General features: G+C 64.0%; 193 protein-coding genes and 1 pseudogene. 87 read left to right on the plus strand and 107 right to left on the minus strand.

The window, feature by feature from the left end; all coding sequences use genetic code 11:
* Positions 1-70: 70 nt before the first annotated feature.
* The gene (locus FJ948_RS12415) at positions 71-613 is read right to left on the minus strand and encodes an N-acetyltransferase (protein ID WP_140704680.1); all 543 of its coding nucleotides are present in this window, start codon (positions 611-613) and stop codon (positions 71-73) included.
* 267 nt (positions 614-880) lie between these two features.
* Between FJ948_RS12415 and FJ948_RS12420 the strand changes: the two genes are divergently transcribed.
* Positions 881-1,873 carry a glutathione S-transferase family protein gene (locus FJ948_RS12420; protein ID WP_140704682.1) on the plus strand — a complete coding sequence of 331 codons (993 nt, stop codon included), beginning with the start codon at positions 881-883 and terminating at the stop codon, positions 1,871-1,873.
* 1 nt (position 1,874) lies between these two features.
* On the opposite strand, the gene FJ948_RS12425 is transcribed toward FJ948_RS12420, so the two are convergent.
* On the minus strand, positions 1,875-2,369 hold the full coding sequence (locus FJ948_RS12425) for an NUDIX domain-containing protein (RefSeq protein ID WP_140704684.1): 495 nt from the start codon (positions 2,367-2,369) through the stop codon (positions 1,875-1,877).
* Between the two features lie 53 nt (positions 2,370-2,422).
* Between FJ948_RS12425 and FJ948_RS12430 the strand changes: the two genes are divergently transcribed.
* The gene (locus FJ948_RS12430; RefSeq protein ID WP_140704686.1) at positions 2,423-3,352 is read left to right on the plus strand and encodes a metallophosphoesterase; all 930 of its coding nucleotides are present in this window, start codon (positions 2,423-2,425) and stop codon (positions 3,350-3,352) included.
* On the opposite strand, the gene FJ948_RS12435 is transcribed toward FJ948_RS12430, so the two are convergent.
* The 4 genes from FJ948_RS12435 to leuA form a co-directional block, all read right to left on the minus strand.
* Entirely contained in the window at positions 3,336-3,950 is a 615-nt protein-coding gene (locus tag FJ948_RS12435; protein ID WP_140704688.1) for a hypothetical protein, read from the minus strand. The two genes, FJ948_RS12430 and FJ948_RS12435, sit on opposite strands and share 17 nt — an antisense overlap.
* Before the next feature lie 108 nt (positions 3,951-4,058).
* Positions 4,059-4,859 (minus strand): alpha/beta fold hydrolase, encoded by an 801-nt coding sequence (locus tag FJ948_RS12440; RefSeq protein WP_140704690.1) that lies wholly within the window; start codon positions 4,857-4,859, stop codon positions 4,059-4,061.
* Positions 4,860-5,098: 239 nt separating this feature from the next.
* Positions 5,099-6,871, minus strand: coding sequence for a tetratricopeptide repeat protein (locus tag FJ948_RS12445; protein WP_140704692.1), 1,773 nt, complete (start codon positions 6,869-6,871; stop codon positions 5,099-5,101).
* Between the two features lie 249 nt (positions 6,872-7,120).
* Positions 7,121-8,854: a 2-isopropylmalate synthase gene (leuA, locus tag FJ948_RS12450; protein ID WP_140704694.1), complete on the minus strand. Its 1,734-nt coding sequence runs from the start codon at positions 8,852-8,854 to the stop codon at positions 7,121-7,123.
* Positions 8,855-9,242: 388 nt separating this feature from the next.
* On the opposite strand from leuA, the gene FJ948_RS30565 reads away from it, so the two are divergent.
* The 3 genes from FJ948_RS30565 to FJ948_RS12465 are packed head-to-tail and all read left to right on the plus strand — an operon-like array spanning position 9,243 to position 11,214.
* Positions 9,243-9,590, plus strand: coding sequence for a hypothetical protein (locus FJ948_RS30565; RefSeq protein ID WP_246677507.1), 348 nt, complete (start codon positions 9,243-9,245; stop codon positions 9,588-9,590).
* Complete coding sequence (locus FJ948_RS12460) at positions 9,587-10,435, plus strand: ATP-grasp domain-containing protein (protein ID WP_246677508.1); 849 nt, start codon at positions 9,587-9,589, stop codon at positions 10,433-10,435. The genes FJ948_RS30565 and FJ948_RS12460 overlap by 4 nt, the downstream gene beginning before the upstream one ends.
* 2 nt (positions 10,436-10,437) lie before the next feature.
* Positions 10,438-11,214 carry an esterase family protein gene (locus FJ948_RS12465; protein ID WP_140705052.1) on the plus strand — a complete coding sequence of 259 codons (777 nt, stop codon included), beginning with the start codon at positions 10,438-10,440 and terminating at the stop codon, positions 11,212-11,214.
* A 60-nt stretch (positions 11,215-11,274) separates the two neighbouring features.
* Here the strand turns inward: FJ948_RS12465 and FJ948_RS12470 are convergent, their stop codons facing one another.
* Positions 11,275-12,810: an MFS transporter gene (locus FJ948_RS12470; protein ID WP_140704698.1), complete on the minus strand. Its 1,536-nt coding sequence runs from the start codon at positions 12,808-12,810 to the stop codon at positions 11,275-11,277.
* A 148-nt stretch (positions 12,811-12,958) separates the two neighbouring features.
* On the opposite strand from FJ948_RS12470, the gene FJ948_RS12475 reads away from it, so the two are divergent.
* Positions 12,959-13,846 carry a LysR family transcriptional regulator gene (locus FJ948_RS12475; RefSeq protein ID WP_140704700.1) on the plus strand — a complete coding sequence of 296 codons (888 nt, stop codon included), beginning with the start codon at positions 12,959-12,961 and terminating at the stop codon, positions 13,844-13,846.
* Between the two features lie 18 nt (positions 13,847-13,864).
* On the opposite strand, the gene FJ948_RS12480 is transcribed toward FJ948_RS12475, so the two are convergent.
* The 4 genes from FJ948_RS12480 to FJ948_RS12495 all read right to left on the minus strand — a co-directional run bounded on the left by FJ948_RS12480 (position 13,865) and on the right by FJ948_RS12495 (position 16,693).
* Positions 13,865-14,968 carry an AbrB family transcriptional regulator gene (locus FJ948_RS12480; RefSeq protein ID WP_140704702.1) on the minus strand — a complete coding sequence of 368 codons (1,104 nt, stop codon included), beginning with the start codon at positions 14,966-14,968 and terminating at the stop codon, positions 13,865-13,867.
* A gap of 68 nt (positions 14,969-15,036) precedes the next feature.
* Positions 15,037-15,345, minus strand: a complete 309-nt coding sequence (locus tag FJ948_RS12485; RefSeq protein WP_023770344.1) for a putative quinol monooxygenase — start codon at positions 15,343-15,345, stop codon at positions 15,037-15,039.
* 58 nt (positions 15,346-15,403) lie between these two features.
* Positions 15,404-16,186 carry an SDR family oxidoreductase gene (locus FJ948_RS12490; RefSeq protein WP_140704704.1) on the minus strand — a complete coding sequence of 261 codons (783 nt, stop codon included), beginning with the start codon at positions 16,184-16,186 and terminating at the stop codon, positions 15,404-15,406.
* A 69-nt stretch (positions 16,187-16,255) separates the two neighbouring features.
* Positions 16,256-16,693 carry a DsrE family protein gene (locus FJ948_RS12495; RefSeq protein ID WP_140704706.1) on the minus strand — a complete coding sequence of 146 codons (438 nt, stop codon included), beginning with the start codon at positions 16,691-16,693 and terminating at the stop codon, positions 16,256-16,258.
* A 104-nt stretch (positions 16,694-16,797) separates the two neighbouring features.
* Here FJ948_RS12495 and FJ948_RS12500 point away from each other — a divergent pair, with 104 nt between their 5' ends.
* The 3 genes from FJ948_RS12500 to FJ948_RS12510 all read left to right on the plus strand — a co-directional run bounded on the left by FJ948_RS12500 (position 16,798) and on the right by FJ948_RS12510 (position 18,590).
* Entirely contained in the window at positions 16,798-17,895 is a 1,098-nt protein-coding gene (locus FJ948_RS12500) for a hypothetical protein (protein WP_140704708.1), read from the plus strand.
* A gap of 66 nt (positions 17,896-17,961) precedes the next feature.
* Positions 17,962-18,207 carry a type II toxin-antitoxin system VapB family antitoxin gene (gene vapB, locus FJ948_RS12505; RefSeq protein ID WP_140705054.1) on the plus strand — a complete coding sequence of 82 codons (246 nt, stop codon included), beginning with the start codon at positions 17,962-17,964 and terminating at the stop codon, positions 18,205-18,207.
* Complete coding sequence (locus tag FJ948_RS12510; protein ID WP_140704709.1) at positions 18,204-18,590, plus strand: type II toxin-antitoxin system VapC family toxin; 387 nt, start codon at positions 18,204-18,206, stop codon at positions 18,588-18,590. The genes vapB and FJ948_RS12510 overlap by 4 nt, the downstream gene beginning before the upstream one ends.
* Positions 18,591-18,596: 6 nt before the next feature.
* Here FJ948_RS12510 and FJ948_RS12515 read toward each other — a convergent pair whose 3' ends face one another.
* From FJ948_RS12515 to FJ948_RS12535, 5 genes are all read right to left on the minus strand, one after another.
* Positions 18,597-19,544 (minus strand): cation diffusion facilitator family transporter, encoded by a 948-nt coding sequence (locus FJ948_RS12515; RefSeq protein WP_140704711.1) that lies wholly within the window; start codon positions 19,542-19,544, stop codon positions 18,597-18,599.
* 5 nt (positions 19,545-19,549) lie between these two features.
* Positions 19,550-21,742, minus strand: a complete 2,193-nt coding sequence (locus FJ948_RS12520; RefSeq protein ID WP_140704712.1) for an anthranilate synthase — start codon at positions 21,740-21,742, stop codon at positions 19,550-19,552.
* Between the two features lie 221 nt (positions 21,743-21,963).
* Positions 21,964-23,019 carry a succinylglutamate desuccinylase/aspartoacylase family protein gene (locus tag FJ948_RS12525; protein WP_140704714.1) on the minus strand — a complete coding sequence of 352 codons (1,056 nt, stop codon included), beginning with the start codon at positions 23,017-23,019 and terminating at the stop codon, positions 21,964-21,966.
* Positions 23,020-23,168: 149 nt separating this feature from the next.
* A complete protein-coding gene (locus FJ948_RS12530) occupies positions 23,169-24,347 on the minus strand; it encodes an MFS transporter (protein WP_140704715.1) in 1,179 nt (392 codons plus the stop codon).
* A 170-nt stretch (positions 24,348-24,517) separates the two neighbouring features.
* Positions 24,518-26,869 (minus strand): membrane-bound PQQ-dependent dehydrogenase, glucose/quinate/shikimate family, encoded by a 2,352-nt coding sequence (locus tag FJ948_RS12535; protein WP_140704716.1) that lies wholly within the window; start codon positions 26,867-26,869, stop codon positions 24,518-24,520.
* 170 nt (positions 26,870-27,039) lie between these two features.
* Here FJ948_RS12535 and FJ948_RS12540 point away from each other — a divergent pair, with 170 nt between their 5' ends.
* Positions 27,040-27,492, plus strand: coding sequence for a MarR family transcriptional regulator (locus tag FJ948_RS12540; RefSeq protein ID WP_140704718.1), 453 nt, complete (start codon positions 27,040-27,042; stop codon positions 27,490-27,492).
* 3 nt (positions 27,493-27,495) lie between these two features.
* Here the strand turns inward: FJ948_RS12540 and FJ948_RS12545 are convergent, their stop codons facing one another.
* From FJ948_RS12545 to FJ948_RS12555, 3 genes are all read right to left on the minus strand, one after another.
* Entirely contained in the window at positions 27,496-28,872 is a 1,377-nt protein-coding gene (locus tag FJ948_RS12545) for an FAD-containing oxidoreductase (RefSeq protein ID WP_140705056.1), read from the minus strand.
* Positions 28,873-28,883: 11 nt separating this feature from the next.
* Positions 28,884-29,345, minus strand: a complete 462-nt coding sequence (locus FJ948_RS12550) for a DUF4126 domain-containing protein (protein ID WP_140704720.1) — start codon at positions 29,343-29,345, stop codon at positions 28,884-28,886.
* A gap of 183 nt (positions 29,346-29,528) precedes the next feature.
* Entirely contained in the window at positions 29,529-30,176 is a 648-nt protein-coding gene (locus FJ948_RS12555) for a glutathione S-transferase family protein (protein WP_140704722.1), read from the minus strand.
* 191 nt (positions 30,177-30,367) lie between these two features.
* On the opposite strand from FJ948_RS12555, the gene FJ948_RS12560 reads away from it, so the two are divergent.
* Complete coding sequence (locus FJ948_RS12560) at positions 30,368-30,925, plus strand: sugar O-acetyltransferase (RefSeq protein WP_140704724.1); 558 nt, start codon at positions 30,368-30,370, stop codon at positions 30,923-30,925.
* 18 nt (positions 30,926-30,943) lie between these two features.
* On the opposite strand, the gene FJ948_RS12565 is transcribed toward FJ948_RS12560, so the two are convergent.
* The gene (locus FJ948_RS12565; RefSeq protein ID WP_140704727.1) at positions 30,944-31,939 is read right to left on the minus strand and encodes a helix-turn-helix domain-containing protein; all 996 of its coding nucleotides are present in this window, start codon (positions 31,937-31,939) and stop codon (positions 30,944-30,946) included.
* 122 nt (positions 31,940-32,061) lie between these two features.
* Here FJ948_RS12565 and FJ948_RS12570 point away from each other — a divergent pair, with 122 nt between their 5' ends.
* Complete coding sequence (locus FJ948_RS12570; RefSeq protein WP_140704729.1) at positions 32,062-32,706, plus strand: cysteine hydrolase family protein; 645 nt, start codon at positions 32,062-32,064, stop codon at positions 32,704-32,706.
* Positions 32,707-32,773: 67 nt separating this feature from the next.
* On the opposite strand, the gene FJ948_RS12575 is transcribed toward FJ948_RS12570, so the two are convergent.
* From FJ948_RS12575 to FJ948_RS12625, 10 genes are all read right to left on the minus strand, one after another.
* Complete coding sequence (locus FJ948_RS12575; RefSeq protein ID WP_140704732.1) at positions 32,774-34,453, minus strand: formate--tetrahydrofolate ligase; 1,680 nt, start codon at positions 34,451-34,453, stop codon at positions 32,774-32,776.
* 366 nt (positions 34,454-34,819) lie between these two features.
* Positions 34,820-35,944, minus strand: coding sequence for a DUF2333 family protein (locus FJ948_RS12585; RefSeq protein WP_140704736.1), 1,125 nt, complete (start codon positions 35,942-35,944; stop codon positions 34,820-34,822).
* 103 nt (positions 35,945-36,047) lie between these two features.
* A complete protein-coding gene (locus FJ948_RS12590) occupies positions 36,048-37,358 on the minus strand; it encodes a DUF6638 family protein (protein ID WP_140704738.1) in 1,311 nt (436 codons plus the stop codon).
* Positions 37,359-37,422: 64 nt separating this feature from the next.
* A complete protein-coding gene (locus FJ948_RS12595) occupies positions 37,423-37,833 on the minus strand; it encodes a DUF559 domain-containing protein (RefSeq protein ID WP_140705058.1) in 411 nt (136 codons plus the stop codon).
* Positions 37,834-37,895: 62 nt separating this feature from the next.
* Positions 37,896-39,800 carry an ATP-binding protein gene (locus tag FJ948_RS12600; RefSeq protein ID WP_140704740.1) on the minus strand — a complete coding sequence of 635 codons (1,905 nt, stop codon included), beginning with the start codon at positions 39,798-39,800 and terminating at the stop codon, positions 37,896-37,898.
* An 18-nt stretch (positions 39,801-39,818) separates the two neighbouring features.
* Positions 39,819-40,592 carry a Fic family protein gene (locus tag FJ948_RS12605; RefSeq protein WP_140704742.1) on the minus strand — a complete coding sequence of 258 codons (774 nt, stop codon included), beginning with the start codon at positions 40,590-40,592 and terminating at the stop codon, positions 39,819-39,821.
* Between the two features lie 48 nt (positions 40,593-40,640).
* The gene (locus FJ948_RS12610; RefSeq protein WP_140704744.1) at positions 40,641-41,786 is read right to left on the minus strand and encodes a hypothetical protein; all 1,146 of its coding nucleotides are present in this window, start codon (positions 41,784-41,786) and stop codon (positions 40,641-40,643) included.
* A 39-nt stretch (positions 41,787-41,825) separates the two neighbouring features.
* Positions 41,826-42,914 carry a hypothetical protein gene (locus tag FJ948_RS12615; RefSeq protein ID WP_140704746.1) on the minus strand — a complete coding sequence of 363 codons (1,089 nt, stop codon included), beginning with the start codon at positions 42,912-42,914 and terminating at the stop codon, positions 41,826-41,828.
* 319 nt (positions 42,915-43,233) lie between these two features.
* Positions 43,234-43,623 carry a cytochrome c family protein gene (locus FJ948_RS12620; protein WP_140704748.1) on the minus strand — a complete coding sequence of 130 codons (390 nt, stop codon included), beginning with the start codon at positions 43,621-43,623 and terminating at the stop codon, positions 43,234-43,236.
* A gap of 128 nt (positions 43,624-43,751) precedes the next feature.
* A complete protein-coding gene (locus tag FJ948_RS12625) occupies positions 43,752-44,363 on the minus strand; it encodes a thymidine kinase (RefSeq protein ID WP_140704750.1) in 612 nt (203 codons plus the stop codon).
* 262 nt (positions 44,364-44,625) lie between these two features.
* On the opposite strand from FJ948_RS12625, the gene FJ948_RS12630 reads away from it, so the two are divergent.
* From FJ948_RS12630 to choV, 3 genes are all read left to right on the plus strand, one after another.
* Positions 44,626-45,561 carry a choline ABC transporter substrate-binding protein gene (locus tag FJ948_RS12630; RefSeq protein WP_140704752.1) on the plus strand — a complete coding sequence of 312 codons (936 nt, stop codon included), beginning with the start codon at positions 44,626-44,628 and terminating at the stop codon, positions 45,559-45,561.
* Between the two features lie 135 nt (positions 45,562-45,696).
* On the plus strand, positions 45,697-46,551 hold the full coding sequence (gene choW, locus FJ948_RS12635; RefSeq protein ID WP_140704754.1) for a choline ABC transporter permease subunit: 855 nt from the start codon (positions 45,697-45,699) through the stop codon (positions 46,549-46,551).
* The gene (choV, locus tag FJ948_RS12640) at positions 46,548-47,729 is read left to right on the plus strand and encodes a choline ABC transporter ATP-binding protein (protein WP_140704756.1); all 1,182 of its coding nucleotides are present in this window, start codon (positions 46,548-46,550) and stop codon (positions 47,727-47,729) included. Before choW ends, choV begins: the two co-directional genes overlap by 4 nt.
* Positions 47,730-47,748: 19 nt before the next feature.
* Here choV and FJ948_RS12645 read toward each other — a convergent pair whose 3' ends face one another.
* Both FJ948_RS12645 and FJ948_RS12650 read right to left on the minus strand, forming a co-directional pair.
* Positions 47,749-49,158, minus strand: coding sequence for an ATP-binding protein (locus FJ948_RS12645; protein ID WP_140704758.1), 1,410 nt, complete (start codon positions 49,156-49,158; stop codon positions 47,749-47,751).
* Entirely contained in the window at positions 49,155-49,871 is a 717-nt protein-coding gene (locus tag FJ948_RS12650) for a response regulator transcription factor (RefSeq protein WP_140705060.1), read from the minus strand. The genes FJ948_RS12645 and FJ948_RS12650 overlap by 4 nt, the downstream gene beginning before the upstream one ends.
* A 277-nt stretch (positions 49,872-50,148) precedes the next feature.
* Here FJ948_RS12650 and FJ948_RS12655 point away from each other — a divergent pair, with 277 nt between their 5' ends.
* From FJ948_RS12655 to clpS, 4 genes are all read left to right on the plus strand, one after another.
* Positions 50,149-50,448: a hypothetical protein gene (locus FJ948_RS12655; RefSeq protein WP_056578037.1), complete on the plus strand. Its 300-nt coding sequence runs from the start codon at positions 50,149-50,151 to the stop codon at positions 50,446-50,448.
* 39 nt (positions 50,449-50,487) lie between these two features.
* Positions 50,488-50,781, plus strand: coding sequence for a hypothetical protein (locus FJ948_RS12660; RefSeq protein WP_140704760.1), 294 nt, complete (start codon positions 50,488-50,490; stop codon positions 50,779-50,781).
* 160 nt (positions 50,782-50,941) lie between these two features.
* The gene (locus FJ948_RS12665; protein ID WP_140704762.1) at positions 50,942-51,256 is read left to right on the plus strand and encodes a hypothetical protein; all 315 of its coding nucleotides are present in this window, start codon (positions 50,942-50,944) and stop codon (positions 51,254-51,256) included.
* Positions 51,257-51,384: 128 nt separating this feature from the next.
* Entirely contained in the window at positions 51,385-51,690 is a 306-nt protein-coding gene (gene clpS / locus FJ948_RS12670) for an ATP-dependent Clp protease adapter ClpS (RefSeq protein ID WP_140704764.1), read from the plus strand.
* Between the two features lie 185 nt (positions 51,691-51,875).
* Here the strand turns inward: clpS and FJ948_RS12675 are convergent, their stop codons facing one another.
* From FJ948_RS12675 to FJ948_RS12690, 4 genes are read right to left on the minus strand one after another with little or no spacing between them, the layout of a single operon-like run.
* Positions 51,876-53,948 (minus strand): hypothetical protein, encoded by a 2,073-nt coding sequence (locus FJ948_RS12675; protein ID WP_140704766.1) that lies wholly within the window; start codon positions 53,946-53,948, stop codon positions 51,876-51,878.
* Between the two features lie 60 nt (positions 53,949-54,008).
* Entirely contained in the window at positions 54,009-56,831 is a 2,823-nt protein-coding gene (locus FJ948_RS12680; RefSeq protein ID WP_140704768.1) for a DUF4159 domain-containing protein, read from the minus strand.
* Positions 56,828-57,742 (minus strand): DUF58 domain-containing protein, encoded by a 915-nt coding sequence (locus FJ948_RS12685; protein WP_140704770.1) that lies wholly within the window; start codon positions 57,740-57,742, stop codon positions 56,828-56,830. Before FJ948_RS12685 ends, FJ948_RS12680 begins: the two co-directional genes overlap by 4 nt.
* Positions 57,742-58,746, minus strand: a complete 1,005-nt coding sequence (locus FJ948_RS12690; RefSeq protein ID WP_140704773.1) for a MoxR family ATPase — start codon at positions 58,744-58,746, stop codon at positions 57,742-57,744. Before FJ948_RS12690 ends, FJ948_RS12685 begins: the two co-directional genes overlap by 1 nt.
* Before the next feature lie 156 nt (positions 58,747-58,902).
* On the opposite strand from FJ948_RS12690, the gene FJ948_RS12695 reads away from it, so the two are divergent.
* The 3 genes from FJ948_RS12695 to FJ948_RS12705 are packed head-to-tail and all read left to right on the plus strand — an operon-like array spanning position 58,903 to position 61,426.
* On the plus strand, positions 58,903-59,532 hold the full coding sequence (locus FJ948_RS12695) for a DUF1285 domain-containing protein (RefSeq protein WP_140705062.1): 630 nt from the start codon (positions 58,903-58,905) through the stop codon (positions 59,530-59,532).
* A complete protein-coding gene (locus FJ948_RS12700; RefSeq protein ID WP_140705064.1) occupies positions 59,532-60,164 on the plus strand; it encodes a CoA pyrophosphatase in 633 nt (210 codons plus the stop codon). The genes FJ948_RS12695 and FJ948_RS12700 overlap by 1 nt, the downstream gene beginning before the upstream one ends.
* Complete coding sequence (locus FJ948_RS12705; RefSeq protein ID WP_140704775.1) at positions 60,161-61,426, plus strand: CCA tRNA nucleotidyltransferase; 1,266 nt, start codon at positions 60,161-60,163, stop codon at positions 61,424-61,426. The genes FJ948_RS12700 and FJ948_RS12705 overlap by 4 nt, the downstream gene beginning before the upstream one ends.
* 70 nt (positions 61,427-61,496) lie before the next feature.
* Here FJ948_RS12705 and FJ948_RS12710 read toward each other — a convergent pair whose 3' ends face one another.
* From FJ948_RS12710 to hemF, 3 genes are all read right to left on the minus strand, one after another.
* The gene (locus tag FJ948_RS12710) at positions 61,497-61,682 is read right to left on the minus strand and encodes a DUF1059 domain-containing protein (protein ID WP_027047304.1); all 186 of its coding nucleotides are present in this window, start codon (positions 61,680-61,682) and stop codon (positions 61,497-61,499) included.
* 186 nt (positions 61,683-61,868) lie between these two features.
* A complete protein-coding gene (locus FJ948_RS12715) occupies positions 61,869-62,129 on the minus strand; it encodes a DUF1344 domain-containing protein (RefSeq protein ID WP_140704777.1) in 261 nt (86 codons plus the stop codon).
* A gap of 304 nt (positions 62,130-62,433) precedes the next feature.
* Positions 62,434-63,348, minus strand: a complete 915-nt coding sequence (gene hemF / locus FJ948_RS12720) for an oxygen-dependent coproporphyrinogen oxidase (RefSeq protein ID WP_140704780.1) — start codon at positions 63,346-63,348, stop codon at positions 62,434-62,436.
* A 132-nt stretch (positions 63,349-63,480) separates the two neighbouring features.
* Here hemF and FJ948_RS12725 point away from each other — a divergent pair, with 132 nt between their 5' ends.
* Complete coding sequence (locus FJ948_RS12725) at positions 63,481-63,738, plus strand: hypothetical protein (protein WP_140704782.1); 258 nt, start codon at positions 63,481-63,483, stop codon at positions 63,736-63,738.
* Here the strand turns inward: FJ948_RS12725 and soxR are convergent.
* Together soxR and FJ948_RS12735 are read right to left on the minus strand one after the other, a co-directional pair.
* Positions 63,735-64,181, minus strand: coding sequence for a redox-sensitive transcriptional activator SoxR (gene soxR, locus FJ948_RS12730; RefSeq protein WP_140704784.1), 447 nt, complete (start codon positions 64,179-64,181; stop codon positions 63,735-63,737). The genes FJ948_RS12725 and soxR overlap by 4 nt on opposite strands.
* A gap of 145 nt (positions 64,182-64,326) precedes the next feature.
* Positions 64,327-64,785 carry a tRNA (cytidine(34)-2'-O)-methyltransferase gene (locus FJ948_RS12735; RefSeq protein WP_140704786.1) on the minus strand — a complete coding sequence of 153 codons (459 nt, stop codon included), beginning with the start codon at positions 64,783-64,785 and terminating at the stop codon, positions 64,327-64,329.
* Between the two features lie 283 nt (positions 64,786-65,068).
* Between FJ948_RS12735 and FJ948_RS12740 the strand changes: the two genes are divergently transcribed.
* The 5 genes from FJ948_RS12740 to FJ948_RS12760 are packed head-to-tail and all read left to right on the plus strand — an operon-like array spanning position 65,069 to position 70,209.
* Complete coding sequence (locus FJ948_RS12740; RefSeq protein WP_181173646.1) at positions 65,069-65,590, plus strand: hypothetical protein; 522 nt, start codon at positions 65,069-65,071, stop codon at positions 65,588-65,590.
* Positions 65,591-65,619: 29 nt separating this feature from the next.
* Positions 65,620-67,506 carry an ABC transporter ATP-binding protein gene (locus FJ948_RS12745; protein WP_140704788.1) on the plus strand — a complete coding sequence of 629 codons (1,887 nt, stop codon included), beginning with the start codon at positions 65,620-65,622 and terminating at the stop codon, positions 67,504-67,506.
* Between the two features lie 10 nt (positions 67,507-67,516).
* Positions 67,517-69,400, plus strand: a complete 1,884-nt coding sequence (locus FJ948_RS12750; protein ID WP_140704790.1) for an ABC transporter ATP-binding protein — start codon at positions 67,517-67,519, stop codon at positions 69,398-69,400.
* A 4-nt stretch (positions 69,401-69,404) separates the two neighbouring features.
* Entirely contained in the window at positions 69,405-69,896 is a 492-nt protein-coding gene (locus tag FJ948_RS12755) for a GNAT family N-acetyltransferase (RefSeq protein ID WP_140704792.1), read from the plus strand.
* A 1-nt stretch (position 69,897) separates the two neighbouring features.
* Positions 69,898-70,209, plus strand: coding sequence for a DUF6665 family protein (locus FJ948_RS12760; protein WP_140704794.1), 312 nt, complete (start codon positions 69,898-69,900; stop codon positions 70,207-70,209).
* A 3-nt stretch (positions 70,210-70,212) separates the two neighbouring features.
* Here FJ948_RS12760 and FJ948_RS12765 read toward each other — a convergent pair whose 3' ends face one another.
* The gene (locus FJ948_RS12765; RefSeq protein WP_140704796.1) at positions 70,213-70,557 is read right to left on the minus strand and encodes a cupin domain-containing protein; all 345 of its coding nucleotides are present in this window, start codon (positions 70,555-70,557) and stop codon (positions 70,213-70,215) included.
* Between the two features lie 314 nt (positions 70,558-70,871).
* Between FJ948_RS12765 and petA the strand changes: the two genes are divergently transcribed.
* The 5 genes from petA (at position 70,872) to FJ948_RS12790 (ending at position 75,390) form a co-directional block, all read left to right on the plus strand.
* Entirely contained in the window at positions 70,872-71,432 is a 561-nt protein-coding gene (gene petA, locus FJ948_RS12770; protein WP_127276061.1) for a ubiquinol-cytochrome c reductase iron-sulfur subunit, read from the plus strand.
* 16 nt (positions 71,433-71,448) lie between these two features.
* Positions 71,449-72,750 (plus strand): cytochrome b N-terminal domain-containing protein, encoded by a 1,302-nt coding sequence (locus tag FJ948_RS12775; RefSeq protein WP_140704798.1) that lies wholly within the window; start codon positions 71,449-71,451, stop codon positions 72,748-72,750.
* Between the two features lie 27 nt (positions 72,751-72,777).
* On the plus strand, positions 72,778-73,635 hold the full coding sequence (locus tag FJ948_RS12780; protein WP_140704800.1) for a cytochrome c1: 858 nt from the start codon (positions 72,778-72,780) through the stop codon (positions 73,633-73,635).
* Between the two features lie 283 nt (positions 73,636-73,918).
* A complete protein-coding gene (locus FJ948_RS12785) occupies positions 73,919-74,614 on the plus strand; it encodes a phosphatase PAP2 family protein (protein ID WP_140704802.1) in 696 nt (231 codons plus the stop codon).
* 230 nt (positions 74,615-74,844) lie between these two features.
* Entirely contained in the window at positions 74,845-75,390 is a 546-nt protein-coding gene (locus FJ948_RS12790; protein WP_013893474.1) for an adenine phosphoribosyltransferase, read from the plus strand.
* Positions 75,391-75,432: 42 nt separating this feature from the next.
* Here FJ948_RS12790 and FJ948_RS12795 read toward each other — a convergent pair whose 3' ends face one another.
* From FJ948_RS12795 to FJ948_RS12825, 7 genes are all read right to left on the minus strand, one after another.
* On the minus strand, positions 75,433-75,897 hold the full coding sequence (locus tag FJ948_RS12795; RefSeq protein WP_140704804.1) for a MaoC family dehydratase: 465 nt from the start codon (positions 75,895-75,897) through the stop codon (positions 75,433-75,435).
* Positions 75,894-76,364 carry a MaoC family dehydratase gene (locus tag FJ948_RS12800; protein ID WP_140704806.1) on the minus strand — a complete coding sequence of 157 codons (471 nt, stop codon included), beginning with the start codon at positions 76,362-76,364 and terminating at the stop codon, positions 75,894-75,896. Before FJ948_RS12800 ends, FJ948_RS12795 begins: the two co-directional genes overlap by 4 nt.
* Positions 76,365-76,478: 114 nt before the next feature.
* On the minus strand, positions 76,479-77,453 hold the full coding sequence (gene corA / locus FJ948_RS12805) for a magnesium/cobalt transporter CorA (protein WP_140704808.1): 975 nt from the start codon (positions 77,451-77,453) through the stop codon (positions 76,479-76,481).
* Between the two features lie 182 nt (positions 77,454-77,635).
* A complete protein-coding gene (gene ychF / locus FJ948_RS12810) occupies positions 77,636-78,739 on the minus strand; it encodes a redox-regulated ATPase YchF (protein ID WP_140704810.1) in 1,104 nt (367 codons plus the stop codon).
* Positions 78,740-78,834: 95 nt separating this feature from the next.
* On the minus strand, positions 78,835-79,557 hold the full coding sequence (gene pth / locus FJ948_RS12815) for an aminoacyl-tRNA hydrolase (protein WP_140704812.1): 723 nt from the start codon (positions 79,555-79,557) through the stop codon (positions 78,835-78,837).
* 24 nt (positions 79,558-79,581) lie between these two features.
* Positions 79,582-80,223, minus strand: coding sequence for a 50S ribosomal protein L25/general stress protein Ctc (locus FJ948_RS12820; protein WP_140704814.1), 642 nt, complete (start codon positions 80,221-80,223; stop codon positions 79,582-79,584).
* 237 nt (positions 80,224-80,460) lie between these two features.
* Positions 80,461-80,889 (minus strand): MarR family transcriptional regulator, encoded by a 429-nt coding sequence (locus tag FJ948_RS12825; protein WP_140704816.1) that lies wholly within the window; start codon positions 80,887-80,889, stop codon positions 80,461-80,463.
* A gap of 152 nt (positions 80,890-81,041) precedes the next feature.
* Between FJ948_RS12825 and FJ948_RS12830 the strand changes: the two genes are divergently transcribed.
* The gene (locus tag FJ948_RS12830; RefSeq protein WP_140704818.1) at positions 81,042-81,899 is read left to right on the plus strand and encodes an alpha/beta hydrolase; all 858 of its coding nucleotides are present in this window, start codon (positions 81,042-81,044) and stop codon (positions 81,897-81,899) included.
* A 73-nt stretch (positions 81,900-81,972) separates the two neighbouring features.
* Here the strand turns inward: FJ948_RS12830 and FJ948_RS12835 are convergent, their stop codons facing one another.
* Positions 81,973-83,214, minus strand: a complete 1,242-nt coding sequence (locus tag FJ948_RS12835; protein WP_181173647.1) for an MFS transporter — start codon at positions 83,212-83,214, stop codon at positions 81,973-81,975.
* Between the two features lie 150 nt (positions 83,215-83,364).
* Between FJ948_RS12835 and FJ948_RS12840 the strand changes: the two genes are divergently transcribed.
* Positions 83,365-84,261 (plus strand): helix-turn-helix transcriptional regulator, encoded by an 897-nt coding sequence (locus tag FJ948_RS12840; RefSeq protein WP_140704820.1) that lies wholly within the window; start codon positions 83,365-83,367, stop codon positions 84,259-84,261.
* A 24-nt stretch (positions 84,262-84,285) separates the two neighbouring features.
* Here FJ948_RS12840 and FJ948_RS12845 read toward each other — a convergent pair whose 3' ends face one another.
* The 8 genes and pseudogenes from FJ948_RS12845 to FJ948_RS12880 form a co-directional block, all read right to left on the minus strand.
* The gene (locus tag FJ948_RS12845; RefSeq protein WP_140704822.1) at positions 84,286-85,221 is read right to left on the minus strand and encodes a ribose-phosphate pyrophosphokinase; all 936 of its coding nucleotides are present in this window, start codon (positions 85,219-85,221) and stop codon (positions 84,286-84,288) included.
* Between the two features lie 149 nt (positions 85,222-85,370).
* Complete coding sequence (locus FJ948_RS12850) at positions 85,371-85,988, minus strand: hypothetical protein (protein ID WP_140704824.1); 618 nt, start codon at positions 85,986-85,988, stop codon at positions 85,371-85,373.
* A 43-nt stretch (positions 85,989-86,031) separates the two neighbouring features.
* Complete coding sequence (locus tag FJ948_RS12855; protein ID WP_140704826.1) at positions 86,032-87,183, minus strand: Xaa-Pro peptidase family protein; 1,152 nt, start codon at positions 87,181-87,183, stop codon at positions 86,032-86,034.
* Positions 87,183-87,977 (minus strand): peptidoglycan editing factor PgeF, encoded by a 795-nt coding sequence (gene pgeF / locus FJ948_RS12860; RefSeq protein WP_140704828.1) that lies wholly within the window; start codon positions 87,975-87,977, stop codon positions 87,183-87,185. Before pgeF ends, FJ948_RS12855 begins: the two co-directional genes overlap by 1 nt.
* A 102-nt stretch (positions 87,978-88,079) precedes the next feature.
* Entirely contained in the window at positions 88,080-89,168 is a 1,089-nt protein-coding gene (locus tag FJ948_RS12865) for a class I SAM-dependent methyltransferase (protein ID WP_140704830.1), read from the minus strand.
* On the minus strand, positions 89,165-90,025 hold the full coding sequence (gene lgt / locus FJ948_RS12870; protein WP_140704832.1) for a prolipoprotein diacylglyceryl transferase: 861 nt from the start codon (positions 90,023-90,025) through the stop codon (positions 89,165-89,167). Before lgt ends, FJ948_RS12865 begins: the two co-directional genes overlap by 4 nt.
* Positions 90,026-90,153: 128 nt before the next feature.
* On the minus strand, positions 90,154-90,396 hold the full coding sequence (locus FJ948_RS12875) for a BrnA antitoxin family protein (protein ID WP_140704834.1): 243 nt from the start codon (positions 90,394-90,396) through the stop codon (positions 90,154-90,156).
* A 121-nt stretch (positions 90,397-90,517) separates the two neighbouring features.
* Positions 90,518-90,649: pseudogene (locus tag FJ948_RS12880) on the minus strand (type II toxin-antitoxin system ParD family antitoxin); the annotation flags it as partial.
* Between the two features lie 187 nt (positions 90,650-90,836).
* Here FJ948_RS12880 and FJ948_RS12885 point away from each other — a divergent pair.
* From FJ948_RS12885 to FJ948_RS12895, 3 genes are all read left to right on the plus strand, one after another.
* The gene (locus FJ948_RS12885) at positions 90,837-91,139 is read left to right on the plus strand and encodes an accessory factor UbiK family protein (RefSeq protein WP_127280606.1); all 303 of its coding nucleotides are present in this window, start codon (positions 90,837-90,839) and stop codon (positions 91,137-91,139) included.
* A gap of 341 nt (positions 91,140-91,480) precedes the next feature.
* Positions 91,481-91,981, plus strand: a complete 501-nt coding sequence (locus FJ948_RS12890) for a YbjN domain-containing protein (RefSeq protein WP_027143347.1) — start codon at positions 91,481-91,483, stop codon at positions 91,979-91,981.
* Positions 91,982-91,997: 16 nt separating this feature from the next.
* Positions 91,998-92,357, plus strand: a complete 360-nt coding sequence (locus FJ948_RS12895; RefSeq protein WP_140704836.1) for a tRNA-binding protein — start codon at positions 91,998-92,000, stop codon at positions 92,355-92,357.
* Here FJ948_RS12895 and FJ948_RS12900 read toward each other — a convergent pair.
* The 4 genes from FJ948_RS12900 to FJ948_RS12915 all read right to left on the minus strand — a co-directional run bounded on the left by FJ948_RS12900 (position 92,354) and on the right by FJ948_RS12915 (position 96,460).
* Positions 92,354-93,376, minus strand: a complete 1,023-nt coding sequence (locus FJ948_RS12900; RefSeq protein ID WP_140704838.1) for a glycosyltransferase family 1 protein — start codon at positions 93,374-93,376, stop codon at positions 92,354-92,356. The genes FJ948_RS12895 and FJ948_RS12900 overlap by 4 nt on opposite strands.
* 310 nt (positions 93,377-93,686) lie before the next feature.
* Positions 93,687-95,102, minus strand: coding sequence for an ATP-binding protein (locus tag FJ948_RS12905; protein ID WP_140704840.1), 1,416 nt, complete (start codon positions 95,100-95,102; stop codon positions 93,687-93,689).
* A gap of 118 nt (positions 95,103-95,220) precedes the next feature.
* A complete protein-coding gene (locus FJ948_RS12910) occupies positions 95,221-95,940 on the minus strand; it encodes a response regulator transcription factor (RefSeq protein ID WP_140704842.1) in 720 nt (239 codons plus the stop codon).
* Entirely contained in the window at positions 95,927-96,460 is a 534-nt protein-coding gene (locus tag FJ948_RS12915) for a MarR family transcriptional regulator (RefSeq protein WP_181173648.1), read from the minus strand. Before FJ948_RS12915 ends, FJ948_RS12910 begins: the two co-directional genes overlap by 14 nt.
* Before the next feature lie 262 nt (positions 96,461-96,722).
* Between FJ948_RS12915 and FJ948_RS12920 the strand changes: the two genes are divergently transcribed.
* From FJ948_RS12920 to FJ948_RS12930, 3 genes are all read left to right on the plus strand, one after another.
* The gene (locus tag FJ948_RS12920; RefSeq protein WP_140704844.1) at positions 96,723-97,616 is read left to right on the plus strand and encodes a branched-chain amino acid aminotransferase; all 894 of its coding nucleotides are present in this window, start codon (positions 96,723-96,725) and stop codon (positions 97,614-97,616) included.
* Between the two features lie 146 nt (positions 97,617-97,762).
* On the plus strand, positions 97,763-98,080 hold the full coding sequence (locus FJ948_RS12925) for a hypothetical protein (protein WP_140704845.1): 318 nt from the start codon (positions 97,763-97,765) through the stop codon (positions 98,078-98,080).
* Positions 98,081-98,217: 137 nt separating this feature from the next.
* Positions 98,218-98,856, plus strand: a complete 639-nt coding sequence (locus FJ948_RS12930) for an MBL fold metallo-hydrolase (protein ID WP_140704847.1) — start codon at positions 98,218-98,220, stop codon at positions 98,854-98,856.
* A gap of 97 nt (positions 98,857-98,953) precedes the next feature.
* On the opposite strand, the gene FJ948_RS12935 is transcribed toward FJ948_RS12930, so the two are convergent.
* From FJ948_RS12935 to FJ948_RS12945, 3 genes are all read right to left on the minus strand, one after another.
* On the minus strand, positions 98,954-99,394 hold the full coding sequence (locus FJ948_RS12935; RefSeq protein ID WP_140704849.1) for a BA14K family protein: 441 nt from the start codon (positions 99,392-99,394) through the stop codon (positions 98,954-98,956).
* 189 nt (positions 99,395-99,583) lie between these two features.
* Entirely contained in the window at positions 99,584-99,796 is a 213-nt protein-coding gene (locus tag FJ948_RS12940; RefSeq protein ID WP_008877668.1) for a cold-shock protein, read from the minus strand.
* A 320-nt stretch (positions 99,797-100,116) separates the two neighbouring features.
* Positions 100,117-100,329 (minus strand): cold-shock protein, encoded by a 213-nt coding sequence (locus FJ948_RS12945; RefSeq protein WP_006202520.1) that lies wholly within the window; start codon positions 100,327-100,329, stop codon positions 100,117-100,119.
* A gap of 583 nt (positions 100,330-100,912) precedes the next feature.
* On the opposite strand from FJ948_RS12945, the gene FJ948_RS12950 reads away from it, so the two are divergent.
* Positions 100,913-101,332: a Kazal-type serine protease inhibitor domain-containing protein gene (locus FJ948_RS12950; RefSeq protein ID WP_140704851.1), complete on the plus strand. Its 420-nt coding sequence runs from the start codon at positions 100,913-100,915 to the stop codon at positions 101,330-101,332.
* Positions 101,333-101,372: 40 nt separating this feature from the next.
* Here FJ948_RS12950 and FJ948_RS12955 read toward each other — a convergent pair whose 3' ends face one another.
* Positions 101,373-101,990, minus strand: a complete 618-nt coding sequence (locus FJ948_RS12955; RefSeq protein WP_140704853.1) for an NAD(P)H-dependent oxidoreductase — start codon at positions 101,988-101,990, stop codon at positions 101,373-101,375.
* Positions 101,991-102,249: 259 nt separating this feature from the next.
* Between FJ948_RS12955 and FJ948_RS12960 the strand changes: the two genes are divergently transcribed.
* Entirely contained in the window at positions 102,250-103,884 is a 1,635-nt protein-coding gene (locus FJ948_RS12960) for a sulfotransferase (protein WP_140704855.1), read from the plus strand.
* 143 nt (positions 103,885-104,027) lie between these two features.
* On the opposite strand, the gene FJ948_RS12965 is transcribed toward FJ948_RS12960, so the two are convergent.
* From FJ948_RS12965 to FJ948_RS13005, 9 genes are all read right to left on the minus strand, one after another.
* Entirely contained in the window at positions 104,028-104,381 is a 354-nt protein-coding gene (locus FJ948_RS12965; protein ID WP_140704857.1) for a DUF1428 family protein, read from the minus strand.
* Between the two features lie 93 nt (positions 104,382-104,474).
* On the minus strand, positions 104,475-104,891 hold the full coding sequence (locus FJ948_RS12970; RefSeq protein ID WP_140704859.1) for a glyoxalase/bleomycin resistance/extradiol dioxygenase family protein: 417 nt from the start codon (positions 104,889-104,891) through the stop codon (positions 104,475-104,477).
* A gap of 155 nt (positions 104,892-105,046) precedes the next feature.
* Complete coding sequence (locus tag FJ948_RS12975; RefSeq protein WP_140704861.1) at positions 105,047-105,229, minus strand: hypothetical protein; 183 nt, start codon at positions 105,227-105,229, stop codon at positions 105,047-105,049.
* 128 nt (positions 105,230-105,357) lie between these two features.
* Positions 105,358-105,657, minus strand: coding sequence for a HigA family addiction module antitoxin (locus FJ948_RS12980; protein ID WP_140704863.1), 300 nt, complete (start codon positions 105,655-105,657; stop codon positions 105,358-105,360).
* Between the two features lie 13 nt (positions 105,658-105,670).
* Positions 105,671-105,952: a type II toxin-antitoxin system RelE/ParE family toxin gene (locus FJ948_RS12985; RefSeq protein WP_140704865.1), complete on the minus strand. Its 282-nt coding sequence runs from the start codon at positions 105,950-105,952 to the stop codon at positions 105,671-105,673.
* A gap of 100 nt (positions 105,953-106,052) precedes the next feature.
* A complete protein-coding gene (locus FJ948_RS12990) occupies positions 106,053-107,579 on the minus strand; it encodes an ABC-F family ATP-binding cassette domain-containing protein (protein ID WP_140704867.1) in 1,527 nt (508 codons plus the stop codon).
* A gap of 250 nt (positions 107,580-107,829) precedes the next feature.
* Positions 107,830-108,735, minus strand: a complete 906-nt coding sequence (locus FJ948_RS12995) for a DMT family transporter (RefSeq protein WP_140704869.1) — start codon at positions 108,733-108,735, stop codon at positions 107,830-107,832.
* Between the two features lie 333 nt (positions 108,736-109,068).
* Positions 109,069-112,146 (minus strand): excinuclease ABC subunit UvrB, encoded by a 3,078-nt coding sequence (gene uvrB, locus FJ948_RS13000; RefSeq protein ID WP_140704870.1) that lies wholly within the window; start codon positions 112,144-112,146, stop codon positions 109,069-109,071.
* Positions 112,147-112,263: 117 nt separating this feature from the next.
* Entirely contained in the window at positions 112,264-113,868 is a 1,605-nt protein-coding gene (locus FJ948_RS13005) for a DUF2778 domain-containing protein (RefSeq protein ID WP_140704872.1), read from the minus strand.
* A 528-nt stretch (positions 113,869-114,396) separates the two neighbouring features.
* On the opposite strand from FJ948_RS13005, the gene FJ948_RS13010 reads away from it, so the two are divergent.
* From FJ948_RS13010 to FJ948_RS13025, 4 genes are all read left to right on the plus strand, one after another.
* Positions 114,397-115,266 carry a protein-L-isoaspartate O-methyltransferase gene (locus tag FJ948_RS13010; RefSeq protein ID WP_140704874.1) on the plus strand — a complete coding sequence of 290 codons (870 nt, stop codon included), beginning with the start codon at positions 114,397-114,399 and terminating at the stop codon, positions 115,264-115,266.
* 50 nt (positions 115,267-115,316) lie between these two features.
* Complete coding sequence (locus FJ948_RS13015; protein WP_140704876.1) at positions 115,317-118,004, plus strand: hypothetical protein; 2,688 nt, start codon at positions 115,317-115,319, stop codon at positions 118,002-118,004.
* A complete protein-coding gene (locus FJ948_RS13020; protein ID WP_140704878.1) occupies positions 117,997-118,932 on the plus strand; it encodes a hypothetical protein in 936 nt (311 codons plus the stop codon). The genes FJ948_RS13015 and FJ948_RS13020 overlap by 8 nt, the downstream gene beginning before the upstream one ends.
* Positions 118,933-119,016: 84 nt before the next feature.
* The gene (locus FJ948_RS13025; protein ID WP_140704880.1) at positions 119,017-119,295 is read left to right on the plus strand and encodes a hypothetical protein; all 279 of its coding nucleotides are present in this window, start codon (positions 119,017-119,019) and stop codon (positions 119,293-119,295) included.
* A gap of 13 nt (positions 119,296-119,308) precedes the next feature.
* On the opposite strand, the gene FJ948_RS13030 is transcribed toward FJ948_RS13025, so the two are convergent.
* Positions 119,309-120,235, minus strand: a complete 927-nt coding sequence (locus FJ948_RS13030) for a LysR substrate-binding domain-containing protein (protein ID WP_140704882.1) — start codon at positions 120,233-120,235, stop codon at positions 119,309-119,311.
* Positions 120,236-120,333: 98 nt separating this feature from the next.
* On the opposite strand from FJ948_RS13030, the gene FJ948_RS13035 reads away from it, so the two are divergent.
* Entirely contained in the window at positions 120,334-121,545 is a 1,212-nt protein-coding gene (locus FJ948_RS13035) for a TauD/TfdA family dioxygenase (RefSeq protein ID WP_140704884.1), read from the plus strand.
* A 256-nt stretch (positions 121,546-121,801) separates the two neighbouring features.
* Here the strand turns inward: FJ948_RS13035 and FJ948_RS13040 are convergent, their stop codons facing one another.
* On the minus strand, positions 121,802-123,067 hold the full coding sequence (locus FJ948_RS13040) for a hypothetical protein (protein WP_140704886.1): 1,266 nt from the start codon (positions 123,065-123,067) through the stop codon (positions 121,802-121,804).
* A 156-nt stretch (positions 123,068-123,223) separates the two neighbouring features.
* On the opposite strand from FJ948_RS13040, the gene FJ948_RS13045 reads away from it, so the two are divergent.
* Complete coding sequence (locus FJ948_RS13045) at positions 123,224-124,273, plus strand: CapA family protein (RefSeq protein ID WP_140705071.1); 1,050 nt, start codon at positions 123,224-123,226, stop codon at positions 124,271-124,273.
* A 91-nt stretch (positions 124,274-124,364) separates the two neighbouring features.
* Positions 124,365-125,324 (plus strand): DUF3137 domain-containing protein, encoded by a 960-nt coding sequence (locus tag FJ948_RS13050; protein WP_140704888.1) that lies wholly within the window; start codon positions 124,365-124,367, stop codon positions 125,322-125,324.
* Positions 125,325-125,342: 18 nt separating this feature from the next.
* Here FJ948_RS13050 and FJ948_RS13055 read toward each other — a convergent pair whose 3' ends face one another.
* Positions 125,343-125,837: a DUF2314 domain-containing protein gene (locus FJ948_RS13055; RefSeq protein WP_140704890.1), complete on the minus strand. Its 495-nt coding sequence runs from the start codon at positions 125,835-125,837 to the stop codon at positions 125,343-125,345.
* Between the two features lie 433 nt (positions 125,838-126,270).
* Here FJ948_RS13055 and FJ948_RS13060 point away from each other — a divergent pair, with 433 nt between their 5' ends.
* From FJ948_RS13060 to FJ948_RS13070, 3 genes are all read left to right on the plus strand, one after another.
* Positions 126,271-126,513: a DUF1344 domain-containing protein gene (locus FJ948_RS13060; protein WP_015316128.1), complete on the plus strand. Its 243-nt coding sequence runs from the start codon at positions 126,271-126,273 to the stop codon at positions 126,511-126,513.
* Positions 126,514-126,804: 291 nt separating this feature from the next.
* Positions 126,805-128,427, plus strand: a complete 1,623-nt coding sequence (locus tag FJ948_RS13065; protein ID WP_140704892.1) for an FAD-binding oxidoreductase — start codon at positions 126,805-126,807, stop codon at positions 128,425-128,427.
* Positions 128,428-128,502: 75 nt separating this feature from the next.
* Positions 128,503-129,126 carry a hypothetical protein gene (locus tag FJ948_RS13070; RefSeq protein WP_140704893.1) on the plus strand — a complete coding sequence of 208 codons (624 nt, stop codon included), beginning with the start codon at positions 128,503-128,505 and terminating at the stop codon, positions 129,124-129,126.
* Between the two features lie 5 nt (positions 129,127-129,131).
* Here FJ948_RS13070 and FJ948_RS13075 read toward each other — a convergent pair whose 3' ends face one another.
* The 3 genes from FJ948_RS13075 to FJ948_RS13085 form a co-directional block, all read right to left on the minus strand.
* On the minus strand, positions 129,132-129,653 hold the full coding sequence (locus FJ948_RS13075) for a hypothetical protein (RefSeq protein WP_140704894.1): 522 nt from the start codon (positions 129,651-129,653) through the stop codon (positions 129,132-129,134).
* Between the two features lie 130 nt (positions 129,654-129,783).
* Positions 129,784-130,914, minus strand: a complete 1,131-nt coding sequence (locus FJ948_RS13080; RefSeq protein ID WP_140704896.1) for a hypothetical protein — start codon at positions 130,912-130,914, stop codon at positions 129,784-129,786.
* A 6-nt stretch (positions 130,915-130,920) separates the two neighbouring features.
* A complete protein-coding gene (locus FJ948_RS13085; RefSeq protein WP_095792823.1) occupies positions 130,921-131,355 on the minus strand; it encodes a hypothetical protein in 435 nt (144 codons plus the stop codon).
* Between the two features lie 755 nt (positions 131,356-132,110).
* On the opposite strand from FJ948_RS13085, the gene FJ948_RS13090 reads away from it, so the two are divergent.
* Positions 132,111-133,049, plus strand: coding sequence for a diacylglycerol kinase family protein (locus tag FJ948_RS13090; RefSeq protein WP_140705073.1), 939 nt, complete (start codon positions 132,111-132,113; stop codon positions 133,047-133,049).
* Between the two features lie 92 nt (positions 133,050-133,141).
* Here FJ948_RS13090 and FJ948_RS13095 read toward each other — a convergent pair whose 3' ends face one another.
* The 3 genes from FJ948_RS13095 to FJ948_RS13105 are packed head-to-tail and all read right to left on the minus strand — an operon-like array spanning position 133,142 to position 136,883.
* Positions 133,142-134,059 (minus strand): NAD(P)-dependent oxidoreductase, encoded by a 918-nt coding sequence (locus FJ948_RS13095; RefSeq protein ID WP_140704898.1) that lies wholly within the window; start codon positions 134,057-134,059, stop codon positions 133,142-133,144.
* Entirely contained in the window at positions 134,056-135,270 is a 1,215-nt protein-coding gene (locus FJ948_RS13100) for a mandelate racemase/muconate lactonizing enzyme family protein (RefSeq protein WP_140704900.1), read from the minus strand. The genes FJ948_RS13095 and FJ948_RS13100 overlap by 4 nt, the downstream gene beginning before the upstream one ends.
* The gene (locus FJ948_RS13105; protein WP_140704902.1) at positions 135,267-136,883 is read right to left on the minus strand and encodes a GMC family oxidoreductase N-terminal domain-containing protein; all 1,617 of its coding nucleotides are present in this window, start codon (positions 136,881-136,883) and stop codon (positions 135,267-135,269) included. Before FJ948_RS13105 ends, FJ948_RS13100 begins: the two co-directional genes overlap by 4 nt.
* A 205-nt stretch (positions 136,884-137,088) precedes the next feature.
* Here FJ948_RS13105 and FJ948_RS13110 point away from each other — a divergent pair, with 205 nt between their 5' ends.
* From FJ948_RS13110 to FJ948_RS13125, 4 genes are all read left to right on the plus strand, one after another.
* Positions 137,089-138,030 carry a phosphoribosylaminoimidazolesuccinocarboxamide synthase gene (locus FJ948_RS13110; RefSeq protein ID WP_140704904.1) on the plus strand — a complete coding sequence of 314 codons (942 nt, stop codon included), beginning with the start codon at positions 137,089-137,091 and terminating at the stop codon, positions 138,028-138,030.
* Positions 138,031-138,096: 66 nt separating this feature from the next.
* Positions 138,097-138,978, plus strand: a complete 882-nt coding sequence (locus FJ948_RS13115) for an alpha/beta hydrolase (protein WP_140705075.1) — start codon at positions 138,097-138,099, stop codon at positions 138,976-138,978.
* A gap of 92 nt (positions 138,979-139,070) precedes the next feature.
* Complete coding sequence (locus FJ948_RS13120) at positions 139,071-139,466, plus strand: acyl-CoA thioesterase (RefSeq protein WP_140704906.1); 396 nt, start codon at positions 139,071-139,073, stop codon at positions 139,464-139,466.
* A gap of 115 nt (positions 139,467-139,581) precedes the next feature.
* A complete protein-coding gene (locus tag FJ948_RS13125) occupies positions 139,582-139,785 on the plus strand; it encodes a hypothetical protein (RefSeq protein WP_140704908.1) in 204 nt (67 codons plus the stop codon).
* A 169-nt stretch (positions 139,786-139,954) separates the two neighbouring features.
* Here the strand turns inward: FJ948_RS13125 and FJ948_RS13130 are convergent, their stop codons facing one another.
* Positions 139,955-140,323 (minus strand): helix-turn-helix domain-containing protein, encoded by a 369-nt coding sequence (locus FJ948_RS13130; RefSeq protein ID WP_140704910.1) that lies wholly within the window; start codon positions 140,321-140,323, stop codon positions 139,955-139,957.
* 88 nt (positions 140,324-140,411) lie between these two features.
* Here FJ948_RS13130 and FJ948_RS13135 point away from each other — a divergent pair, with 88 nt between their 5' ends.
* Positions 140,412-141,017, plus strand: a complete 606-nt coding sequence (locus FJ948_RS13135) for an NADPH-dependent FMN reductase (protein WP_140704912.1) — start codon at positions 140,412-140,414, stop codon at positions 141,015-141,017.
* A 409-nt stretch (positions 141,018-141,426) separates the two neighbouring features.
* Here the strand turns inward: FJ948_RS13135 and FJ948_RS30905 are convergent, their stop codons facing one another.
* The 3 genes from FJ948_RS30905 to FJ948_RS13155 all read right to left on the minus strand — a co-directional run bounded on the left by FJ948_RS30905 (position 141,427) and on the right by FJ948_RS13155 (position 143,498).
* On the minus strand, positions 141,427-141,669 hold the full coding sequence (locus tag FJ948_RS30905; RefSeq protein ID WP_181173649.1) for a hypothetical protein: 243 nt from the start codon (positions 141,667-141,669) through the stop codon (positions 141,427-141,429).
* A gap of 186 nt (positions 141,670-141,855) precedes the next feature.
* The gene (locus FJ948_RS13150; RefSeq protein ID WP_140704914.1) at positions 141,856-143,097 is read right to left on the minus strand and encodes an RNA polymerase sigma factor; all 1,242 of its coding nucleotides are present in this window, start codon (positions 143,095-143,097) and stop codon (positions 141,856-141,858) included.
* Entirely contained in the window at positions 143,094-143,498 is a 405-nt protein-coding gene (locus FJ948_RS13155; protein ID WP_140704916.1) for a YciI family protein, read from the minus strand. The genes FJ948_RS13150 and FJ948_RS13155 overlap by 4 nt, the downstream gene beginning before the upstream one ends.
* A 246-nt stretch (positions 143,499-143,744) precedes the next feature.
* On the opposite strand from FJ948_RS13155, the gene FJ948_RS13160 reads away from it, so the two are divergent.
* The 4 genes from FJ948_RS13160 to FJ948_RS13175 all read left to right on the plus strand — a co-directional run bounded on the left by FJ948_RS13160 (position 143,745) and on the right by FJ948_RS13175 (position 149,508).
* Complete coding sequence (locus tag FJ948_RS13160; RefSeq protein WP_140705076.1) at positions 143,745-144,623, plus strand: DMT family transporter; 879 nt, start codon at positions 143,745-143,747, stop codon at positions 144,621-144,623.
* A gap of 312 nt (positions 144,624-144,935) precedes the next feature.
* Positions 144,936-146,414, plus strand: a complete 1,479-nt coding sequence (locus tag FJ948_RS13165; RefSeq protein WP_140704918.1) for a family 16 glycosylhydrolase — start codon at positions 144,936-144,938, stop codon at positions 146,412-146,414.
* A gap of 35 nt (positions 146,415-146,449) precedes the next feature.
* Positions 146,450-148,186 (plus strand): type I secretion system permease/ATPase, encoded by a 1,737-nt coding sequence (locus tag FJ948_RS13170; protein WP_140704920.1) that lies wholly within the window; start codon positions 146,450-146,452, stop codon positions 148,184-148,186.
* Positions 148,187-148,188: 2 nt separating this feature from the next.
* Positions 148,189-149,508: an HlyD family type I secretion periplasmic adaptor subunit gene (locus FJ948_RS13175; protein ID WP_140704922.1), complete on the plus strand. Its 1,320-nt coding sequence runs from the start codon at positions 148,189-148,191 to the stop codon at positions 149,506-149,508.
* A gap of 191 nt (positions 149,509-149,699) precedes the next feature.
* On the opposite strand, the gene FJ948_RS13180 is transcribed toward FJ948_RS13175, so the two are convergent.
* Both FJ948_RS13180 and FJ948_RS13185 read right to left on the minus strand, forming a co-directional pair.
* Positions 149,700-151,010 (minus strand): hemolysin family protein, encoded by a 1,311-nt coding sequence (locus FJ948_RS13180; protein WP_140704924.1) that lies wholly within the window; start codon positions 151,008-151,010, stop codon positions 149,700-149,702.
* Between the two features lie 80 nt (positions 151,011-151,090).
* Positions 151,091-152,005 carry a LysR family transcriptional regulator gene (locus FJ948_RS13185; protein WP_140704926.1) on the minus strand — a complete coding sequence of 305 codons (915 nt, stop codon included), beginning with the start codon at positions 152,003-152,005 and terminating at the stop codon, positions 151,091-151,093.
* Positions 152,006-152,120: 115 nt separating this feature from the next.
* Between FJ948_RS13185 and FJ948_RS13190 the strand changes: the two genes are divergently transcribed.
* Complete coding sequence (locus FJ948_RS13190) at positions 152,121-153,143, plus strand: NAD(P)-dependent alcohol dehydrogenase (RefSeq protein WP_140704928.1); 1,023 nt, start codon at positions 152,121-152,123, stop codon at positions 153,141-153,143.
* A gap of 8 nt (positions 153,144-153,151) precedes the next feature.
* On the opposite strand, the gene FJ948_RS13195 is transcribed toward FJ948_RS13190, so the two are convergent.
* Positions 153,152-153,859, minus strand: a complete 708-nt coding sequence (locus tag FJ948_RS13195) for an LssY C-terminal domain-containing protein (RefSeq protein ID WP_140704930.1) — start codon at positions 153,857-153,859, stop codon at positions 153,152-153,154.
* Between the two features lie 109 nt (positions 153,860-153,968).
* On the opposite strand from FJ948_RS13195, the gene FJ948_RS13200 reads away from it, so the two are divergent.
* Positions 153,969-154,679 carry a gamma-glutamylcyclotransferase gene (locus tag FJ948_RS13200; protein WP_140704932.1) on the plus strand — a complete coding sequence of 237 codons (711 nt, stop codon included), beginning with the start codon at positions 153,969-153,971 and terminating at the stop codon, positions 154,677-154,679.
* Positions 154,680-154,686: 7 nt separating this feature from the next.
* On the opposite strand, the gene FJ948_RS13205 is transcribed toward FJ948_RS13200, so the two are convergent.
* The 3 genes from FJ948_RS13205 to FJ948_RS13215 all read right to left on the minus strand — a co-directional run bounded on the left by FJ948_RS13205 (position 154,687) and on the right by FJ948_RS13215 (position 157,239).
* The gene (locus tag FJ948_RS13205; protein ID WP_140704934.1) at positions 154,687-155,493 is read right to left on the minus strand and encodes an extensin family protein; all 807 of its coding nucleotides are present in this window, start codon (positions 155,491-155,493) and stop codon (positions 154,687-154,689) included.
* A 105-nt stretch (positions 155,494-155,598) separates the two neighbouring features.
* Positions 155,599-156,624 carry an extensin family protein gene (locus FJ948_RS13210; protein WP_181173650.1) on the minus strand — a complete coding sequence of 342 codons (1,026 nt, stop codon included), beginning with the start codon at positions 156,622-156,624 and terminating at the stop codon, positions 155,599-155,601.
* A 189-nt stretch (positions 156,625-156,813) separates the two neighbouring features.
* Entirely contained in the window at positions 156,814-157,239 is a 426-nt protein-coding gene (locus FJ948_RS13215; protein ID WP_140704937.1) for a DUF3775 domain-containing protein, read from the minus strand.
* 143 nt (positions 157,240-157,382) lie between these two features.
* Here FJ948_RS13215 and FJ948_RS13220 point away from each other — a divergent pair, with 143 nt between their 5' ends.
* A complete protein-coding gene (locus tag FJ948_RS13220; RefSeq protein ID WP_140704939.1) occupies positions 157,383-157,922 on the plus strand; it encodes a tetratricopeptide repeat protein in 540 nt (179 codons plus the stop codon).
* 265 nt (positions 157,923-158,187) lie between these two features.
* Positions 158,188-158,661 (plus strand): transcription elongation factor GreA, encoded by a 474-nt coding sequence (gene greA, locus FJ948_RS13225; RefSeq protein WP_008877613.1) that lies wholly within the window; start codon positions 158,188-158,190, stop codon positions 158,659-158,661.
* 253 nt (positions 158,662-158,914) lie between these two features.
* Here greA and waaC read toward each other — a convergent pair whose 3' ends face one another.
* From waaC to rfaD, 3 genes are read right to left on the minus strand one after another with little or no spacing between them, the layout of a single operon-like run.
* Positions 158,915-159,895, minus strand: a complete 981-nt coding sequence (gene waaC / locus FJ948_RS13235; RefSeq protein ID WP_140704941.1) for a lipopolysaccharide heptosyltransferase I — start codon at positions 159,893-159,895, stop codon at positions 158,915-158,917.
* Positions 159,892-160,899 (minus strand): lipopolysaccharide heptosyltransferase II, encoded by a 1,008-nt coding sequence (gene waaF / locus FJ948_RS13240; RefSeq protein ID WP_140704943.1) that lies wholly within the window; start codon positions 160,897-160,899, stop codon positions 159,892-159,894. Before waaF ends, waaC begins: the two co-directional genes overlap by 4 nt.
* A complete protein-coding gene (rfaD, locus tag FJ948_RS13245; protein ID WP_140704945.1) occupies positions 160,872-161,822 on the minus strand; it encodes an ADP-glyceromanno-heptose 6-epimerase in 951 nt (316 codons plus the stop codon). The genes waaF and rfaD overlap by 28 nt, the downstream gene beginning before the upstream one ends.
* A gap of 301 nt (positions 161,823-162,123) precedes the next feature.
* Here rfaD and FJ948_RS13250 point away from each other — a divergent pair, with 301 nt between their 5' ends.
* The 4 genes from FJ948_RS13250 to gmhB all read left to right on the plus strand — a co-directional run bounded on the left by FJ948_RS13250 (position 162,124) and on the right by gmhB (position 165,612).
* Positions 162,124-162,756, plus strand: a complete 633-nt coding sequence (locus tag FJ948_RS13250) for a LysE family translocator (protein ID WP_140704947.1) — start codon at positions 162,124-162,126, stop codon at positions 162,754-162,756.
* Between the two features lie 135 nt (positions 162,757-162,891).
* Entirely contained in the window at positions 162,892-164,385 is a 1,494-nt protein-coding gene (gene rfaE1 / locus FJ948_RS13255) for a D-glycero-beta-D-manno-heptose-7-phosphate kinase (RefSeq protein WP_140704949.1), read from the plus strand.
* Between the two features lie 8 nt (positions 164,386-164,393).
* Entirely contained in the window at positions 164,394-164,966 is a 573-nt protein-coding gene (locus tag FJ948_RS13260) for an SIS domain-containing protein (RefSeq protein ID WP_140704951.1), read from the plus strand.
* Positions 164,959-165,612 carry a D-glycero-beta-D-manno-heptose 1,7-bisphosphate 7-phosphatase gene (gene gmhB, locus FJ948_RS13265; protein WP_140704953.1) on the plus strand — a complete coding sequence of 218 codons (654 nt, stop codon included), beginning with the start codon at positions 164,959-164,961 and terminating at the stop codon, positions 165,610-165,612. Before FJ948_RS13260 ends, gmhB begins: the two co-directional genes overlap by 8 nt.
* A gap of 4 nt (positions 165,613-165,616) precedes the next feature.
* Here gmhB and FJ948_RS13270 read toward each other — a convergent pair whose 3' ends face one another.
* Positions 165,617-166,411: a glycosyltransferase family 2 protein gene (locus FJ948_RS13270; protein WP_140704955.1), complete on the minus strand. Its 795-nt coding sequence runs from the start codon at positions 166,409-166,411 to the stop codon at positions 165,617-165,619.
* Positions 166,412-166,650: 239 nt separating this feature from the next.
* Positions 166,651-167,130: an Lrp/AsnC family transcriptional regulator gene (locus FJ948_RS13275; RefSeq protein ID WP_140704957.1), complete on the minus strand. Its 480-nt coding sequence runs from the start codon at positions 167,128-167,130 to the stop codon at positions 166,651-166,653.
* A gap of 264 nt (positions 167,131-167,394) precedes the next feature.
* On the opposite strand from FJ948_RS13275, the gene trxB reads away from it, so the two are divergent.
* Together trxB and FJ948_RS13285 are read left to right on the plus strand one after the other, a co-directional pair.
* Entirely contained in the window at positions 167,395-168,369 is a 975-nt protein-coding gene (gene trxB / locus FJ948_RS13280; RefSeq protein WP_127873462.1) for a thioredoxin-disulfide reductase, read from the plus strand.
* A gap of 92 nt (positions 168,370-168,461) precedes the next feature.
* Complete coding sequence (locus FJ948_RS13285; RefSeq protein ID WP_140704959.1) at positions 168,462-169,358, plus strand: LysR family transcriptional regulator; 897 nt, start codon at positions 168,462-168,464, stop codon at positions 169,356-169,358.
* A 37-nt stretch (positions 169,359-169,395) separates the two neighbouring features.
* Here the strand turns inward: FJ948_RS13285 and FJ948_RS13290 are convergent, their stop codons facing one another.
* From FJ948_RS13290 to FJ948_RS13300, 3 genes are all read right to left on the minus strand, one after another.
* Positions 169,396-169,893 carry an isoprenylcysteine carboxylmethyltransferase family protein gene (locus FJ948_RS13290; RefSeq protein WP_140704961.1) on the minus strand — a complete coding sequence of 166 codons (498 nt, stop codon included), beginning with the start codon at positions 169,891-169,893 and terminating at the stop codon, positions 169,396-169,398.
* A gap of 787 nt (positions 169,894-170,680) precedes the next feature.
* On the minus strand, positions 170,681-172,732 hold the full coding sequence (locus FJ948_RS13295; RefSeq protein ID WP_140704963.1) for an elongation factor G: 2,052 nt from the start codon (positions 172,730-172,732) through the stop codon (positions 170,681-170,683).
* Between the two features lie 191 nt (positions 172,733-172,923).
* Positions 172,924-174,453, minus strand: a complete 1,530-nt coding sequence (locus FJ948_RS13300; protein WP_140704965.1) for an EAL domain-containing protein — start codon at positions 174,451-174,453, stop codon at positions 172,924-172,926.
* A 238-nt stretch (positions 174,454-174,691) separates the two neighbouring features.
* Here FJ948_RS13300 and FJ948_RS13305 point away from each other — a divergent pair, with 238 nt between their 5' ends.
* Positions 174,692-175,087, plus strand: a complete 396-nt coding sequence (locus FJ948_RS13305) for a cupin domain-containing protein (protein ID WP_140704967.1) — start codon at positions 174,692-174,694, stop codon at positions 175,085-175,087.
* A gap of 76 nt (positions 175,088-175,163) precedes the next feature.
* Here FJ948_RS13305 and FJ948_RS13310 read toward each other — a convergent pair whose 3' ends face one another.
* On the minus strand, positions 175,164-176,366 hold the full coding sequence (locus FJ948_RS13310) for a pyridoxal phosphate-dependent aminotransferase (RefSeq protein WP_140704969.1): 1,203 nt from the start codon (positions 176,364-176,366) through the stop codon (positions 175,164-175,166).
* 214 nt (positions 176,367-176,580) lie between these two features.
* On the opposite strand from FJ948_RS13310, the gene FJ948_RS13315 reads away from it, so the two are divergent.
* From FJ948_RS13315 to FJ948_RS13325, 3 genes are all read left to right on the plus strand, one after another.
* Positions 176,581-177,477, plus strand: coding sequence for an EAL domain-containing protein (locus tag FJ948_RS13315; protein WP_140704971.1), 897 nt, complete (start codon positions 176,581-176,583; stop codon positions 177,475-177,477).
* Positions 177,474-178,328, plus strand: a complete 855-nt coding sequence (locus FJ948_RS13320; RefSeq protein WP_140704973.1) for an EAL domain-containing protein — start codon at positions 177,474-177,476, stop codon at positions 178,326-178,328. The genes FJ948_RS13315 and FJ948_RS13320 overlap by 4 nt, the downstream gene beginning before the upstream one ends.
* A gap of 84 nt (positions 178,329-178,412) precedes the next feature.
* A complete protein-coding gene (locus FJ948_RS13325; RefSeq protein WP_140704974.1) occupies positions 178,413-179,021 on the plus strand; it encodes a glutathione S-transferase family protein in 609 nt (202 codons plus the stop codon).
* A 401-nt stretch (positions 179,022-179,422) separates the two neighbouring features.
* Here the strand turns inward: FJ948_RS13325 and FJ948_RS13330 are convergent, their stop codons facing one another.
* Positions 179,423-179,635, minus strand: a complete 213-nt coding sequence (locus FJ948_RS13330) for a cold-shock protein (protein ID WP_015316174.1) — start codon at positions 179,633-179,635, stop codon at positions 179,423-179,425.
* A 275-nt stretch (positions 179,636-179,910) separates the two neighbouring features.
* On the opposite strand from FJ948_RS13330, the gene FJ948_RS13335 reads away from it, so the two are divergent.
* Entirely contained in the window at positions 179,911-180,237 is a 327-nt protein-coding gene (locus FJ948_RS13335) for a hypothetical protein (RefSeq protein ID WP_140704976.1), read from the plus strand.
* 11 nt (positions 180,238-180,248) lie between these two features.
* Here FJ948_RS13335 and FJ948_RS13340 read toward each other — a convergent pair whose 3' ends face one another.
* A complete protein-coding gene (locus tag FJ948_RS13340) occupies positions 180,249-180,818 on the minus strand; it encodes a methylated-DNA--[protein]-cysteine S-methyltransferase (protein WP_140704978.1) in 570 nt (189 codons plus the stop codon).
* Positions 180,819-180,999: 181 nt separating this feature from the next.
* Between FJ948_RS13340 and FJ948_RS13345 the strand changes: the two genes are divergently transcribed.
* From FJ948_RS13345 to FJ948_RS13365, 5 genes are all read left to right on the plus strand, one after another.
* Positions 181,000-181,992, plus strand: a complete 993-nt coding sequence (locus FJ948_RS13345) for a lytic transglycosylase domain-containing protein (protein WP_140704980.1) — start codon at positions 181,000-181,002, stop codon at positions 181,990-181,992.
* Positions 181,993-181,997: 5 nt separating this feature from the next.
* On the plus strand, positions 181,998-182,486 hold the full coding sequence (locus FJ948_RS13350) for a GNAT family N-acetyltransferase (protein WP_140704982.1): 489 nt from the start codon (positions 181,998-182,000) through the stop codon (positions 182,484-182,486).
* Positions 182,487-182,623: 137 nt separating this feature from the next.
* Positions 182,624-183,892: an ABC transporter substrate-binding protein gene (locus tag FJ948_RS13355; RefSeq protein WP_140704984.1), complete on the plus strand. Its 1,269-nt coding sequence runs from the start codon at positions 182,624-182,626 to the stop codon at positions 183,890-183,892.
* A gap of 89 nt (positions 183,893-183,981) precedes the next feature.
* Complete coding sequence (locus FJ948_RS13360) at positions 183,982-184,854, plus strand: sugar ABC transporter permease (RefSeq protein ID WP_246677512.1); 873 nt, start codon at positions 183,982-183,984, stop codon at positions 184,852-184,854.
* 1 nt (position 184,855) lies between these two features.
* A complete protein-coding gene (locus tag FJ948_RS13365) occupies positions 184,856-185,680 on the plus strand; it encodes a carbohydrate ABC transporter permease (protein WP_140704986.1) in 825 nt (274 codons plus the stop codon).
* A gap of 8 nt (positions 185,681-185,688) precedes the next feature.
* On the opposite strand, the gene FJ948_RS13370 is transcribed toward FJ948_RS13365, so the two are convergent.
* Complete coding sequence (locus FJ948_RS13370; protein WP_140704988.1) at positions 185,689-186,027, minus strand: hypothetical protein; 339 nt, start codon at positions 186,025-186,027, stop codon at positions 185,689-185,691.
* A 155-nt stretch (positions 186,028-186,182) separates the two neighbouring features.
* On the opposite strand from FJ948_RS13370, the gene FJ948_RS13375 reads away from it, so the two are divergent.
* Entirely contained in the window at positions 186,183-186,926 is a 744-nt protein-coding gene (locus tag FJ948_RS13375; RefSeq protein WP_140704990.1) for a DUF899 family protein, read from the plus strand.
* A gap of 10 nt (positions 186,927-186,936) precedes the next feature.
* Here FJ948_RS13375 and FJ948_RS13380 read toward each other — a convergent pair whose 3' ends face one another.
* Complete coding sequence (locus tag FJ948_RS13380; RefSeq protein WP_140704992.1) at positions 186,937-187,155, minus strand: DUF2945 domain-containing protein; 219 nt, start codon at positions 187,153-187,155, stop codon at positions 186,937-186,939.
* Between the two features lie 108 nt (positions 187,156-187,263).
* On the opposite strand from FJ948_RS13380, the gene FJ948_RS13385 reads away from it, so the two are divergent.
* From FJ948_RS13385 to FJ948_RS13395, 3 genes are all read left to right on the plus strand, one after another.
* Positions 187,264-187,686 carry a pyridoxamine 5'-phosphate oxidase family protein gene (locus FJ948_RS13385; protein ID WP_140704994.1) on the plus strand — a complete coding sequence of 141 codons (423 nt, stop codon included), beginning with the start codon at positions 187,264-187,266 and terminating at the stop codon, positions 187,684-187,686.
* Between the two features lie 152 nt (positions 187,687-187,838).
* The gene (locus tag FJ948_RS13390; RefSeq protein WP_140704996.1) at positions 187,839-188,834 is read left to right on the plus strand and encodes a YihY/virulence factor BrkB family protein; all 996 of its coding nucleotides are present in this window, start codon (positions 187,839-187,841) and stop codon (positions 188,832-188,834) included.
* 82 nt (positions 188,835-188,916) lie between these two features.
* On the plus strand, positions 188,917-189,462 hold the full coding sequence (locus tag FJ948_RS13395; RefSeq protein WP_140704998.1) for a DUF4142 domain-containing protein: 546 nt from the start codon (positions 188,917-188,919) through the stop codon (positions 189,460-189,462).
* The last annotated feature ends 124 nt before the right edge of the window (positions 189,463-189,586 follow it).

Below are 189,586 nucleotides of genomic sequence, written 5' to 3' on the forward strand. Positions count from 1 at the left end.
GGACTAGGTCAAGATGGAGCCGTTCGCCGTCTTGCCGAAACGGCGAGCCGGCGAATTTCGTGGAGCCGCCCTAGGCGTGCTCGACGATCCTGGCCTGGCTGGCGTGGCCGACTTCGCCCGAAAGCCTGGCCACGGCGCCCGGCGTGATCTCGTGCGAGAGCAAGCGGTCGAGGTCGACAGGCCGCGGCATCGAAATCTGGCCGCGCGGGATGCGCTTGAAGCCGAGCGGCCCGTAATAGGGCTCGTCACCAACCAGGATGACGGCGGGCGCGCCGGCCTTGGCGGCTGCCTCCAGTGCGATCGCCACCAGCCGGCGGCCAATGCCGAGATTCTTGAAGGCGGGCCGCACCGCGAGCGGCCCGAGCATCAGTGCCCGGCCGGCACCGGCGGCAATGCGCGTCATGCGCACCGAGGCGACGACGAGGTCGCCGTCGACCGCGACAAAGGAAAGGGAGCGCTCGTGGCCGCCGGCCTCGCGGATCTTGTAGGCAGCCAGCACGAAACGGCCGGGCCCGAAGGCTTCGTCATTGATGGCTTCGATTTCAGGGTCGTGCGCCGGGGTTTCCGGCAGGTACTTCACGTCGGCCAGGTCTTTCACGTCGGCAAGGCTCATGGTCTTTGCGTTCCGGTAGAGGAGGAAAGGTTGCTGCAAACGGCAGCATTCGCCAGTCAGCGCTTCATCAAGCGCGGGCGCCCTTTCGTCGTCGGTCAAACCGGATCAAAGCAAAGTCGAACATGCGGAATGTCCGCTAGCATCAATTTGGCGCCGCCGCAATCGACCCGTTCGCTGCCCCTACCGATTGACGATCTGTTCAGCCCTGAATGATTCCGCAGTGCCGCATCGCGCTCTACATGAGGTGGAAACGCGAAAGGATATTCCATGGGATTGCTGGTCGACGGCAAATGGCAAGACCGCTGGTATGACACCAAGGACAGCGGTGGCAAGTTCGTGCGGCCGCAATCGCAGTGGCGCGATTGGGTCACGCGAGACGGCGCACCGGCGCAAGGCCGCGGCCGAGGCTTCAAGGCGGAGCCCGGCCGCTATCACCTTTATGTTTCGCTCGCTTGTCCCTGGGCGCACCGGACGCTGATCTTTCGCGCGTTGAAGAGGCTCGAAGGCATCATCTCCGTCTCGATCGTGCATCATTTCCTGGGTGCCAATGGCTGGACGTTTGTCGCCGAGGACGGCGCCACCGGCGACACGCTCCATGGCCTCGACTTCCTGCACCAGATCTACACCAGGGCGGACTCCTCTTATTCAGGACGGGTGACGGTGCCGGTGCTTTGGGACAAAAAGGAACAGACCATCGTCTCCAACGAATCCTCCGAAATCATCCGGATGCTCAACTCGGCCTTCGATCAGTGGGGCGATGCCGGCCTCGATTTGTATCCCCAGGCACTGCGCGGCGAGATCGACGCGATCAACGCGCTGGTCTATCCCTCCGTCAACAACGGCGTCTACCGCGCCGGCTTCGCCACCACGCAGGCGGCCTATGAAGAAGCCTTCGGCGAGCTGTTTTCGACGCTCGATGGGCTGGAGGATCGCCTGTCCAGGCAACGCTATCTCGTGGGTGACCGCATCACCGAGGCCGACTGGCGGCTGTTCACCACGCTGGTGCGCTTCGACCCGGTCTATGTCGGCCATTTCAAATGCAACCTGCGCCGCATCGCCGATTATCCGAACCTGTCGAACTATCTGCGCGACCTCTATCAGGTGCCCGGTGTGGCGGGGACGGTGAACCTGCATCACATCAAGGCGCATTATTACCGCAGCCACGAAACGATCAATCCGACGCGGATCGTGCCGGTGGGACCGGAACTCGACTATGGTGCGCCGCATGACCGGGCGAAGTTCGCGAGGGCGGCGGCCTGATCTACCAATAGGGCGATGCCGGCACGCTGCCGAAAACCTCGGCAATCCGCCGCAGCGTTGCCGGCGTCGTCCCCTGCGGCAAGCGGTCGAGAGGAAAGAAGCCGGCCTCGGCGATTTCATGGTCGGGCAGCTTCGGCGCGGTCTGGCTGAAACTTTCGACGAGATAGAAGCCGACATGGTCGCGCCGGCTGGCGCGGCGATTGAAATGCATCGATTTGAAAACCGGCGCGTCCAGATGGATGTTGCCCTCTTCGGCCAGTTCGCGCGCCAGCGCCTCGGCCATCGTCTCGCCAACCTCGACGCCACCGCCGGGAAGCTGCCAGCCGGGCACATAGGTATGGCGGATGAGGAAGACGGAATTGGACGCGGCATCGTGGATCAGGCCGCGCACGCCCAGCGTCATCGGCCGCCGCAGCACGAAATAGAGATGGAACAGCCGGGCCCTCAAGCCCGCCCAGCCGGTCTGGCGGAACGCGGCTTCGTCATCGGTCGACATCAGGAGCGAAACCGTGGGTGGAAAGGCGCGTGCGCGTCGCCTATGAAAGAGGAATGTTCAGGCTCGCGCATATTTCCGATGTCCATCTGGGGCCGCTTCCCGATGTATCCTATCGCGATCTCGCGTCCAAGCGCGTGCTCGGCTATGTGAACTGGCAGCGCAACCGACGCCGCCACATGCACGATGCCGTCATCGACGCCATCACCGCCGACATCAAGGCGCAAAACCCGGACCATCTCGCCGTCACCGGCGACCTCGTCAACCTGGCGCTCGACGGCGAGATCGAGATGGCAAAACACTGGCTCGAGACGCTGGGGTCGCCGCATGACGTTTCGGTCGTGCCGGGAAACCATGATGCCTATGTGCCGGGCGCCTTCGACAAAGTCTGCCGCTCGTGGGCGGCGTGGATGAGCGGCGACGGCGTCAACAGCCCGGTCGACCGCAACGCCTTCCCCTATCTGCGCGTGCGCGGCGATGTCGCGCTGATCGGGGTCTCGACGGCGCGCGCCACGGCGCCCTTCATGGCCAATGGCTTCTTCATGGAAGGGCAGGCGGAAAGGCTAGGCAAGATCCTCGAGAGCACGGCCAGGCAAGGGCTGTTCCGGACGATCATGATCCATCATCCGCCGGTGCGCGGCGCGGTCTCCCAGCACAAGCGGCTGTTCGGAATCGCCCGCTTCCACAAGATCATCCGCCGCCATGGAGCCGAACTCGTGCTGCATGGCCATTCGCATCTGCCATCGCTGTTCCAGATCGGGCAGCGCGGTGCGAAGGTTCCGGTGGTCGGCGTAGCGGCCGCCGGCCAGGCGCCGGGCGGCAATCACCCGGCAGCGCAGTACAATCTCATCGACATCGACGGTGAAAAGGGAAACTGGCGCATCCGCCTGACGCGGCGCGGCCTGACCGGGCCGTCCATACCGCCTACCGATCTGCAGAGCCTGGAGCTCGGTGTGGAGGCCGGCGCGGCTACGGCCGCCAGTTGACAAGCATGGCCGCGATGCGGTCCCAGAGCAGCGCGGCCGATACGGCGAGGCCGACCAGTGCGCCGGCGGCGACCAGGCCAAGGCCGGACAGGAAGGCCGACCAGCCTTTGCCAGGCGTCGAGGCTCGCAGGGGCGGTTCGGCCTCCGCGACCTCGGCGCGCTTCATGCCGGCGACCGCAGGCTCGACACCGCCTTCCATCATCCTGCGGCGCTCGACGATGCGCTCCGCGACATAACGCGTCACGGAATCGGCGACCGGCTTCATCTCGGTCGATTCGGCAAGCACGACGCGGCCAATGCGGGTGTCCTTGAGGAAGCGGTAGGTGCGGCGGTCGCGTCCCATCGCGACATGGCTGACGGCGTCGATCCACAGGCGCGGCTGCAGGCCCGAAGAGACGACAAAGTCGAAATTGTCCATGTCGGCCGGAACATCGGCGAAGACGGGCGCGAGCTCCGCGGCCAGGAGGTCGAGGCGCATGCGGTGCGCCTCGCGCATGTCGACGACGACATCGTCGCGGTCGGCGAAGGCATTCTTCACGTCGCGGATGGCATCGGACAGTTTGCTTGACGGATCGATCTTCTCGCCTGCGTCCTTCATCGGCGTCTGCCTCGCGGGGTTGGTTAACACGCAGTTAACACAGCCGCCGGCAAAATGCACTGGCGAGATCAGGTGGCAAGGCGCCTGGGCGGTACCGCGCTGGAAGTATCAACCGGTCGCGGCGAGTTTCGCGGGCATGGGCCTGGGGCGGCGGTTCATGTTGCGCTGGATGATCGTGGCGACCAGATCGGGCGCCTCCTCGATCAGCATATGGCCAGCCCTCAGCACATGGTGCACATGAAATCGCGCGGGCAGATCATCCGTATGGGTAAAGGACAGCATCGGATCATCGCTTCCCCATACCACCATCACCGGCATGGTCAGCGTGTCCAATCGGTCGCGGGGGATGACGCCCTGCCGGTCGCCGCTGGTCATGGCGGCTGCGATGTCGACGAGTTTCTCCACCTGGCCTGGTTGCGCGCGCATGTCCCGAAGGGCCTCCACCGTGTGATCGAAGGGCCGCGTCAGCGGTCCCGACATCGCGACGAGGCACGAGCGGATGTCGGAGGCATCCCTTGCGGCGGCAAAGCGGCGCAACAGCGGACCGTTGATCTCGGGGCCGAAACCGCCGGGCGCCAGAAGCGTCAGCGAGGCCACCTTCTCGGGCTCCGTCAAGGCCATCAGCGTCGCCACCGCGCCACCCATCGAGTGGCCCACAAGATGAACGCGTTTCACCGCCCGAGCGGTGAGATCGGCCAGAACGGCCCTTGCCGCAACCTTGGCCGGGCCGGCATCAGGGAAATCGAGCGACAGCCCGTGCCCGGGCAAATCATAGGCGAGTGTGCGCAACGCGGGCGACAGCGACGCGATCACATCATCCCAGATATCATGGCAGCCGCCAAAACCATGCAGCAGGGCGATGGTCTTCGAACCAGCACCGTGGTCGGCGGCATGAAGCGATGAAGTCATGAGACGGGGAGGCTTGTTGCGGGGCTGTGGGAAATCGCGGGACCAGACACCAAATGCGGCTGGATTGCGCCTCGTCCAGCACGATGGCCAGTAAAATTTTCGCGACGACTCCTGGTTGCCGACTATGCGATTTTGCGCGTTCGCCCAGGAAAGCCGGCAAAATCACCTCTATCGGGGCTTCGCCACGTGCTTGCGGCGACCGGCAATTCGGTTGGTCCAACAGTTCTGCCCGTTGGACGTCAGCTCGCGTTGCCGAGGCCCGCGGCGCGCAGGGCGCCGACCAGCCGCTCGGTCAGATCGGGCGGGTACTTCCGGTCGATGAAGGTCGCGCGCGGGTTGGCGGCGAATTTTGGAAATTGGGCGGTCAGCTCATCGAGCAGCTTGCGCGCCATATTGTCCTGACCAGCGATCTTGGCGCCAATCAGCCGGGCGGCAAGATAGTGCGACTTCGTTGCGGTTGTTCTCAGAGAGGAACTGGCGATGGCGGCCTTGTTCGTGTCGCCAAGCATCAGTTCGCCGGCGAAAAGTCCGAAATCCCACCATGTCGGATGACTGCTGGAGACGTCCACCGCCTGGGCCAGGATCGGCGTCCCCTCGGCATACCGGCCGGCGAAAATCAGCGCGTAGCCGTAGGCGGCAGCCATGGTTATATCGTAGCGGTTAAGGTCGTGGGCCTTGCGCATCCAGCGCAGTGCTTCGTCGGCATTGCCAAGTCGCGAATAGATGTAGCCATAGGCGCGATGCGCGTTAGGGCTGGTTGGCCCCATCTGCACGGCGCGGTGGGCGAATGTCAGCGCCTTCTCGATCGTCGCATCCGGCGGATAGGCGTAGTGGTCGTTCACGGCCTCGAGCTGCAATGAAGCGAGCTCGGAATAGACCAGCGACGATTTGGCGCTGTTTTCGGCGAGGTTTTCGAGGCAGCGATAGGCGGCCTCGTGGGTCCTGGCGTTCTGGTCGAGATAGTATTTGCCGTTGAGCAGCAGGCACCGCGTCAGGCCTGTTTGGATGCCGCTCTGTTCGAGATAGGTGTAGATCGTGCCGGAATCGGGAAGAGCGGACGTCAAGATGCCGCCTATACTGTCCTCGACGGCGGCCGGTGCGCTGTCGGCGGCGGTCAGGTTGCGCGACAACAGCACCCGTCCGGTCGCCACGCTCTGCAGTTCGACCATGATGTCGCCCGTGTCCGGGCCAGGCAGAACATCGAAGATGAAGCTCGTGGCATTGGTGGCTGGATCGGTTTTGCCGACCGTGTCGCGACCGATGAAGTCGATCGTATCGAAGCCGCTCAGGCCGGCGCGCAGCGATGCGGCGACACGGCTGGCATCCGTGCCACTGGCCTTGACGGCGATGTAGACGAGCGGCAAGGCCTCGCTGGCGGGGGACGGCGAGACGCCGGTCAGGCCGGCGGTCTCGAGCGTCGCCGCAAGGTCGCCGCCTGTCAGCAGCCCACCGCTGCCCTGACGCAGGATCAAAACGCCGAGCATGGCGATGACGAGGGCGATCGCCATCCAGAAGAATCTGAGGTGACGCGCCACCGACGGCACCGGCGCGACCACCGGTGCCAGAAGCGCGGCGGGTGCCTCGACATTCGCGGCGACGTCGGGTTGCGACGATGGTGCCGCCGCTGCTCCCGTCTGGCCGGCGAGCTTGGCCGTTTCCGGCAAGCGGATCGCATTGAGCTCGTAGGCCGGGACATAGCCGCCGCGCGGAATGGCGATGCGGACAGGCTCGGCGATGCCTTCATTGGCGAAATATTGCTGCAGCAGATCACGCAGCCGGCCGGCCTGAACCCGCACCACGGCGTCGGTCGACGGATCGAAATCGCCGTCCTTGCCGAAGACGTCCATGGCGATGGAAAAGCCCTTGAGCCTGTCGGCTTCGCCAGCCTGCTCGCGTTCGACAAGATAACGGATCAACTTGCGCGCTCGTTCGGATCTCCCGAACGTTTCGCTGGCAAGCAGTCGCTCCAATGTCTCGCGCACTGCGGGGGCGGCAGGCGTGGCATGCTGCAAGTGTCGATCCTCTCGAACTCGGCACAGGTTAAGGCACGGATCATATAATGCCCGCACCGCCACACAAGTATACACCCATTATGCGATCGCGTACCTCACCGGATATTTTCCCGGTGGTTAATGGCGTGGCCAATCTCGGCACGGTCATCACTGCAAACATCATCGGCCAATCGGGCCAAGGCCTTGCACGAGCTTGAAAAATGACGGCGCGAGAGGGCTCCTCCAAGTCCCTCGCGCCGCCGGCCGATGCTACCGCGCCTTGCGACCGACGATCCGATTGGCGGCTGACATCACCGCTTCCAGCGAGGCGGCGACGATGTTGGTGTTGATGCCGGCGCCGAACAGCTTGCCGCCGGGATATTCCATCTCGACATAGGAGATGGCCGACGCGTTCGAGCCGCGCTGCATCGAATGCTCGGAATAATCGAGCACCGACATCTCGACGCCGACATGGCGCGACAGCGCATCGACGAAGCCGTCGATCGGGCCGGTCCCGCTGCCCGAAATCGTCACTTCCTTGCCATTGTCTAGAATGATCGCCTCGACCACCCGCCGGCCCTTGACCTCGGTATCCGGATAGGTGTGATGGTCGAGGAATTTCAGGCGCGCGCCGGGCTGGTCGATATAAGTTTCGAGGAAACGCTCGTAAATGCGCCGGGCCGGCACTTCCTTGCCTTCGGCATCGGTGATCGCCTGGATCGCCTGGCTGAACTCGATCTGCAGATTGCGCGGCAGATTGAGGCCATAATCAGCCTGCAGCACATAGGCGATGCCGCCCTTGCCCGACTGCGAGTTGATGCGGATGATGGCCTCGTAGCTGCGGCCGACATCGGCTGGATCGATCGGCAGATAGGGCACTTCCCACAGGCTTGTATTGGCCTTTTTCAGCGCCTTCATGCCCTTGTTGATGGCGTCCTGGTGCGAGCCGGAAAAGGCCGTGTAGACGAGTTCGCCGACATAGGGGTGGCGCTCGGGGATCTTCAGCTGGTTCGAATATTCGTAGACGTCCTTCATCCGGTTGATATCGGAACAGTCGATGCCCGGATCGACGCCTTGCGTGTACATGTTGAGCGCCAAGGTGACGATGTCGACATTGCCGGTGCGCTCGCCATTGCCGAACAGCGTGCCTTCGACGCGGTCAGCGCCCGCCATCAGGCCGAGTTCGGTGGTGGCGATGCCGGTGCCGCGGTCATTGTGCGGATGCAGCGAGATGATCAGGTTCTCGCGGTTGTCGAGGTTGCGGCACATCCATTCGATGCGGTCTGCATAGATGTTGGGCGTCGACATCTCGACCGTCGAGGGCAGGTTGATGATCAGCTTGTTGTCAGGCGTCGGCCTGACGATGTCGGTGACGGCGTTGCAGATCTCCAACGCGACCTCGAGTTCCGTGCCGGTAAAACTCTCCGGCGAATATTCGAAACGGTAGCCGCCGCCCGCCTTGGCCGCCATGTCGGTGATCATCTTGGCGGCATCGGTGGCGATGCGCTTGATGCCGCCGACATCCTTCTCGAAGACGACGCGGCGCTGCAATTCGCTGGTCGAATTGTAGAAATGCACGATCGGGTTGGTGGCGCCCTTGAGCGCCTCGAAGGTGCGGCTGATCAGTTCGGGCCGGCACTGTACCAGCACCTGCAATGACACATCGGCCGGCACATTGCCTTCCTCGATGCACCAGCGGGCGAAGTCGAAGTCGGTCTGCGAGGCCGACGGGAAGCCGATCTCGATTTCCTTGAAGCCCATGTCGAGCAGCAGCGCGAACATGCGCGCCTTGCGCTCGTGGCCCATCGGATCGATCAGCGCCTGGTTGCCGTCGCGCAGGTCGACCGAGCACCAGATCGGCGCCTTGTCGATCACCTTCGAGGGCCAGGTGCGGTCGGTGAGGCCGACGGTGGGATAGGGTTGATATTTGCGGGCGGCGTCCGGCATGCCGGCCTGCTTGCCCGTCGGGGCTTCGCTTGCGCGGATGTCTTCTCGTGCGTTCATCGTCGTGTCTCCCGGCGGCTGGCGGGTCCACCTTTCAGGCGGATGGGGTGCCAAGCGGCGCCTTTACCAGAATTTCGTTCGCTTGATGTGATTTGCCAAGGAGCATGCGCTTGCGCGGCGGTTCGACCGCCGGGCGCTCCTTCAGCGAACCCGGCGATCGCCGATAAGGCCGAGAAGAAGCAGGGTCGAGGCAAGCGCGCGCACGGTCTCGCCGGCAAAGCCGGTCTGACGGGAAGCGGGGGTGGCGCGGGTGTTCATGCCGGTTCTCTTACAGGAGCGGCTTGTGAGAGGCAAGCGCACCCGGCCCTTGTCGAGTATAATCCCTAATGCGAGCGCTCTTCCCCGTGCGCCACAAATGCGCCAGACTTGAACGCCGGCGAGGGCTGCGGTGCGCCGCCGCCGGGAGGGGGTGTCCATGAATTTCGTGTTCTTCTCGCCGCATTTTCCCGCCAACGGCGCTGATTTCTGCGACCGGCTGAAGAAAGCCGGCGCGACCGTGCTCGGCATTGGCGACGCGCCCTATGATGCGCTGGACGGCAAGCTGAAGGCAGCGCTTTCGGAATACTACCGCGTCGCCGACATGGAGGCCTATGAGCCTGTGTTCCGGGCGATGGGCCATTCATCCACAAATGGGGCCGCATCGACCGCTTCGAATCGCTCAACGAGCATTGGCTGGAGCTGGAAGCCAACATTCGCACCGATTTCAACATCTACGGCACCAAGCTCGATTTCGTGAAGAATTTGAAGCGCAAGAGCCGCATGCGCGCCTTCTTCCGCAAGAGCGGCGTCGAGACCATCGCGCAGCGCAAATGCTCCGACCGCACTGGGGCCATGACCTTCATCCGCCGCGTCGGCTATCCCGTGGTGGTTAAACCGGATTCAGGCTCAGGCGCTTCGAATACGTTCAAGATCTCCAATGCCAAGGAGCTCGACCAGTTCTTCCGGGACAAGCCGGAGGACGTGACCTTCGTCATGGAGCAGTTCATCGAGGGTCTGGTGGTCACCTATGACGGGCTGGTCAACCGTGACGGCGAGGTGGTGCTGGCGGCCAGCCACCGCTACGACCAGAGCATCATGGAGGTGGTCAACAAGGACCGCCACATGAGTTACACCTGCTTTCCCCGGGTCAGGCCGGCAATCGAGGAGGCCGGCCGCAAAATCCTGAAGGCGTTCGACGTGCGCGAGCGCTTCTTCCATATCGAACTGTTCGAGACCAGGGACGACCGCGTCATCGCGCTGGAGGTCAACATGCGCCCGCCGGGCGCCTGGATGACCGACGCGATCAACTACACGTTCGACATCGACGTCTACGCGGCCTGGGCGGACATGGTGGTCAAGGACGCCGCGGGCGGCCCCTATGAGGGCAAGTATTTCACCGCCTATGCCAGCCGCAAACGCCACCTCGACTATTTGCACAGTCATGCGGACGTGTTAGCGGCGCACCGCGACAAGATCGTTCACCATCAGGCCATAGAGAAGGTTTTCAGCCGCGCCATGGGTGACTACGCCTACCAGATGCGCTCGAAGGATCAGGCTGATCTGCGCGAGGCGGTTGCCTATATCCACGCGGAAAAGGCTTGAGCATGGACATTTCCTATCACAAGGCTTTCGCCCGCACTCTTGGCCGCGACATGGAGTACAAGCGCTACGGCCATGCCGGCCGGCCTGTCGTGGTGTTCCCGACATCGCAGGGGCGGTTCTACCAGTTCGAGGATTCCGGCGGGGTGGGCGCGCTCGCCGAATTCATCGACACCGGCCGCATCCAGCTGTTCACCGTCGACGGCATCGATTCGGAATCCTTCTTCGCCAAGCATGTCGGCACCGCGCACCGGATCGCCCGCCACGAGGCTTATTTCCGCTATGTCCGCGAGGAGGCGCTACCGGAATTTCTGGAAACCGCGGCGCAAGCCAATGGCGGACGGCGGCTGAAGCCCTTGTTCTCGGGTTGTTCGATGGGTGGCTATCATTCCTCGAACTTCGTCTTCCGTTTTCCCGAACTGGCCAGCGGCGTCATCTCGCTGTCGGGTGTCTATTCGGCCCGCGATTTCTTCGGCAAGGCGCTCGACGGCGACATCTTCTACAACTCGCCGCTCGACTATCTGCCCGGGATCGTCGATCCGAAATTGCTGGCGCGGCTGAAGGCGCTGAGGCTGATCTTCTGCTGCGGGCAAGGCGCCTGGGAAGAGCGCATGCTGGTCGAGACGCGCCAGCTGGAACGGATCCTGCGCGACAAGTCCATTCCCGCCTGGGTCGACTATTGGGGCGGCGATGTCAGCCATGACTGGCCGTGGTGGCATAAGCAGCTGGTCTATTTCTTCGGCCGCTGGCTGGATGATGATCTGATGCATAGGCTGGATTGACGACCACACCAGAGCCCATTCGTCGCTTGCCTTGTCGTCATCAGCTGACATCAGCCGCACCTACCCTTCCTGGCAGGCCGGCAGCGGCGCGGTCTCGTGTTCGGGCGCGGATCCTCGACGCAGGCCGAGGAAGACGACAAGGGCGGTGACGATGGTGATTGCCGCCAGCACGATCAGCAGCCTGTCGAACGCCGTTTCGTAGGCCTGGACCAGAACCACGGCATTGGCCGTCGGCAGATGCCGTGCCGTTTCACCGACATTGCCGGTCACCAGCAGCTGCGCCGCGGCAGCCGCGTCGCCGGAAGACGCAACGCCTTGGGCGGCGAGCTGCGTGGCGGTGAAGCCCGACAGAACAGCCATGACAATCGCCAGCGCAACGCCCTCGCAAGCGACGCGCGTGGTGTTGAAGATGCCGACCGCCATGCCGGCGCGCTCCGTCGGCACGACGCTGACGGCCAGCCCATCCATCAATCCCCAGGGCAAGGCGATGCCGACGCCGATCAGGAGCAGCGGCGCGACCAGTGCGACGCCAATCGAGGGCGTCAGGCTCAGCCAGACCAAGCCGGCCGCGGCGACGAGCAGGCCGACGCCGCAAATGGTGGCCGGAGCGATCCAGCGCGCCAACTGCCCGGCGAGCAAGGGCAGGACCAGCAACGGCCCGGAGAGGCAGATCATCAATTGCCCGGCCTTGATCTCGCTCATCCCTTCGATGCCGATGAAGCGGATCGGCAAAAGCACGAGCAGCACGACGAAGCCATAGGCGGGCGCCGCCGCCAGGAACTGGACGCCGACGAAGCGCGGAAAGCGAAACAGGGTGAGATCGAGCATCGGCCGGCGCGCGCGCCGCTCGACGATGACGAACAGCACAAAGCAAAGGACGGCGACGCCCAGAAGCGTTACCACGAGAGGATCGGCCCAACCGCTCTGCGGCGCCTGCAACACGCCATAGGTCAGCGAGGCCAGCGCGATCGTGAAGGTGCCGGCGCCCGCCCAGTCGAGGCCGGTTGCATCCGGGTCACGCGATTCCCTGATGGTGCGCAGGCCGAGGATCGCCGAGGCAACCGCGAGTGCCACGACCAGAACAAAGATCGACCGCCAGCCGAACGTGGCGATGAGCAGGCCTGAAGCGATCGGGCCGAAGGCCAGGCCGATGCCGAAACTGGTGCCGAGGAAGGAGAAGGCGCGCAGCCGCAAAGATCCCTCGAATTCTTGGGCAAGTGCGGAGGCGCCACCGGCGAAGGCCAAGGCACTGCCCAGCCCTTGCGCGGCCCTGAACGTGTCGAACCAGGCGATGTCGGGCGCCAGCATCGCGCCGAGCGAAGCGAGGATGTAGAGGGCGAGACCGACGAGGAAGATCCTCTTGCGGCCATGATTGTCGGCCAACGCTCCGGCCGCCATCAGGCTGGCGGCGAAGGTCAGCATGAAGGCGTTGGTCACCCAGTTGAGCGCGATCGGGCTGCCGCCGAGATCGGCGGCGATGCGGGAAAGCGCGACGGCCGGGCCGGTGAAGGTCAGGGGCATCGTCATGGCGGCAAGGCATACCGACAAGAGCACGAGCCATCTCCCGGCCCGGCCGGCTGTGATGTTCAAGGTCATGGATTTTCCTATCTGAGCAGTCTGTGCCGGCGTGCCGCGCAATCGCGACGCCGGGTCATGGCAACCAAGATAGGTCGGTGGCCGCTCCGGAAAAATGGTATTAAATATCCTGATATAACGGACTGAAACGCTTGAATGGAGACGTTTGATGGATCGCCTCAGCGGCCTTCTGGCCTTCGCCCGCACCGCCGAATTCGGCAGCTTCGTCGCCGCCGGCCGGGCGCTTGGCATCTCCGCTTCCGCGGTCGGCAAAAGTGTCGCGCGGCTCGAACAGGAGCTCGGCGTGCGGCTGCTGCAGCGCTCCACGCGGCGGATCGGCCTGACGGAAGAGGGCAAGCTGTTCAACGAGCGCGTGCGGCGTATCCTCGACGACATCGACGATGCCGAGGCGATGCTGTCGCGAACCCGCGAGACGCCGCGCGGGCGGCTGCGCGTCTCGACCCCGATCGTCACCTATCATCTGCTTCTGCCGGTGCTGTCGGAGTTCATGGCGCGCTATCCCGAGATCGAGCTCGACATCGATTTCAACGACCGCATCGTCGACGTCATCGAGGAGGGCATCGACGTCGCCATCCGCAGCGGCGAGCTGCCCGATTCACGATTGGTGTCGAAACCCATTGCGCCCTTCCGCATGCTTTTGTGCGCGGCGCCCTCCTACCTCGATCGCCATGGCACGCCCGGCGTGCCGGCGGACCTCATCGGGCATTTCGGCATAAACTTCCGCTATCTCAACAGCGGCCGCTTGCTGGACTGGCCGTTCGTCACCGGGAGCGCTCAGCCGGAGATTCGCTCGATGTTGACCTGCAACAACATGGAAGCCCTGAAAGGCGCCACGATCGCCGGTCTCGGCATCGCCTGCATGCCCGATTTCCTCGTGCGCGAGGCACTGCGTGAGGACAGGCTGCGCACCGTGCTGGACGACCATGTCGACGGCCGTGGCCAGTTCCGGATGCTGTGGCCCTCCAATCGCCATCTGTCGCCAAAGGTGCGCGTCTTCGTCGATTTCCTTCCCGAGCGCCTGGCAGTGGCGCGGTAGGCTGGCCGGTGCCGGGCTTCACCCCCTGATGCTCCTGGCCACCAGCCGCGCGATGCTCGGGCCGACCAGTAGCACGATCAGGAAACGTGCCGACTGCAGCGCCATGACGAAGGAGATGTCGACGTTCTGCGCCGCGGCGGCGATTATGGCGACGCTGTCCATGCCGCCGGGGCTGGTCGCCAGATAGGCGGTCAGCGGGTCGACGCCGGCGAGATGGCTGATGAGGAAGGCGAGGCCGCCGCAAAAGGCGATCAGCGCGACGATCGAAGCGATGATCTGCGGCAGCGCGCGTGCCGCATGGCGCAGGATCGGCCTGGTGAAATTCAGGCCAATCGACCAGCCGACCATCGTGTAACTGACCGCCAGCAACCATTGCGGCAATTGCATCGGCACGCCGAGGCCGAGATGGATGACGGTGCCGAAGATGAAGCTGCCGAGGAAGAAGGGCGAGGGCAGCCGGCAAAGTCTGCCGGCCAGGCCGCCAACGATCGCCATGCCAATCGTGGCGGCGAAGGCTTGCGGGTCGATCTCGGGGAACCAGACGATGGGCGGGATCTCGATGCCCGAGGTGTCGACCCACATCTTGGCGACCAGGGCCGCCGTCATCGACACGAAGATGACGCGCAGATACTGCATGAAGGCGACAAGGCGCTGGTCGGCGCCGAAGGCGCCGGCCATCAGCACCATGGCGGTGGCCGCCCCCGGCGAAGAGCCCCACACGGCTGTGGTGCCAGGCAGGATGCGCCAGCGGCTGATCAGCCAGCCAAGCAGACTGGAAGCCGCGACGGTGGCGATCACCACGCCGAGGAACAGGGGCCATTCCTTGTAGAAGACCGGAAAGATATCGGCCGAGATCGACGCCGCGACGAGGCAGCCGACAACGGCCTGGGCGGAGCCGAAGAGAAGGCGCGGCACCCGCACCGTGGCGCCGTTGGTGCCGGCGACGATGGCCGCCAGCATCGGTCCGATCAGCAGCGCCGCCGGCAAGGCGGCGAATTCCAGCGCGCCGGCAAACAGGATGGAGATGACCAGCAGGATCAGCCATTGCCAGGGCTTGCCCAGCCGTGTCATGCGCTCGACAGCTGGCTGGTTGGGAGGTGGCTGCTCAGCCTCGGAATCCATGGTCTGGTCTTAGACCGAGATGCGAAAAATGCGAACCCCGGCGTAACGGAAAAGCAGGTTCCGGCGCCTCAGCCGGTTTTGGCCTCAGCCAACCCAAAGCCGCCGACGGGATGCGTTTCCACCTGAAATTCGAAGCCGCCGATGAAGGGCCGCGCCTTGGCGATGGCCGCCTGGACTTCCGGAAGCTGCAGCGAGGCCTTGTGGCTTGCCTGATCGGTCCACACTTCGGTCACCCAGATCGCATCGGCGTCGGCCGGGTCGGTGGCGATTATATAGCTCAGGCAGCCCGGCAGGGCCCCGGTGCTTTCGCGCAGTACAGTCATGACAGCGTCGCGCTGCCCGCGCGCCGCCCGCATCTTGCCGATCAGTCCGTACATGTCCTCGTTTCCCCCAGGGTTGGCGCGAAAGGAGTGTGTCCAGTATGCCGGTCGCTGGTCAAGGCATCAACTGGCCGCCATTGACCTCGATGACCTGGCCGGTGATGTAGCCGCTCAACAGGTCCGATGAGAGGAACAGGTAGGCGCCGACGCAATCCTGCGCGGTGCCGGCGCGGCCCTGCGGGATGGTGGCGACCATGCCCTTCATCTGCTCGTCGGTCGAATAGCGCTCGTGGAAGGGGGTGAGGATGGTGCCAGGCGCGACGGCGTTGACGCGGATGCCGAAGCCGATCAGCTCCTTGGCCATGCCACGCGTGACGTTGGAGACGAAGGCCTTGGCCGAGCCGTAGAGGCCGGCGCCGCCGCCAGCGCCATTGCGCGCGGCGATCGAGGAGGTGTTGACGATGAAGCCGCCCTGTTTCTTCAGCCATGGCATCGCTTTGCGCGACGCGGTCAGCACCGAGCGTGCGTTGAGGTCCATCACCGCGTCGTAGTGCGCCTCGGTCTGCTCGGCATAGGGGATGCGGCCGAGCATGCCGCCGGCATTGTTGACCAGCCCGTCGAGGTGGCCGAAATGCCGAGCGCTATTCTCCACCACCTGCTCGACATCGGCGGGAACGGAAAAATCGCCCTGGACGAGGAAGACCTCGCCGCCGCCGTCGCGAATGGTCTGGCCGAGTTTCTCGGCGGCGTCGCGGCTGGAATTGTAGTGCAGCGCCACCTTGCATTTCTGCTCGGCATAGGCGAGCGCGAGGGCCGCTCCGATGCCGGTCGAGGCGCCGGTGACCAGCACCGCCTTGCCGGCGAGATCGGGGATGACAAGACCGTGTGGTGTCTGCACTGCTGTTCCTCCGGGATTTCCGACATTCCTTGGCGGACCTTGCCACCCTTGCATTCAAGTCAGCGCCGCTCAAGGCCTGAGATAGACATAGCCCTGGCTCTGCAGCTCGGCGAGCTTGACGACGCCGCCCTGATCGGCGGCATGGAAGCCGTCGAGCAGATCGGCGAGCGTAATATCCATGCCGTGCATGGTGTTGCCGCAAGCATGCGGGTCGAGCCCTTGCTGGACAAGACCGGTAAAGCGCCCCGAAATCGCCGCCGATATGCCCTTCGACTTGAAGGCGGCCAAGGCCGGGCCGTGGACGACCAGCGCGATCTCGACGTTGCCGCCGGTGCCCTCATAGTGGTTCTTGATGTTGCCGAGCACGAAATTGACCTTGTCGAGGTCGCTGAGGTGATAGGCGACCTTCAGCCTGGCAGGCTCCGCGGCCGCGGCCTGCACCGCCCGCAAGCCGAGAAGCGTTCCGGCTCCGGCGAGAACGGCTTGGAACATGTCACGTCGGCGCATGGCCATCCTCCCTGGCTTGCCGGCGCAGCGCGATTTGCGTGGCCGCGACCGCAATACTAGCATAAATTGACCTTACGTCCTGTCGAGGCGGAGGAGGGGGTCACATGGCGTTCAGGGAATGGAAGACGTTCGCCAGCGCCGGACTTGGTGCCGCACTGCTGGGCGCGCTTGCCGGTTCGGCGTTTGCGGATGACACGCTCAAGCTCACCGAACTCAGCCCCAACGGGGCGGACGCCTGTTTTGGCCGCGTCTATGACGCGGCGCACCTCAAGGCGCATCCGAAGCAGAAGGTGGCGCGGATCTTTTTCTATTACGGCCATGACCCGGTCAGCCGTCCGAATGAGGAACCGAGCGCGAATTCCGATACGTCCTACAATGGCTTTCTCACCACCACGGTGCGTGGCGCCAAGGCGCCGGAATGGGCCGGCGGCTGGTGCAATCACGAGTCCGAGGACGGCACGTCGGGTCCGATCCGCTGCGGCATGGATTGCGACCGTACGCTGGTGTCGCTGAAGGTCGACGACAAGGGCAGGCTGATCCTGTCCGACCTGTCGTCGGATATCTACCTCGATCCGGATTCCGAGGAGCAACTCGGCAAGTCGGAATATGTCAGGCAAGCGCTCGGCTCGGAGGACGACAATTTCCGCCTCGACCCGATGCCCGCCTCGACCTGCAAGGCCGAGTTCGCGCGCATCGATCCGATCGATCCGGCGGTCGGGCCGCCACTGCGCGAGCGGTTCAAGCCCGATCAGGCCTTCTGCTACGGCCGCGACTACGATGCCGCGCACATGAGTTCGCATCCCGATCAACTGACGCAGTCGATCCGGGTGTTCCGCGGGCCCGTGGAACTGGCTTCTTTCGCTTCGGGAGGCGACGTCACGAACTGGCCCGACGGCGCCGACATCGCCGTCTCGGTGACGACGCGGCAGAAGGGAGCCAAGGTCACGCAGACCTATTCCTGCCAGGGCGAGGCCGACCAGTGGCGTTGCGCCGCGAGTTCGAAGATGAGCAATTTTTCCTGCGACATCGCCCAAAAGGAAATCTTCCTCAAGCGCGGCGCCAACGGCACCATCATGCTGGCCAATCCCAACAGCAGCATTGCAGTCGTCGATCTCTGTTCGAAAGCCGCCGACGGCAAGACGAAGTCGGACGACAAGGTCTATCGGCTGGAGGCAATGCCGCAGGCGGCGTGTGCGCCGTAAGCACCGGCTTGTCTACAATGCCGCGAAGGGATATATCTTTGCTATATCTCATTTGAGGATGGCATGATGGACAAGGCAAAGGTGTTCTGGTCAGGCCGGTCACAGGCTGTGCGTCTGCCCAAAGAGTTTCGTTTCGAAACGGAGGAGGTTTCGATCCGTCGCCATGGGCATACTGTCATACTTGAGCCACTCGTGCAGGATTGGGCGTGGCTTGACCAGGTGATCGGACCAGTCGACGAGGATTTTGTCGAAGCGGCGTTGGAACGTCAGGAAGGGCAGGATAGACCTGCATTGGACGACATCTTCAAGTGACCTATCTGCTTGATACCAATGCCGTTATCGCGGTCATCAAAGGTGACGCGAGTCTACTCGCGCTTCTGAAACAGCACACGCCGCAGGATTTTGCGCTTTCGGCGATCGTGGTACATGAACTGTACTATGGTGCCGAAAGGAGCCAGAGAAGATCTGAAAATCTGGCGCGCATCGAAGCTTTGCAATTCCCGGTGCTTGAATTCGATCGAGAGGATGCGAGGCATGCCGGAGAGGTTCGGGCGACGCTCGCGGCGTTGGGAACGCCAATTGGTCCCTACGATGCGCTCATTGGCGGGCAGGCGCGCGCTAGAAGTCTCATTCTGATCACCCGCAACGTCCGGGAATTCGAGCGCATCAACGCTCTCTCAATCGAGACTTGGTGACCCGCCTCAGGCGAACGGCACCGCCGTCGTGCCCTTGGGCAGCTTGGCCTCGTCGTCGGGCTCGACATGGATGGTCACCCGCACCGAGGGGAGTTCGGCCTTAAGCGCGTCCTCGATGCGGTCGCAGATGACGTGACTGGCGCCGACCGACATGTCAGCGTCGACGACCAGGTGGAATTCGATGAAGGTGGCGCGGCCGGCGATGCGGGTCTTGAGGTCGTGCACCTCCATGGCGCCCTTGCAATTGGCCGAGATGATGTCTCGGATGCGCATGTGTTCGGCCGTGTCGACGGCCCGGTCCATCAGGCCGTTCATCGACGAGCCGATGACATGCCAGCCCTGCCACAGGATGTTGAGCGCGACGATGACGGCCAATGCCGGGTCGAGGATCTGCCAGCCCGTCAGGATCGCTCCGACCAGGCCGCCGAAGACGCCGATCGAGGTCACCACATCGGTCATGATGTGATTGCCGTCGGCGACCAGCGCCGGTGACTTTTCGGCCCGCCCCGCGCGGATCAGCGTCCAGGCCCAGAAGGCATTGATGACGGTGGCGACGCCGTTGACGGCAAGGCCTTTCCAAGGCTGTTCGAGCGGAGCCGGCGCCTGCCAGGAGCGCCAGACTTCGTTGAGGATCAAAAGCGCGGCGAGCACGATCAGCACGCCTTCGAGCACGGCCGAGAAATACTCGGCCTTGTGGTGGCCGAAGGGGTGATCCTGGTCGGCCGGCTTATGGCTGACCTGGATCGCCCAGAAGGCGGCGACCGAGGCGATGACGTTGACAATCGATTCCAGCGCGTCCGAATAGAGCGCCACGGATCCGGTTATGTACCAGGCGGCGGCTTTCAGCGCGAGCACGACAAAGGCGATCACGATCGACCAGAAGGCAAGGTTGGCGACCCTGCGCTTCGCGGCGGCTTTCGCCGCGACCGCCATCGTGTTCTCGACTTCGGCCATTGGCGTCAGGCTGCCTTTTCCTTGGCCTTGCGCGGCAAATGCGCGACGATGTTCTCGATGATGCGCATGCCGGCATTGTGGCCGAGCGTCATGATCGATTCAGGATGGAACTGCACCGCCGCGATCGGCTCCTTGCGGTGCTCGAAGGCCATGATGACACCGTCTTCCGTCTCGGCCGTGACGATAAAATCGTCTGGCAGGCGCACCGGATCGGCGAAGATCGAGTGGTAGCGGCCGACGGTGACTTCCTTCGGCAGGCCCGAGAAGATGATGCCGGGCTTGGAGACGCGGATGCGCGACGGCTTGCCGTGCATGGGGATGTGCAACTGCCTGAGTTCGCCGCCATAGGCCTCGGCCAGCGCCTGCAGGCCAAGGCAGACGCCGAAGATCGGCAGGTCGCGTGCGCGGGCCTTCTTGATGGTCGCGGCGCAGTCGAAATCTTTTGGCGTACCGGGTCCGGGCGACAGCACGACGAGGTCGGGCTTCAGCCGCTCGAAGATTTCCTCCGGTACCGGCGAGCGCACGGTCGAGACATTGGCGCCGGTCTGGCGGAAGTAGTTGGCAAGCGTGTGGACGAAGGAGTCCTCGTGGTCGACGAGCAGGATGTTGACGCCATCGCCGACGCGCGCCGTGGTGCGCTCGGTGCTGGTCGAATTGCCCGTCTTGGCGTCGCGGATGGCGGAGAGCATGGCGGATGCTTTCAGTTCGGTTTCGGCTTCTTCTTCCTCGGGGATGCTGTCGAAGAGCAAGGTGGCGCCGGCACGCACCTCGGCGATGCCGTCCTTGATGCGGATGGTGCGCAGCGTCAGGCCGGTGTTCATGTCGCCGTTGAAGTTGACCATGCCGATGGCGCCGCCATACCAGGCGCGTGGGCTCTTCTCGTTCTGCTCGATGAAGCGCATGGCCCACAGTTTTGGCGCGCCGGTGACGGTGACCGCCCAGGCATGCGAGAGAAACGCGTCGAAGGCATCCATGCCTTCGCGCAGCCGGCCCTCGATGTGATCGACGGTGTGGATCAGGCGCGAATACATCTCGATCTGGCGGCGGCCGATGACGCGCACCGAACCTGGATCGCAGACCCGCGACTTGTCGTTGCGGTCGACGTCCGAGCACATTGTCAGCTCGGATTCGTCCTTCTTGGAGTTGAGCAGTTTGATGATCTGCTCGGAATCCGAAATGGCGTCCTCGCCGCGCTTGATGGTGCCGGAGATCGGACAGGTCTCGACGCGGCGGCCGTTGACGCGCACGAACATCTCCGGCGAGGCACCGATCAGGTATTCGTTCTCGCCCAGATTGATGAAGAAGGAATAGGGCGAGGGGTTGATGGATTTCAGCTTGCGCGAAATCTCGGATGGCTGTGTCTCGCAGCGCTCGTAGAACATCTGGCCGGGGACGACCTCGAACAGGTCGCCGCGCTTGAAGGAGTCCATCGCCCGGCGTACCAGATTGGCGTATTCGCCCGGCTCATGGTCGCCGCGCGGCGGGATGCGGTCGGCGGTCTTGAACGGTTCGGCGATCTGGTCGCGCGGCAGGCCCTCGGTCGAAAAGCCCTCGCCCGTATAGTCGTAGCGGTCGGTCCAGGCCTTGGCCGAATAATGGTCGACGACCAGGATCTCGTCGGGCAAGAACAGCACCAGGTCGCGCTGGCTTTGCTTGCGAACCAGCGTGTGGTCAACCGGGTCGAATTGGAAGGCAAGGTCGTAGCCGAAGGCGCCGTAGAGGCCGAGATTGGCATCTTCGGCCGTCTTGAACAGAGCGGTAATGGCGCGCAGCACGGTGAAGACCGAGGGAACGCGGCTGCGCTCCTCCTCGGTGAAGACACGGCCGGGCTTGGCGACGTCGAGGCGGATCAGCTTCTTCGAGGTCTCGGCGATGGTGACCTCGGCGAGAGCGCCGAGCGTCCGGCCGATGACCGGCAACAGCGCCTCGCCGCGGCCGTTCAGCGCCTCGATGCGCATGGCGCGGCCGCGCGCGGAGATGACCAGCGGCGGATCGATGATGGCGGTGTCCCAGCGCGTGTAGCGGCCGGGATATTCGTAGTTGGAGGAAAACACCGCGCCACGGCGCGAATTCAGCCCGTCGACATAGGCGTCGATCGCGCCTTCATAGGGCCGGTCGTGGCGCTCGCGGGTGATGGTGACGCCACCCTCGGTCACGAAACGCTCGGCGCCGTTGTCCAGAACCTTCATCGTCGTCATTGCCATCTCCATCAGCTAGTTGGGCAACGGACCCGGGAATGGCTTGAAAAAACAAATGGCCGCCCGGACATTCCGTTGCGGCCACCTTCTATTTTCACGCGCACGCGTTCGAACAGGCCGCTGTCAGCAGGCCCACCACCAAATGGTCTTGGTCGAACGCATGTTCATGGCGATTCCCTTAGCGGCGATTGGGCGGCGGCGCAACTGGATTCGACGGAGGCTCAGTCCTCCAGCGTGCCCGACCTGGCGTCGCTGCTCTTGCCGTCGCCGACCAGTTTCAACAGGTCTTCGCCGGCGCGGATGATGCGGCGCGAGCGCCGCGTGAGGATGAGGCCGTCCTGCGGCGCGAACACTTCGGTGCGGCCGTCGGCTTCGCCTGGCGCATGGACGATGGTGGCGAGGCGCGCGCCCCTGGCGACGCGGTCGCCGGGCTTGACGTCGTAGAGGACAGCGCCGGCACGGGGCGCCGGCATCATGTCGATGTTCTCCAGCGGTGCCGCGACACCCGTGAATGGACCGGGCGCGGGCAGGGCGGTGTCGGATATCACGCCGCGCGCCGCGAGCAGCCGGTAGAGGCCTGCCGCGTCGGCCGAGGCGAGCGCGCCATCGACATCGAGGATGCCACGATATTCGACGGTGGTGACGACGCGCCTGTCGAACTTCGCCACATCGGCCGATGCGTTCTGGTAGGGCATGATCGAGGCGCCCTCGAAAGTGCCGTCGGTGTCCTCGCCCCACAGCACGACCGCATCGACGCCCATGGCGGCGGCGCAATCGGCCATGGCTGGCCACAGGCTGGTGTGGACGTAGAGATAGGCAAGACCCTCGTCGTCGCAGTGCAGGTCGAGCACGATGTCGTGGCCGAGCGAAAGCTGCACCAGGCGTGACTTCAACCGCTGGTCGGCGCCGCCAAGGCTGATGTCGGGCAAGAGCTTGGCGTCGGGCGCCGCCAGCAGCGGGAAGCCGCGGTTGAAGTTGGTGCGCGTGCCCAGATGAAAGCGGCCCTGATGCTCGCCGAAATGATATTGCGCGCGGCCGATCGGGTTGGCCCAGGGCACGATGGTGATGTTGCCCCTGATGCGGCCTTCGGCCTCGGTCTTGTTCAGCGCCGGCATCAAGGCATCGATAGCGATGACACCAGGCAATTCGCCGGCATGGAGTGCCGCCTGCAGATAGGCCGAAGGGGCGGCCTTGTCGGCACCGGCGAAGCGGAACACCGGGAATTCGTAGGAAACGCCGTCGCTGTCGCCGGCGATGCGTTCGATCGATTTCTGCATGACTTCCTCCATAAAGAGCATGAAGACATGCTCACCTGAAGGTATCGATGTCGATTGGTCCAGCCTCTCGCGCTATGGGCGCAATACTAGTCTCTTGCTTGCCCCATGTCGTTCTCCCCAAACCGCCGCGCGCTTTTGGGCGCAAGCGGCTATTCGGCGGCAGGCTGAAGGGCGGCGACCGGCGCGCGCCGGTCCAGCGCCTGCGACAGCACCGCCACGCCGACCGCCAGCAAGGCGAGCACCGCGCCGACCAGCGGCAGATTGGCATAGGAAACGCCTGCCGACAGCGCCACGCCGCCGATCCAGGCACCGCCGGCATTGCCGACATTGAAGGCGCCCTGGTTGAGCGTGGCGGCAAGGTTCGGCCCTTCGGACGCGGCCTCGACGACACGGATCTGCAGCGGCGGCACGACGACGAAGATGAGCAGGCCCCACAGGAAGACGATGCCGATGGCAACGCTGGCGATGGCGCCGAACTGCATGAAGCCGACGAACAGCAGCGCCATCAACAGCAAGGTGGCGATCACCGTCGGCATCAGTTTCCAGTCGGCCAGTCGGCCGCCGATGATGTTGCCAATGGTCATGCCGGCGCCGAACAGCAAAAGCACCCAGGTGACAGCGGAGGTCGACAGGCCCGACACGTCGGTGAGGTAGGGTTTGATATAGGTGAAGACGGCGAACAGGCTGGCCGAGGTCAGCGCCGCGATCAGCATCGCCAGCCACACCTGCAGCTTGCCGAGCACGCGGACTTCGGCGCGTAGACCGCCGCCGCTCGGTTCCGTGACATCCGACGGTACCAGCCAGGCGATGGCCGCGACCGAGACCAGGCCGATGCCGACGACGGCCAGGAAAGTGGCGCGCCAGCCGAAGGCTTCGCCCAGTGCGGTACCGGCCGGAACGCCGAGGATGTTGGCGAGCGTCAGGCCGGCGAACATCAGCGCGATGGCGCTGGCGCGCTTGTTGCGCGGCACCAGGCTGGCGGCAACGACCGAGCCGATGCCGAAGAAGGCACCGTGGCCGAAAGCGGTGAAGACGCGCGCGGCCATCAGCAGCCAGTAATTGGGCGCGATGGCGCAGAAGAGATTGCCGACGACGAACAAGGCGGCCAGTCCGACCAGCACCGGCTTGCGCGGCAGATGCGCTGTGCCCATGGCGACGATCGGCGCGCCGAAGACGACGCCCAGCGCATAGCCGGTAACCAGCAGGCCAGCGGCGGGGATCGTCACGCCGAGATCGGCGGCGACCTCCGGCAGCAGGCCCATGATGACGAATTCGGTGGTGCCGATGCAGAAGGACGCAATGGCAAGCGCAAGGATCGGCAAAGGCATGGGGCGTCCAGACTGAATCGGTTCAATTTTAGACTGCGCGAGGATCCCCGCCGAGCGCAACAGACATTGCCGCAATGCAGCAATGCAGAAAGCGTGGAGCAGATTGAAAAACGGGGTGCCTCGGCGCCCCGTTGGGGATCATCGATGTGATGTCGAAGAAATTTGCAGGGTCATGGCGCCTTCGGTAAGGCATAGGCGATGATGTAGTCGCCGCGATCGGGTGATTGGCGTGCGCCGCCGGCCGAGACGACGACGAACTGGCGGCCGCTTTCGGGCGAAGTGTAGGTCATCGGTGTTGCCTGCGCGCCGACCGGCAAGCGGCCCTTCCAGATTTCCTCACCGGTGGCAATGTCGATGGCACGCAGATAATAATCCTGCGTGCCGGCATAGAAGACGAGGCCGCCCGCCGTCGTCACCGGTCCGCCGAGTGACGGCATGCCGATCGGGATCCGCAGTCCGGTCTTCATGCCGAGCGGGCCGGTGTCCTGCAGCGTGCCGGCCGGAACCTGCCAGACGAGTTTTCGCGTGTTGAGGTCGATGGCGCTGATCGTGCCATAGGGCGGCTGATGGCAGGGCACGCCGAGCGGCGACATGAAGCCGTTCTTGAGCGCGCCATAAGGCGTGCCGAGCTGGGTGCCCAGACCGTCATGCGCCGCCGAGGGGCCGTAACCGTCGGCCTCGGCGCGCGGCAGCAGCACGACGAATTGCGGCATGCGGATGTCGTTGACGATCAGATAGCCGTTGGCCTCGTCGATCGAAGCGCTGCCCCAGTTCATGCCGCCATAATAGCCGGGAAATTGCAGCGAACGCGTCGGACCCGGCGGCGTGAACTCGCCTTCGTAGCGCAGCTTCTTGAAGCCGATGCGGCAATAGAGCTGGTCGAACGGGGTGGCGCCCCACATGCTGGCCTCGGTGAAAGGCTGATCGCCGATCGAGGGCATGCCGACCGAATAGGGCTGGGTCGGCGACAGGAAATCCTCCTTGGCGCCGCCATCCTGCGGTACCGGCTTTTCCCGCACTTCGGCGATCGGCTTGCCGTCGCGGCGGTCGAGCATGAAGATCTGACCTCGCTTGGTCACCTGGATCAGCGCCGGCACCGTGCCGCCCTTGCCATCCGGCACGTCATACAGCGCCGGCTGCGAGGGCAGGTCGTAGTCCCACAGATCGTGATGCACGGTCTGGAATTTCCAGCGCTCGCGGCCGGTGGCGATGTCGAGCGCGACGACAGAGGCGGTGTAGTCCTCCGCCGCCTTGGAGCGTTCGGCGCCGAAGAAGTCGGGCGTGGCGTTGCCGGTCGGCAAATAGACGAGGCCGAGGGCCTCGTCGTAGCTTGGCGTCGACCAGACATTGGGCGTACCGCGCGTGTAGCTCTGGCCTTCCGGCGGCAGTTTGGTGATTGCGGGATTGCCGAGGTCCCAGGCCCAGACCAGCTCGCCGGTCCTGGCGCTGAAGGCCCTGACGGCGCCGGAGGGTTCGCCTGTCTCGACATTGTCCCAGACCCAGCCGCCAACCATGATCAGGTCACGCATGACCGTCGGTGCCGAAGTCTGGAAGTAGAAGCCGGCCTTGACCTCGCCCATGCCTTGCTTGAGGTCGACCGTGCCGCCCTGGCCGAAATCCGGGCAGGGTTGGCCGGTCTTGGCGTCGATCTCGATCAGCCGCGCATCGATGGTGGTCATGACGATGCGGCTGGCACATGCGGCAGGCGCCGCGCCGCCGGCAGCGGGTTCGTAATAGCTTACGCCTCGGCAACGTTGCCACAGCGGCCCCGAGGCCTTCGGGTCGAACTTCCAGCGCGGCTCGCCGGTCTCGGCGTTGAGAGCGTTGACGACATTCTTCGAGGAACAGGTGTAGACGGTGTCGCCGATCTGCAGCGGCGTGTTCTGGTCCTCGGCGCCCTTGACCGGGATATCGCCGGTGCGGAAGGTCCAGGCGACCTTCAGGTCCTTCACGTTGTCCTTGTTGATCTGGCCGATTGGCGCGTAGCGCGTACCGGCGGGGGTGCGGCCGTAATGGCGCCAGTCGCTGCTGGTGGCCAGGGCGGCGGACGGCGGGGTTTCGCTGGCCGACGCCGTTTCGCGGATCACGCCATGCGGCTGGAAGGCGTAGGCGGCGGTGGCGATCAAGCCGAGGACGAGGATGCCCGCAGCGGCGAACGGGCCGCGCCTGCCGCTGGGCGATGACGGGAACAGCGGTGTCAAAAGGAGGGCGATCACCGCCAGCACGGCTGGAGCGACCAGTCGCGGCACCAGCGGCCAGAAATTCAATCCGGCCTCCCACAACGCCCAGGGTACCGTGGCGAGGAAGATGAGGATGTAGAGCCAGAATCCGGCCTTCCGGCGCAGTGCGTGGAGAAAACCGGAGATGATGATGCCGACGCCCGCCAGCGCATAATACCAGGACCCGCCGAGGCCGATGAGCTGGACGCCGCCATAGAGCAGCGGCAGGCCGATGATCATCAGCACCAGGCCGAAAAGGACGAGCAGCCAGACGCCGCGGGAGCCGTTGGTATCTTGTGACATGTCGGACCTCACATTTTCCCGGGTTCGGCGCCTCGCGGTCGCGGCGGCCAAAAGGGACCGTCAGGGCGATCTTGGAGCTCGGTCGTCGGCGTCCGGTTGTGGCGACGGGGGCTTCGCCAGCGAAAAGAATTTTGTCGCAACCTAATAGATAGCATGTTATCTTTTCCGTCATGCCCAAGCAAGACCCGGATCGAGCCAGATTTGGCCAACTCGTTATATCAGTGGCGAGGCTGTGGCGCCGCGCGGCCGACAAGGCGCTCGACGATTGCGGCCTGTCGCATGCCACCGCCATGCCGTTGGTGATGCTGTCGCGGCTTGGCGACAATCTGCGCCAGGGGGTGCTTGCCGACCATCTCGGCTTCGAAGGGCCGTCGCTGGTGCGCATCGTCGATCTGCTGGTCGAGGAGGGCTTGGTAAGGCGCATGGAGGACGCCGCCGACCGGCGCGCCAAGATCCTGTCGCTGACCGATGCCGGGCGCAGCCGCGTCACCGAGATCGAGCGCCTGCTGGCGGTGCTGCGCGCCGACCTGCTGAGCGATGTCGGCGCCGACGAATTGAAAGGGGCCGTGCTGCTGCTCGGCCGCCTGGAGACGAAGCTGACTGGACCGGAAGCCGGGAAATAGGTTTCAGGCCAGCGGCTTCAGCTCCTGGGCTATCGTCGGCAACAGCTCCGAAACCGTGGGGTGGATGTGCACGGCGCGTGCCAGCGTGTCGACCGGCGCCTTGGCGTACATCAGGTCGAGCACGCAATGCACAGCCTCGTCGCCGCCGGAGCCGAGCACCGAGCAGCCGAGGATTTCCCTGGTGTCGGCATCGACGATGATCTTCATGAAGCCTTGCGTCTCGCCCTTCTCGACGGCGCGGCCGACGCGGGTCATCGGCCGCTGGCCGACCAGGACGCGGCGTCCGGAGTTCTTCGCCACCGTCTCGGTCATGCCGCAGCGGCCGAGCGGCGGATCGATATAGAGCGCATAGGCCTCGATGCGGTCGCTGACTTTGCGCGGATCGCTGTCCAGCAGATTGGCGGCGACGATCTCGAAGTCGTTGTAGGAAGTGTGGGTGAACGCGCCCTTGCCGTTGCAATCGCCCATCGCCCAGATGCCTGGCACGCTGGTGCGCAGCTGGTCGTCGACCGTGACGAAGCCGCGCTTGTCGACCTCGACGCCGGCCTTGTCGAGGCCGAGGTCGTCGGTGTTTGGGTTCCGTCCGAGTGCCAAAAGCACATGCGAGCCGACGGCTGGCGCCTTGCCGGCCGAGAAGGTCACGGCGATATCTGCGCCTTGCCTGGCGAAGCCGATGTCGTCGGCGCCGACATGGACCGTTATGCCTTCGTTTTCGAGGATCGACAGGATTGCCGCCGAGACGTCCTCGTCCTCGCGGCCGGTCAGCCGTGGGCTCTTTTCGATGACGGTGACGTCCGAGCCGAAGCGGCGGAACATCTGCGCGAATTCGAGCGAGATGTAGCTGCCGCCGACGACGATCAGGTGGCGGGGCAGAACATCGAGATCCATCATCGAGGAGTTGGTCAGATAGTCGATGTCGTGGATGCCGGGAAGGTCGGGCACCGAGGCGCGGCCGCCCGTGTTGAGGAAGATCTTTGGCGCGGTCAAAAGGTCTTCGCCGACACGCACCGTGTTGGCGGATTCGAAGCGCGCATGGCCGCGATAGAGCGTGCATTTGTCCATGCCGGCGATCCAGGTCTCGAGCCCGGTGCGAGAGGCGCCCGACACCTTGTCCTTGCGCGCCTTGATCGCTTTATAGTCGACGCCGACCGGACCGCCGAGCGTCACGCCATAATCGGCGGCGCGGCGAGCGAGATGCGCGGCATAGGCGCTTGCCACCATTGTCTTGGTCGGGATGCAGCCGGTGTTGACGCAGGTGCCCCCGACCAGCTTGCGCTCGATCAGCGCCACGGTCATGCCGGCGGCCGTCAGCCGACCCGCCAATGGCGTACCGGCCTGGCCAGCGCCGATGATGATGGCGTCGAAGGTTTTCGTGTTCAAGGTCTGGGCCGTCATGCCACCGCCGCCACGATCAGCAGGCCGCCGATGATGGCAACCGCGTCCTCGATGAAGGCGGCGGGCGGATCCTTGCCGAAGGCGGCCGCCAGACGGCCGCGCGCTTCGGCGCCGCCCAGCGTGCCGATGACCGCGCCGATGGCGCCGGCGATCAGGCACACGATGGTGGCGCCGCCGGCCGCGCCGACCACCGCGCCCGAGAAGGCGCCGAGCAGGATGCGGGCGCCGAACTGCTGCGGCACCTTGCGGCTTGGCGTCGACGGCAACTGGTCGGTGACCAGTTCGACGATGGCCAGGATGGTGAAGATGCCGACAGCGGCCCAATGGCTCATGAAGCTCGCCCAGGTGCCGGCGACCGGCAGCCAGCCGAGATAGGCGCCCCATGCGACGGCGGCGGGCGCCGTCATGGCGCGCAGGCCGGCAATGACGCCGATCAGAAGTGCGAGAATGTAAAGCATGGTCGATCCCCCTCGATCCCGGGCCGGAACGGCCCTGAAACGGCAGGCTACCATAGGCCGGATATTTGGCTAGGCCGGAGACTCATGAGGACGCGAAGCTTGGCCAGGCTGGAAGCGCCAAGCAATGGTCAAGCACTTGTTGCTACCGCAAAGCTGCTCGGCTCAGCTCCATCAACCGATGTTTCAGCTGGCTGATGGAGCGTTGACCGCGAATTGCGCGGCAAAAGCCCTGACATAAGCTGGTCGAGCTTCCCCACGAGCGACATAGGCGGCCAGGTTCTGATATTCGTCCAGAATGCCCGATGGTCTCAGTCGCAGCAGCACCGACACCATCAACAGATCGCCGGCGCTGAACGCATCATCGAGCCAGTCGGCGGCGCCCAGATGGGTCGAGAGCCTGTCGAGCCGGTCGCGAACACGGTCCTTCACCAGCGGCAAGCGCTGCTCGCTCCAAGGCTTGTCGGCTTCGAATATCCTTGCCGTGGTCAATTCGAGGACCGGCGGCTCGACGGTGTTCAGTGCGGCAAACATCCAGGTGATGGCGCGGGCGCGGGCATTGCGCTCCTCCGGCAGCAGCCCCGCATTTTGCTCGGCGAGATGAAAGACGATCGAGCCGGTCTCGAACAGCGAGAGGGTCCCTTCCTCATAGGTGGGGATCTGGCCGAAAGGATGAATGGCCAAGTGCTCCGGCGCCTTCATTCCCGCGAAGGAAACAAAGCGAACCTCGTAAGGCTGCCCCACTTCTTCGAGCGCCCAGCGAACGCGGGTATCGCGCGCCAGTCCCTTACCGCCATCGGGAGATCGTTCAAACGCCGTGATCGTGATCGTCATCGTATCCGTTTCCTTGCTCGGGCGAAGTTCTTCGGCTTCCTATCGAGGACGAATGAGTTACCGGGAAATCGACAGCGATCTTCAACTATTTTTGTCGCTGGGCGCGGATCGCGACGGCCTAACACCTGCCTCCGCGCTTTTCTGTTCACGTCAGCTGTGCTTTGGCAATGACGTCAAACGGAGGGACTGCCATGGCTGAGAGCGAACGCGCGAAAATGGCCGATGGTGAATGGTACACCTGCCTCGATAGCGAACTGGAGACCTTGCGGGCCACGGCGCGCGACGCGGTGTTCGAGCACAACATGCTGCCGCCCCGCGAGCGCGCTAACCTCGGACCGGCCTTGAGGGCACTGCTCGGCGGCGTGGGGGAGGGCGCCCGCATAGAAGCGCCGTTCCACTGTGCCTACGGCTTCAACCTGTTTCTCGGCAGCGGTGTCTTCCTCAATGCCGGGTGCACCATCCTCGACACCGCTTCGGTGCGCATCGGCAAGGGTACGCTGTTTGGCCCCAATGTGCAGATCTACTGCGCCGAGCATCACAGAGAGCTGGCAGGGCGGCGGGCGGGACTGGAGATCGCCAGGCCGGTCGCGATCGGCGACAATGCCTGGATCGGCGGCAGTGCCATCATCCTGGGCGGCGTGAGCATCGGCGAGGGCGCAATCGTTGGCGCCGGGGCGGTGGTGACGCGCGACGTGGCGGCGAACACGACCGTGGTCGGCAATCCGGCGCGGCCGGTCAAACGCGGCTGAGGAGACTTAGGTCGGCAATCAATGCGACAAAGCGAGCGTCGTGCCCTCGTCCCGGCCGGCTCGCCCGGAAAACTCGCGCCGATATTGCGCCGGTGAGGTCCTGAGCCGCGCCGAAAAATGCTGGCGCAGCGAGGTGGCGCTGCCGAAGCCGGCTTCGAAGGCGACGATGTCCATCGATTTCTCCGTCGCTTCCAGCAAGCGCTGCGCCAGTTCAACCCGCTGGCTGGTCAGCCAATCGCCAAAACTGGTGCCGATCGATTTCTGGAAGCGCCGGGTGAAGGTGCGCCGCGTCAGGCCGGCGGCTTCGGCGACGCTGTCGAGGCTATGCGTTTCGCCTGGTGTCGCACGCACCGCGTCGAGTGCCCCGGTGAAGCGGTCGGCATTGGCGGTTTTTGCCACGGGACGCTCGATGAATTGCGCCTGTCCGCCCTGCCGGTGCGGCGAAAGCACGACGTGCCGGGCGAGCCGCAGGGCGGCCTCCGCGCCATAGCGGGCGCGCACGATGTGAAGGCAGCAGTCGAGCCCGGCGGCGACGCCGGCGGAGGTGACGATGTCGCCGTCATCAACATAGAGCACATCGGCATCGACCGAAACGTCGGGATGCAGGGCCCGCAACTGCTCCGTGTATGCCCAATGGGTGGTGGCTTTTCGGCCCGAAAGCAGGCCGGCGGCGGCGATGGCAAAGGTGCCGAGACACAGGCCCACGATCAGCGCGCCGCGCCGGTGGGCGCGGCCGAGCGCGTCCTCGAGCGGTTTGGCCAGGGGCGCTTCGAGATCCTTCCAGCTCGGGATGATGACGATGTCGGCGTCGTCGAGCGCGGACAGCCCATGCGGCACCAGGATGCTCAGCCCGGCATCGGTCCGGATCAGCCCTTCCTCGGCCCCGCAGACACGGAAGTCGAAGCGCGGCAGGCCGAGGCCGGTGCGGTCGGCGCCGAACACCAGGCAAGGCACGGAGAGATGGAACGGGCTAATGCCGTCGAAAGCGAGGACGGCGATGATGGGGGTGGTCATGGGCGTTTCCAGTGTGGGTGAGGATTGTCCCAATTCTTTCGAATGATGTCAATCGGGCCACTTTTGTCTAAAGACAGGGAGCCTATCCTGGGCCGGTCACATCAAGCCCGAAAGGAAATACCATGTCCGAGCCAGCCAACACCACGCCGCGCCGCGCGCTCGCCGTCATCGACGTCCAGAACGACTATGATGGCGGCAATCTGGCCATCCGGCACCCCCCGTTCCGCGACAGCGTCGTCAATGTGGCGCGCGCCATGGATGCGGCGTCGGCGGCAGGCATCAAGGTCGTGGTCGTCAAGCAGATGGCGCCCGAGACATCGCCGATCTTCGCCAGGGGCAGCCATGGCGGCGAACTGCATCCGGAAATCGCCAGGCGTGGCCGCGACCATTATGTCGAGAAGAATTTGCCGAGTGCCTTCACCGGCACCGACCTCGAGGCCTGGCTGCGCGCCAATGCTGTCGATACGATCGCGGTCGTCGGCTACATGACGCATAATTGCGACCTGTCGACCATCATCCATGCCGTGCATATGGGCTTTGCCGTCGAGTTCCTGTCCGACGCCACCGGTTCGGTGCCTTACGCCAACAGCGCCGGCTATGCCTCGGCGGAGGAGATCCATCGCGTGGTGAGCATCATCCTGCAGTCGCGCTTCGCCGCCGTGCTCAAGACCGCCGAATGGATCGACTGCCTGAAGACCGGCGCGCTGCCGGAGCGTGACACCATCTATGCCTCCAACCAGCGGGCGCTGGCGCGCAACGCGGCGTAGGACGATCCCGCAAACAAAAAGGGCGCCGCGGCGATGCGGCGCCCTTTTCAATTGTCGGGACAAAAGATCAGAACAGGCCTTCGATCTGGCCGGCCTCGTTGAGGAAGATCTTTTCCGAGGACGGCGCCTTGGGCAGGCCGGGCATGGTCATGACCTCGCCGCAGATGATGACGACGAAGCCGGCGCCCGCCGAAAGCCTGACCTCGCGCACCGGCACGGTGTGGCCGGTCGGCGCGCCGCGCAGGTTCGGGTCGGTCGAGAAGGAGTACTGGGTCTTGGCCATGCAGACCGGCAGATTGCCGTAGCCGGCGTCTTCCCAGGCCTTGAGCTGGTCGCGCACCGATTTGTCGGCGATCGCTTCCGAACCGCGATAGATGCGCTGGACGATGGTGTTGATCTTCTCGAACAGCGGCATGGCGTCGGGATAGAGCGGCGCGAACTGCGAGGCGCCGGATTCGGCCAGCGCCACCACCTTGTTGGCGAGCTCCTCGATGCCGGCGGAGCCGTTGGCCCAGTGCTTGCACAGGATCGCCTCTTCGCCCATCGAGGCGACATAGTCCTTCATCGCCTGGATTTCGGCGTCGGTGTCGGAATAGAAGTGGTTGATGGCAACCACCGCCGGCACGCCGAACTGCCTGATGTTCTCGATGTGGCGGCCGAGGTTGGCGCAGCCCTTCTTCACCGCCTCGATGTTTTCCTTGCCGAGATCTTCCTTCTTGACGCCGCCATTCATCTTCATGGCGCGCACGGTGGCGACGATGACCGCCGCCGCCGGCTTCAGGCCCGCCTTGCGGCACTTGATGTCAAAGAATTTCTCGGCACCAAGGTCGGCGCCGAAGCCGGCTTCGGTGACGACATAGTCGGCAAGCTTCAGCGCCGTGGTGGTGGCGACGACCGAGTTGCAGCCATGCGCGATGTTGGCGAACGGGCCGCCATGCACGAAAGCCGGGTTGTTCTCCAGCGTCTGCACCAGGTTGGGCTGCATGGCGTCCTTGAGCAGGACAGCCATGGCGCCGTCGGCCTTGAGGTCGCGGGCATAGACCGGCGACTTGTCGCGGCGGTAGGCGACTATGATGTCGCCGAGGCGCTTTTCCAGGTCCTTCAGGTCGGTGGACAGGCACAGGATGGCCATCACTTCCGAGGCGACGGTGATGTCGAAGCCCGCCTCGCGTGGGAAGCCGTTGGCGACGCCGCCGAGCGAGCAGATGATTTCGCGCAGCGCCCGGTCGTTCATGTCCATGACGCGGCGCCACACCACGCGGCGGGTGTCGATGCCGAGTTCATTGCCCCAGTAGATGTGGTTGTCGATCAGCGCCGACAGAAGATTGTGCGCCGTGGTGATGGCGTGAAAGTCGCCGGTGAAGTGGAGGTTCATGTCCTCCATCGGCACCACCTGCGCGTAGCCGCCGCCGGCGGCACCGCCCTTGACGCCGAAATTCGGGCCGAGAGAGGCTTCGCGAATGCAGACGATCGCCTTCTTGCCGATGCGGTTCAGGCCGTCGCCGAGGCCAACCGTGGTGGTGGTCTTGCCTTCGCCGGCAGGCGTCGGGTTGATGGCGGTGACGAGGATCAGCTTGCCGTCCTTATTGCCCTTCACCGACTTGATGAACTCGGCTGAGATCTTGGCCTTGTCGTGGCCGTAGGGCAGCAGATGCTCGGTCGGGATGCCGATCTTCTGGCCGATCTCCTGGATCTGCTTTTTCTTGGCGCCACGCGCGATCTCGATGTCGGACTTCACTTCGGCCATGACGGCTTTCCTCTGGATTGGACGATGGAGGGGACGGGGTTGATGTCACTTGCAAGAAGGCTGGAACCGGACGCGCGGGCATCTAACCCTGTCGCTGCGGTTGCGTCAACTTTCATGCAACTATGTTTCCTATAGAGAAAATTCCTCTGCGGCGGGCCGACCTATCCCCGGTTCTTTATGGCTCCGCTTGCCGCGCCGTATAGAAGCCAGAGCAAGGGCGCTTCCGCCGTCTCAAAACAGCCGCACAATGCACGGAATGCGACAGACGCGACGGCGCAAATTCGCCATCTCCCATGCATGTCGTCCTCCCAAAACCGTGACCACTTTTGGGCAACATGCATTGGCCGTCGCTGACCGCGAATGCCGTTACTGCGTCAGCACGTTGCTGATTTCGACCATGTTGGAGCGCACGCGCAGGATGTAGAAGCCCATCGTCGTCAGATGGGTCGGCAGCAGCCAGCCGTCCTCGCGACCGTTGGCGATGATGAAGGGCTGGATACGCAGGGCCGACACGAATTGCGCGTCCATCGTATCCCAGAGGCTCTGCAGGTGCTTTTCCTTGAGGACGTCCTCGAAATCGGCCTGGGCGCCCTTCATCAGGCCGTAATAGGCATAGAGCTGGCCATAGGCGAACCAGTAGCGGTCGTCGGCGCGGGTGTCGAACCAGCCATTGTTGTGGTTCTCGGCGCGCTCCTTGAGGATGGCTGAGGTCGAGCCGATGTCGCTGGCGATGCGGTCGATATACTGTTTCAGATTGTCGGCGCGGGCATCGAAAGTGGCCTGGCAGGTAGCGAGCCGGGCATTGAACGAACGCAGCTTGCGCACCGCGTCGCGATAATAGCTCGGCGTCGGCGTTTTCGGGCCGAACGGGCTCACGCCGAAATACCAGGTGTATTCGTCGAACTGCAGATTGCCGCGGGCGTCCTGCAGGTCGGCGTCGATCTGCGAGGTCGTGCGCACGCGGCCGAGATTGTCGGCAAGCTCGGTCGCCGTGCGTCGCACCGCCTGGTTGATGCCGCGCTGGAAAGAGGCCTTGTTGTCCATCCACGGAGTGTTGTCCCAGTCGATGCCGAACAGGCCGAGCTTGTAGAGGATCATCGACGAAATCCAGGCATTCTGGTTGACGTTGAAGTCCGTCAGATCCGCCGCCACCTGGGCGATGCCGGAGTTGCCGCAGGTCTTGGCCGTGTCCGTGCCGGTGCCGGCGGCCACCTGCTCACCGGCCGAAACATTGCGCTTCTCGAACGTATAGGTGTCGGGATAGTTCGGGTTGAAATTGTTCCACCACTGGGTGGCGTAGAAGAAGTTGGCGTAGAGGCCGATCAGCACCAAAACGGCCAGGCCGACCACGGCCTTCAGGATCCAGCCGCGCTGCCCGTACCAGCGCCCGGCCCACATGAAGGGCCACAGGATCGCGCCGATCAGAAGGCCGATGCCGCGGCCGATCCACTGGAAAATCCGGGTGAAGAAATTCACGATCGGATCGAGCATGGCAATGTCACCCCCTCAGCACGATGCCAAAAAGTTGCGGACTTTTTGGATAACATCATGCACCAAAACAACAAGTTAGAACGCAATGACGGTTCATTTCGTTCTAGTCGGTCAGGCCGTAGAGGCGTGTACGAAACGCCACCTTGTCCTTCAAATATGTGGTTTTCAGAACGTCCACAACATGCGATCGCCAGGCATCGCTGAAGCCGTCATAGTCCTTGTAGAAGCCGTCCTTGTTGAAGATGTAGCGCGAGACGAAGTCCGACGGCACGAAATCCGAGATCAGCCGGTTGGTCAGCCAGGCGTCGGGATGGTCCGGCTTGGCGCGGATCACCAGGAAGCGCTGCTGCGGGAAGACATCCTCGATCTTGAGGTGGCCAAGCTGGGCGATCTCGCGCTTGGCGGCGTTGAGGAATGGGAAATCGCCGTCCCTGGTGATCAGGTCGGCATGGCTCTGGATCCAGGTCTGCAACCACACCTTGTCGGCATCGGTCAGATTGCGGTTCGGTTCGGCGTCGCGGATCAGCGCGCGCACCACCATCTCGGCGCGGTGTTCGAGATAGCCCGAGGCCTCGACCCAGGAGGCGCGCGGCAGTTCGATGCGGCCGGTGGCGGCCAGGAATTTGAACACCTTGTCGGCGTCCTTGATCGAGAGATAGCTCACCTGCCAGGGCCGCGAACGGCGAAATCCGGGGGCCGCCGGATCGCTGATCACCGTCGTCATGTCGGGATCGACAAAGACGTAGAGCCCGCCGAAATGGCTGGTCCAGTAGGCGTTGTGGCGGAAGATCACCTGGTCGGGCACCAGCGCGTTCTCTCTGATGTCGCCGCAGACCTTGGCGAGCTCGACCATGCGGGTCAGCATGGCGTTGTCGCGCCAGGCGTCGGGCTCCTGCTTCAGCCGGTCGACCAGCTTGCCGAGTTCGGCGGCCTTGCCAAGCACGTCCTCCGCCGACAGCACCTTGAACTCGACCTGGTTGATCGACAGCAGGTCCTCGATGTCGTTGACCTTGGGAACGGAATCCTCGATCTCGCCGTAGATGACGTCCTTGATGGTCAGCGCATCGATGGCGCGCTGGTTCCTGGACATGAACTCGAACATCAGCTGCGAGGTGTTGGAGAAGGCGGTGTGCACCACCGGCAGGTCGATCTGCGACGGCGTCAGGATGATGAAGCGGCGGTTGACCTCGTTGGGATCGAGATAGTCGTAGTCGCCGCACTCCTCGGCCACTTCGGGCGAAAAGCCGGTGCGGTCGATCTGGAAGCTCTTCAACTTGGTCGGCTTGAGGCCAAAAGCCGCCAGCGCCTTGTTGTAGCGCTCGATGAGATGCGGCTCGTCGACGGTGAGCAAACGGCCGTAGATGAGTTCGTTGTCGCGCAGGAGGTCGGGTTTTTTGGCTGGGTGGGTCACCATGCCTTCTCCCCGTTCACGGGGAGAAGGTGCCCGAAGGGCGGATGAGGGGCAGCGCCGACGCTTATCATTTTGCACCCGACGTTGGAGCGGGCAAAAACTTCGCGTCGATACCAATCATCTTGCGATCCAACCGACCGTCCAGGGCCGCAACGATCGTATCCAGCACGCTCTTATGGGCCGTAAGGACATCAGAATGCCAAACCCTCAACACCGACCAGCTGTTCCTGTTCATGGTCTCATCCCTGTACCGATCATGAGATCGATTTGCATGCTGGCTGCCATCGACTTCCACAACCAGATTGGCTTCACGGCAAGCGAAGTCCGCGAAATAGGGTCCAATCGGTAATTGGCGAACAAACTTGTAGCCATTCAATCGCCGTCCACGCAGTTCATGCCAAAGCCGTTCCTCGGCATCGTTTTCAACCTTCCGCAGCTCACGGGCTCTCGCCACTTTCAGCTCATTTCTTCCACGCACGGCGCTGCCCCTCATCCGCCCTTCGGGCACCTTCTCCCCCGTAAACGGGGAGAAGGAAAAGATCACCAATTGCCCTTCTTCTTCATCTCTTCCATCTCGTGCGCCGCCCGCTCGCGCAGTCTTGCGTCGCGCAGCAGTTTTTCCACCGCGGCGTCGTCGGATTTGTCGGAATAGCGGAACTCGCTGTCGGCGTAGCGGTTGATCTCCTGCATGACCATGTCAAGCGAGAACGGACCGCGCAGTTCCTCGATCATCGCTTTCTTGTCGTCGTAGCTCTTGTGCATGAAGGCTTCCGGCTTCTCGAACCAGTCGTCGGGAAGCTCGATATCCATGGCGCGCATCTTGATGGCGTCGGTGACGTTCTTGATGGCGCGGCCGGTGAAGCGCGGTTCGGCGTCCTTGATCAGATGCAGGTAGGTGCCGATGTCGGCCATGGTCTTGGGCGCGCCGTTTTCCTTCATGTAGCGCTCATAGACCCGCATCAGCCCGTCCTCCTGCGGCTTTTCATGCTCCTCATAGGCCTCGGTCACGGCGCGCTGGATCTCCTGCGCGGCGTATAACTCGTGCTTGCCCAGGGGGATCTCGTGGTTCTTGCCGGCGAGCAGCACGAAGATGTCGATATAGTCGTCGCGGGTCTGCGGCCCGTCGACCAGCCAGCGGGCGCCGGCGCGCTGGCGCAGCGCGTCGTCGACATTCTCGGGATAGTTGGAAAACATGCCGAACGAGCAGTTGCCGCGCACCACCGTACCCGCACCGGCGAAGGCGTCCATCAGCACGCCGGTGATCTCCTGCTGGCCGGCCGAGGCGCGGTCGTCGGAGCGTCTGGCGGCGACCTGGTCGATGTCGTCGATGGTGCCGAAGCCGATGACGCGCGGGTTCAGGACGTTGCTGATGAACTGGCGGCAGTTCTGGCCCGATTTACCCTGGTAGGACGAGATCTGGTCGACGCCGAAATTCTCATAGACGAAGGGATAGCCGGCGACCTGGCAGTAGCCGTTGACGAGACCGGCGATCATCTGGATCAGCGTCGTCTTGCCGGTGCCGGGCGCGCCGTCGCCGATGAAGGTGAACAGGAAGCCGCCAAGCTCGACGAACGGGTTCAGCTCGCGCTCGAAATCATAGGCCATCAGCATCTTGGCGAGCTTGACCGACTGGTATTTGGCGATGTGGTTGCCGACGACCTCTTCCGGCTTCTTGAAGGTCATCACCAGCGGCTTGGAGCGCTTGCCCGGCGCGACGTCGAAGCCGTCGAGGGTGAAGTCGTCGGCATCGATGCGGATATGGGCGCTCTCAAATGGGCCGATGCCGTCGAAACGGCCCTTGCGCGCCAGAAGCCCGTCGATGGCGACGCGGGCGAAGGCGCGCGCACGGGTCATCAGGTCGGTGTCGTCCGTCGAGCCCGCTATCGCCTTGTCGAGACCGGCCAGGATCGATTTCACCGCATCCTGCGGCGTGTCGAACAGGAAATCCGGCTCGGGGATATCGTTTGGCGCCTCGCCGTCGCTGTCGATGAGCTGGAACAGATAGGAGGCGAGGCTGAAGGCCGAAATATAGGCCGAAGCCGACAGCAGTTTCTTGAAGGTCGACGCCGCGTCGCCCTCAAGCGGAGCGCGGGTGTTTTTCGCCTGCAGGCTTTCGAGATCTGAGCCCTCGGCGAAGACATCCGATACCGCCAGCGCGATCGCCGTGCCGCGCCGGGCGCGGAAAAGCAACGTGTGCTGCGGGATGGTCAGCAACTGGTCGTCTGGATGGACGGCGCCGACGGTCTTCGACAGCTCGACCTCGCGCGTGCGGCGCACCGAACCGACCGAGACGGTGGAGACGAAGCGGCGGTTGGTGCCGGCAAGCGCCGTGCCGGACTCGCGCGCGGGATCCTCCAGCACCACGATGCGGGTGATGAAGCTCTGCGCCGTGGCACGGTGCTTTTCAACAGCCGCTTCCGGGATTGTGGTCAGGCCGGTGTCCATGTCAGCTCCTCATCGGGATTATTTTCCGGCTTCCGCGGAAGGACCCTGCGCCTGACGCGCCGCGTCCAGGTATATGTCCAAAGTCTGATCCAGCCTTTCGAAAAGCAGCTTGTCGAAAGCGACGTGCCCGCCGCCGCTTTGGTCGATCTCAAGCGCGGCAATGTAATCGGGGCGATCTTCCGGTCGGATCGCTACCGGCGGGTAGCCGCCTCGCGCCAGCACCAGATTCATCAAAAGGCGCGCTGTACGTCCGTTGCCGTCATTGAACGGGTGAATGGCGACAAAACGCCGATGAGCTTCAAAGGCAGTTCGTGGCGTGCTGGGCGCAGCGCTCAACCACCGGCAAAAAGCTTCCATCAGTGCCGGGATCTCCACAGGGGCGGGAAAATTGAATACGCCGACATTCGTATTCACGTAAGGAGCGCTGTCGGCGTATTGGCCGGCTATCTCCGGCTTGGAATTCGCCACGACCAGATGATGAAGATTGCGGATGTCCGCCTCCATGATCGGATGATGGTTCTTTGAAGCGATCTCGAGTACCCAACTCAAGGCGCGTGCGTGATCGATGGCCTCGAGGTGATCCTTGAGCGGCTTGCCGCTGATCGCGATGCCTTTTTCCAGAACGAGGGCCGTCTCGCCCGCCGTCAGCGTGTTTCCCTCGATGGCGTTCGACGTGTACGTTATGTCGATACGCTGGCTGTGTTCCAGGCCATCCAGGGCGCCAGGCCGCACTCTCTTCTTCAGCGCATCGAGCTGCCGCTTCTTGCTGGAGATGCTAGCCGCGGCGGTCATTGTTGGCGCCTCGGTGTTGCGTGGCTTTCAATGACACAAACAAGGTTCCTAGACATCCGATATGACCTGCCCATTCGACAGGATGTGAACCTTGTAGCCGGCGAAAATCTTCTGCGCCTCGCCGGCGGCGTAAAGCGCCTGGTAGGCCTCGTGCGGGATCAGCGCGTGATTCTCGTAGCTCGATACGCCCTGCCGCGCGGCTTCCAGGTCATCGGTGTTGATGAAGAATTCCTGCGTCGTCTTCTCGCTCGAAAACAACCCCTTGCGGCCGGGCTTCTCGCCCTTGGAATAGACCTCCTGGATGGTCCAGGTCAAAAGCCAGGCATTTTCGGGCTTGCGCACCTTGGCCAGCACTTCCGTCACCGTCGAATTGTTGTCGGTAATGCCTGCCGAATAGAAGGGACCGAGCACGACGCGCCGCAGCTGCTTGGGGTGCAGCGGCTCGAAATCCTTGTCGAGATTGACGGCGATCGTCGCCGGCGACAGCGTATAGGCCGAATTCTTCTCGGTGAAATCGTCGAAGCGATGGGCAAGCTCGGGGTTGAGAAGGCCGTCGACCGGCAGCGGAATGTCGACCTTGTCGTTGAGCTTGCCGCTGCGGTCGACAAGCTGGCTGACCATGCTTTCGGAAGAATCCTCCACCGTCACCATGTAGATCAGGGGCAGGTTGGCGCTGCCGTCGAAGGTCGCCCAGTGGACCAGATAGTAGGGCCGCGCCGTCTTCGGATTGACCGACACCTTGGCGGTCTGCGCCAGCGTGAACGGCCCGAAAGTCTGCTCGCTCTTGACGTCCTCGAGATAGAGCCGCTCGGCCATCGATTTCTGCAGCGCCTCGGGGAATTCCTTGTGGCGCAGGATGAAGTCGGCCATCTCCTCGCGCAGCTCGCCGGCCTGGGGAATGTTGGCGAGCCGGCTGTCCGCCTGGCGGCGGTCGTTTTCCAGTTCGAGCAGGTTCTGGAACACCGGGTAGCCGCTTTCGGCGCGCGAAATGCGGAACGTGTCCATGAAGCCCAGCCGGTTGCGCCAGCAGGAGAAGGACTTGTCGAGCCGGGCGATGTATTCGGCGACGATCTTGGCGACGATGCCGTGCCGGTAAAGCGGCGAGCGGTCGTCGCGCATGAACACTTCAAGGCCGCTGAGCGCGGCCGTGATCGCCGAGAAATACCGCGCCGCCGCGTCGTTTTCGGAGGTCATGCTATTGGCCCTGGATTGTCGCACCGGTGCGTGCGGCAATTATGACTGCACGTAATTGGCCGAATTGTGCTTCTTCAGCACCTCGTCGAAACGGCGGGCGAAGGCATCGTCGGCCAGCTTCTTGCGGCGCTGGATGTCGGCGCTGGCCACCATGTTCTTCTCGTGCATCTCAAGCAAGTCCCCGATGTGCTTCTGCGAGGCGGCGCCGATGCCGGCCATGGTTTCCTCGGCGGTGTTGTCGACCTGGCTGCCCAGCGTGTTGATCTTGTGGGCGACATCCTGCTGGGCGGCGGTCTTCAAAGAATCCTCGAGCGCCTTGTAGAGCACGATGCGCTGCTCGGTATCGATGGTCAGCTTGTTGATCAGCGTCGACTGCGCGGCGATCTGGTTGTTGAGCGAATCGACGAAGGTCTGGAACATCGAGGTGTAGCGCTCCAGCGTCTGGCTTTCGGCTAGCAGTTCCTGCTCCTTGGCCTGTTTTTCATTGTATTCCGTGGCGAGCTTGGAGCGCTCGCCTTCGAGCTGCGTGCGGTCCTTCTGGCTGGTCGACGCGGCGATCTTGTTCTCGATGTCGAGCAGCATCGGATTGAGTTCCTCGATGCGCTTCTGCACGGCTTCGAGGTTGGTCATGGTGGTCTTGCGGCGCTCGATCACCTGCGACAGGCTGGCCTCGGAGGTCTTGTAGCGCTGGTCGAGGACCTCTTTCTGCGCCTTCAATATGCCGACGATGGTGTCGGACTTGGCCAGCAGTTCCTGCAGATTGCCGGCGAGCGACATGTTGCGCACGCGGTCGGTGCGCATGCGCTGCTTGCGCTGCGCCGAAAAGACGCCGATGAAGTTTTCCCAGCCGGTATAGTTCTTCATGCTCTCGAACTCGGCGCCGAAGACGTTGGTGGCGTCCTCAAGCCCGATGATCAGGTCGGCGATGTTGCCTTCCATCACCTTCTGCTGCTTCAGCACATCCTCGATGCGGGCGTTCTCGATGTCGAAATTGGCGTCGCCGATCTTCTTGTCGGCGGTGGCGAGCGTGTCGAGCACGGTGCCGGATTGCTCGATCTTGGTGCGCATATCCTGGACGACCTGCTTGGTCTTGGCAATTTCGGCATCGAAATTCTGCAATGTCGCCATAGGGGCCTCCCGCTTCGGCTTCCGCTCGCTGGTTGCGAACAGCGGCGAATATATGTGGGGTATCAGGGGATTGAAAGACGTGAAGACAAGGACGGCGCGAAAACAAAATATCCGGCCGAACCCTTGAAAGGCAATGGAGCCGTGGTCATAACGTGATCAACTGGCCGGCCAAGCCTGGTTCAGTTGATTTTGAACTTTCATGCCGGCAAAGCAATCAGTTCGCACTGAAGCGGGTGGTTCTGAAATTCGACAACAACTGACCATTTGCAGCGACGGCACGCGGGCCAGGCCGGGTCGTCTGACGACGAACGGCGTCCGCTCAGGGCTTGGGATCGGCCTTCAGATACGCGATGACATTGGCGATGTCGTCATCATTGGTCAGGCCGCCAAAGGCCATCCTGTTGCCGGGCACCTTCAGCTTGGGCGCTCTGAGGTATTCGGCAAGATTTGCCTCGTCCCAGACAAGACCGGCGGCCCCCGCGCTCTTCATCGCCTCCGAATAATGGCCGAGGAAGCTTTCGGCGGTTCCCGCCGTGCGGCCGACGACGCCCATAAGATGCGGGCCGACCTTGTCGCGGTCGGTCGCCGCCTCATGGCAGGCCATGCACCGGTTGAAGACACGTTTACCCAGCACGGGATCGCCCCCGGCCTGGGCGGTAACGGACGTGGCAAGGAGAACAAGGCTGGCGGACAAGACGGCTCGAAGCATGGCTGACCCCGGAGAGCTCTGGCTGAGGGCGGAAAATAGGGCGCCGACCTTAACAAAGGCACCATAGAATGGCGCGACCGCCAGAGGTGGCAGCCGGCTACCCGATGCCGATCCAGCGGGGTTTGGTGTCAACCACCGACAAAACCGATGAAGTCGTCGGGTGCCGCGCGGCCCATTTCCTCTTCCCAGTGGCGGCGGCAGAGCGAGACATAGACATCCTTGCCGATCGCCACCTGTTCGCCCTGACGGGCCACCTTGCCGTCGGGACCGAGGCGCACGACCATGGTCGCCTTGCGGCCGCAGCGGCAGATGGTGCGCACCTCGCGCAGATCGTCGGCGATCGCCAGCAGCGCTCGCGAGCCGGAAAACAGCTTGCCCTGGAAATCGGTGCGCAAGCCGTAGCACATGACGGGAATGTTCAGCCGGTCGGCGATGCGGGCGAGTTGCCAGACCTGCTCTTCCTCCAGGAACTGCGCCTCGTCGACGAAGACGCAGTGCACGGCGCTGCGCTGATGATGTTCGGCGACGCGAGCGAACAGGTCGTCGCCGTCGCGGAACATCTCGGCTTCCGTTTCCAGCCCGATGCGCGACGAGATCAGGCCGGTGTCGCCCTTGCGATAATGGCCGGCGACGAACAGCATCGTCTCCATGCCGCGCTCGCGGTAATTGTAGGACGCCTGCAGCAGCATTGTCGTCTTGCCGGCATTCATCGTCGCGTAGTGGAAGTAAAGCTTGGCCATGACGCTCTTTTAAGCCGACTTCTCGTCCCGCGGGGAGAGGCCGGCGCCGCATTCCCCCGAAAAAGCCGCCGTTGCCGGGGCGGATCGCACTTGGGCTAGACATGGAAAGCGTCAGCGGTGTCGCTGATGGGCCAGCCAGCGCCGTTGATCGTGATTGTCTTAGCGCTTGAAACCACTCCAGAATGGTGTTTGGCTGACGAAACAAGGCGGGCACAAAAACCGTAACTTCGCTTCGCCAAAGAATCGAAATGGGAGAATACAGATGTCGCGTATGAATTCCTTCGTCGCCGGCCTTGGCTTGGCGGCTTTCCTGTCCACGGGCGCCGCCTTCGCCGGCGATCCGGCAAGCTGCAAGGCGGTGCGTCTCTCCGATGTCGGCTGGACCGACATCCAGGCCACCACCGGGCTGGCCTCGGTGCTGCTCACCGCGCTCGGCTACGAGCCGCAGGTGATCCAGCTCTCGGTTCCGGTGACCTATGCGTCGCTGAAGAACAAGGACCTCGACGTCTTCCTCGGCAACTGGATGCCGTCGATGACCAATGACATCAAGGATTATACGGCCGACGGTTCGGTCGAGACCGTCAGCCAGAACCTGGCCGGCGCCGGTTACGGCATCGTCGTGCCGACCTATGTCGCGGATGCCGGCGTCAAGTCGCTGACCGACCTCGGCAAGTTCAAGGACAAGTTCAACGGCAAGATCTACGGCATCGAGGCCGGCAATGACGGCAATCGCATCATCCTCGACATGATCAAGAACCCGAAGGACAATCTCGACGGGTTCGAACTGGTCGAGTCCTCCGAGGCCGGCATGCTGACGCAGGCCGAGCAGTCGATGAAGAGCAATGAGTGGATCGCCTTCCTCGGCTGGACGCCGCATCCGGTGATGGGCGCCATGAAGATCACTTATCTCGACGGCATGGGCGACAGCGGTTTCGGTGCCGCCACCGTCTCGACCAATGTGCGCAAGGGCTACACGACCGAGTGCCCGAATGTCGGCAAGTTCATCACCAACCTGAAGTTCAATCTCGACATGGAAGGCGAGATGATGGACGCCATCCTCAAGGGCAGCGATGCCAACAAGGTGGCAACCGACTGGCTGAAGAAGAACCCTGACGCCGTGAAGCCCTGGATCGAGGGTGTCACCACTTTCGACGGTGGCGACGCCGCGGCGGCAATCAAGACCGCGCTCGGAAGCTGAGCCGACTGTGATTTCGGCGTGACCGAAACAGAGGGCAGCCATTGTGGAAAAGGCTGCCCTTTTTCGTATCCTGTGACAAGATGACGTCGCGACAGTACGGGGCCGAAGGCAGAGCTCTGGCACAAGAGGGGTGAGATGGATCCGATTTCCAAATTCATGGTCGATCACAAGATCCCGATCGGGGCCTGGGGAAAGGCGTTCTTCGGCTTCCTCACCGACAATTTCGACACCGTCTTCAGGGCTTTCTCGAATGGCCTCAACTTCCTGCTCGACGGGCTGGTCAACATCCTTCTGATGGTGCCGCCGGTGGTGCTCGCCTTGGTGATCGCGGTCGTCGCCTGGCTGCTGCAGCGCTCGCGGCCGCTCGCCATCGGCGTGTTCCTCGGCCTGATCTTCATCATCAATCAGAACCTGTGGAAACAGACGGTGCAGACTCTGGTGCTGGTTGTCGCTGCGGCGGCGGCGGCGATGGCGATCGGGGTGCCGCTCGGTATCTGGGCGGCACACAAGCCGAAGGTCTACCGCATCATGTTGCCGGTGCTCGACCTGATGCAGACGTTGCCGACCTTCGTCTACCTGATCCCGGTGCTGACGCTGTTCGGCCTCGGCAATGCGCCGGGCCTCATCGTCACCATCATCTTCGTCATCCCGACCGCGGTCAGGCTTACCCATCTTGGTGTCGTCTCGGTGCCGAAGTCGATCATCGAGGCCGGCGAAGCCTTCGGCGCCACCAAGAGCCAGCTGTTGTGGAAGGTGGAACTGCCCTCGGCGCTGCCGACCATCATGGCGGGCCTGACGCAGTCGATCATGCTGTCGCTGTCGATGGTGGTGTTCGCCGCCCTGATCGGCGCCGGCGGCCTCGGTACGGAAATCAACCGCGCGCTGGGCTCGCGCCGCATCGATCTCGGACTTGAGGCGGGCTTGGCAATCGTCGTGCTCGCCATCGTGCTCGACCGGATGACGCGCATTGGCGTTGGAGGGAAGAAATGACCGTCGCCGTCGATTTCAGGAATGTCGATATCGTCTTCGGCGCCGACCAGGCCGGCTCGCTGGCGATGATCGACAAGGGTGCGACGCGCGCCGAAATCCTCGAGAAGACCGGCAATGTGCTGGGCTGCGCCGGCGCCAGCCTGACAGTGCATGAAGGCGAAATCTCGGTGCTGATGGGCCTGTCGGGCTCCGGCAAGTCGACGCTGCTTCGCGCGGTCAACCGGTTGAACGTGGTGTCGCGCGGCCAGGTGCTGGTCAAGGACGGCGACCGCACGGTCGACGTCGTCACCTGCGACGAGCCGACCTTGCGGCGCCTGCGCCAGAAGCAGGTGGCGATGGTGTTCCAGCAGTTCGGCCTGTTGCCGTGGCGCACGGTGGAGGAAAATGTCGGGCTCGGCCTCGAACTCGCCGGCGTGCCGGATGCCGAGCGCAAGGAGCGCGTGCATCGGCAGCTCAAGCTGGTCAACCTCGATCAGTGGTCGAACAAATACGCCCATGAACTCTCGGGCGGCATGCAGCAGCGCGTCGGCCTGGCGCGTGCCTTCGCCACCGAGGCGCCGATCCTCTTGATGGACGAGCCGTTCTCGGCTCTCGACCCGCTGATCCGCACCAAGCTCCAGGACGAACTTCTGCAGCTGCAGGCGGAACTGAAGAAGACCATCATCTTCGTCAGCCACGATCTCGAGGAAGCGCTGAAGATCGGCAGCCACATCACCATCATGGAGGGCGGCCGCATCGTCCAGACCGGCGCGCCGGAAGACATCGTGCTGCGGCCCGCCAACGACTATGTCCGCGACTTCATCGCCAATGTGAATCCGCTGTCGGTGCTGACCGCCTGGAATGTGATGCGCGACCGCCGCGACCTCGAACAGGGCACGGATGGCTGGGTGTGGCTCGACCGGCGCAAGACGACGCGCTTCAAGATCGACGAGCACGGGCTGGTGGCGGCGGCCGAGCGCGACGGCAAACCGGCGGTATGGGTGTCCTGCGCCGATGTCGAAGGCCAGTCCGAGGAAGTCGCGCAGGTGTTCTGGGCCAATCCCGGCACCTCGCTGAAGACCGTGATGCTGGCCATGCACCGCTCGCAGACGGCACCGGTGGCTCTGTTCGACGACCAGTCGCGCTTCGTCGGTGCGATCGGCATCAGGGATGTGCTGAGTGCGGTGCTGCGGCGGTAGAGGTCTCAAGCGATAAGGCCTACGCCGCCAGCGGCAGCCTCAGTTCGGTCAGCAACCCGCCTTGCGGGTGATTGGACAGGCGGACTTCGCCGCCCGCCGCGCGTGCGATGTTGCGGGCGATGGTCAGCCCGAGCCCGAGCCCGCCGGTCTGGCGGTTTCGGGACTGTTCGAGGCGCACGAAGGAGCCGAAGACGGCGTCGATCTGGGCCTGGGGTATGCCCGGCCCCTCGTCGCGGATGGCCAGCGTAATGGTGCCGTCCGAGCGGCTGAGGCTGAGATGCGCCATTTTTCCGTAAGTCACGGCGTTCTGCACCAGATTGGTGACGCAGCGCTTGAGCGCCACCGGCCGCGCCATGCAGATCAGGCCGCGCGAGCGGGTGTCGTCATTGTCGAAAGACACGGTGTCGTAGCTGTCGGCGATCGATTCCACGAGCGACCAGAAATCGATCCTCTCAGCCTTCTCTTCCGTCACCTCGAATTTGGCGAAGTCTATCACCGAACTGGCGATGCTTTCGATGTCGGCGAGATCGTGGGCGAGCGCTTCGCGCGCCGGTGACCTGCGCAGCAGTTCCAGGCGCAGCCGCATCCTCGTCATCGGCGTGCGCAGGTCGTGCGCAAGGGCCGCCGCGAGGTGCTCGCGGTCCTCGACATATTCGCGCAGCCTCGTCTGCATAGCGTTGATCGCCCTGGCGGCGGCGCGCACCTCCCGGCTGCCGCTCTCGGTGACCGGCGGGCTTTTGAGGTCGTTGCCGATCCGGTTGACGGCGGTTTCCATCATCCGGTAAGGCGCGGTCAGCCGGCGCAGCGACCAGATCGACATGATCACCACCAGCCCGGCGATCAGCCCATAGAGCGGCAGGCTGTCGACGCTCAGGATCGGGCCGACAGGTGTGATCGGTTCGGTGAAATTCAGCCACTGGCCGTCGGCGAAGCGCAGCGAGGCCGTAAGCTTGTCGCTCTGGGCGAAATCGGCGGCCAGCACCAGAAGGTCCCGCTCGACCTGGCCGATCTCGGGCCCGGGCGCGGCGCCGCCGGCATCGTCGGCTTCGCGCGTCGCAGGATCGCGGCGCACGCGCGCGTCGGTGATGCCGAACTTGGACAGCCGGCCGACGAGGATGTCCTCGAGCTCGGCCAGTTCGTCGTCGCCGGCGATCGAGGAGGTGACGGCGGGCGTGTCCGAAACGGTGAGCGCGTAGGTGGAATTGAACAGGCCGGTCGCCGTCGCCTTGCGCTCCTCCGGTGTGGCGTCATGCATGAGCTGCACCAGCGAGAAAGCGCGGTCGTTGAGGCGGTAGAGGTCGACCACGTCATTGGCGGCGGCGCGGTCGCGCGACACGATATAGAGGGTCGCGACCTGGCTGATCAGCAGGCCTGATATGACGATCAGCAGCACCCAGACAGGCAGGGTCTGCGGCAGGAAACGTCTCATTCGGAGGTCGTTTCGGGCAGGAACTGGTAGCCGCCGCTGCGCACGGTGAGGATCAGCTTGGGCGTCTTGGGGTCGTCTTCCATCTTGCGCCGCAGCCGGCTGACCAGGATGTCGATGCTGCGATCGAAGGAATAATCGCTGTCGCCGCCGGACAGTTCGATGAGCTGGTCGCGGGTCAGCACGCGCCCCGCGCTCTTGACGAAGGTTTGCAACAGGTTGAACTCGGCCATGGTCAGCTCGACCCTGACGTCGTCTGGCGCGGTCAGCCGGCGCCGCGAGCAGTCCATGGTCCAGCCGGCGAAGTGGTAAATCTGCTTGGTGGTGGCGCGCTTGGGCTCGGCGGCGCCATTGCGCCGCAGCACGGCGCGGATCCGGGCCAACAATTCGCGCGGATCGAAAGGTTTGGGCACATAGTCGTCAGCGCCCATCTCCAGCCCGACGACGCGGTCCGTCGTCTCGGTGACGGCGGTCAGCATGATGATCGGCGTCGTATACTGGGCGCGCAGGTCGCGGCACAATTCCAGCCCGCTCCTGCCGGGCAGCATCACGTCGAGCACGATGAGGTCCACCTGCGCGCGGCGCAGGATGGCCTCCATCTCGTCGCCATCGGCGGCAACCGAAGTGTGCAGGCCTCGCTTCTGGAAGAACTCCTGAAGCAGGTCGCGGATGCCCTTGTCGTCATCGACGATCAGTATATGCGCATCGGATTTCACAGCTGCCCTGTCAGGTTGTCGGCCAAGCATTTCCTGGCCGGTGAGCCACACGATAGAATTCGGGCCATATGTTGGCCAGTGCCTTGCTTTCAAGGGAGAATGAATTGCGCCTTCTCCACTGGAAAGCAGCAGCCAAGCTGGCTCGGCCTGCCAGACACAATCCAGAAACAAAATTCTACAATCGGGAAAAACTCCTGAAAAGGTAGGCCGGCATAACGGTGCCGTGGCGGTCAGGTTATCGGCTGCGACGCTAGTCTCCGGGTTCACGGATAAACCGATGCCAAGTTTGTCGATCAGTTTGTTGGGTGCGTTGCTGGGCCTGGGCCTGGTCACCGCCGCTGTCGGACAATCGGACGCAAAGGCGCCGCTCACCCGGAGCGAACGGTGCGCCAATCTCAGCCACCAGTTTGATGAAGCCCTCGAAACCCATGCCACGGCAACGCAGGTCACCGCGGCAAAGGCACTTCAGAGAAAGGGCAATCGGTACTGCGCCGCCAAGAAACAGGCGCAGGGCATCCGGATGCTCGCCAACGCTTTGAAGCTGCTTGGAGTGGCACCGAACGACCCGGTCCAGTGACACTCAAAACCGACCCGCATAAAAAGGAAAAACGAAGCCATGAAAAAGTCCATCCTGTCCGCCCTTGGTCTCGCCGTCGCTCTCGCATTCTCGATGCCGGTTCTCGGCAACGCAGCCGCCACCACGACCGCTGCCCCGGCTGCTGCCACCACGACCACCGCACCGGCTGCTGCCGCGACGACCGCGGCTCCGGCCAAGGCTGCTCCGAAGAAGGTCGCCAAGAAGACCGTCTGCAAGGTGACCAAGAAGCACAAGTGCCCGGTCAAGAAGGCGCCCGCGATGGCGGCTCCCGCGAAGATGGCCCCCGCGAAGGCCGCTCCGAAGAAGCCCTGATCGGCTTCGAGGTTCGTTCTATCAAGGCCGTTCCAGCCGCACCGGCTGGGGCGGCCTTCTGCCAGGGGCATGGCCGATGAGTTGAACACCGCCAGCTTCCAGCCACGCATCTCGATCGTGCTTAACCCGTTTTCAACGCCGGCCTTGTAGGGCAATCCGCATGAAGAAGCGGCTTTCGTCCATTTTGCGCTCGATGGTCATCGGCGGCCTTGTAGCCACCGGTGTCGCCAGGGTGCTGATCCTGTTCTCCGCCAGCCCGGTGCCGGATCCGGCGAGCGGGCGCACCGAGCCTTCGCTGTTCGCGCCAGCGATTTCCAGCAACTGGGACTACATCACCCCGACGCAGACATGGCTGCTGGTCGTGCTTGCCGGCGTGACGCTGATCTGCGTCGCCGGGTGGCCGATCGCGGCCTGGATGGAACGCCGGGCCGACGCCGGCGCAAATCGGCGCATCCTCGGCCGTCAGGGCCGTTGAACCGCGACCGACTATTTCCCACATGACAGTGAAGGACCGGGCCCGCCCGCCGACGGTCCGCAAATGGACGATGGCTGCCGCCCGTGGCAGAATGCGGCCTTGAGCTCGATCGCAGACTGTCGGTTCGGATGCCTGAAATCACCATAAAACCACGCGTAAAGGTCAAGCCGCAGACCGAACGGCCGAAGCTCTACAAGGTCATCCTCGTCAATGACGATTTCACGCCGCGAGAATTCGTGGTGACGGTGCTGAAGGGCGAGTTCAAGCTATCGGAGGACCAGGCGCACCGGGTGATGATCACCGCGCACCGGCACGGCGTCTGCGTGGTCGCTGTCTTCACCAGGGACGTCGCCGAGACCAAGGCGACGCGGGCCACCGACGCCGGCAAGGCCAAGGGCTATCCGCTGCTGTTCACGACTGAGCCGGAGGAGTAGGGGGAGCGTCTTTCTCCCCGTCACTATACGGGGAGAAATGTCCGGCAGGACAATGAGGGGCTGCGCCGAGGTGACGATAGTTTCGTCTACGCAAGCGATGGAAATTGCCAAATACTTCAGGTCAGTGCTGCCCCTCATCCGCCCTTCGGGCACCTTCTCCCCGTATAGTGACGGGGAGAAGGGAACTACCGCCCCTCGCGGTACCACATCGAGCCCATCGCCAGGAGCAGCAGGCCGAGGCCGAGGAAGCCGCCGAACAGCGGCACGCGCGACACGGCCTTCAGCACGCTGTCATCGGTGGTGCGCAGGCCGATCCAGTCGCTGCCCGACGCTTCGCCGGCCGAACGCACCGGCACGATGGAAGGCAGCGTCACAGCGCTGCCCGCGGACGAGGCCAGCCGGCGCACGCTGCCGCCGGTCGCTTCCGCCGGTGCCTTCAGCCGGTCCGGCGTGGAGACGACGTCGGCGAACTCCGGCGCGTTGACCGGTCCGACATGGGCGAGCGCGGTGAGATCGCCATTGGCGACCTGGAAGAGGCCGATCTCGCTGGTCTGGACGCTGCCGAGGAAGACACCGGGTTCGGATTTGTCGAGCTTGACGGTGAGCGTCTTGCCGGACGGGGTGATGATCTGCGCCGGGCCGGGATCGTCGGCCATCGTCTGGCGGCGGATCTCCAGCACCATGCCGCGTCCCTCGGCGGTCAGCCGCTCTTCCTCGAGCTCGGGCTCCTTCATCAGCCAGTGGGCGATGCGCCGGTAGAGCTGGACATGCGGGCCGCCGCCCTCGAAGCCGCGGGCCCACAGCCAGCCCTGGTCCGACAGAAGCATGCCGACGCGGCCTTCGCCCTTGCGGTCGAGCAGCAGCAGGGGCCGGTTGTCAGCCCCCTTCATCACCACTTCGCCTTGCGGATTCTGAACGCCGATGGTGCGGAACCAGCGGCTCCAATGCGGCGGCTCGGTGGCCGAACCGTCGAGGCCGCGCGTCACCGGATGACGTTGGCCGAGGTCGGTCAGGCGCGGATAGAACGCCTTGTCGACCACTTCGCCGGTCGGCATCGCCGGCAGGGCCGACATCAACGGCGTGCGCGCGATCGACGCCTCGCCGGCATATTCGGGGCCGGCGGCAATCAGCAGCGCGCCGCCCTTTTCGACATATTCGGAGATGTAGTCGTAATAGAGGATCGGCAGCACGTCGCGATGCTGGTAGCGGTCGAAGATGATGAGGTCGAAATCCTTGATCTTCTCGACGAACAGCTCGCGGGTCGGGAAGGCGATCAGCGACAATTCATTGATCGGCGTGCCGTCCTGCTTTTCCGGCGGCCGCAGGATGGTGAAATGGACGAGATCGACCGAGGCATCGGATTTCAACAGGTTGCGCCAGGTGCGCTCGCCGGCATGCGGCTCACCCGAAACAAGCAGCACGCGCAGGTTCTCGCGGATGCCGTCGACCAGCGCGATGGCGCGGTTGTTGGTGTCGGTCAGTTCGCCCGGCTCGCGGTCGATGGCGAGTTCGATGATGTTGCGGCCGGCACCCGGGATGGTCACCTGCAGCGGCATGGCCTGGCCGACAATGGCATGCTCGACTGAAACCTGCTCGCCATTGACCGAGACGCGCACATCGACCGGTGCGGTCTCGTTTTCGGTCGAGATGACGCGGTAGCTCATGTCGAGCGGCTTGCCGACGAGGCCGAAACGCGGCGCGTTCTCGAAACGTATGCGGCGGTCCTTCTCATGCTCGTTGCCGGTGATCAGGGCGTGCAGCGGGGCGTTGAATTCGGGCGTACCGGCGGGCGCGTCATGCACCTCGCCATCGGTGATCATGATGGCGCCGCCGACGCGTGACGGCGGCACGTCGCGGAAGGCGCCTTCGAGCGCGCCGAACAGCCGGGTCGCCGTGCGTTCCTCTGCGGCCTCGGACTTGCCAGCCTCGACGACGCGGACGTCGAACTGCTTGAAGCGGCCAAGGCGCTGCTGCAGCCCGGCCAGCGCCTCGTCGGTCTGTTTCGTCCGTTCGCCGATGTCCTGGCTCTGGCTGCGGTCGACGATCAGCGCGACGACGCTCTTCAGCGGTTCGCGCTCCTCATTGAGGAACACCGGATTGAACAAAGCGGCGGCGAGTGCCAGCAAAGCGACGAAGCGCAACACCGCGCCGCGCTGGCGAAACCACAGGCCAACGAGCGCCAGCAGCGACAACGGCACCAGCACCAGGGCCAGAAGCGGCCAGGATAGAAGCGGTTCGAAGGAGATCGACCAGTTCATGCCCTATCCTCCCGCGTCGGGGGAGGAGCGATCTTGAGGGGCGCGAGATAACACATCACCCTACTGCCCCAGCCGTTCGAGCAGGATGGGAACATGCACCTGGTCGGATTTGTAATTGCCGGTCAGCATGTACATCATGATGTTGACGCCGGCGCGCAGCGCGTAGACCCGCTGCATCGGATCGTTCGGCACGGTCGGCAGCAGCGGATCGCCATTCTCGTCGACCGCCCAGGCACCGGCGAAATCATTGGCGGTGATCATGATCGGCGAGACGCCATCGCCAGTGCGCACCGGCCGGTTGTCGGCATTGCTGGCATCGAGCGATGCCTCGACCCAGAGCGGGCTGCCGGCGAAGCGACCGGGAAATTCGGGCAGGATGAAGAAGGACTTGGTCAGCACATGGTCCGACGGCACCGGCTCCAGCGGCGGCACGTTGAGGTTGCCGAGGATGTCGCGCAGCCGCTCGGTCGCCGGGCTGGTGGAATCGGCGCCGATGCCGTTGGCGAACTGGTCGCGCGTGTCGAACAGCACGGTGCCGCCCTGCTGCATATACGCGTCGATGCGGGCGATCGCGGCCTGGCTCGGCATCGGTGCCGCAGGGTCGATCGGCCAGTAGATCAGCGGATAGAAGGACAGCTCGTCCTTGGAAATGTCGACACCGGCCGGAGCCCCGGGTTCCAATGCGGTCTTCTCGATCAGGAAGCGGGTCAGGCCCTCGAGCCCGGCGCGGCTGATCGAATCGACACCCGGCACGCCGGTCAGCACATAGGCGATACGGGTTTTCGAAATCGCCTCGATTGCGGCCTGGTCACCCGGTTTGGCATCGTCGGCGCGGGCAAGGTCGGCATGGCCGAACAGCGCGCCAAGCGCAATCAGGATCGCGGCGGCGGTCGCGGCGGCGCCGGCGCGGCGCGGCCGGCGCGAAAACAGGCCGCCCATCCACAACACCGCCAGCGTGTCGAGCAGCATCAAAAGCAGGGCCGCCGCAACCAGCCCGCCCTTCAAATTGCGCGATTCGTCAAAGGCATACTGGATGGTTGTGACCGGCACCGTCACTTGCGGGCGCGCCAGCGGCTCGAACGTGCTCGCGGCCTCGAGCAGGTTGTGAGCGAAGACGCCGGTTTCCGAGCCATAGAGGCCGGGCGGATTCTCGAAGGTCACCGGCAGTGCGCCCGCGCCCGGGACCAGCGGCCGTGCATCCGGCGTCGGCGGCACCAGCGAGCCGTCGGCCGCGATCATGCGGTAGGGGGCGAGCGAGGTGGCGGCGGCTTCGGCATTGGCGATCGCCGCGCCCTGGTTGCGCGACAATTGCACGATGCGGCGCAGCATCTCGACGAAGCTGCCCGAGATCGGCAGGTTCGACCACGTCGCCTCGGGCGTGACGTGGAACAGCACCAGCGTGCCCTTGCCCTTCTTCAGCCCGGTGACCAGCGGCGTACCGTCGGCAAGGGCCGCCCAGGTGCGCTCGACGATATCGGGTGTCGGCTCGGCCAGCACCTGCCGGGTCACCGTGACCTCGGTCGGCGGCGCCAGGTCGGCGAAGGGACCGGCCTTGGGAAATTCGGTGACCGGCTGCGGCGATGTCCATGACAGCGCGCCGCCCAGCGAACGTTCCCCGGTGCGCAGGCGGACCGGCAGCAAATCGTCGTCATTGCCGGCGGCCGCCAGCCGCGAGCCGGCGAAACGCACCAGCGTGCCGCCATTGTCGACCCAGTCGACCAGCCTTTGCCGGACCTGCGCGGGAATGGTGCCAATATCGGCCATGACGATCATCGCCGGCTTCTGGTCGAGGATCTGCGGGATGGCGTCGGCGAGATCGGCGCTGGAGGGTTCGACCAGATCGGCGAAGGGCTGCAGCGCGCGCCTGATGTAGTAGAGCGGCGACAGAAGCGGCTGCGCCTGGTCGGCCTCGGCCTGCGACAGCAAGCCGACGCGGCGGCGCTTGGAGCTTTCGTCGAGCACGCGCACGGCGCCCGCATGCCGCTCGCCATCGAGCGCGATCGAGGCGAAGTCGTTGCGCAATTCGAACGGCACCGCCATGGTGCCGGTGGCCGTGGCCTCGCCCGGCGCGAAGGTCAAGGTCGCGTCAGCGATGCGGCGGCCCTTGTCGTCGAAGGCGCCGGCGATGACCTGCGCCGGGGCGGGATCGCCGGGCGCGCGGATGGCGGTCAGGCCAAAGCCGTCAACCTGGTTTTCGGCCGATGTCAGGCCGGTCAGGGAAAGCCGGTCGGCCACGGCCCAGACGACGCGGGCGGCATTTTTCGACAACAGCGTGTTGAAGGCGGCCTCGTCGCCCTTTGCCGCTAGGCCATCGGCCAGCACGGCGACGCTGGCGCCGGGCAAGGTTTCCAGCATGCCGGCGACGCGGGCATAGACGGCGGGCCGGTCGGTGGGGATCGGCCGCGGCTTGGCGGCGCGCAGCCGGTCGAGCGCGGCGGCGGCATCGAAGGGGCCGATCTCAGCATTGGGTTTTTCGGCGGTGAAGGCGATGATGACAGGCACGCCGTTCGAGCCGGCGTCGTTGATCAGCCGCTCGGCGGTGGCGACGCGCTTGTTCCAGTCGGCGGCACTTGCCCAGTCATTGTCGATGGCCAGCGCCAGCGCCGCACCCTCGGTCGGCAGCTTTTCGCGTGGGTTGAAGACCGGTTCTGCCAATGCCGCGACGACGAGGGCCGCCATCAGCAGCCGGAGCAGTGTCAGCCACCAGGGGCTGCGCTGCGGTGTCTCCTCGCGCTTCAGCACGCGGGCGAGAATCTTCAGCGGCGGGAAGACCTCGGTCTGCGGCTTGGGCGGAGTGAGCCTCAGCAACCACCAGATCACCGGCAGCGCCAGCAGGCCCCACAGCACCATGGGGGCGCCGAAGGAGAGCGGCAGCCAGCTCATGCGACGGCCCTCCCGGCGGAGGGACCATCAGCGGTCATCGCCATATGCAGGCGCACCAGCGCCTCGGAGGCCAGCCGGTCGGTGTGGTTGACGGTAAAGCTCCAGCCGAGGCGCTTGCACCAGGCCGCCAGTTCCTCGCGGCGGGCGCGATAGAGCAGGCGGTATTCCTCGCTCAACGTCTCGGCGCGGCCGGCTGTCAGCTTGTCGCCGGTCTCGGGATCGGTGAACTCGGTGCGGCCGGCATAGGGGAAGGTTTCCTCTGCCGGGTCGGCGACCTCGATCAGATGCGCGCGCACGCCGTGGCGGGCGAGCACGTCGAGCCAGGCCATTGTCTCCTCGACCGGATCGAGGAAATCGCTGACGATGACGATGTCGCAGAAGCGCCTGATATCGGAGAGATCGGGTTTGGCCGGCAATTCGCCGGCATGCATGAGCTGGGCCGCGATACGCTCGGCGCCGTTGCGGGCGGTGAACGGATCGGTCAGATCAGGCCAGGCGATGCGCTCGCCGCTGCGCGACAGAAGTTCGGCCACGGCCAGTGCAAGCACCAGCGCGCGCGACTGTTTGGAAACACTGGCGCCGGTCGACTTGTAGAGCATGGATGGCGAGGGGTCTGCCCACAGCCACACCGTGTGGGCGGCTTCCCATTCGCGGTCGCGCACATAGGTGTGGTCGTCGCGGGCCGAGCGGCGCCAGTCGATGCGCGAGGCGTCGCCTTCGACATAGGGCCGGAATTGCCAGAAATTCTCACCGATGCCGCGCTTGCGGCGGCCATGCCAGCCGGCGATCACGGTGTTGACGATGCGGCGCGCCTCGACCAGCAGGTCAGGCACGAGCGAAGCCCGCAACCGGCCGCGGGCGAGCGCGTCACGCGTCGCCGCCGGAGCCTGGACCTCGCCGATGCGCGCCATCAAATCCCTTTCACGAGTTTCGCCACCACGTCGCGCACGCTGGTGCCCTCGGCGCGGGCGGCGAAGGTCAGCGCCATGCGGTGCTGCAGCACCGGCTCGGCCAGCGCCCTGACGTCATCGACCGAGGGCGCCAGCCGTCCGTCGTAGAGCGCGCGGGCCCTGGTGCACAGCATCAGCGCCTGGCTGGCGCGCGGGCCCGGGCCCCAGGCCACATGCTTGTCGGTCTCGGCATTGCCCTGCCCCGGACGCGCCGAGCGCACGAGGGTGAGGATCGCCTCGACAACACTTTCGGGCACCGGCATCCGGCGGATCAGTGTCTGGATTTCCTTCAGCCGTGCCGGCTGCAGCACGTTGGCCGCCTTGGCGTCCTCGACGCCGGTGGTTTCCAGAAGGATGCGGCGCTCGGCCTCGATTTCGGGATAGAGGATATCGACCTGCATCAGGAAGCGGTCGAGCTGGGCCTCGGGCAGCGGATAGGTGCCTTCCTGTTCCAGCGGGTTCTGCGTCGCCAGTACATGGAAGGGTGCGGGCAGGTCATAACGGGCACCGGCGATGGTGACATGGTATTCCTGCATCGCCTGCAGCAGCGCCGACTGGGTGCGCGGCGAGGCACGGTTGATCTCGTCGGCCATCAGCAACTGGGCGAAGATCGGGCCGGAAATGAAGCGGAAGGAACGCTTGCCGGTCTCGTCCTGCTCCATGACCTCGGAGCCGAGAATGTCGGACGGCATCAGATCGGGCGTGAACTGGATGCGGCGCGAATCGAGGCCGAGCACGATGCCCAGCGTCTCGACCAGCTTGGTCTTGGCAAGGCCCGGCACGCCGACGAGAAGCGCATGGCCGCCGGCCAGCAGCGCCACCAGTGTGCGCTCGACGACGTTCTCCTGGCCGAAGATGACCCGGCCGACGCCGTCGCGAATCCTGGCGATATCCGCCAGCGCCGTCTCGGCCTGGGCGACCATGTCCTTTTCGCTGATCGGGCTTTCCTTGACCATCACGCTCATGCAGCTCGATCCCTTTTGCCTGGAGATACCTATGGTTGGAAATACGGCAGCACCATAGCATAAGTTGCCGCGATTCGGCCTCGCGTAGTGGCTATGGTCGAACTTAAATCACAGACTTAGGCTGACAAGCGGAACAACAGTGACTATTTCGTGACGATGACGGAACACCACGAACATCGCCAACAAAGCCTTACGCAGGCAACCGAAGCGCGGGGGCTCGAGGCGCTGATCTCGCGCGCGGCGCGTGCCGGCAAGGGCGCGGCACCGGTCGAGCGCTGGAATCCCGACTTTTGCGGCGATCTCGACATGGAGATCAAGGGCGACGGCACCTGGTTCTATCTGGGAACGCCGATCGGCCGCATGCCGCTGGTGCAGCTTTTCTCCTCGGTGCTGCGCAAGGACGACGACGGCAGGACCTATCTCGTGACGCCTGTGGAAAAGGTCGGCATCCGCGTCGCCGACGCGCCGTTCATCGCTGTCGAAATGGATGTTTCCGGCGGTGGCGACCAACAGATCATCACTTTCCGCACCAATGTCGGCGACGTTGTCGAGGCAGGAACGGACCGGCCGCTGCGCTTCGTCGACGAGAACGAGACCGGCGGCCTGAAGCCCTATGTGCTGGTGCGCGGCCGGCTGGAGGCGCTGGTGGCGCGGCCGGTCATGTACGAGCTGGTCGGGCATGGCGAGGAGATCGAGATCGACGGCAAGACGATGTTCGCCGTGCGCTCGAAGGGTGCCGTGTTTCCGATCATGCCGGCCGAGCAGCTGAAACGGCTGAGCGCATGATGGACCAGGTGTCACCGGTGCCGTTTTCATCGGCAGATTTTCGCGCGCGCTTTGCCGCGCAGCCGCAAGCGCATGCCGGCGACGATTATGGCGACCATCGTTTCAATCCCGGCCATCCGCGCCTCGATCCGGGCAAGCCGCTGCGCAATGCGGCGGTGCTGATCCCGGTGGTCGACCATGACGGCGAGGGGAGCGTCCTGCTGACCAAACGGGCCGAGAAACTACGCAACCATTCCGGGCAAGTGGCTTTCCCTGGCGGCACGATCGATGCGACCGACGCAAGCCCGGAGGCGGCGGCGCTGCGCGAGACCTTCGAGGAGATCGGCCTTGGCCAGGATCGCATCGAGATCATCGGCCGCATGCCCGATTACGTCGCTGGCAGCGGCTACCGCATCGCGCCGGTGCTCGGCATCGTGCGGCCGCCTTTCCAACTGACCTTGAACATCGACGAGGTCGATGCGGCCTTCGAGGTGCCGCTGCGCTTCCTGATGGATCCCGCCAACCACAAGCGCGACAGCCGCATGTGGAACGATCTCGAATGGTTCTTCTACGACATGCCCTATGGCGACCGGCGCATCTGGGGCGTCACCGCCGGGATCATCCGTACGCTCTATGAAAGGCTCTATGCGTGAGTGTTTCGATCGCGGGCAGGGCCGACTGGCTCACCGACAAGCATCTGCGGCGCCTGCTTGGCGCGCTCAGCGAAGGCGGTGAAGAGGCGCGTGTCGCCGGCGGCGCCGTGCGCAACGCGCTCATGGGACAGCCGGTCGCCGACATCGACATCGCCACCACTTGCCTGCCGCAGGAAACCATCCGTCGCGCCGAGGCGGAAGGCTTCAAGACGGTGCCGACCGGCATCGAGCATGGTACGATCACGGTTGTCGCCGGTGGCAAGCCTTATGAAATCACCACCTTGCGCGCCGATGTCGAAACCGATGGCCGCCGCGCGAAGGTGTCTTTCGGGCGCGACTGGAAGCTCGACGCGGAGCGGCGCGATTTCACCATCAACGCACTCTATGCCGAGGCCGATGGCAGGGTTGTCGACCTTGTCGGCGGCATCGCCGATATCGAGGCGCGCCGGCTGCGCTTCATCGGCGACCCGGAGGCGCGCATCCGGGAGGATTATCTGCGCATCCTGCGCTTCTTCCGCTTCTTCGCCTGGTACGGCGACGGCCGCCCCGACGCCGAGGGCCTGAAGGCCTGCGCCCGGCTGAAGGAGGGCCTCGCCCAACTTTCGGCCGAGCGCGTCTGGTCGGAACTGAAGAAGCTTCTGTCGGCGCCCGACCCCTCGCGCGCACTGCTCTGGATGCGGCAGGCCAGTGTGCTGACCGCGGCGCTGCCTGAAAGCGAGAAATGGGGCATCGATGCCATCCACGGACTGACCAGGGCCGAGAAGGACCTGGGCTGGACGGTGGACCCGATGCTGCGGCTTGCGGCGATCGTACCGCCTGATGCGGCACGCATGAAGACGCTGGCCGAGAGGCTCAGGTTCTCGACCTCCGAAGCCGACCGCATGCTTCGCTGGGCGCTCTCGACGGCGGTCGAGCCGAAGACGACCGAGGGCGAATTGGCGAAAAGGCTCTACCGCGGCGACCGCCAGGGATTTGTCGATCGGCTGAGGCTGTCGCTGGCGTCGGCGCGGGTGCGCGCCGTCGATGACAATGACGCTCTGCTCGAAGCTGGCGGCTTTTCGCGCCTGCTTGCCTTCGCGCTCAAATGGGAAAGGCCCGAATTTCCGCTACGTGGCGCCGACCTCACCGCGCTCGGCGCAACGCCGGGGCCGAAACTCGGCGAAGTCCTCAAAAATATCGAGGCGGAATGGATCGAAGCCGGATTTGCACCTGATCGCGACGCGTTGCTCGAACGCGCCGCGCAGGCCCTGGCCGCGAGGTAAGGATTCTTCGCGGCAAGTTTCAGGTCGGCAAGTTTCAGGGGAAGCGCCGGGCGCCCTGAAATGCTTCCGATCAGGCGGCGTCGCGGACTTTCTCGATGCGCGATCGGATGGCCTCGATCATCGTTTCACGGATGGTCGTCTCGCCATGTGTCTCGCGCATGTGCTCGACGGCGCGGCGCATGACTTCGGCCTCCTCGTCCGCACGGGTATGCCACTCGCAGCCGGGAACCAGCGACCCGCAGTGAAATTGCTTCATCGGATTTCTCCTTTTCCTCCGTGGAACCCTGTCGGGCTCCGGTATTTTCTTGGCCTGTGACCAGCTTTCCGATCACGGCAGGGGTGGAAGCCATAACACAGATGGGGTGCCATTGGTTGCGGTCAATGTTGAAAAGGCGGAGCAGCGCTGCTCCGCCCTCTTCACGCTAGCCCATCGGGCAGGCCATCACTTCACGATCTTGACTGCCTCGGCAACCTTGTCCTTGCCGCTCATGTCCCACGAAATTCTGACCTTCTCGCCGACCTTCAGGCCAGGATCCTTGAAAGTCTCGGGAAGCGTAAAAGACGATCCATTGTCGAGAACCAGGCTCTTTGCCGTCGCATCGAAGCTCTTGACCGTTCCGGTGGTGTGCTTGACGGCGGCGAACGCCACCGAACCGGAAGCAAGAAGGGCGGCAGCGGCCGCGGAAACGATGATCTTTCTCATGCTGATATACTCCTGGGAGAGCGGGATCCTTCTTGACGAGGATGATCCGCATCGTCTTTGGGCCGTCCGGTCGCGTCGAGTCGCGGCTCGCCTTGTTGCAAGGCAATTCCGAAGGGAAAGCGGGTTGCATTTTCCCGGAATTGCCCTTGGGGCAAACCACCGGCGCTTCCCGACCCAACTGTGACAAATAACCCAATTTTTTCAGATGGATATTAGACGAAAAAGATATTCCTGGCGCCACATTCGGCGCCCAGATTCGACAAATGGGACATCAATGCGGCCTCACATCGCGCTCACCGTCTTGTTACGGCCAGCGCACCTCCGGCGGCAGGCTGGAAAGGATCGAGGCGACATTGCCGCCGGTCTTCAGGCCGAAGATGGTGCCGCGATCGTGAAGCAGGTTGAATTCGACGTAGCGGCCGCGGCGGATGAGCTGTTCGTCGCGGTCGCCATCGGTCCAGTTGCCGTTGAAATTGGCGCGCACGAGGTGGCCGTAGACGACGAGAAAAGAACGCCCGACATCCTGGACGAAGTTGAAATCGGCATTCCAGCCGCCTCTGTCCTCGCCCGAATGCAAATAGTCGAAAAAGATGCCGCCAACGCCGCGCGGCTCGTTGCGGTGCGATAGATAGAAGTACTCGTCGCACCAGGCTTTGTATTTCGGATAGTCGGCGACGGCGGCATTCTTCTCGCAAGCGAACTGCATGGCGCGGTGGAAGGCCGTCGTGTCGGGGTCGTCCTGGGTGCGGCGGCGGTCTAGCACCGGCGTCAGGTCGGCACCGCCGCCGAACCATTGCCTGGATGTGACCACCATGCGCGTGTTCATGTGCACGGCCGGAACGTTGGGGTTCCAGGGATGCGCGATCAGCGAAATGCCCGATGCCCAGAAGCGCGGGTCTTCCTCGGCGCCAGGCATCTGCTTCCTGAATTCGGGCGAGAATTCGCCATGGACGGTCGAGGTGTGGACGCCGACCTTCTCGAAGACGCGGCCGTGCATCATCGACATGGTGCCGCCACCGCCCTTGCCCTGGTCGCGCTCCCACGGCGTCTTTTCGAAACGGCCCGGCGACCACGAGGCCAGCGGCCCCTGGAGATCCTGCTCGATCTGCTCGAAGGCGCCGCAGATGCGCTCGCGGAGCGCCTCGAACCACAGCCGCGCCTTCATCTTCTTCTCTTCGATGTCGGCGGGCAGGCCTGCCGGTATTTCGGGTCGTTCCAAGTGCCGTCTCCGGTTGTGGGCCACCCGTGGCGGGGATTCCCGATAAATGACTCGTCTTTTGCCGGCGCGATCCCTAATCTCTTGGGGATCAGGGTCAAGTCCCGTCTGATTTAGGGTGTAAGGAGTTGCTTCGTGCGCACCCCGGCAAGACCGCCGCTGGATGGCTTGAAGAAAAGGCTCGACCAGAGCCGGGCCGAGCGCGAGCTCAAACCGCGCGACGGTTTTCTGCGCGAAACCTTCGTCCTGCCGCGCTCCGACGCCCGCCTCAAGGCCAAGGAGTGGTTCGAGCGCTTCCCCAAACAGGCCTACTGGACCGAGATCGAAAGCTGGTTCGAGCGCCCGGGCGACCTGATCGAGTTCACGATCAGGCGGCTGCCGGCGGCGGATTAGGATCCTACCACCAGCCGTCTCGCGCCCGTTCCTTCCCGCGCCAGCCTGTCACCCTTGTTCCTGAGCGGACATTTGTCGATCGACATGCAGCCGCAGCCGATGCAGTCGGTCAGCCCGTCGCGCAGTTTCTTCATCTGGGCGATCTTGTGGTCGAGTTCGTCGCGCCAGGCACTTGAAAGCAGGCTCCAGTCGTCACGCGTCGGCGTGCGGCCTTCGGGAAGCGCCGCCAGCGCGGCCCCGATGTCGGCCAGCGAGATGCCGACCTCCTGGGCAATCCTGATGACCGCCACGCGCCGCAGGACGTCGCGCCCGTAGCGGCGCTGGTTGCCCGACGTGCGATGGCTGCGGATCAGGCCGCGCGTCTCGTAGAAATGCAGCGCCGACACCGCGACACCGCTGCGCCTGGCCACCTGGCCGACCGTCAATTCCATTATCGGAGCCATGTCTCACTTTCCGCTTGACCTCAACTTAAGTTGAGCTTGTAGCCAGGAAATATCGAGTGGGCAATTGAAAGGAAAGGCGATGTGCGCCTGGGCCGGAATAACTGGTGAAACTGCCACGGTTGGGGACGAGGAGAGGCTGAAACTTCTAGCGGAGCTGCCGGATGGCTTCGCCCGCCACCATGGCCACGGAAAGAGCGACGTTGATGCTGCGCGCGTTGGGCTGCATCGGGATGGTCAGCCGCGCGTCCGCCGCCTGATGGACTGGATCCGGCACGCCCGCGGATTCGCGGCCAAACAGCAGGATGTCGCGGTCGGTGAAGCTGAAGTCGGTGTAGGGGATCGCGGCCTTGGTCGACAGCAGCACCAGCCGGTCCGCGCGGGCCTTGCGCCACGCCTCGAAGGCGTTCCAGTCGACATGCCGGGTCAGGGCGGCCATTTCGAGGTAGTCCATGCCGGCACGTTTCAGCGCCTTGTCGGAAAGCGGAAAGCCGGCAGGCTCGATGATGTCGACGCCAAGGCCGAGGCACGCGGCGAAGCGCAGGATTGTCCCGGTATTGCCGGCAATGTCCGGCTGGTAGAGCGCGATGCGGAGACCATTGTTCACTTCCGCGTCCTTCTAATAAGTGGCAGATCGGCCACAGCGGCTCCCTGGTTTTGGAAATTCCTGGACCCGCGGGTGGCCATTTTTTTCGAAGTCGGGTATACGACCAGCATTGTCAACCCGAACCGAAGGAGGGGTAATTCATGATGACCATGCACATCCAGCGCCCCACCCGTGGGCTCAACTGCGCCCTGGCGGTTTCGGTACGACGTTTCTCCTGATCTTTTAGGCACTTCCGCACCGATCTCCGCCGAAACCATACCCTGGTCTTCGAAGGAATCCTGCGATGTTTTTCAAGCTGCCGAAGGGGCCGATGGCCCCGTCCCAACGCGTTCCGACTGATCCGCCGCCGATCCCGCGGCACGATGTCGATCATCCTTTCTATCTCTATTTCAACACGGAGGACGGACCGATGTTCGATCCCTACAGAATACCGGGCTCGAGGAGCCTGCATATCCACCGGCTGCCGACCTGGGCGCTGTTGATCGGCGAGACCTATTCGTCGGCGGTCCATGCCGAAGTGCGCCGCCGTCCGCATCGCGGCATGCTGCCGGACGTCGATTTCTCGCGCGCGGTCCCCGACCCGGGCCGGCCTTCGCTGGTGCGCCGCATCATCCGGCTGATCCGGCCGGGAGCGAAAAGCCGGACCGGTGGTGCCGTGTCGTCAGGATCGACAAAGATGCCTGTCGGCGAAAAGCCGGCGAACTCCTATATAGCGCGAAGCAGGGCCGACGCTCCGGATGATTCCGGAGCGTCGGCCCTCGATGCCATGCGGTCCGAGGACTTCGTACGCCGCCAAGCCGCGTAAGCGGAAAACAGATTTTACAGGCATGACCTATGTTGTTGTTTAGCTGGTTTGAAAGAAGGCTCGATCCGTTCCCGGCAGCGGAGCCGGTCGAGCCGCCCAGGACGCTGGTTGCCTTCTGCCTGCATTATACGCGCGGGGCATGGTCCTATATTCTTGTCGATGCGGTGCTGGTCGCGGCCATCGCCATCGCGGAAGTGTGGATGTTCGGCTTCCTCGGCCGCATCGTCGACTGGCTGTCGGGCCAGAACCGCGAGACCTTCCTGCAGACGGAAGGCTGGAAGCTCGCCGGCATGGCCTTCATCGTATTGTTCGCGCTGCCCGGCACGGTTTGGCTGCATTCGCTGCTCAACCAGCAGACGCTGATGGGCAATTACCCCATGCGCATCCGCTGGCAGGTGCACCGCTACCTGCTCAAGCAATCGATGAGCTTCTACCAGGACGAGTTCGCCGGCCGCATCGCCACCAAGCTGATGCAGACCGCGCTTGCCGTGCGCGAATGCGTCATCAAGGTGATCGACGTCCTGAACTACGTCGTCGTCTATTTCCTCGGCATGCTGTTGATTGTCGGTTCGGCCGACTGGCGGCTGGCGGCGCCGCTTGGCGTCTGGATGGTCGGATATATCCTGTTGCTGCGCTTCTTCATCCCGCGACTGGGCAAGGTCGGCGAGGAGCAGGCGAATGCGCGCTCGACCATGACCGGCCGCGTCGTCGACAGCTACACCAACATCCAGACGGTCAAGCTGTTTTCCCATTCACGCCGCGAGGCCGCCTTCGCCAGGGAAGGCATGATGGGCTTCCTCGATACGGTCTACCGGTCGATGCGGCTGGTGACGCTGCTGTTCGGCTCGCTCTACATACTGAACGCGCTGCTGCTGTTCTCGGTCACCGCCATCTCGCTGTGGCTGTGGATGGGGCAAGTGGTGACGATCGGTGCGGTCGCCGTGGTCATCGGTCTGGTGCTCCGGATGTGGGGCATGTCGCAGTGGATCATGTGGGAAATGTCGAGCCTGTTCGAGAATATCGGCACGGTGCAGGACGGCATTGCCTCGATTTCGTTGCCGCGCCTGGTCGAGGACAGGCCGGATGCCAAGGAGATCATCGTTTCCAAAGGCGATATCCGCTTCGAGGATATCCGCTTCCATTACGGCAAGCAGAAAGGCGTCATCGAAAACCTGTCGCTGGTGGTCAAGCCGGGCGAGAAGGTCGGCATTGTCGGCCGCTCGGGCGCCGGCAAGTCGACGCTGGTCAATCTCTTGCTGCGCTTCTACGACCTGGAAAGCGGCCGGATCCTGATCGACGGCCAGGAGATCGCCGGCGTGAAACAGGATTCGCTGCGCGCGCAGATCGGGATGGTCACGCAGGATACCTCGCTGCTGCATCGTTCGGTGCGCGAAAATATCCTCTATGGCCGGCCCGATGCCACCGACGAGATGCTGCTCGAGGCGGCGCGGCGGGCCGAGGCGATGGATTTCATATCAGGACTTTCGGACCATCATGGACGCAAGGGGTTCGACGCCTATGTCGGCGACCGCGGCGTCAAACTGTCCGGCGGTCAACGGCAACGCATCGCCATTGCTCGCGTTATGTTGAAGGACGCGCCCATACTTATCCTTGACGAGGCGACGTCGGCGCTCGATTCCGAGGCGGAAGCCGCCATCCAGGAGAACCTCTACAAGCTCATGCAAGGCAAGACCGTCATCGCCATCGCGCACCGGCTGTCGACCATCGCGGCGATGGACAGGCTCGTCGTGATGGACCAGGGTCGCGTCATCGAGGAGGGCTCGCACGAGGAACTGGTCGCCAGAGGCGGACTCTACGCGCAGCTCTGGCAGCGCCAGTCGGGTGGGTTCCTGCTCGATGACGTCCCAGTCGAAGCCGCCAATGACGCAATAGCAAAGGGGCAAGCCGCAGAATGATGGCCGCCGCATGATGACAGCCGTCTACCGCTGGTTCGAGACCTGGGTCTACCCGTTCAGGGAGCCGGCGAATCTGCGGCCGCCAGCCAGCGTCGCCGGCTTCCTCTGGCATTATGTCGGCCAGGCGAAGTTCGCCTTCTTCGCCATGCTGGTCATCGGCGGCATCGCGCCGCTGGTCGAGGCCGGCCTGTTCTATTTCGTCGGACGGCTGGTCGATATTCTCGACCAATTGCCCGGCGAACGGAGCTGGCACGCGCTGTGGACCGCCGCCGGCCCCGAACTGGTGTTCATGGTCGCGGTGGTGCTGGTCATCCGCACCGTGGTCGTCGCCTTGTCGGCGCTGGTCGACGAACAGACGATCACGCCCGGCTTCTACAATTTGGTGCGCTGGCAGGCGCACCGGCACGTCTCGCGCCAGTCCTACGCCTTCTTCCAGAACGATTTTGCCGGCCGCATCGCGACGAAAGTCTGGCAGGCCGGGCAGGCGACGGGCGACCTGATGGAAAGCTTCATCGAGGTCGTCTGGTTCATGGTCGTCTATACCGTGACGACGCTGGCGCTGGTCGCCGGGCTTGACCTCAGGCTGGCGGCACTCGTGGTGGTATGGATCACCGCCTTCGGCTTTCTGGCGAAACTCTATTTGCCGGCAATCCGCAAGCATGCCGAAGCGACGGCGGAGGCGGGTTCCATGATCAATGGCCGCATTGTCGATTCCTACTCCAACGTGCAGACGCTGAAACTGTTCGCGGCCGACGGCGACGACCGCTACATCAGGAACGGTTTTGACATCTATCTCGACGCATTGCGGCCCTTCACCCGCCGATTGACCGGCGTGCGCATGGCGCTGACGACGCTGTCGGGCATCATGATCACGGCGATCGGCTGCTTTGCCGTCTATCTCTGGGTCGAGGGCTCGATCACCGTTGGCGCCGTCGCCTTCACGCTCAGCCTGGTGCTGCGGCTCAACATGCTGCTTGGCCGGCTGATGATGCAGATGAACGGCATCTTGCGCAATCTCGGCGTATTGGAGAACTCCAAGGCGCTGATCTCGCAGCCGCTCGGGCTGACCGATACGCCGGACGCGAAAGAGCTGGTCGTGACGGGCGGGCGCATCGACGTCAGGAATGTCGAGTTCCACTACGGCAAGGGATTCGGCGTGCTCAACGGCATCGACCTCGTCGTCAAGCCGGGTGAGAAGGTCGGGCTGGTCGGCCCGTCAGGCGCCGGCAAGACGACGCTGGCCAATCTGATCCTGCGCCTCTACGACCTCGAAAGCGGCGAGATCACCATCGACGGCCAGAACGTCTCTGATGTGACGCAGAATTCGCTGCGCGCCAATATCGGCGTCGTCAGCCAGGACACCGCGCTGTTCCACCGCTCGCTGCGCGACAACATCAAGCTCGGCATGCCCGACGCGACGGACGCCGAGGTGATCGCGGCGGCGAAAAAAGCCGAGGCGCACGAGTTCATCCTGACCTTGCGCGACAACCGCGATCGCGCCGGCTACGAGGCCTTTGTCGGCGAGCGCGGCGTGAAACTGTCGGGCGGCCAGCGCCAGCGCGTGGCGATCGCCCGCGTCTTCCTCAAGGACGCGCCGATCCTGATCCTCGATGAAGCGACGTCGGCGCTCGATTCCGACATCGAGGCGGCGATCCAGGAGAACCTGACGCGGCTGATGGAGAACAAGACCGTGATCGCCATCGCCCACCGGCTGTCGACGATCGCGGCACTCGACCGCCTGGTGGTGCTCGACGGCGGCCGCATCGTCGAGCAAGGCACCCATGACGAGCTGGTGGCGCTCGACGGGCTCTATGCCCGGCTGTGGAAGCGCCAGTCGGGCGGCTTCCTCTATCACGAGGAAAGCGTGCTCGAAGAGACGCGGCCGGCGGAGTAGGCGCATGGGTGGATCGCCAGAGGTCAGCCCAGGAATCGACCCAGAGAGGGGCTATGTGCTCAAGCGGCTGCGGCCAACCGTGGCGGCCTTCGACACGTTGAAGGAAGAGAGCCGGCTGGAAGGCTACTGGATGCTGGTGCGCCTGAGCGATGGCTGGGCAAGCGGCCGCAACAAGTTCCTGAAGCGGGGCGAGGCGCTGTTCGGGGCATGGCATGACCGGGACCTCGCCGGCGTGTGCGGGCTGAACATCGATCCCTATTTCGAGGGCAGGGACCAGGGCCGGGTCCGTCACCTGTTCGTCAGCGCGCGCCACCGCCGCAACGGCCTTGGCCGCATGCTGGTGGAAACTGTTGCCGACAGGGCTCGCCAGTATTTTTCAGTCTTGAACACCCGCGCGCCACCGGAAGCCTTCGGTTTTTACGAACGGCTTGGCTTTCAACGCGTGGAAGGCGAAGAATTCGTCACCCATCGCATGATTTTCGGGAAAGGGGGCTGAAATGTCCTTGCGTCCACCGTCTCATCTTGCCGGCGCTACCGCTGCCGAAGCCGCCTTCGATGCGCTCGGTCATGAAATCCTGGCGGAAAAAGCGGCCGCTCTCGGGCGCGCCGGTCAAAAGGTGGAGGAAACGCTGGCCCGGCTGGCCAGCAATGCCGAGGAGGACCTGCGTCCCCTTCTTCTCAAGGAGGCCGCCGTGGCCGTCCACGCCTATTTCATCCAGCGCGAACTGTGCGGCTTTCGAAAGCACGATGCCGTCATCCGCGAATACAACATCCCCAGGGCGGTACTTGTCCGGTTGGGAGCGACGTAAGGATCACTCCAGCCATTCGGTGATGAACGTGCCGTTCTCGTGGATGTCGGTCGTTTCCAGCGGGCCGGGGCCGAGATTGGTGAATTTGTGCGGCGTGTTGGGCGGCACGATGACGATCTGGCCGGCGGAGGCCTCGATTTCCCGGTCGCCGACCGTGAACAGGGCGCTGCCCTGGCGGATGATGAAGATCTCCGCATAGGGATGGGAATGCAGCCGCGGGCCGCCGCCTGTGTCGGGCAGATGATTGAAGATCAGGCAGGAGTTGGAACCGTAGACGCCGCACTGCAGTTCGCCCTTCCAGCGGTCGGGACGAACAGCCCATTCCTCGCGATCGATGACATGCGCCATGACGGGGAAGATAGATCACACCGACATCCTGTGTCGAGGTAAACAGAGATGCCGGATTTGCGGTTGTTTCCCGGTTGTTTAGCCGTCCTTCGCGGCCATTCGCCGCCTTGTCGCGCGATAGGGTATTTTGTCCCCGCGACAATCTGCCCTTGTGCCTTGACCCGTCTGGACAAAAACGGGCTTCACGCATAAACCGAAGTCCAAATGCCGGAGGAATTCGCTAGCCTGTTCGCCATGCGCTGTCGGGTTGGCGTGATTGAGCGGGGAACAAGGCTCGGCCACCGGCGCGGAAGAGGCGAAAGGATCAGGCACCCGTGAGCGCAACCGACATCCACGATCCCAATCGTCGAGATTTTCTCTACGTCGCCACCGGCATGGCCGCTGTGGTCGGCGCCGGTGCCGTCGCCTGGCCGTTCATCGACCAGATGCGCCCTGACGCCTCGACGCTGGCGCTCGCTTCGGTCGAGGTCGACGTCTCCTCGCTGACGCCTGGGAGCTCGCTGATCGTCAAGTGGCGCGGCAAGCCGGTCGTGGTGCGCAACCGCACCGAAAAGGAAATGAAGGACGGCGAGGCCGTCAGCCTCTCCGATCTCAAGGATCCGATCGCCCGCAACGCCAATTTGCCGTCCGATGCGCCGGCGACCGATGCCAACCGCACCACGCCCGGCAAGGAAGCCTGGATGGTGATGGTTCAGGTCTGCACGCATCTGGGCTGCATTCCACTCGGCCAGGAAGGCGATTTCGGCGGCTGGTTCTGCCCGTGCCACGGCTCGCAATACGACACCGCTGGCCGCATCCGCAAAGGCCCGGCGCCGGAGAACATGGCGATTCCGGTATTCAAATTCATTTCCGATACCAAACTCCTTATCGGTTGAGGCAGGGGATATTTCGATGAGCGAGGGACACTCGACCTATACGCCGAAGACCGGTATCGAACGCTGGTTCGACGCCCGCATGCCGCTGCCCAGGATGGTCTATGACAGCTTCATCGCCTATCCGGTGCCGCGCAACCTGAACTATATGTGGACCTTCGGCGGCATCCTGGCGATCATGCTGGTTTCGCAGATCCTGACCGGCATCGTGCTGGCGATGCACTATACGTCGGACAGCGCTCTCGCCTTCAATTCGGTCGAGAAGATCATGCGCGACGTCAATTCCGGCTGGCTGTTGCGCTACATGCATGCCAACGGCGCCTCGTTCTTCTTCATCGCGGTCTACCTGCATATCTTCCGCGGTCTTTATTACGGCTCCTACAAGGCGCCGCGCGAACTGCTGTGGATCCTGGGCTGCATCATCTATCTGCTGATGATGGCGACCGGCTTCATGGGCTACGTGCTGCCTTGGGGGCAGATGAGCTTCTGGGGCGCCACGGTCATCACCGGCTTCTTCAGCGCGATTCCGCTGGTCGGTGACTGGATCCAGCAGTTGCTGCTCGGCGGCTTCGCCGTCGACAACCCGACGCTGAACCGCTTCTTCGCGCTGCATTATCTCTTGCCGTTCATGATCGCCGGCGTCGTCGTGCTGCACGTCTGGGCGCTGCATGTCGTGGGCCAGTCGAACCCGACCGGCATCGAGGTCAAGTCGAAGACCGACACCGTCGCCTTCACGCCCTACGCGACCATCAAGGACGCGTTCGGCATGATCGTGTTCCTGTTCATCTTCGCCTATTTCATCTTCTTCCTGCCGAACTATCTCGGCCACGCCGATAATTACATCGTCGCCAACCCGCTGAAGACGCCAGCCCATATCGTGCCGGAATGGTACTTCCTGCCGTTCTACGCGATCCTGCGCGCCATCACCTTCAACATCGGGCCGATCAATTCCAAGCTCGGCGGCGTGCTGTGCATGTTCGGCGCTATCGTCATGCTGTTCCTGGTGCCGTGGCTCGACACCTCCAAGGTGCGCTCGGCGGTCTACAGGCCCTGGTACAAGCTGTTCTTCTGGCTGTTCGTGGCCGATGCCATCCTGCTTGGCTGGCTGGGCTCGCAGCCGGCGGAAGGCAGCTATGTGTTCATGGCGCAGATGGCGACACTGTTCTACTTCGCCTTCTTCCTGATCGTCCTGCCGGTGCTCGGCCTGATCGAGACGCCGCGCAGGCTGCCCAACTCGATCACCGAGGCGGTGCTCGAGAAGAACAAGGGCGGCAGCGGGCATCCGGCGGGCGCCACGGCAGCACCTGAGACCAAGGGCTGAGCGGTAGAGAATCTAAGGGGATTTGGCATGAAAAAGATTCTCACCTCGCTGGCGCTGATCGGCCTCGTGGCCGCCGGCACAGCCGCCTTCGCGGCCGAAGAGGCGCACGACGCGGCGGCTCCGACGCATTTCCCGATCCACGAGCCGAAGGAAATGAGCTGGAGCTTCACTGGCCCGTTCGGCACCTATGACAAGGCGCAGCTGCAGCGCGGCCTGAAGGTCTACAAGGAAGTCTGCTCGGCCTGCCATTCGATGAACCTTGTGGCGTTCCGCACGCTGTCGGACCTCGGCTACAGCGACGCCCAGGTCAAGACTTTCGCGGCCGAATACACCATCCATGACGGTCCCAACGATGCCGGCGACATGTTCGACCGTCCCGGCAAGCCGTCGGACCATTTCCCGGCGCCGTTCGCCAACGAGGAAGCCGCGGCTGCCTCCAATGGCGGCGCGGCACCGCCCGACATGTCGCTGCTGGCCAAGGCGCGCGGCGTGGAACGGGGTTTTCCGCAGTTCGTCTTCGACATCTTCACCCAGTATGACGCGGGCGGCCCCGACTACATCCATTCGCTCCTGACCGGCTATGACGAGAAGCCGCCGGCCGGAATGGTCATTCCCGAAGGCACGCATTACAACCCGTACTTCATGTCGGGCGTGTCGCTGAAGATGCCCAAGCCGCTCTCCGACGGCCAGGTGACCTATGACGACGGTTCGCCGCAAACCGTCGACCAGTACGCCCGTGATGTGTCGACCTTCCTGGCCTGGGCGGCCGAGCCGCACATGGAAGCCCGCAAGAAGACCGGCTTCCGCGTGCTGGTGTTCCTGCTTCTGTTCGGCGCCCTGGTCTATCTGACCAAGCGCAAGGTCTGGGAAGCCGTCGCCCACTAAGGCCTGTTGACCTTCAGGTCAGGCCGAGTCGAAAACGATGGCTTCCTGTGCTTCCGGTGCTCACGTACTTCAAGTACGCTCCGCTCCGGTTCTCGGAAACCATCGTTTTCGACTCGGCCTGACCTGAATCTCAAAAGGCCTTGGCCGTTCAATGCACAAAGTGGGGCGTCGAGAGGCGCCCTTTCTGCTTTTGAGGTGGATTACACCACCACGCCTCGGCGGTGTCACATGGCCGTCACCGCACATCGCGATCCTGCGGCGCTCTCATCAAAGGATCACGCCCATGAAAAGATACGCATCGCTCGCGGCAGGCCTGCTGCTGCTTGTCGTCGGCTCCGCGGCCCGTGCCGAAGACGCAAAACCGTTCATCACCAACAAGGATGTCGACCTGACGATGATCCTGCCGCCGCCGCCGGCCAATGATTCGGCCGAGACCAAGGCTGAACTTGGCGAGGTGCTGACCATGCAGGTCACGCGCACACCTCAGATGGAAGCCCGCGCCATCGCCGATGCCGAGGAAAACGTCTGGCGTTTCGCCGATGTCATGGGGCCGAATTTCAACAAGGACAAGCTGCCGAAATTCAGCGCCTTCTTCGATCGCGTGGTGGAGACCGAAGGCGCCGTCGTCGACCCGGCAAAGGATGTCTGGAAGCGACCGCGCCCGCATCAACTCAGCGATCTCGTCAAGCCGGTGGTCAAGCTGTCGAGCTCCGGTTCCTGGCCGTCAGGGCACGCGACCGTCGGCACGATGATGGGCATCATCCTGTCCGACATGGTTCCGGAAAAGCGCGCCGAGATCATGGCCCGCGCGGCCGAGTTCGCCCACAACCGAATCGTCGGCGGCATCCATTATCCGTCCGACGTCGAGATGGGCAAGATTTCCGGCAGCGTGATCGCCGCGGTCCTGCTCAACCGGGAGGATTTCAAGGCCGAGTACGAAGTGGCCAGGGCCGAGCTTCGGTCCGATCTCGGCATGTAGGGTTTGGCAAATAACCATCCGTTCGAGCGGGGCGCCTTCGGGCGCCCCTTTTTCGTGGCTGCGCCAACGGCAGGAAAAATCGCCGACGTCTGCTCCCAGGCCCTGATCAAATCCTTTGCCGGATGCGCTTGTTTCGGCCGCCACATCGCGCTAGCCGTTGTCGGTCGCGCCGGGTTACGATCGGCCCCGCGCCGTTTTACTTTGTCAGCCGGATCATTCGGAGCCGCTTCATGAAACCTTCTCTCGAAGACACGCTGCTGGCGTCGATCCGCACCATTCCGGACTATCCCAAGCCCGGCATCCTGTTTCGCGACATCACCACGCTGCTCGGCAATGCGCGCGCCTTCCGCCGCGCCATCGACGAGCTGGTGCATCCCTATGCCGGGCAGAAGATCGACAAGATCGCCGGCATCGAGGCGCGGGGCTTCATCCTTGGCGGCGCCGTCGCGCACCAGCTCTCGGCCGGCTTCGTGCCGATCCGCAAGAAGGGCAAGCTGCCCTATGAGACGGTGCGCGTCGCCTACAGCCTGGAATACGGGCTGGACGAGATGGAGATGCACAAGGACGGCGTCGCGCCCGGCGAGAAGGTGATCCTTGTCGACGACCTCATCGCCACCGGCGGCACGGCGGAAGCGGCGGTCAAGCTGCTGCGCCAGATCGGCGCGGACATCCTCGCCGCCTGCTTCGTCATCGACCTGCCGGATCTGGGTGGACGCGCCAAGCTCGAAGCGCTGGGTGTTCCGGTGAGGACGCTGATCGGGTTCGAGGGGCATTAGTGTTGGGAATAGTGAATAGTGAATAAGCGTTGCGCTCACTCACTACTCACTACTCACCTTCACCAGCACGGCGCTTTCGAACTCCAGCACCTTGGCGCCGTTCGAATCGGAGGCCTCGCAGAGCAGCGCCAGCAGCCGCCAGCCCGGGCGCGACGCGATCGGGCGGTGGGAAAGCGCGGTGCGCGTGAAAGTGATGGTTTGCCCGGCATAAACGGGTTTCAGCCACTTCAGGTTCTTGAAGCCGGGCGAGGGGCCGAATTCGGGCACCGCGCCGTCCCAGCCTTCGGCGTCCAGGCGGGTCTCCAGGTTCAGCTTCATCCAGGTGGCGGCGGTGTGCCAGCCGGAGGCGCAAAGCCCGCCGAGCACGCTTTTCCGGGCGGCTTCCTCGTCGATGTGGAAGATCTGCGGGTCGTACTTGCGGGCGAACGCCTTGATCGCGTCGGCCTCGAATGTGTGCGAGCCCAGCGTCACCGTGGTGCCGATGCGGAAGAATTCGTCCAAGGTCATGACAGGTTACCCGCGGCATCGCGTGTCAGGAACATGACGGAGTTCTCCAACTCGAAAACGCTTTCGCCGCGTTGGTTGACCAGTTCGCTGCGCATGGTGACGAAGCCCAGTTGGGGCTTGGATTTCGACAGGCGCCTGGCCAGGACCACGAGGTTGCCCCGCAGCGTATCGCCGGCCAGCACCGGCTTCTTCCACTTGACCTGATCGACGCCAGGCGCGCCCTGGCAGGTGGAGTCCAACAGGAAGGCATCGCACAGCATGCGCATGAACATGGCGCATGTGTGCCAGCCCGAGGCCGAGAGGCCACCGAGGATGCTGGCCTTGCCAGCTTGCTCGTCGAGATGCATCGGCTGCGCATCGAATTCGCTGGCGAATTCGATAATCTCCGCCGCGCTTACCTGTTTGGCGCCGAGGTCGAACGAGGCACCCTCGACGAAATCCTCATAGGCCCATGTCTTTGCGGTCATGTCGGCAATCCGGTTGAATCCCAAGGATCGGGCAACCCGGATGCAGGCCGGCGGCGTTTTGGTCAAGTCCTTTCTGGTGAGCCAGCATGGAGCAGCCGGCGCCGGCGGCGGTGGTCAGAGCCAGCCGCGGCGGCGGAAATACCAGAAGGGCAGGATCGCGGACAGGATCATCATGGCGATGGCGAAGGGATAGCCGAACTCCCATTTCAGCTCGGGAATGACGTCGAAATTCATGCCGTAGATCGAGGCGACGAGTGTCGGCGGCAGGAAGATGACGGCGGCGACCGAGAAGATCTTGATGATGGCGTTCTGCTCGATCGAGATCATGCCGAGCGTGGCGTCGAGCAGGAAGGAGATCTTCTGCGACAGGAAGGTGGCGTGGTCGGCGAGCGACAGCACGTCGCGCGACAGCGTCTTGATGCGGGCGCGCACATCCTTGCTCATCTTGGTCTGGGTCGCGACATGGGCGAGGAAACCCGCCAGGCGCTGCAGCGAGATCAGGCTGTCGCGGACGGAGGAGGCGATGTCTTCCTTGCGGCCGATCGCTTTCAGGAGTTCCTGGAAGTCGCGGTTGCGCTTCGACACCTTGGTCGAACGTGCTTCGAAAATATCGCGCGAAATCACTTCCACGTCGCGGCCTGCGCGTTCCAGGATGTCGGCGAGACGGTCGACGATCGCTTCCAGCAGGCCGATCAGGATGGTGTCGCCGCTTGTGCAGCCGGTCGCCACCTTTTCGGCGCGTAGCGGGAAGGTCTTGAAGGCCTTGGGTTCATGATAGCGAATGGTGATCAGCCTTTTGCCGGCGAGCGCGAAGGTGACCGGCGACATCAGGGGATCGTCGACCTCGGTCTGCGCGGGCAGGGTGGCGGTCATGAAATAGGCGCCGTCCTCGATGTAGAGGCGGCTGGAAATCTCGATCTCCTCCATCTCCTCGCGGGTCGGGATGGCGACGCCGAGCCAGCTTTCGATGGTGGCCTCTTCCTCCTTGGTCGGATTGAAGAGATCGGCCCAGACGATCTTGTCGCCATCCGCCGCGAAATCGTCGGTGAGGCGCAGGCGATCATTGTCGACGGCGAAGGCTTTGATCATCGCCAGATTTCCCTGCCAAAGCTGCGCTCGGATAGACGCATCGTGTCGGATTTCACAGGGCAGGCCCTTTCGACGAGAGCGCCGACCGCGTGCAGCAGCCGATTAGACCCGCGATGTGACAAGGTCAAGGCAGGGCAAAAAGCCGTAGCCAGCCAGCGTGGCTGATCACGGGGTCGAGCCCGTCAGGTGTTGAACTTGAACAACAGCACGTCGCCGTCCTGGACGACATATTCCTTGCCTTCGTCGCGCGCCTTGCCGGCTTCCTTGGCCGCCACCTCGCCGCCGAGCGTGACATAGTCGTTGTAGGCGATGGTCTGGGCGCGGATGAAGCCGCGCTCGAAATCGGTGTGGATGACGCCGGCGGCTTGCGGGGCCTTGTCGCCCCTGTGGATGGTCCAGGCGCGCGTTTCCTTCGGACCGGCGGTGAAATAGGTGATCAGATGCAACAGGTCGTAGCCGGCGCGGATGACCTTGTTGAGGCCCGGCTCGTCGAGGCCGAGCGAGGACAGGAACTCCATCTCTTCCTCGTCCGAAAGCTGGGCGACCTCGGCTTCGATCGCGGCCGAGATCACCACCGTGCCGGCGCCCTGCGCGGTTGCCATCTTTTCCACGGCCCTGGTGTGCTCGTTGCCGGTCGCGGCATCGGCCTCGGCGACGTTGCAGACATAGAGCACGGGGTGCGAGGTCAGAAGGTTCAGCCCCTGCAAGATGCGCAGGTCCTCCGCCGAAATGCCCTTGAGCAGGATGCGGGTCGGCTTGCCGGCCTGCAGCAGCTCGAGCGCCGCCTCCATCATCGGCAGCACCGTGGTGGCTTCCTTGTCCTTGCTGCCGGCGCGCTTGCGGATCTGCACGATGCGGCGCTCGAGGCTGTCGAGGTCGGCGAGCATCAGCTCGGTCTCGACCGTCTCGGCGTCGGCGACCGGGTCGATGCGGCCCTCGACATGGGTGATGTCGTCATCCTCGAAGCAGCGCAGCACATGCACGATGGCGTCGACCTCGCGGATGTTGGCGAGGAACTGGTTGCCCAGCCCTTCGCCCTTGGAGGCGCCGCGCACCAGGCCGGCAATGTCGACGAAGGAGATGCGGGTCGGGATGATCTCCTTCGACTTGGCGATCTCGGCGATCTTCCGCAGGCGCGGATCGGGCACCGCCACCTCGCCTGTATTCGGTTCGATGGTGCAGAAGGGGTAGTTGGCGGCCTGCGCGGCGGCCGTCCTCGTCAGCGCGTTGAAGAGCGTCGACTTGCCGACATTGGGCAAGCCAACGATGCCGCATTTGAAACCCATTGTGTCCGGTCCTATCGGGAAAGCGAAATTTGATGAGGGCTATGGGCGATAGGGGTCGGGAACGTCAAGCCCTGTAACGCCGATGGTCCCGCGACTCAGTCCTTGTTGCCGAAGAGTTTCTTCAGCATCGCGGCCATCGGGCCGGTGTCGGACAGCTTGGCGGGCGCCTGCTGGGGGCGGGCCTGACGGACGTGGCTTTGCTGTTTCGGAGCCTGTTTTTGCGCCGGCTTTTCCGGTTCGGCGCCGGCCTTGCCTTGCACGGCAAGGGCGGCCTTGTTCATGAAGCCGGATTCGTCGCCCTTGACGATCATCGCGGCGTTGTCGGCGATGGCGTCGAGCAGCGGGTCGAGCCATTCGCGGTCGGCCTTGGCGAAATCGCCCAGCACATGATGCTGGACCATTTCCTTGACGCCGGGATGGCCGACGCCGATGCGCACGCGGCGATAGGTATTGCCGACATGGCCATCGATCGAGCGGATGCCGTTGTGGCCACCGGCACCGCCGCCGGTCTTGATGCGCAATTTGCCCTCGGCGAGATCGATCTCGTCATAGAAAACGGTGAGGGCGGAGGGAGCGAGCTTGTAGAAGCGCAGCGCCTCGCCGACGGACTGGCCGGACAGGTTCATGAAGGTCTGCGGCTTGATCAGGATGATCTTTTCGCCGCCGAGCGTGCCTTCGGCGATCAGGCCCTGGAACTTCTTCGACCAGGGCGAAAAGGAATGGCGGCGGGCGATAGCGTCCGCCGCCATGAAGCCGACATTGTGCCGGTTTTCAGCGTATTTCGCGCCCGGATTGCCGAGGCCTGCAAATACAAGCATCGTCGTCTCCGGGCGTGAAAGGAGTTACTTCTCTTCGGCGGCGGGAGCCGCTTCAGGAGCCGCGGCCTCGACCGTCTCTTCCGTCTCCGGCTTCATCGCCGACGAACCGGCGACGGTCGCGATGGTGAAGTCGCGGTCGGAGATCACCGGCTTGACGCCGGCCGGCAGCTTGACCGCCGAGATGTGGATCGAATCGCCGATGTCGGCGCCGGTGAGATCGACGGTGATGAATTCCGGAATCGCATTGGCCGGGCAGTGGAACTCGACTTCGTGACGCACGATGTTGAGCACGCCGCCGCGCTTGATGCCGGGCGACTTGTCTTCATTGATGAAGTGCACGGGAACATCGACGTTGACTTCGGTATCCTTGCCGATGCGCAGGAAGTCGACATGGACAGGGAAATCCTTGACCGGGTCGAGCTGAAAATCCTTCGGCAGAACCTGGATCTTCTTGCCGCCGACATCGATCGTGGCGACCGTGGTCAGGAACCCGCCGCCATGGATCTTGTAGTAGACGTCCTTGTAGTTCAGCGCAATCGCCAGGGGAGGCTGCTTGTCGCCGTAAATCACTGCAGGCACTTTACCATCGCGGCGAACTGCACGGGCGGACCCCTTACCGACCTGTTCGCGCGCTTCGGCCTTGAGCTCGTAAGTATCGTGGCTCATGGTTTTTCCTTTCGCGTGTTATGGAGCGCCTACGGTTGGTGATGTGCCAGGCCGTAAACGTCGAAAGCCGCCGGACCTCGATGTCCGAATGCCGGAAACCGCAGCGAGCGGATCTTTGTTCGGGATCACAAGGGGAAGGCAGCCTTCCGCCGCGTTGCCTCCAAGGGTGTCTACGCGGGTGGCGGCTCTATAGCGGAAGGCGGGCGAGGGTGCAAGCGGCGGCCGGAGGGGCCGCCACTACCGCTCGCCAGTCAAGGCATCGCACAGCGCCTGGACCTGCCGGTTCAGGGCGTCGAGCTCGGCCAGTGTCATGCCCGAGCGTTCGACCAGTGTCTCGTTCAGGCAGTTGCACTGGACAAGCAGCTTGCGGCCGGCTGCCGTCAGGTCGACCTGCACCTGGCGCTCGTCGGTCTGGCTGCGCTGGCGGGTCACCAGGCCGGCCTGTTCCATTCGCTTGACCAGCGGCGTGACCGTGCTCGATTCCAGGGCGAGCCTGTGCGCAATCCTGCCGACAGACATGCCGTCGGCCTCGCCCAGCGCGTTGAGCACGAGATATTGCGGATAGGTGATGCCCATCTCGTCCAGCATCGGCTTGTAGGTGCGATTGATCGCCATTGAGGTGGCGTAGAGGGTGAAGCAGAGCTGATTGTCCAGCGGAAGAGGCACGACGCGTTCCTTTGCCGATTAAGCGTCCATGACATGTACCACGAAAAATGATATCGCGATACATATTTTTCTGGACAAGGAGATCGAGCTGCCTTAGCGGTGTCTATGTCGCGATATTGTTTATTGCGATATCAAATCAAATGGAGATTGAGATGACCTCGCAGACCAAATCCGGCTCAGGCAGCGGCACGATCACCACCAAGGACGGCACGCGGATCTATTACAAGGACTGGGGAACCGGTCAGCCCATCGTCTTCCATCACGGCTGGCCGCTGAGCGGCGACGACTGGGATGCCCAGATGCTGTTCTTCCTGGCGCAGGGCTACCGCGTCATCGCCCATGACCGGCGCGGCCACGGCCGGTCGACGCAGACCGATATCGGCAACGAGATGGACACCTATGCCGCCGACGTGGCTGAACTTGCCGCGCATCTCGACCTCAGGGACGCCATCCATGTCGGCCATTCGACCGGCGGCGGCGAAGTGGCGCGTTATGTTGCCCGGTATGGAGCGGGCGGCCGGGTTGCCAAGGCCGCGTTGCTCGGCGCGGTGCCGCCGATCATGCTCAAGACCGCAGCCAATCCCGGCGGCCTTCCCATCGAGGTGTTCGACGGCTTCCGCGCCGGCGTCGCGGGCAATCGCGCGCAGCTTTACGTGGATGTTCCCGCCGGCCCGTTCTACGGGTTCAACCGGCCGGGCGCCGCGGTCTCGCAGGGCGTGATCGACAATTGGTACCGCCAGGGCATGATGGGTGGCACCAAGGCGCATTATGATTGCATCAAGGCCTTCTCGGAAACCGATTTCACCGAGGATCTGAAGGCGATCGAGGTGCCGGTGCTGGTCATGCACGGCGACGACGACCAGATCGTTCCGATCGCCGATTCGGCGCTGCTGGCGATCAAGCTGCTCAGGAAGGGCGAGCTCAAGGTCTACAAGGGCTTTCCACACGGCATGGCCACGACGCATGCGGACGTCATCAACGCCGACCTGCTGGCCTTCTTCAAGGCCTGAATCCTTCCCGCTTGAACGAAAAAGGCACCCGCCATGTGGCGGGTGCCTTTGCCTGGACCTAACTCGGATGATTCTAAGCGGCTGCTTGCGCCTTGCGGGCTTCCTTCATGTTGGGCAGGAACACCGTCAGCAGCCCCAGGAACGGCAGGTAGGAGCAGATCTGGAAGACGAAATCGATGCCCTTCATGTCGGCGACGACGCCAAGCACGGCGGCCGCGATGCCGCCGACGCCGAAGGCGAAACCGAAGAAGATGCCGGCGATCGTGCCGACGCGGCCCGGCACCAGTTCCTGCGCGAAGACGACGATGTTGGAGAAGGCCGACGACAGGATGAGGCCGATCAGCACGGTCAGCACCATCGTCCATTCCATGTTGGCGTAGGGGAGCGCCAGCGTGAAGGGCAGGACCCCGACGATCGAGAACCAGATCATCGCCTTCTGGCCATAGCGGTCGCCGAACGGACCGCCGAGCAGGATGCCCAGCGCCGAGGAGCCGAGGAAGAGGAACAGCATGACCTGCGACATCTGCACCGAAACGCTGAACTTATGCATGGAATAGAAGGTGTAGTAGCTGGCCAGGCTGGCGATATAGGCGTTCTTGGTCAGCACCAGCAAGGTCAGCACCGCCAAGGCCCACATCACCTTGCGGCGCGGGAAGGGCGAGACGAAGCTTGCCGTCTTGCGATTGCCTTGCGCGGCGCGCAGGCGGCTGTACCAGCCACCGACCTGCCACAGGACGAAGATGCCGATCAGCGAGCCGACGGCGAACCAGGCGATGCTGGTCTGGCCGAAGGGCACGACGATGAAGGCGGCCAGCAAGGGGCCCATCGACTGACCGAAATTGCCGCCGACCTGGAACAGCGACTGCGCCAGCCCGAACCGGCCGCCGGACGCGAAGCGGGCGATACGCGAGGATTCGGGATGGAAGATCGCCGAGCCGATGCCGATCAGCGAGGCGCCGATCAGGAGCAGGTAGTAGTGCCCGGCATAGGCCAGCACGACTAGGCCGATCAGCGAGGACGCCATGCCCCAAGGCAGCGAATAAGGCATCGGCCGCTTGTCGGTGACCGCGCCGATGATCGGCTGCAGCAGGGATGCCGTGACCTGGAAGGTGAAGGTCAACAGGCCGATCTGCCAGAAATCGAGGCCGTAATTCTCTTTCAGAAGCGGATAGATGGCCGATAGCAGCGACTGCATGATGTCGTTGATGCAGTGGCAGAGGCTCACCGCCAGGATGACGGTGAAGGCCGTCGCCTGGGCTGAAGCGTGACTGGCCGTCGCGGGTGCCGCGACGCTGGTGGCTGTCGTATCGGTCAAGATAGGCTCCGTGGTCTTTTTGGCGGGCGCAGCCGCGGGCAGATTGGCGGACGCTCCTGCGACCACCTTAGGACGGTTGCCTTATAAGCTGCTTGCGGGGCGACTTCTTTCGTGGTTTGGTCCAATAGTTTCGCAAGTGGGCCAGACCCGATGCCACATGGCAGGGAAATCTTTCGCGCCGGCAATGCCAATCTCGGCCAATTGCACGAGAGCCGCTGGCAGTGGCTGGAGCAGGTGTCGGGACCAGCGGTCGCGCTGCCGACCGAATATCCCGACGGCTACCATGTGCCGCAACACCGCCACAGCCGCAGCCAGTTGCTGCATGCGCTGGTCGGCGTCGTGCTGGTGACGACGCGGTACGGGCGGTGGATGGTGCCGCCCGACCATGCGATGTGGATACCGGCCGGCACGGAACATTCCGTCGAAATGCTGGGCGACGTCTCGATGCGCTCGGTCTATGTCATGCCGGGCGCGATCCCCGGGCTGCCGGAAGGGTTGCGCGTCGTCGGGGTAACCGAGTTGATGCACAGCCTGATCGTGGAATCGGAAAAGCTGCCGCAGGGCGGCGTGCTGGAAGGGCGCGGCGGGTTGATCATGAACCTGCTGCTGCATGAAATCCCGACCTTGCCGGAACGGCCGCTCGGCCTGCCTTTCCCTTCCGACCCCCGGCTGGCGATGCTATGCCGGCGCTTCGTCGCCGCACCTTCGCCGCATGCCACGATCGACGAATGGGCCGACGCCGCCGGCATGAGCCGGCGCTCCTTCACCCGCGCCTTCCAGCGCCAGACCGGCCTGTCGCTGTCGACATGGCGCCAGCAGGCCTGCCTGTTCGCGGCCTTACCGAGGCTCGCCGATGGCGAGCCGATCACGCGCGTGGCGCTCGATCTCGGCTATGACAGCGTGCCGGCCTTCATCACCATGTTCAAGCGCATGCTCGGCTCCTCGCCGCGCGGCTATATGCGCGGCGCGCGTGATGCCGGCGAAGGCATGCGGCGAACCCCGGCCCGGCTGGAGGCGCCGACGCCATCGGCGTTGCCAAAGGGGTAACTGGGCCGCAGGGGTAACAGGTTTTTAGTCGAACAGGCTCGACACCGATTCCTCGGTCGCCGTGCGCGAGATGGCTTCGCCCATCAGGTCGGCGATCGAGATGACGCGGATGTTGGGCGCGTCGAGCACGCCTTGCGTCGGCTGGATGGAATCGGTGATCACCAGTTCCTGCAGCTTCGAGCCGCTGATGCGGGCGACGGCACCCCCCGACAGCACGCCGTGGGTGATATAGGCGGTGACGCTGGTGGCGCCGTTGGCCAGCAGCGCTTCGGCGGCGTTGCACAGCGTACCGCCGGAATCGACGATATCGTCGATCAATAGGCAGTCCTTGCCGGCGACCGCGCCGATGATGTTCATGACTTCCGATTCGCCCGGGCGCTCGCGGCGCTTGTCGACGATGGCGAGCTGCGCGTCGAAGCGCTTGGCCAGCGCACGGGCGCGGACCACGCCGCCAATGTCGGGCGACACGACCACGACATTGCCGAGCTGCTTGTATTTCGCCTTCACGTCGCGGGCCATCACCGGCACCGAGAACAGATTGTCGGTCGGTATGTCGAAGAAACCCTGGATCTGGCCGGCATGGAGATCCAGCGTCAGAACGCGGTCGACGCCGGCGCGGGTGATCATGTTGGCGACCAGCTTGGCCGAGATCGGCGTGCGCCCGGAAGCGCGGCGGTCCTGCCTGGCATAGCCGAAATAGGGGATAACCGCCGTGATGCGCTTGGCCGAGGAGCGCATGAAGGCATCGATCATGATGAGCAGTTCCATCAGGTGATCGTTGGTCGGGAACGAGGTCGACTGCAGGATGAAGACATCCTCGCCGCGCACGTTCTCCTGGATTTCGACGAAGATTTCCTGGTCGGCGAAGCGCCTGACACTGGCCTTGCCCAGCGGGATGTTGAGATAGCGGGCGACCGCTTCGGCCAGCACCCTGTTGGAATTGCCCGCGAAGAGTTTCATGCACCGTTCCTGGTGGAGGACGGAGAGGCCTGGCGGACTCTCCTGCGCCTGTTAACCGGGCTTTTAGCGGCCCGCGCTGGTATTGCAAGCGCCGAGATCGGGAATCCGCCGGCTAAGGTCAAGAAAGCTGTTCGGCGGCGGACAACACCTCAACTCGCCTTGCCGCTGAGAAAGGCGGCAAACTGGTCGATGGTCTGGTCAGCGATCGCCTGCATGGTGGCCGGCGATACCGACTTCCAGCTGTCGGCGCCCGTGCTGTCGCCGGAACCGGTCGAAGGCGCCTTCATCTGGCCGTTGATGCGGTGCAGCCGGTTGCCGGAGGGGTCGTAGACATCCCAGACATAGATGACGGTGGTGTCCTTGCCCTCCGACATCGCCGAGAAATAGCCCTTGAGCACATGGGTCGCGGTCTGGTCCTGGCTGCCGGCCAGCGTGATGCCGCGCTGCTTGGCGCGTGTCTGCAGTTCCGCCGTCAGCGGCGTGGCGGCTTCCACCGAAGCGCCGACGATCGGCGCGATCTGCAGCCGGGTCTTCGACAGGATGGCGGCGGCCTGGGCGGAGGTGACGGGTGCCGTCGTCGTGGCGGTCGAAGCGGCCGTCGATGGTGCCGGGGCGGGAACGGTGACTGTGGCGCTGCCCTGCGCGGCCGGCCCCGAGGCCGCCGGCGGGGTGATGGCGGAAGGTTCGAGAACATCCTTTGCGTTGGTGCAGGCAGCCAGAGCCAATGCCACAAGCAATGACACGGTCGTCACATGCGATCGTCTCATTTGCCTTCTAACTCCTTGGCGAAGAACGCCTCCCATTATGGATTCACTGCACGATCAAGTCGAGATCATGGCGGGACAGCGCCTTCGGCTGGGATTCGGTGGTCAGGTAGGTGCGGCCAAGCGTCATCGCCGTCTCGGTCTCCGAATCCATGATGATCATGTGGGCGAACAGCGTCATGTTCGGCGCGATCGGCTCGGGATTGCCCTGGTAGAACATCGGCATGTCCATCCAGGACGGCGTGAAGCGTGCGCCGACCGAATAGCCGCAGGCGTTCAGCCGGTGCTTGGTCAGGCCGTGCGCCTCCATGGTGCGGGCGTGGGCGTCGAACACGTCGCCGAAGCTGTTGCCCGGCGTCATTGCCTTTTCGACGGAAAGAAGCGCGGCGCGCGCGGCGTCGAACAGCTCCTGATGGCGCTTGGAGACCTTGCCGGTCAGCACCGTGCGCATCATCGGCGCATGGTAATGGTGGAAGACGCCGGCCCATTCGAGCGTCAGCTGGTCGTTCTTGGTGAGCTTGCGGCGGCCGGCCTTGTAGCGGCACAGCAGCGCATCGACGCCGGAGCCGATGATGAACTCGTTGGCCGGATAATCGCCGCCGCCGGCAAAGATCGCGCCTTGCATGGCGGCCAGGATCAGGGCTTCGTCGCCGCCCTGCTTGATCAGCGGCAGGGCCGCGTCCAGCGCGTCGTCGGAGAGATTGGCGGCCTTTTCCGCCTTGGCGACCTCGGCCGGGCTCTTGAACAGGCGCAGCCGCCCGACGATACCGGAGGCATCGGCGATCTGGCCGAAGGTCTGCAATTGCTCGTCCAGGCGGCGGCCATTGTAAGCGGTCAGGCCGTGCGTGTCGTATTCGACGCCGATGCGGGCGCCGAGCAGGTCGAGTTCGTTGAGCAGGTTGCGCAGATCGACGGCCGGATTGGCGCCGTCGCGGTCGGTCCACAACACGATGTTGTCGATGATCGAGGTGTGGCGCGCCTGGCGCAAATCGGCCGAGCGGGTCAGAAGCACCATGGAGCCGTCGGCCTTCACCACCAGGCACTGGAAGAAGCAAAAGCCGAACGTGTCGTAACCGGTCAGCCAGTACATGCTCTCCTGCGCGAACAGCAGGATGGCGTCGAGCTTCTTTTCGGCCATCTCGATCATCAGCCGGTCGCGCCGCGCGTCGAATTCCGATCGTTCAAAATGCAGCGCCATTATTCACTCTCCAAAACGATTGCCGAAACCTGCCGGCCATAATCGGGTTCCTTGCGGTGCGTGGTGCGCCGGTAGGAGTAAAACAGATCTTCCTCGGCATAGGTGCAGCGGCCAAGGCCATCGGCCCTGACGCCGGCTCTGGCCAGACGGTCGACCGTGTAGCTGGCGAGGTCGAACATCGAGTGGCCGGCATGTGCCGAAGGCACGAAATAGCGGGCATTTTCGCTGTCGGCCTCGACAAAGCGGGCGACGAATTCCGGCCCGACTTCGTAATTGTCGGGGCCGATCGAAGGACCGAGCACGGCGACGATGTTTTCGCGCCGGGCGCCGAGGTTTTCCATGGCGGCAATGGTGTTTTCCAGTACGCCCGTGAAAGCGCCTTTCCAGCCGGCATGCGCGGCGCCGATGATGCGCGCGCCGGCATCCGCGAACAGGACCGGGCCGCAATCGGCGGTCGAGGCGCCGATGGCGATGCCGGGCCGGTCGGTGACGATGGCGTCGGCCTTTGGCCGTTCGCCCGCGAACGGTTCCCTGGCGATGACGACGTCGGGCGAATGGACCTGCCAGGCGGTCAAGAGATGGCTCGCGGGCACGCCCATCCAGGCGGCGACGCGGGACCGGTTCTCGGCGACCAGCGCCTGGTCGTCATCCGACCCGGTGCCGATGTTGAGGCCCTGGTAGATGCCCGTGGAGACGCCGCCGATGCGGGTGAAATAGCCGTGGCGGATGCCTTGCGCCTGCGCCTTGTCCAGCAGCGGCGACCGAACGGGATCCGGTTTGGTCTGATTGAGCATGCGGGCGTTGTTGTCCGTGTGGGCGGTTTCGTCAAGGAAAAGCGGCCGGCGGTCCGGCGCTCTTTTACCGGACGGGAGATTGGGAGGGGCTGCGGTGAAAAGTCAATCCGCCGTCGCGAAAGGCCGAAGGGCCGTGCCGCGCGGAACGACGGCGAGCGCCTTGAAGAGTTCGCCCATGGCTTGCGGGCCGGCGAGGCGCTCGACGGCATCCGCTATCTCATCGCGCGCCGCCTGGCCGGCATTGGCGCCGAGCTGGCCGGCGCGCTCCAGAATGCCCATGCCGAGCAGGAAATTGCCCTGCGTCGACAGATGGGCGTCGAGGCCATGCGCGCGCACGACAGTCGCAAGGGCGGCGAAATCGACATGGGACGTCAGGTCAACCTCGCCCGGATTGGCCAGCACATCGTCGTGATTGTGCCGGCGCAACGCCTGCAGCGTGTCGCCGATGCCGGGCAGCAGATGGCCGTAGTCGAGGAACAGCCCGCCGCCGCCGTCACTGGCTATGCGCTCGGCGATCGCGGCCATCAGGGCTGTGCGGGCGGGCGCGACTTCGACGATCGCGCCCTGAGGCGCGTCGCCCGCATCCCTGGGCAAGAGCGTCGGATCGAGCGAGCCGGCGCCGGCGAAGAAGCAGAGATTGTCGGCGTCGTCCAGGCCGACCATGCGTTCGCGCCATTCGGCGCCGGCGCGGACGAACTGGCGGATGGGCACGGCGTCGAACAATTCGTTGCCGACGATCAGCAGCGGCTGCCGTGGCAGCGTGTCGATGGTTTCGTGCCAGGAGATGGCAAAGGGTGTCGCGCCGAGCGTCTGCTTCTGGACGTCCGCCAGGCGCGGGCTGGTCTCGACCATGGCGAAGGCGGCGCCATTGGTCAGGGCCGGGTCGAGCCGTGACAGGGTGCGCAGCATGTCCTTCATCAGTGTGCCGCGGCCGGGACCGATCTCGGCGACGGTGACCGGCAGCGGTCGGCCGATGGCTTGCCAGCCCTGGTAGAGCCAGACGGCGACGAGTTCGCCGAACATCTGGCTGATCTCCGGCGCGGTGATGAAGTCGCCGGCCGCGCCGAACGGTTCGCGCGTCGTGTAGTAGCCGTCGCGGGGATCGAACAGGCACAGTGCCATGTATTCGTTGACGGGCATCGGGCCCACCGCTTCGATCAGCTCGACGATGCGGGCCTTCAGCCGCGTCATGTCGCCTGCGGCTGCGCTTGCGTCACCGGCTTGGCTGTCGCCATCGCCCAGATGCCGGCCAGCACCATCGGCGTCGACAGGATCATGCCCATGGTCAGCCAGTTGGTGCCGAGGAGATAGCCGAGCTGCTGGTCGGGCTCGCGGAAGAATTCGACGAAGATGCGCGACAGGCCGTAGCCGCAGATGAAGGCGCCGCCAACGAAGCGCGGCGTCTTCAGCTTGAGGCGCGAATGGGTGAGGATGCGCAGCACGACGAACAGCAACAAGCCTTCGAGCAGGGCCTCGTAGAGCTGGCTCGGATGGCGGGTGAACGGGCCGCCATTGGGGAATTCGATCGCCCAGGGCACATCGCTCGGCCGCCCCCAGAGCTCGGAGTTGATGAAGTTGGCGACGCGCACGAGGCCCAGCCCAACCGGCACGCCTGCTGCCACGACATCGAACAGTGACCAGGTGCGGATGCCGCGCTTGATGGAGAAAAGCGTCATGGCGAGGATGACGCCGAGCAGGCCGCCATGGAAGGACATGCCGCCTTGCCAGACCGCGAAAATGTCGAGCGGGTGGGCGATGTAGCGCGCCAGGTCATAGAACAGGACATAACCGGTGCGGCCACCCAGAACCACGCCGATGGCGGCCCAGACGATGAAATCGTCGAGATCCTCCGGCTTCATCGGCAGGACGCCGTCGGGCCAGAGTTTGGGATTGGCGGCGAGCCGCTTGGCGTACCACCAGGCAAACAGGATGCCGACGATGTAGCCGATGCCGTACCAATGCACCGCCAGCGGCCCGATCTGGACGAGGATCGGGTTGATGTTGGGAAACGGCAGCGAAGCCAGCGGCAGCAGGAAATATTCGTTCAACGGGAAGCTCTCGGTTGCGATCGGCGCGGACCATGCGGCAGGGTTTTGGCAGGGTCAAGGCAGGCTAACGGCCGTCAATGGCCCGCGAGCGGGATCGCTTCAACCCTCCATCGCGCGGATAGCGATGCTCAACCCCTGGTCTTGGCGGCCACCAATTCACGCAAGGCGTCGTTGATCCTGTCCTGCCAGCCGGGGCCATCTTCCTGGAAATGCTCGAGCACGCCCCGGTCGATCCGGATCGAGACGAGCTCGCGGACATTCGGAGCCGCCGAGGGTTCGCGTGGCGGCGGCGGGGCCGCCTTCTTGACCGGCTTGAAGACGGCTTCGGCGGCGTCCATCGGATTTGTCGGTCGGCGCGGGGGCGTTGCCATTGGTTGATCCTGACTGAAGACGACTCATGCTTAATGCAAGTCGCGACGATGACACCACATTATGCGACTTGGCGCCCTTCCGTACAGAAGGAGCCGCTCGAAGTCCTTGCAGGCGCAGTGCCTATGTCGGCGATTTCACTGTCAATGCCTTGTACTTGGCCTCCAGGCGATCGAACACCTCCCCTGCTGGCTTGACCCGCCCTGCATCCGCATCGCCGATGCCTTGGGCAAGCGCTGCGTCGAGTGCGGCAAGGTGCCGGTCCAAATCCGCCTTGATAGCCATGGAAGGGTCCTACCCAGATGCTCTTGCCTAGATGGTACCAGCTATTGGCTGTCAGTTCAGATCAAATCGCATCCGACTTGATGCCGCACCAGCCCTCAACGTTCTTGCATTCGGCGCGTGGCACCACTAACTCAAATCAAGCAAGCGAGGATTTGCCATGTCGACCGGACCGAACCGCATTCTCGATGAATTCGCCAAGCTGATGACCGATGCCGCCGGCGCCGCCCAAGGCGTGCGGCGCGAGGTGGAGACGGCCTTCAAGGGCCAGGCGGAGCGTATCCTCAACTCCATGGATGTCGTGCAGCGCGAGGAATTCGAGGCAGCGCGCGAGATGGCGGCCAAGGCGAGGGAAGAGAACGGCAGGCTGGCCGAGCGCATCGAAGCGCTCGAGGCCAGGATCGCCGAACTGACCGGTCAGGCCACACCTGCGGCTCCGGCGAAGCCCAAACCAAAAAAATAATTCGTTAAACTTTTCCACAAAGCACCAGCCTGAAAATCGCTTTGCCGTGAATCGCTTACCGGCATTGCGTGACTCTTTGTGACAGGCACCTTTCCACATGCGAATGCCGCAGTGCGAAAAATTGGGCTGTTCACGCGACTCCCGATCAATAGACTGAATTTGTTGCATGATTCGGAGCAGGGTCATGCCGCCGGGCGGTGGGGTTCGGTCTGGGGTCTTTGCGTTGAGAAGTAGTCCTTAGCGCGAAGTAAAGTCCTGGCCGTCCGAGTTCTAGACAAGATTGTTCGTCGTGTGTGCCCCGCGGAGCGTGTGGCGCTCCCCCTGAACACAGGAAGCATTCCATGGAACTTCTCGAACTCGAATTTTCCCGCGAAATCCATCCGGTGGATGTGATCGAGCAGGTGGCCCACAACAATGACTGGTCCTTCGAAAGGGCCGGCGACGACGAAATCTCGATCTCGGTTGCCGGCAGCTGGACCGACTATCACGTCTCCTTCTCGTGGATGGAGGATTTCGAGGCGCTGCATCTGGCCTGCGCTTTCGACATCAAGGTGCCGGAAACCCGCACGCTGGAAGTGATGCGGCTGTTGTCGCTGATCAACGAACAGATGCTGTTCGGCCATTTCGACCTCTGGGAGCAGGAAGGCGCGATCATGTTCCGCCAGTCGCTGCTGCTCGCCGGCGGGGTCGAACCCTCGAGCCAGCAGGTCGAGGTGCTCTTGTCCTCGGCGCTGGAAGCCTGCGAATGCTACTTCCAGGCTTTCCAGTTCGTCGTCTGGTCGGGAACCTCGGCCAAGGACGCGCTCGCCGGCGTTCTGTTCGAGACCTTCGGCAACGCCTGAGCCGGGTAAGACAAGGATGAGTTCGAGCAGCGAGCGCAAGCCCGAGATCAGTTTTGCCGACTTCGATCGTGTCGACATCCGCGCCGGCACGATCGTCGAGGCCGAGCCGTTTCCGGAAGCGCGCAAGCCGGCCTTCAAGCTCAGGATCGATTTCGGGCCTGGCATCGGCATCAAGAGATCGTCGGCGCAGATCACCAAATATTATACGCCCGAGACCTTGATCGGCCGGCAGGTGTTCGCGGTGGTCAATTTCCCGCCACGCCAGATCGGGCCGTTCATGTCGGAAGTTCTGACGCTGGGCTTTCCCGACGAGGAGGGCGCCGTGGTGCTCGGCGCCATCGAGCGCAAGGTGCCTGACGGCGGACGATTGTTTTAGGCCGCCAGCTTGCGCGTCCTGCCGAGGGCTTCTTCGACCGTGTCGAGAAACATCTCCGCGCAGGCCTTCCAGCTGTAGCGCATGGCGCGTTCGCGCGCTTCGGCGCGGTCGACCTTGAGGGCGGCGAGGCAGGCCTCGCGCAGATCGGTCGAGACCGCGCCGCCAATGCCGTCGCCGACGATGTCGATCGGCCCGGTTACCGGATAGGCGGCGACCGGTGTGCCGCTGGCCAGCGCCTCGATGATGACGTTGCCGAAAGTGTCGGTGCGGCTGGGGAAGACGAAGACATCGGCCGAGGCGTAGATTTCGGCCAGTTCGTCATTGGGGCGATGACCGAGGAAATGCGCCTTGGGATATTTCGCCTTGAGCTTAGCGAACTCGGGACCTTCGCCGACGATCACTTTGCTGCCGGGCAGGTCGAGATCGAGGAAGGCCGATAGGTTCTTTTCGATGGCGACGCGGCCGACGCAGAGGAAAACCGGGCCGGGGAAGCCGAGATCCCTGCGCTTGTCGGGCCGGAAATGGTCGGTGTCGACGCCACGCGTCCAGGGCCTGAGCTTGTTGAAGCCGCGCGCCGAAAGATCATCCGCCAGCGACTGGGTGGCGACCAGCGTGCCCTGCCCGGAATTGTGGAAGTCGCGCAGCCAGCGATAGGCCCAGCTCTCCGGCACCGGCAGGCGGGCGCTGAGATATTCGGGAAAGCGGGTATGATAGCTGGTGGTGAACGGCCGGCCGGCATTGCGGCAATAACGACGAGCCATGATGCCGAGCGGCCCCTCGGTGACGATGTGGATGTGGTCGGCCTTGTAGCCGCCGATCAGGCGCGCGACATGGCCGGGCGTGGTCAGCGCCAGGCGGATGTCGGGGTAGGTCGGCAAGGGCAAGGTGCGAAAGATGTTTGGGGTCAGGAAATCCACCGCGACGTCGAAGGATTTCAGCGTCTCGGTGAGCCGCTCCAGCGTGTGGACGACGCCGTTGACTTGCGGGCGCCAGGCGTCGGTGACCATCAAGATGCGCATGGCGGCCCTTTGCTCCGGAGGTCGACGGTTGCCTTGAAACGATGCCGGAAGGGCGACCATGCGGCCGCCCTCGCTTCGCTCCAGCGCACCCTGGCGGGCACGGGGTCGAAGTGAGGCGGCAAGGACGAATCAAGTGCGGTCGCGCGCTTCATGCGCGCTCTTGACCATGGTTTCATGACGGGCGGATGAAGACCGGCCCATGATCTTGGCAATGTGGAGCCGGCTTTCTGACAAGACAAAAGGCGTGGAAGAAGAGGGGACTGTTGCCGACCCGCTCTATTTGAATGCCGTCAGCCTTAGTCTGGCGTCGTCAGGCGGGAACCTTGATCACGGCGCGCAGGCCACCCATCGGACTGTCGCCAAGCGTGATGTCGCCGCCATGGCTGCGGGCGATGTCGCGGGCGATCGACAGGCCGAGCCCGGTGCCGCTGGCATCAAGGTTGCGGGCCTCGTCGAGCCGCACGAAGGGCTTGAACACGTCCTCGCGCCGGTCGGTCGGGATGCCAGGACCGTCGTCGTCGATGGTGACGACGAGGAAGCCACGGCTGTGGTTGGCGTTGACGTCGACGGTCTCGGCATAGCGGAAGGCGTTGCCGATGACGTTGGACAAGAGCCTGGCGAAGGCATTCGGCCGGACATGCACGGTCGGATCGCCGGAAAGCGTCGTCGACAGCTTGCATTTGCGCAAGCCCGCTTCCTCGCCGAGCTTCTGGAAATAGGCATCGAGGTCGAAGCGTCCCGGGTCCTCCGTGGCTTCGCCGCGCGCAAAGGCGAGATAGCCTTCCAGCATCGACTGCATGTCGTCGATGTCCTGGTCCAGCGCCGCCTTGGTCTCCGGCTTGCCGGCGGTCAGCGCAAGCTGGAGCTTGAACCGCGTGAGGATGGTCCTGAGGTCATGGCTGACGCCGGTCAGCATGGCCGTGCGCTGTTCGATCTGGCGTTCGATGCGCTCACGCATCTGGATGAAGGCGAAGCCGGCGCGGCGAACCTCCTCGGCGCCACGCGGGCGAAAATCGCGCGACATCGGCCGGCCCTTGCCGAAACTTTCGGCCGCCTCGGCAAGCGCCAGGATCGGCCGGATCTGGTTGCGCAGGAAGGGGATGGCGATCATCAGCAGCACCAGCGAGGTGCCGACCATCCAGATCAGGAAAATGTGGGTGTTGGAGGCATAGGCCTGGCTGCGCCGCACGAAGACGCGCAGCACCTTGTTCTCGAGCTGGACGCGCACCTCGACGATGTTGGAATTGCCGACCGTGTCGATCCAGAAGGGCCGGTTGATCTGACGGGTGATTTCGGCGGAGAGAACGTCGTCGAGGATCGAGAAGAACGGTTTTGGACCGGGCGGCGGCAATGGATCGGGCGGCAGGAGATCGACCTTGAGCTGCATGCGGTCCTGCGCGATGCGGATGATGTTGGCGTAGTCGGCGTCGTGCGGGTAGGTCTCGATCAGGTCGATGATGGCGGCGATGTCGCGCACGGTTGCCTGCGACAGGCGTTGCGTCACGGTTGCCCAGTGACGTTCCATGAAATCGAAGGCGACAACCGACTGCAAAAGGATCATCGGCGCGATGACGATGATCAGCGAGCGCGCGTAGAGGCGCTTGGGCATGTAGAGCGAAACGAGGCGCCAGAACCGGTTCCAGATGCGCGGCACCGCCTTGAGCGTGCGCGTGGCGCGTGCGCTCAAGCCGTCATTGTCCGGTTGTTCCAGTTCCGTGGTCGCCATTGGCTCTTTTCATCCGTCGGCGGTATTGGAGCATGATCCCTGGACGGAAACCGTTTGTCTGTCCGAGAAAACCGGTTCCCGTTTTTCAGGATCATGCGCTTGGACCGCCGCCGGTATTCTATTCCACGCTGAGCCGATACCCAATACCGCGCACGGTCTGCAACCAGACCGGATTGGATGGATCGCGCTCGATCTTGCGGCGCAGCCGGTTGATCTGGACGTCGATGGTGCGCTCGCCGACTTCCGAATCGTCGCCGACCAGTTCGTGGCGGGGAATGGTTTCGCCGGCACGCGCGGCGAAGATCGCCAGGATCTCCTGTTCGCGGTCGGTCAGTTTCAGCGCTTCGCCGCCGCGCTTCAGTTCGCGCCTGGCGATCTGGAAGGTGTAGGGACCGAAGACCAGCTGTTCGACCTTGGGCGTCGCCGCCGGGCCGCCACGGCGCAGGATATTGTTGATGCGCAGGATCAGCTCGCGCGGGTCGAAGGGCTTTGGCAAATAATCGTCGGCGCCAGCCTCGAGCCCGGAAATGCGGCTATCGGTTTCCGACAGGGCCGTCAGCATCAGGATCGGCACGTTCTTTTCGGCGCGCAGCGACTTGGTCAGGTCGACACCGGTTTCGCCCGGCATCATGACATCGAGCACGAGCAGGTCGAAGTCGAGGCCGGCGAGCTTGCGGCGGGCCTCGCCGGCATTGCCGGCGACGGTGACGCGAAAGCCGTTTTCGGTCAGATACTGCTTGAGAAGATTGCGGATGCGGGTGTCGTCGTCGACCACGAGCAGATGCGGTGCGTCGTCGTCCGGTGCGGCCGCCTGGTCGACCCTCTCATTGCTCTCCATGGCTTTTCCCCGACAGTTTTGCGGACCCAACGTCGATCTGAGCTCTCAGTTCCGGATTGACCATCGCTTCGAGGAAGCGTTCCACCAAGGTCCGTTCGGTGGCGCCGGAATCTTTCAATGCAGCATGGATGCGGCGCGACTGTGGCCGCGCCAGGGCCAGCGCCAGCGCACGGCCCTTGGCCGTCGGATAGAGTTCGCGCTGGCGGCGGTCGCGCGGACCCTGCAACTGGACGACGTGATCGGTGTCGATCAATTGCTTGAGCACGCGCGCCAGGCTCTGCTTGGTGATCTTCAGCACGTCGAGCAGTTCGGCGACGGTCAGGCCCGGCCGGCGGTTGACGAAATGCAGCACCCGGTGATGGGCGCGGCCGAAGCCGTAATCGGCCAGGATCTGATCGGGATCGGAGGTGAAGTCGCGATAGGCGAAAAAGAAGAGTTCGATGATGGCGAAGTCGATGCCGTCCTCGGTGGTGATCGCGGTCCTGATCGGTTTTCCGGCGGCTGGGCTTTTATCCGGCATCATTTCTCCATGGGAACGGGAGATTATGTCAGTACTATTGACGTAATTTCCCCGCAATGGTAATTTTTGACAAGCTTTTGGGCGGATTGCGAACGAAAAGGCAAGACAGGCCGGTTTTTCCGGAACTTCCTGAGTTTGCCAGGGCGCGATTATCCGCTTACGCTTCGAGACACCGGCCGGCGTCTCCAATCACATGGCGCGGCCAAAAAAGAACACGCAACGACACCAAGGATAGGCGGACCGAGATCCGCGGGAGGTTACAATGGCATCCGTTCCCTTCGATCAACTGGACGGCTTCATCTGGATGAATGGCGAGTTCGTCGCGTGGGGTGACGCCAAGATCCATGTGCTGACCCACGGCCTGCATTACGCAAGCGCGGTCTTCGAGGGCGAGCGCGCCTATGGCGGCGAGATCTTCAAGCTCAACGAGCATACCGAGCGCCTGCATGAATCGGCGCGCCTGCTCGGCTTCAAGATTCCCTATTCGGTCGCCGAGCTCAACGGCGCCTCGACCACGCTCCTGAAGAAGCAGGGCTTCCAGGACGCCTATGTCAGGCCGATCGCCTGGCGCGGCAGCGAGCAGATGGGCGTTTCGGCGCAAAACAACCGCATCAACGTCGCCATCGCCATCTGGCAGTGGCCGAGCTATTTCGACCCGGCACAGAAGCTGAAGGGCATCCGTCTCGATGTTGCGGAATGGCGTCGGCCCGACCCGCGCACCGCGCCGTCGCGGTCGAAGGCCGCCGGCCTCTACATGATCTGCACCATGTCCAAGCATGCCGCCGAGGCCAAGGGTTATGCCGATGCCATGATGCTCGACTGGCGGGGGCAAGTCGCGGAAGCAACGGGCGCCAACATCTTCTTCGTCAAGGACGGCAAGATCCACACGCCCAAGCCCGACTGCTTCCTCGACGGCATCACCCGCCGCACGGTCATTGGCCTGGCCAGGGATCGCGGCCTGGAGATCATCGAACGCGCCATCATGCCGGAAGAACTGGAAGGATTCGAACAGTGCTTCCTGACAGGGACCGCGGCGGAAGTAACGCCGGTCTCGGAGATCGGGCCTTACCGATTCGAGGTCGGCGAGATCGCCAAGAATCTCATGAACGACTATTCTGTGGCCGTTCAACCGAAGCATGCGATCGCCGCAGAATAACGAAAGTCACAGCTTTTCACGCAAGCAGGGGCGGTTTTAGGGCCGCCCTTTTTATTTCAGCGTTTCTGCATTTGACTTTCATCCAATTCGGCGTCTCATGATGGTTGTCGGCCCGGGAGGCTGGCAGCTATGGAGGGACTAATCATATGGACATGAACACGCTTCTTCCGATCATCATTCAGATCATTACAGGCATTATCGGTGGTCAGGCGGTCGGCGCGGCGATCAAGACGGCGGCGCTGGGGCAGCTTCCCAAAATCCTGGGCGGAGCCATTGGCGGCGTCGGCGGCGCGGCGATCCTGGGCAGCCTGCTCGGCGGCGGCGCGGTGGATCCGGCGGCGGCTGCCGCTGCGACGAGCGGTCTCGGCAGCGCGCTCAACCTGCAGAACATCGTCGGTGGCGCCGGCGGTGGCGCGATCCTGACCGGCATTATCGGCGCGGTCATGGGCGCCATGAAGAAATAAGCCTGCCGATCTCGGGCTTCGCAGAATGGGCGGCTTCGGCCGCCCATTTCCTTTTGACACGCACTGTTTGGCCTTCCGGCTGTGGACGGTCTTGACCGATGCCTCTACATGAACGCTGACACAGCGAAAGGACGATCATGGGTCAGCTCAACGCCGGCATCGTGCCGGTCACACCGTTCCAGCAGAACTGCACCATCCTGTTCGACATGGACGACAAGCGCGGCGTGGTCGTCGATCCGGGCGGCGACATCGACAAGGTGCTGGCGGTGTTGAAGGACAATGCGATCACGGCCGAGGCAATCTGGATCACGCACGGCCATATCGACCATGCCGGCGGCGCCATGGAGTTGAAGGAGGCACTTGGCATCGAGATCATCGGCCCGCATGAAGCCGACAAGATGCTGCTCGACAATCTGGAGAACCAGGGCAGGCGCTACGGCATCGACGGCGTGCGCAATTGCGTGCCCGACCGGTTCCTCGCCGAAGGCGAGACCGTGTCGTTCGGTGCCCATGTGTTCGAGGTGCTGCATTGTCCCGGCCACGCGCCCGGCCATGTCGTCTATTACAACCGTGCCGCCAAGTTCGCCCATGTCGGCGACGTCCTGTTTCGCGGCTCGGTCGGCCGTACCGACCTGCCGGGCGGCGACCATGCGGCCCTCATCGCCTCGATCAAGGACAAGCTGTTGCCGCTTGGCGACGACATCGGCTTTATCTGCGGCCATGGCCCGGGCGGGCGTTTTGGCGAGGAACGGCGGACCAATCCGTTTTTGACCTGAATTGGATCTGGACCGCCCGTGGGCTCGAAAGCCCGACGGGCTGATGAAAAAAGCGCCGGCCTTTCAGCCAGCGCTTTTTGTTTGGGGCAGGGAAGCCTCAATTGGCAGTGCAGAAATGCTGTTCGCCGTCATTGCCGGTGAAGGTGCCGGTGCGGGAATTGAAGGTGCGGTAGCGGTCCGAGCAGTACTCGTACCAGCCACGCGTCCACGGTTCGGCGTAGCGGTCGGCGTAGACCACCTGCGGCTCGGCGTAGTAGCGGCGGACCGGGGCGGGGCGTATCCGCACGTCACGATCGTAATAGCCGTCATCGTAATAACGGTCGGCATCGGGCGGCGGCCGGTCATTGGCCAATGCGCCACCGATCAACGCTCCGGCTGCCAGGCCCAGAACGCCGGCCGCGACAGCATCTCCATTTCCATGGCCGTGGCCATGATGATGCCAACGGCGCCAGTCATCGGCATTGGCCGCCGAAAAGGTCGCGAGCGTGGTGGCGACCACGGCGGCGGACAGCACGGCTGTCTTGAAAATACGGTTCATCTTGGTCTCCTTCGTACGGACCGTGCAGTTTGCAGGGGATGCGGTCCGGCTTTACGAATGACTAATATGAGACCGTGGCTGAACGGGGGCTGAACAAAAATTTGGCCGCACGCCCTGTTTCACGGCATCCAACCCGCGCGCTGGGCGCGGATCCCACTCTGCCGGGGCCGGCATCGGTCCGAAGCCGGCTTAGCCGACCGACAGGTTGACGGCCTTGGGTCCCTTGCCGCGTTTGTCCGGCTCCGTGTCGAATGTCACTTTCTGCCCATCTTCAAGACCGGGAAGACCCGACGCCTGCACGGCTGAAATATGCACGAAGACATCCTTCGCGCCATCATCCGGTGTGATGAAGCCGAAGCCCTTGGCATGGTTGAAGAATTTGACGGTGCCGGTCTGCGGCATGGGAAGCTCCTTTGATCCCATAAACTCCAGTCTCGGGCCGGCAAATGCCCGAGTGGAAATTTGTCCTTTATTTTAGCGTCATCGGCAAGTGAAAGTTTTTCGGGCACTTAAAGCAGGTCGCGCTTTAAGTGCTTGTTATGACGCGTGTCATTGGGCCGGACCGGGATGAACTTCCAGATGAGACGAGGTCATGCTGCACCACGGACATGAAAAAGGCGCGACGAAAACCGCCGCGCCTTTCAAAAATCCGTCCGCCCGCCAAGGTGCTGGTCAAGCTTCTCGTTCGCCCATCCGCCTGGGATGCGCGGCGCGCCGATCGCTCAGGCCGCGCGCAGGTTGACCGCCTTCGGGCCCTTGCCCATGCGGTCCGGCTCGACGTCGAAGGTGACCTTCTGGCCGTCGACGAGCGTGCGCAGGCCCGAGGCCTCTATCGCCGAAATATGGACGAACACGTCCTTGGCGCCGCCGTCGGGCGTGATGAAACCGAAGCCTTTGGTCGCATTGAAGAATTTAACGGTGCCGGTCTGGGCCATTGGGGAAACTCCTTCACCCGTTCAGTCTTGGTGGTCCTGCCCGCCACCTGGCGTCGAGGGCAGTTCCTGGTGGTTGCTTTCGGCAGTCATGCATTGGCGCATGGTCAAACCCCCCGCCGAAAAACGGGGCCGTCAGAGATTCACAGTATCGGGGAAAGGTCGTCCAAAACGTTCCGCTCTCCGGGTCGCAAATGCCCGAACACAGAATTTATCGCACGGAAACGTGAAGGTTGCAAGATAGCGCCGCGGGCCGCCGCCACAGGCGCATCCCGACGCAAAAATCGACCGATCAAAGCGTCGACCGGCCGCAAATAGGCTTCGTTGCCCGAGGGGTCATCGGCCCACAGCCCCGGTCATGCATGGGCCAGAAGCGATGATTGGCGGCGGCGCGCGGCGGGGGCTACCGGTCCGGGCGTCGTTCTCCCACAGTAGCCGCGAACAGGGGTTGCAATTGGCAGTGGAATGGCGAGGATCGCGCCAAGGGTGACTGATTTAAGTCTTGTTTTGATCGATATCATTTTCAGCGAACCGCCGGCGGTCTTGGGCGGTACGCACCTGGGCGGGGATCGAGGGAGAGACGATCATGAGGTTTCTTGCGGCAATCTTTTCACGGCAGGGTTTTACCATCCTGTTCCTGTCGGCAATTCTTGCCGCCTGTACGGTCGTCGTCGATGAGGGACCGGGGCCGCGCCCGCGTCCGCCGCGCCCTGAACCGCAATTCTGCACCAAGCAGTACGAACCAGTCTGCGCCCGGCGCGGCGGCGATCGCCAGACCTTCGCCAATTCCTGTCTGGCCGACCGCGCCGGTTACCGCATCGTGCGGGACGGTCCCTGCCGCGATGGCGGCGATGGCGGTGGCGGCGGCGGTGGCGGCGAGCAGACCTTCTGCACCCGCGAATACGCGCCGGTGTGCGGCCGCCGGCATGGCGACATGCGCACCTTCCCCAACGCCTGCGAGGCCCGTGCATCGGACTATCGCATCGTCGGCGACGGGCCGTGCTGAGAGCTTACCTTCTCCCTTGTCGGAGAAACTGAAATTGCAGTTATTCTTCCACTCCAACATAGGCTTTGGTCTTGAGCAGGCCGGCCAGATGGGCGGCGTTTGAAGCCGCCATTTCGATGGCTTGGGCGACCTTGTCGGGGGTCTTCGGCAGATCGACATAATTGACGTCGCCCATGGCTTCACCGACCCAGTAGACGCCGCCATTGGCGGGGATGGTGAAGCCGACGTCGTTGAGCGCCTGGAAGCATTCCGCGTGGCAGTGATGCGCGCCGTCCTCGTTGCCGACGATCGCCACCAGCGCGACCTTGCCGGCGGCCGGCATGCGGCCCTTGTTGTCGGTTTCGTCCAGAAAGGCGTCCATCCGCTCCATGACGCGCTTGGCGACGCTCGACGGCTGGCCCAACCAGATCGGCAGACCGAGGATGAAGATATCGGCAGCGACGATCTTTTTGCGCAACTCAGGCCAATCGTCGCCCTTGCCCATGTCAGAGAGCACGCCGGGCTTGATGTCATGATCGAGCGCACGAACGACCTCGCCCTTCACGCCATGCGGTTTGAGCGCCGCGAGCAGATCGGCGACGATCTTATCGGTGGAGGATTTTTCCTTGTCGCCGGAAGCTTTCAGCGAACAGTTGAGGGCAAAGGCGGTAAGGGACATTGCGGAACTCCTGCATCTGGGGGTGCAGGCTCAACGTCGCGAGGCGCTTGCGGTTGCGCGGCGGCGATGGGGCCCCTCGGCCCTTCGGCCAGCCTCGCACCTTGAATCTCCGCGCGGCATGGCTTAGGTCCCGCAAGCACACAAACACGGCAGGTGTCCCATCAACAGAGATCAGAGAAGAGCGGCGGGCGCGGGAGCCAAGTCCGGCGCGGCCAAGTCTGGCGCGGGAGGACAGCCGCCGCTGGGCCTCGACCAGTATGTGCAGCAGGCGCTGCAACTGCACCAGGCCGGACGCCGGCAAGAGGCCGAGGCGATCTACCGGCAGGTGCTGGCGCGTCAGCCCAAACACGCCGCCGCCGCGCATTTCCTGGGTTTGCTGCTGCACCAGACCGGGCGCAGCGAAGAAGGGATGGATTTCCTGGAGCAGTCGGTTCATCTACAGCCGACGAACCCCGACTTCCTCAACAATTTCGGCACGGTGATGCGCGATCTCGGCCGCGTCGCGGCGGCCATCGATTTCTTCCGCGGCGCGGTGGATCTGCGACCGGAACAGCTCGCGGCACGTGACAATCTCGGCTCGTCGCTGAAGCAGATCGGCCGGTTCGACGAGGCCGAGGACATCTATCGCGGCACGGTGCAGCGCAATCCATTCCACGTGCGCGCCCGCATCGGGCTTGCCGAAACCCTGCAGGAAGCCGGACGCCTCGACGAGGCGCTGGCCGCCTTCCAGGAGGCCCTGACCATTCGCCCCAAGGATGCCGACCTGCTGCACGGGCTGGGCGTCGGACTGATGGAGAAGGGCAAGCTCGACGAGGCGACGGACCTGTTCCGGCAGGCGGTGGCCATCCAGCCCGGCATGGCCCGCGCGTGGCTGATGCTGACGCAGGTCAAGCGCCAGCAGGAGCGCGATGCCGAATTGGCCGGCATGGAGGCGCAGCACGCCAAGGCCCCTCAGGACAGCCTGGCACGCATGCAGCTCTCGTTTGGCCTCGGCAAGGCCAATGACGATCTCAAGGATTACGGCAAGGCCTTCGACTATTTCGCCGAAGGCAATGCCATCCGGCGCAAGGGCATCGACTATGATCCGGTGAAGACGCGCGCCGAATTCGAGGCGATGAAGGCAGTGTTCGATGCCGGCTTCTTCGAAAAGCACAGGCCGAGCCCGATCACCGACGACGCGCCGATCTTCGTCGTCGGCATGCCGCGTTCGGGTACGACGCTGGTCGAGCAGATCATCGCCAGCCACCCCCAGGTCTATGGCGCGGGCGAGCTTGGCATCTTGAAGACGGCGGTCGGCAAGCAGTTTCCCTCGAACATGCCGGGCGGCTTCCCCTGGGGCGTGGCCGACACGGACGATACGGATTTCGCCGAGGCGGGGCAGGCCTATCTCGACATGCTGCATGCCCGCTATCCGCATATGCGCCACGTCACCGACAAGATGCCGGGCAACTTCCTGCTCGTCGGCTTCATCCACATGATGCTGCCGAAGGCCAGGATCATCCACTGCGCCCGCGATGCGGCGGCGACGTGCCTGTCGATCTACAAGGTGCATTTCCGCGGCGACAGCCACCGTTATGGCTATGACCTGGGCGAACTCGCCGATTTCCACAATCTCTACACCGACATCATGGCGCATTGGCACAAGGTGCTGCCCGGCGTCGTGCACGATGTGCGCTACGAGGATTTCGTCGCCGACCAGGACGGACAGAGCCGGGCGCTGATCGACTATCTCGGCCTGCCATGGGACGACGCCGTGCTGTCGTTCCACCAGACCGACAGGCCGGTGCGCACGGCGTCCGCCGCGCAGGTGCGCCAGCCCATGTACCAGGGCTCCGTCGATCTGTGGAAGCGCTATGGCGACAGGCTGAAGCCGCTGCTGGACAAGCTAGGCTGATATTGAGGTGAGGCCGGCCTGCGAACGGTGGTTCCCTGCGCTTCCGGTGCTCACGTACCTTAAGTACGCTCCGCTCCGATTCTCGGGAATCATCATTCTCGACGGCCTGACCTCAATCTCAACCCAGCTTGAGGCCGAGTTGCTCAAAGCTGGATGAACGGCTGGAAGCCGCCGAAGATCATGCGCTTGCCGTCGAACGGCATGGCGGACCAGTCCATCTTGATACGCTCATCGGCCATCACCTTGGCCATCACCGCATCGCGGCTTTGCCTCGATTCATAGACCACCCAGGCGAAGACGACGATCTCGTCGTCTTTTGCCTGAACGGCACGCGGGAAAGAGGTGACCTCGCCATAGGGCACGTCGTCGCCGATGCATTCGACATAGGAGAGCGCGCCGTGCTCCATCCAGATCGGACCCGCGAGATTGGCCAGCTTCTTGTAATCATCGAGGTTGGCCTTCGGCACGGCAAGCACGAAACCGTCTACATAGGACATGATGAAACTCCTTGCTGAAACGGGCGCCGGGTCGGCGGGGATACGACCCGGCGCGGTTGGCCGCGTCCCTCGGCGAGGGCGGGCCGCTAAAACTTATTCAGTCGGTGCGTTCATCGCCCAGGCGACGCCGAAGGGGTCCTTCACCTGACCCCAGCGGTCGCCCCAGAACATCACCTGCAGCGGCGTGGCGATCTCGCAGCCGGCGTCGACGGCGCGCTTCCACCAGGCATCGATATCATCCTTGCCGAGATGGAGCTGCAGCGTATAGCCCTGCGCCGCCTGGTGCGGATGGCCGTGTTCCGGATAGGCGTCGCCCAGCATCAGCGTCGAGCCGTTGATATGGAGATGGATATGCATGGTGCGGCCTTTTTCATCCGCCGGATAGGCAAAGACTTCCTCGGCCGCGAAAGCCTTCTTGTAGAACTCGGCGGCCTTGATGGCGCCGTCTACCTGCAAATAGGGCGTCAATCCACCGAGAACCTTGGGGCGGGGCGGGGTCTGGTCGGTCATTCTCGTGTTCCTCTTCTCGTTTGGTTTGGCCTTGCCAACCATAGGACGGACGAGGTGACGCCAATCCTACAGGGTCGGAAGAATTTTTCGCCTGGCCCGGATCTCCGGGCAACCGGCCGGTCTTGGAGGTCGATGCATGGGCTGGCTGGCTATGGTCATATGACCTTGGCCGAGGACGTGGCGGCGCGACGGCTGTCGCGGGCATCGAAGATTTCCGGAAAGCCGATATCCTTGCGCAGCTCGGCTGGCAGTGCCAGCAGGATGCGTTCGCTGCGATGACGGGCGCGCGCCGCGGCATAGCGGGTTGCGATGCGGCCGATGGATGACAGGACGGACATGGTAGCTTCTCCCTGGGTTGGCGCCGGCATCATCGTGTCGGCATCCCAAGGACGGGAGAGGTCCGGGCGATCCGACAGATCGCCCGGAATTTTTGATCGGCCTTTGTTATCGGCGCGACGCGCTTACTTCAGGCAGCGGTCTCCAATCGCTCGATCGTTTCAAGGTCGGCTCTCTTGGCCTTCCCCTCGACGGCGAGGTCATAGCTTGCCTGCATGTTCATCCAGAATTGCGGTGTGGTTCCGAAGAACTTCGCAAGGCGCAATGCAGTGTCTGGTGTTACCGGTGTCGCCTCGCTGGCCAGGCGCTCGATGCGCGTGCGCGGCACATGCAGCTTTTTGGCAAGCGTGTAAGGCCTCAGACCGAGCGGGACGAGATACTCTTCGCGGAGAATTTCTCCGGGATGGACTGGCGGGTTGATATCAAGCATTTGGGACCTGCCTTCAATGGTACTCGGTTATTTCAACATCTTCTGCTTGCCCATCGACCCAGCGAAAGCAGATGCGAAACTGATCGTTGATACGGATCGAATGCTGACCGGTCCGGTTGCCTTTCAACGGCTCGAGCCTGTTGCCGGGAGGCGTCTTGAGGTCCGACAGTTCGGCTGCATTGTCGATCATGTACAGCTTCCGTTGGGCTGACCGGACAAGGTCCGAAGGGAAACCCTTTGGAGCCTTGCCGTTCGAAACGGCTTCGCTGGTCTTGTCCCTGAACGAGCGTATCATCGGTCGGCTCCGAAGGACGTACCGTCGCATGATACGTTCGGCGAGTCAAGGGAACGTCTCATGCAATGATACGAAGAATCGACCTGCCACAACACCCCGCTCAGCCACCTGCTCCAGCCACCTCGCGGAAGAAACTCTCAGGATCCTCGACCTCGGTCAGCCTGCGCTTCTCGATCAGCCAGAAACGGTTGCCGATGGCGCGGATGAAGGAGCGATCGTGCGAGGCGAGCAGGCAGCTTGCCTGGTGCTTCAGCAACTCCTCCTCCAGTGCTTCCTGGCCGTCTATGTCGAGATGGTTGGTCGGCTCGTCGAGCAGGTAGAAGTTGGGATTGGCGAGCCTCAGCGCCAGCATCATCAGCCGGGCCTTCTGGCCGCCCGACAGCACGCCGATCTTTTTCTCCTGCATCTCGATGACCACGCCGGCGCCGGCGAGCAGCGAGCGGGCGCGCTGTTCGCCGACATCGTAGCGGCGCGAGACCATGGCCAGCGGCGTGTCGTCGCCGCTGATGCCGGACAGCGCCTGGTCGCTATAGCCGAGCACGGTCGACGGCGTCACCTTCACATTGCGCACCGTGTCCGGTTCGAGGATGGCGTTGCGGATCAAGGTGACGAAGCGCGACTTGCCGACGCCGTTGCGGCCGAGCAGCACGATGCGATCGCCCTGGCAGATGTGGCGTTTGCCGGTCCGAAACAGCAGCGTGCCGTCGGGCGTTTCCACCGTGGCGTCGTCGAGCGTGATCAGCACCTTGGCGTGCGTGCCGCGATTGGCGAGTTTGATCGCCCCCGCCGATCTTTCACGATGCGCGGGATTGGCGGCCTCTTCGAGCTTTTCCGCCCGCTGGTTGAGCTGCTTGGTCTTGACCGTCAGGAGGTCGCTGCCGGAATTGATGCCGATATTGTTGAGCTTGGCGGCCTGCCGCCGCAATTGCTGCGCCACCTTCATGTCGCGCTGGAATTTTCGTTCGGTCGAGGCGTCGACCTCGTCCAGCGCATCCCTGGCACGCGAGTAGGGCAGCGAAAACACCGGCGACTGTTCCGGGCGCAGGAACAGCGTGCGGTTGGTGGTTGCGTCGAGGAAGGCCCGGTCGTGGCTGGCGATAACGACGGGCACCTCGCGTGGCAGCGCGTTGAGCCAGGTTTCCAACTGGCTGATGCGGGCGAGGTCGAGATGGTTGGTCGGCTCGTCGAGCAGCAGCACATCGGGATCGGTGACCCAGACGCGGGCGATCAGCGCCAGCCGCTGCCAGCCGCCGCTCAGCGCCTGCATCCGCCGCTCGCGCATCGCCTCGGGCACATCGAGCGAATCCAGCACCACGTCGACGCGCCACGTCTCGCTGTCGGCCTGTTCCGGCGGCAAGGCGTCGGCCACCACCTCATAAAAAGTACGGCCGAACAGGGCAGGGGCTACGGACTGTTCGACATGGCCGACACGCAAGCCGCGCGTGCGGGTGATGTCGCCTGTTGTCGGCTCCAGCTCGCCGGTCAGGCATTTCAGCAAGGTCGACTTGCCGCGGCCGTTGGCGGCAACGATGCCGAGCCGGTCGCCGCCGCCGATGGTGAGGTCGAGATTGGAGAAGAGCGGCGCACTCATGGTGACGCCAAGGGATTTGAGGCTGATCAGGGCCATTTTCGATTTCTCTGGTCTGTCCGGGAAGTCCGGCTCAATGCACTTTGACGGTGCGCGTGCCGGCCATCAGGCTCAGGATTGCGCACCACGAAGGGCAGACCAAAAAATCGAAGCGGGAAAAAACCCGGACCGTCCCTGGTCAGCCCTGCAAGCAAGCTCGCAGGGCAGAAATCGGGCCACGCTGACGATGGTGACGAAAAAACGTAAACACGTGAGCCCTCCTTTCGAGACGTTCGAGTGTGACGACTGGCTACACCAAAGGCGGGGCTGATGGCAAGGCCGCCGCTTTCGCGCGGCGCGGGAAGGGGTCCAGCACCAGGATGCAGCCGCCGATGATTGCCACCGCGCCGAAGCCCTGGATGATGGTCAGTTCCTCGCCAAGCAGGATCGTTCCGGCCAGCACGGCGATCGTGGTCACGGCGAATTCGACGCTGATCGTCCGGGTTGCGCCGATCGAGGCCACCAGCCGGAAATAGACGACATAGGTCATCGCGCTCATCACGCAGGCCAATATTGCGAGGTAGAGGAAGTCGATGGGGCGCGGCATGGCCGGCACCGGCACGATGGTCAGCAGCGGCAGCGTCATCAGGCCGCCGAACAGGAAGGCGGCGCTGGTGAGTTCCAGCGAGCCGGCCGCGCGCAGATGGCGATTGGCATAGTTGCTGCCGAAGGCGGCCGAGAAGGAACTGAACAACGAGGCGGCGCAGCCGAGCGCGAAGGACGCGGTGACAGGAACGGCGGGGAAGCCGACCAGGACGATGATGCCGGCAGCGCCGAGCAGCAATCCGGCGAGGCCGCGAACAGAGATGCGTTCAAGCCCCCACAACTGGCCAAGGATCATCGAGAACAGCGGGATCGCGGCAACCAGGATTGCGGCCATCGCCGTGCCGATGCGCGGGGTGGCGTAGGACAGGCCGATCAGCTGAGCCGCGACGGTCGTCGCGCCGACCACCGCGAAATGCCGCCAGCCGGCGCTGAAATCCAGGCGCCGCCGCGTCGCGGCCGCCAACAGGAAGAGCGTGATGCCGGTGATCAGCGCGCGCAAGGTGACCGCGCCGACCCAGCCGAAGGCGTGCACCACCTCGAGCAGGACAAGAAAGGACAGGCCCCAGGTGACGGCCAGAAAGACGTAGGCGGCGATGTCCTTGGGTTTCATGGGGGTGGCGGGTCGGTGGGAGGTTTGTGTGCGGACGCAGACTTGTAGCCGTGCGTATCGTTTCCGCAAACGGGCGGCAAGCGCGAGCGCATAGTCCAGAGGCTGTTCTGATTTGACCGCGGACATTAAGGTCTACGGCGGAGCGCTTCCCTTCTCCCCTTGTGGGGCCCGAAGGGCGGGCGAGACCGTTGGCCCGCCCGGGGGGCCTCGCGAAGCGAGGTCGGATGAGGGGTGCTCCAGGGAACGCCAACGTCTCACTCCGCTGGAACACCCTCAACCGTCTCGGCGCTGCGCGCCAATCCACCTTCTCCCACAAGGGAGAAGGGAAGAGCGCTACTTTCCCGGTCTGCCTGTCTTTCCCGGCCGGCGCTTTTCGCGGCGGGCATCGCCCGGGTCCTCGTAGGAGCCGATGCCGGCGCGTTCGCGCTTGACCGGCTTGTCGCCTTCGATCGGCGTCTCGGTCCGCCGCACTGTCATTTCGTCGAGCGAGTTCTTCTTGAACAGCGGCTTGGTGGCGTCGCCCGGTATGCCGAAATCGGAACCGTGCGCCTGTTCGGCCGACTGCTTCTTGAACAGCGAGCGCGACACCGCGCCCGATGGCGTCGGCATGTCGGTACCAGGCCCCATATCGTCCAGCGACGGCTTGGCGAACAGCGGCTTCTTCACCGGCACGGCGCCGTCGGCGCCCATCTCGTCGAGGTCGGGCTTGCGGAAGAGGTTGGGGCGGGCAGCCTTGGCGGCCTCTTCGGCGGCGCGTGCTTCGTCGAGCTTGCGGAACCGCTCTTGTTCCTCGACGGTGCGATGTTTGGCCACCCCTTTGTTGTGCTTGCCTTTTTCGCGACCCGACGCCGGGCTTTCCATATCGGCATACTTCGCCAGCGGATCGTCGGAGATCGACAGTTCCATCTCGCGCAGCCGCTTGATCTCGTCGCGGATGCGGGCTGCCTTCTCGAAGTCGAGATTGGCGGCGGCGTCGCGCATCTGCTTCTCCAGCGCGTCGAGATGGGCCTTGAAATTGTTGCCCATCATGGCGCCGGCGCTGTCGGTGAACTGCGAGATGTCGGCGCGGACATGATCCTTTTCGTAGACCGAGTCGAGAATATCGGAGATGCGCGACTTGACCGATTCCGGTGTGATGCCGTTGGCGGCGTTCCATTCCATCTGCTTTTCGCGGCGGCGGTTGGTCTCCGCCATCGCCCGCTCCATCGAGCCGGTAACCTGGTCGGCGTAGAGGATGACCTTGCCGTCGACGTTGCGGGCGGCGCGGCCGATCGTCTGGATCAGCGACGTCTCGGAGCGCAAAAAGCCTTCCTTGTCGGCGTCGAGAATGGCAACAAAACCGCATTCGGGAATGTCGAGGCCTTCGCGCAACAGGTTGATGCCGACCAGCACGTCGAAAGCACCAAGCCGCAAATCGCGCAAAATCTCGATGCGCTCCAGCGTGTCGATGTCGGAGTGCATGTAGCGCACGCGAACGCCCTGCTCGTGCAGGTACTCGGTCAGGTCCTCGGCCATGCGCTTGGTCAGCACGGTGACCAGCGTGCGATAGCCGGCGGCCGTGGTTTCGCGGATTTCGCCGACGACATCGTCGACCTGACTTTTCGCCGGGCGCACCTCGACCGGCGGATCGATCAGGCCGGTCGGGCGGATGACCTGCTCGGCGAAGACGCCGCCGGCCTGTTCCATCTCCCAGGCCCCTGGCGTCGCCGAAACGGCAACCGAGAGCGGCCGCATGGCGTCCCATTCCTCGAAGCGAAGCGGCCGGTTGTCCATGCAGGATGGCAAGCGGAAGCCATATTCGGCCAGCGTCGCCTTGCGCCTGAAGTCGCCGCGATACATGCCGCCGATCTGCGGCACGGTGACGTGGCTTTCGTCGATGAAGACCAGCGCGTTGTCGGGAATGTACTCGAACAGGGTCGGCGGCGGATCGCCAGGCTGGCGGCCGGTGAGGTAGCGCGAATAGTTCTCGATGCCGGCGCAGGAGCCGGTCGCTTCCAGCATTTCGAGGTCGAAGCGGCAGCGCTGTTCCAGCCGCTGCGCTTCGAGCAGGCGGCCGGCGTGTTCCAGTTCCACCAGCCGCTGCTTCAACTCTTCCTTGATCGATTTGATCGCTTGGTTGAGCGTCGGGCGCGGCGTCACATAGTGCGAGTTGGCGTAGATCTTGACGCTCTTCAGCTCGCCCGTCTTCTGGCCGGTCAGCGGGTCGAACTCGGTGATCGCCTCGATCTCGTCGCCGAACATGGAGATGCGCCAGGCGCGGTCTTCCAGGTGAGCCGGAAAGATTTCGATCGTATCGCCGCGCACGCGAAACGAGCCGCGCACGAAATTGATGTCCTGGCGCTTGTATTGCTGGGCGACGAGGTCGGCGAGCAAAGCGCGCTGGTCGAGCCGGTCGCCGATCTGCATCTGGAAGGTCATCGCCGTATAGGTTTCGACCGAGCCGATACCGTAGATGCAGGACACCGAGGCGACGATGATGACGTCGTCGCGCTCGAGCAGCGAACGCGTCGCCGAATGGCGCATGCGGTCGATCTGCTCGTTGATCGAGGATTCCTTCTCGATGAAGGTGTCGGTGCGCGGAACGTAGGCTTCCGGCTGGTAATAGTCGTAATAGGAGACGAAATACTCCACCGCATTGTCGGGGAAGAATTTCTTGAACTCGGAATAAAGCTGTGCGGCCAGTGTCTTGTTGGGGGCCAGGATCAAGGCGGGGCGCTGCGTTTCCTCGATCACCTTGGCCATGGTGAAGGTCTTGCCGGAGCCGGTGACGCCGAGCAGAACCTGGGTGCGGTCGCTGTTGTCGACGCCCTCGACCAGATCCTTGATGGCGGTCGGCTGGTCGCCGGCCGGTTCGAAGTCCGACACCATCTTGATGGCGATGCCGCCTTCGGATTTCTCCGGCCGGGCGGGGCGGTGCGGCGTCCACAGCACGCCATCCTTGTGCAGCGGATTGCCGGATTCGATCAGCGCCGAGAGCGCGGCCACCGTGGCGGTGACGCCACTGGACGACATCGTCTCGGCTTCTTCCAGCGAGATGTCGAGCCCGGCGACCGGATTGAGGCCGGCCGCCGTGCGTTCACGGGCCGACGCGGCGCCGCCCATCGAGGTGCCGCGCGCGGTGCGGCCCGGGGCGGCCGAGCGTTCCGGAATCTTCTTCGGCGCCTTGGCGCCGCCGCCCTTGCCCGTGGCGCGGCCTTCGCGCTCAGCTTCCTGCTCGATCTGCTCGGCCCAATCGGCGATCGACCCGGTCAGCGGCGTGCCCGAAAGCTCGGCCTGCGGCATCTCGGCGAAGCCGCCCTTGTGCAGCGGCTCCGAGGCGTCGAGGAAATCGGTCAGCGGGCTGCGCCGCTTCGGCGCGGCGCGGTCGTCATTCGCCGTCGGCGGCGTTTTCTTGTCGGGGGATTTGGCCATGCCCCAAATATGGGATTTCTCAGCCAAAATGGAAAGGGCGCTATGCGGACAGGCCGGCGGCCGCGTCATGCTCCTGACAGAAGGCTGTCAGGAGGTGGCGGAGGATCTCGCCTTAGCTCAAGCGCCGCTTCCATTCGACGCGACCCGGGTCGCCGATCCCTTCAGGCGATCCACCACGACGAGGCGTGTAACCTTGCCCTTCTTGAAGGCGGCGAGGAAGCGGGCATAGTCGCGGAAGACGACGCAGCCATTGGATTCGGCGCGGCCGCCGCGCAGCATGTAGGTATGTGCGAGGAGGCCGTTGCGGTTGTATTTGTTGCCGCCGCTCGTCGGTGTCAGGCGGATCGCCTCGACGCCGTGGAAGCGGGATTCGCGCAGCGACAGATTGTAGGTGTTGGGCGGCGTCGGACCACGGTCCTTCACGTGGACATAGCGCGGCTGGTCGACCATGGCGCCGAGGCCGGAATGCGCCTCGAGCCGCTGGCCGTCCGGCATGTAGACGGTTTTTGCGCTGATATCGTAGACCGCCACGCCATGGCCGGCGCCGCTTCCGGCGCTGGGTCCGTTGAACAGGTTCCTGAACGCCTGGCCGAGGCCACCCGCAGGGGTATCCGGCTTGGCATAGGCCAGCACGTCGCCGTTTTCGCCTGACCGGCCTTGCCGGGCAGGCTGCCTGGCCACCTGGACCGGCTTTGCCTGGGGCGCGGGCTTCTGCTGCACGATCCTGGGTTGTGCGGCGGGCTTGTCCTGTTCGACGACCGTGGGCTGCGGCGCGTCAAATTGCGGGCGGCGGGTCGGCAGCGGCACGTCGTCGGTGAGCGCATCCGGCAGCGAGGCGGCATCGCCTGGCTGTTGCTGCTGGGTCTCGACAGGCGCAACCGCGACGTCGGCCGGGGATTCGGTCATCGGCAGCGGTGAGGCGAAGGCCTCGTCCTCGACCGGCAGCGACTGCACGAGTGCCAGCGCCAGCTGCGTGTTGTCAGGTGTCTCGGACTGGGCAAAGCCCTGTGGTACCGGCGCGGTCTGGACAACCGCCGAGCCGGCATCGACACGGGCGAAGCGTTCCGCCGCCGGAGCCGGCATGTCGTCGGACAGGCTGGCCATCACCTGGACGGAGGGAACGAGAGACGCCTCGTTGATTTGTGGGGCGGCGCTGGAAATCACGGGACGGATGTTGGCCGGGGTCGCCGGCTTTTCGGCGCCGGCGAAGGCAGCGGCAAGCTTTGTCGGTGACAGCGACGCTTCCATGAGCTCGAAGCGCTGCTGCGATTTCGACTTCGCCACCACGGGCGCCGGCTTGGCCCGTGCCACCAGCCGCGCGGATTTCTGCGCCTGGGGGGCTATCGCGGCCAGCTTGAAGCAGTCGGCGCCGCACTGTACGGCATGGTCGTGCAGCGCCTGCGCGCCACCATGGGCGTTGGCCAGCACGAAAGGCGCCGAAGAGCTGAGGAAATGCTGTTTCAACGGATCGGCGAGAGCGAGCGAGCCGGGCAGGGACAGCGTCTGCGGCAGGCCGGCCGACGTCGCCGAGAGCGAGGCGCCGACGGAACTGAGGCCGGCCATGGTGCCGATCAGCCATAGGCCGACGGCGGCACCGACGCCCGGCACGGCGACCCAGCGGACAACCCGTTCAGGGGTGAAGGATGAGGCACGTGGCGCTTCGATGGCGGTCTCGCCGCTGCAACGCCTGTCCCCGACAATTTTACGACTCAAGAACGCCATGCAACCAATCTTGCTCCAATCGGCTCCCACGTCCGCGGCCGGGATAGCCGCGACGACCATTCTGTGAGTGATCCCAGGTGGTCCCCGACGCGTTTGCCGCGCCTGTCGTTAGTTGCCGATTGCTTCAAAATATGGACAAAGTTGGTTAACCAATCCCTCTCAAAACCAATCGAGAGACGTGGACTTTGTGCCGAAAAAGGCTCGTCCACGACCATGCACGCGGTATTGCAGCCCTTCCAAGGCTGTTTTGCTGCCTGTTTTTGCCAGCCGAGTCAAGCAAAACAGCCTTTGCTAATCCTTGCAAAGAAGCGCTTCGGGCGTTTTACGCGGCAACGGGGGGACGCCAACCTGCATCGACCGAGCCTCCGCGAACGCCATCGGCGCCCACAAATACTGTTGCCGTCCTGCCACATTTTTTCGGCCTGGAGGATCGCCTCCCACCGGCCGATTGACTCGTTTTGGGAGGCGGTGCAATCCGGTCAAGTGCTTGGTTTTAAGGTGGCAAGGGCCACTTTTGGAGACTTGTCCATGAAGCGTCGGGACTTCTTGGCGCTGTCGGCGGGTGCGGCGGCGTTTTCCATTCTTCCGGCCGCCGTCAAGGCTGCCGTGCCGGTTCCCTACGACCGCAACGCGGACGTGCCGTTCAAGGACAAAAAGTCGTTCATCGACTGGATGGTGGCCAATCGCGGCGAGGATCCGAAGTTGCTCGCCGAGCGCTTCGATCGCTTCCAGATCATGGTCTACAACAAGGACGTCCTGGACGACCGCAACAAGCGCGCTTTCCTGCTGACGCCGCGTGAAGAATTCGTGCTGCCGCAGAATCTGGGGCGCGCCTATGACCATGCCTTCCTCGACATCGGCTATGGCGTGACGATTTCGGGTCCGCATCTGGTCGGGCGCATGACGACATCCATCGACGTGCAGTTCGGCGAATCCGTGCTCGAGATCGGCACCGGCTCCGGCTATCAGTCGGCCTACCTGGCCAACCTCACCGACAAGGTGCACACGATCGAGATCATCAATCCGCTGGCGCAACGCACCCGGCGCACCTATGACGGGCTGATCGAGCGCGGCTACAGCGAGTTCGGCTCGGTCACCAGCCGCAATGCCGATGGCTATTATGGCTGGGAGAGCGTCGGTCCGTTCGACAAGATCATCGTCACCTGCGGCATCGACCACATTCCGCCATCGCTGCTGCAGCAGCTCAAGCCCAATGGGGTGATGGTCATCCCCGTCGGTCCGCCGGGCGCCCAGCATGTGCTCAAGGTGGTCAAGCAGCAGCTTGCCGACGGCACGTTCAACATCGTCCGCTCCGACATCTACAATGGCAAGGTAGTGCCGTTCGTGCCCTTCACCAAGCTGGAAGGCGACCAGATCGTCGGCACGCATAACGGCTGAGTTGCCGGGCCGCGGCACCGGCTTTGCTGAATTCGCATCAAGGGGCCCGGATGGCAGCCGTCGCATCGATCTCTCGACCAGGCATCGCCTCGCTGGAGGCGCCACGTCGGCCGCATTATCTCGCGGTCGGGCTGATCGCCGGCGCCATCATCGCGCTGCAGATCGCCGTCATGCGCGTGTTCGCCGTCGGTAGCTGGTCGCATTTCGGCTCGCTGGTGGTCAGCCTCGCCATGCTGGGCTTCTCCCTGTCCAGCGTCGTCATCTTCGCCGGCAAGGGCTGGTTCGACCGCCACTGGCAAGGGGCGGCGACAGCGGCCCTGCTCTTGATCGGCCCGCTCGCTGTCGGCGCCAACCTCGTCGCCCAGACGGTGCCGTTCAACGCCATCTTCCTGGTTTCCGATCCCGCGCAGAAATGGCGGCTGCTGGCCAATTTCCTGCTTTACCTCCTGCCGTTCCTGGCCGGCGCCTTCTTCCTCGGCATCGTCTTCCTGAAAAGCCGCACCGCCTTCGGCCGCGTCTATTTCGCCGATCTCACCGGCTCGGGTCTTGCCGGCCTCGTCGTGCTGGGGTCGCTCTATCTGTTCGCGCCCGAAACCATCATCGTCGTGCCGCTGCTTTTGTGGGCCGCCGGTTCGCTGCTGTGGTTCGCCGCCTTCGGCGCCTGGAAGAGCGTTGTCGCCGGCGTTGCCGTCGCGGCGCTGTCGATCTCAGGCTACCTCTTGCTGCCTGGGCTGACAGGCATACCCGACATCACCGTCTCGCAGTACAAGGGCGTCGCCTATGCCCGCAACTTCCCGGACGGCAAGCTCATCTACCGCAGCATCTCGCCGTTTGGCGATCTGCAGGTCTATGCCAGCTCCTACATGCATTTCGCGCCGGGTCTGAGCGACAATGCCGCCTTCGGCATGCCCGAGGTTCCGGCCAACACCTATGTCGGCATGTATCGCGACGGCGACGGGCCGGAAGGCATCATGCGCAACCTGGCGCTGGCCGAGCAGGTCTATTTCCGCTATCTGCCGATGCACTATCCTTATGTCATTAAGGAGAGGCCGAAGACATTCGTCGTGCAGTTCGGCGGCGGCATTTCCACGCAAGCCGCGCTCAACGCCGGTTCGACCTCGGTGACCGTCGCCGAGAGCAATCCGATGACGTTGCGGGCGTTTCGCGATCCCGTGCTCAGGGATGTCACCGGCAATATACTGGCCGAGCCACGGCTCAAGGTCATCGACTATGACGGGCGGCTGTTCCTCGCCAACACGGCCGAGCGCTACGACGTCATCGACCTCAGCCTCGCCGACAGTGTCGGCCTGTCCAATCCCGGCGGCTTCGCCATTTCGGAGAAATACGCCTACACGCGCGAGGCGATGCTGAGCTACATGCACGCGCTTGCCCATGGCGGCGTGCTGTCGATCACCTTGTGGAACAAGGAAGATCCGCCGAAATCGGTGCTGAAACTCTATTCGACCGTCGCCGAGGCGGCCAAAACATTCGATCCGCAAGGCGCCGCCAACGACATCTTCGCGGTGTCGAGCTATCTGTCGACGACGACCGTGCTGTTCAAGCGCGGCGGCTTCACGGAAACCGAAATCAAGACGCTGCGCGACTACACCAAATCGATGTCCTGGGAGGAGGTCTATTATCCAGGAATGGTTTATGACGGCTCGAGCGCGCAGAGGATACTCGATGATTACCGCGCCTCGATCTTCGGCAGCGGACAGGACGCGACGCTGACGCAGCCCGCCGACGCAACGGCGCCCGCAAATCCCGACTGCGATCCGACCGCGCCGGCCGATCCGACACTGGATGCCTGCGCGGATGCGGGCGGCAATGCCGGCCCGCAGGTGCTGCCGGCGACGGAACTGCAGCGCATGACATGGCACGCGCTTCTGACCGGCGGCTGGGAAAAGCTCGCGAGCGATTATGTCTTCGACGCGCGTGCGCTGAGCAACGACCAGCCCTATTTCGCGGCCTATGTGAAGGTCGCCGACCTGCTGCGCACGCTCGACCGGCTCGACCTGTTCCAGGACGACTGGGGCTATCTCCTGATCTGGGCGACACTCGGCATTGCCTGCGTCACGGCGGCGTCGCTGGTGCTGCTGCCGGTCCTCTTCGGCTGGCGCATCGTGTTCTCGCGCTCGCGCGGCAAGCTCGGCACCATCCTCTATTTCGCCTGCCTCGGCCTCGGTTACATCATGGTCGAGGTCGGGCTGATCAGCCGCTTCACCGTGGCGCTCGCCAACCCAACCGTCTCGGCCTCGGTGCTGATCTCCTCGATGCTGGTGTTTTCCGGCCTTGGCAGCCTGTTCGCCGAGCGTATCTTCGACCGTGCCAGGACGCTGCTGCCTCTCGTGCTGCTGGCGGTCTGCGTGCTGCTTTTGGCCTACGGCTTCTACCTGTCGCCGGTGCTCGACTGGATCGGCGCCTATCCCTATGCGGTGCGGCTGCTGCTGTGCTTCCTGCTGGTGTCGCCGCCGGCCTTCCTGATGGGCATGCCGATGGCCACCGCCATGACCTGGCTGGCGCGGCTCGGCAAGGAGCATCTGTTCGTCTGGGCCTGGGGCATCAATGGCTGCTTCTCGGTCATCGGCTCTGCCGCCGTGCCGATCGTCGCCACCAGTTTCGGGCTGAGCGCGGTGCTGCAATGGGCAGCGATCGCCTATCTCGTCGCCATACCGGCGTTCTTCGCCGTGCTCTTGCCGTCCAAGGCCATGCCCATCGGGCAGGTCGCCCATGCCTGACCGGCGCGCCATCGTCGCCGGACTGCTGGCCACGGCGGTATTTCCGGCCACGAGCGAGGGCGCTGGGTTGAAGAAGGCGATATCGAGCATCGTGCCGTTCAAGGCGTCACCCTTTCCCTATCGAGACAGACTGCCCGACGGTTCGGCGCCGTTTCTCGACGTCACCGGAGCGGACGGCCGACGCGGCCACACTTCGCCGCGCGGCGGCATCTACTGGGAGGACGAGACCTATTCCGACCGCGGCACTTTGCTGGCTGTGCCGAAAGGCTTCGATCCCGCCAAGCCTGCCGTCATCATCGTGTTCTTCCACGGCAATGGCGCGACCTTGCAGCGCGACGTGGTCGGCCGCCAGCGCGTCGTCGCGCAGGTCGAGGCGTCAGGCCTCAACGCCGTGCTGGTGGCACCGCAATTTGCCCGCGACGCGCAGGATTCCAGCGCCGGCAATTTCTGGACGCCGGGCTATTTTGCCGGCTTCATGGCCGAGGCGGCGCAAGGCCTTGCCAGGCTGACCGGCGCCAAGGCCGCTAAATTCCAAGCCATGCCGGTGGTGCTGATTGCCTATAGCGGCGGCTACAATCCGGCGGCCTCAATTCTCAAGAATGGCGACGTCGGTACGCGCCTGCTCGGCGTCATCCTGCTCGACGCCGTCTTCGACGAGGCTGATATCTTCGCCGATTGGATCGCGCATCACAGGAAGAACTTCTTCGTCAGCGCCTACGGCAAATCCTCGGCTGCTGGCAATGCCGAAATCAGGCAGTTGCTGGCGGGTAGGGGCATCGATGCAAGCGCCGATAAGCCGCGGCGGCTGGAAGCCGGCACCGTCGCCCTTCTCGCCTCGGACGCCGCCCACGACAGCTTCGTCACCAAGGCATTCGTCAACAATCCGCTGCAGTGGCTGCTGGCACGGCTGCGCGGGTTTTCGCGGTAGGATCTGTTGGCATCAGGCCGGCCGAGCCGTATTCCTTAAGCCCGGGCACTTGAAAGGTTTGGCTTTGAAGCTTAGTGCCCGGCCATGCTTCTGACCGCTATTGTCATTGCCCAGATACTGGATCCGCTCAGGATACTGCTCGTCGGGGCAGCGTATTTCCTAAGCCTCAGGGTCAAACGGCCGGGCGCGGGCTGGCTTGGGCTGCTCGTGGCAATTGTCATCATCGCCGTCGGCTATCCCTTCGTGATCCTTGGCCAATCCGGCGACATCGCCTGGATGGGCGGAGCGGTGGGCGTGATATCGAATGCCCTGATAGCGGGGGTCGTGGCCGGGCTGTTGCGGCTGCAACGCCGGTTCTTCTGAGCGTTGGCGCGCCTCATCGCGGCAGGGCACCATCGATGCTGGCGCCGGCGGCCGCCATGAGTGCCGCCGCGACTGCGGCGGCACGGCGGGCCTTCGGACCGTGTTCGGGCCAGACGATGCGGCGCTTGATGGTCAGCGCCGGCACCTCGCGTGCAATCTCGACGAGATGGCCCGCGTCGAGGTGGCGGCGCAACACCAGTTCGCTGGCCAGAAGCGCGCCCATGCCGGCGATCGCCGCTTGCGCGGCGACGATGGTCAATCCGAAGCGCGGCCCCTGGTCGATGTCCTTCCTCTGCCGCGCCGCCGCGACAAACCAGTCCCGCCATGACGGATAGACATCGTCGCCCATCATCGGGTCGATATGCAGCAGCGGCATCCTGTCCAGAATTTCGGCACCATCCGGCCTGGCACGACCCTGCGCCAATGCCGGCGCGCAGGCCGGGATCACGCGCTCGGTAAAGAGGTCGAGCGCCTGAATGTCCGATGCCGATCCCGTGCGGTAGCTGATGGCGAGGTCGACGCCCTCCTCCGCCATGGCGTCGAACGCGACCGAGGTGACGATGCGGACTTCCAGCCGTCCCAGGGCGGGCCGCACCATGGCCAGGCGCGGTGCCAGCCACAGCGAGGCGAAGGAGGGATCGGCCGAGATGGTGAAGGTCTCGGCCCGCCGTTCGAAGCGCAGCCGGCGCAGGCCGGAGGCCAGCGCGTCGAAGCCGCGATCGATGTCGGGCAGGGCGGCCTCGGCGGCGCGGGTCAATACGATGCCATTGCCTTCGCGCCGGACCAGCCTGGCGCCGAGCCGTTCCTCCAATTGCCTGATCTGGTGGCCGATGGCGCCCGGCGTGACGCCCAGTTCCTCGGCGGCGCGCGTCAGGCTGCCGGTCCTGGCGGCGGCCACCAGCGCCCGTAAACCTGAAAGTGGCAAATCCCTCAGCGTCATGTTTTGAGTTTATCTCAAAACTTGGGGAAGGGAACTCGTTTGAATCCGGGGCTGCTGCTGCCTAGCTTTCCGAACAAATTCAACCGCGGGGACGCCAGATGCTCGACACGCCAAAGAACGCACAGGAACGACGAGCCGCCCATCCGGCAGTGCCCATCCGCGCCATGCGCGCCGAGGGTACGCGCATCGCCGTCGAGCTGGGGGATGGCGGCTCGGCAGAACTCTCGACGCGCTGGCTTCGGCTCGCCTGTGAATGCGAGGTGTGTGGCGACACTGCCTCCGGCAAGCGATGGCTGACGCCGGCCGATGTCGCTAAGACCGTCCATGCCGACAGCTTCGACCTCTCCAAGCCCGGCCAGGTCACCGCGATCTGGCAGGATGGGCATGTGTCGCATTACGACGCAGCCGCTCTCGCGGACCATGTCGATGGTTCCGGCCCGGCGCGGTTCCGGCCATGCCTTTGGAACAGCGACCTCTCCGGGCGGCTCGGGCGCTTTGGCTTCGATGCGGTGGTGGCGGATGACGAGGCGCTGTTCGCTTCGCTCCAGGCGCTGCGCGACCAGGGCATCGCCATGCTGACCGGGGTGCCCGCCGAGACCGAGGCGACCGCGCGTGTCGCCGGGCGCTACGGGCCGATCCGTGAGACCAGCTACGGCAAGGTGTTCGACCTGATCTCGCGGCCTGATGCGCGGGTTGCTGGCGAGACGGCGCGGGCGCAGATTCCGCATACCGACGAGCCATTCCGTTATGCGCCGCCGGGCTTCATCTTCTTCCATGCCATCAGGACTGGCGCGGGCAGCGGCGGCACATCGCTGATGGTCGACGGCTTTCAAGTCGCCGAGCTGATGCGGGCGCGCACGCCGGAGCTGTTCGATCTGCTGACGCGGCACGGCGTCACCTTCCACCGCGAGCATGAGGGCGAAGTGTTCTTCAGCGCCGAGGCGCATGTCATCAGCCTCGACGTGGCGGGCGCGGTCACCGGCATCCGCTACAATGACCGCTGCCTGGCGCCGCAATGGGCGCCTGTGGACCGGATCGACGGTTTGATCGAGGCGCTTGCCGAACTGACGCGGCTGATCCGCGACCCGCAAAACCAGTTCCAGCACCAGTTGCAGCCGGGCGAGGTGCTGGTCTTCGATAACCAGCGTGTCCTGCACGGCCGCACGGAATTCGACCCTTCGCTGGCGGTCAGGCATCTCAGAAGCTGCAATATCGACCGCGACGGGGTGCACAGCGCGTTCCGCTCGCTGGCCAGACGGTTCGCGCCCGATGAGGCGGAGGCGGTGCTGTATCAGGGGGCGATTTTCTAGGCGCCTGTCCCATCGTTTTCTATTGGCTGAAGCCTAGCCAAACTTCGTCATCCTAGGGCGAAGCAGTCGCGAAGCGACGTCGCGGAGACCCTGGATCCATTGCGTGACCTTAACGGCAGAGCGCAGCGGAGCAGAATTCTGAACCGTAGCAACGCTTTGAAGTCCCGGCATGGATCCTATGGTCTGCGCCGCGTCGCTCCGCTCCTTGCTCCGCCATAGGATGACGAAGCGATAGGTTTCACCCCACGATGGCCGCTCAGTTAAACCACAGCGCGAAGGTCAAAAACCCGCCGCCGCCGAACTCGCGCTGGATCTGGTCGAAATCGCCGCTGGTCACGATCTCGCCGCTTTCGAGGTAAGGCGCGATTCCCGGGCCGGTGATCGACAGCACGAGGTCGAAGGGTTTCGGCTCGTCGAAGAAACGCTTCATGTTGATGCCTTGGCCGGTGCTGGCGGTGACACGGAAATGCGGCAGCAGCTTGCGGCCTTCAAGAAGGTCCTCGGCCATGGTCAAGGTGGCGAGCCAGGCCTGCACCTGCTCCTCGCCGACTTCGAGCCCGGTAAGCGGGTTTTCGCCCTTCTGCTGCGGGCCCGGCAGCCATTCGCGGTCATTGTCGGTTTCGGCGCGGATCGCCTTCCAGTCCTCGCGCGACAGCCGGATCATTTCGAGCAGCTCCTGGCGCGCCGCCTTGCGGCGCTCCGGCTCGATAACCGGCCAGTTGATGAGATGCACCATCGAGATGAAATCGGCGATGCGCCATTCCGAGGAAAAGATGCTCGAGCCCATATCGCCGGGAGGCGGCACAAGCACATCCTGCAACGGCAGCCTGGCGCGCGGGAACAGCATGTGGAACGAGCCGTCGAACGTGCTCCTGAAATCATGCGCCAGCCAGAAATCGGCCTGCGCCATCAGGAACTCGGCATAGCCCTGCAGCCAGTAGCCGTCGGCGCGGTCGAAGCGGAAGGTGAGCGAAGGGGCGGCGCCATCCGTTGCCATGCCGCCGCGCGACAGCGCCGCCATGATGGCGGCCATGCTTTCATCCGGCGCGATGGTGCCGTCCTCGTTGAGGTCGATGCCGACATGGGTGAGGTCGATGACCATGCCGATATCGGCATCAGCCGGCACCGAGCCCAGTGTCGCGGCGGATTTTGCCAGCCGGTCGCGGAAGGCGACGAGGATGGCGCGGAACCCCTCGTAGGTGAGCGGCTCTGGATTGGGATTGGCCGGCACGGGCAGCTGCATCAGCGGCAGCATGAAGGATTGCGGGCTTTCGAAGCCATGACGGTGCAGGCCGCTGGCCAGCAATTCCAGCGCGGTGAAGAATTCGCCGGCGCCGGCGGCATAGGCCGATGCCGGATCTTTCGGCGCGGCAGCCTCCAGGGTCGAAAGGGCGCTGTCGCGCGCGGCCACCGTCTTTGCCTCGAACAGAGCGGTCGCCCCTTCGGGCATGGCCGCCGATGCGGACGACAGCGGCAGAAGCACAATGAAAGCCGATGCCAGCAGGCTTGCTATTCGTGTCATCTTTTCCCTCCCATGTTGCCGGCGAGACCATACACGGATTTTCGACGTCGCGTGTGCCGGGCCGGGATGCTGTCCACATCGCTGCATGATTGTCGACAGGCGCGCTTCAACCAGCCCGGCGGACGGTCTACAGAAGGCAAACGATTGGGCGTAGCCGTGTCGAACTATCCGCTCTCCTATAAACTCTCCTGGCTGCCGCGCTTCCTGAAGCCTTCGCTCAAGGGCGACGCCGACGGATTCACGCCAGCATCGGCGACGCTGATGGACCCGCCGCCGCGACAGACAGTGCGGCTGGCCTTCGTCGGCGATATCTCGGCTGTGGCCAACCGGAGCGCGCCCGAATGCGACCCCGCGATCAAGGCACTGCTGGACACGGCCGATCTGATCATCGGCAATTGCGAAAGCCCTGTTGTCGACAGGCCGAGCGCGGTCCTTGGAACCAAGCTCGGCACGCATCATGCGATGAGCGAACGTTTTCTGGTGGAGGCGCTGGCGGCGGTCGGGATAGGGCGCGAAAAACTCGTGCTGTCGCTGGCCAACAATCATGTGTTCGACCAGGGCGTCGCCGGCTTCGACGCGACAGTGGCCGCCTTGAAGCGGCTCGGCATCCGGACCATCGGCCTGGCCGCCAATGGTCCGATCCAACGCTTTGCGGCCGGGCCGCTCGCTCTCGGCTTCGCCGCCTTCACGCTCTGGCGCAACGCCGACGAAAGCCTGTTTGCCGGCCGCGTCTTGATGGAAAGCGATCCGGCGCGCTGGCCGCGCGAGGCGAGCGCGGGGGTCGATCTGCTCTGCGCCGTGCCGCATTGGGACTGGGAGTTCCGGCATTTTCCGCGTGCCGCAACATTGGCGCTGGCGCGGCGGCTGGCCGGGCAAGGCGTCGGGCTGATTGCCGGCCATCATGCCCATGTCGTGCAGCCGGTGCAGCGGATCGGCGAGGCGATCGTCGCCTATGGGCTCGGCGATTTCCTCGGCACCGCCTTTGCCCGCCAGCCATGGCCTGGGCGCATCGGCGGGATATTCGTTGTCGACGTCAGCGCTGATGCGGAAACGCGCGGGGCCGTTGCGGCTTGTCGGCTGCATCCTTTTGTCCGCCTGCGTGCGGGAGACCACGAACGGCTGGTGCCGGTCGAGATGTTGGAAGACGGAATGCGGCGAAAGGTCGAGGGTCGGCTGAGGGCGATCTTCCCGTCCCCCACAAGGTGAGACGGCATCACCGCTCTATGCGGCTGGCGTCGTTCCTGCGAAAGCAGCTATCATAATGGCGTAAAGTGACTTCCGCGGCGGGGGATTGGCGATGGAAACGGCGGATTTCATGCCGGGCGCGGCTGCTATCGCGGCCATCAAGAAGGATATCGAGACCTACGAAGCGACAAGGGCCTCGGTGGCGCGCAGGGTCAAGTGGCGCGTCCCCTTGTTCGTTGGCCTGGTGGTCGTCTTCGTGGCACTCATTGCCTGGCTGTTCAACAAGGTCGCCGATCCGCACGAGCAATGGTTCTCGACGCCGCATGTGTTCCTCTATGTCATCGGCTTCGCTGCGTCGATCCTGCTCTATTTCCAGGCTTTGAAGCCGGCGGCACGGCTGCAGCAATCGTTCCGCAACACGCTGCTGCCGATCATCTTCGGCTTCATCAGGGATGTCAGCTACCAGCACGGCGAGAGGCCGAATTCCTTCGACCGGCTGCCGCGCGAGGCGGTCGGGCCTTTCAACCGCCAATCGTTCGACGATGTCATTTCCGGCCGCTATGACGCGTTTCCGTTCGAACTCTACGAGGCGGAACTGCGGGAAGGGACCGGCAAGGGCTCGTCGACGGCCTTCAAGGGCGTCATCGTTGCCTTCGAGGCCAGCGAGCCTTTTCCGGGTATCCTGGTGGCGACGCGGCGATCCAATGCGGTGGTCGGCTTTTTCCGCGGCGTGTTCGGGTCCGGGATGCAGGATCTGCAATCGGGCGATCCTCTGCTCGACGCCGCCTATGAATTCCGCACCGACAATGTCGAGGCGGCGCGGCCGCTGGTGACCGGCCGTCTGGCGCAGGCGCTGAGGTGGCTGGGTGAAAGCTGGCGCGACGACCCGGCGCGGGTCGCGCTCAACGGCGGCGACGGCTTTTTGCTGCTGCCGCAGGGCAGGAATTTCTTTGAACTGCCGGCTATTTCGGTGCCGCTCGACTATCAGACCCATGTCGCGCCGATGATCTCGGACATAGGTGCGATGCTGGCGACGGCGGCGCTGGTTCGCAAGGTCGGCGCGAAGGACTGAGCGTGACCGGCGTCGCCGTCAGCAGTCGAAGCCGAACTTGCCGCGCATATAGTCGACCTCTTCCTTGGGCATTCTCTTGAACATCACACAGACGGTGAAGCTGCCGACTTGATGGCCGTCCCTGGTATATCCCCAGTCGGAAATGTCGTCGCGCCTGAATTCTATATTCTGACCGAGCACGACGTTGTGAACTTCTTCCGGTTCGTTCGCCAATATGCCGACAAATCCGGTTTCCGTGCGGCGAAACGGTATGACCCAGAAGTGTTCCGTGACGTTGCCGTCGCGCACCTTGACCTTCAGTTTGAACCTGTCGGTGCCGGACGGAGGTGTTTCGGACAAAGCCAGGAATTCATCCAGGCTGGCGAGGGCTCGCGCGGTCGCCGCCGCCATGTCGGGATCGCGGGGAGCAAAGATCATCGTCTTGTCGTCGCCCGGATCGGCGCCTTGCGCGCCAGCGAGGCCCGGCAAGATCGCCAGCATCAGGGATAGGGCGGTTCGGCCGGCGATTTTCATGGAAGTCCCCCTCGTCACTGCGCGACACCATCCCGCATTCGCTTCCGTTTTGCAACCTGAGCGCGAAATTCGTCTCCGCCGAATGGGAGGGTCGCGCCGGCACGACATAAAATGTGTACCGATGAAAAATCGGTGGCCTGTTTCGTGATGCGGCCGGGAGCGGATTGCGGCGGCCGCGTGATCACCGACGGCGCGGGCCACAATCCGCCAAGCGACTCTTTTCGTGCGGAGAAGAGGCTTTCCATCAGGGCGGAAAGCCGTCTGCATAGGCGGGCTTGGAGCCTATTGTGTCGGAATTAAGCCAATGATTTCCTTTGCAAAAATAAACCCAACGTGATTTGCCGATGGCGCGCTTTCCGCTCCAGTCTCGGGCCGTTCGGTGCTGCCCCTCCCAAGCGGCGCCGGAAAACCGAAACAGCACGGAGTGCTATCCATGAAGAAGACCCTCGCAACCACCGCCGCCCTGCTCGCCTTTCTCGGCACGGCCTATGCCGCGACCGTTCAGGGCACCATCCAGGCGGTTGATCCGACAACCAAGTCGGTCACCCTCGACGACGGCAAGATCTACCAGCTGTCGCCTGATGCGTCGGTCGGGAAATTGAAGGTCGGCGCCAAGGTGGCGGTCACCGTCGACGACAAGACCGGCATGGTGACGTCGATCAAGAAGGCTTCGTAGTCGCGAGCATGAGTTCCGGCGTTGTCTGAAACAGTCAGCGCCGCGCTGCCCCTCATCCGCCTGCCGGCACCTTCTCCCCGTATAGGACAGGGAGAAGGGAGCTACTCGCGACGCCGGCGACCCCCTCTCCCCGTCCTTCACGGGGAGAGGGTAAGGGTGAGGGGCGGCGCAATCCTTCGAATTTGTCCCCATGATGTCGAAAACCTCACCAATATCCGCCTTGGCTCTGCCATGCGCCGCTATGGTTTTCGCCAGAAAGCCGCGCTATCCCTTGGCCAACGGGGGATGTGCATGGTCGGGGAACGCAAAAGGTTTCTTCTGTCGCGGCGCTTGCTGCTCGGCGCGACGGTCTTCGGCGGCGCCGTGCTGTGGGGCGGCACAACCGTGGCGCGGCTGGCGCGCGGCCCGTCAGGGCCGAAGGATGCCGGACGCATCGCCGACATAGATGGTATCGCGCTGCCGCTGAAGCCGATCGACAGCCCGCCGGCCTTCGATCCGTCGCTACCTTGGCTCGCAAAAGGCGGCGACATCAACGATGCCAGCGGCCTGTCGAGGACCCCTGTCTATGGCGTCGTCGAGGTCAGCGAGGAAGAGCATGTCGCCAAGGCGTTGGCCTTCGCGCGCGCCAATGGATTGAAGGTGTCGCTGGCGGCCGTGCGCCATTCAATGGGCGGCCATGCCTTCGACGACAATGCGCTGGTCCTGGATCTGAGAAAGTTCAACAAGGTCACGGTGGACGCCGCCACCAAGACCATGACCTTGCAGCCCGGCGCGCGCTGGCACGACATCCAGACCATTCTGCATCCGCGCTTTGCAGTGAAGGCGATGCAATCGACCGACATTTTTTCGGTCGGCGGTTCGCTGTCGGTGAACGCGCATGGCATGGACCACCAGGCGGGCTCGGTGGCCGGCTCGATCCGCTCGATGCGCGTGATGCTGGCCGACGGATCGGTGACCATTTGCTCGCCAACCGAAAACAACGACCTGTTCCGCCATGTCATCGGCGGCTACGGCCTGTTCGGCGTGGTGGTGGAGGCGACGCTCGATATCGTCGACAATGCCGTCTACCGCACCTCGCGCGAGATCATCAGATCCGACGACTTCCCGAGATTCTTCGCCGAGGTGCTGGAGCCGAACAGGGATATCGGCCTGTTCTACGGCCATCTGTCGACGGCGCCGGGCAACTTCCTCGAGGACATGATCGTCTACCGCTACGACAAGGTGGCCGAAGAGCCGCCGGCGGACCAGCCGCCGCTTGGCGAGCCCGATGGCGTCGGCCTGAAGCGGGTGATCATGAACATGGCCAAATGGGGCAGCGCGTTCCAGGAACTGAAATGGTTCACCGAAAAGACGCTGGAGCCGAAATTCGAGAGCTGTACGGTGGCGCGCACCTCGGCGCTTGCCCAGGGCGAGGCCTGTCTCGTCACCCGCAACAACCCGATGCACGATTCGGTGCCGTATCTGTTCAACGACCTGATGAACGAGACCGACATACTGCACGAATATTTTATTCCTCGCGCCGCGTATAATCCATTCATCTTGGAAGCGCGCGACATCCTGCGCAACCAGGACCTGCCGGTGCTCAACGCTTCGGTGCGCATCGTCCACAAGGAGGATGTGGCGCTGACCTACGCGCCGGAGCCGGCCTATTCGCTGGTGCTCTACATCAACCAGCCGGCCGATGCCGAGGGCAACGCGAAAATGCGGGCGCTGACGCGGGCGCTGATCGACGTGACGATCAAGCATGGCGGCCGGTTCTTCCTGCCCTACCAGTTGCACTATACGGGCAAGGAGTTGCTGGCGTCCTATCCCGAACTGCCAGCCTTCCTGGCGGCAAAGCGGCGCCATGACCCCACGGAACTGTTTTCCTCGACCTTCTACCGTGCCATCAAGGCGCTGAGCGGGGTGGTGTAGGAAGCAGTTCCAGGAAAAGTGTGAAGCGGTTTTCCCGTCCCGGAACTGCTCAGGAATAGAGCAGGAGAACAGTCAATGCGCATGGTGTCAGCGGCGGCCCTCACTCTCATCGCGCTGTGCGCTGGATCGGCCGGAGCCGAGGACCTCAAGGCCTTCAGGCTGACGATCGACGGCAAGTCGTTGGATATCGACGCCGGCGAAAGCACCCACGTGACGTTGCCGGACGGCAAAGAGGTTGAAGTGAAGCTCGACAGGAACGACTTCGCCACCTTTTCCGGCGACAGTTTCTCCTTCAACCATCCGAGCGGCATTTCGGTGACCAAGACCGATCTCGGCGAAAACATCACGCAATATCTGATGGCCTCGGCCCTCGGCACGATCGTCGTCGTGCAGGAATACGGCAAGATGAACCCCGTGTCGCTCAACCAGCTGATGCTGCAGGAGATGACCAGGGAATCCGTGCAGGCGGGTGCCGCGCTGACGCAGCAGCCGACGACGCGCAAGCTTGCCGACGGCAAGGAATTGTCCGGCATCCGCGCCGAGGTGAAGACGCGCACCGACACCGCCTATTTCGAAATCGTCGGCTACGGTCTTGCCGATCAGGGCCTGTTGTTCATCACGCGCGTCGGCAGCGAGGATCTGGGCACCGAACAACCGCTGATCGACAAGTTCTGGGAGAGCCTGAAGGTCAAGATGTAAGCTGCCTACAGCCCCGTCGGCACCAAGCCAGCCAGCCAGTTCACCGAGCGCTTTGCCGCGTCGGCGGTTGCCGAGGCGGCGCGGCCGAGATCGGTCTTGACCACGGCATAGCCGTTCTTCGTGCGATAGAGCACGCCGGTTCCGCCGTCGACCACCTGTTCATAGGCGACGGGCTGGGCCGCTGCCGCGTCCATGGCCGTCGTCGGTGATCCCACGGGCACGCTCGGCCGATGGCTGAGCTCCGGCGGCAACGGGCTTTCGGGCTCGACGGTCCGGCTGGTGGGCTTCAGTTCCGGGCCCGAAGCGATCGCGGCCAGGTGCGATGAGGACGCCGAACCTTTCGCGCGGCAGATGCCGGAAACCAGCGGATAGTTGAAATTGCGCTCGTGCAGGATCTGGCTCTTCATTGCGGCTTCGCAATCGGCGATGGTCGACCACTTGGCCGGCGTCTCGCCGATATATTCGCACAGCTTGGCGTCGCAGTCGCAGCCGACAATGGTCATGGCGACAAGGGCGGTCTTGATCACGGTCTTGTCCCTTCGAGATGCCCCCCGGCAATCCAGCCGTCCCCTTCGCGCGCGAACAAGGCGGGATTTGGCCGCGATTGTGGAATCGTCGTGACGAAGAGATCAATATGCCCTGATGTGGCCGAAAGGCTCAGTAGTCGTAGACGTGTTCGAGCTTCGCGCCTGCCTTCATCAGTGATGGCAGCACCAGATGCAGCTTGCGCACGGCGACGACCATGCCGGTGCGGCGCGTCGAGGGGTCGGCCGGCAGCGGATAGCTGAACAGGATGCGCATGCCTTCGGGGACGGCGATCGCGTCGGTCGAGAGCATGGTGACCATGATCTCGTCATTGCCGCCGATCTCGACGAAGGAGACACCCTTGTCGATCAGGCGCGGGATCATGTCGGTGAACACCTGGTAGCGCTTGGTGACGAAGATGGTGCCGTCGGCACCGTAGTCGCGCTCCAGCAAGGTGTCGGGCTCGTTGCGGGTGGCTTCGCCGACCGGGCCCCTGGCCCAGACATGGATGTCGAGCAAGGCTGGGTCGGAGGTGGCGGCCAGCGCCTGCTTGATCAGGTCGGCATAGCCTTGCTTGATGGTGTCGGCGAGGCCGAAGGCAAGCTTGCGTTCGCTGGTGCGGATGGAACTGTCGCCAGGCGCCGGCTGCACCGCGAAAAGCCCGGCGCGCTTCTCGGCATAGGGGAACTGGTACCACGGCACCTGGTCGAGAAAGCCCGCATAGTCCGCCGCCACCTTGGCCTGGTAGATGTCGGCGGCGGTGCGCTTGGCCGATGTCGCCTCGGTGACGCGGCCGACGGTGTTCTCATAGGCCCATTGCAGGATATGCTCGATCGAGTGGCTGGTGCCGATGATGACCAGCATCTGGTGGTTGGCGTAGTTGAATTTGTAGGCGGAGCTGGCGCGGATCACCGTGGCGTAATCCTGCCAGAAGCGGCCGACATAGGACCAATAGGGAAAGCCGCTCGGCTGGTCCTTGGCGACGAAACCGGCATATTCGCGCGCGGCATAGACGATCGCCCATTCCGGGTAGGTGAGGAAGGTCGATTCCTCCGGCCGCTGGTAGCCGGGAATTTCGGCGCGCACCTTGTCGGCCAGCGCCTTGGGCGGCGCGCCGTCGGCAATGCCGGGCAGCGGCGTCTTGTCGAGCGACGGGGTGGTCAGGAAGCCATAACCCAGCCCCGCGATCGGGATCAGGATGACGATGACGATCAGCCAGAGGATCGTCTTGATGATGCGCTTTATCAAGCGGAACAGGAACATGGCCGGTCAGGCCGTGGCGAAGTGGTCATGGATGCGCTTCGACAGCCAGAAGCCGACATAGACGGCGAAGCCGCCGATGACGATGTGCGGCAGGTTGGCGAAGAAGCGGGCAGGAAACTCGATGTCGTTGAGGGAGCGGAAACCGTTGATGAAGATGCCGGCATCGAGGCAGCCGGAGCCGGTGATCAGCCCGAGCACGCCGTCGAACAGATAGACCGAGCCGAACAGCTTGAAATAGAACACCGCCTGGCGGTGCGAGATGAAGGCGGCGGCCAGCGCCCAGACGCCTGAAAAGGCGTGCAGCAGATCGTCATACCATTGCAGGGAGAACAGGCCGAACAGATTGCCGTTGGCATCGTTGAAGGCGGGAATGTAGCCGATGGCGACGACCGCGAAGAACAGGAAGGCGTAGGCAACGGCAAGCTTCTGGATCAGCGTCATGAAGTATCCCCCTTCGAAGAGCCCGTTGCTGACGGACTCTGACGACGCAGCGATACTAACCGATTTTGACGCGCGGTGAAGCGGCGCCCGCAACTTCGCCGGGAAAGAACTTCGAGGGGGCCAAAAGACAGTCGGCGCCGGGATTTCTCCCAGCGCCTCCCTGTCAGATCAGGACACGGTCGCGGCAGCAACTTCCGTAAAGTCGTCGCGCCATGCCGGCCTTGATTTTGACGGTCCTGCCAGTCATCACCCGAGGGCGATGCCCGTTCCAGACCACGCCGGCCTTCACCCTTGCGGGCTTTGCCCTGCGTGCCATCGAAGGTTTTTGCCGTCCTTCATGGCAGCATCGGTCCGCCGTCGGCGTTGGCACGCTTTCCGCGGCCCCGTAGGTCTCGGCTCCGTCCCTCGAACAGGCAAGCCTGCTCTCGCTTCGGGCCGTACGGGCCTCAGGAAATCCGCCTTTCACTTCCGCCTTTCGGCTTGGCGATCGGTAGCCGCCTGAGATGGGTTGAACTTACGCCGGGTAAGCGTCTTGGGGAATGCCCGTGCCCCTGTGGATAGCGGGATTATCGGGGACCGATGCCAGAAGCCAAGGAAATTCAAGCACGAACGCCTTAGACAGCCTGCCCGCTTTTTCGGCGCACGAACCCACACGGCCCTTGCCCTGCCGACGGACGCGGGTTTCAATGCCGGCAAAGGATCGGGGCCGGCAAAGGATCGGGTTCTCCATGCCCGGCGCCGGGGAGGGCGAGAATTTGAAGGTCGGAGTGGTGCTCAATCCGATTGCCGGCGGCGGCCGGCTGAAACGGCATTGGCCCGAAGTCGCGGCCGCGCTGAAAAAGCACTTCGGCGATTTCGAATTGCGCGAGACGCAGGCAGAGGGCGATGCCGAGCGGCTGGCGCTCGATCTGGCGGCAAACGGCTTCGACCTGGTGATCGCGGCCGGTGGCGACGGCACGGCGAGCGAAGTGGCCGACGGCTTGTTGCAGGCGCGCGAGGAGGGCGGCAGGACAACCGAACTCGGCCTCCTGCCGTGCGGCACCGGCATCGATTTCGCGCGCGGCCTCGGCCTGCCGAAGGAGATCGACGCGACGCTGAAACGGATTGCCGAAGCCAAGGCCAAGGCGGTCGACGCCGGCCGCATCTGCTATATCGACGACCATGGCGCGCTGGCCAGCCGCCACTTCATCAACATCGCCAGCCTCGGCCTGTCTGGCGCCACCGACCGCGCCGTCAATGCCGACAAGCGCAAGGGCAGGACGTCGGCCAAGGCGCTGTTCCTGTGGCGCACCGTGGTCGAGTTCACCCGTTACCGCTTTCAGGAGGTACGGATCACCGTCGACGACGGCGCCCCGGTCGAGGCGCGCATGGCGCTGGTGGCGGTGGCCAACGGCAAATTCTTTGGCGGCGGCATGATGATCGCGCCAGATGCGGAGCTGGCCGACGGACAGTTCGACATCGTCATCCTGCGCGCGGCGGGCAAGCTGAAGCTGATCTGGGACATCAGGCTGCTTTATGGCGGCAGGCACCGCAACCACCCGGCGATCACCATCCTGCGCGGCCGGAAAGTGGTTGTCGAACCGCTCGGCGACGTCGAGAAGAACGGTGCGCTCGTCGACATCGACGGCGAGTCCCCCGGGCGCATACCGGCGACCTTCGAGATCCTGCCCGGGGTGCTGGCGCTGAGATATTGAATCAAGAAGCTGAGAGCCTGATTCAATTGGTTGGCAGAGTGATTTCGCGTTGCCATCCAACGCGATGAAATTGCTTGATATCCTGTCCCGTCTCAGACTTCGAGCTTGGCCGGAAAACCAGGCGCGCGTAGCTCTGTTCCGACCGCGTCTTCCAGCAATTTGACGATCTGCGTCGACCAGGCGCCGCCGCCATAGGCTGCCTTGCCTTGCTCGAACATTGCGTTGACGCGCGATGCAAGCTCGAGCGGCACGCCGGATTTTTCGGCTATGGCGAGCGCGAAGCCAAGGTCCTTTAGCGCCAGGTCCATGGTGAAGCCGATGTCGTAGGAGCCGTTCAGCACGAGCTGGCTTTCGGTCTCGTGAACGAAGCTGTTGCCGGAAGAAGCAACGATGGCGTGGTAGGATTGCGCGAGGTCGAGCCCGCCTTGCTTGGCCAGCATCAGCGCCTCGCCGGCGGCGACGAGATGGATGAAGGCCAGCATGTTGGTGATGACCTTGATCACCGCCGCCGAGCCGACCGGACCCATCAGGAACGATTTCGCGCACATCGCCTCGATGGCCTTGCGGTGGCGCTCGTAGAGGGCCGCATCGCCGCCGACCAGCGCGGTGATCTTTCCAACCGCCGCCAGATGGACGCCGCCGGTGACCGGGCATTCCAATGTCTCGATCCCCTTGGCCGAGGCGAGGGCGGCAAGCCGCAAAATCTCGTCGCGGCCGTTGGTCGACATCTCGATCCAGGTGCCACCTTTTGGCAGGCCTTCCAGCAATCCGCCCGGGCCGGCCAGCACCGCTTCGCTGACCTTCGGCGAGGGCAGGCAGCTTATGGCATTGCCGCTCCGTGCCGCGGCTTCGGCCGGGGTGTTCGCTGACGTAGCGCCGAGCGCGACGAGGCGCTCGACGGCGGCGGGGTCGCGGTCGACAACGGTGACGGCAAAGCCGTTGCGGATCAGGCTGGCGGCAAGGTTGCCGCCGAGATGGCCAAGGCCGATGAAGGCGTAGCTTTCGCTCACGGCATCAGCGGCGTCTGCATCATCTGCAGATGCAGGTCCTTGCCAGTGTAGGGATGCGCGTCGCAGACCGCCTCGTTGAGTTCGACGCCGAGGCCGGGCTCCTTCGAGGGAATGACATTGCCGTCCTGCCATTCGATTTTCTTCTTCAGCAGCGTGGCGTGGAAACCGTCCCACTGCTTAAGCGATTCCAGGATCAGGAAGTTGGGCAAGGTCACCGCCAGCTGGATGTTGGCCGCGCCGACGATCGGCCCGCAATAGCAATGCGGCGCGATCTGGATGTGGTAGGCCTCGGCCATGGCGGCGATCTTCTTGGTTTCGAGAATGCCGCCGGAGCGGCCGAGGTCCGGCTGCAGGATGGTCGCGGCGCGGTTCTCGATGACGCGGGCGAATTCGAACTTCGTCGTCAGCCGCTCGCCGGTGGCGATCGGGATGGAAGTCGCACGCGCCACCTGCGCCATCACTTCGGGCATATCGGGCGGCACCGGCTCCTCGAACCAGAGGGGATCATAGGGCTCGATGGCGCGCGCCATGCGCAGCGCGCCCGATGCGGTGAACTGGCCGTGCGTGCCGAACAATATGTCGGCGCGGGTGCCGACCGCCTCGCGGATGGCCTTGATCATGCGGGTCGAGACATCGATGTCGACGAGGCGTGGCTGGTGGCCGTCGAAGGCGGTGTAGGGACCAGCCGGGTCGAGCTTGACGGCATTGAAACCCTGCTCGACATATTCGAGCGCGCAGGCCGCAGCCATCTCGGGGTCGTTGTAGACGTTCCTGCCGTCCGGCGCGTCCTCGGAATGGACGCTGCCGGTGTGCGGATAGAGATAGGTGTAGGAGCGCAGCGTCTCGTGCACCTGGCCGCCGAGCAGCTTGTAGACCGGCTTGTTGGCCTCCTTGCCGATGATGTCCCAGCAGGCCATTTCGAGTGCTGAGAAGCAGCCCATGCCGGAGACGTCGGGACGCTGGGTGAAGCCGGAGGAATAGGCGCGGCGGAAGAAGTTCTCGATGTCGTGCGGATCACGGCCGACGAGGTAGCGCTCGGCCATGTCCTCGATCATCCTGGCCGTGATGTGGGCCGAGAAGGTGGCGTTGTAGGCCTCGCCATAGCCGACCACGCCGCCATCGGTGGTCAGCTTGACGAAGATGAAGTATTTGCCGCCGATGCCGGGCGGCGGGTTGCCGACAACCCAGGTCTTGACGTCGGTGATCTTCATGTGTGGTCCTCCAGAACCAGTTCGGCGCCCTTCCACCCGGTCATGACCGAGGCGGCGTTGGTATTGCCGGTGATGTTGTCGGGAAAGATCGAGGCGTCGATGACGCGCAGCCCTTCAAGGCCGTGTACTTTCAGGCGCGGATCGACGACCGAACGCGAGGGGTCGGGCCCCATGCGGCAGGTCGACACCGGGTGGTAGACGGTGCCGGAGCGCTTCCTGAAATCGGTGATCAGGTCGGCGTCGGACTGGATCGACGGACCGGGCAACACCTCTTCGGCGATGATCTCGGCCATGGCAGGCATCGAGGCGATCTTGCGCACGAATTTCACCGCCGCCAGCATCTCGTCGACATCGGCATTGGTCGAGTAGGCGTTGGCGACGATTTTCGGATAATCCAGCGGGTTCTTGGAGCGGATCATGATCTCGCCCCGGCTCGATGGGCGGCAGTTGGACAGGCCGATGGAGAAACCCGGCCATGGATCGGGCGTCAGGATCGGCCGCTCGCCGTTCCTCGGGATGACGGTCGAGAAGGCCTGGAAATAGAGCTGCATGTTGGGCCGCGAAAACGCCGGATCGGTGCGGAAGAAGCCGCCGCCATGGTTCATCGACAGCGACAGCGGCCCGGAGCGCGTCAGGATGTACTGCATGCCGACGAGCAGCTTGCCCCACCAGGGGCGCAGGATCTGGTTGAGCGTCGGCAGCTTGCCCTTGAAGGTGTAGTTGATGCCGACATGGTCCTGCAGGTTGGCGCCGACATTCTCGCTGGCGTGGACGACCGGGATGCCCAGCCCCTTGAGCAGGGCCGAAGGGCCGACGCCGGAAAGCTGCAGCAGCTGCGGCGAGTTGATCGAGCCTGCGGACAGGATCACTTCGTGGCCGCCGCGCGCGGTCTTCGTCCGGCCGTTCTGAAGGTACTCGATGCCCACGGCACGCTTGCCCTCGAACAGGATGCGGCTGGCCAGCGCGTTGGTCTCGACGCGCACATTGGCGCGCTTCATCGCCGGGCGCAGGAAGGCGCGCGCGGCCGACATGCGGCGGCCGTTCCTGGTCGAGATCTGGTAGGTGCCGACGCCTTCCTGGGCCGCACCGTTGAAGTCGGGATTGAGCGGCAGGCCGGCCTGCTGGCCGGCGGCGAGATAGCGCTTGGTCAGCGGGTGGACGGCATCAGTGGTGTCGCTGATGTGGAGTGGCCCGCCGGTGCCGCGCCATGAGTCGGCGCCGGCCTCGTTGTCCTCGATCGCCTTGAAGGCGGGCAGCAGATCGTCATAGCCCCAGCCGAGGTTGCCGGCGGCGCGCCAATCGTCGAAATCCTCCCGCGCGCCTCGGATCCAGACCATGGCGTTGATCGAACTCGAGCCGCCGAGCAGCCTGCCGCGCGGCCAGTGGTCGACATTGCCGCCAAGGCCGGGGTCCGGCTCGGCCTTGTAGTTCCAGTTGACCTGGGGATCGAAGAAGGTCTTGCCGTAGCCGAGCGGCATCTGGACGTAGAAGCGGCGGTCGCTGCCGCCGGCCTCCAGCACCAGCACCGAGAAGCGGCCCGAGGCGGAGAGCTTGTCGGCCAGGACCGACCCGGCCGAGCCGGAGCCGACGATGATGAAGTCATAGGTCTGCATGATGGAAATGGGAGGCTCCTGAAAACAGGGCGCAGCCTAGACGTGGCGGTGTCGAGAAGTCGCCGGGCCTTCCGGCATGCGTTGTGAAAAAAGCGACCGCGATGTCGAGGCGAGTTGCGGGGAATACCGACAATCGCGCTTGATATGCATGGGGTCGACGGACTATGCGGTGACATCGGCCACTCTGCACAAGGCAGGAGAACCCATGCGTGTCCTGTCGGATGCTTTCATTCCCGAACTGCCGGGCTACTACAAAGGCAAGGTCCGCGAAAACTACGACCTGGCAGACGGCAGGCGCATCATCATCGCCACCGACCGGCTCAGCGCCTTCGACATCATCCTGACCTCGATCCCGTTCAAGGGAGAGATCCTCACCCAGACCGCGCGCTACTGGTTCGAGGAAACCGCCGACATCTGTCCGAACCATGTGCTCGAATATCCCGACCCGAACGTCGTGGTCGGCACAAGGCTCGACATCCTGCCGGTCGAGATCGTCGTGCGCGGCTATCTGGCCGGGACCACCAGCACCTCGATCCTGACCCGGTACAAGCGGGGCGAGCGGGAGATGTATGGAATGCGCCTGCCGGACGGAATGCGTGACAATGAGAAGCTGGCCGAACCGGTCATCACGCCGACCAGCAAGGCGGCCGATGGCGGCCATGACGAACCGTTGTCCAGGGCCGAGATCATCGGGCAGGGGCTGCTCACCCAGGCGCAATGGGACACCGTCTCGGACTACGCCTTGAAGCTGTTCGCCCGCGGCCAGGCGCGCGCCGCCGAGCGCGGCCTGATCCTTGCCGACACGAAATATGAATTCGGCACCAACAAGGACGGGAAGATCATTCTCGCCGACGAAATCCACACGCCCGACTCGAGCCGCTACTGGATCGCGGCGAGCTACGCACAGGCGCTGGAGAACGGCACGCGGCCGGAGAGCTTCGACAAGGATTTCATCCGCTCGTGGGTGACGGCGCGCTGCGATCCCTACAAGGACCCGATCCCCGAGATACCGGTCGAGATCGTCGAACAGGCTTCGCGCATCTATGCCCGGGCCTATGAGGCGATCACCGGCAAGACGTTTATGCCCGACCTGTCCGGCGACACGGTGCTGGACCGCATCCGAGCTGGCCTTGGCCGTTATTTCTAGGAGCCCATCAGCCTTGGCCTAGACTTGGACCTGGGAACCTTCCGTGGCACCGTTGATTTCGACATCATGTTCGACGGTTTCCGACTGGAGAAGGTCCGCCTTACGAGCGCGACGCTCCGCGTTCGTGTCGGCGGGAGCGGACCAGCAATCCTCTTGCTGCACGGGCATCCGCGCACGCATGTCACCTGGCACAAGGTAGCCGACCTCCTGGTGAAGGATCATACCGTTGTCTGCCCCGACTTGCGCGGGTTCGGGCAATCCTCGATTCCCGATGATACGACAGATCATTCCGGATCCTCGAAGCGAGCGAAGGCCCAGGATTGCATCGAACTGATGCGTTATTTGGGGTTCGACCGTTTCGCGGCGGTCGGGCATGATCGCGGCAGCTATACAGCCTTCAGGCTGGCGATGGACCACCCGGCCGCCGTCAGCCGTCTGATGATCCTGGATGGGGTTCCGATCCTCGAAGCACTGGAGCGCTGCGACGCCCGATTTGCCGCCGCATGGTGGCATTGGTTCTTCTTCGCGCAACCGGACAAGCCCGAGCGCGCCATAAGCGCTGCCCCCGAACAATGGTACGGCGGATCGCCGGGGGAGATGGGCAAAGAGGCGTATGCGGACTATCTCGAAGCGATCCGCAATCCCGAAATCGTCCATGGCATGATCGAAGATTATCGGGCCGGCCTGTCGATCGACCATCTCCACGATGCGGAAGATCGTCGATCGGGTCGCCGGATTCAGTGTCCGATGGCGGTGTTGTGGTCGCTGAAGGACGATCTCGAAGCCTTGTATGGAGATATCCTGGCAATCTGGAAACCTTGGGCAGGCTCGACTCTCACCGGCAAGGGACTGCCGAGCGGCCATCACATGGCGGAGGAAATTCCGGATATGCTGGCCTTCGAAATCAACACCTTCGTTGCCCCTGACCGAGCCGCCAATCCCCGTTGACTGCTTCCGCCATGACATCACCCGGTCGCGCGTTGACCTCCGGGCGCCTTGACGCTACGGGAGCGAGGGCAGTCGATATCGAGGGATCTCGCATGGTGCACTATGCCGATGGACGGCCGATCGGAGACCTGACGCTGCGCACGCTGGCCATGCCATCCGACGCCAACGCGGCCGGCGACATTTTCGGCGGCTGGGTGATGGCGCAGATGGACCTTGCCTGCGGCATCCGTGCCGCCGAGCGCGCCAGGGGCCGGGTGGTGACCGCGGCGGTCAAGGAGATGTCCTTCGCCAAGCCGATGAAGATCGGCGACACGCTGTGCATCTACACCCATGTCGAACGCGTCGGCCGCACCTCGATGACGCTCAAGGTCGAAGCTTGGGCGCAGCGCTATCTCTCCGACCTGATGGAAAAGGTGACGCACGCCGATTTCGTCATGGTCGCGCTCGACGGTGAGGGCAAGCCGAAAGCGGTTCCGCCGGAAGGCTGAGCGGGGCGGTTCGTCCAATCCCTGGCATTTGTAACATCGTCCTTGCGGACGATGCGCGTGGCGACATCCAATGGTTGCCTTCATCTCCGATCCTGACGGCGTTGGGGGAGAGACAATGCGTCAACACATGCTGAACGGCGGGCTCATGGCAGCCATGGTCGCCCTGGTCTGCCTGCTTGGCATAACCGCCTATGCCGAAGTCGAACAGGACCGTCCACGCACAGCCTGCTCGCAAGGCAATGTGCGGGGCAAGCAGCCGGCCGCACCTTGCGCAAACTGCGCTCCGGCGGCTTGCGAGGACGGGGCGCCAGGAGCCTGACTTTCACGCCTTTGGGATACCGACCGTTGTCAGCGGAGCGAAACTCGCGGGGCGCCGTCCGGACGGGCGCAAGACCAGGTTGCAGGTCTGGTCAACGAGTCAGGAATTCGACCGCGTCAGGCAATGCCGCTTGCTCTCGAAACTCCGCAGCCCTTGCCACGCAAGGGTTTCAGACACGCATCTCGTCGAATCTGGCGCGTGCCGACTGGACGCGTTGGGTGTTCTTGCGCGCCCATTCGCCAAGCGCCGCGACCGGCACCAGCAACTCGTGGCCGAGCTCGGTCAGCTCGTAATCGACGCGCGGCGGGATGGTCGGAAACACCTTGCGGGTGACGAAACCGTCGCGCTCCAGGCCGCGCAATGTGGTGGTCAGCATCTTCTGCGAGATGCCTCCGACAGCCGCGCGCAGCTCGTTGAAACGCAGCGGTCCGCCGCCAAGCTTGCCGACCACGAGCACGGTCCATTTGTCGCCGACACGCTGCAGGATTTCCGACACGGCCCGGCAGTCCTCGGTGTTATGCGGGTGCCTCAGTAACAAAAACGTGCCTCCTTGCGCGCCGAATTGTCAGTATCACATATAGCGCCGGTATCCAAACGATACCAAATTCCCGCAAGGAGAGCCCCTTATGTCCAAGCCCAAGATCGCCATTGTCGTCGGTTCGACGCGCGCCGCTCGCTTCGCCGACGTGCCGACGCAGTGGATCGCCAAGATCGCCAAGTCGCATGCCGACATCGATGTCGAAGTCGTCGACCTGCGTGACTTCCCGCTGCCCTTCTTCGACGAAGTGGCCTCCTCCGCCTGGGCGCCGTCGCAGAACGAAGTCGCGCAGCGCTGGCAGAAGAAGGTCGCCGAGTTCGACGGCTTCATCTTCACCGCCGCCGAATACAATCACGGCCCGACGGCCGTGCTGAAAAACGCCATCGACTACGCCGCCAACGAATGGAACAAGAAGCCGGCCGGCTTCGTCGGTTATGGCAGCGTCGGCGGCGCCCGCGCCGTCGAACAGCTTCGTCTCCACGCGGTCGAACTGCAGATGGCGCCGGTCAAGTCGGCCGTCCACATCGCCTGGGGCGACTTCCTCGCCGTGCGCCAGGGCGAGAAGAAGCTCGAGGATCTCGAACATCTGAACCAGGCCGCCACCGCGCTGGTCAACGACGTCGCCTGGTGGGCAAAGGTGCTGAAGGCCGCTCGCGCCGCCGATGCCATCGCCGGGGAAGCCCAGGCGGCCTGATCCACCGGATCGGATTGTCCTCCCAAGGAATATGGTGGCGGCGCTTGCGCCGCCCTTTTCTCGTTAGAGCGGTTCACCGTTTGGTGGAATCGCTGAGCCGCTCTAACCCTTTGTTTTTACGCAATTCCGGACGGAAAGCCGTTATACACTTTTCCAGGAATTGCTCTAGAGCCGACGCGCGCGGATCGGGCGTCCGCGTCGTCCTCCGGATGGGAGGGGTAGATCAGCCCCCGATCTCCGTCGACCCGAAACAGGATCGATACACGCCTCTCAAAGCCGACGACGCGTATCCCTGGTCCTATGGCATCGCGCACGGCGCCCCGTACTGTCATACTATTTCCAGACATAGGCCCAACTTGGCCGTCAGTGCGCACGTCGTTTTTGCTCCGATGCGCTCGCCCACCACCTGTCAGAAGCCGGTTTCGACAATCGTTTTCACCATCTCAGCATCTCGTCGCGGCGGCTCGCCAAAAAGGCGCTTGTACTCGCGGCTGAACCGCTGTCGGCGCTCGACCGCACGCTGCGCGATACCATGCGGCGCGAACTCAAACGGCTGCATCAGGAAACCGGCGTGACCTTCGTCTATGTTACCCATGACCAGGAGGAAGCCTACGCCATGTCGGATCGCATAGGTTGGCACCCCGCGCGACATATACCGCGCGCCCGCCTCACGCTTCGTCGCGGGCTTCCTCGGCGGCAACAACATCGTTTCGGCGCGTGTTGTCGATGGCGCGATGGAACTGTTCGGGAGCCGGGCGCCGATGCCCCGGGGCTACGAAGGCGCAAGGCCGCCATTCGTCGCGCGGCGATCGGGTGAACCCGCCGCCGGAGGAGTCGCCTAATCGCCCGCGCGGGCGAGCAGCAGCGCGCGCTCCCTGTCGTTGCCGGTCAATTGGGCGGCCTGGCGGAATGCGGCGCGGGCTTGCGCCTGATGGCCGAGCTTCTCCAGGAAATCGCCGCATACCGTGGGCAGGAGATGCGAGTCCTTCAGGCGCGGCTCGTCCTTCAGCGCCTCGACGATGGCGAGCCCTTGCGCCGGGCCGAACGCCATGCCGGCCGCCACCGCGCGGTTGAGTTCGACGATGGGCGAGGGGGCCGCCAAGGCAAGCGCCTGATAGTAGGCCGAAATCGCGATCCAGTCGGTGTCTTCGGCGGTCACCGCGCGGGCATGGCAGGCGGCGATCATCGCCTGCAGCAGATAGGGGCCGGGCGCCGAGGTCAGCGCCATGGCGCGGTTCAGGCCGTCGAGGCCGCCGCGGATGAGCGACCAGTCCCACCGGCCGCGGTCCTGGTCGAGCAGCAGGATCGGGTCGCCCGCCTTGCCGGTGCGGGCCGCGAAACGCGATGTGTTGAACTCCATCAGCGCCACCAGTCCCCGCACCTCGGGCTCATCGGGCAACAGCGCCGCCAGCGAGCGGCCGAGGCGCAGCGCCTCGGCGCACAGATCGGGGCGCAGCCAGTCCGGCCCTGTGGTCGCCACATAGCCCTCGTTGAAGATGAGATAGACCACCTCCAGCACCGCACTGACGCGGTCGCGCAGTTCCTCGGCGCGCGGCGTCTCGAACCGGATGCCGGCATCGCGAAGCGTCCGCTTGGCGCGCACGATGCGCTGGGCGGCGGTGGCTTCGGGCACCAGGAAGGCGCGGGCGATCTCGGGCGTCGACAGGCCGCCCAGGAGCCGCAGGACCAGCGCGGCGCGTTGCTCTGCCGGCAGCACGGGATGGCAAGCGGTGAAGATCAGCCGCAAGAGGTCGTCGTCGATATTCCGATCGAGCGCCGCCTCGAAGTCGGGCATCTCGCGCTCCAGTTCGGTGAGGTCGATGGCGAGTTCGCGATGCTTGCCGTCGATCATGGTGGTGCGGCGCAGCCGGTCGAGCGCGCGGTTCCTGGCGACCTCGGTCAACCAGGCGGCCGGGTTGCGCGGGATGCCGTCGCGAGGCCAGCGCTCCAGCGCCAGCACGAAAGCGTCTTGCGCGATTTCCTCGGCCAGCCCGACATCCCTGAGGATGCGCGCCAGTCTGGCGGTGAGCCTCGGCTGCTCGATCCGCCAGACGGCTTCGATGGTTCTATGGGCGATCAATCCTTGATCCTGCCGAGGCGATCCGCCACCTTCTGGACGTCCTCGGGAAATTCGCTCATTTCGAAGACCTGGCGGATTTCAATCGTGTCGTTCTCGCCTGCGGGGCAGCGACGGGCCCATTCGATGGCCTCGTCGCGCGAGCGCACGTCGATCACCCAATAGCCGCCCAGCACTTCCTTGACCTCGGCGAAGGGGCCGTCGACGACCACAGGCTTGCCACCCTTGAAGGTGACCCGCGCCCCTGAGGACGGCGGATGGAGGCCGTCGAGCGTCAGCAACACGCCGGCTTTCTTCAGTTCGTGATTGTATTTCATCATCCCTTCCACCGCCTCGGCGCTGGGCATGACATCGGGTGCGGCCGTAGCGTAGCCGCCGGGGATCATCAGCATCATGAACCGCATGGTCTTCTCCTTGTGGGGTTGGTTCAATCATATGACGAACCGGCCACGGCGTAATCGACACGCGTGCGGCAAAAAGTTTGGACCCCAGTGGCTCGGCTCCCCGGTCATGCCACATCCGGCATGGTTGGACCGCCTTATCGGCGGGGCTGCCATCTGGTCCCGCCGGTCCGCCCTGATATATCCGGCTGCGATCCATCACATGAGGGCCTCGTGAAGTCATCCAGCCTGGCAGGCGCCGTTTCTCCCATGGTCCCGGTGCTTGTCTGCGCGCTCGGCATCTTCCTGCTGTCGGGAATGGACGCGGCGATGAAGGTGCTGGTCCTGGCGGTCGGCGTCTACAACACCATGCTGTGGCGCAGCATGCTGGCAACCGTGGTCGCGGCCACAGGCTGGTCGATGGGGCCACGCAAATTACCCGCTCCCTCGGTACTGAAGCTGCATGCGCTACGTGCCGCGGTCGTCGGCGTCGTCCTGCTGTCCTTCTTCTGGGGGCTCGCCAGGCTGCCGCTGGCGGAGGCGATCGGGCTCAGTTTCGTCGCACCTTTGTTTGCCTTGCTGCTCGCCGCGCTGCTGCTCGGCGAACGCATACAGCGTCAGGCGGTCTGGGCCTCGCTGGCCGGCATAGCCGGTGTAGCAATCATCGTCGGCGGTCAGTTCGGTCAGGCGAACCACGCCAGGGATGCCTTGCTCGGCACGGCGGCGGTGCTGGTATCGACAGTATTCTACGCCTACAATCTGATCCTCGCCCGGCAGCAGGCGCAGGTGGCCAAACCGATCGAGATCATGCTGTTCCAGAACCTTTGCGTGGCAATCATGCTCGGTCTTGCGGCGCCCTGGCTCGCCATTTCCCTGCCGAGGGAGTTCTGGCTTCCGCTTGCGGGAGTGACGGCGCTGTCGCTCGCCGGCCAGTTCCTGATGAGCTGGGCCTATGCGCGCGCCGAAGCGCAATATCTGATCCCGACGGAGTATTCGGCCTTCATCTGGGCGATCGCGCTTGGCTGGTTCTTCTTCGACGAGGCGGTGACCTGGACGACGCTGGCGGGAGCGGGCCTCATCGTGGCCAGCTGCCTGATCGCGGCGCGGTCAAATCCCAGGCTTGCCGAGCCGATCGAAGCCGCCGTCTGAGGGCGCGCTTGCCGTACGCCAGGCACCGAGAAGGGAGGCTGACGGGCTCGTAGGAGGATGGCCATCATCTAAGTAGATTGTTCATCTAAGTAGATCCTTTGCAATTTCTAATTTATACACCATTTTACTAAATAGCTTGGCTTAAGCGGTGCTTTTTTCCGAACGATAAGTATATGTCTTCTGAAAGATCGATGTTATGCTGGAACGCTAATGATTCCCCGGAACGAAACCGTTCCTCTCAGCATTGATCCGATGTGGCCATCGTAAGCGAACGGTTCGAGACGGCCAGGCATCGCGAGGAGGATTTATCCGATGAGCTTCTTCGTCAACGCACTCGGCGTCCCTCTTCCCTATAGCGGCGCTTCCAACCATTGGTACTCGGCGGCAGGAGCCGGGCCGGACCTGTACGGCAGCACCGGGAACGACTCCTTCTACGGAGCAGGCGGCGCCAACGTCACCATGCATGGTGGCACGGGCGACGACATCTATTACCTCTATGGGGCGGGTAACAAGGTGGCAGAAGGCGCTGGCGCGGGCATCGACACGATCAGTACATGGATGAGCTACAAGCTCCCCGACAATGTCGAGAACCTCATCGTCACGAACCCGAACAACTATGCCTTCGGAAATACGTTGGACAACATCATCACCGCCCAGGCCGGACACCAGACGATCGATGGCGGCGCGGGAAACGATGTGCTGATCGATGGCGGCGGCGGCTACGACACGTTCGTCATCTCGAAAGGCAATGGCAGCGATCTGATCACGAATTTCGCCGCCACCGACACCGTCCGTCTCAATGGCTACGGGTTCACGTCGTTCGACGCCATCCACTCGAACATGATCCAGGCGGGTTCGAACGTGCTGTTGAATTTGGGATCCGGCGAGATCCTCGAGTTCAAGGACACGACCATCGACAAGCTGCAGCCCGGCCAGTTCAAATTGCCGATCGACATGTCCACGATGAAGCTGTCCTTCAGCGACGATTTCAACGCGCTCAATCTTCACAACGCCCAGGGCGGCACATGGGATACCAATTTCTCGTGGGGTGCTCCGAACGGCAGCACCTTGACCAGCAATGGCGAACTGCAATGGTACATCGACGCAAATTACGCGCCGACGAGTTCAGTCCATCCGTTCAGCGTGGGGAACGCCGTGCTCACCATCACCGCGGCGCAGGCGCCGGCCGACATCAAGCCGCTGATCAACAACTACGAATACACGTCAGGCATCATCACGACGCATGACACGTTCTCGCAGACCTACGGCTATTTCGAAATGCGCGCCGACCTGCCCGAAAACACCGGCGCCTGGCCGGCCTTCTGGCTGCTGCCGGAGGACGGTTCGTGGCCGCCGGAACTCGATGTGGTGGAAACGCGCGGGCAGGACCCGAACTCGCTGATCATGACGGCGCACTCGAATGCAACGGGGACGCACACCAAGGTCACGTCGACGGTGAATACGATGGATACCGCGGGCTTCCACACCTATGGCCTGCTTTGGACACCGGACAAGCTGGTCTGGACCTATGACGGTGTGCAGGTCGCGGAAGCGGCGACGCCGTCCGACATGCACAAGCCCATGTACATGCTGGCGGATCTCGCGGTCGGCGGCTTTGCCGGCGCGCCCCCGGACCATCTGGCGACGCCGGCCGAGATGAAGATCGACTATATCCGCGCCTATACGCTGGACAATGCGCCGGCGAGCGCTTTGCACACCACCAGCACCGCCACGCATAGCATCGCCAGCAGCACGCTGCACAATGGTTCCGAATTCGGGGGCCACTCGTAAGGTCTCGAAATCATGCAGCGGCAGGGAATGCGGAAATGACTGGACCGTCCGGCCTGCGTCCGGTCTTCCTGCGCGCCGTCGTCGATGTCGGCGTCTTCTCGCTGCTGATCAACGTCCTGCTTCTGGTCGTTCCGCTCTATTTGCTGCAGGTCTATGACCGCGTGCTGCCGTCCTCCAGCATCGAGACGCTCGTCTATCTCTCGGGCATCGCGGTCTTCGCGCTCGCTTTCCTCGGGCTGCTGGACGCGATCCGCGCCGTTTATACCCAGCGCGTCGCGGCGACTGTCGACCGCAAGCTCGGTGCCGGCACCTTCGCCATTTCGCTTGGCGCGAAATATGCCGGCGGCCTGTCGCCGCTGCGTGACCTCGCCTCGGTCTGCGCCTTCATCAGGTCGCGCGGCGTGGCGGTGTTGTTCGACCTGCCCTTCGCCCCTGTCTTCCTTGCCTTGCTCTACCTCATCCATCCGGTGCTGTTCTGGGTGACGGTCGCCGGCGCGGTGCTTCTGATTTTCCTGGTCGTGGCCAACCAGCTCGCCATCGGCCGGAACGACGCCTTGTCCACCGAGCGTTCGGCTTTGGCCAGCCAGGCGGAACAGGCCTTTGCCCGCAATGCGGACACGCTGCGCGCCATGGGCATGGTGGAGAACGCCGCGCGGGTCTGGGGACGGCACGTGGCGGCGGCGCTCACCTTCCACGATCGTTCCTCAAGCGCCAATGCGATCTTCAGCGGCGCCTCGCGGGCGCTGCGCATGGTGCTGCAACTGGCGATCCTCGGCGCCGGCGCATGGCTTGTGATCCAGGGGCAGATGACGGCCGGCATGATCTTCGCCTCTTCGCTGGTCTCGTCGCGCGCCCTGCAGCCGCTCGACCAGTTGATCGGCGCCTGGCGGCAGATCGCCGACGCCCGGCGCGCCTGGGCACGGCTGGAAAAGGCGCTCGCGGCAGGCCCGGCCGAGCCGCGAAAACTGATCCTGCCCGACCCGGCGGGGGCGATTTCCGTGCAGGACGTCTTCTTCATGGCGCCGAATGCCCAACCCGGCACGGAGCCCATCCTCAAGCGGCTGAATTTTGCGATCGGCGCGGGCGAGGCGCTGGCCATCGTCGGCCCGAGCGGCGCCGGCAAATCGACGCTGGCGCGGTTGCTCGTGGGAGCCGCTCAACCCACCGGCGGCTCGATCAGGATCGACGGCGCCGACCTCGGGACCTGGGACGAAAACCAGCTCGGAAAGCATTTCGGCTACCTGGCTCAGGAAGTGGAACTCTTTCCAGGATCGATCGCGCAGAACGTCGCCCGCTTCGACCCGGAAGCGGACGACGCCGCGATCATCGAGGCGGCGGCGCGCGCCCAGGCGCACGAGCTGATCCTGGCGCAGCGCGACGGCTACCAGACCATGGTCGGCCCGTCGGCCAGGGCGCTGTCGGGCGGCGAACGCCAGCGGATCGGGCTGGCGCGCGCCTTCTACGGCAATCCGCGATTGCTGGTCCTGGACGAGCCCAGTTCCCATCTCGACGGTGCCGGCGAGGCCGCGCTCGAAGCGGTGGTTTCGGCGGCGCGGCAGGCGGGCGTCACGGTCATCGTGGTCACCCATCGTCCTTCGATCGCCGCCGCCTGCGACCGCGTGTTGCTGTTGCGTGGCGGCATGATCGAAGCCTTCGGCCCAAGCGGCGAGGTGCTGCGGCGCTCGGCCAGCAGCAAGGGCCCGCGGCAGGGCACGGTGGTGACCGGGTCGTTCGTCCCGACGATCCGCGCGCATGGCGGTTTCGGATCGTAGCGATGACCACACAGAGCCTCGCCTGGGATAGCCAGCCACGCACCAACATAAGACGCGTGGCGTTCACCGGTTATGCCGCCATAGCGCTGCTGGCGGGCGGCTTCGGCTACTGGGCCGTCAGCGCGCCCTTGTCGGGAGCGGTGATCACCCAAGGCACGATCTCGGCGACGGGCGGAAACATCCTGATCCAGCAGCCCGAGGGCGGCATCGTGCAGGCGCTGCTGGTCCATGAAGGCGATCGCGTCCAACCAGACCAGGATCTGGTGGTGCTGGATCCGACAGCCGCGCAGGCCAACCTCAACCGGCTGACGAGACAGTCGATCGCGCTCAGGGCAAGTGCGGCGCGGCTGGAGGCGGAACGCGACGGGTTGAACGGGCTGGCGCCAATCACCGAAGCGGCGCCGGCGCCCCTGCAGCAGGATTTCGAGACCCTGGTTGGAGAACAGCGGAAGGAATTCGATGCCAGGCTTGCCCGGTTCCGCTCCGAACAATCGATCCTGGCGCAACGGGTCGCCATGCATCGGCAGTCGGTGGTGGGATTGCAGGCTCAGCAAAGGGCCGTCCAGCAACAGGCCGAGATCGTCAACAAGGAGCTCGGCATCAAGACCGGCTTGCTGGATAAGGGCCTCACCAATCGAACCGAATACTCCCAGCTGTTGCGCAGCGAGGCCGATCTGGTCGGGCAGGCGGGGGCGCTGGAGGCCAATCTCGCCGCGGCCAACACCCAGATCGTCGAAGCCCAGCAGCAGACCGAGCGGCTGACCACGCAACGCGTCGAGGAAGCGCTGACGAAACTGGACGACGTCCGCTCCAACCTGGCCGACGTCGAGGAACAGATCAGGGCGGCGCGCGCGGTGCTGCGGCGAACGATGATCAAGGCGCCGGCGGCGGGCATCGTGGTGTCGTCGACCTACAATTCCAAAGGCAGCGTGATTGCTCCGGGCGAAAAGATCATGGAGATCCTGCCCACCGCTTCGGGGCTGGTCGTCGATGCGAAGCTGCGGCCGAAGGACATCGACCAGGTCCGTGTCGGCCAACCGGCGAAACTGCGATTGTCCGCCTTGAACGCGCGGCTGACGCCCGAGGTTTCAGCCACCGTGACACAGATTTCGGCGGATCGGCTCACCGACCCGGCCACGCGCGAACCCTATTTCCGCGCCAAGCTGACGATTGCCGCCGACCTGCCGCCCGGCGTGCGGCGCGAGCAGCTTTATCCGGGGACACCGGTCGAGGCGTTCATCAGCACCGGCGATAGGACGTTCTTCGCGTATCTCGCGCGGCCGATGCTCGATTCCTTCGCGCGCGCTTTCGCGGAGCAGTAGATCGCGGACCGGCAAACAGCCCGCGCGATGCTAGAGCCGTTCCGCGTTTCACGGAATCGCGAACGGGCTCTAACTCTTTGTTTTTACGCAATTCCCAAGGGGAAGCGCTACGCGCTTCTCCCGGGAAAACCGTTTCACACTTTTCCTGGAATTGCTCTAATAACCGCCACCGGCCCTGGGCATTTGAACGGTCAGCGCGCCACTTCGCGGTGGCCGCTGGGCAGGCGGGTGGCGATCAGCTTGTCGATGCGGCGGCCGTCGAGGTCGACCACCTCGAAGCGCCAGCCCTGCGCGTCGACGCATTCGCCGGTCGCCGGCAGATGGTGCATGTGCGACAGCACATAGCCGGCGACGGTTTCGTAGTCGCGATTTTCCGGCAGGTCGATGCCCAGCACCTCGGCCATCTCGTCGGCCTGCATGTAGCCGGCGAGCAGCCATGAGCCGTCGTCGCGCTGGACGGCGTTTTCTTCCTCGCCGGCCTCGAGGTCCGAGCGGAAGACGCCGGTGATGGCCTCCAGAATGTCGGCCGGCGTGACGATGCCTTCGAAATGGCCGTATTCGTCATGCACCAGCGCCATCGGCACGTCGCTTTCCTTCAGCTTCTGCAGCACGTCGAGCGCATCGGCCTGGTCGTGCACGATGGGTGCGGTGCGCACATATTTACGCGGATCGAGCGCACGCCCGCCGAGCAGCGCGGCCAGCACGTCGCGCGTCTGGATGACGCCAATCATGGCGTCCACCCCGCCGTCGCCGGCGGGCAGGCGCGAATGCTGGGTGTCCATCAGCAGCTTGCGGATCGTGGCTTCATCGGATTGCAGGTTGATCCAGTCGACATCGGTGCGCGGCGACATCACGGCGCGCACGGCGCGGTCGCCAAGCCGCATGACGCCGGCGATCATGCGCCGCTCGTCGGATTCGATGGTGCCGTGATGCTCGGCCTCGGCGACCAGCATCTTGATTTCCTCGTCGGTGACCTTTTCCTCGCTTTCGCCGCGCTGGCCAAGCAGCCAGAGCACGGCACGGCCCGAAATGTCGAGCAGGAAGACCAGAGGGGCCGAGACGGTGGCGAGGATCGTCATCGCCGGCGCCGCTCGTGCCGCGACGCGCTCGGGATCGCGCAACGCGATCTGCTTGGGCACCAGTTCGCCGATGATCAGCGAGAAATAGGTGATGATGGCCACGACGATGCCGACGCCGAGCGGATCGGCGATGTTTTCGCGGATGCCCGCCGAGGCCAGATATTGCGCCAGCCTCTGACCGAGCGTGGCGCCGGAGAAGGCGCCCGAGAGCACGCCGACCAGCGTGATGCCGATCTGTACGGAAGACAGGAATTTGCCGGGATTGGAGCCAAGCGCCAAAGCGCGGCCGGCACCCTTGACATTGCGGTCGATCATCGCCTTCAGGCGAGCCGGCCGCGATGAGACGATGGCGAGTTCGGACATCGACAGAAGGCCGTTCACGCAGATGAGGACGACCACGGTGGCGATTTCAACGTATAACATGAGGGCTCAATAGCATTGCCGCACGGCTTTCGAAAATAGTCGGCGGCCATTTTAAAAAGATGACAGTGGATGCGGGTCGGTCAGACAGCATCCCAGGGCGGCGACGAGAAATGCGCGACCAGCGCGTCGACCACGACCCGCACCTTGGGTGTCAAGGCGCGTGTCACCGGCCAGATGGCATGGACGGAGATGTTTTCGACGAGCGTGTCGACCAGCACCATTTCCAGCGCGCCGCTCTTGAGGCTGTCGGCCACCAGCCAGGTCGGCAGGAAGGTGATGCCGCAACCGGCAAGGACCGCGCCCAGCATCGGTTCGCCATTGTCGAGCACCAGCCTTGCCCGCGGCGTGAACTTCACGACATGGCCGTCGGATTGCCGGATGCTCCAGGGGTGGGCGACGCCGTTGCGGGTGTAGCCGATCAGGTCATGGCCGGCGAGATCCTCGATCGTTTTTGGCCTGCCGGTTCTGTCGAGATAGGCCGGGGCGGCGCATATGGCCGAGCGCTGGGTATAGAGTCGGCGCGCGGCGAGCGACAGGCTGTCGTCGAGATCGCCCATGCGGACCGCGAGGTCGATGCCTTCCTCGATGAGGTCGACGCGGCGGTCATTGAAGGAAATCTCCATGGCCAGATCGGGAAATCGCCTGGAAACGTCGAACAGCACGGGCGCCACGCAGCGGTGGCCGAAGGCCGAGGGCAGGTCGACCCGAAGCCGGCCCGAGGGCACCTGCCGGCGCGAGGCAAGCAGCGCCTGGGCGGCTTCGATCTCGGACAGCGCCCTGACGCAGGCTTCGTAATAGCACAGGCCTTCGCTTGTCGGGCCGAGGCTGCGCGTGGTGCGGTTGAGCAAGCGGATGCCAAGCCGCTGTTCCAGCTGCGCGACCGATTTGCCGACCGCCGATTTCGTTACGCGCAGCCGCTCTCCGGCGCCGGTGAAGCTTCCGGCCTCGATCGTTTGAACGAAGGCGACGATGCCTTGCAGATCGGTAGGGTCCATCGGGAGTATCCTATTGTAGACTTCTAGTAGCCAATTCGTTGCCGATTATGCCGTATGGAAGCGCAAATTTCCATAGTAGACGTCCCGACAGCCACGCAATCGGGAGCCCGACGCAATGAAGAGCGACATCAACAGATCCTGGCGGATGACCGGCTTCGGCCTGCCCAGGCTGGAATTGGCCGAGGGGAAGATCCCCGAGCCCGGGCCGCATGAGTTGCTGGTGCGGATCAAGGCGGTATCGCTGAACTACAAGGACAGGATGATCGTCGATGGCGTGCTGATCCCCGACCTTGCCTTTCCGTTCGTGCCGACATCGGATGCGGTGGGCGAAGTGATGGCGGTTGGCGGCGGCGTCAGCCGCTTCAAGACCGGCCAGCGCGTGCTGGGGCAGGTGATCGCCGACTGGCCGGACGGCGACGCGCCGCCGGTGCTGCACCAGCATACGCTGGGGTCGTCACTGCCCGGCACGTTGAGCGACTACCTGCTGCTGCACGAGGATGCCGCCGTGCCGGCGCCGCCGTCGCTCAGCGATGCGGAGGCTTCGACGTTGCCGGTCGCGGCACTGACCGCCTGGTTCGCCATGGCCGAGGCGACAAGACCTGTGCCCGGCCAGACCATTCTTCTCCAGGGCACGGGCGGGGTCTCCCTGTTTGCGCTGCAATTCGCCCATGCTTTCGGCTTGCGCCCCATCGTCACGTCGAGCAGCGACGCCAAGCTCGAGCGGGCGAAGGCGCTCGGCGCCTGGCAGGTGATCAACTATCGCACCAACCCCGCATGGGACGAGGCGGCGCGTGCGTTGACGGGCGGCGCCGGCGTCAACCATATCCTCGAAATGGTCGGCGGCGACAATGCGCGGCGCTCGCTCGATGCGCTGGCCGCCGACGGGAGGCTGTCGGTCATCGGCCTGTTGGGCAGCATGGAGCTCAGCTTTCCGATCGTTCCCTTCCTGCGCAACCGCATTGTCGTGCAGGGCATTTCGATCGGCCACCGCCGTGCCTTCGAGCGGATGAACCAGGCGATCGAGGCGCTGGCGATCAAGCCGGTCGTCGACAAGGTGTTTGGGTTCGACGAGGTGCCGAGAGCCTTCGAGCATCTCGAGAAGGGGCCGTTCGGCAAGATCGTCATCGCCACGGCCTGATCTCCCGGTCACGGCAACTGCTTCAGCACGCCGACGATGGCCTTGCCATCGGTGAAATAAGGGTCGCCGCCGCCATTGCGGCCGGTTGTGGTGGCGCCGATGCCCGCCATCTCGCTGGTCGAGAGCAGCAGCCCGGCGGCATTGAGATCGCCGATCAAAAAGTTGCGTTCGGCGTCGAGATCGGGGCCGATATGATGGGTGATGGCGCCGGTGTCGTGGCTCAAGCCGACGCCGCGATCGAAGCTGGCGGCCCCCAGCCAGAGCGACCTGCCGTCGTCGCCGACCGTATCGGTCTGCCAGAAACGGACGTGGTGGCGCCGGTCGGCACTGTCGCCGACCGGCTTCTCGAAGGCGAGTTCCTGGGCGCGGCCTTCGAACAGCAGGCGGCTCATCGGGGCATCGGGATAGGGGCGGGAAAACAGGACGCTTTCGCCGATATCGATGGCGGTTCTCAAGGTGACGGCGTCGGCGGTGTCCCAGCCGGCGACGGCGAAAGCATGGACCAGTTCCTTCTCGGTGCCGACCAGGCCGACATTGATCGGGTCGCCCGGAATGCCCTGCGGCGTGTGCGTCACCATCTCGAAACGCCGGTCGCGAAAGCCGCGATCACGGAATATCCAGAATTCCGGCGCCGCGACATAGGCGAGCGCCAGCCAGGCACCCAGCAGGGCCGCTATCCAGATCGCAATGCGTCGCTGGAGGCTTCGTCGACTCATGAAGGAGGCCCGATCTGTGCGGTATCTGTTGCTGACCGTTCTTGGAAATCAATGGCCAGGGACGGGCAGGCGGTCTATCGTCGGCCATCATTTTTTCGTGGGGGCGGAAATGAAGTCGAAGCCGACGGGCCGGAGAGCGATGGCGTTGACCGCCGATCTCGTCGCCAGAGTTGAGCGCGTCGAACCGGATCCCGGGCCCGAGCCTGGAACGGCCGAACACACCGACGCGGAGTTCGATGAGTTGGTCGCTCGACTGCTTGCCGAATATCGGCCCGAAACGCTGTGGGTCTTCGCCTATGGTTCGTTGATCTGGAATCCCGAATTCGTTCCTGTCGAGCAGCGCCCGGCGACGGCGCCCGGATGGCACCGCTCGTTCTGCCTGAAGTTGACCCGCTGGCGTGGAACGCGCCAGTTGCCGGCCCTGATGCTGGCGCTCGATCGCGGCGGCAGCTGCAATGGGATCGTCTACCGGCTGCCTGACGAAGATCATTTCGGGCAAATCGGCCAGCTGATGCGCCGCGAGATCGATGCCAACCCGCCAACCAACGTGCCCTGCTGGATCAAGGTCAGGACCAGGGAAGGGCCGCTGCGCGCCCTGGCTTTCGTTGCCGCGCCGGATGGCAAGGCCTATGCCGGACGGCTGCCGTTGGAGCAGGTTGCCGATACGCTGGCGCGAGCCGCCGGACACTGGGGTTCGTCGGCGCAGTATCTATTCCGGACCGTCAGCAAGCTGGAGGAAAGCGGTATTCGCGATAAGAATCTCTGGCGCATCCAGGATCTCGTGGCCCGGCGAATTGTCGCGTCCACCGGCGACGCCTGATCTTTTCCTACCGGCAGGCGCGGTAGCCGCTCTTGCGGTTCTTGATGTCGAAATGGAAATGGTTGCGGTGGTCGTAATTGTAGCCGGGGCCGAGCACGGTGGTGAAATACTGGCAGCCGTCGGCGCGCACATTGTTGAGGAAGCCGCGGGTGCGGAAGGCGAACAGGCCGGGCTTGCGCACGTCGATGTCGTCGCCATTGTTGAGCTCGATGCTCATGACGTCGAGCGCGTTGCCCTTGCCGTGCTCGGACAGCACGCCTTCGCCGGCAATGTTGCGGCAGGAATAGCTGGAGCCCTGGTGAATGGTCTTGACGCCGGAAAAGTAGCGCCAGCGGGCGGAGGGAACGAGTTCGTTCTTCGTCCAGGCGGCGAAGGTGGCGGCCATGTCGCAGGTCAGCGTCGCGGCGGGCTTCATCTGGACGCTGCCGATGGCCGAGACCTTGACCGGATAATCGATGCCGCACTGGCCTTCGTGGATCGGCGCGAGGTCGGTGTAGGCGACATCGAGGCGCTTCAGCTGCTGGCGGCAATCGGTCTCGCTGGCCGGGATCTGCTCCACCGGCGACATCGGTTCATCCATGCGTGGATAGGCGGCCTGCGTCATATAGGGATTGGACGGGACAAGCCTCTGCATGCCCTGATATTGCGGTACGGCCGCGGTCTGCGCGCCGACATCGACGGCCGGCTGCAGCGACAGCACGCTGCCGGTGTTGCAGGCCGAAACCGTGGCCAGTGCCAAGCCTGTCGTCAGCAGCGCCGTAGATCTCAGTTGGCGCGCGATGGGGAGAAACACGGCGCGAAATTTGCCGGCCATTGGCGGAATCCTACTTCTGGATATCCGGCATTTTAACGATCAAGGGTAAAGGAAAACTCAGCGCCCGCGTTCACGCCTGCGGCTGAAATGCGGCGGAGGTTCCGTTCACTGGCAAAACGTGCCGCCGTGGCGGCGTGGCTCAAGATCAAAATGGAAATGCAGCGCGTGGTCGGCGTCGGCGCCGGGGCCGAGCACGGTCTTGAACGGCCCACAGGCCGCCTTGCGCACGGCGTCGAGGAATTTGCCGTCCTTTTCCGGCGGCGCCGGGCCGACCTCGATCGTCTTGCCGTCGGACAGCGTAAAGCTGGCAATGTCGAGCGCGTTGCCGAACGCATGTTCCGACAGTTTGCGCGTGCCATGGCGGGGACGGCACACGAAGGCCGATGCCTGGCTGATCGATTTCAGGTCGGCGCCGAATTCGGCCTTCGCCGCCGGCTGGATGACGTCGGCGGCAAAACGCGCCGCTGCCTCCGCCATCGGGCAGTTGAGTTCGGTGCCGGGAGCAATCGCGATCGACTTGCCAAGTGTCTTCAGCATGATGGGGTAGGGGATCGAGCAGCCGATTTCGGGATTGCTCTCGGCCTTGTGCTCCTCGAATTCGACGCCGAGCGTCTTCAGGCGCTCGCGGCAGGCGACTTCCTCAGCCGGCATCTTGTCGGCGGGGAGATCGGCCGAGCGCGGATCGGGCAGCATCTTCTCCTCATCGCCCGCCTCCGCCGGTTTTGGCGTTGGCTGGGGGGCGACGGTCGGCGGCTGAGGCTCGGGCGTCGTGGTTTCGGGCTTTGGCGTCGGTGTTGGCACCACGGCTGGCGGCTCCGGCTCGCTTTCCGTTTCGGCTGGTGGTTCGGGCGGTGTTGGGCTTTTCTGATGGGACTCTTCGTCCTTCAGCAGATCGGATGTTCCGCCGCTCTTTGGACCTTCGGTGTTCCGGTCCTGCGTCTTTGGAGCGTCTACCTTTGGAGCGTCCGCCGGACGTGGCTCGGGCACCGGAACATCGGCGGACGGCTGGGCATCCGGCGTTTTTTGCGGTGCCGAATTTGGCGCGATATGCTGCCTGACCCGCGCTCTCGACTGTCGCTTGCTTCTTGGCCGCAGCGGCTGGTCGGCCCGCTGCGTCAGCGGCTGATCCACGCGCGGGCTTAGCGGCCCGTGGTGTCTGTGACGATGCCTGGCGTCGGCCGGAGTCACCAGCAGGACCACGGCCGCCAAAAGCAGCGCCAGAGTGCAAAATCGGGAAAAGCTCAGCGTTGCCATCGCCTGCAAACGGCGTCGGCATGCCTAGGTTGCCCTGCGAACGGATCACAATCGGTTACCGGGACGTTACGCACCGATCGCTTCGAGCCCTTCCTCCAGCAAGTCGGCGAGCAGCGGCATGCCGAGCAAATATTTCGCCGTGCGCTTGTTGGCGCGCTCTCGCGCCGCCGCCACCGCTTCGGACCATTCCGCGGCGTCATAGTCGCCGCGGCCGATCCAGGCCAGCGCGATGAGCTCGGCGGCTTCATCGACGTTGAGGTCGTTGATCAGCTCGCGCAGCTCTTCCTCGGTGAGGTTTTCCGAGCTTTCCTCGGCAAGGCCGTCATGGTGGTGGTTGTCATGCGTGTCGCCGTCGAACTCGATCTCGTGTTCGGCGCCGTCGGCGTAGTCCTCGTTGACGGCCGCGCTCAGCGCCTTGGCCTTGAGAATGAACAGCCGCACGGTGTCGGGTCCGATCGTGAGATCCCAGTCCTTTTCAAGCCGTCGCTGCACGGGCCGTCTCCGTCAGTCGTTTGCCGGATGATAGCGGATTTGCGGCATCCGTCACCTCATGTTCTCCAGGCCTGATTTTTCCGGGATGAAACGCGGGCCACTCGGCGTTAATGTTGCATTGTCACACCCTCCAGGAGGCTTCGATGCATAAAAGAGTGCTGATCCAGGCGGCGAGCGCGCTTATCGCTCTGCAGTTTCTTGCCGTTCCGACCTTCGCCGCCGGTAGTAGCGGCGGCGGTAGCGACCAGACTGTCACCCAATGCAAGAAGGGGGAGGTCTGGGACAAGAAGAAGCAGAAATGCGTACCGCCCAAGGAAGGCATGCTGGATGACGACAGCATCTATGACGCGGGCCATGCGCTGGCGATGGCCGGCCGCTATGACGAGGCGATCTCGGTTCTCGTCCTTGCCGCCAACAAGCAGGATCCGCGCATCCTCAACTATCTCGGCTATTCGCACCGCCATTCCGGCCGCGTGACCGTCGGCCTCGGCTATTACGAGGAGGCGCTGCGCATCGACCCGAATTACACGCTGGTGCGCGAATATCTCGGCGAGGCGCATCTGCAGATCGGCGACCTGGCCGGCGCCCAGCAGCAGCTGGCGGAGATCGAAAAGCGCACCGGCAAGGGTTCGCGCGAATACGGCATGCTGGCCGAGCAGATCGAACATTTCATGAGGAGCTGATCGGGCCTCGATGGTTTCTCGAAGCGGCCGCGAGCGATCGCGGCCGTTTTTGTTTGCCATGGCGGCCGCATCCGCCCATCAAAACAGCGGAAGTTTTTTGCAAAACTGATTTTTGAGCGTGAAAAGCCCGCAAAGATTGCTATATCTTAGCAAATTGCGGTGAAACGGTTCCGTTAGCCCGAGGCTGCCGGACCGTTTTCTTTTTGTACCCAACGACAAGGCTTCCCCCGAAACGCGGGGGCGGTGGCAGGAAAGGTCAGGCATTATGAACAAGGTCCCGATGACAGGCGAGGGGTTCGCGTCATTGAAGGAAGAGCTGCGTTGGCGCCAGCAGGAAGAGCGGCCGCGCATCATCGAGGCGATCTCCGAGGCGCGCTCGCATGGCGACCTGTCCGAAAATGCCGAATATCATGCCGCCAAGGAGGCGCAGAGCCTCAATGAGGGTCGTGTCAACGAACTCGAGGACCTGATCGCGCGCGCCGAGGTGATCGACGTCACCAAGCTCAGCGGCGACAAGGTCAAGTTCGGCGCCACCGTGGTGCTGGTCGACGAGGATACCGAGGAAAAGAAGACCTACCAGATCGTCGGCGACCAGGAAGCCGATGTGAAGTCCGGCCGCATCTCGATCTCCTCGCCCATCGCGCGTGCGCTGATCGGCAAGGAAGTCGGCGACGCCATCGAGGTCAATGCGCCCGGTGGTGCACGCGGGTACGAGATCGTCCAGGTGCAGTTTATCTGAGGGCGTCGGCTGGGCGCTGCTTCGCATATAGGCGCTTTCCGACCAAGGTTGGCGCCGCCCCTCATTACCCTGCCGGGCATTTCTCCCCGTATAGAGACGGGGAGAAAGACGCTGTCATCGATGATTTCGCCAATTGTCAGTACGGGGCGCCGACAGCGTGTTTCAGCCCCTTCTCCCCGTCTATATACGGGGAGAAGATGCCGGCAGGCAGATGAGGGGCAGCGCTGACCTTTCCAATCGTTCGGTCGAAAAGTCAGCCTTTTCCAGCGGTTGTCCGGCTAAGCTCTAAAAGTCGTTCCGCTTCCGCGACTACCTGTTCAGGCATCACATGGTCCCCGGGCGCTGCCAGGAGCGTCGATGCGTACGGCCCGCGCGGCCCGGTCAGACCCGGCTCGGTCGCCAAAAATACCGCCACCGTCGGCAGGCCGAAGCCGCTGGCGAGGTGGGTCAATCCCGTATCGGCGCCGATGACCAGCGTCGAGCGGCCCAGAATGGCGGCGATGTCGGCCAGCGGCGATTTGGGCACCACGACCGTCGATGGCACGGCCTTGGCGATCGCTTCGGCCACCGCCTTTTCCCGTTCGTTGGACCAGGTGGTGACCGGCGTCATGCCGCGCTCGACCAGCAGGCGGGCTGTTCCGATCCAGTCCTCGGCAGGCCATTTCTTGTCCTCGCGGCTGGTGCCGTGCAGCAGGAAGGCGATCTTGCCATCGATGGGCGCGACCGCGCCCACCGGCGCGACAATGCCGGAACCGAGCGTCGAAAGATCTGGCCGATAGCCGAGCGCCAGGCCGAACAGCCGGCGCGTTCGTTCGATGGCGTGCAGGTCGCGCGGCACGGCGTAGGTGATGTCGTAGAACAGCGTCGCCGAGGGTTCGCGTGCGCTCGACCGGTCGAAACCGGCGATCGGCGCGCGCGCCTGCCGTGCCACCAGGGCCGATTTCAGCAGGCCTTGCGCGTCGATGACGAGATCGTAGCGGCAGGCACGCAAGGCTCGGCGCAGTTCAGCCGCCTCGTGCCAGGTGTTGGTGTCGAAAAGGGCCTTCCGCCAGCGCCTTATCGCCACCGTGTGGATGGTGCCGATCGCCGGATGCAGCGCGACGATACCGGCAAACGCCTCCTCCACGCACCAGTCGAAAGCGATATCGGGCCTGGCGCGGCAGGCATCCTCGACGGCCGGAAAGGTGTGGATGACATCGCCCATCGACGAGGTCTTGACGATCAGCACCTTCATGCCGCGGCCGGAACTTCCAGCAGCCGGTCGGCCGCGGCGGCGACCTGGCCGACTTCCATTGTTCTGAGGCAATTGAGGTGGCCGAGCGGACATATCTTCTGGTGGCAAGGCGAGCAGGACAGGCCGAGCCAGACCAGTTCGCGCCGCTCCGCCAGTGGCGGCGTGTTTTCAGGCGAGGTCGAGCCGTAGACGGCAACGATCGGGGTGCCGACAGCGGCCGCGACATGCATCAGCCCGCTGTCGTTGGAGACCGCGAGCCGCGCCGCGGCGATCAGGTCGATGGCGTCCTCCAGCCGCGTCTGGCCTGCGAGGTCGACGATGCCGGGGGCCAGCGCCGCGATTTCGGCCGTCACATCGCGGTCGTTCTTCGAGCCGAACAGGGCGACCTTCAAGCCCTTGCCCATGAAGTCACGGGCAAGGCCGGCATAGTGTTCGCTTGGCCAGCGCTTGGCCGGGCCGAACTCGGCACCGGGCATCAGCGCCACGAATTCCTGCGGCGCCAGTCCGAAACGCTCAAGCAAGCTGGCCTGGTTCTTCGGATCCACGGTCAGCCGGGGCGCGCGGAAGTTGCCGCCCTGGGCGAGGCCGAAATAGGCTTGCGCGGTGCGCCGTTTCACGGCGTCGGGCAAGGGCACGATGTCGGTGAGCAGGCCATAGCGCATTTCGCGCAAATTGCCGAAACGGCGCGGAATGCGGGCAAAGAACGGGATCAGCGCCGACTTCCAGCTGCCCGGCAGGACATAGGCCATGTCGTAGCGGCCGCGCAGCAGGCGGCCGAAACGGCGGCGATGGCTGAATTCGAGCGCGCCGGGCTTCAGCGGAAAGTCGATCTGCTGGCGGATTTCAGGCATGCGCTTGACCAGAGGTGCCGCCCAGGCCGGCGCCAGCACATCGATCGCGGCGTCGGGATGGAGTTCCTTCAGCGCCGAGAACAGGCACTGCGCCATCACCATATCGCCCACCCAGCGTGGGCCGATCACGAGGATCGTTGGGCTTTCAGCCATTCGACATAGTCTCTGACGCCAGTTTCGACGCTCCGGAATTGACCGTTATAACCGGCCCCGCGCAAGCGGGACATATCGGCCTGGGTAAAACTCTGGTAGCTGCCCTTGAGGTGGTCGGGGAATTCTATGAACTCGATCTCGCCCTTGCCCAGCGTGTCGATGACCGTTTCGGCGATGGCGCGGAAGGGCTGGGCGCGGCCGGTGCCGCAATTGAAGATGCCGCTCGCGCCACGCTTCCACAGCCACAGATTGACGTCGGCGACATCGCCGACATGGATGAAGTCGCGGCTCTGTTCGCCGGGACCAAAACCGTCATAGGCGCCGAACAGCTTCGGGTTTTCACCGCGCTCGACCTGGTTGAACAGGTGGAAGGCGACCGAGGCCATGGCGCCCTTGTGCGCCTCGCGCGGGCCATAGACGTTGAAGTAGCGCAGGCCGGCGACCTGCGAATGATCGCTGTCGAAGACGGTTCGCCTGACATAGTCGTCGAAGAGCTTCTTCGAATAGGCATAGACGTTGAGCGGCCGCTCCAGCGCCGGCTCCTCGCGAAACTCGGATCCGCCGCCATAGACCGAGGCCGAGGAGGCGTAGAGGAAGGGCACGCGCAGCGCCTGGCAGGCATGCAGCAGCCGTTTCGAATAGGCGTAATTCACCTCCATCATGAACTTGCCGTTCCACTCGGTGGTGGTCGAGCAGGCGCCCTGGTGGAACACGGCCTCGATGCGGCCGAGCGAGCCAGCCTCCATGCGGCCCAGGAAATCATCCTTGTCGAGATAGTCCGATATTCTGAGATCGGCGAGGTTGGCGATCTTGTGGCCATCGGTGAGGTCGTCGACGACCAGTATGTCGTCGTGGCCTTCCGCATTCAGCGCGGCGACGATGTTGGAGCCGATCATGCCGGCGCCGCCCGTGACGATGATCATGAAGGCCTCTGGTTGCGTACGATTCCGGTCCTTATAAGGGAGGCTGGCCGGGCTGTCGACAAAGCAGGATCCGTGATTAAGCCCAAAGCTGCTGTCTAGGGAGTCGCCATAGGCTGCTTGCTGACAATCACATCAGGCCAGCGCCGCCCCTCATCCGCCTGCTGGCACCGGCTGGCAGGTGAGGGGCAGCGCCGACGCCTGAAAAAGGTTAGGATGACCAATTCGAAGATACCCACATCTGCTATCGCCAATATGAAGCAAGGCGCAGCCTGTCAGAGACGCAATTATCAAGGGACAAGAAATGCCGTCGACCGAACTGCTGATCGCTTTTTTCGCCACCACGGCGATCTTCGCCTATATCCCGGGCCCGGCGATGCTCTATGCCGCCGCGCAGACCATGGCGCGCGGGCGCTGGTCGGGGCTGACGGCGGCACTCGGCATTCATCTGGGCGGCTATGTGCATGTCTTTGCCGCCGCCGCCGGCCTGTCGGTGCTGTTCCACGCCGTGCCGCCGCTCTACATGGCGGTCAAGCTGGTCGGCGCGCTGTACCTGATCTGGTTGGGGGTCTCGCTGTTTCGCAAGCGCGTGGAGGGCGACGTGGCGTTGCCCGCGATCGAGCGCAAGTCGGCGCGGCGCGCGTTCTTCGAGAGCATCACCGTCGAGGTGCTCAATCCCAAGACCGCGATCTTCTTCATGGCGTTCCTGCCGCAGTTCATCGATGCCTCGGCGGCGTTCCCGGTGTGGCTGCAATTCGTCGTGCTGGGCACCATCGTCAACCTGATGTTCTCCTCGGCCGATGTCGTCTGCGTGTTCCTGGCCGGCCTCGTGATCGGCCGGCTGCGGCGTTCGAGCCGGGCACAGCGGCTGATGCAGCGGGCCGGCGGCGCGGTGCTGGTCGGGCTTGGCGTGCACGTCGCCTTGCAGAAAAGCTGACCTCTCCGGGATTGCCTTCGCCCCGGCGTTGCGCTGTGCCGAATTGCGGTATATCGGCAGGCATGACCGACCGGCCTCGCAAATCTGGTGTTTCGACCTATCTGAGATCGGCGTTTCCCGCGCGTGGCAGATGACATGATCAAGCACAATCCGCCTTCTCCCGAGCCCCTGCACCGCGCCATCGCGCGCTTTGGCGACGTTGCCGTGCTGGTGGTCGGCGACATCATCCTCGACCGCTTCGTAAATGGCGTCATCGAGCGGATCTCGCCCGAAGCGCCGATCCCGGTGCTGCATGGACGCGGCGAAAGCTCGGCCATGGGTGGCGCCGGCAATGTCGTGGCCAACATCGTGTCGCTTGGCGCGCGCGCCATTCCGGTGTCGGTGATCGGCACTGATCCCGCCGGCGACAGCCTGGTGCGGATGCTGGGCGAGCTTGGCGCCGAGACAGTGGGCCTTGCGCAGCAGCGCGGCCGCATGACCTCGTCGAAGAGCCGCTTCAGCGCGCTCAACCAGCAGGTGCTGCGTTTCGACGAGGAAGAGATCAAGCCGCTCGGCGCGGCGGAACGGGCGGAGCTGATCCGCCGTTTCCGGGATGCGCTGGAACAGGCGGACATCGTCGTCCTGTCCGACTATGGCAAGGGCATCTTGCTGGACGGCGTCGCCGCCGAGCTGATCGCCATCTGCCGCGAGGCAGGAAAGCCGGTGCTGATCGATCCGAAGGGCCGCGACTATGCGCGCTATGCCGGAGCGACCGCCGTCACGCCCAACCGCAAGGAACTAGGCGAGGCCGTTGGCCGCGCGGTGTTCGGCGATGAGGAGATCGTGGCGGCGGCGCGCGAACTGATTTCGGCGCATGGCTTCGAGTTCGTCGTCGCCACACGCAGCGAAAAAGGCATGAGCGTGGTCGGGCCCGACGAGGCAAGCCACATCGCCACCCAGGCGCGCGAGGTGTTCGACGTCTCTGGCGCCGGCGATACGGTGATCGCGACCTTCGCGCTGGCGCTTGCCGCCGGCGCCGATCCTGTCGCCGCCGCCGCCATCGCCAACGCCGCCGGCGGCGTCGTGGTGGGAAAACGCGGCACGGCGCGGCTGAGTGTCGAGGAACTTACCGGCGCGCTGTTTCGCTCGCATGGTCCGACCGCGCACAAGGACGCCATCCTCGACGCCGCCTCGGCCGCGCGCATGGTGGCGGCGTGGAAGGCGGAGGGCCTGAGCGTCGGCTTCACCAATGGCTGCTTCGACATCCTCCATGCCGGCCATGTCAGCCTGCTGCACGCGGCGCGCAGCCAGTGCGACCGGCTGGTGCTCGGGCTCAACAGCGATGCCTCCGTGCGGCGGCTGAAAGGACCGGGCCGCCCCGTCAACGACCAGCATGACCGCGCCTGCGTGCTGGCAGCACTCGCCTCGGTCGATGCCGTCATTGTCTTCGAGGAGGATACGCCGCTGGCGCTGATCGAGGCGCTTCTGCCCGACATACTGGTCAAGGGCGCCGACTACACGGTCGACACCGTGGTCGGTGCCGATGTGGTGCAAAAGGCGGGCGGGCGCGTCGTGCTGGTCGATCTCGTCGCCGGCAAGAGCACCACCGGCACCATCGGCAAATTGCGCGCCGGTGGCGCCACCAACTGAGGGATCTCATGTCTGAACTGAACGACTATCTGGTCCGCTCGGCGGCCGCCATCACTGCCACGGTCGAGCGCGATCTGACCGGCGAGATGGAGCGGGCGGCGAGCGCCGTGGTGACGGCGCTTTCCCAGGGAAAGGCCTTGCTGGTCTGCGGCAATGGCGGCTCGGCCAGCGACGCCATCCATATCGCCACCGAACTGGTCGGCCGCTTCCTCAAGGAGCGCAAGGCCTACAATGTCATCGCGCTGCCCGCCAACGCCGGGATGCTGACCGCCTGGGGCAATGATTACGGCTTCGACACGGTGTTTTCGCGCCAGGTCGAGGCGCATGGCGCGGCCGGCGGCGTGCTTTTGGCGATCTCGACCAGCGGCAATTCGCCGAGCATCCTCGCCGCCGCCGAACAGGCGCGTATGATGGACATGACGGTGATCAGCCTGACCGGCGACACTGGCGGCAAGCTGAAGCCGCTCACCGACATCCTGCTCAACGTCCCCTCGACCTCGACGCCTATCATCCAGCAGGGCCATCTGTGCCTCTACCACTATCTGTGCGAGGTGGTCGAAGCGCGCCTGTCGAATGGCTGACAGGATCGGCACACCGCACCCGCTGACCGAACCCGGCCTGTGGGTAGAGCGGATCGGCGGCAGGGTTTTCCCGGCACGATCACCGGCGCTGTTCCTCGACCGCGACGGCACCATCAATGTCGACACCGACTATCCCAGCGATCCGGCCGAAATCGAGCTCAGGCCAGGGATGCTGCCGGTGATCGCCGCCGCCAACCGGTGCGGCATCCCGGTGGTCATCGTCACCAACCAGTCCGGCATCGCGCGCGGCTATTTCGGCTGGGACGTCTTCGCCAAAGTGAACGGCCGCGTGCTCGAACTGCTGCATAGGCAAGGTGTGTTCGTCGACATGGTCCTGGCCTGCGCCTATCACGAGGCCGGTGTCGGGCCGCTCGCCATCGCGGACCACCCGATGCGCAAGCCCAATCCAGGCATGCTGATCGAGGCGGGCAGGCGCCTTGATCTCGATCTCCGGGGTTCCCTGATGGCAGGCGACAAGCTGGCGGATATGCAGGCGGCCCGGCGCGCCGGCCTAGCACAAGGCTGGCTGGTCGACGGCGAGGCGGCCTTCCAGCATGGCTTCGCCATCAGGCGCCTGCATGACGACCACGATCTCGGCGGCCTCACCGCCGCCATCGAGACGCTCGTTGGGGATCGCGGGGATTGAGGGTCTACAGCTGATCGTCGCGCCGCGAGGCTTCGTAGAGCTTGGCCTCGGTGGCGAAGGAATAGATCATCACCGACATCGAGTAGACGAAGCCATGCCGGCCACACAGGAAGTAGCGCTTGGCCAGGTAGAATTTCAGGAAATTGCCGAGCGGCGACAGCACCAGCCGCACCAGGCCGGGCTTCTTGCCCCTTTCGACCAGCGTGGCAACCTTGAGGCTGGAGTAGGTGTTGGCCCTTGCCAGGTCCTCCTCGACGGTCACTTCGCGGCGATGCAGGATCACACCGTTGTCGATCGTGCGGGTCTCGCCCGGGACCTCGAACGATTCATGCACCCGCAGGCTCAGATCCATGGTGGCCTTATCGCGGCGGAAGAGACGCATCAGCCGGTTGTGCAACACCCAGCGGTGCGCATAGCCGTAGCCCTTCAGCTTGTCGCGGCGTCTTATGTACCATCCATCCACGGCGTCGTTCCCAGGCCCTATCGCGGCGATGATCGATTGCCGCAGCTCATCGTCGACGGCCTCGTCGGCCTCGATCGCAAGGCACCATGGCTGCGTGGCATGATCGAGCGCGAATTGCCGCTGCCGCGGAAAGCCCGGCCAGTCATTGTGAATCAACCTTATCGGATAGCCCTTGGTGATAAATTCCCGGACGATGTCCAGGGTGCCGTCCGTGGAACCAGAATCGACGACGATGATCTCGGCACAGAAGTCGACGCTGTCGAGGCATGGGCCGATCATGCCAGCCTCGTTCATGCAGATGATAAGCACCGAAATCGGGCTTGCAAATCGAGTCATGGTCCCCTTCCCATGGCGGATTCTCCCGGAATTCATGCTGCTCGCGCCATTTGTTCTCAAGCAATTCCGGGCGGAAAACCGTTACATATTTTTCCTGGAACTGCTTGAGAAGCCAGTCAAGCGCCTAGTCAAGCAGTGAAGTTCGGCAGAGCCTTGTACATCAGCGTCTTTCGAATACCAACGCGGCACCGGTGTGGCGAACCTCTGGAACTCGCCAGCGCACGGGCGTTCGCCCGGCCTCAGGGCCGCTCGAACGAGACCAGCCCTTCATCCTTGACACGGCGGATGGTGAGGGCGGTGCGAACCGTGTCGACATTCGGCGTCGAGGTCAGTTCCTCGATGACGAAGGTCTGGAAGGCACCGAGGTCGCTGGCCACGCAATGCAACAGGAAGTCGGACTCGCCCGACACCATCCAGGCATCGCGCACGATCGGCCAGCCGCGCGTGCGCTCTGCGAAGATACGCAGTTCGGCATCGGCCTGGTGATGCAGCCCGACGAGGCAGAAGGCGACGACATCGAGGCCCAGCGCCGGGGCGTTGAGCAGCGCGCGATAGCCCCGAATGATGCCGGCTTCTTCCAGCCGCTTGACCCGGCGCAGGCAGGGCGGGGCCGAAATGCCGACGCGGTTCGACAGCTCGACATTTGTCATGCGCCCGTCCGACTGGAGCTCGCGCAGGATCTTCCAGTCGATGGCGTCGAGGTCGGCCTTGAGTGGCATGAGGGTTCTCGATGATCAGGTTGCGCAAGAATCTTTCGCGATTTTGTAATTAAACGACTTTTGTGTCGATGCCAGCCCTCGTCAACGCGATTCTGGAACGGTAACGAAAGCGGCCGTCGCGCGAATATCCACATGGGGCCGAAGCTTTCCGGGGACGACGGCCCGTTCGTCTTGCTGGCGTGATTGGCAACCCTTACATTAAGCACGACATTCCACGTCTTTTTTCCAAGGCACACCCGTTTGTCTGCCCCGCAGAGGCTCTAAATGACCACCAAGCACGCGCCTGTTCTCATCATCGGTTCCGGCCCGGCCGGCTACACGGCGGCGGTCTATGCCGCGCGCGCCATGCTGAAGCCGATGCTCGTCGCCGGCCTGCAGCAAGGCGGCCAGTTGATGATCACCACCGATGTCGAGAACTATCCCGGCTTCGCCGATCCGATCCAGGGGCCGTGGCTGATGGAGCAGATGCTCAAGCAGGCCGAGCATGTCGGCACCGACATCATCAACGACATCATCACCGAGGTCGATCTCAACGTGCGGCCATTCCGTGCCAAGGGCGACTCCGGCACGACCTACACGGCCGATGCACTGATCATCGCCACCGGCGCGCAAGCCAAGTGGCTGGGCATTCCGACCGAGCAGGACTTCATGGGCTTCGGCGTTTCGGCCTGCGCCACCTGCGACGGCTTCTTCTATCGCGGCAAGGATGTCGCGGTGGTCGGCGGCGGCAATTCGGCGGTGGAAGAGGCGCTCTATCTGTCCAACCTCGCCAAGAGTGTCACCGTCATCCACAGGCGCTCGGACTTCCGTGCCGAGCGCATCCTACGTGAGCGCCTGTTGAAGAAGGACAATGTCCGCGTCATCTGGGACACGATCGTCGACGAGATCACCGGGCGGCCGGGCAAGGCACCGCTGCCGCCTTCGGTCGAAGGGCTGAAGCTCAGGCATGCCGTGACCGGTGCCGAGAGCCACCTCAAGATCGACGGCGTCTTCGTGGCCATCGGCCATGCGCCCGCGGTCGAGTTGTTCGCCGGCAAGCTGAAGCAGAAGCCGAACGGCTATCTGTGGACGGCGCCGGACTCGACGCGTACCGACGTGCCTGGCGTGTTCGCCGCCGGCGACGTGACGGACGATATCTACCGCCAGGCGGTGACGGCGGCCGGGCTCGGCTGCATGGCCGCGCTCGAAGCGGAAAAGTATCTGGCCGGCATCGAGGTGCATCGCGAAGCAGCGGAATAGGGGCGCTTGCAAAACTGTTAAAAAAACGGCTTAGAAACGCCGTGTAAAAGCCTGATTTTTCATTCAAACGCCAACCGGAACGAGGGGAAGTCATGGCGTTGGACTGGGATAAGCTACGCGTGTTTCACGCTGCGGCGGAAGCGGGGTCGTTTACGCATGCGGCCGAGACGCTGCATCTGTCGCAATCGGCAATCTCGAGACAGGTCAGCGCGCTCGAACATGATGTCGGCGTGCCGCTGTTCAACCGCCATGCACGCGGCCTGGTGCTGACCGAACAGGGCGAGATGCTGTTCCGCACGGCGCATGACGTGCTGATGAAGCTGGAAACCATCAAGTCGCGGTTGACCGAGACCAAGGACCGGCCGTCCGGCGTGCTCAGGGTGACGACGACCGTCGGTCTCGGCGCGGGCTGGCTGACCGAGCGGGTGCAGGAGTTCATCGAGCTCTACCCCGAAATCAGCCTGCAGCTGATCCTCGCCAATGAGGAGCTCGACCTCACCATGCGCCAGGCCGATTGCGCCATCCGGCTGCGCCAGCCGCAACAGCCGGACCTGATCCAGCGCCGTCTGTTCACCGTGCATTTCCATCTCTACGCCGCCCCATCCTACGTCGCCAAGTATGGCAAGCCGGGCTCGATCGCAGAGTTGAGAAGCCATCGCATCGTCACCTTTGGCCTGCCTGTGCCGTCGCATCTGTCGGAGTTGAACTGGCTGGAGACGGTCGGTGATTTCGAGAGCGGCCGGCGCGTGCCGACACTGCAGATCAACGACATCCTGTCGATCAAGCGCGCCGTGCAGGGTGGCGCCGGCATCGCCATGCTGCCGGATTATGTGATCAGCAAGGATTCCGGCCTGGTGCAGCTTCTGCCGGAGACCGAGGTGCCGTCCTTCGACACCTATTTCGCCTATCCCGACGCGATGAAGAACCAGGCCAAGCTGCACGTCTTCCGCGACTTCATCATCGCCAAGGCGCGTAGCTGGTCTTATTGACCCGCGACCGGCTGCCGCTCATCCTCTTGTCGTCATGTTACTGCCGCCAGGGCGTCAGCCGCGGCAGCCAGCCCGGTACGTTGCGGCGGTAGGCCTCGTACTCGGCACCGTAGCGGCCGGCGAGCGTCGGCTCCTCGTAGAGCTTGACGAAGGTGGCCATGGCGATTGCCGCGACGACGCCATAGGCGGCAAGCGTCCAGCTCGAAAACATCAGCACCTGGCCGAGAATGATCGCCAGTACGGCGACATACATCGGATTGCGAACATGGCGATAGATGCCGCCGACCACCAGTTTCTCGGTCGGCGCGACCGGGGCGGGCGTGCCGAGGCCTTCCAGCGCGAAGCGGCCGAAGGCGTGCAGCAATGCCGCCACCGCGACCGCGATCAGGACCCAGCCCAGCGGCACCATGCCCGGCAGGCTCGACCGTGGCAGCCTCCAGCGGTCGCTCAGCAGCCACGGCGCCAGCCCTGCGACGACGCAAGGCGCGGCGATGAAAAAGGCGGCACTGCCGGCGGTCGCCGAAAGGGTCCGCATCTTTTGCCTCCGCGGTTTTGGGCGACATGCCTCAGGAATAAACGCCTGCTGCCCGTTCGCACGTCATTATGCATTTTTGCGATTTTGGAACGAAAGCCGAGCGTGATTGGCGATTGGATCACGGCAATCGCTTCATCGGGCGCCCATTTTCGCCGATTCTGCTGGTCCTACTGGCTCTCGGAATGGGTTAGACCACAGCCTGCATCTTTTTGCATGCGTGTGTTGCAAAATAGATGCTTGTTTCTTGGGCATGATGAGCAGATATATAGATCATCTCCTGGGCGCGTTCTCCTCCCATTAGCGCCCTCGAGTGTTCCCCTCTGGAGGTTAGCCTTAACAGGCACTTCCAATCAAACTCAGCCGGATCTTCGTTGATCCGGCTTTTTTGTTGCCCGCACCCTGGCTTTGTTGCCCGCATCCTGCAGGGGCAGATGAAAATTTCACCGGAATTGCCGCGTAACAGTGTCATGTAACCTCTGGTAACATGACAAGCACACCCTTCATCTGCTAAGTGAAATATAGGACGCGGTGTGGTTCGGACGGGAGATGGGGGCATCACTCGTACGGCCCGGGCTCAGGCGGCTACCGCGTCCGAACCTTTTCCCGCCGGAGTTAGGCGACTTACACGCGGCGGACCTGCCGTTTCTCCTCCCAAGAAAACGGTCCGCGAACAAAACGGCGTCCGGCCCCCCGGGCGTCGTTTTTGGTTTTGCCCCCTCGATCATTCGAGGGGGCTTCATGTGCATCGGCCAGAGAAACGGGCGGCCAGAATCAGGCCGCCAGAAAATCAGGCCGCCTTGCCATTGGCGTTCATCGCGTCGTCGGCAAGACGGCCGGTGAGCTCGGCCATATGGTCGAAAGCGGCGCGGTAGCTGGCGACGCCCGAGGTGGCCGAGCGCAGCTCGATGATCAGATCACCGATCTCGGCCTGCGGCATGGTCGCCTCGACGACATCCCAACCCGGCCAGTCGGGCCGCGCGTCATAACCCAGGATCTGGCCGCGCCGCTGCGGGATCAGGGCGATGATCTTCGATGTCGCGTCCGAAGGCGTGACGATCTCGACCTTCATCACCGGCTCCAGGAGCACCGGCGAGCAGGCGGCCATGCCTTCCTTCATGGCGAGCTTGGCCGCCATCTGGAAGGCCATGTCGGAGGAATCGACCGCATGGTAGGACCCATCCGACAGGTTGACCGCGACGTCGACCACGGGAAAGCCGAGCGGCCCCGACTTGAGGTAGTCGCGAATGCCGGTCTCGACCGACTGGATATAGGTCTTGGGCACGACGCCCCCGGTGATGGTGTCGGTGAACTGGAAGCCGGAGCCGCGCGGCAGCGGCTTGATCTCGATCACCACATCGCCGAACTGGCCGTGGCCGCCGGACTGCTTCTTGTGGCGGCCGCGCTGCTGCACCGATTTGCGGATCGTCTCGCGATAGGGCACGGCAGGCGCATGGCCTTCGACCGGGATCTGGTTCTTGCCCTCCAGCCGCTCGCGCACCACGCGCAGATGCATCTCTCCGTGGCCCGAAAGCACGGTCTCGGCCGAGTCCTGGTTGTGGCGCAGGCTGAGCGAGGGATCTTCCTCGGCCAGGCGCTGGATGGCGGCCGACATCTTGACCTCGTCCTTGCGCTCCTTGGGGCGCAGCGCGAAGGCAAAGACCGGTTGCGGCGGCTCGAAGTTGAACAGCGGCTTGATGCCGCCCTTGGCCGAACTCAGGGTCTGGCCTGTCTTGACCTCGTCCAGCTTGCCGAGCGCCACGGTGTCGCCGACCCTGGCGGATGTCAGTTTGACCTGGTCCTTGCCCAGCATCTTGTAGATACCGGAAACCTTGGCGGTGTCGCCGCCGGGCAGCCACAGTTCCGAGCCGTCGGCAATCTGGCCGGACAGGACGCGCGACACCGACAGCTTGCCCCCATGCGGCGTGTGGATGGTCTTCATCACCTGGACCACCGTCGCGTTGCCGTCCGGGGCACCGAGCCGTTTGCGGGTCGCCTCGATGTCGGGCGCGTCGTGGCGGATCGTCTTCAAGAGGCGCAGCACGCCATTGCCTTTCTCGGCGGTGCCGATCAGCACCGGCGTCACCGCGCCGTCGCGCAGATCGGCGGCGAGGTCGTCGAAGACCGCGTCCTTGGGTGGCTCGATCTCCTCGAGCAACTGTTCCATCAGCTGGTCGTCATGGTCGGCCAACGTCTCCAGCATGGAGAAGCGCGCCTCCAGTTCGCGCGCCTTGTCGTCGCCGGGTATCTCGGCCACCTCGCTCTCGGCATATTCGCGGTAGATGTAGGCGCGCTCCAGCGCCAGATCGATCGAGCCGATGACGACGCCGTCCTTGCGCAGCGGAATCTGGCGCAGAAGCAGCGGCGCCGAACTCGTCGGCTGCAGCATCTTCAGCGTGTCGCGCACGCCCGCGATCGCCTTGTCGACCTTGTTGAGGAACAGGATGCGCGGCACGCCGAGATCGTCGAGCTTGCGCATGATGAGCTGCAAGGCGGGGATCTTCTTTTCGTCGGCCTCGGCCACGACCACCGCGACATCGCAGGCGGCCAGCACCGGTTCGGCCTCGAAGGAGAATTCGATCGATCCGGGGCAGTCGATGAAGGTGAACTGCTCGCCCATGAATTCGGTGGTGGCGATCGACGCCTCGACGCTCATGGCATGGGCGCGCGCCTCGGGCGAATGGTCTGAAACGGTGTTGCCCGAGGAAACCGGGTTCTGGCGGGGAATGGCGCCCGTACGGGCCAATATGGCTTCGAGAAGTGTCGTCTTACCGCTTGCGAAGGGACCGACTATGGCAATGCATTTCGGTCCCGTGCGTCGTCCTCCGGCGCGATTACCCATGACTGACCTCCACTCAGGCGTTTTCCTGGGGACCGACTGGCGTTCATGGTTCAGGCCAAGGTCAATCGGTCCTGAGCGGCGGCCGGCCTGTTCGACCGTCGCGGGCGGCCTGTTTCGACCTGCCCGCGATTATCGTCCCACTTGTTTGCCGGGAGGGCAAGGAAAATAGGAAGCCGGTGCGGATGGCCGGCTCAGGCGCTGAGCGCCAGCGGTTCGGCCGAGCGTCCGTCAGGCAGCGCGAGCTTGTCGCGTGGCGCCGGCCTGCCAAAGAAATAACCCTGGAAACGGTTGCAGCCGGCGGCCTTGGCGAGAGCGAATTCTTCCGCAGTCTCCACGCCTTCCGCCACGATGGTGACCTGCTGGATGCGCGCGATCTGCGCCAGCGCCGAAACGAAGATCTGCGCCACCTGGTCATGGGCGAGGGAACGGATGTAGGAGCGATCGATCTTGATGATATCGACGGGCAAGGTCTTGAGATAGTTGAAGCCGCAATGGCCGGTGCCGAAATCGTCGAGGGCGATGTGAAAGCCGAGGCCGCGCAATGCCTCGAGGCGGCGCAGGATCTCCGATGTGGCGGCGGTCGCCACCGTCTCGGTGATCTCGATGATGAACTGTGACGCCGACCGGCCGGTTTCCTTCAGCACGCGGGCGCACATGGTGACGATCTCGTCGCGCTTGAGCTGCTCGCCGGAGACGTTGATGGAGATGCGGCGGCCGGGGAACTGGGCGATGTCGGCACAGGCGCGCTTGAACACCCATTCGCCGAGCATGTCGATCAACGTCGAGCGTTCGGCGATGGCGATGAACTCGGCCGGCGCGATCAGCCCGCGCACCGGGTGACGCCAGCGGATGAGCCCTTCGAGCGCCTGGGTGGACCCGTCCGGGTTGACGATCGGCTGGTAATGCAGTTCGAGTTCGCCGAGATAGACCGCGGCGCGCAGTTCCCGTTCGACCAGGCGCCGGTAGCGCTTGTCGGACAGCATCTCCTCGTCGAAGACGGTGACGCGGCCACGGCCCGCCGCCTTGCTTTCATAGAGCGCCAGATCGGCAACCAGCATCAGTTCCGTCGTGTTCGAGGCATGGGCCGGCGCCAGGGCCACGCCAACCGAAATGGAGAGCGGAATGGTCTTGCCTTCATGCGATTTGCCGGCGCGCATGGCATCCAGCAATTGCCTGACATCCTTGTTGATGGCGTTGAGGTCGCCGTGCGGAATGATGACGCCGAATTCGTCGCCGCCAAGGCGTCCGACCATGGCACCGGCAAAGATGCGCTCCGAGGTCTTGACCAGATGCATCAGGGTGAGGTCGCCGAACTGGTGACCGAACGTGTCGTTCAACTGCTTGAAATGGTCGAGGTCGATCAAGAGCAAGGTCGCCTCGCGCCTGTCGCGCATGGTGCCCAGGCTGTCGCGCAGCGCTTCGAGGAAATAGCGTCTCGTCATCGCGCCGGTCATCGCGTCCCTGGTGAGGAAATGATGTTTCTCGGCCTCGGCGGCGGCGGCCGACTGGAGCCGATGGACGACGCTGCTGCGCATATACATCAATGCCAGCAAGGCCAGGCTCGTGGCCAGGATCGAGATGGCGAAGGCACTGCCGGCGGGCAGGTCTTGCGAGATGTCGAAAGCGCCAAGTGCCGCTACGGCGATGCTGATCACAAGCAGCGACTGGATACCGCGGTAGATCCGGCCGCTATGGTCCTTGATCGTCGCCAGTATGCTCATCGGCCAGCCCCCGCAATGCAGGCTCACGGCTAGTGGGCAGCCGTTAAGAAGACATTGAATTCGCCGGCATTTCGCGCCGGCGCGCGATGCGGGGAAAGTTCATGGTTAAGAGAAAGTCCGGTCTTCGTCCGAGCGCGCCGACAAGGCTGGTTGCATCGGGGCCAATCCGAGCCGAGAATGCATTTCACTTCAAAGGAGGCCCGGCGTTTCGCCGGCTGCAGCCAGTCCAGGACAGACGATGAAAATCATTGCTTGCGGCAGCGTGCCGACCGTCATCGCGCCGGACAAATACTTCAGCGGTCGGGTTCTGCAGACGCCGATCATCGAGACCGAGGCGCCGGCGCGGCTCAGGGCCACGCTGGTCAGTTTCGAACCCGGCGCGCGTACCCACTGGCACACGCATCCGCTTGGCCAGACGCTTTATGTCACCGCGGGCGCCGGCCTGGCCCAGACGTGGGACGGGCCAATCCGGGAGATCAAGGCCGGTGACGTCATCTCCTTCGCGCCCGGCGAGAAGCATTGGCATGGCGCGGCGCCGAAATCGGCGATGACGCATATCGCCATGCAGGAGGCGCTCGACGGCATCCATGCCGACTGGCTAGAAGCGGTGACGCCGGCGCAATATGGCGGCTGAGTGCTGAGCCTGGATTGACGAAACCCGGCGGTGACGCCTCAGCGTTGACGCCGGGTTTTGTTTTGGACTTACCAGATCAGGTCAGCGACGCCGTGAAGCGCTGGATGCGGGTGCAGGCTTCCTCCAGCAACGCGTCCGACGTGGCGTAGGAAATGCGGAAGTTGGGGCCGAGGCCGAAGGCCGAGCCGAACACCACCGCCACGCCCTCGGCCTCGAGCAGTTCCGAGCAGAAGGCCTCGTCGGTGTCGATCACCTTGCCCGCCTTGGTCTTCTTGCCGATCAGCTGGGCGCAGGACGGATAGACATAGAAGGCGCCTTCCGGCGACGGGCACGTGATGCCGCGCGCCTGGTTGAGCATCGAGACGACGAGGTCGCGCCTGCCTTGAAAGATCGCCTTGTTCCTGGCGATGAAGTCCTGCGGGCCATTCAACGCCTCGACCGAGGCCCATTGCGCGATGGTGCAGGCGCCCGAGGTCTGCTGGCCCTGGATCATGTCCATCGCCTTGATCAGCTGGACCGGACCGGCCGCGTAGCCGATGCGCCAGCCGGTCATGGCATAGGCTTTCGAGACGCCGTTCATGGTCAGGGTGCGCTCGTAGAGCTTCGGCTCGACCTCGGCGATGGTCTTGAAGACGAAGTCGCCATAGGTCAGGTGCTCGTACATGTCGTCGGTCAGCGTCCAGACATGCGGATGCTTCAAGAGGACGTCGGCGAGTGCCCGCAGCTCGGCCTCCGTATAGGCGGCACCCGACGGGTTCGATGGCGAGTTCATCAGCAGCCATTTGGTCTTCGGCGTGATCGCCTTCTCCAGCACCGCTGGGGTCAGCTTGAAGCCATTGTCGATCGAGGTGTCGGCAAACACCGAAGTGCCGCCGCAGATCGCCACCATTTCGGGGTAGCTGACCCAGTAAGGGCGGGGGATGACGACCTCGTCGCCGGGGTTCAACGTCGCCATGAAGGCGTTGAACAGGATCTGCTTGCCGCCGGTGCCGACGATGGTCTGCTCGGGCTTGTAGTCGAGATTGTTCTCGCGCTTGAACTTCTTGGCGATCGCCTCGCGCAGCGGGACGATGCCCGAAACCGGCGGGTACTTGGTTTCGCCACGGCGGATGGCCTCGATCGCCGCGTTCTTGATGTTGTCGGGCGTATCGAAGTCCGGCTCGCCGGCGCCAAGGCCAATAATGTCCCGGCCGGCATTTTTCAGCTCGCGGGCTTTCTGCGTCACCGCGATGGTGGCGGAAGGCTTAACGCGGGAAAGGGTGTCGGCAAGAAAGGCCATGACCTTTTGTCTCTCCAAAGGATCGGCGCGGCCAGGAGCGGCCGCGGCGCTTCTCATGTCGCATGACGCCGGCAAGTGCAAGTATTGTCGGCTGGGCCAGGTATGGCGGTGCGGTCAATGAGGCGTGATCAATAGAAAGTTCATTAACGCACGGTAGAGGCTTGCATGGCAGGATCGTAAATCCAATTCCGCCAGGTCGCGGAGCGAGGAACCCTTGTCACGCAGCATTGGGCTTGCCCATATCATCCGTCATGATGACGGCACCTCGTCAGGTGTCTGGGGCATCTACACGCTGCAGAGTGCTTTCCAGCCGATCTTCGCCTTCAACGAGGGCAAGCTCTCGGTTGCCGCTTTCGAAGGGCTGATCCGTCCGTTTCGCGATGGCGAGCCGCAATCGCCGATGAGCTTCTTCTCGACATGCCCGGCCGCCGACCGCCTGCACGTCGAAGCGCTGACCAGGACATTGCATCTGCTCAATGCGGGCGCCTGCCTGCCGCACGAGGCGTCGGTCTTCGTCAATTTCGACCCGTCGGTGTTCACCGAGCGCGCTGTCGCCGACAGTGCCTTGCGCGACATGCGGCTGGTGCTGCACGAGGCCGGCATCGATCCGGGCCGCGTCGTGTGCGAGGTGACGGAGCAGAGATCGGCGTCGCAGGAAACCCTGCACGGCTTCGTGGCGGCGCTCAGAGCCAACGGCTTCCGCATCGCCGTCGACGACTATGGCGCCGACGATTCCGACATCAACCGCATCAAGGAGCTGAAGCCCGACATCGTCAAGTTCGACGCGCAGTGGATCACGCAACTGATGGAATCGGGTGCTGGTTTCGCGCTGCTGACCTCCATGGTGAGGAGCTTCGAGGACCAAGGCATCCGCACCGTGTTCGAAGGTATCGAGGAAGGCTGGCAACTGGAACTGGCCGAGCGATCGGGCGCCTCGATGGTCCAGGGTTACGTGCTGGCCCGTCCCGAACTGGCGCCGACGAGTTTCCGTGTTTTCGCCAGGAGCAGTCCCGAACCTGTCCCCGCCGCAAGCCACGCGCCTGCTCCCGCTTCCACTGTGCCGCGCGCGGGGCGGCCGGCAAAGGCTTTCGGGCGCAGGGTCGTGCCATGAGGGCCGAGCGGCGGCGCACGGTCGGCGACGCGATCTTCGTCGACGAGATCGGCATCGAATATGGCGTCCATGGCGACTTCCGCCTGCGCAGCGCCTACCAGCCGATCTACGCCCCGCGCGGCGGCAGCCTATATCCGGTGGCCGTCGAAGGCCTGATCGAGCCGCACCGCGCTGGCCGGCCAGGGTCGCCGAGGATGTTCCTCGACAGCCTCGCGGCCGCGGACCGGCTGTTCGTCGAAACTATGTGCCGGGTGCTGCATCTCCGGAATTTCCACAATATCGGCGTCGATGGGCTCGACCTGTTCTTCAACTACAACCCGCTGGTCAACGACCATGCTGGACGGACGCTGGCCGAGATCCGGCTGATGAGCCGGCATCTCGACGAACTCGGCCTGGCGCCCGCCATGCTGGTCTGTGAAATCACCGAGCAGGCAGCGGACGATGCGCTGCTGGCCAGGCTGGTGCGCGAGGTGCGGCGCGGCGGCATCCGCATCGCCATCGACGATTTCGGCACCGGCCACTCGACCGAGGAGCGGGTGAGCCTGCTCCAGCCCGACATCGTCAAGATCGATGGCGGCTGGTTCGCGGAATTTTGCCGTCATGCCGCCGCGGAACGCTTCTTTCGTCCGCTGGTGTCTAGCCTGCACGACCGTGGCGCCAAGGTGCTGGTCGAGGGGATCGAACAGCCCGTCCACCTGCGAGTCGCGATCGAAGGCGGCGTCGACCTGCTGCAGGGTTTTCTGCTCGGGCGTCCGGCGCTGGCCGGCACCCTCTTCGACGAGAAGCCGCTTGCCATCGAGGCGCTGCTTGGCTTCGACAACAAGGTGGTGCCGTTGCATAAGCGGCGTTGATGGTTGCGCCAAAACAAATCATTGGTTGAGTATGCCGCCGCTGCGATAATCCCGCCCTTAGAAGCAGCGCTCGGGGACCAGACGATGATACTTTACAGCATGATCGACAGCGGCAATTGCTACAAGCCGCGCCTGCTGATGGCCAAGCTCGGCCTTTCCTTCACCACTGTCGAGATGAGTTCGCATGCCGGCGATACGCGCACAGCCGATTTCGTCGCCAAGAACCCGAACGCCATGGTGCCGCTGCTGGAACTCGACGACGGCCGCCGGCTAGCCGAATCCAACGCCATCCTGCTCTATCTCGCCGAAGGCACGCGCTTTCTGCCGACGGACAGATACGAGCGGGGGTTGGCCTATCAGTGGCTGTTCTTCGAACAGTACAGCCACGAACCCTACATTGCCGTGCGCAAGGTACTGCTGACCGTTCCCGAGCGCGCCAGGGATGCCACGCCGGAGCGGCTGGCAGTGACGCTGGAGCGCGGCAACAAAGCGCTTGGCGTGATGAACCGGCATCTCGAAACCCATACCTTCTTCAGCGGTGGCGCCTACAGCGTCGCCGACATCGCGCTCTATGCCTACACGCACACGGCGGAAAAGGGCGGCTTCCAGCTTGACGCCTATCCGGCGGTGGTCGCCTGGCTCGGCCGCGTGGAAGCGGATCCGGGGCACGTGCCGATCGGGTGGGTGGGTTGAGGGAGCGTCCTTCTCCCCGTTCACGGGGAGAAGATGGCGGCAGCCAGATGAGGGGCGGCGCCAGCCTCTCTGGATAATTTCAAAAAGGGCAATTCCGAAACGTCAGCGCTGCCCCTCATCGCCCTGCCGGGCACTTCTCCCCGTATAGAGACGGGGAGAAGGATGCAGCTTCGTAGAGAACGGGGAGAAGGACGCTGCTTCGTAGACAAATAAAAAGGCGGGATAAATCCCGCCTTCCCATTTCGGTAGCCTGATTGGGAGCGTCCGGTCCGGGCCGGCAGCTATCTGCTGTTCCAGCTTGTCGGGTCTTTCCGCTCCGGCGCGCTTCTCGCGCGACCGTCAGTACATCCGTGACTTGCCGCGCGCCCCGAACTCTCGTCCAGCGCGCGCCATTTTCAAAATCAGGCTGCCTTGCTCAGAGAACCAGCGGACGACTTGCCAGTGCGGCGGTCCTGCTCGATCTCGAAGTTGATCTTCTGGCCTTCGACCAGGGTCGACAGGCCAGCGCGCTCGACAGCCGAGATGTGGACGAAAACGTCCGCGCCGCCGCTGTCAGGCTGGATGAAGCCGAAACCCTTGGTGGCGTTGAACCACTTGACCGTTCCAGTTGCCATAAAAATAGTCCTTCACATTTGCTTTGGTATGACCGGACCGAAGTCCAGCCGGTGTGCATCGAGATTTTGGAGATAGACGTCAGCAAACGCGAAGATCGCGAGGCCCGGATCGATCGGCCGAAATATCAATGGGGCTGATATAGGCTGCTTTCGCACAAAAAACAAGACTGCGTGAAAACGTCGTGATCCGAGGCCGCCCAACGGCCGCCCCAATCTGGTGAAACCGTGACGCAAGATCGCGCCGTCCGTGGGCGGCGGGTCGAGGGGAGAGGACCATGAAAACCATCCTTCTTGCCACCTGCCTGACGCTGGTGGCCGCCCAGGCGCAGGCGATCTCGCGCTACGACCCGACGCGTATGAGCTGCGGCAAGGTGCAGTCGACGATCGCGCGCCAAGGTGCGGTCATCCTGCGCTATCAGTCGAAACGGGTGCCGGGGCTGCCGCTCTACGACCGCTATGTGCAGAGCCAGCAATTCTGCACCATGGGCGAGGTGAGGACGCGCGCCTATGTGCCGAGCGCCGACACCAAGTCCTGCCCGGTCTACAACTGCAAGCGGCCGGACAACGAGCATTTCAGGCATCGCTTCATCCACCGCCGTTAGCGCGGCTGACGTCAGAATCCGAACGAAACCTGTGCTGGCGGCGGCGGGCCGACGCGCACGCCTTCCATGGCCAGCATCTTTTCCTTGGTGACCGAACCGCCCGGCGCGGAGAAGCCGCCGATCTTGCCGCCTGCCGCCATGATGCGATGGCACGGGATGACCAGCGGCACCGGATTGGCGCCCAGCGCGGCACCCGTTTCGCGCGGCAGGCCGGCATGGCCGGCGCGCTTGGCCAATTCACCATAGGTCGTGGTTTCGCCATAGCCGAGTTTTCGGGCCGCGTCGTAGATGGCGAGGCGGAAATCGTCGACGCCGTCGAGGTCGACGGGAAAGCCGGTGAAATCGACGTCCTCGCCGGCGGCGTAAGCCTTGATCGAGGCGACCAGCTCGACCACCCATGGCGGCTGTGCCGTGGAGGCGGAAACGCCGGCATGGCGCATCAGCCGCCGCTCCACCGCTTCGCGGTTGCGTTCGGGCAGGCAGAGCCGGATCAGGCCCTTTTCGCTCCAGGCGATGCCCATGAAGCCGATCACTGTTTCTAACACTGCGTGGCCAGCTGTGATCGAAGTGGTCGTTTCCATGCTGCGCTCCTTTTCGCAAAGCGGCAAAATCCGGCGTTCCTTCGGTACATATCAGGAACAATATGGCATCGCTGCCTGCCTCCCGCCACCCGAAAACCACCGGATGGCCCCGATTGCTACCCAGGAATCGCTGGTGTAAGGGAAATCTTAACGACCCGACAAACCGGACTTCGAGCGCGGCTTGCCAGCAAAACAAACCCTTATCGCGATTGGCGTGATCGTGGCGGCCGCCAACATGAGCGGCTGCACGTCGACCTCGCAGATGAAAGCCGCGCCGTCCCTGACCGAAACAGCGACCGTTGCCGGCAGCGATGCGGGCTTCACGATCCCGCTGCCGGAAACGGTTTCGGTGCTGCCGCAATCCTCGGGCATCGCCCCCGTCCAGACCGCCGAAGTGACGCCCGGCCCGACCGTCATTTCCGAGGGTGAGCCCGCCACGCAGCCGGCCGCCGCGACCGCGGCCTTTGCCGGCGCGACGCCCGCGGCTCCGGCCGTGCCCGCCATCATGGTCGTCGGCACCAACGCCTGGCAGGCGCCGGCACCCGCCAAGGCCGGCCAGCCGGCCAAGGCAGGCTTGCCATCGATCAAGGCAGGCTTGCCAGTGATCAAGTCCGCCGAGACCTACACGACAGCCGGGCTCATCGTGCCGGCGACAGCCGGCGGCCAGAAAATGCCCGGCGTGCAGCAAGTGGCCTATGTCGTGCCGCAGAACCCGGCCGCGCTGGTGCAGTTCCCGTCCGTGCCGGTTGATCCGGCCGCCCCGGCGCGAGAAGAGCACACCGGCATGCGCGGCGACGTCGACCGGCTGATCGTCAAATACGCCGCCCTCTATCAGGTGCCGGTGGATCTGGTGCGCCATGTCGTCAACCGCGAAAGCACCTACAATCCCAAGGCCTATAACAACGGCCATTGGGGCTTGATGCAGATCAAGCACGCAACCGCGCGCGGCATGGGTTATGACGGGCCGGCCAAGGGCCTCTTCGACGCCGAGACCAATTTGAAATACGCGGTCAAATATCTGCGCGGCGCCTGGCTGGTGTCCGACGGCAACGCCAAGAAGGCCGACTGGCTCTACCAGACCGGCTATTATTTCGACGCCAAGCGCAAGGGCCTGCTCGAGGCGACCGGGCTCGGTGTCGACCGCAAACGGCACCGCCTGCAGCCCGACGCCTGAGCGCTATGCCCGAACCGCGCCCGCCGGCTCCAAACGACATCCGGCTGCGCAAGATCCTCGACGAGACGCTGGTTGCGCCGCACTGGCCAGATGGTTTTGTCATGCGCGGCTTCGAGCGTGGTGACGCGCTGCCTTTGCATGCGCTGCTGGGCGAAGTGTTCGACGATGGCACCGACGGCCCCTTCGACGAATGGTGGCCGCGCATTTCAGAAGATCCCGAATTCGATCCGGAGCTGTGTTTCCTGGTTATCGATGCCAAGGGCCGGCTGGCGGCGGCCGCACTGTGCTGGAGCTCGGCCTTCGTCAAGGACCTCGCCGTCCATCCCGAGGCGCGCGGCAAGGGTGTCGGCGAAGCGCTGATGTGGCACGCCTTCGCCATTTTTCGCGACCGGGGTGCCGCCCATGTCGACCTCAAGACCAATACGCTCGAGAACGCCGCCGCCGTGCGGCTCTACGAGCGGCTGGGCATGCGGCCCGTCGCCTGGGAAGGCTGACCGGCGGCGTTGATCCTGGCCGTCACCGGCGACGGCCAGTTGGGGAACCCAAAGCGCTGCTTTGCATTCAATGCACGGTGGGGTCTGACCGGCTGCCGGTGCTCTGCGCCGCCGGCCGCCAAGGGAGATCCACCGCGATGAGGCTTTTCCACGCATTGCTGGCGTTGAGCGTCGCTGCCGTCCTCGCGGCGGGTCCGGCGCGGGCGGTCGAGCTGTCGATCGTGTCGGGCGACACCGGCAACGGCCTCAAGGTGCTGCGCGAGATCCTCGACCGCTACGAGAAGGAGAGCGGCGACAAGGTCACCATCGTCGCCATGCCATCGTCGGGAACCGACCAGTTCGGCCAGTACAGGCTGTGGCTCGCGGCGGGCAACAGCGACGTCGACGTCTACCAGACCGATGTCATCTGGGCGCCGCAGTTGGCCCGCCAGTTCGTCGACCTGACCGAAGCGACCAGGGATGTCGTGGGCCAGCATTTCGCGTCGATCATCCAGTCGCAGACCGTCGACGGCAGGCTGGTGGCGCTGCCCATCTTCACCGATGCGCCGGCGCTCTATTACCGCAAGGATCTGCTCGACAAATACGGCGCCAAGGTGCCGGCCACCTGGAAGGAACTGGGCGACACCGCCAGGCTGGTGATGGACAAGGAGCGGGCCTCGGGCGACCGGGATATCTGGGGCTTCGTCTTCCAGGGCAACGCCTATGAGGGGCTGACCTGCGACGCGTTCGAATGGGTGGTATCGAATGGCGGCGGCCAGATCGTCGAGCCAGACGGCGCGATTTCCATTAACAACGCCCGGGCGGCGGCGGCGCTCGACATGGCCAGGGGCTGGATCGGTACCATCGCGCCGCCGGGCGTGCTCGCCTATCAGGAAGAGGAGGCGCGCGGCGTCTGGCAGACCGGCAATGCGGTGTTCATGCGCAACTGGCCCTATGCCTATGCGCTGGGCAACAGCCAGGGGTCGCCGATCAAGGGCAAGTTCGACGTCGCGCCGCTGCCGGCGGGCACGGGCGAGGGCGCCCGGCCGGCGGCGACGCTGGGCGGCTGGAACCTGGCGGTCTCGAAATATTCCAGGCACAAGGAGGCGGCGATCGAACTGGTCAAGTTCATCGCCTCGCCGGCAATGCAGAAATACCGCACGCTGAAGACCGCCAACCTGCCGACCATCCCCGCGCTCTATGACGATGCCGACATCGCCAGCCACCAGCCGATCATTCCACATTGGAAAGCGGTGTTCCTCAATGCCGGGCCGCGGCCCTCGGCGGTGACCAGGAACAAGTACAATGAGGCGTCGAGCCAGTTCTGGAACGCCGTCCACAAGACCTTGTCCGGCGAAGGCAGCGCCGCCGACAATCTGGCTGACCTCGAGGCGACGCTGACCCGGCTGAAGGGCAAGGGCTGGTGAGCGCGCAACCGGCCGGTGCCGCCAACCGGCGCCAAGGCTCGCGGCTGACGCGCCAGCGTGTGCGCTCGGCATGGCTGTTCCTGGCACCGATGCTTCTGGTGCTCGCCGCGGCTGCCGGCTGGCCGCTTGCGCGCACGGTCTATTTCAGCTTCACCGACGCCTCGCTGTCCGATCTCGACGCCCGCCAATGGGTCGGCCTCGCCAATTATGTCTCGGTTCTGCGCATGCCAAGCGGCAGGGTCATTTACGACGGGCTGCTTCTCGACCCGGCCTGGTGGGGCGCCGTGTGGAACACGCTGCGCTTCGCGGTGGTTTCGGTGACCTGCGAGACGATCCTCGGCATGGTCGTCGCCCTAGTGCTCAACGCCGAATTCCCCGGCCGCGGCATCGTCAGGGCGGCGATCCTCATCCCCTGGGCGATCCCGACCATCGTCTCGGCGAAGATGTGGCAGTGGATGCTCAACGACCAGTTCGGCATCATCAATGTCGTGCTGATCAATCTCGGGCTGATCGACACCAAGATCGCCTGGATTGCCAGCGCCGACACGGCGATGATGGCGGTGCTGATCGTCGACATCTGGAAGACGACGCCCTTCATGGCGCTGCTCATCTTGGCCGCGCTGCAGATGCTGCCGCGCGAAATCATCGAGGTCGCCAGGCTGGACGGCGCCAATCCCTGGCAGATATTCTGGCGGGTGACCTTGCCGCTGATCCGCCCGGCGGTGATGGTGGCGGTGATCTTCCGGGCGCTCGACGCGCTGCGTATCTTCGACCTGATCTATGTGCTGACGCCCAACAATGCGCACACCAAGTCGATGTCGGTGTTCGCCCGCGAGAACCTGTTCGAGTTCGACAAGTTCGCCTATGGCTCGGCCGCCTCGACGCTGCTCTTCCTCATCCTTGCTCTGCTCACCATCCTAACCATCCGCATCGGCCGGATAAGCCTGGAAGGAGGCCGCTGAGATGTGGCTCCTGAAGCGCACGGCGTTCTATCTTCTGGTCGGGGCGATCGTGCTCATCGCGGTGTTCCCGTTCTACTACGCCATCGTCACCAGCCTGAAATCGGGGACCGAGCTGTTCCAGGCCGGTCCATGGCCGAAAGAGCCAAGCCTCGACAATTATCGCAATGTGCTGGCCGAGGGCGCCTTCCTGCGCAACCTCCTGAACTCGCTGATCGTCTCGGGCGCGGTGGTGGCGCTCTCGCTGTTCCTCGGCGTCACTGCCGCCTACGCACTGGCGCGTATCCGTTTTCGCGGCCGCTCGGCATTGCTGTTCGCCATCCTGTCGGTCTCGATGTTCCCGCAGGTGGCGGTGCTGGCCGGGTTGTTCGAACTGGTGCGGCTGTTCGGCCTCTACAATTCGCTCGTCGCGCTGATCTTCTCCTACATGATCTTCACCTTGCCGTTCACCGTCTGGGTGCTCACCGCCTTTGTCCGCGACCTGCCGGTCGAGGTCGAGGAGGCGGCGATCCTCGACGGCGCGACGCCGTGGATCATCATCACGCGCATCTTCCTGCCGCTGATGTGGCCGGCGCTGGCGACCACCGGACTGCTGGCCTTCATCGGCGCCTGGAACGAGTTCCTGTTCGCGCTGACTTTCACCTCCAACGATGCGCGGCGGACCGTGCCGGTGGCGATCGCGCTGCTCTCGGGCAATTCGCAGTTCGAAATCCCCTGGGGCAACATCATGGCCGCCTCGGTGATCGTCACGGTGCCGCTGGTGGTGCTGGTGCTGATCTTCCAGCGCAAGATCGTCTCCGGCCTCACCGCCGGCGGGGTAAAGGGGTGAGGGGGCGCTCAGAAATCGGGCGCGTTGCCGATCTTCTGCTTGATCTCCAGCGCCCAGGCCCGGCCCTCGTCGCCGCCCCATAAGAGCCAGGCGATGTATCCGGCCGAGGGATTGTCCTCATTGCCGTAGTTCTTGCCGCGCTTGTCGACCTCGTGGCGGGCAAAGTAGCTGACCATGCGGCGGATGGTGGACGGCGCCAGCTTCTCGCGGTTCTTCAGTTCAGTCGCCCGCGCCACGCCGATCTCGGTGCCGCCACGGCCGAATTGTTTGCGCAGCCGCAGGCCCTTGGCGGCATTGTCGGCCACCACTTGCGGGCAGCGCAGGTCGATCTCGTCGATCTCGTTCATGTCGTCCCCCTGTGCCGGAAGCTGTAGCCGATGAAGGGAATGCCGCAAAGCCGGGACGGTTCAGATGCGCGAATGTAGGAACCGGCCGGCGCGTCGCGTCCTTGGGAGGTAGAGCACCCTGCCGGGACCCCGGCGACGCCTTGAAGGAGCCGATCATGATCACCTTTCCCAACGAATCCGCCAAATACCGCACCCAGCGCGAAAAGCTCTTGAAGAAGGAAATCGAGCTGCGCCGCGCCATGGAAGCCGTTGCCGAGGCGCGCCGGGCGCTGCCGCCCGGCGGGCTGGTGCCGAAGGATTATGTGTTCGAGGGGCTGGATATCGCCGGCAAGGCCGCGAGGATAAAACTGTCGGAGCTGTTCGCGCCCGGCAAGGATACGCTGATCCTCTACAACATGATGTTCCCGCGCCACCCGCAGGAGACGCGCGACGTGGCGACCAGCGGCGGCACGGCGAAGCTCGCGCGGCCCGACCAGCCATGCCCGTCCTGCACGGCGCTGCTCGACCAGTTCGACGGCGCGGTCGGCCATCTCGAGGCCGCCGGCTTCAACTTCGCCGTCGTGGCCAAGACGGCGTTGGAAAACCTGGTCACGCTCGGCCGCGACAAGGGCTGGCGCAACATGCGGCTGGTGTCGTCGGCCAACAACAGCTTCAAGCGCGACTACAATGCCGAGTCGGCCGACGGCGCGCAGATCCCGCTGCTGTCGGTGTTTCACAGGGATAGCGACGGTATCAGGCATTTCTGGTCGTCGGAGCTCGGCTTCGCGCCGACCGATCCCGGCCAGGACCCGCGTGCCATCGGCACCTGCGAGATCCTGTGGAACCTGATGGATTTCACGCCGCAGGGCCGGCCGGACTGGCGCGAGCAGCTGCAATATGGTGAGGCCTGCTGTCGCTGACGCAAGTCGTTCAGCCCTTCTGCTTTAGTTCGGAATGGCTTTTCAGTACATGGTCGCCGTCGGCCTGTTCGATCAGGTAGGCGGGTTCTCCCGGGCTGGCCTCGCGCACCACTTCCACGCCCTTGATCGTGCGCTTTACCTCCCTGGTGAAGCTCCTGCTTACCTTGCCGTCGGCGGTATGCGCGCCCCACTTCCAGGTCACGCGTGCTCCCTTGCGCAGCTTCTGCATGTCGGCACCTCCGGCGGGGGAATGTTTCGCGCCGCTAACGGTTCCTGAGAACCAAAGGCCGGACCGGACGTTGGCCTTGTCCATTCACCCCCATCACAGGAGCGCCCCATGACCGACAAAAGCCTCGCCGAAATTGCCGAGAAGATGCGCGATATCGATGTCGCCATGCTGTCCACCCACACGCAAGGCGGTGCCATTGCCGGCCGGCCGATGAGTAACAACCAGGACGTCGAATATGACGGCTCCTCCTTCTACTTCACCTGGGACAAGTCGCAGGTGGTGGAGGATATCGAACGCGACGCCAATGTGTCGCTGGCCTTCAAGGGCGAGGATGGTTTCTGGGTCGCGGTTGAGGGCAAGGCCGAGATCATCCGCGACAAGGCTGCCTTCGAGGAACACTGGACCGACGATATCGACGAGTGGTTCGAACAGGGCACCGATACGCCCGGGCTGGCCATGATCAAGATCGAAGCCGTTCGCGCCCATTACTGGGATGGTGAGGACGAGGGCGAGGTGACCCTGTCGTCTTGACACGCCGGCAGGCAACCTCGCCGCATCCCCGCTGGCTTCAGTGTCCTTGATCCGCGCTTCAAGTGGCTGCTGAAGCCGCTCAAGTCGGCCGGAACATCGGATGATCCGCCGCATTGATAGGAGACGGTTGCGACCCCTTTCACGGATTCGAAGTGCGACCCACACTTAAAGACCTATGGGACCTGGTGCGAGAAAGCGTGGTTGGCTTTGTCAACGACAATGCCCTCAGTCATGGCGCGGCAATGGCGTTCTATGCCGCCACGTCGCTGGCCCCGGTTCTGATCATCGTCGTGGCGATCGCCGGCATCGCCTTTGGTCACGACGCGGCGCAGTTGGCTCTGTCCGCCCAGATATCGGGGTTGATGGGTTCGGAAAGCGCTGCGCTCCTTCAGACGGCGCTCCAAGGGGCGTCCAGCAGATCATCGGGGACCCTGGCGGCGCTCATCGGCGTCGCCACTTTGCTCGTCACCGCCTCCGCGGTGTTTGGCGAGATGCAGCAGGCCCTGAATGCAATATGGAAGGTTGAAGCCAAGGGAAGTTCGCTGTCGCGTCTCTTGCGCGCGCGTGCGGCAAGTCTCGGCCTGGTCGCCGCCCTCGGCTTTATGCTGCTGGTATCCCTGGTGGCGAGCGCGGCGATCTCTGCTTTGGGCACCGTGATCAGCGCTCATCTGCCGTTCGGCGCATTCGTTCTGAGCGCGATCAACACCCTGATTTCCTTTTGCCTGATCTCGGTGATGTTCGCCGCGATCTACAAGGTGCTGCCGGACCGTGCCTTGCAATGGCGGGATGTCGGGATTGGCGCCGTCGTGACCGCCGCCCTGTTCACATTGGGGAAATCGCTTATCGGTTGGTATATCGGCACCAGCGCGATCGCGTCATCCTACGGCGCGGCCGGGGGGCTGCTCGTCATACTGCTCTGGGTCTATTATTCATCGGAAATCTTTCTGCTCGGTGCGGAGCTGACCCGCGCCTATTCCGTTAGACGGGGGAGCCGATCCGACCTGGACGGGTTGGTTCAAAATGCTCCGGCACCGGAAAACCTTCCAATCCGCCAAAGACCCAGCTCTTCGGGCTCCGTGGCGTTGTTAGCGGTAGCGTGCGTCAGCGCAGTGATGACAGCCTTTCTGCTGGGGCCTCGTCGCCCGTAGGGAGAGGAGAAGGGACGCGGCTGGCAACCTCACCGCATCTGCCGCGTTGGGTCTGCGAGGACCACCTTCACGGAGCGTTTCGATGAAACCGCATCTCGCCATTGCCATGCTGGCCCTTCTGGCCGGAACGCCTTCAGCCTTTGCCCAGCAGGCGGCCAGCACCTTGCCGGCTGTCTCGGAGAACAAGGTCGACACCGACACCTTCACCAAGACGCTGGTCAGTGCCAACCGCTTCGAGATCGAAAGCAGCAAGCTGGCGCTGAAGAAGGGCGTCGCCGCCGATGTCGGGGATTTCGCCGAACTGATGGTCAAGGACCACACCAAGGCCGGCCAGGATTTCAAGGCGGCGCTGGAAAAGAGCCAGGCCACGGCATCCATCAAGCCCGAAGGGCCGCCGCTGCTGCCCAAGGATCAGGCAATGCTCGACCAACTCGAGGCGCTGGACGGCGAGGCCTTCCAGGTCAAGTACATCACCTTGCAGACGCAGGCGCACAAGCAGGCGGTGGCGATGTTTTCCACCTATGCCCGCTCCGGCGACGACCCGGCGCTGAAGGAATTCGCCAAGAAGACGCTGGAAACGCTGAAGATGCACGAGATGCATCTGAGGGACGTGGCGGCGGTGCATTAGGATTCGACAGTCAGGACGGATCAAGAAAAGCGCCCTACGGCGCCCCTCTCTGTCCTGCCGGACATCTCCCCCTCTTGGGGGGAGATTGGCTGTCATTGCGGCCTTCGCCAATTCTCAACGCTGC

This window comes from Mesorhizobium sp. B2-3-12 (assembly GCF_006442205.1).
In the GTDB taxonomy this organism is placed as follows: Bacteria; Pseudomonadota; Alphaproteobacteria; order Rhizobiales; family Rhizobiaceae; genus Mesorhizobium.

Excerpts from the sequence above, each read along its gene's own strand:
- pgeF (WP_140704828.1), bottom strand. The coding sequence starts at position 87,977 with ATGCTCAATCAGACCAAACCGGATCCCGTTCGGTCGCCGCTGCTGGAC.
- FJ948_RS12585 (WP_140704736.1), bottom strand. The coding sequence starts at position 35,944 with ATGCTCGATCCGATCGTGAATTTCTTCACCCGGATTTTCCAGTGGATC.
- FJ948_RS12930 (WP_140704847.1), top strand. The coding sequence starts at position 98,218 with ATGGGTCAGCTCAACGCCGGCATCGTGCCGGTCACACCGTTCCAGCAG.
- FJ948_RS13350 (WP_140704982.1), top strand. The coding sequence starts at position 181,998 with ATGCCCGAACCGCGCCCGCCGGCTCCAAACGACATCCGGCTGCGCAAG.
- FJ948_RS12540 (WP_140704718.1), top strand. The coding sequence starts at position 27,040 with ATGCCCAAGCAAGACCCGGATCGAGCCAGATTTGGCCAACTCGTTATA.
- trxB (WP_127873462.1), top strand. The coding sequence starts at position 167,395 with ATGACCACCAAGCACGCGCCTGTTCTCATCATCGGTTCCGGCCCGGCC.
- FJ948_RS13010 (WP_140704874.1), top strand. The coding sequence starts at position 114,397 with ATGAAGCGTCGGGACTTCTTGGCGCTGTCGGCGGGTGCGGCGGCGTTT.
- FJ948_RS12560 (WP_140704724.1), top strand. The coding sequence starts at position 30,368 with ATGGCTGAGAGCGAACGCGCGAAAATGGCCGATGGTGAATGGTACACC.
- corA (WP_140704808.1), bottom strand. The coding sequence starts at position 77,453 with ATGATCAAAGCCTTCGCCGTCGACAATGATCGCCTGCGCCTCACCGAC.
- FJ948_RS12940 (WP_008877668.1), bottom strand. The coding sequence starts at position 99,796 with ATGCCGCAGACCGGCACCGTCAAATTCTTCAACCATGCCAAGGGCTTC.
- rfaE1 (WP_140704949.1), top strand. The coding sequence starts at position 162,892 with ATGATCAAGCACAATCCGCCTTCTCCCGAGCCCCTGCACCGCGCCATC.
- FJ948_RS12610 (WP_140704744.1), bottom strand. The coding sequence starts at position 41,786 with ATGACCTCCGAAAACGACGCGGCGGCGCGGTATTTCTCGGCGATCACG.
- FJ948_RS13155 (WP_140704916.1), bottom strand. The coding sequence starts at position 143,498 with ATGCGGTTCATGATGCTGATGATCCCCGGCGGCTACGCTACGGCCGCA.
- FJ948_RS12695 (WP_140705062.1), top strand. The coding sequence starts at position 58,903 with ATGACGGAACACCACGAACATCGCCAACAAAGCCTTACGCAGGCAACC.
- FJ948_RS12605 (WP_140704742.1), bottom strand. The coding sequence starts at position 40,592 with ATGACCGCCGCGGCTAGCATCTCCAGCAAGAAGCGGCAGCTCGATGCG.
- FJ948_RS12895 (WP_140704836.1), top strand. The coding sequence starts at position 91,998 with ATGAGTTCGAGCAGCGAGCGCAAGCCCGAGATCAGTTTTGCCGACTTC.
- FJ948_RS13375 (WP_140704990.1), top strand. The coding sequence starts at position 186,183 with ATGATCACCTTTCCCAACGAATCCGCCAAATACCGCACCCAGCGCGAA.
- FJ948_RS12600 (WP_140704740.1), bottom strand. The coding sequence starts at position 39,800 with ATGGACACCGGCCTGACCACAATCCCGGAAGCGGCTGTTGAAAAGCAC.
- FJ948_RS12925 (WP_140704845.1), top strand. The coding sequence starts at position 97,763 with ATGGACATGAACACGCTTCTTCCGATCATCATTCAGATCATTACAGGC.
- FJ948_RS13305 (WP_140704967.1), top strand. The coding sequence starts at position 174,692 with ATGAAAATCATTGCTTGCGGCAGCGTGCCGACCGTCATCGCGCCGGAC.
- FJ948_RS12970 (WP_140704859.1), bottom strand. The coding sequence starts at position 104,891 with ATGACCGACCAGACCCCGCCCCGCCCCAAGGTTCTCGGTGGATTGACG.
- clpS (WP_140704764.1), top strand. The coding sequence starts at position 51,385 with ATGCCTGAAATCACCATAAAACCACGCGTAAAGGTCAAGCCGCAGACC.
- FJ948_RS13060 (WP_015316128.1), top strand. The coding sequence starts at position 126,271 with ATGAAGAAGACCCTCGCAACCACCGCCGCCCTGCTCGCCTTTCTCGGC.
- FJ948_RS12565 (WP_140704727.1), bottom strand. The coding sequence starts at position 31,939 with ATGACCACCCCCATCATCGCCGTCCTCGCTTTCGACGGCATTAGCCCG.
- FJ948_RS12985 (WP_140704865.1), bottom strand. The coding sequence starts at position 105,952 with ATGATACGCTCGTTCAGGGACAAGACCAGCGAAGCCGTTTCGAACGGC.
- FJ948_RS12430 (WP_140704686.1), top strand. The coding sequence starts at position 2,423 with ATGTTCAGGCTCGCGCATATTTCCGATGTCCATCTGGGGCCGCTTCCC.
- FJ948_RS12660 (WP_140704760.1), top strand. The coding sequence starts at position 50,488 with ATGAAAAAGTCCATCCTGTCCGCCCTTGGTCTCGCCGTCGCTCTCGCA.
- FJ948_RS12500 (WP_140704708.1), top strand. The coding sequence starts at position 16,798 with ATGGCGTTCAGGGAATGGAAGACGTTCGCCAGCGCCGGACTTGGTGCC.
- FJ948_RS12685 (WP_140704770.1), bottom strand. The coding sequence starts at position 57,742 with ATGGCGCGCATCGGCGAGGTCCAGGCTCCGGCGGCGACGCGTGACGCG.
- FJ948_RS12980 (WP_140704863.1), bottom strand. The coding sequence starts at position 105,657 with ATGCTTGATATCAACCCGCCAGTCCATCCCGGAGAAATTCTCCGCGAA.
- FJ948_RS13310 (WP_140704969.1), bottom strand. The coding sequence starts at position 176,366 with ATGGCCTTTCTTGCCGACACCCTTTCCCGCGTTAAGCCTTCCGCCACC.
- FJ948_RS12680 (WP_140704768.1), bottom strand. The coding sequence starts at position 56,831 with ATGAGCTGGCTGCCGCTCTCCTTCGGCGCCCCCATGGTGCTGTGGGGC.
- FJ948_RS13135 (WP_140704912.1), top strand. The coding sequence starts at position 140,412 with ATGTCCAAGCCCAAGATCGCCATTGTCGTCGGTTCGACGCGCGCCGCT.
- uvrB (WP_140704870.1), bottom strand. The coding sequence starts at position 112,146 with ATGGCCAAATCCCCCGACAAGAAAACGCCGCCGACGGCGAATGACGAC.
- FJ948_RS12915 (WP_181173648.1), bottom strand. The coding sequence starts at position 96,460 with ATGCCGGATAAAAGCCCAGCCGCCGGAAAACCGATCAGGACCGCGATC.
- FJ948_RS13185 (WP_140704926.1), bottom strand. The coding sequence starts at position 152,005 with ATGGACCCTACCGATCTGCAAGGCATCGTCGCCTTCGTTCAAACGATC.
- FJ948_RS12920 (WP_140704844.1), top strand. The coding sequence starts at position 96,723 with ATGGCATCCGTTCCCTTCGATCAACTGGACGGCTTCATCTGGATGAAT.
- FJ948_RS13385 (WP_140704994.1), top strand. The coding sequence starts at position 187,264 with ATGACCGACAAAAGCCTCGCCGAAATTGCCGAGAAGATGCGCGATATC.
- FJ948_RS13365 (WP_140704986.1), top strand. The coding sequence starts at position 184,856 with ATGTGGCTCCTGAAGCGCACGGCGTTCTATCTTCTGGTCGGGGCGATC.
- FJ948_RS12965 (WP_140704857.1), bottom strand. The coding sequence starts at position 104,381 with ATGTCCTATGTAGACGGTTTCGTGCTTGCCGTGCCGAAGGCCAACCTC.
- FJ948_RS12625 (WP_140704750.1), bottom strand. The coding sequence starts at position 44,363 with ATGGCCAAGCTTTACTTCCACTACGCGACGATGAATGCCGGCAAGACG.
- FJ948_RS13330 (WP_015316174.1), bottom strand. The coding sequence starts at position 179,635 with ATGGCAACTGGAACGGTCAAGTGGTTCAACGCCACCAAGGGTTTCGGC.
- FJ948_RS13295 (WP_140704963.1), bottom strand. The coding sequence starts at position 172,732 with ATGGGTAATCGCGCCGGAGGACGACGCACGGGACCGAAATGCATTGCC.
- FJ948_RS12440 (WP_140704690.1), bottom strand. The coding sequence starts at position 4,859 with ATGACTTCATCGCTTCATGCCGCCGACCACGGTGCTGGTTCGAAGACC.
- FJ948_RS12975 (WP_140704861.1), bottom strand. The coding sequence starts at position 105,229 with ATGTCCGTCCTGTCATCCATCGGCCGCATCGCAACCCGCTATGCCGCG.
- FJ948_RS13125 (WP_140704908.1), top strand. The coding sequence starts at position 139,582 with ATGCGTCAACACATGCTGAACGGCGGGCTCATGGCAGCCATGGTCGCC.
- FJ948_RS12655 (WP_056578037.1), top strand. The coding sequence starts at position 50,149 with ATGCCAAGTTTGTCGATCAGTTTGTTGGGTGCGTTGCTGGGCCTGGGC.
- FJ948_RS13115 (WP_140705075.1), top strand. The coding sequence starts at position 138,097 with ATGTTCGACGGTTTCCGACTGGAGAAGGTCCGCCTTACGAGCGCGACG.
- FJ948_RS13065 (WP_140704892.1), top strand. The coding sequence starts at position 126,805 with ATGGTCGGGGAACGCAAAAGGTTTCTTCTGTCGCGGCGCTTGCTGCTC.
- FJ948_RS12535 (WP_140704716.1), bottom strand. The coding sequence starts at position 26,869 with ATGTCACAAGATACCAACGGCTCCCGCGGCGTCTGGCTGCTCGTCCTT.
- FJ948_RS13015 (WP_140704876.1), top strand. The coding sequence starts at position 115,317 with ATGGCAGCCGTCGCATCGATCTCTCGACCAGGCATCGCCTCGCTGGAG.
- FJ948_RS13355 (WP_140704984.1), top strand. The coding sequence starts at position 182,624 with ATGAGGCTTTTCCACGCATTGCTGGCGTTGAGCGTCGCTGCCGTCCTC.
- FJ948_RS13205 (WP_140704934.1), bottom strand. The coding sequence starts at position 155,493 with ATGGCCGGCAAATTTCGCGCCGTGTTTCTCCCCATCGCGCGCCAACTG.
- FJ948_RS12955 (WP_140704853.1), bottom strand. The coding sequence starts at position 101,990 with ATGTCCCTTACCGCCTTTGCCCTCAACTGTTCGCTGAAAGCTTCCGGC.
- FJ948_RS12755 (WP_140704792.1), top strand. The coding sequence starts at position 69,405 with ATGGGTGGATCGCCAGAGGTCAGCCCAGGAATCGACCCAGAGAGGGGC.
- FJ948_RS13100 (WP_140704900.1), bottom strand. The coding sequence starts at position 135,270 with ATGAAGATCACCGACGTCAAGACCTGGGTTGTCGGCAACCCGCCGCCC.
- FJ948_RS13120 (WP_140704906.1), top strand. The coding sequence starts at position 139,071 with ATGGTGCACTATGCCGATGGACGGCCGATCGGAGACCTGACGCTGCGC.
- FJ948_RS13380 (WP_140704992.1), bottom strand. The coding sequence starts at position 187,155 with ATGCAGAAGCTGCGCAAGGGAGCACGCGTGACCTGGAAGTGGGGCGCG.
- waaC (WP_140704941.1), bottom strand. The coding sequence starts at position 159,895 with ATGAAGGTGCTGATCGTCAAGACCTCGTCGATGGGCGATGTCATCCAC.
- FJ948_RS12700 (WP_140705064.1), top strand. The coding sequence starts at position 59,532 with ATGGACCAGGTGTCACCGGTGCCGTTTTCATCGGCAGATTTTCGCGCG.
- FJ948_RS12495 (WP_140704706.1), bottom strand. The coding sequence starts at position 16,693 with ATGCGCCGACGTGACATGTTCCAAGCCGTTCTCGCCGGAGCCGGAACG.
- FJ948_RS13020 (WP_140704878.1), top strand. The coding sequence starts at position 117,997 with ATGCCTGACCGGCGCGCCATCGTCGCCGGACTGCTGGCCACGGCGGTA.
- FJ948_RS12665 (WP_140704762.1), top strand. The coding sequence starts at position 50,942 with ATGAAGAAGCGGCTTTCGTCCATTTTGCGCTCGATGGTCATCGGCGGC.
- FJ948_RS12710 (WP_027047304.1), bottom strand. The coding sequence starts at position 61,682 with ATGAAGCAATTTCACTGCGGGTCGCTGGTTCCCGGCTGCGAGTGGCAT.
- FJ948_RS13190 (WP_140704928.1), top strand. The coding sequence starts at position 152,121 with ATGAAGAGCGACATCAACAGATCCTGGCGGATGACCGGCTTCGGCCTG.
- FJ948_RS13320 (WP_140704973.1), top strand. The coding sequence starts at position 177,474 with ATGAGGGCCGAGCGGCGGCGCACGGTCGGCGACGCGATCTTCGTCGAC.
- FJ948_RS13200 (WP_140704932.1), top strand. The coding sequence starts at position 153,969 with ATGAAGTCGAAGCCGACGGGCCGGAGAGCGATGGCGTTGACCGCCGAT.
- FJ948_RS12675 (WP_140704766.1), bottom strand. The coding sequence starts at position 53,948 with ATGAACTGGTCGATCTCCTTCGAACCGCTTCTATCCTGGCCGCTTCTG.
- FJ948_RS13290 (WP_140704961.1), bottom strand. The coding sequence starts at position 169,893 with ATGCGGACCCTTTCGGCGACCGCCGGCAGTGCCGCCTTTTTCATCGCC.
- choV (WP_140704756.1), top strand. The coding sequence starts at position 46,548 with ATGACCGTCGCCGTCGATTTCAGGAATGTCGATATCGTCTTCGGCGCC.
- FJ948_RS12480 (WP_140704702.1), bottom strand. The coding sequence starts at position 14,968 with ATGGATTCCGAGGCTGAGCAGCCACCTCCCAACCAGCCAGCTGTCGAG.
- FJ948_RS12790 (WP_013893474.1), top strand. The coding sequence starts at position 74,845 with ATGAAACCTTCTCTCGAAGACACGCTGCTGGCGTCGATCCGCACCATT.
- FJ948_RS13030 (WP_140704882.1), bottom strand. The coding sequence starts at position 120,235 with ATGACGCTGAGGGATTTGCCACTTTCAGGTTTACGGGCGCTGGTGGCC.
- FJ948_RS13220 (WP_140704939.1), top strand. The coding sequence starts at position 157,383 with ATGCATAAAAGAGTGCTGATCCAGGCGGCGAGCGCGCTTATCGCTCTG.
- FJ948_RS12570 (WP_140704729.1), top strand. The coding sequence starts at position 32,062 with ATGTCCGAGCCAGCCAACACCACGCCGCGCCGCGCGCTCGCCGTCATC.
- FJ948_RS12550 (WP_140704720.1), bottom strand. The coding sequence starts at position 29,345 with ATGCTTTACATTCTCGCACTTCTGATCGGCGTCATTGCCGGCCTGCGC.
- FJ948_RS12690 (WP_140704773.1), bottom strand. The coding sequence starts at position 58,746 with ATGAGCGTGATGGTCAAGGAAAGCCCGATCAGCGAAAAGGACATGGTC.
- FJ948_RS13335 (WP_140704976.1), top strand. The coding sequence starts at position 179,911 with ATGAAAACCATCCTTCTTGCCACCTGCCTGACGCTGGTGGCCGCCCAG.
- FJ948_RS12840 (WP_140704820.1), top strand. The coding sequence starts at position 83,365 with ATGCCACATGGCAGGGAAATCTTTCGCGCCGGCAATGCCAATCTCGGC.
- FJ948_RS13040 (WP_140704886.1), bottom strand. The coding sequence starts at position 123,067 with ATGACACGAATAGCAAGCCTGCTGGCATCGGCTTTCATTGTGCTTCTG.
- FJ948_RS13275 (WP_140704957.1), bottom strand. The coding sequence starts at position 167,130 with ATGCCACTCAAGGCCGACCTCGACGCCATCGACTGGAAGATCCTGCGC.
- pth (WP_140704812.1), bottom strand. The coding sequence starts at position 79,557 with ATGCTTGTATTTGCAGGCCTCGGCAATCCGGGCGCGAAATACGCTGAA.
- FJ948_RS13370 (WP_140704988.1), bottom strand. The coding sequence starts at position 186,027 with ATGAACGAGATCGACGAGATCGACCTGCGCTGCCCGCAAGTGGTGGCC.
- FJ948_RS12525 (WP_140704714.1), bottom strand. The coding sequence starts at position 23,019 with ATGCAGAAATCGATCGAACGCATCGCCGGCGACAGCGACGGCGTTTCC.
- FJ948_RS13340 (WP_140704978.1), bottom strand. The coding sequence starts at position 180,818 with ATGGAAACGACCACTTCGATCACAGCTGGCCACGCAGTGTTAGAAACA.
- FJ948_RS12945 (WP_006202520.1), bottom strand. The coding sequence starts at position 100,329 with ATGGCCCAGACCGGCACCGTTAAATTCTTCAATGCGACCAAAGGCTTC.
- FJ948_RS13195 (WP_140704930.1), bottom strand. The coding sequence starts at position 153,859 with ATGAGTCGACGAAGCCTCCAGCGACGCATTGCGATCTGGATAGCGGCC.
- FJ948_RS13180 (WP_140704924.1), bottom strand. The coding sequence starts at position 151,010 with ATGTTATACGTTGAAATCGCCACCGTGGTCGTCCTCATCTGCGTGAAC.
- FJ948_RS12865 (WP_140704830.1), bottom strand. The coding sequence starts at position 89,168 with ATGACGCGGCTGAAGGCCCGCATCGTCGAGCTGATCGAAGCGGTGGGC.
- FJ948_RS12900 (WP_140704838.1), bottom strand. The coding sequence starts at position 93,376 with ATGCGCATCTTGATGGTCACCGACGCCTGGCGCCCGCAAGTCAACGGC.
- FJ948_RS13035 (WP_140704884.1), top strand. The coding sequence starts at position 120,334 with ATGCTCGACACGCCAAAGAACGCACAGGAACGACGAGCCGCCCATCCG.
- FJ948_RS13055 (WP_140704890.1), bottom strand. The coding sequence starts at position 125,837 with ATGAAAATCGCCGGCCGAACCGCCCTATCCCTGATGCTGGCGATCTTG.
- FJ948_RS12530 (WP_140704715.1), bottom strand. The coding sequence starts at position 24,347 with ATGCCTTTGCCGATCCTTGCGCTTGCCATTGCGTCCTTCTGCATCGGC.
- FJ948_RS12850 (WP_140704824.1), bottom strand. The coding sequence starts at position 85,988 with ATGAGACGATCGCATGTGACGACCGTGTCATTGCTTGTGGCATTGGCT.
- FJ948_RS13070 (WP_140704893.1), top strand. The coding sequence starts at position 128,503 with ATGCGCATGGTGTCAGCGGCGGCCCTCACTCTCATCGCGCTGTGCGCT.
- FJ948_RS12750 (WP_140704790.1), top strand. The coding sequence starts at position 67,517 with ATGATGACAGCCGTCTACCGCTGGTTCGAGACCTGGGTCTACCCGTTC.
- greA (WP_008877613.1), top strand. The coding sequence starts at position 158,188 with ATGAACAAGGTCCCGATGACAGGCGAGGGGTTCGCGTCATTGAAGGAA.
- FJ948_RS13005 (WP_140704872.1), bottom strand. The coding sequence starts at position 113,868 with ATGGCGTTCTTGAGTCGTAAAATTGTCGGGGACAGGCGTTGCAGCGGC.
- FJ948_RS13025 (WP_140704880.1), top strand. The coding sequence starts at position 119,017 with ATGCTTCTGACCGCTATTGTCATTGCCCAGATACTGGATCCGCTCAGG.
- FJ948_RS13050 (WP_140704888.1), top strand. The coding sequence starts at position 124,365 with ATGGAAACGGCGGATTTCATGCCGGGCGCGGCTGCTATCGCGGCCATC.
- FJ948_RS12630 (WP_140704752.1), top strand. The coding sequence starts at position 44,626 with ATGTCGCGTATGAATTCCTTCGTCGCCGGCCTTGGCTTGGCGGCTTTC.
- FJ948_RS12830 (WP_140704818.1), top strand. The coding sequence starts at position 81,042 with ATGACCTCGCAGACCAAATCCGGCTCAGGCAGCGGCACGATCACCACC.
- FJ948_RS13175 (WP_140704922.1), top strand. The coding sequence starts at position 148,189 with ATGACCACACAGAGCCTCGCCTGGGATAGCCAGCCACGCACCAACATA.
- FJ948_RS13360 (WP_246677512.1), top strand. The coding sequence starts at position 183,982 with ATGCTTCTGGTGCTCGCCGCGGCTGCCGGCTGGCCGCTTGCGCGCACG.
- FJ948_RS12575 (WP_140704732.1), bottom strand. The coding sequence starts at position 34,453 with ATGGCCGAAGTGAAGTCCGACATCGAGATCGCGCGTGGCGCCAAGAAA.
- FJ948_RS12435 (WP_140704688.1), bottom strand. The coding sequence starts at position 3,950 with ATGAAGGACGCAGGCGAGAAGATCGATCCGTCAAGCAAACTGTCCGAT.
- FJ948_RS12995 (WP_140704869.1), bottom strand. The coding sequence starts at position 108,735 with ATGAAACCCAAGGACATCGCCGCCTACGTCTTTCTGGCCGTCACCTGG.
- FJ948_RS12740 (WP_181173646.1), top strand. The coding sequence starts at position 65,069 with ATGTTTTTCAAGCTGCCGAAGGGGCCGATGGCCCCGTCCCAACGCGTT.
- FJ948_RS12845 (WP_140704822.1), bottom strand. The coding sequence starts at position 85,221 with ATGAAACTCTTCGCGGGCAATTCCAACAGGGTGCTGGCCGAAGCGGTC.
- FJ948_RS12885 (WP_127280606.1), top strand. The coding sequence starts at position 90,837 with ATGTCGACCGGACCGAACCGCATTCTCGATGAATTCGCCAAGCTGATG.
- gmhB (WP_140704953.1), top strand. The coding sequence starts at position 164,959 with ATGGCTGACAGGATCGGCACACCGCACCCGCTGACCGAACCCGGCCTG.
- FJ948_RS12785 (WP_140704802.1), top strand. The coding sequence starts at position 73,919 with ATGAAAAGATACGCATCGCTCGCGGCAGGCCTGCTGCTGCTTGTCGTC.
- choW (WP_140704754.1), top strand. The coding sequence starts at position 45,697 with ATGGATCCGATTTCCAAATTCATGGTCGATCACAAGATCCCGATCGGG.
- FJ948_RS12775 (WP_140704798.1), top strand. The coding sequence starts at position 71,449 with ATGAGCGAGGGACACTCGACCTATACGCCGAAGACCGGTATCGAACGC.
- FJ948_RS12590 (WP_140704738.1), bottom strand. The coding sequence starts at position 37,358 with ATGGTGACCCACCCAGCCAAAAAACCCGACCTCCTGCGCGACAACGAA.
- vapB (WP_140705054.1), top strand. The coding sequence starts at position 17,962 with ATGGACAAGGCAAAGGTGTTCTGGTCAGGCCGGTCACAGGCTGTGCGT.
- FJ948_RS13165 (WP_140704918.1), top strand. The coding sequence starts at position 144,936 with ATGAGCTTCTTCGTCAACGCACTCGGCGTCCCTCTTCCCTATAGCGGC.
- FJ948_RS12760 (WP_140704794.1), top strand. The coding sequence starts at position 69,898 with ATGTCCTTGCGTCCACCGTCTCATCTTGCCGGCGCTACCGCTGCCGAA.
- FJ948_RS13270 (WP_140704955.1), bottom strand. The coding sequence starts at position 166,411 with ATGACTCGATTTGCAAGCCCGATTTCGGTGCTTATCATCTGCATGAAC.
- rfaD (WP_140704945.1), bottom strand. The coding sequence starts at position 161,822 with ATGATCATCGTCACGGGCGGCGCCGGCATGATCGGCTCCAACATCGTC.
- FJ948_RS12800 (WP_140704806.1), bottom strand. The coding sequence starts at position 76,364 with ATGACCGCAAAGACATGGGCCTATGAGGATTTCGTCGAGGGTGCCTCG.
- FJ948_RS12475 (WP_140704700.1), top strand. The coding sequence starts at position 12,959 with ATGGATCGCCTCAGCGGCCTTCTGGCCTTCGCCCGCACCGCCGAATTC.
- FJ948_RS12715 (WP_140704777.1), bottom strand. The coding sequence starts at position 62,129 with ATGAGAAAGATCATCGTTTCCGCGGCCGCTGCCGCCCTTCTTGCTTCC.
- FJ948_RS12615 (WP_140704746.1), bottom strand. The coding sequence starts at position 42,914 with ATGGCGACATTGCAGAATTTCGATGCCGAAATTGCCAAGACCAAGCAG.
- FJ948_RS12855 (WP_140704826.1), bottom strand. The coding sequence starts at position 87,183 with ATGGCGCTGCATTTTGAACGATCGGAATTCGACGCGCGGCGCGACCGG.
- FJ948_RS13325 (WP_140704974.1), top strand. The coding sequence starts at position 178,413 with ATGATACTTTACAGCATGATCGACAGCGGCAATTGCTACAAGCCGCGC.
- FJ948_RS13260 (WP_140704951.1), top strand. The coding sequence starts at position 164,394 with ATGTCTGAACTGAACGACTATCTGGTCCGCTCGGCGGCCGCCATCACT.
- FJ948_RS12820 (WP_140704814.1), bottom strand. The coding sequence starts at position 80,223 with ATGAGCCACGATACTTACGAGCTCAAGGCCGAAGCGCGCGAACAGGTC.
- FJ948_RS12415 (WP_140704680.1), bottom strand. The coding sequence starts at position 613 with ATGAGCCTTGCCGACGTGAAAGACCTGGCCGACGTGAAGTACCTGCCG.
- FJ948_RS12470 (WP_140704698.1), bottom strand. The coding sequence starts at position 12,810 with ATGACCTTGAACATCACAGCCGGCCGGGCCGGGAGATGGCTCGTGCTC.
- FJ948_RS13170 (WP_140704920.1), top strand. The coding sequence starts at position 146,450 with ATGACTGGACCGTCCGGCCTGCGTCCGGTCTTCCTGCGCGCCGTCGTC.
- FJ948_RS12465 (WP_140705052.1), top strand. The coding sequence starts at position 10,438 with ATGGACATTTCCTATCACAAGGCTTTCGCCCGCACTCTTGGCCGCGAC.
- ychF (WP_140704810.1), bottom strand. The coding sequence starts at position 78,739 with ATGGGTTTCAAATGCGGCATCGTTGGCTTGCCCAATGTCGGCAAGTCG.
- FJ948_RS13250 (WP_140704947.1), top strand. The coding sequence starts at position 162,124 with ATGCCGTCGACCGAACTGCTGATCGCTTTTTTCGCCACCACGGCGATC.
- FJ948_RS13285 (WP_140704959.1), top strand. The coding sequence starts at position 168,462 with ATGGCGTTGGACTGGGATAAGCTACGCGTGTTTCACGCTGCGGCGGAA.
- FJ948_RS12780 (WP_140704800.1), top strand. The coding sequence starts at position 72,778 with ATGAAAAAGATTCTCACCTCGCTGGCGCTGATCGGCCTCGTGGCCGCC.
- FJ948_RS13160 (WP_140705076.1), top strand. The coding sequence starts at position 143,745 with ATGGTCCCGGTGCTTGTCTGCGCGCTCGGCATCTTCCTGCTGTCGGGA.
- FJ948_RS12620 (WP_140704748.1), bottom strand. The coding sequence starts at position 43,623 with ATGCTTCGAGCCGTCTTGTCCGCCAGCCTTGTTCTCCTTGCCACGTCC.
- FJ948_RS12520 (WP_140704712.1), bottom strand. The coding sequence starts at position 21,742 with ATGACGACGATGAAGGTTCTGGACAACGGCGCCGAGCGTTTCGTGACC.
- FJ948_RS13300 (WP_140704965.1), bottom strand. The coding sequence starts at position 174,453 with ATGAGCATACTGGCGACGATCAAGGACCATAGCGGCCGGATCTACCGC.
- FJ948_RS13080 (WP_140704896.1), bottom strand. The coding sequence starts at position 130,914 with ATGTTCCTGTTCCGCTTGATAAAGCGCATCATCAAGACGATCCTCTGG.
- FJ948_RS12485 (WP_023770344.1), bottom strand. The coding sequence starts at position 15,345 with ATGTACGGACTGATCGGCAAGATGCGGGCGGCGCGCGGGCAGCGCGAC.
- FJ948_RS13085 (WP_095792823.1), bottom strand. The coding sequence starts at position 131,355 with ATGACGCTGATCCAGAAGCTTGCCGTTGCCTACGCCTTCCTGTTCTTC.
- FJ948_RS12950 (WP_140704851.1), top strand. The coding sequence starts at position 100,913 with ATGAGGTTTCTTGCGGCAATCTTTTCACGGCAGGGTTTTACCATCCTG.
- FJ948_RS12875 (WP_140704834.1), bottom strand. The coding sequence starts at position 90,396 with ATGGCAACGCCCCCGCGCCGACCGACAAATCCGATGGACGCCGCCGAA.
- FJ948_RS12645 (WP_140704758.1), bottom strand. The coding sequence starts at position 49,158 with ATGAGACGTTTCCTGCCGCAGACCCTGCCTGTCTGGGTGCTGCTGATC.
- soxR (WP_140704784.1), bottom strand. The coding sequence starts at position 64,181 with ATGGCTCCGATAATGGAATTGACGGTCGGCCAGGTGGCCAGGCGCAGC.
- FJ948_RS12910 (WP_140704842.1), bottom strand. The coding sequence starts at position 95,940 with ATGGAGAGCAATGAGAGGGTCGACCAGGCGGCCGCACCGGACGACGAC.
- FJ948_RS12935 (WP_140704849.1), bottom strand. The coding sequence starts at position 99,394 with ATGAACCGTATTTTCAAGACAGCCGTGCTGTCCGCCGCCGTGGTCGCC.
- FJ948_RS13105 (WP_140704902.1), bottom strand. The coding sequence starts at position 136,883 with ATGCAGACCTATGACTTCATCATCGTCGGCTCCGGCTCGGCCGGGTCG.
- FJ948_RS13110 (WP_140704904.1), top strand. The coding sequence starts at position 137,089 with ATGCGTGTCCTGTCGGATGCTTTCATTCCCGAACTGCCGGGCTACTAC.
- FJ948_RS12425 (WP_140704684.1), bottom strand. The coding sequence starts at position 2,369 with ATGTCGACCGATGACGAAGCCGCGTTCCGCCAGACCGGCTGGGCGGGC.
- FJ948_RS12765 (WP_140704796.1), bottom strand. The coding sequence starts at position 70,557 with ATGGCGCATGTCATCGATCGCGAGGAATGGGCTGTTCGTCCCGACCGC.
- FJ948_RS12515 (WP_140704711.1), bottom strand. The coding sequence starts at position 19,544 with ATGGCCGAAGTCGAGAACACGATGGCGGTCGCGGCGAAAGCCGCCGCG.
- FJ948_RS12990 (WP_140704867.1), bottom strand. The coding sequence starts at position 107,579 with ATGGCCCTGATCAGCCTCAAATCCCTTGGCGTCACCATGAGTGCGCCG.
- FJ948_RS12420 (WP_140704682.1), top strand. The coding sequence starts at position 881 with ATGGGATTGCTGGTCGACGGCAAATGGCAAGACCGCTGGTATGACACC.
- FJ948_RS13395 (WP_140704998.1), top strand. The coding sequence starts at position 188,917 with ATGAAACCGCATCTCGCCATTGCCATGCTGGCCCTTCTGGCCGGAACG.
- FJ948_RS12905 (WP_140704840.1), bottom strand. The coding sequence starts at position 95,102 with ATGGCGACCACGGAACTGGAACAACCGGACAATGACGGCTTGAGCGCA.
- leuA (WP_140704694.1), bottom strand. The coding sequence starts at position 8,854 with ATGAACGCACGAGAAGACATCCGCGCAAGCGAAGCCCCGACGGGCAAG.
- FJ948_RS12795 (WP_140704804.1), bottom strand. The coding sequence starts at position 75,897 with ATGACCTTGGACGAATTCTTCCGCATCGGCACCACGGTGACGCTGGGC.
- FJ948_RS30905 (WP_181173649.1), bottom strand. The coding sequence starts at position 141,669 with ATGTCGCGCGGGGTGCCAACCTATGCGATCCGACATGGCGTAGGCTTC.
- waaF (WP_140704943.1), bottom strand. The coding sequence starts at position 160,899 with ATGGCTGAAAGCCCAACGATCCTCGTGATCGGCCCACGCTGGGTGGGC.
- FJ948_RS12745 (WP_140704788.1), top strand. The coding sequence starts at position 65,620 with ATGTTGTTGTTTAGCTGGTTTGAAAGAAGGCTCGATCCGTTCCCGGCA.
- FJ948_RS12555 (WP_140704722.1), bottom strand. The coding sequence starts at position 30,176 with ATGACGATCACGATCACGGCGTTTGAACGATCTCCCGATGGCGGTAAG.
- FJ948_RS12890 (WP_027143347.1), top strand. The coding sequence starts at position 91,481 with ATGGAACTTCTCGAACTCGAATTTTCCCGCGAAATCCATCCGGTGGAT.